General features: G+C 38.4%; 191 protein-coding genes, 1 tRNA gene and 2 pseudogenes (2 of these 194 only partly in view). 121 read left to right on the top strand and 73 right to left on the bottom strand.

Features of this window, described 5'->3' with window-relative positions:
• From hscA to D172_RS15490, 3 genes are all read left to right on the top strand, one after another.
• Positions 1 to 216: the 3' end of a Fe-S protein assembly chaperone HscA gene (gene hscA / locus D172_RS15500; protein ID WP_007377672.1), read on the top strand. It extends 1647 nt beyond the left edge of the window; only the last 216 of its 1863 coding nucleotides appear in the window; its start codon lies beyond the left edge, outside the window; its stop codon occupies positions 214 to 216.
• Positions 217 to 227: 11 nt separating this feature from the next.
• Entirely contained in the window at positions 228 to 566 is a 339-nt protein-coding gene (gene fdx / locus D172_RS15495; protein WP_007377671.1) for an ISC system 2Fe-2S type ferredoxin, read from the top strand.
• Between the two features lie 1034 nt (positions 567 to 1600).
• The gene (locus tag D172_RS15490) at positions 1601 to 3028 is read left to right on the top strand and encodes an NAD-dependent succinate-semialdehyde dehydrogenase (RefSeq protein WP_007376713.1); all 1428 of its coding nucleotides are present in this window, start codon (positions 1601 to 1603) and stop codon (positions 3026 to 3028) included.
• Positions 3029 to 3571: 543 nt separating this feature from the next.
• Here D172_RS15490 and D172_RS15480 read toward each other — a convergent pair.
• From D172_RS15480 to D172_RS15450, 7 genes are all read right to left on the bottom strand, one after another.
• A complete protein-coding gene (locus tag D172_RS15480) occupies positions 3572 to 5233 on the bottom strand; it encodes an HD-GYP domain-containing protein (RefSeq protein ID WP_007376714.1) in 1662 nt (553 codons plus the stop codon).
• Positions 5205 to 7307: a CHASE2 domain-containing protein gene (locus tag D172_RS15475; RefSeq protein ID WP_237113682.1), complete on the bottom strand. Its 2103-nt coding sequence runs from the start codon at positions 7305 to 7307 to the stop codon at positions 5205 to 5207. The genes D172_RS15480 and D172_RS15475 overlap by 29 nt, the downstream gene beginning before the upstream one ends.
• A gap of 137 nt (positions 7308 to 7444) precedes the next feature.
• Positions 7445 to 8245, bottom strand: coding sequence for an MBL fold metallo-hydrolase (locus D172_RS15470; RefSeq protein ID WP_007376717.1), 801 nt, complete (start codon positions 8243 to 8245; stop codon positions 7445 to 7447).
• Between the two features lie 36 nt (positions 8246 to 8281).
• A complete protein-coding gene (locus D172_RS15465; RefSeq protein WP_007376718.1) occupies positions 8282 to 13876 on the bottom strand; it encodes an Ig-like domain-containing protein in 5595 nt (1864 codons plus the stop codon).
• Positions 13877 to 13916: 40 nt separating this feature from the next.
• Positions 13917 to 15068 carry a FecR family protein gene (locus tag D172_RS15460; RefSeq protein ID WP_007376719.1) on the bottom strand — a complete coding sequence of 384 codons (1152 nt, stop codon included), beginning with the start codon at positions 15066 to 15068 and terminating at the stop codon, positions 13917 to 13919.
• Positions 15069 to 15080: 12 nt separating this feature from the next.
• Positions 15081 to 16406 carry a DUF2860 family protein gene (locus D172_RS15455; protein ID WP_007376720.1) on the bottom strand — a complete coding sequence of 442 codons (1326 nt, stop codon included), beginning with the start codon at positions 16404 to 16406 and terminating at the stop codon, positions 15081 to 15083.
• 653 nt (positions 16407 to 17059) lie between these two features.
• Positions 17060 to 17135 (bottom strand) — tRNA-His (locus D172_RS15450).
• A gap of 441 nt (positions 17136 to 17576) precedes the next feature.
• Here D172_RS15450 and D172_RS15445 point away from each other — a divergent pair.
• From D172_RS15445 to galU, 40 genes are all read left to right on the top strand, one after another.
• Positions 17577 to 18395 (top strand): mechanosensitive ion channel family protein, encoded by an 819-nt coding sequence (locus tag D172_RS15445; protein ID WP_007376722.1) that lies wholly within the window; start codon positions 17577 to 17579, stop codon positions 18393 to 18395.
• A 22-nt stretch (positions 18396 to 18417) separates the two neighbouring features.
• Complete coding sequence (locus D172_RS15440; RefSeq protein ID WP_007376723.1) at positions 18418 to 19200, top strand: DUF481 domain-containing protein; 783 nt, start codon at positions 18418 to 18420, stop codon at positions 19198 to 19200.
• A gap of 123 nt (positions 19201 to 19323) precedes the next feature.
• Positions 19324 to 22002: an SLBB domain-containing protein gene (locus D172_RS15435; protein WP_058230562.1), complete on the top strand. Its 2679-nt coding sequence runs from the start codon at positions 19324 to 19326 to the stop codon at positions 22000 to 22002.
• Between the two features lie 76 nt (positions 22003 to 22078).
• Positions 22079 to 23038, top strand: a complete 960-nt coding sequence (locus D172_RS15430; RefSeq protein WP_007376726.1) for a Wzz/FepE/Etk N-terminal domain-containing protein — start codon at positions 22079 to 22081, stop codon at positions 23036 to 23038.
• Between the two features lie 52 nt (positions 23039 to 23090).
• On the top strand, positions 23091 to 24089 hold the full coding sequence (locus tag D172_RS15425) for an exopolysaccharide biosynthesis polyprenyl glycosylphosphotransferase (protein WP_007376727.1): 999 nt from the start codon (positions 23091 to 23093) through the stop codon (positions 24087 to 24089).
• 26 nt (positions 24090 to 24115) lie between these two features.
• On the top strand, positions 24116 to 25201 hold the full coding sequence (gene rfbB / locus D172_RS15420; protein WP_007376728.1) for a dTDP-glucose 4,6-dehydratase: 1086 nt from the start codon (positions 24116 to 24118) through the stop codon (positions 25199 to 25201).
• A gap of 1 nt (position 25202) precedes the next feature.
• Positions 25203 to 26066 carry a glucose-1-phosphate thymidylyltransferase RfbA gene (rfbA, locus tag D172_RS15415; protein ID WP_007376729.1) on the top strand — a complete coding sequence of 288 codons (864 nt, stop codon included), beginning with the start codon at positions 25203 to 25205 and terminating at the stop codon, positions 26064 to 26066.
• An 18-nt stretch (positions 26067 to 26084) separates the two neighbouring features.
• The gene (gene rfbC / locus D172_RS15410; protein ID WP_007376730.1) at positions 26085 to 26642 is read left to right on the top strand and encodes a dTDP-4-dehydrorhamnose 3,5-epimerase; all 558 of its coding nucleotides are present in this window, start codon (positions 26085 to 26087) and stop codon (positions 26640 to 26642) included.
• Positions 26642 to 27469: an NAD-dependent epimerase/dehydratase family protein gene (locus D172_RS15405; RefSeq protein WP_007376731.1), complete on the top strand. Its 828-nt coding sequence runs from the start codon at positions 26642 to 26644 to the stop codon at positions 27467 to 27469. Before rfbC ends, D172_RS15405 begins: the two co-directional genes overlap by 1 nt.
• Positions 27469 to 28944, top strand: a complete 1476-nt coding sequence (locus D172_RS15400) for a putative O-unit flippase (RefSeq protein ID WP_007376732.1) — start codon at positions 27469 to 27471, stop codon at positions 28942 to 28944. The genes D172_RS15405 and D172_RS15400 overlap by 1 nt, the downstream gene beginning before the upstream one ends.
• Before the next feature lie 145 nt (positions 28945 to 29089).
• Positions 29090 to 29515 carry a CatB-related O-acetyltransferase gene (locus D172_RS15395; protein ID WP_237113681.1) on the top strand — a complete coding sequence of 142 codons (426 nt, stop codon included), beginning with the start codon at positions 29090 to 29092 and terminating at the stop codon, positions 29513 to 29515.
• Positions 29508 to 30104, top strand: a complete 597-nt coding sequence (locus D172_RS15390) for an acyltransferase (protein WP_007376734.1) — start codon at positions 29508 to 29510, stop codon at positions 30102 to 30104. The genes D172_RS15395 and D172_RS15390 overlap by 8 nt, the downstream gene beginning before the upstream one ends.
• Complete coding sequence (locus tag D172_RS15385) at positions 30061 to 30945, top strand: glycosyltransferase family 2 protein (RefSeq protein WP_007376735.1); 885 nt, start codon at positions 30061 to 30063, stop codon at positions 30943 to 30945. Before D172_RS15390 ends, D172_RS15385 begins: the two co-directional genes overlap by 44 nt.
• Positions 30945 to 32129, top strand: coding sequence for a hypothetical protein (locus tag D172_RS15380; RefSeq protein ID WP_007376736.1), 1185 nt, complete (start codon positions 30945 to 30947; stop codon positions 32127 to 32129). The genes D172_RS15385 and D172_RS15380 overlap by 1 nt, the downstream gene beginning before the upstream one ends.
• Positions 32126 to 33166 carry a glycosyltransferase family 4 protein gene (locus D172_RS15375; RefSeq protein ID WP_007376737.1) on the top strand — a complete coding sequence of 347 codons (1041 nt, stop codon included), beginning with the start codon at positions 32126 to 32128 and terminating at the stop codon, positions 33164 to 33166. Before D172_RS15380 ends, D172_RS15375 begins: the two co-directional genes overlap by 4 nt.
• Positions 33163 to 34287 (top strand): glycosyltransferase, encoded by a 1125-nt coding sequence (locus D172_RS15370; protein WP_007376738.1) that lies wholly within the window; start codon positions 33163 to 33165, stop codon positions 34285 to 34287. Before D172_RS15375 ends, D172_RS15370 begins: the two co-directional genes overlap by 4 nt.
• 4 nt (positions 34288 to 34291) lie before the next feature.
• Positions 34292 to 35701 carry a mannose-1-phosphate guanylyltransferase/mannose-6-phosphate isomerase gene (locus tag D172_RS15365; protein WP_007376739.1) on the top strand — a complete coding sequence of 470 codons (1410 nt, stop codon included), beginning with the start codon at positions 34292 to 34294 and terminating at the stop codon, positions 35699 to 35701.
• Positions 35702 to 35704: 3 nt separating this feature from the next.
• Complete coding sequence (locus D172_RS15360) at positions 35705 to 37117, top strand: phosphomannomutase (protein ID WP_007376740.1); 1413 nt, start codon at positions 35705 to 35707, stop codon at positions 37115 to 37117.
• Between the two features lie 753 nt (positions 37118 to 37870).
• Positions 37871 to 38983, top strand: a complete 1113-nt coding sequence (locus D172_RS15355; RefSeq protein ID WP_007376741.1) for a polysaccharide export protein — start codon at positions 37871 to 37873, stop codon at positions 38981 to 38983.
• Positions 38984 to 38995: 12 nt separating this feature from the next.
• The gene (locus D172_RS15350) at positions 38996 to 39430 is read left to right on the top strand and encodes a low molecular weight protein-tyrosine-phosphatase (protein WP_007376742.1); all 435 of its coding nucleotides are present in this window, start codon (positions 38996 to 38998) and stop codon (positions 39428 to 39430) included.
• A 15-nt stretch (positions 39431 to 39445) separates the two neighbouring features.
• The gene (locus D172_RS15345; RefSeq protein WP_007376743.1) at positions 39446 to 41698 is read left to right on the top strand and encodes a polysaccharide biosynthesis tyrosine autokinase; all 2253 of its coding nucleotides are present in this window, start codon (positions 39446 to 39448) and stop codon (positions 41696 to 41698) included.
• A gap of 42 nt (positions 41699 to 41740) precedes the next feature.
• Positions 41741 to 42760 (top strand): UDP-N-acetylglucosamine 4,6-dehydratase (inverting), encoded by a 1020-nt coding sequence (gene pseB, locus D172_RS15340; RefSeq protein ID WP_007376744.1) that lies wholly within the window; start codon positions 41741 to 41743, stop codon positions 42758 to 42760.
• Positions 42761 to 42764: 4 nt separating this feature from the next.
• Positions 42765 to 43922: a UDP-4-amino-4,6-dideoxy-N-acetyl-beta-L-altrosamine transaminase gene (gene pseC, locus D172_RS15335; RefSeq protein WP_007376745.1), complete on the top strand. Its 1158-nt coding sequence runs from the start codon at positions 42765 to 42767 to the stop codon at positions 43920 to 43922.
• The gene (locus tag D172_RS15330; protein ID WP_007376746.1) at positions 43919 to 45538 is read left to right on the top strand and encodes an aldo/keto reductase; all 1620 of its coding nucleotides are present in this window, start codon (positions 43919 to 43921) and stop codon (positions 45536 to 45538) included. The genes pseC and D172_RS15330 overlap by 4 nt, the downstream gene beginning before the upstream one ends.
• A gap of 5 nt (positions 45539 to 45543) precedes the next feature.
• On the top strand, positions 45544 to 46332 hold the full coding sequence (locus tag D172_RS15325) for an SDR family NAD(P)-dependent oxidoreductase (protein ID WP_007376747.1): 789 nt from the start codon (positions 45544 to 45546) through the stop codon (positions 46330 to 46332).
• A complete protein-coding gene (gene pseG, locus D172_RS15320; protein WP_033023530.1) occupies positions 46332 to 47852 on the top strand; it encodes a UDP-2,4-diacetamido-2,4,6-trideoxy-beta-L-altropyranose hydrolase in 1521 nt (506 codons plus the stop codon). Before D172_RS15325 ends, pseG begins: the two co-directional genes overlap by 1 nt.
• Positions 47853 to 47859: 7 nt before the next feature.
• Positions 47860 to 48909 carry a pseudaminic acid synthase gene (gene pseI / locus D172_RS15315; RefSeq protein ID WP_007376749.1) on the top strand — a complete coding sequence of 350 codons (1050 nt, stop codon included), beginning with the start codon at positions 47860 to 47862 and terminating at the stop codon, positions 48907 to 48909.
• Positions 48906 to 49775 (top strand): hypothetical protein, encoded by an 870-nt coding sequence (locus tag D172_RS15310; protein WP_007376750.1) that lies wholly within the window; start codon positions 48906 to 48908, stop codon positions 49773 to 49775. The genes pseI and D172_RS15310 overlap by 4 nt, the downstream gene beginning before the upstream one ends.
• A 16-nt stretch (positions 49776 to 49791) precedes the next feature.
• The gene (locus D172_RS15305) at positions 49792 to 50568 is read left to right on the top strand and encodes a phytanoyl-CoA dioxygenase family protein (protein WP_007376751.1); all 777 of its coding nucleotides are present in this window, start codon (positions 49792 to 49794) and stop codon (positions 50566 to 50568) included.
• Positions 50565 to 51812 carry an oligosaccharide flippase family protein gene (locus D172_RS15300; protein ID WP_007376752.1) on the top strand — a complete coding sequence of 416 codons (1248 nt, stop codon included), beginning with the start codon at positions 50565 to 50567 and terminating at the stop codon, positions 51810 to 51812. Before D172_RS15305 ends, D172_RS15300 begins: the two co-directional genes overlap by 4 nt.
• Positions 51802 to 52272, top strand: a complete 471-nt coding sequence (locus tag D172_RS15295) for an acyltransferase (RefSeq protein ID WP_083503355.1) — start codon at positions 51802 to 51804, stop codon at positions 52270 to 52272. Before D172_RS15300 ends, D172_RS15295 begins: the two co-directional genes overlap by 11 nt.
• 344 nt (positions 52273 to 52616) lie before the next feature.
• The gene (locus D172_RS15290; RefSeq protein WP_033023502.1) at positions 52617 to 53492 is read left to right on the top strand and encodes a hypothetical protein; all 876 of its coding nucleotides are present in this window, start codon (positions 52617 to 52619) and stop codon (positions 53490 to 53492) included.
• Between the two features lie 10 nt (positions 53493 to 53502).
• Complete coding sequence (locus D172_RS15285; RefSeq protein ID WP_007376755.1) at positions 53503 to 55401, top strand: acyltransferase family protein; 1899 nt, start codon at positions 53503 to 53505, stop codon at positions 55399 to 55401.
• A gap of 7 nt (positions 55402 to 55408) precedes the next feature.
• On the top strand, positions 55409 to 56635 hold the full coding sequence (locus tag D172_RS15280) for a glycosyltransferase family 4 protein (protein ID WP_007376756.1): 1227 nt from the start codon (positions 55409 to 55411) through the stop codon (positions 56633 to 56635).
• Entirely contained in the window at positions 56628 to 57227 is a 600-nt protein-coding gene (locus D172_RS15275) for a sugar transferase (protein ID WP_007376757.1), read from the top strand. The genes D172_RS15280 and D172_RS15275 overlap by 8 nt, the downstream gene beginning before the upstream one ends.
• Positions 57220 to 57849, top strand: a complete 630-nt coding sequence (locus D172_RS15270) for an acetyltransferase (RefSeq protein ID WP_007376758.1) — start codon at positions 57220 to 57222, stop codon at positions 57847 to 57849. Before D172_RS15275 ends, D172_RS15270 begins: the two co-directional genes overlap by 8 nt.
• A 38-nt stretch (positions 57850 to 57887) precedes the next feature.
• On the top strand, positions 57888 to 59063 hold the full coding sequence (locus D172_RS15265; protein ID WP_007376759.1) for a DegT/DnrJ/EryC1/StrS family aminotransferase: 1176 nt from the start codon (positions 57888 to 57890) through the stop codon (positions 59061 to 59063).
• Positions 59064 to 59268: 205 nt separating this feature from the next.
• Positions 59269 to 61224 carry a polysaccharide biosynthesis protein gene (locus D172_RS15260; RefSeq protein ID WP_007376760.1) on the top strand — a complete coding sequence of 652 codons (1956 nt, stop codon included), beginning with the start codon at positions 59269 to 59271 and terminating at the stop codon, positions 61222 to 61224.
• A gap of 153 nt (positions 61225 to 61377) precedes the next feature.
• Positions 61378 to 62544: a nucleotide sugar dehydrogenase gene (locus D172_RS15255; RefSeq protein WP_007376761.1), complete on the top strand. Its 1167-nt coding sequence runs from the start codon at positions 61378 to 61380 to the stop codon at positions 62542 to 62544.
• A gap of 289 nt (positions 62545 to 62833) precedes the next feature.
• Entirely contained in the window at positions 62834 to 63724 is an 891-nt protein-coding gene (gene galU / locus D172_RS15250; RefSeq protein WP_007376762.1) for a UTP--glucose-1-phosphate uridylyltransferase GalU, read from the top strand.
• A gap of 398 nt (positions 63725 to 64122) precedes the next feature.
• On the opposite strand, the gene D172_RS15245 is transcribed toward galU, so the two are convergent.
• Positions 64123 to 65565 carry a capsule assembly Wzi family protein gene (locus D172_RS15245; protein WP_007376763.1) on the bottom strand — a complete coding sequence of 481 codons (1443 nt, stop codon included), beginning with the start codon at positions 65563 to 65565 and terminating at the stop codon, positions 64123 to 64125.
• 342 nt (positions 65566 to 65907) lie between these two features.
• On the opposite strand from D172_RS15245, the gene D172_RS21960 reads away from it, so the two are divergent.
• The 5 genes from D172_RS21960 (at position 65908) to D172_RS15230 (ending at position 69104) form a co-directional block, all read left to right on the top strand.
• Positions 65908 to 66471: a hypothetical protein gene (locus D172_RS21960; protein WP_237113680.1), complete on the top strand. Its 564-nt coding sequence runs from the start codon at positions 65908 to 65910 to the stop codon at positions 66469 to 66471.
• Positions 66472 to 66493: 22 nt separating this feature from the next.
• On the top strand, positions 66494 to 66991 hold the full coding sequence (locus D172_RS21955) for a hypothetical protein (protein ID WP_007376765.1): 498 nt from the start codon (positions 66494 to 66496) through the stop codon (positions 66989 to 66991).
• Positions 66985 to 67794 carry a methyl-accepting chemotaxis protein gene (locus D172_RS21950; RefSeq protein WP_420713795.1) on the top strand — a complete coding sequence of 270 codons (810 nt, stop codon included), beginning with the start codon at positions 66985 to 66987 and terminating at the stop codon, positions 67792 to 67794. Before D172_RS21955 ends, D172_RS21950 begins: the two co-directional genes overlap by 7 nt.
• A gap of 76 nt (positions 67795 to 67870) precedes the next feature.
• On the top strand, positions 67871 to 68344 hold the full coding sequence (locus D172_RS15235; RefSeq protein WP_007376767.1) for a peroxiredoxin: 474 nt from the start codon (positions 67871 to 67873) through the stop codon (positions 68342 to 68344).
• 346 nt (positions 68345 to 68690) lie between these two features.
• Complete coding sequence (locus D172_RS15230; RefSeq protein ID WP_007376768.1) at positions 68691 to 69104, top strand: adenylyltransferase/cytidyltransferase family protein; 414 nt, start codon at positions 68691 to 68693, stop codon at positions 69102 to 69104.
• A gap of 328 nt (positions 69105 to 69432) precedes the next feature.
• Here the strand turns inward: D172_RS15230 and D172_RS15225 are convergent, their stop codons facing one another.
• From D172_RS15225 to D172_RS15210, 4 genes are all read right to left on the bottom strand, one after another.
• Positions 69433 to 70497, bottom strand: a complete 1065-nt coding sequence (locus D172_RS15225) for a CDP-glycerol glycerophosphotransferase family protein (protein WP_007376769.1) — start codon at positions 70495 to 70497, stop codon at positions 69433 to 69435.
• A 567-nt stretch (positions 70498 to 71064) separates the two neighbouring features.
• Positions 71065 to 71565 carry a DUF3299 domain-containing protein gene (locus tag D172_RS15220; RefSeq protein WP_007376770.1) on the bottom strand — a complete coding sequence of 167 codons (501 nt, stop codon included), beginning with the start codon at positions 71563 to 71565 and terminating at the stop codon, positions 71065 to 71067.
• A gap of 14 nt (positions 71566 to 71579) precedes the next feature.
• Positions 71580 to 72866 (bottom strand): ABC transporter permease, encoded by a 1287-nt coding sequence (locus D172_RS15215; RefSeq protein ID WP_007376771.1) that lies wholly within the window; start codon positions 72864 to 72866, stop codon positions 71580 to 71582.
• Complete coding sequence (locus D172_RS15210) at positions 72863 to 73549, bottom strand: ABC transporter ATP-binding protein (RefSeq protein ID WP_007376772.1); 687 nt, start codon at positions 73547 to 73549, stop codon at positions 72863 to 72865. Before D172_RS15210 ends, D172_RS15215 begins: the two co-directional genes overlap by 4 nt.
• Positions 73550 to 73938: 389 nt before the next feature.
• Here D172_RS15210 and D172_RS15205 point away from each other — a divergent pair, with 389 nt between their 5' ends.
• The 8 genes and pseudogenes from D172_RS15205 (at position 73939) to D172_RS15170 (ending at position 81830) form a co-directional block, all read left to right on the top strand.
• Positions 73939 to 75042, top strand: coding sequence for a phosphoribosylaminoimidazolesuccinocarboxamide synthase (locus D172_RS15205; protein WP_007376773.1), 1104 nt, complete (start codon positions 73939 to 73941; stop codon positions 75040 to 75042).
• 122 nt (positions 75043 to 75164) lie between these two features.
• The gene (locus tag D172_RS15200) at positions 75165 to 75821 is read left to right on the top strand and encodes a methylamine utilization protein (protein ID WP_007376774.1); all 657 of its coding nucleotides are present in this window, start codon (positions 75165 to 75167) and stop codon (positions 75819 to 75821) included.
• A complete protein-coding gene (locus D172_RS15195) occupies positions 75814 to 78129 on the top strand; it encodes a bifunctional diguanylate cyclase/phosphodiesterase (RefSeq protein ID WP_007376775.1) in 2316 nt (771 codons plus the stop codon). The genes D172_RS15200 and D172_RS15195 overlap by 8 nt, the downstream gene beginning before the upstream one ends.
• Positions 78116 to 78949, top strand: a pseudogene (locus D172_RS15190) (DUF3034 family protein). The gene D172_RS15195 and the pseudogene D172_RS15190 overlap by 14 nt, the downstream one beginning before the upstream one ends.
• Positions 78949 to 79368: a group I truncated hemoglobin gene (locus D172_RS15185; protein WP_007376778.1), complete on the top strand. Its 420-nt coding sequence runs from the start codon at positions 78949 to 78951 to the stop codon at positions 79366 to 79368. Before D172_RS15190 ends, D172_RS15185 begins: the two are co-directional and overlap by 1 nt.
• A gap of 64 nt (positions 79369 to 79432) precedes the next feature.
• Complete coding sequence (locus D172_RS15180) at positions 79433 to 80497, top strand: CDP-glycerol glycerophosphotransferase family protein (RefSeq protein ID WP_007376779.1); 1065 nt, start codon at positions 79433 to 79435, stop codon at positions 80495 to 80497.
• A gap of 70 nt (positions 80498 to 80567) precedes the next feature.
• Positions 80568 to 80993 carry an adenylyltransferase/cytidyltransferase family protein gene (locus tag D172_RS15175; protein ID WP_007376780.1) on the top strand — a complete coding sequence of 142 codons (426 nt, stop codon included), beginning with the start codon at positions 80568 to 80570 and terminating at the stop codon, positions 80991 to 80993.
• Positions 80994 to 80996: 3 nt separating this feature from the next.
• Positions 80997 to 81830, top strand: a complete 834-nt coding sequence (locus tag D172_RS15170; RefSeq protein WP_007376781.1) for a sulfurtransferase — start codon at positions 80997 to 80999, stop codon at positions 81828 to 81830.
• A gap of 49 nt (positions 81831 to 81879) precedes the next feature.
• On the opposite strand, the gene D172_RS15165 is transcribed toward D172_RS15170, so the two are convergent.
• Entirely contained in the window at positions 81880 to 82239 is a 360-nt protein-coding gene (locus D172_RS15165; RefSeq protein WP_007376782.1) for a DUF5522 domain-containing protein, read from the bottom strand.
• Positions 82240 to 82282: 43 nt separating this feature from the next.
• Between D172_RS15165 and D172_RS15160 the strand changes: the two genes are divergently transcribed.
• A complete protein-coding gene (locus D172_RS15160) occupies positions 82283 to 82609 on the top strand; it encodes a hypothetical protein (RefSeq protein ID WP_004335492.1) in 327 nt (108 codons plus the stop codon).
• A gap of 459 nt (positions 82610 to 83068) precedes the next feature.
• On the opposite strand, the gene D172_RS15155 is transcribed toward D172_RS15160, so the two are convergent.
• Positions 83069 to 84037, bottom strand: a complete 969-nt coding sequence (locus D172_RS15155) for a class 1 fructose-bisphosphatase (RefSeq protein ID WP_007376783.1) — start codon at positions 84035 to 84037, stop codon at positions 83069 to 83071.
• 154 nt (positions 84038 to 84191) lie between these two features.
• Here D172_RS15155 and D172_RS15150 point away from each other — a divergent pair, with 154 nt between their 5' ends.
• Together D172_RS15150 and D172_RS15145 are read left to right on the top strand one after the other, a co-directional pair.
• Positions 84192 to 86621, top strand: coding sequence for a zinc-dependent metalloprotease (locus D172_RS15150; RefSeq protein WP_007376784.1), 2430 nt, complete (start codon positions 84192 to 84194; stop codon positions 86619 to 86621).
• 205 nt (positions 86622 to 86826) lie between these two features.
• On the top strand, positions 86827 to 87600 hold the full coding sequence (locus tag D172_RS15145) for a YggN family protein (protein WP_007376785.1): 774 nt from the start codon (positions 86827 to 86829) through the stop codon (positions 87598 to 87600).
• A 518-nt stretch (positions 87601 to 88118) separates the two neighbouring features.
• Here the strand turns inward: D172_RS15145 and rsuA are convergent.
• A complete protein-coding gene (gene rsuA, locus D172_RS15140; protein WP_007379104.1) occupies positions 88119 to 88817 on the bottom strand; it encodes a 16S rRNA pseudouridine(516) synthase RsuA in 699 nt (232 codons plus the stop codon).
• 59 nt (positions 88818 to 88876) lie between these two features.
• Here rsuA and zapE point away from each other — a divergent pair, with 59 nt between their 5' ends.
• Positions 88877 to 89986, top strand: a complete 1110-nt coding sequence (gene zapE / locus D172_RS15135) for a cell division protein ZapE (RefSeq protein ID WP_007379103.1) — start codon at positions 88877 to 88879, stop codon at positions 89984 to 89986.
• 919 nt (positions 89987 to 90905) lie between these two features.
• Here the strand turns inward: zapE and D172_RS15130 are convergent.
• Genes D172_RS15130 through D172_RS15105 form a run of 6 tightly spaced genes read right to left on the bottom strand, consistent with a single transcriptional unit; the run spans position 90906 to position 95873 of the window.
• Positions 90906 to 92318 carry a tetratricopeptide repeat protein gene (locus tag D172_RS15130; protein WP_007378979.1) on the bottom strand — a complete coding sequence of 471 codons (1413 nt, stop codon included), beginning with the start codon at positions 92316 to 92318 and terminating at the stop codon, positions 90906 to 90908.
• 27 nt (positions 92319 to 92345) lie between these two features.
• A complete protein-coding gene (locus D172_RS15125) occupies positions 92346 to 93002 on the bottom strand; it encodes an energy transducer TonB (protein ID WP_007378978.1) in 657 nt (218 codons plus the stop codon).
• Between the two features lies 1 nt (position 93003).
• Positions 93004 to 93408, bottom strand: coding sequence for an ExbD/TolR family protein (locus tag D172_RS15120; protein WP_007378977.1), 405 nt, complete (start codon positions 93406 to 93408; stop codon positions 93004 to 93006).
• A 5-nt stretch (positions 93409 to 93413) separates the two neighbouring features.
• A complete protein-coding gene (locus tag D172_RS15115) occupies positions 93414 to 93794 on the bottom strand; it encodes a MotA/TolQ/ExbB proton channel family protein (RefSeq protein WP_007378976.1) in 381 nt (126 codons plus the stop codon).
• Complete coding sequence (locus D172_RS15110) at positions 93787 to 95100, bottom strand: MotA/TolQ/ExbB proton channel family protein (RefSeq protein WP_007378975.1); 1314 nt, start codon at positions 95098 to 95100, stop codon at positions 93787 to 93789. The genes D172_RS15115 and D172_RS15110 overlap by 8 nt, the downstream gene beginning before the upstream one ends.
• The gene (locus D172_RS15105; protein WP_033031921.1) at positions 95100 to 95873 is read right to left on the bottom strand and encodes a DUF3450 family protein; all 774 of its coding nucleotides are present in this window, start codon (positions 95871 to 95873) and stop codon (positions 95100 to 95102) included. The genes D172_RS15110 and D172_RS15105 overlap by 1 nt, the downstream gene beginning before the upstream one ends.
• A gap of 196 nt (positions 95874 to 96069) precedes the next feature.
• Between D172_RS15105 and D172_RS15100 the strand changes: the two genes are divergently transcribed.
• Positions 96070 to 98250: a TonB-dependent receptor gene (locus D172_RS15100; protein ID WP_007378972.1), complete on the top strand. Its 2181-nt coding sequence runs from the start codon at positions 96070 to 96072 to the stop codon at positions 98248 to 98250.
• Positions 98251 to 98324: 74 nt separating this feature from the next.
• On the top strand, positions 98325 to 99005 hold the full coding sequence (locus D172_RS15095) for a Fe2+-dependent dioxygenase (protein ID WP_007378971.1): 681 nt from the start codon (positions 98325 to 98327) through the stop codon (positions 99003 to 99005).
• 796 nt (positions 99006 to 99801) lie between these two features.
• Here the strand turns inward: D172_RS15095 and galE are convergent.
• Positions 99802 to 100818, bottom strand: coding sequence for a UDP-glucose 4-epimerase GalE (gene galE / locus D172_RS15090; protein WP_007378962.1), 1017 nt, complete (start codon positions 100816 to 100818; stop codon positions 99802 to 99804).
• 419 nt (positions 100819 to 101237) lie between these two features.
• Here galE and D172_RS15085 point away from each other — a divergent pair, with 419 nt between their 5' ends.
• Positions 101238 to 101747: a hypothetical protein gene (locus D172_RS15085; protein WP_007378961.1), complete on the top strand. Its 510-nt coding sequence runs from the start codon at positions 101238 to 101240 to the stop codon at positions 101745 to 101747.
• Between the two features lie 67 nt (positions 101748 to 101814).
• Here the strand turns inward: D172_RS15085 and D172_RS15080 are convergent, their stop codons facing one another.
• Positions 101815 to 102930, bottom strand: coding sequence for an energy transducer TonB (locus D172_RS15080; RefSeq protein WP_007378960.1), 1116 nt, complete (start codon positions 102928 to 102930; stop codon positions 101815 to 101817).
• Between the two features lie 248 nt (positions 102931 to 103178).
• Between D172_RS15080 and D172_RS15075 the strand changes: the two genes are divergently transcribed.
• From D172_RS15075 to csrA, 6 genes are all read left to right on the top strand, one after another.
• A complete protein-coding gene (locus D172_RS15075; protein WP_007378959.1) occupies positions 103179 to 103802 on the top strand; it encodes a GTP cyclohydrolase II in 624 nt (207 codons plus the stop codon).
• Positions 103803 to 103883: 81 nt separating this feature from the next.
• Positions 103884 to 104672 carry a BPSS1780 family membrane protein gene (locus D172_RS15070; protein WP_007378958.1) on the top strand — a complete coding sequence of 263 codons (789 nt, stop codon included), beginning with the start codon at positions 103884 to 103886 and terminating at the stop codon, positions 104670 to 104672.
• Entirely contained in the window at positions 104672 to 105124 is a 453-nt protein-coding gene (locus D172_RS15065) for a regulatory protein RecX (protein ID WP_002961933.1), read from the top strand. Before D172_RS15070 ends, D172_RS15065 begins: the two co-directional genes overlap by 1 nt.
• Positions 105125 to 105143: 19 nt before the next feature.
• Positions 105144 to 107744 carry an alanine--tRNA ligase gene (alaS, locus tag D172_RS15060; protein WP_007378957.1) on the top strand — a complete coding sequence of 867 codons (2601 nt, stop codon included), beginning with the start codon at positions 105144 to 105146 and terminating at the stop codon, positions 107742 to 107744.
• A gap of 6 nt (positions 107745 to 107750) precedes the next feature.
• A complete protein-coding gene (locus D172_RS15055) occupies positions 107751 to 108968 on the top strand; it encodes an aspartate kinase (RefSeq protein ID WP_007378956.1) in 1218 nt (405 codons plus the stop codon).
• Positions 108969 to 109059: 91 nt separating this feature from the next.
• Entirely contained in the window at positions 109060 to 109251 is a 192-nt protein-coding gene (gene csrA / locus D172_RS15050) for a carbon storage regulator CsrA (RefSeq protein ID WP_011327236.1), read from the top strand.
• Positions 109252 to 109463: 212 nt separating this feature from the next.
• On the opposite strand, the gene D172_RS15045 is transcribed toward csrA, so the two are convergent.
• Both D172_RS15045 and D172_RS15040 read right to left on the bottom strand, forming a co-directional pair.
• The gene (locus D172_RS15045) at positions 109464 to 109931 is read right to left on the bottom strand and encodes a YcxB family protein (protein WP_058230561.1); all 468 of its coding nucleotides are present in this window, start codon (positions 109929 to 109931) and stop codon (positions 109464 to 109466) included.
• A 211-nt stretch (positions 109932 to 110142) separates the two neighbouring features.
• Entirely contained in the window at positions 110143 to 111222 is a 1080-nt protein-coding gene (locus D172_RS15040; protein WP_007376994.1) for a mechanosensitive ion channel family protein, read from the bottom strand.
• Between the two features lie 116 nt (positions 111223 to 111338).
• On the opposite strand from D172_RS15040, the gene D172_RS15035 reads away from it, so the two are divergent.
• Entirely contained in the window at positions 111339 to 112292 is a 954-nt protein-coding gene (locus D172_RS15035; RefSeq protein WP_007376993.1) for a YihY/virulence factor BrkB family protein, read from the top strand.
• Between the two features lie 39 nt (positions 112293 to 112331).
• Here D172_RS15035 and D172_RS15030 read toward each other — a convergent pair whose 3' ends face one another.
• Positions 112332 to 113213: a LysR family transcriptional regulator gene (locus tag D172_RS15030; protein ID WP_007376992.1), complete on the bottom strand. Its 882-nt coding sequence runs from the start codon at positions 113211 to 113213 to the stop codon at positions 112332 to 112334.
• 482 nt (positions 113214 to 113695) lie between these two features.
• On the opposite strand from D172_RS15030, the gene D172_RS15025 reads away from it, so the two are divergent.
• Positions 113696 to 114538 (top strand): pirin family protein, encoded by an 843-nt coding sequence (locus tag D172_RS15025; protein ID WP_007376990.1) that lies wholly within the window; start codon positions 113696 to 113698, stop codon positions 114536 to 114538.
• Positions 114539 to 114559: 21 nt separating this feature from the next.
• Positions 114560 to 115534: a glutathione S-transferase family protein gene (locus tag D172_RS15020; protein ID WP_007376989.1), complete on the top strand. Its 975-nt coding sequence runs from the start codon at positions 114560 to 114562 to the stop codon at positions 115532 to 115534.
• Positions 115535 to 115536: 2 nt separating this feature from the next.
• Here the strand turns inward: D172_RS15020 and D172_RS15015 are convergent, their stop codons facing one another.
• Genes D172_RS15015 through D172_RS15005 form a run of 3 tightly spaced genes read right to left on the bottom strand, consistent with a single transcriptional unit; the run spans position 115537 to position 116581 of the window.
• Positions 115537 to 115779, bottom strand: a complete 243-nt coding sequence (locus D172_RS15015) for a hypothetical protein (RefSeq protein ID WP_007376988.1) — start codon at positions 115777 to 115779, stop codon at positions 115537 to 115539.
• 1 nt (position 115780) lies between these two features.
• Entirely contained in the window at positions 115781 to 116236 is a 456-nt protein-coding gene (locus tag D172_RS15010; protein WP_007376987.1) for a hypothetical protein, read from the bottom strand.
• A gap of 6 nt (positions 116237 to 116242) precedes the next feature.
• A complete protein-coding gene (locus tag D172_RS15005; protein WP_007376986.1) occupies positions 116243 to 116581 on the bottom strand; it encodes a hypothetical protein in 339 nt (112 codons plus the stop codon).
• Positions 116582 to 117073: 492 nt separating this feature from the next.
• Between D172_RS15005 and mraZ the strand changes: the two genes are divergently transcribed.
• The 16 genes from mraZ (at position 117074) to lpxC (ending at position 134826) form a co-directional block, all read left to right on the top strand.
• Positions 117074 to 117532, top strand: coding sequence for a division/cell wall cluster transcriptional repressor MraZ (mraZ, locus tag D172_RS15000; RefSeq protein ID WP_007376985.1), 459 nt, complete (start codon positions 117074 to 117076; stop codon positions 117530 to 117532).
• Between the two features lie 28 nt (positions 117533 to 117560).
• Positions 117561 to 118499 (top strand): 16S rRNA (cytosine(1402)-N(4))-methyltransferase RsmH, encoded by a 939-nt coding sequence (gene rsmH, locus D172_RS14995; RefSeq protein WP_007376984.1) that lies wholly within the window; start codon positions 117561 to 117563, stop codon positions 118497 to 118499.
• Complete coding sequence (gene ftsL, locus D172_RS14990) at positions 118496 to 118825, top strand: cell division protein FtsL (protein WP_007376983.1); 330 nt, start codon at positions 118496 to 118498, stop codon at positions 118823 to 118825. The genes rsmH and ftsL overlap by 4 nt, the downstream gene beginning before the upstream one ends.
• The gene (locus D172_RS14985; RefSeq protein WP_007376982.1) at positions 118822 to 120639 is read left to right on the top strand and encodes a peptidoglycan glycosyltransferase FtsI; all 1818 of its coding nucleotides are present in this window, start codon (positions 118822 to 118824) and stop codon (positions 120637 to 120639) included. The genes ftsL and D172_RS14985 overlap by 4 nt, the downstream gene beginning before the upstream one ends.
• On the top strand, positions 120632 to 122110 hold the full coding sequence (gene murE, locus D172_RS14980; RefSeq protein WP_007376981.1) for a UDP-N-acetylmuramoyl-L-alanyl-D-glutamate--2,6-diaminopimelate ligase: 1479 nt from the start codon (positions 120632 to 120634) through the stop codon (positions 122108 to 122110). The genes D172_RS14985 and murE overlap by 8 nt, the downstream gene beginning before the upstream one ends.
• Positions 122107 to 123501, top strand: a complete 1395-nt coding sequence (locus tag D172_RS14975; RefSeq protein ID WP_007376980.1) for a UDP-N-acetylmuramoyl-tripeptide--D-alanyl-D-alanine ligase — start codon at positions 122107 to 122109, stop codon at positions 123499 to 123501. Before murE ends, D172_RS14975 begins: the two co-directional genes overlap by 4 nt.
• Positions 123501 to 124583, top strand: coding sequence for a phospho-N-acetylmuramoyl-pentapeptide-transferase (mraY, locus tag D172_RS14970; RefSeq protein ID WP_007376979.1), 1083 nt, complete (start codon positions 123501 to 123503; stop codon positions 124581 to 124583). The genes D172_RS14975 and mraY overlap by 1 nt, the downstream gene beginning before the upstream one ends.
• Positions 124584 to 125918, top strand: a complete 1335-nt coding sequence (gene murD / locus D172_RS14965) for a UDP-N-acetylmuramoyl-L-alanine--D-glutamate ligase (protein ID WP_007376978.1) — start codon at positions 124584 to 124586, stop codon at positions 125916 to 125918. It begins immediately after the preceding gene.
• On the top strand, positions 125915 to 127090 hold the full coding sequence (ftsW, locus tag D172_RS14960) for a cell division protein FtsW (protein ID WP_007376977.1): 1176 nt from the start codon (positions 125915 to 125917) through the stop codon (positions 127088 to 127090). Before murD ends, ftsW begins: the two co-directional genes overlap by 4 nt.
• A complete protein-coding gene (gene murG / locus D172_RS14955) occupies positions 127087 to 128163 on the top strand; it encodes an undecaprenyldiphospho-muramoylpentapeptide beta-N-acetylglucosaminyltransferase (RefSeq protein ID WP_007376976.1) in 1077 nt (358 codons plus the stop codon). Before ftsW ends, murG begins: the two co-directional genes overlap by 4 nt.
• Complete coding sequence (gene murC, locus D172_RS14950) at positions 128164 to 129615, top strand: UDP-N-acetylmuramate--L-alanine ligase (RefSeq protein WP_007376975.1); 1452 nt, start codon at positions 128164 to 128166, stop codon at positions 129613 to 129615.
• On the top strand, positions 129612 to 130532 hold the full coding sequence (locus tag D172_RS14945) for a D-alanine--D-alanine ligase (protein WP_007376974.1): 921 nt from the start codon (positions 129612 to 129614) through the stop codon (positions 130530 to 130532). Before murC ends, D172_RS14945 begins: the two co-directional genes overlap by 4 nt.
• Position 130533: 1 nt before the next feature.
• A complete protein-coding gene (locus tag D172_RS14940; RefSeq protein WP_007376973.1) occupies positions 130534 to 131313 on the top strand; it encodes a cell division protein FtsQ/DivIB in 780 nt (259 codons plus the stop codon).
• Positions 131310 to 132542, top strand: coding sequence for a cell division protein FtsA (gene ftsA / locus D172_RS14935; RefSeq protein WP_033023600.1), 1233 nt, complete (start codon positions 131310 to 131312; stop codon positions 132540 to 132542). The genes D172_RS14940 and ftsA overlap by 4 nt, the downstream gene beginning before the upstream one ends.
• Before the next feature lie 21 nt (positions 132543 to 132563).
• Positions 132564 to 133808 carry a cell division protein FtsZ gene (gene ftsZ, locus D172_RS14930; protein WP_007376971.1) on the top strand — a complete coding sequence of 415 codons (1245 nt, stop codon included), beginning with the start codon at positions 132564 to 132566 and terminating at the stop codon, positions 133806 to 133808.
• 106 nt (positions 133809 to 133914) lie between these two features.
• Entirely contained in the window at positions 133915 to 134826 is a 912-nt protein-coding gene (gene lpxC / locus D172_RS14925) for a UDP-3-O-acyl-N-acetylglucosamine deacetylase (protein WP_007376970.1), read from the top strand.
• A gap of 77 nt (positions 134827 to 134903) precedes the next feature.
• Here lpxC and yjjG read toward each other — a convergent pair whose 3' ends face one another.
• From yjjG to D172_RS14910, 3 genes are all read right to left on the bottom strand, one after another.
• Complete coding sequence (gene yjjG, locus D172_RS14920; RefSeq protein WP_007376969.1) at positions 134904 to 135581, bottom strand: pyrimidine 5'-nucleotidase; 678 nt, start codon at positions 135579 to 135581, stop codon at positions 134904 to 134906.
• 13 nt (positions 135582 to 135594) lie between these two features.
• Positions 135595 to 136140, bottom strand: coding sequence for an inosine/xanthosine triphosphatase (yjjX, locus tag D172_RS14915; protein WP_086007036.1), 546 nt, complete (start codon positions 136138 to 136140; stop codon positions 135595 to 135597).
• 64 nt (positions 136141 to 136204) lie between these two features.
• Positions 136205 to 137104: a phosphoribulokinase gene (locus D172_RS14910; RefSeq protein WP_007376967.1), complete on the bottom strand. Its 900-nt coding sequence runs from the start codon at positions 137102 to 137104 to the stop codon at positions 136205 to 136207.
• Between the two features lie 157 nt (positions 137105 to 137261).
• Between D172_RS14910 and D172_RS14905 the strand changes: the two genes are divergently transcribed.
• Together D172_RS14905 and D172_RS14900 are read left to right on the top strand one after the other, a co-directional pair.
• Positions 137262 to 138137 carry a hypothetical protein gene (locus tag D172_RS14905; RefSeq protein ID WP_007376966.1) on the top strand — a complete coding sequence of 292 codons (876 nt, stop codon included), beginning with the start codon at positions 137262 to 137264 and terminating at the stop codon, positions 138135 to 138137.
• Between the two features lie 75 nt (positions 138138 to 138212).
• Entirely contained in the window at positions 138213 to 138578 is a 366-nt protein-coding gene (locus tag D172_RS14900) for a hypothetical protein (RefSeq protein ID WP_007376965.1), read from the top strand.
• A 76-nt stretch (positions 138579 to 138654) separates the two neighbouring features.
• Here the strand turns inward: D172_RS14900 and D172_RS14895 are convergent, their stop codons facing one another.
• The 5 genes from D172_RS14895 to D172_RS14875 form a co-directional block, all read right to left on the bottom strand.
• A complete protein-coding gene (locus tag D172_RS14895) occupies positions 138655 to 141228 on the bottom strand; it encodes a M1 family metallopeptidase (RefSeq protein ID WP_007376964.1) in 2574 nt (857 codons plus the stop codon).
• Between the two features lie 148 nt (positions 141229 to 141376).
• Positions 141377 to 142057 (bottom strand): hypothetical protein, encoded by a 681-nt coding sequence (locus D172_RS14890; protein WP_007376963.1) that lies wholly within the window; start codon positions 142055 to 142057, stop codon positions 141377 to 141379.
• Positions 142058 to 142203: 146 nt separating this feature from the next.
• Positions 142204 to 142554 (bottom strand): DUF2750 domain-containing protein, encoded by a 351-nt coding sequence (locus D172_RS14885; protein WP_007376962.1) that lies wholly within the window; start codon positions 142552 to 142554, stop codon positions 142204 to 142206.
• An 847-nt stretch (positions 142555 to 143401) separates the two neighbouring features.
• Positions 143402 to 143683 (bottom strand): peptidylprolyl isomerase, encoded by a 282-nt coding sequence (locus D172_RS14880; RefSeq protein WP_007376961.1) that lies wholly within the window; start codon positions 143681 to 143683, stop codon positions 143402 to 143404.
• A gap of 85 nt (positions 143684 to 143768) precedes the next feature.
• Positions 143769 to 144341: a glutathione peroxidase gene (locus D172_RS14875; RefSeq protein ID WP_007376960.1), complete on the bottom strand. Its 573-nt coding sequence runs from the start codon at positions 144339 to 144341 to the stop codon at positions 143769 to 143771.
• Positions 144342 to 144424: 83 nt separating this feature from the next.
• Here D172_RS14875 and D172_RS14870 point away from each other — a divergent pair, with 83 nt between their 5' ends.
• The 3 genes from D172_RS14870 (at position 144425) to D172_RS14860 (ending at position 148197) form a co-directional block, all read left to right on the top strand.
• Complete coding sequence (locus D172_RS14870) at positions 144425 to 144913, top strand: GNAT family N-acetyltransferase (protein WP_033015403.1); 489 nt, start codon at positions 144425 to 144427, stop codon at positions 144911 to 144913.
• Positions 144914 to 145033: 120 nt separating this feature from the next.
• Positions 145034 to 147013 (top strand): ATP-binding protein, encoded by a 1980-nt coding sequence (locus tag D172_RS14865; protein ID WP_007376958.1) that lies wholly within the window; start codon positions 145034 to 145036, stop codon positions 147011 to 147013.
• 56 nt (positions 147014 to 147069) lie between these two features.
• Positions 147070 to 148197 carry a response regulator gene (locus D172_RS14860; protein WP_007376957.1) on the top strand — a complete coding sequence of 376 codons (1128 nt, stop codon included), beginning with the start codon at positions 147070 to 147072 and terminating at the stop codon, positions 148195 to 148197.
• A gap of 243 nt (positions 148198 to 148440) precedes the next feature.
• Here the strand turns inward: D172_RS14860 and queG are convergent, their stop codons facing one another.
• The 4 genes from queG to D172_RS14840 form a co-directional block, all read right to left on the bottom strand.
• Entirely contained in the window at positions 148441 to 149574 is a 1134-nt protein-coding gene (queG, locus tag D172_RS14855) for a tRNA epoxyqueuosine(34) reductase QueG (RefSeq protein ID WP_007376956.1), read from the bottom strand.
• A gap of 239 nt (positions 149575 to 149813) precedes the next feature.
• Entirely contained in the window at positions 149814 to 151031 is a 1218-nt protein-coding gene (locus tag D172_RS14850; RefSeq protein ID WP_007376955.1) for a methyl-accepting chemotaxis protein, read from the bottom strand.
• Between the two features lie 60 nt (positions 151032 to 151091).
• Positions 151092 to 151796, bottom strand: a complete 705-nt coding sequence (locus D172_RS14845; RefSeq protein WP_007376954.1) for a glycerophosphodiester phosphodiesterase — start codon at positions 151794 to 151796, stop codon at positions 151092 to 151094.
• Positions 151793 to 152659, bottom strand: coding sequence for a DMT family transporter (locus tag D172_RS14840; protein ID WP_007376953.1), 867 nt, complete (start codon positions 152657 to 152659; stop codon positions 151793 to 151795). The genes D172_RS14845 and D172_RS14840 overlap by 4 nt, the downstream gene beginning before the upstream one ends.
• 325 nt (positions 152660 to 152984) lie before the next feature.
• Between D172_RS14840 and D172_RS14835 the strand changes: the two genes are divergently transcribed.
• Both D172_RS14835 and D172_RS14830 read left to right on the top strand, forming a co-directional pair.
• Positions 152985 to 154073, top strand: coding sequence for a sensor histidine kinase (locus tag D172_RS14835; protein ID WP_007376951.1), 1089 nt, complete (start codon positions 152985 to 152987; stop codon positions 154071 to 154073).
• Between the two features lie 33 nt (positions 154074 to 154106).
• Positions 154107 to 154721 carry a response regulator transcription factor gene (locus D172_RS14830; protein WP_007376950.1) on the top strand — a complete coding sequence of 205 codons (615 nt, stop codon included), beginning with the start codon at positions 154107 to 154109 and terminating at the stop codon, positions 154719 to 154721.
• Between the two features lie 142 nt (positions 154722 to 154863).
• Here D172_RS14830 and D172_RS14825 read toward each other — a convergent pair whose 3' ends face one another.
• From D172_RS14825 to D172_RS14795, 7 genes are all read right to left on the bottom strand, one after another.
• Positions 154864 to 156582, bottom strand: a complete 1719-nt coding sequence (locus D172_RS14825) for a SulP family inorganic anion transporter (RefSeq protein ID WP_007376949.1) — start codon at positions 156580 to 156582, stop codon at positions 154864 to 154866.
• Between the two features lie 257 nt (positions 156583 to 156839).
• Positions 156840 to 157631 carry a lipoprotein gene (locus tag D172_RS14820; protein WP_007376948.1) on the bottom strand — a complete coding sequence of 264 codons (792 nt, stop codon included), beginning with the start codon at positions 157629 to 157631 and terminating at the stop codon, positions 156840 to 156842.
• Positions 157632 to 158207: 576 nt separating this feature from the next.
• Entirely contained in the window at positions 158208 to 161147 is a 2940-nt protein-coding gene (locus D172_RS14815; RefSeq protein ID WP_007376947.1) for a TonB-dependent receptor, read from the bottom strand.
• A gap of 622 nt (positions 161148 to 161769) precedes the next feature.
• Entirely contained in the window at positions 161770 to 162294 is a 525-nt protein-coding gene (dps, locus tag D172_RS14810) for a DNA starvation/stationary phase protection protein Dps (RefSeq protein WP_007376944.1), read from the bottom strand.
• Positions 162295 to 162528: 234 nt separating this feature from the next.
• Positions 162529 to 162897, bottom strand: a complete 369-nt coding sequence (locus tag D172_RS14805) for a DUF2237 family protein (protein WP_007376942.1) — start codon at positions 162895 to 162897, stop codon at positions 162529 to 162531.
• A 135-nt stretch (positions 162898 to 163032) separates the two neighbouring features.
• Complete coding sequence (gene gss, locus D172_RS14800; protein WP_007376941.1) at positions 163033 to 164901, bottom strand: bifunctional glutathionylspermidine amidase/synthase; 1869 nt, start codon at positions 164899 to 164901, stop codon at positions 163033 to 163035.
• A 330-nt stretch (positions 164902 to 165231) separates the two neighbouring features.
• Positions 165232 to 165618, bottom strand: a complete 387-nt coding sequence (locus D172_RS14795) for a hypothetical protein (RefSeq protein WP_007376940.1) — start codon at positions 165616 to 165618, stop codon at positions 165232 to 165234.
• 380 nt (positions 165619 to 165998) lie between these two features.
• On the opposite strand from D172_RS14795, the gene D172_RS14790 reads away from it, so the two are divergent.
• The 3 genes from D172_RS14790 to D172_RS14780 all read left to right on the top strand — a co-directional run bounded on the left by D172_RS14790 (position 165999) and on the right by D172_RS14780 (position 169727).
• Positions 165999 to 166832 (top strand): mechanosensitive ion channel family protein, encoded by an 834-nt coding sequence (locus D172_RS14790; protein ID WP_007376939.1) that lies wholly within the window; start codon positions 165999 to 166001, stop codon positions 166830 to 166832.
• Between the two features lie 247 nt (positions 166833 to 167079).
• On the top strand, positions 167080 to 169152 hold the full coding sequence (locus D172_RS14785) for a catalase (protein WP_007376938.1): 2073 nt from the start codon (positions 167080 to 167082) through the stop codon (positions 169150 to 169152).
• 104 nt (positions 169153 to 169256) lie between these two features.
• A complete protein-coding gene (locus D172_RS14780; RefSeq protein ID WP_007376937.1) occupies positions 169257 to 169727 on the top strand; it encodes a GFA family protein in 471 nt (156 codons plus the stop codon).
• 158 nt (positions 169728 to 169885) lie between these two features.
• Here the strand turns inward: D172_RS14780 and D172_RS14775 are convergent, their stop codons facing one another.
• Together D172_RS14775 and D172_RS14770 are read right to left on the bottom strand one after the other, a co-directional pair.
• On the bottom strand, positions 169886 to 170650 hold the full coding sequence (locus D172_RS14775) for a DUF6515 family protein (protein ID WP_007376936.1): 765 nt from the start codon (positions 170648 to 170650) through the stop codon (positions 169886 to 169888).
• Positions 170651 to 170896: 246 nt separating this feature from the next.
• Positions 170897 to 172036 (bottom strand): alkene reductase, encoded by a 1140-nt coding sequence (locus D172_RS14770; RefSeq protein WP_007376935.1) that lies wholly within the window; start codon positions 172034 to 172036, stop codon positions 170897 to 170899.
• Between the two features lie 80 nt (positions 172037 to 172116).
• On the opposite strand from D172_RS14770, the gene D172_RS14765 reads away from it, so the two are divergent.
• Positions 172117 to 173034 (top strand): LysR family transcriptional regulator, encoded by a 918-nt coding sequence (locus D172_RS14765; protein WP_007376934.1) that lies wholly within the window; start codon positions 172117 to 172119, stop codon positions 173032 to 173034.
• On the opposite strand, the gene D172_RS14760 is transcribed toward D172_RS14765, so the two are convergent.
• From D172_RS14760 to D172_RS14725, 7 genes are all read right to left on the bottom strand, one after another.
• The gene (locus D172_RS14760) at positions 173029 to 174099 is read right to left on the bottom strand and encodes a cytochrome-c peroxidase (protein ID WP_007376933.1); all 1071 of its coding nucleotides are present in this window, start codon (positions 174097 to 174099) and stop codon (positions 173029 to 173031) included. The genes D172_RS14765 and D172_RS14760 overlap by 6 nt on opposite strands.
• The gene (locus D172_RS14755; protein WP_007376932.1) at positions 174092 to 176770 is read right to left on the bottom strand and encodes a TonB-dependent receptor; all 2679 of its coding nucleotides are present in this window, start codon (positions 176768 to 176770) and stop codon (positions 174092 to 174094) included. The genes D172_RS14760 and D172_RS14755 overlap by 8 nt, the downstream gene beginning before the upstream one ends.
• A gap of 13 nt (positions 176771 to 176783) precedes the next feature.
• On the bottom strand, positions 176784 to 179528 hold the full coding sequence (locus D172_RS14750; RefSeq protein WP_007376931.1) for an Ig-like domain-containing protein: 2745 nt from the start codon (positions 179526 to 179528) through the stop codon (positions 176784 to 176786).
• A 201-nt stretch (positions 179529 to 179729) separates the two neighbouring features.
• Positions 179730 to 180428 carry a hypothetical protein gene (locus D172_RS14740; protein WP_232224820.1) on the bottom strand — a complete coding sequence of 233 codons (699 nt, stop codon included), beginning with the start codon at positions 180426 to 180428 and terminating at the stop codon, positions 179730 to 179732.
• A gap of 28 nt (positions 180429 to 180456) precedes the next feature.
• On the bottom strand, positions 180457 to 181701 hold the full coding sequence (locus tag D172_RS14735) for a hypothetical protein (protein WP_007376928.1): 1245 nt from the start codon (positions 181699 to 181701) through the stop codon (positions 180457 to 180459).
• Entirely contained in the window at positions 181698 to 182534 is an 837-nt protein-coding gene (locus D172_RS14730; RefSeq protein ID WP_007376927.1) for an ABC transporter ATP-binding protein, read from the bottom strand. Before D172_RS14730 ends, D172_RS14735 begins: the two co-directional genes overlap by 4 nt.
• A gap of 5 nt (positions 182535 to 182539) precedes the next feature.
• On the bottom strand, positions 182540 to 182911 hold the full coding sequence (locus tag D172_RS14725) for a GntR family transcriptional regulator (protein WP_007376926.1): 372 nt from the start codon (positions 182909 to 182911) through the stop codon (positions 182540 to 182542).
• Between the two features lie 92 nt (positions 182912 to 183003).
• Between D172_RS14725 and D172_RS14720 the strand changes: the two genes are divergently transcribed.
• From D172_RS14720 to D172_RS14710, 3 genes are read left to right on the top strand one after another with little or no spacing between them, the layout of a single operon-like run.
• Complete coding sequence (locus D172_RS14720; RefSeq protein WP_007376925.1) at positions 183004 to 184509, top strand: alpha/beta fold hydrolase; 1506 nt, start codon at positions 183004 to 183006, stop codon at positions 184507 to 184509.
• Positions 184510 to 184513: 4 nt separating this feature from the next.
• Positions 184514 to 185248 (top strand): ATP-binding cassette domain-containing protein, encoded by a 735-nt coding sequence (locus tag D172_RS14715; protein ID WP_007376924.1) that lies wholly within the window; start codon positions 184514 to 184516, stop codon positions 185246 to 185248.
• Positions 185245 to 186390, top strand: coding sequence for an ABC transporter permease (locus D172_RS14710; protein WP_007376923.1), 1146 nt, complete (start codon positions 185245 to 185247; stop codon positions 186388 to 186390). The genes D172_RS14715 and D172_RS14710 overlap by 4 nt, the downstream gene beginning before the upstream one ends.
• Positions 186391 to 187129: 739 nt before the next feature.
• Here the strand turns inward: D172_RS14710 and D172_RS14700 are convergent.
• A protein-coding gene (locus D172_RS14700; RefSeq protein WP_420713785.1) for an IS3 family transposase occupies positions 187130 to 188298 on the bottom strand; the annotation gives its coding sequence in 2 pieces (ribosomal slippage) (positions 187130 to 188052 and positions 188052 to 188298; 1170 coding nt in all).
• Between the two features lie 218 nt (positions 188299 to 188516).
• Between D172_RS14700 and D172_RS14690 the strand changes: the two genes are divergently transcribed.
• Entirely contained in the window at positions 188517 to 189485 is a 969-nt protein-coding gene (locus tag D172_RS14690) for an IS30 family transposase (protein ID WP_007377509.1), read from the top strand.
• A gap of 143 nt (positions 189486 to 189628) precedes the next feature.
• Positions 189629 to 189973, top strand: coding sequence for a PDZ domain-containing protein (locus tag D172_RS14685; protein WP_033023798.1), 345 nt, complete (start codon positions 189629 to 189631; stop codon positions 189971 to 189973).
• A 270-nt stretch (positions 189974 to 190243) separates the two neighbouring features.
• Here the strand turns inward: D172_RS14685 and D172_RS14680 are convergent, their stop codons facing one another.
• Complete coding sequence (locus tag D172_RS14680) at positions 190244 to 191101, bottom strand: MBL fold metallo-hydrolase (protein WP_033023799.1); 858 nt, start codon at positions 191099 to 191101, stop codon at positions 190244 to 190246.
• Between the two features lie 189 nt (positions 191102 to 191290).
• Positions 191291 to 193174, bottom strand: coding sequence for a propionyl-CoA synthetase (locus D172_RS14675; protein WP_007378215.1), 1884 nt, complete (start codon positions 193172 to 193174; stop codon positions 191291 to 191293).
• Between the two features lie 186 nt (positions 193175 to 193360).
• Between D172_RS14675 and D172_RS14670 the strand changes: the two genes are divergently transcribed.
• On the top strand, positions 193361 to 193762 hold the full coding sequence (locus D172_RS14670) for a nucleotide triphosphate diphosphatase NUDT15 (RefSeq protein WP_007378216.1): 402 nt from the start codon (positions 193361 to 193363) through the stop codon (positions 193760 to 193762).
• Here D172_RS14670 and D172_RS14665 read toward each other — a convergent pair whose 3' ends face one another.
• From D172_RS14665 to D172_RS14650, 4 genes and pseudogenes are all read right to left on the bottom strand, one after another.
• Complete coding sequence (locus D172_RS14665; RefSeq protein ID WP_007378217.1) at positions 193763 to 194860, bottom strand: polysaccharide lyase family 7 protein; 1098 nt, start codon at positions 194858 to 194860, stop codon at positions 193763 to 193765. It lies immediately after the preceding gene.
• Between the two features lie 122 nt (positions 194861 to 194982).
• Positions 194983 to 195935, bottom strand: a pseudogene (locus tag D172_RS14660) (alpha/beta fold hydrolase).
• Between the two features lie 54 nt (positions 195936 to 195989).
• Complete coding sequence (locus tag D172_RS14655; protein WP_007378220.1) at positions 195990 to 196754, bottom strand: substrate-binding periplasmic protein; 765 nt, start codon at positions 196752 to 196754, stop codon at positions 195990 to 195992.
• 97 nt (positions 196755 to 196851) lie between these two features.
• Positions 196852 to 197856 (bottom strand): AraC family transcriptional regulator, encoded by a 1005-nt coding sequence (locus D172_RS14650; RefSeq protein WP_007378221.1) that lies wholly within the window; start codon positions 197854 to 197856, stop codon positions 196852 to 196854.
• Between the two features lie 398 nt (positions 197857 to 198254).
• Here D172_RS14650 and D172_RS14645 point away from each other — a divergent pair, with 398 nt between their 5' ends.
• On the top strand, positions 198255 to 198701 hold the full coding sequence (locus tag D172_RS14645) for an SRPBCC family protein (protein ID WP_007378222.1): 447 nt from the start codon (positions 198255 to 198257) through the stop codon (positions 198699 to 198701).
• Positions 198698 to 199516 carry a sterol desaturase family protein gene (locus tag D172_RS14640; RefSeq protein WP_007378223.1) on the top strand — a complete coding sequence of 273 codons (819 nt, stop codon included), beginning with the start codon at positions 198698 to 198700 and terminating at the stop codon, positions 199514 to 199516. The genes D172_RS14645 and D172_RS14640 overlap by 4 nt, the downstream gene beginning before the upstream one ends.
• Here D172_RS14640 and D172_RS14635 read toward each other — a convergent pair whose 3' ends face one another.
• Together D172_RS14635 and D172_RS14630 are read right to left on the bottom strand one after the other, a co-directional pair.
• Positions 199517 to 199891, bottom strand: a complete 375-nt coding sequence (locus D172_RS14635; protein ID WP_007378224.1) for a hypothetical protein — start codon at positions 199889 to 199891, stop codon at positions 199517 to 199519.
• The gene (locus tag D172_RS14630; RefSeq protein ID WP_007378225.1) at positions 199888 to 200193 is read right to left on the bottom strand and encodes a hypothetical protein; all 306 of its coding nucleotides are present in this window, start codon (positions 200191 to 200193) and stop codon (positions 199888 to 199890) included. The genes D172_RS14635 and D172_RS14630 overlap by 4 nt, the downstream gene beginning before the upstream one ends.
• 276 nt (positions 200194 to 200469) lie before the next feature.
• Here D172_RS14630 and D172_RS14625 point away from each other — a divergent pair, with 276 nt between their 5' ends.
• A complete protein-coding gene (locus D172_RS14625) occupies positions 200470 to 200889 on the top strand; it encodes a VOC family protein (protein WP_007378226.1) in 420 nt (139 codons plus the stop codon).
• A gap of 51 nt (positions 200890 to 200940) precedes the next feature.
• On the opposite strand, the gene D172_RS14620 is transcribed toward D172_RS14625, so the two are convergent.
• Positions 200941 to 201837: an AraC family transcriptional regulator gene (locus D172_RS14620; RefSeq protein WP_007378227.1), complete on the bottom strand. Its 897-nt coding sequence runs from the start codon at positions 201835 to 201837 to the stop codon at positions 200941 to 200943.
• Positions 201838 to 202018: 181 nt separating this feature from the next.
• Between D172_RS14620 and D172_RS14615 the strand changes: the two genes are divergently transcribed.
• On the top strand, positions 202019 to 203164 hold the full coding sequence (locus D172_RS14615) for an iron-containing alcohol dehydrogenase (RefSeq protein WP_007378228.1): 1146 nt from the start codon (positions 202019 to 202021) through the stop codon (positions 203162 to 203164).
• A gap of 217 nt (positions 203165 to 203381) precedes the next feature.
• A complete protein-coding gene (locus D172_RS14610; RefSeq protein ID WP_007378229.1) occupies positions 203382 to 203828 on the top strand; it encodes a DoxX family protein in 447 nt (148 codons plus the stop codon).
• 51 nt (positions 203829 to 203879) lie between these two features.
• On the opposite strand, the gene D172_RS14605 is transcribed toward D172_RS14610, so the two are convergent.
• Positions 203880 to 206966 carry a beta-galactosidase gene (locus D172_RS14605; RefSeq protein WP_007378230.1) on the bottom strand — a complete coding sequence of 1029 codons (3087 nt, stop codon included), beginning with the start codon at positions 206964 to 206966 and terminating at the stop codon, positions 203880 to 203882.
• Positions 206967 to 207078: 112 nt separating this feature from the next.
• Between D172_RS14605 and D172_RS14600 the strand changes: the two genes are divergently transcribed.
• The 5 genes from D172_RS14600 (at position 207079) to D172_RS14580 (ending at position 214101) form a co-directional block, all read left to right on the top strand.
• A complete protein-coding gene (locus D172_RS14600) occupies positions 207079 to 207897 on the top strand; it encodes an AraC family transcriptional regulator (RefSeq protein WP_007378231.1) in 819 nt (272 codons plus the stop codon).
• Positions 207898 to 207977: 80 nt separating this feature from the next.
• On the top strand, positions 207978 to 208298 hold the full coding sequence (locus D172_RS14595) for a hypothetical protein (protein WP_007378232.1): 321 nt from the start codon (positions 207978 to 207980) through the stop codon (positions 208296 to 208298).
• A 150-nt stretch (positions 208299 to 208448) separates the two neighbouring features.
• Positions 208449 to 209702 carry a TolC family protein gene (locus tag D172_RS14590; protein WP_007378233.1) on the top strand — a complete coding sequence of 418 codons (1254 nt, stop codon included), beginning with the start codon at positions 208449 to 208451 and terminating at the stop codon, positions 209700 to 209702.
• Positions 209699 to 210946, top strand: coding sequence for an efflux RND transporter periplasmic adaptor subunit (locus D172_RS14585; RefSeq protein WP_007378234.1), 1248 nt, complete (start codon positions 209699 to 209701; stop codon positions 210944 to 210946). The genes D172_RS14590 and D172_RS14585 overlap by 4 nt, the downstream gene beginning before the upstream one ends.
• Positions 210947 to 210954: 8 nt before the next feature.
• Complete coding sequence (locus D172_RS14580) at positions 210955 to 214101, top strand: efflux RND transporter permease subunit (RefSeq protein ID WP_007378235.1); 3147 nt, start codon at positions 210955 to 210957, stop codon at positions 214099 to 214101.
• Positions 214102 to 214187: 86 nt separating this feature from the next.
• Here D172_RS14580 and D172_RS14575 read toward each other — a convergent pair whose 3' ends face one another.
• From D172_RS14575 to D172_RS14555, 5 genes are all read right to left on the bottom strand, one after another.
• A complete protein-coding gene (locus D172_RS14575) occupies positions 214188 to 215423 on the bottom strand; it encodes a TMEM143 family protein (RefSeq protein ID WP_007378236.1) in 1236 nt (411 codons plus the stop codon).
• Positions 215424 to 215590: 167 nt separating this feature from the next.
• Entirely contained in the window at positions 215591 to 217843 is a 2253-nt protein-coding gene (locus tag D172_RS14570) for a TonB-dependent hemoglobin/transferrin/lactoferrin family receptor (RefSeq protein WP_007378237.1), read from the bottom strand.
• A 93-nt stretch (positions 217844 to 217936) separates the two neighbouring features.
• Entirely contained in the window at positions 217937 to 219430 is a 1494-nt protein-coding gene (locus D172_RS14565) for a DUF2271 domain-containing protein (protein ID WP_007378238.1), read from the bottom strand.
• A gap of 73 nt (positions 219431 to 219503) precedes the next feature.
• Entirely contained in the window at positions 219504 to 220439 is a 936-nt protein-coding gene (locus D172_RS14560) for a hypothetical protein (RefSeq protein WP_007378239.1), read from the bottom strand.
• A gap of 12 nt (positions 220440 to 220451) precedes the next feature.
• Positions 220452 to 221243, bottom strand: coding sequence for a DUF4198 domain-containing protein (locus tag D172_RS14555; RefSeq protein WP_007378240.1), 792 nt, complete (start codon positions 221241 to 221243; stop codon positions 220452 to 220454).
• 669 nt (positions 221244 to 221912) lie between these two features.
• On the opposite strand from D172_RS14555, the gene D172_RS14550 reads away from it, so the two are divergent.
• From D172_RS14550 to D172_RS14525, 6 genes are all read left to right on the top strand, one after another.
• Entirely contained in the window at positions 221913 to 222497 is a 585-nt protein-coding gene (locus tag D172_RS14550) for a YqaA family protein (RefSeq protein WP_007378241.1), read from the top strand.
• Between the two features lie 152 nt (positions 222498 to 222649).
• Complete coding sequence (locus D172_RS14545) at positions 222650 to 223480, top strand: GGDEF domain-containing protein (RefSeq protein WP_007378242.1); 831 nt, start codon at positions 222650 to 222652, stop codon at positions 223478 to 223480.
• Positions 223481 to 223702: 222 nt separating this feature from the next.
• The gene (locus tag D172_RS14540) at positions 223703 to 225064 is read left to right on the top strand and encodes a hypothetical protein (RefSeq protein ID WP_007378243.1); all 1362 of its coding nucleotides are present in this window, start codon (positions 223703 to 223705) and stop codon (positions 225062 to 225064) included.
• Positions 225065 to 225462: 398 nt separating this feature from the next.
• On the top strand, positions 225463 to 228249 hold the full coding sequence (locus D172_RS14535) for a TonB-dependent receptor (protein ID WP_007378244.1): 2787 nt from the start codon (positions 225463 to 225465) through the stop codon (positions 228247 to 228249).
• Between the two features lie 56 nt (positions 228250 to 228305).
• Positions 228306 to 229598, top strand: a complete 1293-nt coding sequence (locus D172_RS14530) for a metallophosphoesterase (protein ID WP_007378245.1) — start codon at positions 228306 to 228308, stop codon at positions 229596 to 229598.
• Positions 229599 to 229947: 349 nt separating this feature from the next.
• A protein-coding gene (locus tag D172_RS14525; protein ID WP_007377500.1) for a DUF2339 domain-containing protein crosses the window boundary here: on the top strand, positions 229948 to 230686 show its 5' end (the start). The gene runs 1904 nt beyond the window's last position; 739 of the gene's 2643 nt are visible here — the first part of the coding sequence; it begins with the start codon at positions 229948 to 229950; the stop codon falls past the right edge of the window.

Below are 230686 nucleotides of genomic sequence, written 5' to 3'. Positions count from 1 at the left end.
CTTGCAAGCGATGGAGCATTGCTTGACGATACGCAACTAGCTAACTTACGCGCTGAAATTGCAGAACTGGTAAAAGTGCGCGAAAATGCACAAGAGCCTAGTGAAATTAAAGCAGCTATCGAAAAAGTCGATAATGCGAGTAGCGATTTTGCATCGCGTAGAATGGATGCATCAATTAAAAAGGCCCTTACAGGGCAGTCAGTAGACAACATTTAAGAGAGATTAGAATGCCACAAATTGTTTTTCTTCCACATCCTGAATTATGTCCTGACGGCGCTGCAATTGAAGCACCAACAGGCCAAACGGTACTCGACGCTGCACTTAAAAATGGTATTAGCATTGCGCATGCCTGTGAAAAGTCGTGTGCATGTACTACGTGTCACTTAGTGATTCGTGAAGGATTTGATTCACTTGACGAAAGTGATGAGCTAGAAGATGACATGCTAGATAAAGCATGGGGTTTAGAGCCTGAATCGCGCCTTGGTTGCCAAGCAATTATAAGAGATGAAGACCTAGTGGTTGAAATACCTAAGTACAATCTCAATATCGTTAATGAAGAGCACTAGTTTTTAACGATAAATTTATTAAAAGCCGCTGTTTAATACAGCGGCTTTTTTGTTTGTGAATTGTATATGTGACGAGCAAAGCTCGTATGTTATTTTGTAGACGCACAGCTTGCTGGCGTGACGAGCAAATCTCGTAAGTTATTTTGTAGACGCACAGCTTGCTGGCGTGATGTGTTTTAGCTCAAGGGCAAAAATATAGAAGCTGCGCTTCTCACGTGAGCAAGCTCAACGTCTACAGCACATTTAAAATTATATATGTATGTTGTAGACGCACAGCTTGCTGGCGTGATGTGTTTTGGCTCAAGGGCAAAAATATAGAAGCTGCGCTTCTCACGTGAGCAAGCTCAACGTCTACAGCAAAGTTTAAATTATATATTTATGTTGTAGACGCACAGCTTGCTGGCGTGATGTGTTTTAGCTCAACGGCAAAAATATAGAAGCTGCGCTTCTCACGAGAGCAAGCTCAACGTCTACAGCAAATTTAAAATTATATATTTATTTTGTAGACGCACAGCTTGCTGGCGTGATGTGTTTTGGCTCAAGAGTAAAAATATAGAAGCTGCGCTTCTCACGTGAGCAAGCTCAACGCCTACAGCAAATTTAAAATTATATATTTATTTTGTAGACGCACAGCTTGCTGGCGTGATGTGTTTTAGCTCAAGGGCAAAAATATAGAAGCTCCGCTTCTCACGTGAGCAAGCTCAACGTCTACAGCAAATTTTAAATTATATATGTATGTTGTAGACGCACAGCTTGCTGGCGTGATGTGTTTTAGCTCAAGGGTAAAAATATAGAAGCTGCGCTTCTCACGTGAGCAAGCTCAACGTCTACAGCAAATTTTAAATTATACATTTATGTTGTAGACGCACAGCTTGCTGGCGTGATGTGTTTTGGCTCAAGGGCAAAAATATAGAAGCTGCGCTTCTCACGTGAGCAAGCTCAACGTCTACAGCAAAGTTTAAATTATATATTTATGTTGTAGACGCACAGCTTGCTGGCGTGACGAACTTAAAACGTAATTTTGGAGGTTTATTTTGAGTAATCTTATTTTTTCAGACTCATTTATTAACGGCGAATTTTATAAAACTGACACGCGCTTTAGTGTTAACGATCCCGCTACCGAAAAAAGTATTGTTGAAGTAAGCGATATTGACGAGCAGGGTGTAAATAGCGCAATAACTGCAGCTCAAGGGGCTTTTGTTAAGTTAAAAGAGACGAATGCGACTGAGCGAAGCGAAACGTTGATGCGCTGGTATGAGCTAGTTATAAAGCACAAGCAAACACTCGCAGAGCTGATGACTAAAGAGCAAGGCAAGCCGCTCAAAGAATCCCTTGGCGAAATTAACTACGGTGCAGGTTTTATCAAATGGTTTGCAGAAGAAGCCAAACGTAGTTACGGAGATGTAATTCCGCCAACAGATGACTCGCATCGTTTAACTAGCTTTAAGCAGCCTGTAGGTGTTGTAGCTGGTATTACGCCATGGAACTTCCCTGTTGCTATGGTTACTCGTAAAGTAGCGCCAGCTTACGCTGCGGGCTGTAGCTTTATACTTAAACCTTCTGAACATACGCCACTATGCGCTATCGCACTTGCTTATCTGGCCGATCAAGCTGGTTTTGTTAAAGGTGCATTTAATGTACTGGTTTCACAAGATGCCAAAACAGTAGGCAAAATGTTAACCGACTCAGACGTTGTGCGTAAGTTTACATTTACTGGCTCTACCGGTGTAGGTAAGCAATTACTATCGCAGTGTGCAAGCACAATCAAGCGTACTTCAATGGAGCTTGGCGGCAATGCGCCTTTTATCATTTTTGATAATGCAGATTTAGATGAAGCTGTTGAAGGGCTAATGGCGGCTAAATTTAGAAATAGTGGGCAGGCATGTGTTGCTGCAAACCGTATTTTTATACAACGTAATATTATCGACAAAGTACTGTCAAAAATCACGCCTAAGGTTGCAGGGTTAAAAGTGGCAAATGGTTTTGAGGACGATGTTGATATTGGCCCACTCATTTACCCTAAAGCCAAAGAGAAAGTGCAGCAGTTAGTACAAGACGCACTCGATAAAGGCGCGACGCTGATTGGCGATAATAGTGACTTAGGTGGCAGCTTTCAAAACCCATTAATAGTGAATAATGTAACCACTGACATGGATATTTACCACGAAGAGGTATTTGGGCCAGTATTAATGGTTATTCCTTTTGATGAAGAAAGTGAAGTGCTTGCACTTGCCAACGATGTACCATTTGGTCTAGCAGCTTATTTTTACAGCCAAAACATTAAGCAAGTCTACCGAATTAGTGAAGGGCTTGAATTTGGTATGATCGGCGTAAATGAAGGTGTTATATCAAATCCAGTAGCGCCATTTGGTGGCGTTAAACAATCAGGTTTAGGGCGTGAAGGCGGCCATCAAGGGCTTGATGAGTACTTAGAAGAAAAGTACGTGTGTATTAAAATTTAATAACGTCTTATTTACGCGGTTTATTTGCTTATAACGCTTAATTTATGGGCAAAAAACAAACTAACAGCTATATTGTCAATATGGGTACAAGTGATTGTAAACGTAAATCTTTATAATCAATTTTTTATTACAGTAATGTGGCAGATATATGATCTTTATCCTTTACTGTTGCCACACAAGGCACTAAATGCTACCTTTGGCAGTATATTTTTTGTTAAAAAAATAAGACAAAAACTAATAAAAAGTAAAAGGATTTCTATAAGTAGAAATAACCCCGTGTGTAAATGCCACCGTAAGGTGGCATTTTTTTGTTCAAAATTTAAAAAGGTTAATTTTAGCAAAATAACTGGTAGAGAATTTTAAATTAAGCATTCAATAATCAGATCTTTGGATAATAAATTTTTGCCTAGTTATAGCGTGATTTTCTTAACGTTAAATAGACTCTATATAAGCGAATTGGTATAACGAGTGAGGATTTTTAATTTTATTACAAACTGGTCTGTGTTATTTAAATCACACAAACCAGCTTTTGTAATAAATAGATCAACGGATAGGTGAGTAACCGGGAAGGTTATCGAGGTCGACTTCATCTAGCTGCTCAGGTTTTGCATATTCATTGATGTAATGTTTATACACTTCGGATTCAATAAATACTGCAAAAATGTCTGCATCAAGATGGTTCTGACTAACCATAGAGCCTAAAATATGCAAACATTCACTTACTGGTTTTGCTTTTTTGTATGGTCGGTCTACAGCCGAAAGAGCTTCAAAAATATCAGCGATAGCCATTAATCTAGCAGGTACTGACATTTGTTCTTTAGTCAATCCGCGAGGATAGCCTGTACCGTCAAGTTTTTCATGATGCCCTAGAGCATACTCAGATACATTACTTAAATGCTTTGGAAACGGTAAGATATCTAAAATATTCTTAGTTATATCCATGTGGCGCTTCATAATGTCACGTTCACCTTGAGTAAGCGTACCACGCCGAATCATTAAGTTTTCAACTTCATTATCAGACAGTAATGGGATTTTTTCGCCATTAATTTTTAATTGATATTGGGTTGATATTCTTTGGATATGCGCCTGTTCTTCCTCACCTAAAAACTCTCCGCCAACGTTCACGCGTTGTAATAATGCACGATCTAATGCGAGTTGTTTCAGTTCGGTATCAAGCAATCGTTCAAATTGGAGTACTTCAATTGGCTTATTTTTTTTCATCGCAGAGATTATTTTCTGCTGATACGCTATTTTTAAATCTCTGCTAATTATTTCAAATTTTGCATCGATAAATTTGATTCGATCAAAAATAGTTTCTAACTTTGTTGATTTTTCCATGACGTGGTCGGGAGTCGCAATTTTTCCACAATCATGTAGCCATCCTGCAATATCTAACTCATGGCGCTCTGCATCACTCATTTTAAATGTAGCAAGTGGGCCTTTATCTATTAGATGAACAGCATCGGCAAGCATCAATGTTAATGCGGGTACTCGTTTGCAATGACCTCCTGTATGAGGTGACTTTTCATCTATCGCCATGGCAATAGCCTCAGCAAAAGTTGCAAACAACTCTTCCATATCTTTAATTAATGCAGAGTTTGTTAACGAAATAGCACCTAAAGAGGCGAAAGAACGAACTAGCGTAACAAGCTCCTCACTAAAAGGAATATTATTATTTTCGTCGTCTTTTACATTGATAAGCTGGATAACGCCAATAATATCATCAGCATGATCTTTTAAGGGAATAGTTAACATTGACTGGGTACGATAACCTGTACGAGCATCCATAGCGCGAGCTGCGCTCATATCAAAAGGCAGTGCAGCATAAACATCAGGAATATTAATAACTTCCCCAGAATTAACCGCATGAGCAACAATCGCTGTTTTATTTTCTTTTCCGTCGATAAAAAGATCTATATTAGGAAAATCAACAGGCTTACCTAAACGACCGCCTAAATACAGATCCAATGATTCATTAATAACCGTTTCAAACTTAAGTTGTTTGTTATCTGTAATCGAATAAATAGTCCCAGCATCTGAATTAGCTATAGACATAATTACTTGCAGTATATCATCGAGTAATTTACTCGAATCTTTTTCGGTTGTTAACCTAACGCTGATATCAATAAAGTGATGCAGGTTTATTTTATCTTTGATGTGCTGCGGCATATTTCCACTACTTTTTGGTATGAATAAAGGCACCATTCCAATCCTTTGCGAGTGCTTGTAAATCAGTATTTTGAATTCGTTTGATAAAAACACCGTACACATGCGAACTAAACAGTGTAGTACTTTGTAATTCAGTAAATAAACTTAGTGCTTGCGGCCAATCTTTATTATAAAAATGGGTCATGGCGATAAATGATTTTTTTATTTCAGCGAATTGTTTTGTATCTAATTTATTTGTTAAGCCAATGGGCTCAAATAGCTGCGTTGCGGTCGTTTTTCCAACGACCTGCACTTTATCTATCAAGCGAAACGTTATATGTGGACATGCATTCATTGTTTCTTCAGCTACTAGAATAGCTACGCCGTAAAACTTGGTCAAGTTTTCAATTCTTGCACCTAAATTAACTGTATCACCTAGTACGGTATAAGCTTTACGATAAACGGATCCCATATCGCCCACATTCATATCACCGGTACTTAAGCCTATACCAATTTTGACCGCCGGTAGTTTTTGTTCGGCAAATAATTTATTAATGAGAGTCAGTCCGTTAATCATAGCCATTGCTGCTTCAACGCCGTTTTGTGCATGGTTTTCATCTTTTAATGGAGCATTCCAAAACGCCATCACCATATCACCAACGTATTTATCGATAGTCCCGTTATGATCAAATATTATTTGCGTTATTGAAGTAAGGTATTGGTTTAAGTACTCGCTTAATTGATGCGCAGTCATGTTTTCAGATAATGAGGTGAAGCTGCGAATATCAGCAAATAATACTGTCATGTTTCTTTTTTCACTGCTTTGAGATAGCTCATTACCTTGTTTTATAAGTTGTTCAATACGCGCAGGGGGGACATATTGATTGAACATAGATTTAATTTTTCGGCTGTGGTGCATCTCGGCGATAGAGCCAACAATAATGTAATAACCAGCTAATAATATTATGAGTAAGAGTGGCATTAATAATGGCAAACTAATTTTTTGTACTGACCATAAATACACGTTAAATGATATAACAGCTACCGTAATAGTTAACGAAAGAAAAATAATAAATCGGGCACTTCTGCCGTGGCTAAAAAGTGATAAAACGACACCCGTTAGCGCAATAATAAATAGGCTCGCACCTAGAGACCAGTTGGGCTTGGCTGGCAGTATCTCTGGGTGCATCAGTCCTTCAAATATATTGGCATGCACTTCAACACCAGGATATTGCATACCAACTGGGGTTGACCTTAGGTCAGCTAAGCCCACAGCTGAAGTACCAATAAAGGCAACTGTTCCTTCTAGTTCATCAGAGCCAACTCTTTGCATCAGCACATCGGTTGCTGAATAATATGGGAAGCTATGTGCTCGGCCTTTATAGGGAATGAGTATTTGGCCGTGCTCATCTGTCTGAATCCATTTATCTTGAAACTTAATTCCTTCAAACAAAGTAATACCATCTAAAATATTTGAACGCGTTTCAATTTTATTAGCAAGGACATACAGTCGAGCCACTTCAAGTGCTAAAGAGGGATAAAGTTTATCACCGACCCGATTAATAAGAGCGGCTCTGCGGATAAAGCCATCGTTGTCGCTATGCGCATTTATAAAACCAATACCAGCAGCGGCATTTTGTAATTGTGGGATATTTACAATAGCCCCCGAAAACTCACTTATTTGTGAGTTTGCATGTTCAGCATTTTGCCATAAAACGCTGCTTTTTTTGGGTGGACTGTGGGCTGCAAGTTGGTCATCGGTTAGTAAAAACCCAAGGGCGGTATCATTTTTAGCAAGTGCGTTAGCAAACTTGGTATCGGCGTCTACTTGCTGTTTAATTTTGGCAAGTGGTAAGCTATATTGCTTTGATAAGTTAGGTATTTCAGAAATGATTTGTGTAACTGGATTTACTTCAGGCTCGGCAAAAAATATATCAAAAGCGATAACAATAACACCTGCATCGGTGAGTTTTGTTACAAGATCAGCTATTTTCGATCTACTCCAAGGAAATCGACCTTGCTCTCGCATACTTTTTTCATCAATATCGATAATAACTACTGATTCGTCGATATGTCTAGGTGTTGCAGGTGTTGTTAATAAGAGCCGAGAATCATAAATGATGCCTTCCACACGATTAACTAATTTGGCTAATGTTCCTGTCGCAAATAACTCTATTGATGCAATGAATAAAGTTATAACGGCACCAATAAAAAAATGCCTGGAAATTATAGGCTTTAAAGATCTAATGGGCGTTTATCCTTGATAGATTAAAAATCAAAAACTCGTCCTTCTCGGCCGCATTCTATCAGTAACTTGTCACCGTATTTAGCTTGCAATGAGTTTTCTATTGCTAGAAGTTCATCATCGCTTCTTGCAGGGTCGTGGCTGATAATAACAATGTTTTTGATGTTCGCCTTTACGGCGAGATCGGCAACTTGATTAATCGTGCTGTGTCCCCAACCATGCTTAAGTGGTAAGTCGATATCTATAAATTGTGCGTCATGGATCAGTAAATCAGCGCCTTTAATAAAGTTAATCCACTCGTTGATATCGGTTCTTAGATCTTCTGGGGGGTTTAATTCATTATCAGTAACATACGCTACTTTCTTGCCGTCAGCGTTAATACAATACGCAGTACCGCCATCGGGGTGATTAAGCGGCGCAGTCGAAATTGAAAAACTATTAAGGCTAAATGTTTTTTTAGCCGACAATGTCGTATTTAGCGTAATATTTGCAGGTAACTCTTGGTATTTAACCGGAAATTGAGAGCCACTCATTTGTTTTAGTATGGCATCTTTACTTTCTTCGTCATCTACATTTCCAGCCACTATTGTTATATTTTGGTTAGATTGATAAATAGGGGTGAAAAAGGGGAAACCCTGAATATGATCCCAATGATTATGTGTCAGTAATATAGCGATAGGTTCCGCTTTTACCACTAAACGTTTACCTAGTTCAACAATACCTGTACCTGAGTCTAAAATAAGGGATTTGCCATTTTTCTGCTCTATATATACGCAAGATGTGTTACCACCAAAAATGTGCGTATGTTTTCCTGTTGAGGGCATTGAGCCCCTAACACCAAAAAGTTCAACTCTCATAAATTAAGGTGTAACTCCATCAACATAAAAATTGAACTTAGATGCACTTATATTATTAGAAGTGCCGTTATTACAGGTGCTGCTAACAATAACTTGGGTATCACTTTGTAAAATCATTGATGTAAATATTTGTTCATTTGCACATTGCTCGGCCTTGTAAAAACCAACACCGTTGTGGCCAAATGTGCCATCTAATACACCATTACTTAAAATGCGCGCTAACACACCTTTATTATTACCCATACCACTTAGTACAATGTTACCCATGCTATCAAGCGCGGCATCTTTTACCTTAGTGTCACCGGTTTGCGTTAGTATGTACTGGCCAGCTCCACCTTCAGCAAAACTAGTCTCTTTTATTCCTGCTGATGATAATTTAACAATGACAGCTTGGTTTGGCGTATTCGTTTCATTACCAATTAAATACAGATTATTTAAGGTATCAGCAAATATTTTAACTATTCTATCGTGGTTATCTAAACTAATTACAGAGTCTATATAGCTAAATTCGTGTTCACCATCAACACTTAGCTTTACTGCTAATAGCTGAGAATCAGAACCCGAAACAACTTTTCCGCCAATAAAAATTTTATCGCTATTATCAATGTAAACAGTTTTATAGGATTGGAAAGCGGTTCCAATAATTTTACCATTGTTACCAAAGTCGCTCTCCAGTGAGCCTTCTGGCGTTAACTTCATAACAAATGAGCTCGGTGTATCTGCCACTGTTAACGAGCCTACGGCAATAATATCGTTATCGCTATCCAGTGCTGCGTCAGTTAGATTGAGCTTCTGCGTCGTTACGGCTGTAGTGGCGTAAATCCCTTCTGTTGCAAAGTCTGTATCAAAATAACCATTTTGATCTACTCTTGCTACAAAACCTTCTTCATTATTTTCAGTTTTACGCGAACCCGCGATAATAAGTTTGCCATCATTTTGCTCAATTAACGCAAAATTAGATGTACTTAAGTCGATTGCAATTTGCCTGTGCCCACTTTCACTAAAGCTAGTGTCTAACAGCCCGGCTACGGTCAGGCGCGTTAATACTAGTTTAATTACGGAGCCTTGCTGAGCTGTTGATGCGATAATATATTTACCAGCATGGGTGCCATGGCTAAGCTGTATCACCTGCTTTGATTGATCATTAGAGTCAGTCCCTAAGTTGCTCAATGTAAGGTAACCTGACCCTGCTAAGCCAGTAAACAATGCCGCGTGATTGTCTATTGCTACAATAAATGGCTGACTACTTGAATCATCGCTGATGCCTGATACCCAAAGCGTATCGTTTAAATCTATTGTTGCAGCATTAGCTATTTGTTTACCGTTAATATCCGAAATAATATTAATGCCGTAGGTGTCATCAAGTGCCCCATCGGTTGCTAAAATACGCGTAGAAAACAGCTTTTCAGTCTCACCTTTCCCCGTTGTGCCCGATAAAGTAATTTGATTATTTATAGGTTCATATTTTACGCCAGTAATTTCAGCACCACCATTGCCAGCACCTGTATTACCATCAATGTCATAAACGGCAATACCATGATTACCTATACTCGTTACCAAATCGCCTTTTTTATCAATAGCGAGAACAACAGCTTCTTTTTCACCTGAATGGCGAGTGGTATATCCGCCAACAAAGGCGGTAAAATCAGCGGTATTTAAACCGCCAAGTGCAAAGAGTTCATCGTCGGTGTTATTCCCAGATAAATCGATGCTAAGTGCATTATAATCATTAAAATTACCGTTATTTTCACCATCTGAAATAAGGTAACGGATTAATGCATCTTTATCACCGTTTGCACTGGTAACACTCCCCACAACCATAAGATCAGAACCATTAAAGTTTTTAATGGCAAATGCTTCATCATCGCGTTGTTGACCACTTACATCTTTAACTTTGGGGCTAGACGCTTCGTAAGCTAATGTCGAAATGTCATATTTTATCCATAAACTATCATCGTCATTACCGTTAAACTGTTTACCAACAGCTTGAATTTTATTATCGCTAAATTCAAGATCATTAATAACCAGTGTACTTGCCATTTTGGTACAGTGAATACCTGAATTATTGTCACCTGAGGTGTTGCTTATCACGCCTGTAACGCTCATTTTTAATAAACACGCTTCGGTGTTGGTACCATCAAAACTAGAAAAGGCGATAAACAAGTCACCGCCACCTGAAATTATGGCCGTTGCTTTTTCATCGTGCCCTAAATCCAGTATTTTTATGCCATCTTCATCGAACGCATTATTGGCCGCACCATTATTAGTATATGAAGCAATGACAATATCTTGGTCTGTGTTTTGACTAAACCCAACAAAATAAAGATTATTATTTAACTCAATACTGTCGTTAAATTCACCGTTTGAAAAAACACTAGACAGCTCTAACTCACCAGTCACAGGGCGTCCAAAAGTTTCACTTTCGACAGGTATAAGGTAGTCGTCAGCATTAATTACATTAACAGTAATATTAATAGAAGTTGTTTCATTAGGAGTACCATTGTCGGCAACGGCTACTGTTATCAAATGCTGAGTCGCATTTTCATAATTAAAAGGGCTCGGGCCGCTTGCTGTTAATAGGCCTGAGCTGCTGTTAATGTTAAACAAACCTATGTCGCCACTGACCAGTGTGTAGCTTAAATTTTCGTTTTCAATATCGCTGGCAACAATGGTGCCGACAACGTCACCGTCTGTCGAATTTTCACTAACACTAAATGTTTGATTTGATGCAGTAGGTGCATCGTTTACAGCTGTGATTGTAATCGACAAATTTGCCGAGGCAGTGCCTTGGTTTCCATCACTTACAGAATATAAAACGGCTGCCACGCCATTACTATTTACAGCGGGTGTATATTGCAGTTGATTGCCAATAATTAATACCGACCCTAAGTCGGCGGTCGCTGAGGTGATTGTTAAGGTATCTCCGTCAATATCGGTGTCATTGGCGAGCACATTAATTAATAGCGGGGCGGCATCTTCGGCCATTGTTGCTGTATCAGCATTTGCAATGGGCGCATCGTTTACAGGTGTGATTGTAATCGACAAATTTGCCGAGGCAGTGCCTTTGTTTTCATCACTTACAGAATATAAAACGGTTGCTGCGCCATAACTATTTATAGCAGGTGTATATTGAAGTTGATTACCAACAATTAATACCGACCCTAAATCAGTAGCTGCAGAGGTTATTGTTAAGGTATCTCCGTCAATATCGGTGTCATTGGCGAGCACATTAATTAGTAGTGGGGCGGCATCTTCGGCCATTGTTGCTGTATCTGCGTTCGCAATAGGCGCATCGTTTACTGGGATAACCGTGATAGTTACTGTTGCGGTTGTATCATTAGCATTGGTGCTTTCTAAGGTGTTTCCATCAGTAATACTATAAGTTAGCGTTATATCACCATTAAAATTGACTGGTGGTGTAAATTCTATTTTTTTATCGACAATAACAGCTTGGCCAATCGTGTTTTCAATACGAGATATACTAATTACATCGCCATCTAAGTCGTTATCGTTAGCCAGTACATCAAGTAACGTCGCTGGACTATCTTCATTTAGTGTAAAGGTATCATTATTTGCACTTGGCAAAGTATTCACACCACTTTTACTTAATATTACTTGAGCACTCGCCGCAAGGCCTTGTTCATTTGAAACTAAATAAGTAAAGCTATCAACACCTACAAAATTTTGATTCGGTTGATAAGTAAAAGAGCCATCAGTATTAAGATTAAGCTCGCCATTTTTTACAGCCACAACCGGTACGGTATTAACATAAAGGTCACCGCTTTCAATATTAATGTCATTAACTAGCAAGCCGCTTTCAACGTTAACTTCAAGCAACTTATTCGGTCTGAATAAATACTCATCATTTTGGGCAATCGGATTATCAGCTTCACTATTAATTGTTAACGTTACGCTGGCTTGAGCTGTAGCACCTTGGGAGTCAATTATTTGATATTGAAACTGATCTACACCAAAAAAATTAGCATCGGGTATATAAGTAAAGCTACCATCAGTTGCAAGTAATAATTGGCCATGAATAGGCGCAACAATAAAGTTTTCATCAACAAAAAAGTTGTCATTATTAGGATCTGTATCATTTTTAAGTAAACCAGCAATAGCTTCAACAACTAATGTACTGTCTTCACTTAAACTATAACTATCGTTAGTCGCAATCGGTGGCATATTTTCAGCTGCGCCGATGATAACTACATTGGCAATAGCTTGCTCACCTTGACTATCAACAATACGATATTGAAAGCTATCCTCCCCGCGCATATCTACTTCACCAAGGTATTCAAAGCTACCATCTGCGCGTAAAGTCAAACGTCCTCTTTTTGGTTCAGTGATAGGTGAGGTATCAACCGTTAAGCTATCTAAATCAATATCACTATCATTGGCAAGTAAGCCTGGTGATGCAATATTCAAATTACCATCAAGTGGAATGCTATAGCTGTTATCAAGTGCAATAGGTGCATCATTTATCGGATTAACAACAATTTCAACAACAGCGATGTCTGTCATATCAAGCTCATTAACCACTTGATAGCTAAAAGCATCTTCACCATTAAAGTTGGCCGTTGGTGTGTAATTAAACTCACCAGACTCATTTATATTTAACGTACCGTGCTGTGGTTGCACTAGCGCATCTAAATTTATGCGCAATTCACCCATATATTGATCTGTATCATTAGCAACTACATTGCCTTGTAAGCTTTCATCTTCATTAATTTGAAATTGATCGGGTTGCGCATTCGGGGCAAAATTTAGTTCTCCACCAATAGGGGCTATATTTATTGCTTCAGCAAAACCACTTTCGCCACTGCCATCAATGCCAGTGATCAGTATTTGATAGCTTTTATCAACAAGCGATCCATCAAAGCTAAAAGCTGAATTGGATAAGCTTAGAAATTGTTGCCCATTTTCGAGCGTATTAATATTTTCAGGAGTCACACCAGCTTGAGTTGCTAAATAAACGTTATAGCGATTGAGGTCTGAATTGACTTGCCATGAAAGATCAATACTTTGATCATTACGCTGCGCCGTAACGCCTTCAATTTGATGGGGTTGCCAGCTAAATGTAGTCGCGTCAGCAAGTACTTGGTTATTTAAATTATCGGTTATCCATATTTCTAAACGAAGATCGCCCGCTTTTTCACCATAAAAATAAGGGTTAAAGCCGATAATTGATTGTTCAAAGCTTAAGCCACATAGTTCAGAACAAAGTGCGATGCTTTTATCTACACTTGGTAATACCAAGCTTACTGTAGCAATACCATCGGGATCTGAAACCGCAAGTGAAAACGTTACATTACCTTGCACAACTTCATTTTTTTGCGCAAATATAATATCAGCCTGTGAATTAGCAACTACATCGCTAACAAATGCTCTACTTGACGTCGAAACACCTGAAACTTTAAATTTGGTCGATTGATTACTAGCAGTAACTCCCGTTAAGTTGAGGTTACTTGAAATAGGCTGAGGTGTTGCTTCGTTACTCGAACTTGGCGAAGCTTCTGGTGCAGTGGTGTCTTCTGAGTCACCACAGGCGCTTAATATAAACGCCATGGCACCAAGCAAAAATATATTTTTTGCTATCATTTTAAATACTCCATAATAAAAAGCGCTGTGTCCAATGTGTTTATGGTTCTAACCTAAAGGAGCCATTAGCATTTACATTAGGATTATTTATTTCATTGAGATTAAAATTGCCGGTAATCGTATCTAAACCATTCAAAAAAATCGCCTCAATATCGCCAGCCGCTTTGTTATTGCCATGAGATGCAAAGGTAACAGCTAAATCAAGTTTACTTATATCTATTAGGCCGCTGTAAGCTGCATACCAATTACCACCAGTATCGCTAAAGCTAATTTCACCCTCGGGCACCGTACCATTATCAAAATCAACCGCCATGGTCATTGCAAAGTCAGTCACTGCACCTAAACTAGAATTCACTCCAAAGCTTGTCGCTTGATAGTTAAAAACGCCTTGGCGTTGTGCTATTTGATCAACCAAAGATGCATCACTAACCGTTTGATATTGTTGTTCAGAATAAACATCAGCAATAATAACTGTCTCTGAATCAAAGTTACTTTCTACTACAATCTCAGTAACAGGATCGGGCGAGGCAGTAGCCGTTTGTTGTTCACTTTCTTCATCCTCACTTTCACTTGGGCTATCGATACTTGTTATATTTTGATCAAAAACGCGCGACGCACTAATACTTGTGAATACTTCACCAGAAGACGTTACTTGCGCAAAGGAAAACGCTTCATCGCTGCCTAAAGAAACAACTTGCTGGTTTTCGAGTGTTAAATCTATTGCGCCGTCCCAAACAGCTAAAAACACATCGCCTTCAACCAACTGAACTTCAAAATGTGTACCGCGAATACCAATAGATCCAACAGGGGTTTTTACGCTATAAGAACCACCATTTTTTTTAATCACTCCCGAAATCGAACGCAAACCACCTTTAAGTAATTCAATTGACGCAGAGCCTTGTTGGGTATTACTATCAAACTCATAATTAGCAATATTGAGCACCGAATTCTCTTTTAGCGCAATCAAGCCACCGTCAGACATTGAAAACTGTGCCTTACTTTTTTCACCAGTAGTTATGCGATCTACACCAAATACAGTGTCTCTGCGTTTTAATTGTCTTTGCTGTTCGGAGTTAGCATCTAGAGCTAAAACAGTACCTCGGGCAAGAATCGTTTTACCAGCAGGATTGGCGGCTTGTGCATTAAAACTCACACAAAGTAAGGTTGTTATCACAGGGAGTAAAAGTTTCATAAGTACCTTAAATTAGAATGAGTAAGAAACGCTTAAATTAATATCTAAGCGATCATATTCAAATAAAGATATATTACTGGTTTTATCTTGATAATTGGCCGCCAGTTGTATAGCTAAATCGTCGTTTATTAAATAACGTATGGTGCTTGTAAGCATCAGTAAATTGTCTTCACGGTCTTTTAAAAATAAAGGATGTTCATCTTGGTAATCAATCCATTGATATCCTGCAAGTGTTAGTAGTTGCCAATGTTCAGCAAGCTGAGAATTAGCCTGATAATACATGCCAAGTATATTACGACTATTTGATTTACCCGCAGGTACATCCGCATTTTCAGTTTTGATATTAATACTCACACTTTGGAACCAGCGTTGAGATACATAACTAGTTCCTGCGTTTAGTGCAATAAATGTGTTATCGAGTTTTTCATCAAGTTTATTATTCATTACACCAAAAGAAACAGCCCCAAATAAGCGAGATTTTTTAGATAATTTAAAATCAGCTCCTGTTACGAGCGACGATTCTGTTCTATAAAGTTCGCCATCAAGTACTAATGGTGTTACACCAGCTTGTACATACCAACTTAGCTTATCTTGTTTGTGCTTATAAGCTGCATTTATGTGTGTGTTAACGCGGTCATATTGTTCTAACGCTTCAAACTTATACCATGCAGTATTAACACTTAACGTTAATAAGCTTTGTTGGTCCAGAGGATGAGAATAGCTCCCTCTATAGTTAAGCTGCATATAGTTATCATCAGTACTTTTGCTGTCTGGCGACAGTAAAAATTCGCCTAAATTAGGTATGATAATAGTATCTTCGGCTGTGCCTGCGTTTACATTGCCATCCACACCAAAAGCCAGTTGAATATTTTGTGTATAAGAGCGCCCTGCACGTTGCTGTTCAACAATGGCAGCATCAAGTAGTGATTGCGCGCTCGTTTTTATATTTTTAGGTGTATTAGCTGCGTTAATAAGTATTAGCGCTTGAGTATCTGCTGCGGGTAAGTTTTTAACCATTAAATAAGCTCGAACTAAATGTAGGCGAGCTTCGTACCATTGCGGTCTTGCTTCAACTACACGTTCAAAAGCAAAGACTGCTGTAGCTGGTTGGTTTGTTTTAAGTGCGGAAATCCCTAACAAAAAGTCAAAAGCAGGCTCGCCTAAATATTGATTTTCAATATGACTTTTTTTGTAGGCTTGTTGAAACTTATGATCAGAAATTAATTGTTGTAGTTCAGTTAACAATTTAGCGTAGCTTTCGTCATTTTTAGCCAGAGCACTAACACTAACTACAGTTAAAAAACCACACAGTAAATGTGCTAGAGCCTGTTTAATCATGTTTTATCGAATATCCTATAAGAAATTTTTTGCTTTATTGCCATTAGGGTCAGTTGACCTTTGCGGATTGAAATTTGTTCTATCTAGGGGCGACTTAATCGCGGCGCAAGGTTTGTAGCTTAGTGGGCTCGGTAACTGCTCCTGCGTTACTCTAATGGCTTACACCCCTATAAGAATAAATCAAAACCGAGCAAAGCAGCCCAGTCATGCTCACGGGCCTTATTTAAAAACCAAACACGCCGCTGCAAATCTAACCTCGAAAGATAAACAAGCCCTAATAAAATGATGGTAGTAGGTAATAATTTAGCACTTTTTATAGGCATGTAAAGCAAATGAAAACATTATTTCAAAAATGTAAATATTAATATCTTCCAGTTTTTTAAATCAATAGCATAAAATTAGTGACCTATTATAGCGATAATAAAACAGCTTGATAACAAAGCATAAATTTCGTTATTCTAAATAAAATTTAACAACATTTTAGAGTAATTTAATTCGGTAAATTAGTCATGTTTTAATAAAATTGGTTTAGAACTGGTCTAGTTGTTCAGACAAGTAAGTGCAGGGGGGAATAGATTGTATTTTTAGTTATTTAAAATTACTGGGGAAATAATATGAAAATGATTATACAAAAAATAAAAAAGGAGAAAAATTGGGGCGATTGACGGGGCTTGAACCCGCGACAACCGGAATCACAATCCGGGGCTCTACCAACTGAGCTACAACCGCCACAACACACCTTGTTTGGTGTGGCGCGCATAATACATAAAATAATAAATCTTGTGAAGTCTAAAAGTGAAAAAAATCAAAAAAAATAATTAATGCGTAAAATACAGTATGTAAGGTGGTGATTGATTAGTGCTTAAATATGGCTACTTTAGGCCATTTAACTGGGGGCAAAACGTGTAACGAACGGGATTAGTAAAGGGAGAAGAAATATTTAAGTCTTACTTTCTTTCTTAGTAAGTGCGAATGATTAAGAAACAGCGCATACCTCCTAAAAAACCGATAAATACTCAATAGATATGAAATATATTGTCGCTTTTATATATTAATTTATATAAACATAGCGTTTTTGTAGTGAAAATTCATTGTTTTTTGAGAATAAATTGTAAATGAATGTATAATGTTGGCTGGAAAAACGCTTAATGAAAACTATTTGGAGTGATTATGGATTCAATATTAAACTGGCTGAACGAAAACTCAGGCCTAATTTTACATTACGGTATACAGGCGGTTGTTGCGCTTGTTATCTTTTTACTTGGTAGTCGTATTGCTAAGTTTTGTTCTAACTTAACTGAAAAAGGTTTTGCTAAAAAGAACGTAGATAAAGCGGTTGGCTCATTTGTTTCAAGCATTGTGTATACACTTGTATTTGCTGTCACTATTTTAATGGCACTTTCGCAAATTGGTATTGAAACTACGTCATTCATCGCTATTTTAGGTGCCGCAGGTTTAGCTGTTGGCTTAGCGCTTCAAGGTTCATTGTCTAACTTTGCATCTGGCGTACTAATTATTTTACTTCGTCCATTCAAATCAGGTGATTTTGTTGAAGCAGGCAGTAAAATGGGTACTGTTAAAAAAATCGAAATATTCTCAACTGAACTACGCACTCCAGATAATAAAGTAATAATTGTGCCAAATTCACAAATTATGTCGGGTGCTATTACAAATTTCTCACGTGAGTCTACTCGTCGTATCGATTTAGTTATCGGTGTTGGTTACGATGCTGATTTACGTCAAGCAAAAGAAGTATTAAAATCAGTGTTAGATGCAGAAGAACGTCTACTTAAAGATCCAGCTTATACAGTTGCTGTATCTGAGCTAGGTGATTCGAGTGTTAATTTTGTAGTGCGTCCTTGGGTTAACAGTGCGGATTACTGGCCAACATATTTCTCGCTAATGGAAACTATTAAAATTGCATTAGACGACGCAAACATTTCAATTCCATTTCCACAAATGGATGTTCATTTACACAAGCAAGACTAATTTTAAATAGGTTATTTTTTTAATGAAATTAAAGCTTTTATCAATGTTAGTTGCAGCCTCTGCTGCAACTAACGCATTTGCCGAAGATGCAGAGCAAAAAACGTGGGAAGTTACCAGTGAGCTTGGTGCTATTATCACAAGTGGTAATACAGAAACAACCACGCTTAAAGGTGGTATTAAAGTACAGCACAATCTAGAAAACTGGAACAATGAGTATAAAATCGATGGAATCTTCAAAGAAGATGAAGTTGAAGATGCTGACGGTAATAAAGATAAGCAGCGTACCAACGAAAAATACTCTATTTCTGCGCAAGGTAATTACAAATTAAATGAAAAGCATGCTCACTTATTCATTTATGGTTCACACGTGTCAGATTACTTTGGCGCATACCGAAGTGAATCAGTAATTTCTGCTGGTTATGGTTTACGTTTATTAAACGAAAAAACCATGTGGCTAAGTGCTGAAATTGGTCCAGGTTATAAATATTTCGAATACCCAGATGACAGCACTGAAATTGACGACAACGGCGATTTACTTGCTGGTGAGTTTGAAGGTGAGGTGATTGCTCTAGGTAAGTTAGATTATAACTGGAAGATTTCTGATAATGCGCGCTTTACTCAGTTAATTGCAGTGGAGTATGGTGATACAAACACTAAAACGCGTTCAGAAACTGCACTACTTGCAAAAATTAATGGCTCATTACAAATGAAAGTTGCTTTTAATGTTACCAACAACTCAGATGTTGCTGATGATAAAGAAAGCACTGATACTGAAACGTCATTCACGTTAGTTTACAGTTTTTAACCAATGTAACTAAAGAAATGACATTTAAGTGACAAAAAGGGACGAAAGTCCCTTTTTTATTTGCTACTAAATAATGTATTATGGCGACCAATTTTGGTTGTAGACCTAGGGATATACCTACTCGTGAAAGTATTTACTCAATTTTTTAGTGCTTTTGTTCTATTGTGCAGTTTTAGTGCATTGGCTTTTACGCCAACAGCGTCACAATTGGAGCAGTTTAAAAAGTTACCTAAAGCTCAACAAGAAGCCCTCGCAAAACAGTACGGTGTTGATATAGCAACGATCACTGGTACAAACCAATCTAATAATCAAAATAATGCACAGCAGCAAAATAGTATTGGTGAGCGCGCAGAACCCGAAAAAGAAAAGCTTACAGATGAAGAGCGCTTTAAACCAAAAGTAGACGAAATAAAGCCTTTTGGTTATGCGTTATTTGCAGGTGAACCTACAACATTCATGCCAAGTGAAAATGCAGCGGTTCCTGATACGTACTTAATTGGACGCGGCGATCAACTAAGAATTAATTTTTATGGTAAAGAAAGTGAAAGCTTCGACATAACCGTTGACCGTGAAGGGCGACTTAATATTCCTGACTTAAGTCCAGTTCAAGTGGCTGGCCTTACTTTTGCTGAAGTAAAAGAGTTAATTAATGCAAAAGTAGAGCAAGAAGTTATTGGTGTAAAAGCATTTGTATCGCTTGGTCAACTTCGCAGTATGCGCATTTTAGTGCTAGGTGAAGCGTATAAGCCTGGTAGCTACAGTGTTTCTTCATTAACAACTGTTTCGCACGCATTATTTGTAAGTGGTGGAGTGTCTGATATTGCTTCACTGCGTAATATTCAAGTTAAACGCGCAGGCAAGGTTGTAGCAAATTTTGACCTTTACGACTTACTTATCAATGGCGATAGCAGTAACGACATCGTATTAAAGCCTGGCGATGTTGTGTTTATACCATCAGTAGGATCACAGGTCATCGTTGAAGGTGCAGTAAAACGCCCAGCTATCTTTGAACTTAAAGAAGGTGAGTCTGCTAAGCAGTTATTAGCAATGGCTGGAGGCCTTAAACCAAATGCATATGCCAAAAGCGCAATTGTAGAGCGCTTTAACTTCGATCGTAAAGAAGTGCTATCGGTAGATTTTTCAAAATCGCAAATTAACTATATTCCGCAAGATGGCGACCGTATTCGCTTTAATTCAGTTAGCTCTCAATATCAAAATTCAGTTAGCTTAATTGGTGCAGTAGCGCGCCCAGGCAATTATCAGTGGCACCAAGGTAAGCGTATTTCAGATGTACTTAAATCTATACGCGGTGATCTACTGCCGCAAGCCGATTTAAGCTACGGCCTCGTAATTCGCGAAATAAATGTAAACGGTGATATAGAAGCGCATCAGTTCGACGTTGCTCAAGCGATTATTAAAAATCCTGAAAACAACTTACAGCTTAAAGCTAATGACAAGATAGTTGTATTTAGTCGTTTTGAAGAAAAAGAAGCAGAGCAATCAGCTCTAGCAAATATGGCCCTTAGCCAAGAGCAACAAGAGCAGCAACAAAAAGCAGAGCAATGGCACAAGTTTGAGCAAAAAGAGTTCGAAAAATATATTGGCGTTAATCAAGAAGACGAAGAGCTTGTTCTTGAAGACAATAAAATACTCACTATTGCTGAAATTTCTAAGCGCAAAGCAAAAGAAGAAGAAGACCAAGAACTCAAACCTGAAGATTACGCATTATTTAGCCGCCATAATTTATTAGCGCCAATTATTGCTAAATTTAAGCAGCAAGCATCAGTGCAACAAGCTATGCAATTAGTTGAAATCAGCGGGAATGTTACCTTTCCTGGTATTTATCCTCTAATGATTGGTGGTGAGGTAAGTGACTTAATAACAGCAGCCGGTGGCTTATTGGAGTCTGCCTACGTAAAACAAGCTGAAATTACACGTATTGTAGCCAGCAATGGTTCAAAAATAGAACATTTACGATTTGATCTTGAAAGCGCTATGAAGGGCGATCTTCAAAGTAATATTACGCTACAAAGCAAAGACAGCATAAACGTATTCGCTATTCCAAACTGGCAAGAAAACGTAAAAGTAGAATTAAGAGGCGAGCTCAAATTCCCTGGTACATACACTATACGCCGTGGTGAAACGCTAACTGAATTACTTGAACGCGCGGGTGGTTTTTCACAATTCGCAGAACAAAAAGCTGCAGTATTTACTCGTGCATCAATTAAAGAGCAAGAGGAAAAGCAGTTAGCGCGTTTATCTACAGAGCTTCGCCGTGATATAGCTTCTAAGAGCTTCCAAAACTCTGTAAGCAGTAGCACACTCTCGTATGAAGAAATGAACAAGCTGTTAAACGACCTCGCTAGTGTTGAAGCCGTAGGGCGTTTAGTAATTGATTTACCTTTAATTGTAAATAATCAACAAAATTTAGTATTACAAGATGGTGATACACTTTATGTACCAAGTAAGCGTGATTCTATAAGCATCATAGGTGAAGTTAATTACTCTACGTCTCACCTTTATCAAGCTGGTGTGAGTGTTGATGATTATATAGCGCTAAGTGGTGGCCTTAAAGAGCGTGCGGCTGAAGACCGTATTTATATTATTAAAGCCAATGGTTCAGTAAAAATCCCTAATGCAGGCGGCTGGTTTGCTGCTAACAATGCAGACCAATTAGAACCAGGTGACACAATAGTAATACCAATGGATGCTGGGCATATGGATAAGCTGACGCTTTGGAGCACAGCAACGCAGATTCTTTATCAGCTAGGTGTAGCAGTTGCTGCGATTGGTAGTTTGTAAAAGTTATTTTTCAGTATTCAGTTCAAACTAAAAAATTGAAATAGAAAATATTAAGCTTATTTCAGAAGAGAGAATCATGAGCGAAGAAAAAGAAGATAGTATTGAAAATTGTCCAGTTAACTCGCTAAAAAAGCTTGATAGCGAAATTGAGTTAAAAGAAGTGTTAATTGTACTTTGGAACAGCAAGAGGTTAATTATTGTTGTTACTTTTTTATTTTTTTTAGCTTCTTTAGTATACGCATTAAATACACCTGATTTATATAAGTCAGAGGCTCTATTATCTCCGACTGAAAGTGATAAATCAGGAGGTTTGAGCAGCTTAAATGGCCAATTTGGTGGTTTAGCTAGTTTGGCTGGCGTAAGCCTTGGTAGTGGTGCAGATGATAAAACAAAGTTAACAATAGAGGTTTTGAAGTCACGTAAATTTATTAGTGAATTCATACAGAATCATAATATTCTTAAAAATTTAATGGCAACTGAGTCTTGGGATGCTCGAAGTGATACTATCATTTACAATGCGAAGGTTTTTGACATTGAAAATAATAAATGGGTTAGAAAAGTTCGATTCCCTCATAAAGAAAAGCCTTCAATGCAAGAAGCGTACATTGAATTTTACAAGATAATGAAAGTCGTACTAGATAAAGATACGGGTTTAACAACTCTATCAGTTGAACATATTTCCCCTGTTATTGCACAGCAATGGGTTTTATGGTTAATTGAGGATATTAACTTAGAAATGAAGCAAAGAGATGTCGTTGAGGCAACAAAAAGCACCGCTTTCTTAACAAGCCAACTAGAAAAAACTAATGTTACAGATATTAAAACCGTTTTATATAAGCTTATAGAAGAACAAACAAAAGTAATTATGTTTGCGGAAGTTCGTGATGAGTATGTTTTTAAAACGGTTGACCCACCAATAATAACAGAAAACAAGTTCAAACCTAATCGTGCTGTCATTTGCATAATTGGGTTTTTTTTAGGAGCTACTCTAGGGGTTATTTTCAGCTTAATTAATTACTTTATTAGAAATAAGTAAGGTTGTTTTTTGATTTTTAAACTATCGTATCAACTCAAGGCTAGCTAAATATATGGGTTTTAATAATGCATCAACTAAAAAAAGAGATGATCTCAAAGTGGTAAAGCCCCATTTTTACTTAAACAAACGCTTTAAATCAAAAAAAGAAGCACTTACACAAAAGATTATTTACGTATATTGTCCAGTTGAATGTGCCTTTAACATAGGTGAAGTTATTGATGATTATGGTTTTGATATAATTGTTAATGATTATGATATTTTAGATTTTAGTAAAAAAATAATTTGCCATTATAAAAGCGGAGATTTGGGTGAAAAAGAGAGAGATTTTTTAGTTAAAGCTACCGAGTGTGGAGCATGGGTTGAACCTTTAGTAAGTTATTTAGATGATAGATTGAAATATACCGAAGTAAGGTTATTACACAGCAGTTACTTTTTACATCAAAAAGCTTTTTCAATTTTGTCACAAAAGCGAACTCAAATAACAAAAAGGTTTACAGATATAGTTAGTTCAATATTAATTTTGATTGTTACTTTACCAATATCATTATTAACAGCTCTTTTTATTAAATTAGAAAGCCCCGGCCCTATTTTCTTTAAACAAAAAAGAACGGGTCAGTACAATGTTGAGTTTTGTGTGTATAAGTTTCGTTCTATGCGAAACGATGCAGAGAAAAATGGCGCTCAATGGGCTAGTAAAAATGATGCGCGAGTAACAAAAGTTGGAAATTTTATTCGAAAAACACGTATTGATGAAATACCACAATTAATTAATGTTCTCAAAGGTGAAATGTCTATAGTAGGACCAAGGCCTGAGCGAGAAGTGTTTATAGCAGACTTGGAAAAAGAGATCTCATATTATCGTTTCCGTCATGCTGTTAAACCGGGCGTTACTGGTTTAGCTCAGGTTAGGTATCCTTATGGAGCGTCAGTTGAAGACGCTGTTTGGAAACACAAATATGACATTTATTATATTAAGCATCATTCGAGTATGTTAGACCTGAAAATATTATTACTGACAGTTAAAACAGTAATATTTGGAATGGGTCGTTAAGTTTTTACGAATTAAAAGTAGGTTGTATGAAAATTGTAGTTACAGGTGGTGCAGGGTTTATTGGTTCGGCTGTTATCCGCCATATCATTGATAATACAAATGATTCAGTTATCAACCTTGATAAGCTTACTTATGCAGGTAATTTAGAATCGCTTAAATCGGTGGATAATAGTGAACGTTATACTTTTGAGCAGGTTGATATTTGTAACCGGATAGAGCTTGATAGGTTGTTTGTAACGCACAAACCAGATGCAGTAATGCATTTAGCCGCAGAAAGCCATGTGGATCGTTCTATTACAGGGCCAGCCGAGTTTATTCAAACTAATATTGTAGGCACTTATAATTTATTGGAAGCAGCACGCGATTATTGGAATTCGCTAGACAATAAGGCTAAACAAGACTTTAGGTTTCACCACATATCGACTGATGAAGTATATGGGGATTTACCACATCCTGATGAGCAAAGGGGTGATCTAGCTTTATTTACCGAGCAAACTTCATATGCACCAAGTAGTCCTTACTCAGCGAGTAAAGCATCGAGCGACCACCTTGTACGAGCTTGGTTACGAACATATGGTTTTCCTACAATAGTTACTAATTGCTCTAATAATTATGGACCATATCATTTCCCTGAAAAATTAATACCATTAGTAATACTTAATGCCCTTGAAGGTAAAAAACTTCCAATTTATGGTAAGGGTGACCAAATTCGTGATTGGTTATTCGTTGAAGATCATGCTCGAGCTTTATATAAGGTAGTAACTGAAGGTAAAGTTGGTGAAACCTATAATATCGGTGGTCACAACGAAAAGCGAAATATTGAAGTGGTACAAACTATTTGTAGTATTTTAGATACTTTAGTGCCGAAAGAAGCAAAGTATGCTGATCAAATTACGTATGTTACAGACAGGCCAGGTCACGATAGACGCTATGCTATAGACTCATCAAAAATGAGTCGTGAGTTAAATTGGATGCCAGTTGAAACATTTGAAACAGGCTTACAAAAAACTATTCGATGGTATCTGGATAATCAGCAGTGGTGCAAAAATGTTCAAGATGGCTCTTATCAGCGTGAACGTTTAGGAAGTTTAATTAATAGGAATGAGGAATAATATGAAAGGGATTATTTTAGCGGGTGGCTCTGGGACGCGTTTGCACCCAATAACAAAAGGTGTATCGAAGCAGCTATTACCGATTTACGATAAACCAATGATTTATTATCCATTATCAGTATTAATGCTGGCTGGTATTAATGAAATATTAATTATCACAACACCAGAAGAGCAAGAGGGCTTTATTCGTTTATTGGGAGATGGTTCTCAATTTGGTATAAATCTTACTTACAAAGTTCAGGCTTCTCCTGATGGGTTAGCACAAGCATTCATTATAGGTGAAGATTTTATTGGCACAGATGACGTGTGCTTGGCTTTAGGTGATAACATCTTTTTTGGACAGGCATTTGGTAAACAGCTTAAACATGCTGCTGAAAATTTAACTGGCGCGAGTGTTTTTGGTTATCAAGTAATGGATCCTGAACGATTTGGTGTTGTAGAGTTTGACGAAAACTTTAAAGCATTGTCCATAGAAGAGAAACCTAAAAATCCTAAATCGAATTGGGCAGTAACTGGTTTATATTTTTATAATAATTCAGTTATCGACATAGCTAAAAATGTTAAGCCATCATCACGTGGTGAGCTAGAAATAACATGCGTAAATCAAGCTTACTTAGAACAAGGTACCTTAAACGTAGAACAATTGGGACGAGGCTTTGCATGGCTTGATACTGGTACTCATGATTCGCTACTAGAAGCATCCCAATTTGTTCAAACAGTTGAAAAACGTCAAGGCTTTAAAATTGCTTGCCTAGAAGAAATTGCATTACAGCAAGGTTGGTTAACTAGAGAGCAAGTTTATCGTATAGGTAATGACTTGGCAAAAACTGGTTATGGTCAATATTTATTGAACATCACAAAATAGTTATTAAAAGATAAAAATATGAACGTTATTAAGACCAAAATAAAAGATTTAGTCATCATAGAGCCTAAAGTTTTCGGTGATGAAAGAGGTTTTTTTTATGAAATTTTTCAAGCAGAACGCTATAAAGCCGCTGGAATAAATGCAGATTTTGTGCAAGACAATCGCTCCCGCTCAACTCAAGGGGTATTAAGAGGCCTGCACTTTCAAAAAAACAAACCTCAAGGGAAATTAGTATCCGTTACCGAAGGTGAGGTGTTTGATATTGCCGTTGATTTACGTCCACACTCGGATACATTTGGCCAACACGAAGCTGTTTTATTAACTGGTGAGAACAAACTACAATTTTACGTTCCACCTGGTTTTGCTCATGGCTTTTGTGTATTAAGTGAAACCGCTGACTTTCAGTATAAGTGTACCGACTATTACGATCCAAATGACGAAAGTGGCTTATTATGGAATGACTCTGAATTAGCAATACATTGGCCACTTAATAATCCACTATTGTCTGATAAAGATAAAATTCAGCCAACATTTTGTGAGATTAAAGACAAGCTAATAAATGGGTGGGATAAATAATGGCATTGTATACAGTATTTGGCGGGCGTGGTTTTATTGGTTCTGAAATAGTGAATCAGCTAAATGATCTAGGGCATACAGTTAACGTTCCCAAAAGAGGTGATAATGCAATTTTTGAATCCGACTTAGGAACTGTAATTTACTGTTCTGGTGTTGGTGATTGTAAAAACACACCATTTTCTGTTTTGGAGGCCAATGTCAGTTTACTTGCGCAGATTTTACAACAAGCAAAGTTTGAGCGCTTACTTTACGTCTCCTCTACTCGCGTATACATGAACCAGGCACTATCAAGTGAACATGAAAACTTAACTGTTTGTGTAGATGATAATAGGCGACTATTCAATTTGACAAAGTTAGTAGCAGAAGAGCTATGCCTTAAAAGTGGTCGTAACGTTAGTATCGTAAGACCGAGTAATGTGTATGGCGTGGCGTTAAACAGTCCTCTTTTTTTACCTGCTATCACACGTAATGCTATTAATCATAGAAAAGTAGATATGTATATTCCTAAGGGGTATGCTAAAGATTATGTTTCAGTGGAAGACGTTGCTTTTTGTTGTATTACAATTGCCTCAAGTGAACAATGCGATAACCAAATAATTAACATTGCTGCGGGTTATAATATAACAGCACAACAAATTGCAGACATGCTACAAGAACATACACAATGTGAAATTGTATGGCATGAAATAGATTTTCCAAATGAGGTCTTTCCACCAACTGATATAGCATTAATAAGTAATATAATTCCAAACTACAGCCCTAAAAATGTATTAGCGGATTTACAAGAAATGATTGTTGAATTTACAAAAGTGTTAAGCATCAATTAATGAGTGGGTTTAATCGTTTATTGAAAAATTCTTTAGCTAATATAATCAATGGTTTTTCTAATGTAATATTAGGTATTGTTATATCCCCATTTTTGATAAATACACTAAGCTTTGAGGAGTTTTCAGTTTGGTCAATATGCTTACAGGCGGGTATTGCTGTGAGCATTTTTGGTGTGGCGGGGCAAATAACAATAGGCCGCTTTACCTCTCAGTTCAAGTTTAACAATGATGAGCTAGGGTTAAATCGAGTTATTAATAACTATTTTAATATCATTTTTTATATTTTTGTATTTTTCCTGCTGTTGTTAACAGTCATTATAGCAAACTTTGAATCTATATTCGCCAACATCCCAAATGATATTATTTTTGATTCAACAATCTCATTCATATTGGTTTTTAGTTCATTTATTCTCGGTATATTTTCTACAGTAGTCATTGGCTACTTCATTGGCATAGAAAAAAACTATGTCACGGCAAATATTAATCTCATATCCAGAGTGTTTATTGGTATTGCAGTAGTATTTTTAGCCGACTATGGCTTAATTGCTATTGCATCCAGTTACTTTGTGATTAATGTGCTTTCATATCTATTTATGTACAAACAGTTTCGTGCTTTTGAAAAACATCATTTTTCATTTGGTTTGCAAGGTAAAATTGACGAGCTTATTAAGTTCTTCGGTGGGCTAACTATTTGGAATTTTGCTCAGTTTCTTATATCAGGAATAGGTATTTTCGTTGTTTCTATTTATGACTTTGAAAATCTCCCCTATTTTGTATTAGCAATGACCATGGTGAATGCAGTCGTTGGTCTATTAGGTGCGATTGTTAATCCGATTATTCAACCAATAGTAAAGTTGAATGAGGCAGATAATAAAAAAGGAGTTGATGAGCTTGTTATGTCATTGTCAATGATTTTTGCATTGGCAACATTTTTGGGTGTTAACATTTCTAATTATATTTCTTTGCAAATACTTCAGCTTTGGGTTGGCGACAGTAATGGTGAACTTGCTAATAACTATTTCAACTATTTATTAGTCGCATTTTCGATTCGAATGGTTATTGCTCCTTATGGTATGAAGTTAGTTGCCAATGGCCATCAGCTTAAAATTGCACACTTCCCGGTTATTGAAGGTGTATTAAATTTAGTTTTTTCAATATGTTTTGTGAGAGAATTTGGGGCTATAGGTATCGCATATTCAACAATACTGTCTGCAATAGTTATTATGTTGGTTTATGCAAGAAAATACTCAAAAGAAACTATTTTAGATAAAAGTGCTTTATTTATATTCTTGTCATTTCTACTAATACCTTCAATAGCTGTAATTTCAATTTTTTCCTTTGATTATGTAAGTGATGAATATCGCATCTATTTGCAATTAGCACAGGTCTTTGTAATTATTGCTGCGGGGTACTATATGAGTAAATATTTTGCGAAAGTTAAAGGTATTGTTAATGAAACTAAAGCAATTAGTTAGAGATTTTTTAGTTGTGATAAAGTCTAATTATTATAAGAAATTAAATAAAAGTTCTATTTTTGCGGACAAGACAATACTTTTTGAAAAAATAGATATATCCCACTCATCAATTGGGAAATACACTTACTTTGCAGGTAAGGGGACTGTGAGCAACGCAATAATTGGTAGTTATTGTTCTATTGCTGATGGCGTTAAAATTGGCATTGGGTTACACCCGCTTGATTGGGTTTCTACACACCCATCAACTTTCTCTAGTAATACTATTTTTCCTTATAGACATTTTTCAAGATCAAAACCATTTCTCGAATCAGAAACCGTCACTATAGGTAACGATGTATGGATTGGATTAAATGCAATCATTTTGGATGGTGTTGTTGTAGGTAATGGTGCTGTTATTGCTGCCGGTTCTATCGTTACTAAGAATGTTGATGACTACGCTATAGTCGCCGGAGTCCCTGCAAAGATAATTAAGTATCGAACTCAACCTGAAGTAACTAATATTCCGTGGTGGGAATTCGATGATATTAGCTTAAATGAATATTTAACCAAGGTTGATAATTCACATGTATGAGTTTATCTATAAAGTAAATCGTCGTATTTATCTATTATTATGGAATATTTTATTTAAGCGAGATTTCAAGTCATTTGGTAAAAAAACGACTATCTACAAGCCTAGAAATATTCAAGGTGCGAAGTATATTGATTTAGGTTGCAGAACATCATTTATGCCTGATGCTTGGCTATTAGCACTTAAAATTGATGATAATGATCCACAGCTTGTTATCTCAAATGATTGTTACATTGGCCATTATGTTCATATTGTTGCTGTTAGGAAGGTGATAATTGAAGATTCAGTGTTAGTTGCTGATAAAGTTTATATTTCAGATAATTTACACAACTACGAATCGATTTCAGTACCGATAATTCACCAACCTGTTAAATACCATCGTAATGTTCTTATTAAATCAGGGGCTTGGATCGGTGAAAATGTATGTGTTATTGGTGCTTGTATCGGTAAAAATTCAGTAGTCGCAGCAAACTCAGTTGTCACAAAAGATGTGCCTGATTACTGTATTGTAGCAGGGGCTCCTGCAAAAATTATCAAACGTTATTGCCATGAAAGCAAATCTTGGAAAAAAGTTAGCTATGAATCAATGTAAAAGATTGGGTTTAGTCACTGTTTTATATAACTCGCCTGAAATACTAAATGATTTCTTCGAAAGTATTAATAATCAAAAAAATATTAATTTTCACTTATACGTTATAGATAATAGCTCATTATCAGAGCCATTAGCGCTTTCTAAAGTATTGGTAGAACAATATAAACTACCAGTAACATTTATAGATAATAAAGGTAAAAATGTAGGCGTTGCTGCTGGCAATAATCAAGGAATAAAAGCTGCTTTGAGTGATGGTTGCCATTATATAGGTTTAATAAATAATGATCTTATTTTTAGCAAATCTGATGTTCTTGTCTCTTTATGTTTATCTTTAAATGAGTATGACTTAGTTACCCCTAAAATTTATGCTTACCCTGAAGGCGATGTGTGGTTTGAAGAGGGTTACTTCGATAATCTAAGGGGGACTACTCCTCATTCTTTAATTACTGATAAATCTGTAATGCCTTATGCTCCTACATGCTTTTTGATATGTAAATCAGAAATATTTGAGGTTTGTGGAATTATGGATGAGTGGTATTTCGCTTATTATGACGATTCAGATTTTTTGTATAGGGTGAATAAAGCTGGTTACCAGCTTGGCTTTATAAAATCTGTATATATTCAGCATAAAGTGAGCTCTAGTACAGGTGGAAGCTATAGTGACTTTACAATCTACTATGCTACTCGGAATCGTCTTTATTTTATTCGCAAGAACATAAAAAAAATATTACCTCTTTTTTTTACTGTACTGTCCAGGATCTTTACGTTCCCAAAAATTAAATATAAACAATACGGTCTTTTGGTTAAAGCTATCATTGATGGCCTTAGAGCTAAAGTTTAATGCCCTATTTTATTGTATTTATATTATTGTTATCTACAGGATTTGATGTTTTGGCCGTTAATACGCCTGTAGGTGCGGTTCGATTCTCATTTTTATTGTTTTTACTTGCTGCTATTTGGATGTTTTTTTTTAAAGAGTTTAAAGTTTCTAAAGTCGGCTTAATAATTTTTCTTTTAATCATATTTATGATGTTAATTTCGACTTACTTTTCTTTTTCTCCTATTCGTAGTCTTTCTTACATAGTATGGTTTATCATTTGCTACTTATTCTATTTTAGTGTTACTAAAAATGCGATAAGGCAATTCTCTCCAGAGAGTATTATTAAAGTTTTTAGGGACTTAGGTCGTTTACAGATTTTAGGGTGTATTTTTCTAAAGGTTTTAGGGGTTGATAGACCATCACTTTTTTTCTATGAACCATCTTATATGGTCATTGCATTATTGCCATATACTTATTTTACAATTTTACAATTTAAACTTAATAATACTGTCTTTAAGCTTATAGATGTAATGTTAGTGGGTATATTGGTTTTAATAACGATGTCGGCAAATCTGTTGTTATCAATATTAGTTGTTATTTTAGTGGGGTATTTGAGGCCGTCTTTTAAATCAATATTTATATTGATATGCTTTTCTGTTTTAAGTTATTACTTTTCAATTTGGTATTATACAAATAATTCAGATTTACTCGCTTTTACATTTCAAAAAATACATGAATCACCTGATATAATAGCCTCGCTACTTGAGCGAACAGGAAATCGTTGGCCGCGAACTATGATAGGGATAGATGTTGCAAAAGAGTATTTTAACTCAGGGATCGGTTTAGGAGCTTTTGCAGATTTTTCTATTTATTATAATGTTTATAAAGATTATGCTGGTGGGTTTGTTTGGAATGAGCCGAGAGGTTTTCCTGCAAGCAATGTTTTTATAGAACTTTTGGCTGAAGGTGGGATTGGGGTATTAGTTGTTTTTTTAATTTTTATTCTATATACCTTTTTTAGTTCTTTAAAAGTTCAGGATAATAAACGTTATATATCGGATTGGCGTAAAATTATATTTATATTTTTTATATTGTTAATGTTCGAGTCGAGTTTATTAAGACCCTACTTTTGGGCTTATTTAGGAGTTCTTGCAAGCTTTACTGCCTTGCCAAATTGTTCAAATTTAAAAAGATTAAATAAATGAAATTAATTATAATTGATGCCCGCTGTATTTTCGACTCTGGAGTTGGTGTGTATTTGAGGGAAGTTTTACAGAGGTTAATTAAAGAGGATGTTCAAATTGAGTTGATTATGGATAGAGCCCAAAAGGCTCAGTTTGAAGCTCTTAAAATATCAGTGAAAAAGGTACATGTTATAAAGTATGGGAGATTCTCTTTTTTTAACCTATTGTTTTTGAATAAGTTAATAAAGCATGCTGATGTGTATTTAATGCCGTCTCTTACTGTGTCGCCTATTTTTAGTTCGGTACAAAAGATGACTGTTGTTCATGATGTATGCCCAATTAGGATGTATAAATCTTTTGGGTACATTACTGCAATAGCTTATTGGTTCATGCTGGGGATTCAATTGGTCTCTTCTAGAAAAGTAATTGCTATCTCTGAGTTTACAAAAAATGAGATTAAAGCCTATTACCCCTCATATTTGACTAGAAAAATTGATGTTATATACAATGGACTTTCCACTCGCCTTAACGATAAATATAAAGAAAATATTCGTGAAAAGCCCTATTTATTATGTGTTGGTAATGTAAAACCACACAAAAACATAGTCAATTTTGTAAATTATTTTACAAATCACAGTAAGTTTTCTAAAAAATTTATACTTGTAATTGTTGGGCAGTCTGATGGTTTTAGAACAGGAGAAAAGCCCCTTATTTGTTACGAAGATAATGTTGAGTTTACAGGTTTTGTAAGTGATGAAGAATTAGGGGGGCTGTATGATAATGCATCAGCTTTTGTTTTCCCTAGTTTTTATGAAGGTTTTGGTTTGCCTATCTTGGAGGCTATGAGTTTTAACTTGCCTATATTAGCTTCTGACATACCTGTTTTTAAAGAAATAGCCCAAAATACTATAGAGTATTTTAACCCTAATAACTTCAATGATTTTGATACGAAGTTGGAAATACTGTTTTCGCGCAGTAACTCTGATTTTTCTAAAATCCTAGAGCAGTTTACTTGGGAAAATAATGTAAAAAAGATGATTGGTATTATAAATAGATGAAAATTTTACAAGTGAATAAACTTTATACCCCTGATATTGGTGGTGTAGAAACAGTATGTCAGCAATACAGTGAGCTTTATGCAAAAAAACATGATGTAGTAGTATTATGTGTACATAAAAAATTTAAGCTGTTAGGCGATGTTTCTTATATTAACGGAGTTAAAGTAATCAGGTGTAGCTCTTTGGGTATGTTTTTTTCTATGCCAGTGTCATTAAGCTTTTTATATCATTTTATTATACAATTTATAAAATGCGATATTGCTTTTATCCACCTTCCTTTTCCACTTGCAGATGTCTCTTGGATGTTTAGCTCTTTTGTGAAGCGCAGAGTGTATTTAGTTTGGCATAGCGACATAGTTAAACAAGGGTTATTCAAAAAGTTATTAGGTCCAATTTTAAGATTAAGTGTTAGAAATGCCAATAAGATTCTTGTCACCTCACCATTGATGTTAGACTTTTCAGATAGTTTGAGCTCTGTGAGGCATAAATGTTCAGTCATACCCTTATCTGTTGATTCAAGCAAGATAAAGCAACAAGCTAATTTCAAAACAAATATTGAAGAAGTAGAGCATCTTACTGAAATTGATGGTCTGTTTTTTGGTCGTTTATGCTATTACAAAGGTGTAAATGTACTACTAGACTCCCTAGTTAATGGAAGCAAGAATGGCTTTACTCCAAAAGTTGTAATAGCTGGTAGAGGAGAATATGCAGAGCTAATAACTAAAACTATTATTACGTATAATTTGACAAATGTAATATTTATTAATCGTTTTTTGAGTGAAGAAGAAAAATACAACTTAATTAAAATGTCAAAATGTTTTTTGTTTCCCTCCATAGAAGTATCAGAAGCTTTTGGAATAACTCAGCTTGAAGCCATGTGCTTAGGTATACCTGTAATTAATACGGACCTCGCATCAGGAGTACCTTGGGTTAGTTTGCACGATGAAACAGGCTTGACTGTAGAGCCTAAAAATTTAGTACAATTTTTAGATGCTTTTAAATTACTTTTAGGCAATGATATTTTGCGAAAGAAGTTTAGCGAGAGTGCAATTAAAAGGGTTGCTACAGAGTTCGATGATACAATTATTATTAAAAAATTAAACTTACTGATAGAAGAGTAAATAAATGATTTTACCTATTATAATGGCGGGTGGCTCAGGCACGCGCTTATGGCCGCTTTCTCGTGGCAATTACCCAAAACAGTTTTTATCGCTAAGCGGCGAACATACGATGCTGCAAGATACATTAAGTCGATTGAATGGTCTTGTGCATAGTCCAGCTATGCTAATTTGTAACGAAGAGCATCGTTTTATTGCCGCAGAGCAAGTACGTCAATTAGGTGTAAAGCATAGCGGTATATTTTTAGAGCCAGTAGGGCGTAATACAGCCCCTGCAATAGCACTCGCTGCCTTCAAAGCAATTGAAAAAGGCGAAGACCCATTACTGCTTGTACTTGCTGCCGATCATATAATAGATGATATCGTTTCGTTCCATCAAAGCGTTAACAAAGCCTCAGAGCTTGCAAAGCAAGGTAAGTTAGTCACATTTGGTATTGTTGGCAATAAACCAGAAACAGGTTACGGCTATATAAAACGTGGCGAAGAGTTTAGTACAGGTTTTGTAGTAGACAGCTTTGTTGAAAAACCAGATTTAGAAACTGCAAAACACTATATTGCCAGTGGTGATTATTACTGGAATAGCGGTATGTTCTTATTTAAAGCGAGCCGTTATCTAGCCGAGTTAAAAGCGTTTCGTCCTGATATTTATAATGCTTGTAAAAAAGCAATTGAAATACAGTCTAACGACCTAGATTTTATTCGTGTAGATAGAGCTGCATTTGAAGCTTGCCCTGATGAATCAGTAGATTACGCCGTAATGGAACACACCCAAGATGCGGTTGTTGTGCCTATGGATGCAGGTTGGAGTGATGTAGGTGGTTTTGCTGCGTTGTGGGAAGTATCAACTAAAGACGAAAATGGCAATGCATTTACTGGTGATGTGAAAGCCGTTGATACTAAAAATACCCTTGTGTTTGGCGAAGACAAACTTGTTGCCACCGTAGGTGTTGAAAACTTAGTCATAGTAAACACCAAAGATGCCGTACTTGTAGCGCACAAAGACCAATCACAACATGTAAAATCGATCGTACAGCAATTAAAAGCTGAAAATCGTTCAGAAGCAACCATGCATCGTGAAGTATATCGCCCTTGGGGTAAGTATGATTCGGTTGATAATGGTGAGCGTTTTCAAGTTAAACGTATAACGGTAAAGCCTGGCGCTAAGCTAAGTGTACAAATGCATCATCATCGCGCAGAGCATTGGATTGTTGTATCAGGCACCGCTAAAGTACAAATCGACGACACAGAGCAATTTGTAACAGAAAATGAGTCGGTTTATATTCCCATTACAGCGGTGCATGCACTCGAAAACCCAGGGAAAGTTGATTTAGAGCTTATTGAAGTTCAATCAGGCTCGTATCTAGGTGAAGATGATATAGTGCGCTTTGAAGATCGTTACGGGCGAGTAAAAGGATAAATTATGGATACAAAAATCATAATTGAGCAAAGTGATATTGCTTTTGGCACAAGTGGCGCACGTGGGCTGGTTACTAACTTTACTCCAGATGTATGTGCAGCTTTTTCAATCGCATTTATTAAATCGATTGAAACAAAATTTAGCTTTAATACAGTCGCGCTAGCAATTGATAACCGTCCAAGCAGCTACGCCATAGCACAAGCTTGTGCTGAAGGATTAAAACAACTTAATGTAAACGTAATATATTACGGCGTAATACCTACACCAGCCTTAGCATATAAAGCAATGCTGGATGATATGCCATGCATAATGGTAACAGGCAGCCATATACCATTTGACAGAAATGGCCTAAAGTTTTATCGCCCAGATGGTGAAATTACTAAAATAGATGAACAAAGTATTTTAAGTGCATCGGTAGAATTTATTACGCTGAGTCAAGACTTAGCAGAGCTATGTGAAAGTCAGGCAGCAAGAAGTGCTTACATACAGCGTTACAGCGAATTATTTAATAGCGACGCATTGGCAGGTAAAAAAATAGGTATATATGAGCATTCAAGTGCGGGGCGCGATATTTATAAACCATTGTTTGAAAGCCTCGGTGCCAATGTAATTAGTTTAGAGCGAAGTGATGTTTTTGTACCTATTGATACAGAAGCTGTGTCGGATGAGGATAGAGAAAAAGCGCTCAACTGGTCAAAAGAGCACAGCTTTGATGCAATATTTTCTACCGATGGAGATGGAGACCGTCCATTATTAGCTGATGAAAAAGGTCACTGGCTAAGTGGTGATACTCTAGGGTTGCTTACAAGCCAACTATTAAATATAGAAGCACTGGCAGTACCCGTAAGCTGTAATACTGCGATAGAAAAATCAAATAGTTTTAAACAGGTTACGCGCACAAAAATAGGCTCGCCTTATGTAATAGCAGAGTTTAATGAATTAAAAGCACATTTTACTCGTATTGCTGGTTTTGAAGCAAATGGTGGTTACCTACTTGGTTCTGATATTGAGGTTAATGGTAAAAGATTAACGGCATTGCCAACGCGAGATGCATTACTACCAGCGTTGTTAGTTTTGGCTCAAAACAAATGTATATCAAATCAGCTATTAGCATTACCAAATCGATTTGTTGCAAGTGATAGGTTACAAAACTTCCCTACCGATAAAAGTCGTGAGCTGATTAGTGTGTTAACACAAAATGTTGAAGTACTGACTTCTGGATTAGGATTGCAAGTACACTCAGCAATTGATACAACCGATGGTTTAAGAGTAACGTTAATTAATGATGAAATAGTGCACCTTAGACCTTCAGGTAATGCCCCCGAACTTCGTTGTTACGCAGAAGCATCGTCATTAACGGTAGCAAAAAAATTAGTTGTAGCTGCATTGAAATTTTCTGATGAGTATTATATTTAAACCAATATAGTATATAGGGCTGCAAATATATGCAGCCTTGTTTTCACTGAAAATCTCTGGTTAGAAATAAATGAATTTAAATACTTTTAACTCAGTGTTTTAGCTAATTTATTAACCAGAGTTCAGGTAAATTAGTGTGAAAGTAGCCTGTTGAGATAGAGTTTTTACAAAAGCTTAGCTTGTCTACACATAAACCCCCAAACTTAACTCTCTGTGTTATTTGCGCAGTTTGACCCAACCAAGTACAATCTGCCCTCACCAAATTAAATCTTTACTATAGAAAGTTAGCATTTTGTTTTATGTAACCCTGATTAATAAGAAATAATAATAATCGGCTTTTATAATCAATAGGTTAAAGTGTTTTTAAGTTATTCACTAAAGTACTGGTTAAAGCTTGTGGCGCTAAAAAAGCTATTTTATTTTAAAATTATGTATACCAGCTCATTTAACAGTACCAGTAAATATATTAGTTAAAAGGTAAACGCAGCACTGAGATTGTAGGTTTAAAATAAATCAGTACGCAAACTCTTAACTACAGATAGAAAGATTAACCGAAAGTGAAAACCTAAGAATAATATACTAGTGAGGTTTTTTGCGGGTATGCTTTTCACATTTATTTAACTGGTTGCGTGTTTACTGAACAGTCGTATCTTGCGCCGCTACTATAGCCATGCTTTAATTAGCCAGTTAAAAATACAAGTGCTCACCAAGGTCGGTGAGTAAGTGCAATATTAAAAAAATTGGGATTCTACAATGGCGTTAAGCTGTAAATCACTCGCATCAATACTCGTAATACTAAGCATGACCGGCTGTACAATAGTACCTGGCAGCCACTTTGAAGGTATAGACTCAGGCGAGCAAACACAAAACCTTGAACAAGATCTCGAAAAAGTAAACATTCAAATAATTGACTCGCTACTAATAAATAAACAAAATCAAGCGCGCATAGCAGCTAAACCACTTTCGAGTACCGCGGGTTTAAATGTCAATAACTACGAATATAAACTAGGCGTTGGTGACGTACTAACCATTGGTGTATGGGATCATCCTGAGCTAACAATACCAGCAGCTGTTCAGCGAACGGCCGAATTTGACGGTTTCCGTGTACAAAAAAATGGCACAATAACCTATGCATATGCTCCCAATATTCCTGCCGCGGGTAAAACGGTTGGAGAGGTTCGTAACGAGCTGGTAAAACGTTTAAGCCGCGTAATAGAAGACCCTCAAGTAGACGTAAAAGTAGTTGGCTTTAAAAGCCAAAAAGCGTATGTGACTGGTGAAGTAAAACAGCCCGGTGTATACCCAGTAACCGAAATTCCACTTACCTTAATAGATGCTCTAAGCCAAGCCGGTGGCTTAACAGAAGAAGCAGATTGGCGAACGGTGACGTTTACCCGTGGCAATACAACAGAAGTTATTCAACTTGATAACTTTTATTCCCATGGTGACATTTCGCAAAACAGATTATTACAAAACGGCGATATAGTGCATGTTAGTCGTAACGACGCGCAAAAAGTGTTTGTATTAGGTGATGTAAAAAGAGCCGGTTCAGTAACCCTTAATCGTTATGGCTTAAACTTGGCCGAAGCGCTAAGCGACTCGGGCGGTTTGAACGAAAATACAGCCGATGCTAATGGTGTATTTGTACTGCGTAAAAGTAATGTTGAGCAAACCGGTATTATTGCTAATGTTTACCAGTTACATGCTAAAAATATAGCCGCAATGGTATTAGCTGAGCAATTTGAACTACAACCGCACGATATAGTTTATGTAACATCAGCGCCACTTGCGCGTTGGAACCGTGTAATTAGTTTATTATTACCATCGGTAGCGACTGTTGATAATTTAAACGACATTAACAACTAAGGATTTATTAAGATGTTTGATTCTGTTTTAGTTGTGTGTGCCGGCAATATTTGCCGTAGCCCAACAGGTGAGTATGTATTAAAAGCAAAACTCGAAGGTAAAAATATTAAAGTATCATCAGCGGGTTTAACAGCGCTTGAAGGCAAACCAGCAGATGCAAAAGCCAAACAAATAGCACTCGCACACGGCGTTAATATGGATGCTCACCAAGGGCAGCAGCTTACATCAAGCTTAGTAGCGCAAAACAGCGTAATACTAGTGATGGAAGAGCGCCATTTAAACGACGTACATGCGCGTTATCCTGAAGCGCGCGGTAAAACATTTTTACTAGGAAAATGGATTAATAACGCCGAAATACCCGACCCATACCGCCAAAGCCAAGAGGCTTTTGAGTACGTTTATACATTAATCGACAGCGCGTGTAGCGCTTGGCAAAAGTATTTATAAGGAATGGCTAATTTAATGAATGCTCAGCCGAATAACAGCGCTAATAACGCAAATAATAAAAACACCAATAACACAGTACAGCCATCGCAAGAAATTGATTTAATGGCATTATTAGGTACATTGCTCGACCGAAAATACTTTATTGTGGGAATTACCGCACTATTTATGTTTATAGGTGTTGTATATGCCGTGTTAAGCACGCCAGTGTACCAAGCAACAGCCATGATACAAGTTGAAGATGGCGGTGGCTCAGTCCCAGGCTTTGACGACATGGCAGGCATGTTTGAAAGTACATCGGCTGCGGTAACAGAAATTGAGCTATTAAAGTCGCGCAGTATTATAGGTGAAGCGGTAGATACATTAAAACTTGATGTAACAGCAGAGCCTAAGTTATTCCCGTTTATAGGCAGCCGCGCTTACCGTAAATATACCCCAATGGAAGAGGGCGATTTAGCCCAGCCAAGTTTTGGCGCTAACAGCTACGCCTGGGGCGGAGAGAGCATAAACGTATTTAGGTTTGATGTACCACGTACCGCTATAGGGCAAGAATTTACGCTTATAGTGCAAAATAACAACGGTGTTGTGCTAATAAATGATAATGGCGAACAAATATTAAGTGGCAAAGTAGGTGAAGAACTCACTAATGGTAAATTTAACTTAACCATACGCAGTTTAAATGCACGCCCAGGTACCGAGTTTATAATTACCCGTAAAGATCGCCTGAATACTATTTTAGACCTTCAAGCAGAAATAGGTGCAAGTGAAAAAGGCAAAGACTCAGGCATCATTAACTTAAGCTTACAAAGTACTAAACCAAGCTATGCCGAAAAAGTGCTAGATAAAGTGGCAGCTATTTATGTACGCCGTAATGTTGAACGTAGCAGCGCAGAGGCGCAAAAGTCACTCGAATTTTTAGAAGTGCAATTGCCAGAGATAAAAAAACAACTTGAATATGCTGAGCAACGCTTTAACGACTACCAAATAAAACGCCAATCAATAAATATAACATTAGAGACCCAAGGCGTGCTTGAGCAAGTTGTAAAGCTTGAAACTAAACTACAAGAGCTTAACTTAAAACGCTTAGAACTAGGGCGCAAATTTAAAAAAGACCATCCCGCATATCAAAGTATTATTGAGCAAGTAGCGGCTGTAAATAAGCAAAAAGACGAGCTAATTGGTGAGGTAGGTAACCTACCTGAAACTCAACAAGAGCTACTGCGCTTAAAGCGTGATGTTGAAGTAAGCAACCAAATTTACACACTATTACTTAGTAAAACACAAGAGCTTGATATAGTACGTGCAGGCACTGTGGGTAATGTACGAGTAATTGACTACGCCGAGGTAAATACCAGCAAACCCGTAAAACCTAAAAAAGCATTAATTGTTGTAATGGCAACTATGCTAGGTGGCATGTTGGCTATAGCTATTGTACTTATACAAAAAGCCATACATAAAGGGGTAGAAGACCCAACTGAAATAGAAGCCTTGGGTATACCTGTTTACGCAAGTGTACCGCACTCAGATTACCAAGATAAACTAAGTGGCTTTACCGCAAAGGTACGCAAAAACAAAGTAAATAAACCTAAGTCGATACTTGCACTCGATAACCCCGCCGATTTAGCTATTGAGGCACTACGCAGCCTGCGTACTAGCTTACACTTTGCGATGATGGAATCTAAAAACAATATAATTGCAATTTCGGGTCCAAGCCCAAGCGTAGGTAAATCGTTTGTATCAGTGAATTTAGCGGCTGTACTGGCTCAAAGTGGCAAAAAGGTATTAGTTATAGATGCCGATATGCGTAAAGGTTATTTACAAACCCAGTTTGGTTTAAAATGGGACGACGGCTTAAGTGATTATTTATCGGGCCGTTTAAATTTAGAGCAAGTTACTAAACCCACTAAGGTTGAAGGTTTAAGCGTTATTACCCGTGGGCAAATACCACCTAATCCTTCTGAGTTATTAATGCATAGTAACTTTAGTAAACTAGTTGCAGAAGTTAGTGCCGCTTACGACATAGTAATTATAGATACACCGCCAATATTGGCAGTAACCGACCCTGCCATTGTAAGTGCCCATACCGGTACAACCTTGCTTGTAGCGCGTTTTGGTCAAAACCACTTACGTGAAATAGAACTAACGCGTAATCGCTTTGAACAAAATGGCATAGACGTGAAAGGCTTGGTGTTTAACGGCGTAGTTAAAAAAGCGAGTAACGCCTATGGGTATTATGGTTATTACAATTATGAGTATAAATCGGACAAGTAAATCCAATATACTTAGGTTAATTTAAATTTTTATGGAAATAATATGTTAAACAAAAAGACAGTTTTAATCACGGGTGGCACAGGGTCATTTGGTAAGAAATTTATAGAAACTATTTTAGCGCGCTACCCAGATGTAAAAAAAATAATCATCTATTCGCGTGATGAATTAAAGCAGTCTGTAATAAAACAAAAATATCCAGCATACGATTACCCGCAATTACGTTTTTTTATTGGTGATGTGCGCGACAAAGAACGTTTAACACAAGCGTGTGAAGGTGTTGATGTAATTATTCATGCTGCAGCTATTAAGCAAGTTGATACCGCTGAATACAATCCAACAGAATGTATCCGTACAAACATAGATGGTGCTGAAAATGTTATTCATGCTGCATTAGCATGTGGTGTAAAAGATGTGGTTGCACTATCGACAGACAAAGCATGTGCACCAATTAACTTATACGGTGCCACTAAACTTGCATCAGATAAATTATTTGCTGCTGCTAACAATATTCGCGGCTCTAAAGATATTAAATTTAGCGTTGTTCGTTATGGTAATGTAATGGGCTCTCGTGGCTCTGTTATTCCTTTCTTTTTAGAAAAACGAAAAGAAGGCGTTTTACCAATCACACACAATGAAATGACTCGTTTTAATATATCCCTTCAAGACGGCGTTAATCTAGTTATGTTTGCCTTGGGCAACCACCTAGGTGGTGAGATATTCATCCCTAAAATCCCGTCATACAAAATTTTAGACATCGCAGAAGCCGTAGCACCTGAATGCGAAACGCGTGATGTAGGTATTCGCCCAGGTGAAAAACTACATGAAGAAATGATTACAGATACTGACTCGTTAAATACGATTGATTTGGGACCTTATTACGCAATTTTACCATCTGTATCGTATACATATACCGAAGAAGAATACCTTGCTCACCATAAAGCTGAAAAAGTACCATTTGGCTTTAAATACAACTCAGGAACAAACACTGAGTGGGAAACAATAGAAGGCTTGCGTGAGCTTATTGTTGAACATGTAGATCCATCATTTGAAGTGCAAGGCTAACAAAATGATACCGTATGGAAAGCAAGATATAACTCAAGCAGATATTGATGCAGTGGTTAATGTTCTAAAGTCGGATTTTTTGACGCAAGGGCCACAAGTTCCCGCTTTTGAAAATGCACTTATGAAAGCGACAGGTGCAGATCACGCACTTGCCGTTAATAGTGCAACGTCAGCTTTGCATATTGCTTGCTTGGCGCTTGAGTTGAGTGAAGGAGATATTTTATGGACGACTCCTATCACGTTTGTGGCTTCAGCTAATTGTGGTTTATATTGCGGAGCCTCAGTAGATTTTGTTGATATAGATCCCGCAACTTATAATCTTTGCCCTGTAGCATTAAAAGAAAAGCTTATTAGTGCTAAAAAAGAAGGTATTTTGCCTAAAGTTTTAGTTGCAGTGCATTTATGTGGTCAGCCATGTGACATGAAAGCAATCCATGCGTTATCAATAGAGTATGGCTTTAAAGTCATTGAAGATGCTTCACATGCAATAGGCGGGCGTTATTTAGAGCAACCAATTGGGTCATGTGAATACAGCGATATTACCGTTTTTAGCTTTCACCCTGTTAAAATTGTTACCACCGCAGAAGGTGGTGCGGCATTAACGAATAGCAAAGCACTTGCAGATAAAATGGCACTTTACCGAAGCCACGGAATAACACGTGACGAAGCATTAATGGAAAATGCATCGCATGGTGGTTGGTACTATGAGCAAGTGGGTTTAGGTTTTAACTACCGTATGACAGAGCTGCAAGCTGCACTCGGTGTGTCGCAAATGAGGCGGTTAAGTGAGTTCGTTTCTGCACGTCATGAATTAGCGGTACGTTATTATGACAAGCTAGCTAGTTTACCGATTATACTGCCTTATCAGTTGCCTAATACTTATTCTGGCTTACATTTATATGTTATTCGTCTAAACCTAAATGAAATTAGCAAAACGCACAAAGAAGTGTTTGACGAGCTAAGAGAAAACGGTATTGGTGTAAACCTGCATTATATTCCTGTGCACCTACAGCCTTATTACCAAAAAATGGGCTTTAAACAAGGTGACTTTCCAAATGCAGAAAGTTATTACAGCAATGCTATTTCATTGCCAATGTTTCATGGTATGACTCATGAACAACAAAATGAAGTTATTAGTACTTTGGAAATGATCTTGTCATGAGCGTTGTTATAGGTATTCAAGCTAGGAGTAATTCGTCTCGATTACCAGGGAAAGTTTTACTACCTATTAATAATATCCCTGTTGCTGTTTTAGCCGCGAAGAGGGCTAAGAATAATCATAATTTTGAAACTGTAGTTTTAACATCTAATGAAAATAGTGACGATGCTTTATCTCGGGTTTTAGAAAGTTATGATATTCAGCATTATAGGGGAAATCTTAGTAATGTTTTGAGTCGATTCGTAGAGGCATTCTCATGCCATTCAGACAATACTATAGTTGTAAGGCTAACTGCAGATAATGTTTTTCCTGATTCAGGATTAATAAATGAAGTTATTGAGGATCTAAAAAAAAATAAGTATGAATATATAATAGCTAATGGGGTTGAATGCGGTCTACCTTACGGAGTATCTGTAGAAGTAACTTACCTAAAACACTTAAGAGAGGCTAATAAACTAGCTACATCATTACATGATCTAGAGCATGTAACGCCTTATGTTCGAAGGGAGTATGGAGTTAACTTATTTCTAAAATATTTGGATAAAAATTTAGGTGATTTAGTTTGCACCATAGATACTTTAGACGAGTTTTTTCTAGTCTCAGAAGTTTTCTCTAAATATCAAAATGCAATTGAAGTCTCTACATGGTCGTTAATTCAATCTTTAGAACAAAACAACAGAAAAAAGATAAACACAACTAAGCTTTCATTAGGCTGCGTTCAAATGGGGCTTGATTATGGAATAACAAATAAAAATGGAAAAATGAATGATAAAACGGCTCATAGAATACTCGATTTAGCATTGAATGGTGGGATACAGTTTATTGATACGGCTAGGGCCTATGGTGATAGCGAGAAAGTTATCGGAGATTGGCTAGGTAAAAATAATTGTGAAAATAGTAGTAAAGTTATAACTAAATTAGGGACTTTAACGAGTTTAAAGAAAAGCTCTACCTTAGATGAAGTTGAAAAGGAAGTTAGAGACTCTATTTATATTTCCTGTAATAATCTCAAAGTAGATTCTATTGAGATTTTGATGTTACATAGGGCTGAACACTTAATACAGTTTGACGGTTTTATACTTTCCATATTAAAAAAACTATCTTCTTCAGGTAAGATAAAAGAATTAGGCGTATCAGTACAGACACCTGAAGAGCTAAATTTAGCTCTTCAGTATGAGCAAATAACTCATATACAGCTTCCATTCAATATACTTGACAGCAAATGGAAAAAAAATGAAAAAGCTATTCTTGATATTAAAAAGAAAAGAAAGCTGATAATTCATGTCAGAAGTGTTTTTCTCCAAGGATTGATTCTTTCAAAAAATCCTAATGACTGGAAAAAAGCCTCTATTGATGAACCTGAATTAATGATTAGTTGGTTAGATAAATGCCAATCCTTTACTAATTCCAGAAATATTCAAGAATTATGCATCAGGTATGTTAAGTCTCATATTTGGATAGATAGTGTCGTAATGGGTGTAAATACAGTAGATGAATTACAGCTAAATATGAATGCTTTCTTACTTAATGATATTAACCCTGAGCAAATAAATTATATTAATGATACTAATACTTTTTATAACAATGAAGTTTTACTAAACCCTTCTTACTGGAGTTGATTATTATGACTCGAAATCCTAATGCATTTGATTTAAAAAAAATGACAGTATTAGTTACAGGTGCTACAGGTTACCTAGGGAAAGATATTTCGATAGGACTTGCAGAAGCAGGGGCTCATGTACTTGTTAACTCACGAGACCTTAAGAAAGCTACAGAGCTTTCTAATCTCATAAAACTTATGGGATTACATGCAGAACCTGCTTGTTTTGATATCTCTGATCGTAAATCTATCAAAACCTTTTTTGAGCAATACAAAGGTGAATTATCAATAATAGTTAACAATGCTTACAATGGAAAAGGTGGTACTATAGAGCACTCGAATGAGCTTGATTTTGCAAATAGCTATCACTTGGTTGTAAGCTCTGCTAATAATATATTTCAAGCTAGCCTGCCTCTTTTAAGGAAATCGGTTCATAGTATAGGTTATTCCTCTATTATAAATATTTCTTCCATGTACGGAACAGTAAGTCCTGATTTAGGTATGTACAAAAATCCACTTTCTTCTAATCCACCATTTTATGGTGCTGCAAAAGCTGCTTTAATACAATGGTCTAAATATGGAGCTTGTGAGTTCGGCCATGAAGGTATTCGTTTCAATTGTATTTCCCCAGGTCCATTTCCAAATACACAGAACTCTCCAGAGTTTATTTCTAAATTAGCGGCTAAAGTACCTATGGCTAGAGTTGGTAAGTCACATGAAATGAAAGGGCCAGTAGTTTTTTTGGCCAGTAGTGCAAGTTCATTTGTAAACGGAACAAACCTTAAAGTAGATGGTGGCTGGACTGCATGGTAATGAATATTATCATGCGTGCTGATGCTTCATCTCATATAGGTAGCGGACATATAATGCGCTGTTTGGTATTGGCAGATAGGCTAAAACTAGATGGTCATAAAGTTGTATTCGCAACTCGTCCGCAAAACGGAGATTTAGTCACATTTATAAAGCAGCGTGGTTTCTCTATTTATGAATTACAGCAACCTGCAGATTGGTTAGTACCAACCTCGACTGCGGATTATGCAGCTTGGTTGCAAGTTAGCGAGTGTGATGATGCCCAAGAATGCGCTACTGCATTTGATAGTCCTGATTTAGTCATTACAGACCACTATGGTATTGGTGCACAGTGGCATAAGGTAGTAAAAGAAGCGTATAACTGTAAAATTATTGCAATTGACGATTTAGTAAGAGATCACGCTGCAGACTTGATTATAGATCAAACATTGCTTAGAGAGCCAAGCGAATATCATTTATTAAACCCTAAGACCACCGCCTTAACAGGTACGCAATACGCGATTATAAACACTCATTTTTCATCTCGCCATTTGTCGCAGTTGGCAGCAGTAAGTACATTAAAAAATAGACCTCGTGTATTATTGTCAATGGGAGGCATAGACGCCCCCAATGCAAGTTTACAAGTACTTAAAGTTTTAAAAGAGAGCGTTAACCCGCCTATAACAACTGTATTGCTTAGCGCAAGAGCACCTCATTACAAAAGTGTTACAGAGTTTGCTGTGGAGTATAGTGTATGGTTGACTCACATTGATTTTGTAGACGATATGGCTGCTCTAATGTGTGAGCATGATATTGCCATAGGAGCGCCAGGCTCAACGTCATGGGAGCGTGCTTGTGTCGGGTTACCGAGTATTGTTATTGCACTAGCTGATAACCAGCAAACTATTTGTAAAAACTTAGAAGCTGTTGGTGCTGCAATTAGCGTTGAGTTAGAGGCGGTTAGTACAACGCTTATGAAGGCGTATGAGCGGTTAATTGCAGACTATTCAAAAATGCGAACAATAAACCTGCAGTTATGTGATGGGCAAGGTGTTAAGCGAATCATGAAGCATATTACTCAATTATTTAGCGGTTCACTAACCTTAAGGTTAGCGACAAAGCTTGATGTTGAACAGGTGCACGCTTGGCAATGTAAACCCGAAACACGACGTTATGCACTTAATAAAGACGTTCCGAGTTTAGCTGAACATCGTGCTTGGATGACTAAAAAACTAGCAAGTAAAAATGACTACTTTTATGTCATTGAGCTAACCAATCGAAAAGATGAAAAAGGGATTCCTGTAGGAGTGGTTAGGTTAGATATGACCGCTGCAAATACGTATACTATTTCCATTTTTATAGCATCAGAGTACTTTGGTAAAGGGGTTGCGAAACTCGCTTTAAAACAAATAGATATATTACATCCTAAAAAAATAATACATGCTGTTGTATTAAAAGAAAATACAGCATCACAAGTTTTGTTTAGCCGAGCTGGCTACCAACGAATTAATGAAGAGCAATTTACTCGACAACCTGTAGAGTGAGGGATTTATGAATAAATTTATTACCATCGATAACAGAAAAATTGGCCCTGACTATGCGCCGTATATCATTGCTGAAATGTCAGCGAATCATAACGGTGATATCGAAAATGCCTACAAAATAATGGAAATGGCAAAAGAGTGTGGTGCAGATGCAATGAAGCTGCAAACTTATCGTCCTGATACCATAACAATGAAAAGCGATAACCCTGAATTTTTAATTAAAGGTGGGTTATGGGACGGTAAAACACTGTATGACTTATATGAAGAAGCACACATGCCGTGGGAATGGCACAAACCTTTATTTGAAAAAGCCAAAGAGTTAGGTATTACTATTTTTAGCTCGCCGTTTGACTTTACTGCTGTTGATTTACTCGAAGAACTTGGTGCACCTGCTTATAAAATAGCATCGTTTGAAGTTATTGACTTACCATTAATAGAGTACGTTGCTAAAACAGGTAAGCCAATGATTATATCAACAGGCATGGCTAACGAGGAAGAAATTCGTGAAGCAGTAGAAACTGCCAGAAATGCAGGGTGTGAAGAGCTTGTTGTACTGCATTGTGTGAGTGGTTACCCAGCGCCCTCAGGAGATTATAATCTGGCGACTGTTGCGGATATGGCCACTCGTTTTGATGTATTAACGGGTCTTTCAGACCATACTATCGATAATACAACGGCTATTACATCAGTGGCATTAGGCGCATGCTTAATAGAAAAGCATGTCACGCTTAATAGGGATGGCGGTGGACCGGATGATAGTTTCTCATTAGAAAAGCCAGAGTTATTACAGTTATGTAGAGACTCTAAAATAGCATGGGAAGCGGTTGGTAAAGTAAATTACGAGCGCAAAGAGAGTGAGAAAGGAAATGCTATATTCAGACGCTCACTTTACGTGGTGAAGGATGTTGCAGAAGGTGAGTTGTTTACTCATGAAAATGTAAAAAGTATTAGACCTGGCTATGGTTTAGCCCCTAAGCATTTGAACGATGTATTAGGTAAAAAAGCCAGCGTAGATTTACAGGCTGGTACAGCGGTATCGAGAGATATGTTTGCATGATTGCTTACGTAGACTCTCCTTTTCAATTATTACAGAGCTATGAGCTAAGTAAATTAGGCCACAATTTTTCTAAAATTTATGTGCGGCTAAATGGCAAGGAGTCCAATGACAACCAATTAATAAACTTAATCAATTTACTGGATATCCAAAACACGAAATTAATTACAATCGTGAATTTATACCAAAAGTTATATTATTATGGCTTATTTATTATTGTAAGTTTATTTAAAGGTACAACTGTTGTAGGCGATGCTAACTCAGTTCTTTTTAAAATTTTAAAGCGGATATTTAGTAGGAAAAAATTCATCCTTCTCGATGATGGTGTGGCTACAATAAATAACACTTTTATCAATAAATGCTTTAAAAGGTTTACGATTTTTCCAGAATACGTAAAAAACAAAATCTGCAACGACTTTAAAAATACAAGACTTTTAGTTAGTGAAGAAAAAGTACTAAGTAAAAAGCATGTCATTGTTGGGGCTAAATTTGTTGATGAGGGAATTTGTGATAGGGAAACTTATATAACAGCATTAAGTGCAATTATTAAATATATTGATGCAGATGAATATGTATATATTCCTCACCGTGGTGAAAGTAAAATTGAGATAGAAGCTATAAAAAATACTTTACCTATTAGTGTTTTAAAATTAAACTTACCAATAGAGCTAATATCTTTAGAAGCTAAAATCTACCCTTTAAGCATTTCGCATACTCTTTCTACAGCTGTGTTTAGTATGAATAAAATATACGATGCTCCCATATATACTTATAGAATTCCAGATAGTAAGTTGATACAACGCAAAGCATCTATAGAGAATTTATATAATATTATAGACTCTAAACGTATTTCCCAATTTATAAAGTAATTTAAAGGTTATTTATATGAGAGTACTGGTCATCTTTATTAAAGAGTTAGTAGAGTCGCTTATAAGAAGTTTTAAGCTTCTATTTAGCCGTGCAGAAAATAATAATATTAATGCAATTTTAAAAGAAACAGGTTTCGTAAAAATCGACGGCTTTTATACTAAAGAAGAATGTATGAAGCTCCGTGACAAAATAGACCACTACATAGAGAGTGAAAACACAAATTTGTGGGTTGATGACTCAGGGGCGGATCATAGAGTGTATTTTATCAACGAGATTGATGATGAATTCAACAAGTTTTACGAGCATCCGCAAATAAGAGAGGGGTTATTAAATTACACAGGTTGTTCAGAACCTAGTGGTATGTTGCTCGCTGCACGAATTGACGAAAAAAAAGGCAACTTAGGCTCTGGAGGAGGATGGCATAGAGACTCCCCAATAAGACATCAATTTAAAGCTGTTTGTTATTTAAGTGATGTCGATACTAATCATGGGCCATTTCAATATATTAAAGGATCTCACTGTAAATTAGATGTGTTTATCGCATATCTTTTAGGTGTATTTAAAACTGGGCAATATCGTTTTACAGAAAAAGAAATTGAGAAATATTTAAAGAAAAGATCAAAAGAAATAACAGAATTTACAGCAAAAGAAGGGGCTGTAGCGTTTTCAGATACTAAAGGTATACATAGAGGAAAGCCTATATCAGAAGGTTGTCGTTATGTACTATTCTGCTATTTTTGGAGTGGGAGTATTCCACTTCACTTCGAAAAATTGAGACAAAATAAAAAATGAATTTCCTTAAGATATTGAGGTCTGTTGCGTTAGTTAGTGGTGTAACCGGTTTGTTAAACCTAGGTGTTTCTATCGCGTTTTCTTTTTTTATGACATCAGAACAATATGGTTTATACACATACTGGCTGAGTATATACCTTATACTTCTAAATTTAATACCATTTGGTGCAGTTGCTGCTGCAACAGTATTTAGGTTTAATACAAATTTACGCGAGTACAAAGCTATGTTGACTACATCGGTCTTTTTAATAATGCCTTGTATTATGATGATGGTTTTAGCTTTTATGTATATTAAGTCTCTCCTCTTTACTCCTTTATTTACGTTGGGGTACTTAGCCCCGATAAGCGCCTTTTTTTACAGTATAGTTATGATCTTAGTTTCAATTTTAAGGGTTGAACAAAGGTTTAAAGTATATTCTAATCTATTTATAGGGTTTGTAGTTCTAGTTAGCATATTACAAGTGTGCGCCTACTACACATATAATAGTCTTGAAGCAGTAATCTACAGTCATACTATAGGAACACTTATAGTCGGAACTTCATCTTTAATTATTTTAATAAGAACCTTTAATATAAAACTATCTTTAAAGCTTTATATCAAGTCTATGAATAATATCAGAGAGTTAATTCGCTATGGTTATCCAGTTGTATTTGGGAGCGTACTGATGTCATTTATGGTTGTGGGCGATAAGATCATTCTAAAAGAGCTAGTCTCGGATAAGGAAATGGGGATTTACTCCTCAATAGTTGTTGTATGCTCAACCACTCTTTTTCTAGTCAATAATTTTGCTTCTGCTTGGGGAGGGTATCTTGTAAAAAAATTGCCAGAATTAAAACATTATGATTCTAGAGCATTTTTTTTGAGTACTCAGCGAAGGGTTCTACCAGTGTTTTTTATTTTGACTAGTATTATTATTAGTACTCAATTTTTACTTTACTTGAGTGTGTACGGTTTTATGAGTGACAGCTATTTATATACTTTAATAAAAGTGTCTTTAGGTTATTGTATATATGGTGTTAGTAAGTATTACGTGGGCTTTATGATGTACTATAGAAATAATAAAGAAGTGTTTACTGCAACAGCATTAGGCATTACGGTTATGGTCTTATGCTCTAGTTTTGGAGTTGCTAGCCCTGTCGATAATGTATCGTTATCTGTTTTGTTTGGCTTTTCATTTCAATTACTTTATTTAGTTCTCTTCGTTAATAAGAGAATGTATGGAGAGCATAAAGATGTTTTATAGATTATTAAACGCGTTATTTAAAATTGTGGTTTATCGTGGCTACTATAAAAAATATAACTTAATTAAAAGCTTTAAATTTAACGGATATCTAATTCGGATTTCAGGTGATGGTAAAATCACTGTCGGTGAAAATAGTTATATCAGCTTTTATTCTTATATAAATGTAGTTGAAGGTAGTCATTTAACTATTGGTTCTAATGTATCAATAGCTCATAACGTTAAAATATATACTTCTTCATTTATTGCCAGTGAGCTAGTATCTACAGGTGTTAAGAAGTTATATGTTGGTGATGTTACTATAGGGAATAACGTTCTGATAGGCTCAAATTGTTTCATATGTCCAAGTGTCAATATAGGAGATAATGTCGTTGTAGGTGCTAACAGTGTGGTTACTAAGGATCTATCTAGTGATACAGTATATGGTGGAGTACCCGCGCGCATCATTAGGAAAGTTAAGTGAATAAGCTCCTCTTATATATTGTTCTATTTATATTTTTAATGTATTTTCCTGGAGTTGTATTTAGTTATTTCTATATTGAAGAGTTTAACCAATATTATAGATTAAGCGATTATAATTACATTAGCTTCTTTTGCTTCTTTTTATTTTTTTGTCTTGTTTTTTTTGTGGTTTCTTCTTTTGTACACCACTCTCCAGGGTTGAATTTTAATAAAGCTTCAATTAGATTCAAAAAAAATGTCGATATAACTTTATCGTGTATATTTTTATTGCTTTCTCTGTACTTTACTATCAATTTTTCTAGTGACTTTAGGCATTCGAGTCGAATTTCGGAATCAGGAATACTGGTGTCTGCCTTATGGATAGTTAAGCCTATGGTTTCCGTAATAATTGTTTCATATGTTATTGAAGCTTGTAATTACGGTTATTTAACTGCTGAAACTAAAAGGAATTTAATTATTATCTTCTTTTCTATGCTCTTCAGCCTAACCTCATCTATGCAAATTTTACATTTGTTAATTGTAATTTTACTATTTACACGACCTAACTTATTTAGGGTTAATTTTTTAGGGTTAATTTCACTGAAAGGTATAGGGCTATTTGCATTGCTAATTATTACTATGCTGGTTGCTGTCGTTATTGGCTTAGCTAATAAGGTCGGTAGTGAAAAAATATACTCTTTAGAGTTTCTAAATGTATTACATAATTATTTAGGTTCTATACTGCCAAGAATATCATCGTCCTTCACCTCATTACTGACGATACTGAACGATATATTCAATGTAAACCATAACTTTGATTTTACAAAGAGTGTAGTTGATACAATCAATAAAAGGTTTTCTTTACTTTTTGGTTTACCACTCACAAATGATGAAATAAACGTAATCAACAAATATAACCAGACTAGAGTTTTTATAGGTAACCCTGAACGTGCGGGGGCTTCTCCTGGAATCTTAGCATCTATGCTTTATTTTCCTTTTTTTCCAGTCGGTATCATAGTCATTTGCTTGTATCTTAGTTATGGAGCAAAGTTAATAGCTAGTACGCTTGCCAAAAAGGTCAATATAGGGTTCTTATCAGGTTTTTCTGTGACGGTCATGCTTTTGTTCTTTCTTGAAGCACCATTAAACTTTTTTTATGTGTTGGACCCATTTACGTTTACGGTTATTTTCTTTTTATTTTATTTTCGTTTTGTACAACACTATAGTTCTTCATTAAACTAAGAGGTTACATTTGTTATATATTAAATCTATTGATGGACTGCGAGCCATTGCTGTTAGTTTAGTAATAGTCTTTCACTTTTTTCCAACAGTTATACCTAATGGATATTTAGGAGTGGACCTGTTTTTTGTGATTTCAGGTTTTTTAATCTCCAAAATTATCCATAAAAAAATACTGGAAGAGAGGTTTTTATTCAAAGATTTTTACCTCAGTAGGGTACGAAGAATTTTACCTGCTACGTTAGCAGTTTTAGTTACTACGTCTATAATGGCGCTATTGTTAATGACAGCACCTGACTTAATGCGATATGCTGAAAGCCTTCTTTCATCAATAGGTTTTAGTGCGAATATTTATTTCTGGAGGACCGGAGGTTATTTTGGTTTTAATGACACTCTGAAGCCGCTGTTACATATATGGTCATTGAGTGTTGAAGAGCAATTTTATTTTCTCTTTCCTTTATTCTTTTATTGTTTATATAAATACTCACGAAGTAAATCATTAATATATTTTATTTTTAGCATATTAATACTCTTATCATTTTTTTTAAATATATACTTATTATCAATAGGTGGTAGCAACCCCGCGTTTTTTTTAACGCCAGCCAGAGCTTGGCAATTTGCATGTGGAGCTATGTTTGCAACTTTTGAGCTTTCAAGACAGCCCCAAATTTATTCGAGAGCACTTTCTCTTATCGGCATCACATTAGTTTTAGTTAATTTTATATATGTGCCTGTAACCTTTCCTGATGCCACATTACTAACAATCGGAGCATGTATGTTCCTATGCCAAAGCCATTTGAAAACGTTGTTAATTAATAAAATATTGTCACTTAATAGTATGCGATTTGTAGGTAAAATATCATTTTCTCTCTACTTGTGGCACTGGCCCGTCGTCGTATTTGTTAATTATGTTTGGCTTGACACTCCTAGCACGTTTATACTTCTGCTTTCTTTACTATTTACTTTGATCTTATCGACTCTTTCATGGAGATATATTGAGGAGCCTTTGAGGCAAGCTTCTTCTAGTAAAAAAACTTATATGATTGTTGTTTCATCTTCTTTTTGTCTTATTTTGTTCTCTTCTATTGCTCTCTACTATAAGGGATTTCCGGAAAGGCACTCAGATATGGTAAACAAACTGTCCGAGAATATAGGCACTCATTACAGGTGCTCAATCGACCAATATCGAAGTTATAATGGAACTCGTGCTTGTGCTTTTGGTGAGGATGTAAGTAAAGAATTTACTGTTGCTTTGGTCGGTAATTCACATGCCCAGATGTATGCACCTGCATTCGAAAAATCACTTACCAGTTCTAATAAGAGAGGGCTACTAATTCCACTTAGTGGTTGTTTACCAACAATTAATTATAATATTAGTTCAGAATGTTTAAATTTAGCACAAAGAAACTATCACAGTGTGCTTGAGGATAAAAAGATTAAAACAGTTATTTTAGCTTTGACTTGGCATTTTGATCATTTAGTGGACCAAGCTGGCTATAATTTTATAGATAGTGACTTTAGCTTAAGAAAGAGGGAGCTAAAATTACTGATTGATAGTTTCAATAAAAAAGGAAAAAATGTTTATCTATTAGGTCCTTTAGATATTCCTGGTTATGAATTTGCATCCAAAGCTAGTCGGAGCTTGATGTTTTATGGAACATCTTTAAAGCGTTCAAGAGAAGTCGAGGAATTCTATGCTAAATATGGTGATATAATAGATTATTTCTTAAGGAACATGGGGGGGAATTATATTCTTCCACATAAGTATTTTTGTGATAAATCGAATTGTTACTTTGCAGATGAAAATGGATCATTTTATTCTGATTCTAACCACCTTAGTAGTTTAGGTGTTAAAAAACTGATTGATATTTTTGACCCTATTATCAGTGACAATACCAAAGAAAAAAAGTGAAGAATTAATGAAAGTAATCTATCTACATCAGTATTTTGCTACACCAGAATCAAATGCTGGTACGCGCTCCTATGAAATGGCTAAAAGATTAATAAAAAATGGGCACCATGTTACTTTTGTAACTAGCTCTGCCTATTTTCCTGATAGCTATCAATTAGGTAATGGCTGGAATTTTATAGAAATTGATGGCATAAATTTACATGTTCTCCATCTTAATTATTCAAACAAAGATAGTTTTTTAAAACGTATTTTTAAATTTATCAGCTTTTCAATTCGCTCTACATTTAAGTCGCTCTCTATCAAGGCCGATGTAGTGTTTGCTACTAGCACACCATTAACCATTGCGATACCTGGTTTGATTTATTCCAAATTTAAAAAAGTACCTTTAGTATTTGAAGTTCGGGATCTCTGGCCTGAGCTGCCAATAGCAACCGGTGTAATAAAAAACAAATGGGTAATAAAATTTGCTCAATGGCTTGAAAGATATACTTATAGAAACTCCAAACGACTTATTGGGCTGTCTCCAGGTATGTGTGATGGCATAATAAGGCATGGCATTCCTGCAGCGAATGTAACACTTGCTACAAATAGTTGCGATACAGACTTATTTGATGTAGATATCAGTGTAGGAAAAGATTACTTGAAATCTAAATTAAAGTTTGTAAATGGCCGTAAGCTTATAGTTTATACCGGAACTTTTGGTTTGATTAATAAGGTAGGCTATATTGTTAAACTTGCTAAAGCGGCCCAGAAACTTGACCCAAATTTATGTTTTGTTGCAATTGGAGATGGTATGGAAAAGCAGCAAGTGATTGATGATGCCATAAAAGCTGAAGTTTTAAACAATAATCTTTACATATTATCCCCAGTACCTAAAACAGAGATTGTTGGCTTGCTATCGGCCGCTGACTTATCGTTGTCTTTATTTGGTTCGATAAAAGAGATGTGGCATAACTCTGCGAATAAATTATTTGATGCACTAGCATCGCAAACCCCCATAGCGATTAATTACGGGGGGTGGCAAAAAGATTTTATTAATAAGCACCGTTGCGGCTTAGTTATTGACAGTAGTGATTACGAACAAGCTGCTTTAAGTATTTCGTGTTTTTTAAATGATGAAAGCCAATACTCCAAAGCAATAGAAAGCTGTAAGATACTTTCCTACGAACATTTTTCAAGGGATATTATGGCCACCAGAATAGAAAAAACACTAATGGAAGCTATAAATGATTAAACGCGCTTTTGATTTTTTAGTTGCTCTATTCGCATTACTTATTTTATTACCCGTAATAATGGTTGTAGCCGTATTAATTAGGCTTAAGTTGGGCTCACCTATTTTATTTACCCAAGACCGCCCAGGCTTAAATGGTAACGTTTTTAAAATGATGAAGTTTAGAACCATGCTGGATGCTAAAGACAAGCAAGGTAATTTACTGCCGGATGATGAGCGGATGGCTCCATTTGGTGCTTTTTTACGCTCGACTAGTTTAGATGAGCTACCTGGTTTATTTAATGTATTAAAAGGCGATATGAGCTTAGTAGGGCCAAGGCCATTACTTGTGCAATATTTACCGCTATACAGCAGCGAGCAAGCACGCAGGCATAATGTACGCCCAGGTATAACTGGTTGGGCTCAAGTAAATGGGCGTAATGCTATTAGCTGGGAGCAAAAGTTTAAGCTGGATGTGTGGTATGTCGATAACCAAAGCTTTTTACTCGATATTAAAATTTTATTACTTACCGTAAAAAAAGTGTTTGTACGCGAAGGCATTAGCGCTGATGGCCATGTAACCATTGAGCCATTTAAAGGCTCTAAAAATGACTAAAAAATTAGCTATAGTTGGGGCTAGTGGGCACGGCAAGGTAGTTGCTGATATTGCCGAGCAGCTTGGTTTTATAGTTAAATTTTATGATGATGCCTACCCAAGTAAAACACATATTGAACACTGGCCAATATATGGCTCTTGCGCTGACTTAATAGCTTTAAATAATATGGATAATAAACGCATTAATAATGCGATTGTCGCTATTGGTAATAACCAAATACGTCAGCAAAAAATAGAGCTATTAAAACAAAATAGTTTTAATTTAATCACACTAATCCACCCTACAGCAGTTATAAGCCAATACGCTACTATAGCGCAAGGAAGTGTTGTTTTTGCAGGTGCTATTATTAATGCATTTGCCAATATAGGCGTTGGCTGCATAGTTAACACTTCTGCTATTATTGAGCACGACTGTATTATTGGTGACTTTACTCATATATGCCCTAACACTGCATTGGCGGGAGGGGTTGTTATTGGTTGTAAAAGTTGGGTTGGTATTGGTAGCCAAATTAAACAATTAATAGTAATTGGTGATAACTGTATGATTGGTGCAGGTAGTACTGTTGTAAAAAACTTACCTAATAATATAACTGCATTTGGCTCTCCTGCAGCGCCGCAATAAATAAGACTCTATTTCTATACAAAATTAATAGGAACATCATGTTAAATACCCCTTTTTCTCCTTGGCCTAGCTTTACACAACAAGAGGCCGATGCTGTAAGCCGCGTTGTTCTATCTAATAAAGTTAATTACTGGACAGGTACAGAAGGCCGTGAATTTGAAAAAGAATTTGCTACTTGGGCTGATAGTGAATATGCCATAGCGCTTGGTAATGGCACTTTAGCACTTGATTTAGCACTTAAAGCCTTAGATGTAGGCGCTGACGATGAAGTAATAACTACGCCTCGTACATTTTTAGCATCTGCTTCAAGTATTGTTACATCTGGTGCTGTCCCCGTATTTTCTGATGTCGATCTAAATAGTCAAGCTATTACCGCAGAATCTATAAAAGCAGTACTTACACCAAAAACTAAAGCAGTTATTGTTGTTCATTTAGCGGGTATGCCAGCGGAAATGGATGAAATAATGGCGCTGAGTAAAGAGCATGGCTTTTATGTGATTGAAGACTGTGCCCAAGCGCATGGCGCCAAATATAAAGGCCGCTCAGTAGGCAGTATTGGGCATGTTGGCGCGTGGAGCTTTTGCCAAGATAAAATAATGACAACCGGCGGCGAGGGCGGCATGGTAACAACTAACTCAAAAGAGTTATGGTCAACCATGTGGAGCTATAAAGATCACGGGAAAAGCTTTGATGCTATTTATAATAGAGAGCATCCACCAGGTTTTAGATGGCTACATGAGAGCTTTGGTACCAATTGGCGTATGACCGAAATGCAAGCTGTACTTGGTCGCATTCAATTAACGCGTATGAGCAACTGGACTGCAAAACGCCAAGCACATGGTGCGTTGCTCGATCGTGCTGCAAGCGACTTTAGTTGTGTGCGTTTAGTTACAGTGCCAGAGCACAGCGAGCACGCAGAATATAAGCATTATATGTTTATTAAGCCTGAGCAATTAGCAGAAGGTTGGGATCGTGACCGTATAGTTAATGCGATTGTGGAGCGCGGCGTACCGTGTTTTCAAGGCAGTTGTTCTGAGGTTTATCTTGAAAAAGCGTTTGACAACACACCATGGCGCCCAGAAAAACGCTTGCCTAATGCAGTTAAGCTAGGCGAAACATCACTGATGTTTTTAGTGCATCCAACGCTGACTGAAACCGAAATAGCCAAAACAATCCAAGTTATTAAAGATGTCTTTAGTCTCGCTACAAAATAGGTTTGTATATAATTAGTTAAATAAAATGCCCATAAATAGGTAAAGAGGTCGCTACGCTTTAAAAATGAAAGCAGTATAGAGTTTTAGCGACCTTTGATTTACTCTTGTTCACTGCTCTTTATGTTATATATTGTTTTGGCTAATCGCTAAAAAGTACTCGTGATAACTATTGTTTGTAGAAACCTAATTATAAAAGGAACTGTCAGTGGATAGTTTTATACACTCTATTTTAAATGCTTCACGCGCTAAAAAACGCATTATTACTTTGTTCATCGATACGTTATTTATTGTAATTGCTTTTTGGTTGGCTCTTATTGTTAGGCTTGATAGCTTTGAACCACTGCAACGTTTAGATAATTGGCTCCTTTTAGCGCTACTAACACCGGTTAGTTTATATACGTTTATAAGTTTAGGTTTGTACCGAGCTGTGCTTAGGTACATGAACTCTCAAGCCATTTGGGCAATCGTACTAGGTACAGTAATAACAACAGTTAGCCTAGTGTTAATTGCTTTTTTTATGGGTATAAATATACCACGTACTATGCCGTTTATATTTGCTTGGCTGTGTTTACTAACAGTGGGTGGGGCACGTGTATTGGTACGTGCAATTATTGGTAAAATGACCACAAGTAAAAAAGAGTCCATTATTATTTATGGTGCGGGCGCTGCTGGGCGTCAGTTAGCCACTGCTTTAGGCGCTGGCCCTGAGTATTTTGTTAGTGCATTTATTGACGATGATGTAACAAAGCATGGTTCAATAATTCAGGGAGTACCTGTTATTGCGTTTAAAGGCATTTATGAGCTAAGTACTAAACGTAAAGTTAGTAAGGTATTACTAGCATTACCGAGTGCTACCCGTGCCCGCCGAAAAGAAATACTCGCCCAATTAGAGCCATTAACAATTAAGGTACTTTCAATCCCCGGTATGACCGATATAGTTGAAGGTAAGGCTAAACTTGCCGAAATTACAGATGTCGGCGTTGAAGATTTATTAGGCCGAGACCCTGTATCACCAAAAATTGATTTAATGACCGCCAATATAGCTAAAAAAGTGGTTATGGTGACTGGCGCAGGTGGCTCTATTGGGTCGGAGCTTTGTAGGCAAATAGTTAAGCAAAAACCAACTAAATTAATTTTATTTGAGCAAAGTGAATTTGCCTTATATTCAATTGAAAAAGAGCTCAACGAATACATTTGCAATAATGCCCTAGAACTAGAACTAATACCTATTATGGGCTCTGTGCAGCGAATTAACCGCCTTGAAACGGTAATGAAAGCCTTTGGAGTTCAAACAGTTTACCATGCCGCAGCCTATAAGCATGTGCCTTTAGTTGAGCATAACGTGGTGGAAGGTGTTCGCAATAATGTATTTGGTACTTATTACTCCGCAAAAGCTGCTGTAAATGCTAAAGTTGAAAATTTTGTACTTATTTCTACCGACAAAGCGGTACGGCCAACTAATGTTATGGGCGCAACTAAGCGTATGGCAGAACTTGTTTTACAAGGGTTAGCGCAAGAACAAGGCGTTAAGCATAAAACACGTTTTTGTATGGTCCGCTTTGGTAATGTACTAGGTTCTAGTGGCTCGGTTGTACCATTATTTCGCAGGCAAATTAAAGAAGGTGGGCCAATAACATTGACTCACCCCGACATAACTCGTTTTTTTATGACCATACCAGAAGCCGCCCAATTAGTAATACAAGCTGGCGCAATGGGAAAAGGAGGCGACGTATTTGTACTCGATATGGGCGACTCTGTTAAAATTAAAGACCTTGCTACAAAAATGGTGCGCCTTTCTGGCTTTGAGGTTAAAAGTGACACTAATCCACATGGCGACATTGAAATAAAGTGCACAGGCCTGCGCCCAGGCGAAAAGCTTTATGAAGAACTATTAATTGGCGATAACGTGGGAGAAACAACCCATGAGCGCATAATGACCGCCAATGAAGTAATGCTGCCATTAGCTGAGCTTAATGTATTTATAGAAGCATTAGATATTGCATGCCATAATTTTGATCACGAAACAATTCGCCAATTATTGTTAGATGCGCCAACAGGTTTTAATCCAACTGATGGCATATGCGATTTAGTTTGGAATGCAAAATCTGAAAAATCAATTAAAGTTAACAAGTTAGATAATATAGTTAATTTAAAGAGTTAACTGTATACATGCTTAATAAAGCCAATCTACATACAGGCTAATACTAGCAGGCTTCTATTTTGCATTTTCTAGTTTATAGTTTTTAATTATTCGTATTGGGCTGTGGCTCTGATAGAATTACTTATTAATTATGAATAATCTTAAAGGATTAATATGAAAGTTGCTGTAGTAGGCACGGGTTATGTAGGGCTTTCTAACGCTATGCTATTAGCACAGCACAATGAAGTGGTGGCGCTAGATATTGATGAGCAAAAAATAGCACTATTAAATAATAAAAAATCGCCTATTGTTGATACCGAAATTAGTGAGTTTTTAACACGTAGTGACTTAAATTTCACAGCCACTACCAACAAAGTAGAGGCATATAAAAATGCAGATTTTGTAATTATTGCAACACCTACCGATTACGATGTCGAGAATAACTACTTTAATACTAGCTCAGTAGAAGCTGTGATTAAAGATGCAATGGCGCACAATAAAACTGCTGTAATGATAATTAAGTCTACAGTGCCTGTAGGGTTTACTCATGGTATTAAAGATAAGTTAGGTGTTGATAATTTAATATTTTCGCCAGAATTTTTGCGCGAAGGTAAAGCACTGCACGATAACCTATACCCATCGCGTATTGTAGTGGGTGAGCAAAGTGAGCGCGCAAGCGTGTTTGCTAACTTACTTCAGCAAGGCGCTATAAAAAAAGATATTGAAGTGTTGTTTACTGATTCAACTGAAGCCGAAGCTATTAAGTTATTTTCAAATACCTATTTGGCAATGCGTGTGGCTTATTTTAATGAGCTAGACAGCTACGCTGAAGCACATGGTTTAAACAGTAAACAAATTATTCAAGGTGTTAGTTTAGACCCACGTATCGGCAACCATTATAATAATCCTTCGTTTGGTTACGGTGGTTACTGCTTACCAAAAGATACAAAGCAACTACGTGCAAACTATGCAAATGTACCAAACAACATTATTGGTGCCATTGTTGATGCGAACACGACACGCAAAGACTTTATTGCCGACTCAATAATTAAACGTAACCCTAAAGTGGTTGGTGTGTATCGCTTAGTCATGAAAACAGGGTCTGATAACTTTAGAGCTTCATCGATTCAAGGCATTATGAAGCGTATTAAGGCTAAAGGTATTGAGGTTGTAGTTTACGAGCCTGTATTACAAGAAAGTGAATTTTTTAACTCTCGTGTTATTAAAGATTTAAGTGAATTTAAACAAATATCTGACGTTGTTGTATCTAACCGCATGGTTGCAGAACTTATTGATATTAAAAATAAAGTATATACGCGAGATTTGTTTGGTAGCGATTAATCTATAAAGGCGTAAAATAAAATTGATTCCAAGTGAAAGCTCCAATTAGCTTGGAATTAATAGTTTTTAGGTAAAGCTTGCGCTTTAACTTTTAATATAATTAAATTTAAATACATGCCTAATAAATAATACTCCTATTTTATATAAACCTCTTTGCAAGACAAATTTAATTCAAAAATCACTTTCAAGTTAGTAATTATGAATCCTTACTCATTTTGTTTTATTCAGCCCTTATCTATTTTATACCTGCTAATTTACTAACAACTCATTTATAAATAAAGGATTACCCATGAAAGCTGTTATTCCTGTTGCTGGCCTTGGCACTCGTATGTTACCAATGACCAAAGCAATTCCTAAAGAAATGCTGCCAATAGTTGATAAACCTCTGATTCAATATATTGTTAGTGAATGTGTAGCCGCAGGTATTAAGGATATAGTGTTAGTTACACACAGCTCAAAAAATGCGATTGAAAACCACTTTGATACAAGCTACGAGCTAGAAGCCACTCTCGAAAAGCGCGTTAAACGCGCCCTGCTTGACGAAATCCGCTCAATTTGCCCAACAGACGTAACGGTTATGAGTGTACGCCAAGGTGAGGCTAAAGGGCTAGGGCATGCAATTTTATGTGCAAAGCCAATTGTAGGTAATAACGATTTTGTTGTGCTACTCCCTGATGTAATACTCGATGCCTACACGGCGGATCAAAAAACTGAAAACTTAGCCGCGATGATCAAGCGCTTTAACGAAACTCAAGCAAGCCAGATTATGCTAGAACCTGTGGCACAGGAAGATGTAAGCAAGTATGGGATTGCTGATATTAATGGCGTGCAACTTACCCCAGGGATGAGTGCAGCAATTAAAACCATGGTTGAAAAACCGCCGGCAGATATAGCGCCTTCAAACCTTGCGGTAGTTGGGCGTTATGTATTAAGTAAAAATATTTGGCCATTACTGGCTAAAACACCTGTAGGCGCAGGCGACGAAATTCAATTAACTGACGCTATTGATGCATTAATGACACAAGAAACGGTTGAAGCATTTCATATGAGCGGGCGCTCACACGACTGTGGCGATAAGTTAGGTTATTTAAAAGCGATTGTTGAGTACGGTATGCGTGACGCAAAGCTAGGAAAAGAGTTTACTCAGCATTTAAATATACTTATGAACGGAGAAAATTAATAATCTAGTTACATGGGCGGACGTAAATTCGCACCTACGGTTTGGCATATGTTGTAGGTGAGGTTTTACACCTCGCTTTTTAAACACCCAAGCCACGTTACATGAGAGGACGTAAATTCGCATCTACGGTTTGGCGTATGTTGTAGGTGAGGTTTTACACCTCGCTTTTTAACATTAAAGCCACATTACATGGGCGGACGTAAATTCGCACCTACGGTTTGGCATATGTTGTAGGTGAGGTTTTACACCTCGCTTTTTAACACCAAAGCCACGTTACATGGGCGGATGTAAATTCGCACCTACGGTTTGGCGTATGTTGTAGGTGAGGTTTTACACCTCACTTTTTAAACACTCAAGCCACGTTACATGGGCGGATGTAAATTCGCACCTACAAGGTGTTAAAAATTAGCAAATAAGGCTAACCTAGCAAATGTTTCCCCGTATACATCCTTTCCTTGATACAGCTCAGCTCCCCAACTTTTTGCGCCCATTATTGGTTTACTCAACTTGCGCGTGTACGCTGTTTGTAGTTCGTAACTTGTTTTATAGCCTTCGTTTTTATTTTCAAGCATACGAATGGTGGTATTTAAGCTTTCTATTTTACTTAATTGCCAATGCCAATTTACGCTCATAGTTTTAGCTGGAGTGTAGTCGCTATAGTCGTGATCATCACCCGCCCAATGGCCTATAACATTACTTGAGTTGCGGTTGCCATCTTTGTATATACTGCTTGCGTACCAACCTTTTTGCCAGTTACTATGCTCAAAGCGTAAGCTGTGGTTGTTAGCAATAAAAGGTAAATAAATACCAAAGCTATATGCGTTATTACGCGAGCCACCTAATGTATCTTCGAGTGCTACCTCACCGTATAGCTCATAAGGCAGTGCATAAATACTGTTATTATAAGCAAATGTTATAGAGCCTAGCTGATCCCCAAGTTCAAAGTTTGCATCGACCTCTTCTGCATCAGAAGTAGTTATATTATCTTTACTGCCAGGGGTAAAAAATCCTTCGGCAAAATCTTTTAGTGTTACGCTACGTGGTCCGCCACCAAATTGCATTAAACGGCTTAAACCAATGGTTAAATTATCGGTAGCTGCAAAGCTTATGTGTAAACCAAACAGATACGGTTTACCTGGCTTGTACTCACGAGTAACACCTTTCTGTTTTGTGCTTTCGAGAATTCCGCTTTGCTCTGTCATTTTACTAATAAACATATCATAACGAATATTAAAGCTGGTAATTGGCTCTACATTGCTCAGCGTGATAGAAGGCGTGGTTTTAGCTTGTGTGCTTAACAACATGGCGCTGTCGTTAAATGGTGAGTACCAATGCTCGCGGTAGCCAATATCTAGCTGAGCATATTTATAACCAAGGTAAACAAAGCTTTGTGTTGGGAGTATTTCGTTTTCGTTAGCTATACCAGCAACACTTACACCAAAGTAACGGCCAAAATTAGCATACGCACCGCCTTCAACTATTAAATTAGTTTTAGTGGTTTGGCCGCGTTGATTAGGAAGAGTTTTATCTTTTGTGCCCGCAGCGAGTGTTACTTTGGCAAAAGTGCCGGCATCGCTTTGCACGTAAGGACTAATTTGATACGACAATGTTTGGTAAAGCTCAGGGTAGGAGTGTCTTACAGTTTGCAAAACCTTGTAAATATCGTGCGCTTTATAAGGCTTGCTCATTATATGCGTATTTTTACTAACCGCTAAAAGACGTTGTATTTGGTGCTCAAGTTCGGGTGCTTGATTTAAAGGTAAATAAGGAGATACGCCACCTTTAGCTATCGCATTTGCACTGATTGCCAACCCGACGAGCAGCGATATTTTTTTTAGCATAATTATTCCGTTAGCAAAATTAGTTCAAGTAAAAACGTAAATGCGAGGTTAACAATAAACGCTTGAGTAAGAAAGAAGAAAAGCAAAGGCTAAACGAAAAGTTTACCGCTTTGAGCTTTCAATCATTGAGGGTATTTATGGTTATTAGGCGCAGCCTTATCATATTGTTATAAGCAGTTCTTTTGTATTGGTTACATTAAAAATTGTTGAATAACTCGGCCTTTAAAGATGGTTTACATAAAAGTGTCATAAATAATTAATACTCTAAGCGCGCACTCACTATTGGAGCTAATATTTATGCGCGTGTAATCTATCACCCGGTTACTGGCTATATTATTGGCTTTGGCGAGTATTTTATTAGGCTCTACCTTATTTTGGGCAAGCCAAACTTTACTTAAGCTAGAGCAGCAAAATACCGCATACAGCCAACTCAAAAATACTATTTTAGTTGATTTAGCCGGTTATTTAGGGCGTTACTTAGACCAAGGTGACAACCAATATTTAAATCAAGCCTCTACTTTAATTAACAATGTTAAAGTTAATCAATTATCTATATTGCCAAGTGAGTTAAGCACAACGCTTGAACAGCAATTAACGAACCTCAACAATGACATAAATGGCAAATACCGTGCACTTGGTAAGCTTTCGGGTAACGAAACCGCACTACTTGATAGCGCGCTTAGGCAAATGGCAGGCTCAGCATCAACATTAATTAGCTATGCTAAAAAAGCACCTGAGCAAAATAACCATGCGCTAATGTATTACTCTCTGGCGAGTGATTATTACACTGAAGTAACTAATTTATCTTTATTTACCTATCAACTTATTGTTCAGTACGATAAAAGCACAGAACAAAGCTTGCAACAAAGCATCGTAAATTTAAATAAATTAGCAACAAGCTATTGAGCAGCTTCCTAATTTAGGTGTTATGAGTGCCGTTGACGAAGACGCTCTATTTATTGATGAAGAAGCCGAAGACCTTGGCGACGAAATAAAGTCAGAGCTTGTCAGTTGGCCTAATCGTTATCCGCGTGATTTAGCAAGTACTCTTGAGCAAACTCAGTTACGAGAAAATGGCTCTAATGCGTTACGCTCACAAATTAGTGCACTTTCAAATACGGTTATTAATGCAGAGCAGGCGCTTAAGGCGGAGCAAGATAATTTAAAGCAGCAAGTAATTTGGGTATTTTGTGTTGCAATAGGTACGTTGGTTATATTGGCTGCGAGCGTTTATTTTGTACAACGTAATCAAGTATTAAACCCGCTTAGGCAATTACGAGATGGCTTTGCTTTTTTAATTGAAAGTAATGAACTTAAGAGTATTGAAAGTAAAAATTCAAAAACTGAGATTGGTGAGATTGCGCAGTTTTTAATCAACTCATCGATAGGCAGCGAACTGAAGCGCAAGAGCGGGCACAAATGCTAAAGGTGGTTAACAGTTTTATGCAGCAAATGAGCGAAAACTTATACACTATTAGTCAACAAGCATCGCTTAGCCATGGGCAAGTAGAACAAAACCAAAACTTATTAAGCGACATTCAACGTATTGGCGAGCAGGTAAATGATATTAATGCACAGGTGGCCGATAACGCACAAAGTACATTTACTGCAATGGAGCAAAGTTTGGGCTTTTCAGCAAATATGTTAGATGCCAGTTCTGATACGCAAGTGCGTGTAGAACAAGGAATGCAAAGCATACAAGAGTTACTAACAGGTGTTGATGGAGTGGGTAAAATTATTGAGGTTATTCGTAATATTGCCGATCAAACTAACCTTTTAGCCCTAAATGCAGCGATAGAATCAGCACGTGCAGGAGAGCACGGACGTGGCTTTGCTGTGGTGGCTGATGAAGTAAGGCAGTTAGCGCGGCAAACACAAGGATCGCTTAGCGATATAAACGATCAACTAAGCTTGTTAACTGAAAACTCGCGAGTGGTGTCTACGCAAATATCAGCATTGGCCAACGGTGCACAGTCGCAAACACAAAATGCTCAAGAGCTAAAACTAAACTCCGAAGGGGTAGCTAGTAATGCTCAAAGTGCAAACAGCGTTGCTTTTGAGGCAATGGAACTGGCAAAGCAACAAAGTAGCTTACTCGACAATTTTAGTAAATCAATGCAAAGCATGAAAGGGCAAGTGAGTGAATCAAGTTTACTTGTTGATGATATTCGTAATCAGCTACAGCAGCAAATGCAAACAATAAAAGGTAGCTTGGGCCTTAAAAAATAAACAAAGCTGTATGTTAGTCGCATTAAGCGATAAGCTAAAAATTCATTACGTTTCAATATTTTTTTAAGGATTTATTATGATTGAACAAGGCCAAACGTTACCGGCTGTAACACTTACGCAATTAACTAACGACGGCATGCAAACATTGACGAACAGTGAGTTATTTGAAGGTAAAAAAGTTGTACTGTTTGCTGTGCCAGGCGCGTTTACACCAACCTGTTCAAATGCTCATTTACCAGAATTTATTACCCTCGCTGATAAAATTAAAGCAAAAGGTATTGACGCTATTTACTGTGTGTCAGTTAACGATGCATTTGTTATGAAAGCATGGGGCGATTCACAAAACGCACAAGAGATTGCCATGCTTGCCGATGGTGATGCAAACTTTACTAAGGCATTAGGCCTTGATAAAGACACCGCTGGCTTTGGCGGTGTACGTTCTTCACGTTACGCAATGATTGTTGATAACTCGGTAGTAACCGGTTTGTTTGTAGAACAAGATAAAGAATTTGCAGTAAGCCGCGCAGAATACGTTTTAGAAAAGCTGTAAAGTATAAAAAGTAGAGTTACATTTTAAACGTGGATAAAATTCAGGCTTTTTACAACTTTATTTAACCATAATGGTATTTAAATTTATTTCCTCTAGTCAGAAAGTTTCAGTGAAAATAAAGCGAAATTACGCATTGATAGCTGGCCTATTGCAAGTGAATTTAACGCAGTTAGCGCTAAAAAGAACTGCTTAAGATAGATTTATTATCCAGAGTTTAGGTTAATTATACTATGTTAGCTTTAGTGCAGGTTTGTATTGGTTTGTTCCTGATTTTTATTCATGTTTATGCTTATGTTATCCTACGTACTAAATTATTAGGGTGTTACTTTTAGTCGTAGGTTTTGAAATGAAAAAAATAGGCTATACCACTGGGGTTTTTGATCTGTTTCATATTGGTCATCTCAATGTACTTAAACGCGCAAAGCTAGAGTGTGATTACCTTATTGTTGGGGTAACAAGCGATGAGTTATCTATATCGGTTAAAAACAAAAAGCCGGTAATCCCTTTTCAAGAAAGGCTAGAAATTGTCGAAGCGATTAAGTTTGTGGATGAGGTTGTTCCTCAAGTTAATTATGACAAACTAGAAGCGTGGAATAATTTAAAATTTGACAAAATGTTTGTCGGAGACGATTGGAAAGGCACTGACAAGTGGAACGCAATAGAAGAAGACTTTGCTAAGCGGGGAGTTGAAATAATGTATTTCCCTTACACTACGCATACTTCGAGCACTATTTTACGTGAAGTACTTAGTAAAATATAAAGCCTGATTAAAATCGTATCTAGTTTAGAGTGTTTTTATTTCCCATATATAGGTTATAACGGCGCATAAATACCAATCCGCAATAATACTTAATCAATTTGAGGGATCAAATCTGACGTAAACTGCGTTAAAAATTTCTGATATAGAATAACTAAATAACGAAATTTTTGCCTTGTTATCGACACGATTTTCTTACCTCAAAATAGCTCACTTAATTAAGTGAATTGGTATTAATTGAGCTAATTGATATAAAAGCCTAGCTAAAACAAGTTTCAACCCTAAAAATCCAATAATCCTTTGTTTTATATGTGATTGTTTGGCTTTAAAGTTATGACCACCAATAGTAATTTAGGCTTTTTCTAATTTTAAATTTACGAAGTAAGTTTAAAGGTTTTCTTTTTAGGTGAGATGTACCAGAACAAATTAAATTATTAATAGCGCCTAATACCCTCACACTTGACTTGCCATCTCTGTATGGATGAACGCTGTCGCAGTATTGTTTTACTTTTTCTAATGTGTGCTCATCTTTTTGAAAAGCGCTTATTAAAGTACTTTCTAGGTCGGCTTCGTTACTAAAGTTAATCATCCAGTCTTTAGGTTTGCGGTTGTTAAACGCAACGGCTACTTTTTCTTGTAATGCAAATTCGGTAATAATTGATGATGTGTCAGACAGTATAATGTCGGTAGCCTGTAGAATTGGAATCACATCACCGGTGGTAATAAAGGTGAGGTTTTCGCAGGCGAGTGATTTATACATTTCAATTTCTTCGCTTGTCGCTTTTGGATGAAGCTTTACTATCCACTGCCAGTTTTGTGTTTTTAATAGCGCTTTAATATAAGGGTAAAGCTTGTAGGTACTTGTTAGCTTTGGCGAAAAAGTGGGGGCATATAATATGGTAGGCTTATCAGATTGATATAGCGCTATGTCTTTATGCTCAGTAAATAAAGGATCTAACTTTGACCAGCCGGTTTCGACTACGTCGCAAGTGCCATCGTTAATATCATTAAACCCTTGAGTAATATTTGGACCTTGTGTGCAATATAAGTCAAAAAATCCTCTAATATTAAATTTGTTCTTTTTGCCCGAATCAAAGCCATGAAAAACCTGCACTTTAATCCCAGGAAAAAAATGAGGGATCACGTTACCAGGCGCAAGTGTGGCATTGGCGTTATATTCTTTAACTTCTTTTATGTTGAGAAGCTGGTAATCATCAGGCTGTAAAAAGCCCTCTGCCTCACTTCCAGTAGGAATAAACCAAGCAACGCTGCCTCCTCGCTTTTTTATTTCGTGCTCTATGGGTCTTAAAACGTTAAACGAGTACGATAAATTTACAAAAAACAAATATTTAAATTCGCTTGTTTTGTTTAGAGAAGGCAGATCTTTATTTAGCACTGGTGGTTCCTTTTTTAACTGAAAAAGTAAAAGTATTTAACCTAAACTTTGACTAAGCGGTTTAGGGCATGTTGAAATTTGTTCAATCTAGGGGCAATTTAATCTCGGCTCGAGATTTGTAACCTGATAACGGCTCCTGCTTTACCCTACTGGCTTACATCCATGTAAGAATAAGTCAAAGCCGAGCAACAAAGAGTCAATCGCCCCTAGGGCGAACCCAAGGGGGGCGCATGTTTGGCATTTATGCTGCGTATCGCCTATTTATGGGGAGTATCACACAACATAGGTTCTGCCTTGCCTAAAAACCAAACATACTACTGAAAATTAAACCACCAGAGAACAACACGCCCTAATAACATATTGCGCTATATCGGTATTTAATACCAACCTGCATAAATCTTTGATCAATTTAACGGATTAAATTGCACTATAACGTCGTTAAAAATTTTTTATTTAGAATAACTAGATACAAAAATTTTTGCCTAGTTCTAGCGTAATTTTCTTAACGTTAAATAGGTCCCATATAAGCAGATTGGTATAAATTTATCAGCAGTTCAGGTTAGTTAATTAAAGTTCAAATGGCGCAACGCCAACTGCCTTCATTTTATAGCCTACTTGGGCTATTTCGCCTGACCACGTTTCTGTACTTATAATGCCAGTTACAACGATTGCGTCATACAGGCTGTCTATAGGTACGCCACCTTTAATAGTTACATGCACAATTTGATTTGGCGGCGGTGGCGGTACGTGTATACATGCACCAAAATATGGCACGAGTAAAAACTCAGTAATAATTTCACTGTCACCTTCAAGTGGTACTACAAAGCCAGGTAAGCTTACAGACTGACCGTTTAACGCTTTAACTACAGGTGCGTCTAGATCGGGTTGCACCCAATTTTGATCGCTGCCTTCGTGATTGGCTTGTGCTTGTGTGTCTATTTGCACGTGATTTTTAGGGATTAAGTCTTCCCAAAAAATCTCTTTTGGTGGATTTGCATTACTTGCAAAACTTACGAGTAGTAAATTAATAGTAGTAATATATTGAAAAGCTGTTTTAAAAAACGTCATGGGATACCTAAAAATTATGTTTTTATACTCATGCCATCGCTGAGAGAATAAAAGTAAGCGCGTGTGGCAGGCACTAAACCAATAATAAAACCAGCTACCATAATAACGCCTATTAATGTGAGTTCATAGTAAGAGAGCATCGCTATATTTACGCTAATACCTGCATGGCTTTGTAGGTAGCCGGCACCTAAATACATAACTAAATAAAATAATGCACAGCCAACTAAGCAGCCTAATAAAGTAGTTAACAGTGACTCTATGCTTATAAGTGTGAATAATTGCCAAGGGCGGGCACCTACTGAACGTAATATAGCAAGCTCACGGCGACGTTGACTTAGGTTTGCAAGCAGTGTGGTTAGCATGCCTAGTAAGCTAACAAGTACGACGATTGCGGAAAATAGTTGCAGTGTTTTTTCTACTATGGCGAGCATTTGCCATAATTCTTTCAGTGTTACGGTGGGCATAATACCAAGCAATGCTTCTTGCTTATATTGATTTATATTGCGCCTAATTTGCAATGTGTATAGCGGTGATTTAAAACCCATTAAAAATGCAGTGATTTGTTTTGGATGTCCGATAAGATCGTCATGTTCGTCATGTTCGTCATGTTCGTCATGTTCGTCATGTTCGTCATGTTCGTCATGTTCGTCATGTTTAGTGCTAGCTCTGGCATGTATTAAATCGATAGCGGCAAGCGGTATGTGTAACGTTTTATCAACAGGTGTGCCGGTGGGATTTAAAATACCGACGACTTTGAATGGGTTGTCGTCATGATGATGAAAGCTAGTATTGCCCATACCGTGTGATATAACGATATGATCGCCAAGTTTATAACCTAATTTGTTAGCTACGCTGCTCCCCAGTACAACCTCGTTAATATTTAAAAATGGATGGCCTTGGTTAAAGCTTAAGTTTTGTTTTTTAGCAAAGCGGTAATGTTCAAAGTAGTCAAGAGTAGTGCCAAGTACAGCTTGGCCTTTATGGCTGTCGCCTAGGCTTATAGGTATGCTCCATTTTACGCCTCGCTGATTGGTTATATATTCATAACTTTGCCAGCTTACGCCATTGTTGGTATGGCCAATTCTAAATACCGACGCAAGTAATAATTGAATATCACCAGTGCGTGCGCCCACAATTAAATCAGTGCCCGAAATTGTATTACTAAAGCTACTTTTTGCATCAACTCTTACACGCTCAATACTTAGCAATAACATAACGCTAATTGCAATAGTAAACAGTGTTAAAAATACGCTGGCACGACGATTTAATAAGCTTTTATAAGCCAGTTTAGCAAGGATCATATTTGCTCCTGCAAATGGGTTAAATCTATTGAACGATCGAATAACGGTTTTAAGCTTTCGTCATGACTTACAAATATTAAGGTGCTGTTTAAATGCAATGCCTGTTCAAATAATAATGTTATAAAGCTTTCGCGGTTATTTGCATCAAGTGCTGATGTTGGCTCGTCAGCTATTATTAGCTCAGGGTTACCAATAAAAGCACGGGCTGCTGCAACACGTTGTTGTTGGCCAATACTGAGCTGTGCTACGTTTTTATGATGGTATTGCTCAATTAAGCCAAGTGCGTTTAATAAGCGCTCAGCTTCTTTGTGTAATGTTGTGGCGTGTTTAAGTGCTTGGCTTTGCCGTACTTTAGAAAATTGACACCCTAAAATGACATTTTCGATAGGTGTTAAATAAGGTAATAAATTAAAGTTTTGAAAAATGGTGCCAATATGGTCGGCTCTAAATGCATCGCGCTTGGTATTACTTTGTGTGTTTAGGCATTGATTTAAAATATACACATCACCGCTGGTGGCTGTATTAATTCCCGTAAGTAACGCTAATAAAGTAGATTTTCCTGAACCGCTTGGGCCATATAAAAAAATACGTTCGCCTTTTTCTACAGCCAGCTCTGCAATCCTTAGAGTCGGTTTTTTATCGTTTTTATGCCATTTAAAAGTAACGTTTTTTAGGCTGATCATTAAATGTATACCTGTATAAATCTGACGAAGATAAACTCGGGTTAAGAAACTAACTAAGAGGTTGACCTGTAAATATAATTAAAGTCGCTTTTTGTTAGTCAAAATTTTTAAATGCAAACAAGGCGAATTTACGCGTCAATAGTGGGCCTATTGCAAGTGAATTCAACGCAGTTAGTGTTGAAAATAACTGCTTAAGATTGATTTACTATCCAGAGTTCAGGTTATTTAGCTTACGCGTAAAGTTTACCTTATCCCAACGAGCATATAAATATGTGCCTTTATTTGTTTTAAGCATCCGATTGAGCTTTAGGGTTGGCTAGATTATTATACAGCCCACATAACCCCATACCATACTTTGCTCAAAGAGCACCCCTAACCCCGGAGATAGCATGACTAGCTATAAAGTTTTAGATGTAAACGATGATTTACCCATTCGTACCAAAGGTGAAGTACATAGCGGTAAGGTTCGTTCAGTTTATTGGCTAACAGATGAAGACAGCGCGCGATTAATTAGCGACAAAGACTATAAAGTACCTGCAGGCACTGAGCTTGCAATTATGGTTATTTCAGACCGAATTTCGGCGTTTGATTGTATTTGGCAAGGCGAAAACGGGTTAAATGGCGTGCCAGGTAAAGGGATCGCCCTTAACTCGGTTGCATCGCATTGGTTTAAATTATTTGATCAAGCAGGTCTTGCAGGTAACCATATTGTTGATATTCCGCATCCTTACGTATGGATTGTACGCAAAGCCAGTACAGTAAAAGTAGAAGCGATTGCACGCCAATACATTACAGGCAGCATGTGGCGCGATTACGCAAAAGGCGTGCGTAATTTTTGTGGTATTGATTTACCAGAAGGCTTAAAAGCAAACCAAAAGCTTGATAACGTTCTAATTACGCCCTCAACAAAAGGTATTATTGAAGGTGTTGCCGACATTCCACCTGTTGATGATGTAAATATCACGCGTGCTAACATTACTAATAACTTAGATGTATTTAACTTTAAGTCGGCAGATGATGTAACTAAGTACGAAAAACTGCTAGTTGAAGGCTTTAGGTTAATTAGCGATGAGCTTGCAAAGCTTGATCAAATTTTTGTGGATACAAAATTTGAGTTTGGTTATGTGGAAGATTTAAATGGCGCGCAGCAACTTATTTATATTGATGAAGTAGGTACGCCTGATTCGTCACGTATTTGGGATGAAGCTGCTTACAAAGACGGTAAAATTGTTGAAAACTCTAAAGAAGGCTTTCGCCAGTTACTAATTAATAATGTGCCAGAAAGCGATGTATTATTAAATAAAGACCGTATGAGTGAACGTGAACAACTTGCTAAAGATTATATTTTACCAGAATCAGTCATGCTTGAAGTGTCAAATACCTATGTAGGTATTGCGAGTAAAATTGTTGGCAAAGATATTGTTATACCTAGCGATCCTCGCCAAGAAGTAATTGCTATTTTAGATGCTGAATACGGATTGATTGTAAAATAACACGACTAAAGGATGGCTTAACCTAGTTACTCGGTCTTTATTTGTGGTTACTGGGCTATAATTCTTGCAATTAGTGCTCGTCTCTAATTAACTTAGCTTAACGTTAATAGTTTGGTGTTGTTATGTTAGAGCGAGCATTGCAAAAAATTGCAAAAAATCGTTGTTTTTTAGCGATAGGTTTGTTTTTTAGCCATTTTGCTTTGAGCGCAAATATTGATTTAGTTATACAAGACCAACATGGGCAAGCATTACCAGATGCGGTTGTTGAGCTAAATCAAAATAATATAAAGTCTGCTTTTACATCAAAGACGGTTGCGACAATGGATCAAGTTAATAAGCAATTTTCACCTGAATTATTAATTGTTCAAAAGGGGCAGCAAGTAAATTTTCCTAATAGCGATAATATTCGCCATCATGTGTATTCTTTTTCACAAGCCAAGCCTTTTCAGCTAAAATTATATTCAGGGCAACCAAAAGACCCTATTGTATTTGATAAGCCCGGTGTGGTTGTTTTAGGATGCAATATTCATGACTCTATGATTGGCTATATTTATGTGGCAGATAATGATCTTGTTTATAAAACAGATGAAAGAGGGCGTGTTACTTTGCCAGCCACTTCTTCTGAGGTGACTGTATGGCATCCTCTTCAGCGTGCCGCATTGGAGAATAAAAAAATAATTACTATTAATTCTCAAACTCAGCTTTTAATAACCATAAATACTTCGGTCCCAGAGCTTCGAAATACATTTGGCAGTAAATTTAAGGCCCAAAATGACTAATAGTTTAAAAAACCGTATAACCATACTCTGCGTTGGCTTAGTGCTATTAACCACTGTGGTTAGCTTATTTAGTTTTTGGTGGTCTACGAGTAAATTCCAAGAAGAAAAAGTTAACCAAGATATAAGCGTTGCCCAAAGTGTATACAAGCAATACTTAAAGTCAAAAGAGAGCCTATTATTAACCGCCGCTAAAGTACTTACCTCTGACTTTGGCTTTAAACAAGCTGTTGCTACACGAGACGCCGGTACAATAAGTAGCGTATTATTTAACCACAGTCAGCGTATAAACGCCGAGCTAATGTTGTTAATTGATTTGTCGGGTAAATTAATTTCGGCTAATACTAGCGAAGATATTTACGGGCACGATTTACAGCCGCTAATGAAAGAATTATTAAGTACTTCGGAGCAATCTAGTTTTGTTGTTTTAAATAACGAACTTTACCAAGTGATTTTACTTCCCGTTAAAGCGCCACGTACAGTTGCTTATAGTTTAGTCGGATTTAAAATAAATAACGAAGTGGCCGCCGAGCTTAAAAGCTTAACAGGTATGGATGTAAGCTTTATAGGCAGTGCGGATAATTTAGTTATTAGCTCTTTAGTTAAACGCCCAACCCCTTTTGAACCTGTGAACTATTTTAATACATTAACCACATCACGCTTTTTTGGTGAATATTTAGTGTATCGCAATCGTGATATTGATTTACCGTCGCTACTTTCTCACCCAATTGTTATTTTACTCAGTGCCGATTTAACGCAAAGTTACAGTGATTTTGAAAAGCTATTTTTTACATTAATGATATTGGCTATTTTAACCATGTTTGTAGGTGTTATAACAAGTAGCTTATTAGCAAACAACCTTACTACTCCTTTATCTCAACTCGCTGTTATTGCTAGGCAATTTGCACAAGGTAACTATAGTTTCGAATTTAAAGGAAAAAAACAAAGTACAGAAATAACGACCCTAGTTGATGCATTTAATAGCATGGGTAACGATATTAATGAACGTGAGAAACAAATTAGTTTTCAGGCTCGCCATGACTCCCTTACAGGGTTTTATAATCGTTCAGCAATGCTAGATGTGTTGGGGGATGAATTAGATGCAACGAATGAATACACACTTGTTGCTATTGATATTAAGGGTTTGCGACACATAAACGATAAGTTAGGCCCTCGTGTTGGGGATGATTGTTTAAAAGCGGTAGCAAGTCGTATTAGTGAGTTTTCTGATGAGCTAGGTGGTTTTCATGCGCGAATTGGCGGCGATGAATTTTTAACGGTATTCCCAGCAACTGCAGCACAAGAGCTAAAAAGTGGCATTGACGGCTTAATGATGCAGTTACAGGCTTGCTATACCATTCAAAAGTTAAAAATTAATTTACGGTTTAGTGCCGGTATTGTGCAATACCCAGCGCAAGGTATTACTAGCGATGATTTAATGCGCCGTGTATTGATTGCTGTCGACAGTGCTGCGAGCGATCATGAAAGTATTCATTATTATCAAAGTGGCGAAGATGAGGCGCATTTAGAGCGCTTAATAATGCTTGATGAGTTAAAACAAGCAATTATTGACGATGATGGCCAATTATTTATGACCTATCAGCCTAAGTTGCATATGAAAACGCAAAAAATCGATAAAGTTGAGTCGCTTATACGCTGGCAACGAAAAGATGGTAGCTGGGTTAATCCAGAGCTATTTATTGATTTAGCTGAGCAGTCGGGGCTTATTGTTGAGCTAACCGCGTGGGTGGTTAATACCGTTGTTGCACAGGTAGCTAACTGGCAATCAAAAGGCATTGAGTTACAAGCCGCTATTAATGTATCGGCGCAAGATATTGCCTTTTCGGGATTTCATTCAGCTTTGGTCAGTACGCTTGAAAAACATAAAGTAGACCCTAAGTTGATTACGATTGAACTTACCGAGCGCGATATGATCGAAAATGAAGAAAAAGGTATTAAAGCACTCGAAAACTTAAAGGCAATTGGCGTTAAAATATCACTAGACGATTACGGCGTAGGGCAAACGTCACTTGGGCGCTTAAAAATGCTACCTATTGATGAGTTGAAATTAGATAAGTGTTTTATTTTAAAACTTGATGAGTCACAAAAAGATCAGTTTATTGTGCAGTCTTCGATTACGTTAGGTCATCAATTAGGATTTTCTGTTGTTGCTGAAGGGGTCGAAACATTGGGGTCTTTAGAGTTGCTTAAAAGTATGCAATGCGATCATGCACAAGGCTATTATTTAAGTAGACCGTTAAAAGCTGAATTACTTGAAGAATGGCTTCTAGATCATTATGTATCACATTAAATATTGGAGCGTAGTTGCCTTTTGTTTAATGAGTTTACCGTGTGTAGCCAGCAGTGGAAAACTGCTTGCTACTCCTGGTGTGTCTCAAATTGAAGGCAATGCGGGTGGAGGCATTGTACCTTGGGCGCAACTAGCTGGTTATGCCAGTGATGATGAGTTTTCGATAAATGGCTTTTGTAGCCGGGCAGATGTAACCGATTACACTCTTGATGTGTGCGGTGCCCAGTTAAACTTGTTTAATCGTGTTGAATTTAGTTACGCAATACAGCAATTTGATGTACCAGCACTTGATGCTGAAATAGAGCAATCAATTACAGGTGCTAAAATACGTTTGTACGGCGATATTGTTTACAGTGAGTGGCCACAATTAAGTGCAGGCATTTTACATAAATCACTGGATGATGGTTCTATTGCACAGTTAGTTGGCGCGAAAAGTACCAGTGGAACCGATTTTTATTTAGCGGCCAGTAAATTACATTTAGGCGCGATTGCAGGTTACAACTAGTTTTGGAACTTAACGACACGCTACAGCGAAGCAAATGAATTAGGCTTGCTAGGCTATGGTGGTGAAAGCGACAGTACTAGGGTGTTGTTTGAAGGCAGTACTGCACTTTTTTTAAGCCGTGAATTGGCCGTAGGTGTTGAGTATCGTCAAAAAGCGAATAACCTTAATTTAGGCGAACAAGATTGGAAAGATGTATTTGTGGCTTGGATACCAAATAAGTACGTGAGTGTGACAGCGGCTTACCTTGATTTAGGAAGCATTGCAGGGGCTGACGATCAAACAGGTTGGTATTTATCGGTAACAGGGTATTGGTGATGCAAAATATAGCCGTATTTTTATTATGCGCAGGGTTATTAGTAGGCTGTGCAAATAAACCTGCACTGTCGCTTTATCAGCAGTTAGATGGAAAAGCAGGTATAGCTAAGCTTGTTGATAGTTTTATCTATCAAATAGGTAACGACGAGCAAGTATTTCATTACTTTGAACACGCTAATATTACGCATTTTCGTGATGGTTTTATTTCCCATATGTGTATGTTATTCGAAGGCCCATGTGAGTACAGGGGCGATTCTATGATTGCTATTCATACGGGTATGAATATATCGGAAAAAGACTTTAATCATGTGGTCGATTTACTCGTTAACGCAATGAATGAGCAAAATATTAGTTATAACGTGCAAAATAAAATACTTTCAAAAATGGCACCACTACGTGGTGGAATAATAAAAATATAAGTACCTTGGTTTTTGTTATGTGGCTTTCAATGTAGAATATAAAGAAAACAACTGTGGCGATACTATGAATATAATTTTTGACACTCAAAGCCTTTATTACCTTCCTCAGTACATTCCAGTATTTAAAAAGTTATGCGAAAAAGGCATTAAAAGTCAGTTTGTTTTTTATAAAAATAGTCATCAGGATTTGATTCAAGGTGTTATAGATAACTACAATTTAGAACATATATGGGTTGAAAATCAGCTACAAGCTATTGATTACTACGAGCAAAAAAAATCTGATTGGGTATTTTTTGCTAACTCATTTTGCCATCTAGAACGTTTACATAAGGTATCTAAAAGTGCTCAGCTTGGACATGGGATCGGCCCTAAATCAAGTTATTACACTAAATCTAGCCAAGCTATGACTGCACGTTTTGTGGAAGGTGAATACAGATTAAGCCGCTTACAGAGTATGTACCCTGATGATACGTTTATTGATGTAGGTTTTTGTAAATTAGATCCTATTTTTAATAATGAAGAAATTGATGGGGCACTCTCATTAGAAGGCTTTAGTGATAAAAAGCAGACCATTTTGTATGCGCCAACATTTTATCCAAGTAGCTTAGAACTGTTTCCTGAAAACTGGCCTGAACATTTTAGTGATTACAATATTTTAATAAAACCTCATTATTTTTCGATTAGTAAAGAAAAGTATAAATGCCATTTAGCGCTGCTAAATCACTGGTCTACTTTTCCAAATGTTTATTTGGCTAAGGTTGAGGATTATTCTCTGGTGCCTTTTTTAGATAAAGCCGACTTGTTGATTAGTGATGCATCGTCAGCTTTATTTGAATTCGCACTATTAAATAAGCCGGTTATTTGGTGTGATTTTTTAAAGTTGAGATGGAGCTATAAAGGAATTTTTTCTTTTCGTTTTAAAAAACGTATGGACCGAGATTACGGGGAATACGCAAATATTGCGGTGCATGCTAGTAAATATAAAAATCTAAAAAAACTAGTTGTAGAACAATTAGCTAAACCAGAAAAGCTAGCTAATACTAGGTTAGCTTTATCGGAAAAACTCGCGGGCAAGTTAGACGGCAAAGCGAGCCAAAGAATTGTTGAGTACATAATTGAAAATAACTAAGCTAACTGGACGTTACTATATTTTATAAAAGGATTTCTTAAACTGAAAAATAATAAACTAGGTTTGTTAAATGAAAAAAATTGGATATACAACGGGTGTTTTTGACTTATTTCATATTGGTCATTTAAATATTCTTAAAAGAGCAAAATTAGAGTGTGATTACCTAATTGTAGGTATAACAACGGATGAGTTAAGCCAGTCAGCTAAAAATAAAAAGCCAGTAATTCCCTTTCAAGAACGCATGGAAATAGTTGAAGCAATTAAGTTTGTTGACGAAGTTGTCCCGCAGGTTAATTATGATAAAGAAGAAGCGTGGAACAATTTAAAGTTTGATAAAATGTTTGTTGGTGATGACTGGAAGGGCACTGAAAAGTGGCAAAAGATTGAAGCTGACTTTGCAAAGTTTAATGTAGAGATATGTTACTTTTCGTATACATCTCATACGTCGAGTACAATGTTAAGAAACGTATTAGATAAAATAAATAACACGAAATAAATCATGAAAAACCTTATCTCCTGCCAGCAATTACAAACGCAACTTAATGACCCTGCATTAGTGATATTTGATGCAGGTATGCTGCGCCCTGGCATTGTAGGTACTTATATACCAAAAGCTATGCTCCCTAATGCTAAACGTTTTGATATAAAAAACGAACTGGCTGATAGGTCAAACCCGCTACCAAGTACGATATGCAGCGAGCAGCAATTTACTCATGTTATGCAAAATGCAGGCGTAAATAACAATTCGTTTATAGTTGTATACGAAGATGGCGGTTTATTTAGCGCAGCAAGAGCATGGTGGATGTTTAAAGCTATGGGGCATCACAGTGTTAAAATACTCAGCGGTGGTCTTAAAAAGTGGTTGGAGTACGGCTACGACGTACAACAAAGTTATAGCGAGGCTGTAAGTGCTGGTGATTTTGCGGCAAGCTATAATTGTGAGTATTTTATTAATAGTCAACAAGTGCTTAACGCAATAGATGATCCTAATACTTTATTGCTTGATGCACGTGCTTATAAGCGTTTTACTGGTGAAGAAAGTGAACCTCGTAAAGGTATGCGTAGCGGGCATATCCCAAATAGTCGCTCGTTACCTTTTATGGATTTACTTAATAAAGGTGAAGCCAAACCACTTACTGAAATTAAAGCGATATTTAATGACGTAGTCGGTGATGCGCAGCAGTTACAATTTAGCTGTGGCTCAGGTATTACGGCGTGTGTTTTAGCGTTATTGGCTACTGAATGTGGGTACAAAAATTTAAGTGTTTACGATGGCTCGTGGAGTGAATGGGGCGCAAGTGATTCGTTTCCAATTGCTACGAACGAGACATAAAACAGCTGTAGACGTAGAGCTTGCTCACGTTAAAAGCGCAGCTTTTGGTTTATTTTTTATAACCATAAGGGCAATTTTTACAACCGTTTTTACAGCACGAACCACGCTTTAAAAAAAACCACTTACTAAATATCATGTAACCACTTTGCATGGTGTAATCGAGCCCTTCAATTAAATTTTCGTTACCTCTAAATTGTTTTGCAAAGTTTATTTGGGTTTTAATAGGTTGTGTATAAACACCCTCTAAAAAAGTATTTATTTTATTAAGCGTGCACTTGCGGCATAAACAACTTGTTGCTGTGATATCAAGCGGTAAAATAGCTGGCAGCTCATTGCACCAACACGCTGATATATCGTCTACATTACACGTTAGAGTACTGTGGCATTGAGTGCAGTTAAGTTGAGTCATTATAATTCTTTTTAGTAACAGTGAGCCAAGAATAACAAATATTATGAATACACAAAAAGCATTAGCTGAATTTATTACGTTTGGTGAGCAAAGAGATGAAGCTATATCGGTTATCGTTTCAAGCCCTGCTGACAGCAATAAAACTCACTATACTCTCTCAACCGAGGTTTTAATTGATGTGCTTAAACGCTGTTTAAGTAACGAAATAGACTTAGATGATTTAGAGCTTTGGGCAAACGTAATTGAATCGCGAGATGATATTGATTGTACTGAGCATGAAGGTTTTATTTATGCGCTCAGTAATAGCGAGCAAATGGGAGAGCTTAATCATCAAAAGCTTGCTCAAATAGTTGCGTTAGTAAAAGTTTGATTTGTTTAAAAAGCGAGGTATAAAACCTCACCTACAACATACACCAAACCGTAGGTGCGAATTTACTTCGCGCTCATGTAACGTGGCTTGGGAGTTTAAAAAGCGAGGTATAAAACCTCACCTACAACAAACGCCAACCCCGTAGGTGCGAATTTACTTCGCGCTCATGTAACGTAGCTTGGGTGTTTAAAAAGCGAGGTGTAAAACCTCACCTACAACAAACGCCAACCCCGTAGGTGCGAATTTATTTCGCGCTCATGTAATGTGGCTTTGGTGTTTAAAAAGCGAGGTGTAAACCTCACCTACAACATGGGGCATAGACCTGTAGGTGCGAATTTATTTCGCGCTCATGTAACGTGGCTTTGGAGTTTAAAAAGCGAGGTGTAAAACCTCACCTACAAAAAAACCGCACTTCAATTGAATGCGGTTTTTTAAATTGAGGACAATCGTTTTAAGCGATTACTTATGATATCCCAAGCACGTTTCTACTTCGTTTTTAGAACCTAAAATAACGGCTACTCGCTGGTGGATTGCATCAGGCTGAATATCCATAATACGCTCGGTACCGGTTGATGCGATACCGCCAGCTTGCTCTACTAACATAGCCATTGGATTTGCTTCGTAAAGTAGGCGTAATTTATTAGGCTTTTTAGGATCTTTGGTGTCGGTAGGGTAAGTAAATAAACCGCCACGGCTAAGCACGCGATGTACATCGCCCACCATTGCTGCAATCCAGCGCATATTAAAGTTTTTAGCGCGCGGGCCTGTATCGCCTGCTAGCAAATCATCGATGTAGTTTTGCATAGCTGGCTGCCAATGGCGTTGGTTAGACGTATTAATGGCAAATTCGTTTGTATCAGCAGGGATTTCGGCAAAATCTTGTGTAAGTAAAAAGCTGCCTTGTGTTTTATCAAGGGTAAACATACGCGTGCCTTTACCTGTAGTCAGCGCAAGCATTGTTGATGGCCCGTAAAGTACGTAACCTGCTGCAACTTGTTTGTGGCCTGGCTGCATAAAAATGCTTTCATCAGCGGCGTCAGAACCTTCAGGTGCTTCCATAATAGAAAATATAGTACCGACAAGCGAGTTAATATCAGTATTTGACGAGCCATCAAGTGGGTCAAATGCCACTATAAATTTAGCATCTGGATTACCTGCTACTGTGTAGTCTTCTTCTTCAGAGGCGATTGCCTTAACCGTACCAGATTCCAGTAAAATATCTTTTAACAGCTGATTAGATAATACATCGAGCTTTTTTTGAGTTTCCCCCTGAATGTTTTCATCAAGGGTTGAGCCTAATACGCCAGAAAGCGCGCCTTGACCAACGCGAAACGAAATTTCTTTACATGCTGCTAAAATTGTTCGAATTAATGATAAAAGTTCTCTTGAACAACCATCTTCAAGTAATACTGGAGGGAGTCTACGCATTCTATTTTCCTGATAACGTGTTAAAACCAATCATAATGTGAGAGAGATTAGCTTAGAGCGCTGAAATTCGTCTTAAATAACTGTATTGTTTAAATAGCACCCTATAATGGGACCACCTAATCGTACTTAAAACACAAATAACAAAGATAAGATTATGAAAAAAATACCACTACTAAGTTACATATTCTTTACTGTGCTGTGCTCTATCATAACTCAAGCGCACGCAGCAATTAAGTCAATTGATGAATTTACTACGCAAATGAATCATTTTCCGGGCTATTATTCGTTTTTTTACGATACCCAAAACGGAAAAGTATATTTAAAAGTTGATAAGTTTGAACAACAATTTTTACTGCAGCAAAGCTTGCCTTACGGTATAGGCTCTAACGATATAGGCCTTGATAGAGGTCAGCTTGGTAATACTCACCTTGTGCAGTTTGAGCGTTTTGGCGACAAAGTAATGCTGCGGGCTGTAAATACTTACTATCGTGCCAACACAAGTAATAAGGCTGAACAGCAAAGCATTAAAGAAGCGTTTGCATCAAGTATACTTGCTGGTTTTAAAGTAGTCGCAGAAGATAAAGCCACAGCACTTATTGATTACACGCCCTATTTATTAAGTGATGTACACGGTGTAAGTCGCAAACTTGCTGCACGTAAACAAGGCAACTTTAGCCTTGATGAATCACGCAGCGCCGTTTATATAAATCGCTCAAAAGCATTTGTAAAAAACACCGAGCTTGAAGCCGTACTTACATTTAAAGGCACAAAACCAGGTGAATTTGTTCGCCAAGTAAGTGCCGACCCTTATGCACTTACTGTTCATATGCATCATTCACTTATTCAATTACCAGATGATAACTACACGCCTCGTAAGTTTAATCCGCAATCAGGTTTTTGGAGTATAGAACATAAAGATTACGCAGCGCCGCTTGGTGAGTCTATGTATGTGCGTTATATACCGCGTCATCGTCTAACTAAAAAGGACTCAAGCTTACCTATTAGTGAACCTGTTAAACCAATTGTTTATTACCTTGATCCTGGCGTTCCAGAGCCTGTAAAAAGCGCTTTGCTTGAAGGTGGAAAGTGGTGGAACGATGCATTTACTACTGCAGGATATAAAAATGCATTTATAGTAAAAGTACTGCCAAGTAATGCCGACCCTATGGATATTCGTTACAACGTCATTCAGTGGGTACACCGCGCAACGCGTGGTTGGTCATACGGAAGTTCTGTAATTGACCCGCGTACAGGTGAAATACTTAAAGGGCACGTAACACTTGGCTCATTGCGTGTTCGCCAAGATATTTTAATAGCTGAAGCACTCGCTGCTCCTTATTTAAAAGGCAATGAAGTTGCTAAAAATTTGCAAGCAATGGCGCTTGATCGCATTCGCCAATTAAGCGCGCATGAAATTGGTCACACGTTAGGTATTGCTCATAACTTTGCGGCATCGGTAGGGGATAGAGCTTCTGTAATGGATTACCCACATCCGCTACTTAGTTTTAATGAACAAGGTAAGCTTGATGTAACGCGCGGGTATGCAACAGGCATGGGCGTATGGGATACCCAAGTAATTAAATATGGCTATAGCGATTTTACTAACCAAGATGAAAGCGCAGAACTTGCTGCTATTTTAAAAGAGAACAAAGCCAAAGGCCTTGAGTTTATATCCGATAGCGACGCTCGTGCTAAAGGTGGCGCGCATCCAACAGCTCATTTATGGGATAACGGCACTAATCCTTCGCAGGAGCTTTTACGAGTACTCGACGTACGTAAAAAAGCGCTTTCGCAGTTTGGTGTTAATAATATTAAAACGGGCGACTCACTATCGCAATTAGAGGAAAAACTAGTTCCGCTTTATCTGTTTCACCGTTTTCAGGTTGAGGCTGCGGTGAAGCTTATAGCCGGTGTTGATTACGAATACGAAACACGCAGTGACTCACCCGTAAAAGGTGCGCAAGTGGTTGATAAAAAAATGCAACAAGAAGCGGTAAACGCTCTTTTTGCAACGCTTAAGCCAAGTAACTTATTACTTCCTGAATCTGTATTATCGCTAATTCCGCCAAAAGCGTATGGCGAGTCTAAGTCGCGCGAGAGCATAGTTGGACGCACAGGGTTAACGCTCGATGCAATGGCATTACCCGAGGTTGCAGTGCAGCACAGCTTGTCGCTTTTATTAAACGCACAACGTTTAAATCGTCTAGCCCAGCAGCAAGCGCGTAGTAACGACTTTTATAGTTTAGATGAACTATTAAAAACGCTTTATAGCCACGTGTTTAACGTATCGTCGCCTAATACAATGACAGGTAAAATAACTCAGCGCGTGCAATTTTTAACTGCAAAAGCCATGGCTGATTTAGTAGCAAGCGATAGTGCAAGCCCTGAAGTGCAGGCGCAGTTACGTTACTACTTAGTTAAGTTGAGTGAAGACTTTAACCAAAACTCAATATTGAGCCATACCAGTACTGGCGAAAGTGCGTTTAAGCAATATTTAGCCGAACAAGTAAATCAGTTTTTAATTAAAGGGCAATGGCCAAATAATTTTAAAGTGTTACCAATACCACCTGGATCGCCAATTTAATTATAAACCTCGCTCTTGAGCGCCAATAGCATGTTTAAGAGCGCGAAGTAAATTCGCACCTACAGGGCTGCACATATTGTAGGTGAGGTTTTACACCTCGCTTAATTAGCTGTGTAGTGTTTGTATTGTGCATGTTCTTTTACTTGCATAAAGTTGGTTTTTTGTTAACCTACTCGCCTTCCATTTTAGTCTTTTTGAGGTGTTTATGGCGTTTCTATCTCGTTCGATATTGGCGTTGTCCATAGCACTTTCAAGCACCAGTGTATTTGCTCAAAAGCAATGTGATGTAGAACTCAGGCATGGGTTAATCATCACCGACGATGTAATTCGAATTGTTGATAAAGGCCAAACACGTGTGCAAATTAACAACAATAACCAACTGTTTATTCGCGGTTATTGGGTTGATTTAAGTGATGACGAAAGTAAAGTGCTCGAGCAGTTTAGTAATGGTATTCGCCATACAGTCCCTGAACTAGTTAATTTAGCCACCGATGGTGTTAATTTAGGTTTAAGTGCTATTGAGCACGTGGTTGAAGGTATGTCAGATAAAGAGCCTGAGGTGCTTAAAACCCAACTGCAATATGTAGAGCGTGCGCTAATGGATAAATTTAAGCGCGGCGATGATTTCTTTTTTATAGCCCCACAATCACTTTCTCAAATAGATGATTTTTTTACTAAAGAGATCAGCCAAAAAATTCATTCCGCAGTTCATGGGTCTCTCGGTGCCATTTTGGTGTCACTAGGTGATGCGTTTAAGTCCCGAGAAGGTAATATAGAAGATCGTATTAACGATATGGGACAGCGGATGGATATCATTTCAAAAGAAATTGATAAATCATTGCAAAAAAAAGCACATCAACTTGAGCTAAAAGCTTCAGAATATTGCGAATGCTTGAACGCGCTCGATGTTACCGAGTCTCGCCTGCAGGCAATTGTACCTGGCATGGCTGACTTTGATTTAGTACAGATAAAATCGTAATTTAAATATTGACTATAAAAGCGCGAAGTAAATTCGCACCTACAGGATTTTACATATTGTAGGTGAGGTTTTATACCTCGCTTTTTAGCACCAAAGCCACGTTACATGAGCGCGAAGTAAATTCGCACCTACAGGGTTTTACATATTGTAGGTGAGGTTTTACACCTCGCTTTTTAAACACCCAAGCCACGTTACATGAGCGCGAAGTAAATTCGCACCTACAGGGTTACACATATTGTAGGTGAGGTTTTACACCTCGCTTTTTAAACACCCAAGCCACGTTACATGAGCGCGAAGTAAATTCGCACCTACAGGGTTTTACATATTGTAGGTGAGGTTTTACACCTCGCTTTTTAGCACCAAAGCCACGTTACATGAGCGCGAAGTAGATTCGCACCTACAGGGTTTTACATATTGTAGGTGAGGTTTTATACCTTGCTTTTTAAACACCCAAGCCACGTTACATGAGCGCGAAGTAAATTCGCACCTACAGGGTTGCATATATCGTAGGTGAGGTTTTATAATTTAATCTCATCAGCTGTTAGTAATCTATACTTACCACTTGCTAAGTTTTCATCTAATTTAATACCTGCAATTTTTTCACGGTGCAATTCAACCACTTTGTTATCTACCGCGTAAAGCATACGCTTAACTTGATGATACTTACCTTCACTTATTGATAAACGCAGTCCGTAATTAGCAAGTCGTTCGGCAATAGCTGGGCGGGTTAAATCTTTTTCGTTATGGAGCATGACACCTGTTCGTAATTGCTCAAGCGCTTCGTCGGTTATAGGCTCTTGAGTTTCGACTAAGTAGGTTTTAAATTTATTACTTTTAGGTGACGTGATTTTATGTGACCAATCGCCATCATTGGTAATAATAACTAATCCTGTGGTGTCTATATCAAGGCGGCCTGCTACGTGAAAGTCGCTCATATTTGGCTCATCAAGTAAGTCAAAAACGGTTTTGTGTAGCTCGTCACTATTAGCGCATACATAGCCAACAGGTTTATTTAGCATGTAATAGCGCTTACCTAAAAATACCAAAGGAATACCTTGGTGCAGTACTTCATCTTGCTGAGATAGCTGAAAGTTATGTGAGGTAATTATTTCGCCATTAACGCTTACTTCTTTTCGCTTAATACTAGCGCGGGCTTGCGTGCGTGGCATTTCAGCTAAGTGGCTAATAAATTTATCTAAGCGGCAAGGGTATTTCATTTTGGTTCACATTTTTAGTCGGCTACAATGGGCGCGATTATAGCCGATAGTGAAATACCATGACAGTGCACAGCACACAAATATTAAGCCTTTACCAAGCAAAAATAGACACGGGTGAATTGTGTTTTGATGCTGCGCAGCAAAATGCGGTGGAAGCTTTAAATACACTAAGCGAGCAACTTCAAGTTCACATATCATGGTGGCAAAAAGCGCCCTTAACAAAAGGTGTTTATTTATATGGACCAGTAGGGCGCGGTAAATCTATGCTGATGGATTTATTTTATAAAAACCTACCGACTGAGCAAAAGCAGCGACTGCATTTTCATCATTTTATAGCACAAGTGCATGCCCAACTTTCGCAGCTACAAGGTCAAAAAAATCCATTAATCTTAATTGCAAAACAGTGGGCTAAAAATATTCGAGTACTGTGTTTTGATGAGTTTTTTGTGAGCGACATTGGCGATGCCATGATTATGGCAAGATTGTTCAATGCATTGCTTGAACAAGGTGTTGTGCTGGTGGCCACATCGAACGCAAAGCCAGAGCAACTTTATTACAACGGCCTACAACGAGTGCGATTTTTACCTACTATCGATTTAATTAATAACCATTGCCATATAATTAACGTGGCAGGGGAGGACGATCACCGCTTTAGATATGGTAAAAACAGCAGGCACTATTTTATTAATTTACCTAAACATGATTTTCAAAATGAGTTTTTAGTTTCTTATCCTGCTGCAACATACAGCAATACAATTAGCGTGCATGGCCGCGATTTACCTTATTTATTAAAAGCCGATAATGCCTTAATGATTGATTTTATGGCGTTATGCTCAGGCCCGCGTAGTGCTAACGATTATATGTTTTTAGCAACGCAATTTGATGTGTTATATGTATCGAATGTGCCACAAATGGGTGTTAAGGCGACGGGTAAAGTTATAGTTCACGGTATAGAAGATAGTTATCAGCGCGAAAAACAAACGCTTGATGAGCACACTTTTGACGACGAAGCGCGTCGCTTTATTGCCTTAGTAGATGAATTTTACGATTGCCATAAATTGCTGGTAATAAATGCGCAAACCGACATTGAACATTTGTATAAAGGTAAAAAATTGCGCTTTGAATATGCACGCACACAATCACGCATAGTCGAAATGCAAAATTGGTAACGCTTTGGTTTGATATATAGTAGGCGTTGAGCTTGCTCACGCGAGAAGCATAGCTTCTAGTTATAAAGCTATTTTAAAAACTGCGTTTTTACACGCCAGCAAGCTGTGCGTCTACAAGTGAGTTTAACCACAGCGTTAAACTTTACCAGTAGACGTAGAGCTTGCTCACGTGAGAAGCTATTTTAAAAACTGCGTTTTTACACGCCAGCAAGCTGTGCGTCTACAAGTGCGTTTAACCACAGCGTTAAATTTTATCTGTAGACGTTGAGCTTGCTCACGTGAGAAGCGTAGCTTCTAATTATTAAGCTATTTTAAAAACTGCGTTTTTACACGCCAGCAAGCTGTGCGTCTACAAGTGAGTTTAACCACAGCGCTAAATTTTATCTGTAGACGTAGAGCTTGCTCACGTGAGAAGCGTAGCTTCTAATTATTAAGCCATTTTAAAAACTGCGTTTTTACACGCCAGCAAGCTGTGTGGCTACAAGTGAGTTTAACCACAGCGTTAAATTTTATTTGTAGACGTAGAGCTTGCTCACGCGAGAAGCATAGCTTCTAGTTATAAAGCTATTTTAAAAACTGCGTTTTTACACGCCAGCAAGCTGTGTGGCTACAAGTGAGTTTAACCACAGCGCTAAATTTTATCTGTAGGCGTAGAGCTTGCTCACGCGAGAAGCTATTTTAAAAACTGCGTTTTTACACGCCAGCAAGCTGTGCGTCTACAAGTGCGTTTAACCACAGCGTTAAATTTTATCTGTAGACGTTGAGCTTGCTCACGTGAGAAGCGTAGCTTCTAATTATTAAGCTATTTTAAAAACTGCGTTTTTACACGCCAGCAAGCTGTGCGTCTACAAGTGAGTTTAACCACAGCGTTAAATTTTATTTGTAGACGTAGAGCTTGCTCACGTGAGAAGCTATAAACTTACCCTTCTTGGCGCACAATATTTTCAAGTGCACGAATATTGGTAATTAAATCCTGGCGTTGCGGGTTAGCTTGCAATGCTTTTCTAAGATGCTTCAGCGCACTAGAGTAGTCTTTAGAATCAATTGCTATTTGCGATAATCCAAGCCATGCCGATAGTTGGTAATCAGGAAGTGCCTGTGCACGAACATACATAAGTTTAGCTTGGGTGAGTTGGCCTTTACTGCGATATATACTTGCTAAACTAAGTAAAGCATCACCTAAATTCGGGTTTATTTTAAGTGCGTTGTTTAAACTTTTAAGTGCGCGCTTAGTATTACCTTGTTGCATAGCAATTTGTGCGCTGTATACAGAAAACTGCGCTTGTTCATCACGGGGTAGCTGCTTAGTTAATCTTTTTGCGCTGCCTATTAGCTCTTTAGCTAAATCCCATTTTTGTTGAGATACAAGCCAGCCTAAAGTTTGCATCGTGGTATTAATAACCTCAACTTGCTGCTGTTTAGTGGCGTGTTTTAAACCTTGCTTTAATAAACTAACAGCGCGTTTAGTGCTGCCTTCACTTAAATGCAGCTGAGCTGCTAAAAGCTGGTTACTGGTATCTTTAGGGTTGAGTTTTAAGGCCACTTCAATGGCGGCAAGTGCTTTTTTATTTTGCTCTAATTGCAGTGCTATTTGTGCACGTTGCAACCACAATTGAGCATTATCAGGTGTTTTATTAAGTAACTCTTTTAATAATGCATTTGCTTGATTTAAATCGCCCGATTCAATTAAGGCAAACAATAGCCCTTGTTGGTACTGAGGCGTTTCAGGGGCAAGCATCAGTGCTTGACGATAAGCGGCTACTGCACTCCAAGGCTGGCTGTGTTGTACATGAATATAAGCAAGTTGCGCATAACTTTGTGCATCTGCTTGGCCCTGTTCAATACTGTGTACTAGGTGTGTTTGTGCCTTGTTGTAATTTGCTTGTTGCATGTATAAAAGACTCAAGCCTTGGTGTGCTTTTACTAAGTTAGGTGCGGCTTTTAAACATGCTAAATATGCATTTTCGGCGTTATCGAACTCTTTTAAGGTGAGTAAAACCTGAGCACGCAATAAATTGAGTGCGGTGCTATCTTGCGTGAGGTCGCGGTTTTTAAATAGCGCGGCTACTTCGTTATAATTACCTGCTTGTAGTAATGGTTGCACTTGGCGTGCAAAGCCACGTTCAGTCGGTTCAATAAGCATTTCAGTAGGACTAAGTAATTTATTATTTATGGCCAATTGCCATGTTGGATCGCTAGGAGATAAAATTACTTTCAGTGGAGTACTAACTGTGTTTGCATTCACATTACCAACAGCTAATAAAGGCAATGAGCACATTAAAGTTGTTAGTAATGCGTGAGTGAAAGGTTTTAGCGTTTTAATTACGTTCATATTTTTCATTTTAATAAGGCTTAAAGCTTAAGGTTTAAATTCGATGGGCCAAATAAAGCGAGCGCGTACGGCTTCGCCTTCTTTTTTAGGTGCGCTAAAGCGACTCTGTTTAATTATTTTATCGATTGCAGGTTTAAGCGACGGATACGGATTTTGCACCACTTCAATCAAACTTACATTGCCACCCTCATCAATTAGTACATCGAGCTTTACGGTAAATGTATCAATACCTTGGCGAGTTAAGCTTTTTGGGAGTAATGCTTTTACTGGTGTGAGTAAAGTGGGTAGGCCGTCGAGCTGGTTTAGGCTAAGTGCATCCCAATTTACATTGACCGATTGCCATTGTGGCGTACTTACTTTTACACTTGGCGTATCGGGTCTTACAATTTTTAGTTTACTCTTTATTTTAATTTTAACTGCTTGAATAGAAGCGCCAGCGCCTTCCACCATTAAGCTTTGCGCAGGCTCATTTGCTTGTTGCTGTTGTATTGAAGGCGGAGGTGGTGGCGGTAATGCCACCATAGCTACCTCGCGTACAATAACTTTATCTTGCACTATATGTTCAGCTAGTTGAGCGAGCCATAAAAGTAACAATGCAGCAGTAAGTACTATTAGGCTTAGCGCAAATGCAAACAATGGATGACGAATATTTCGTGATTTTTGGGTCGGTGTAATCGCGTACATATTATTGTTTGGTCGCTAAATTAACTTGTGCAGCACCGGCAAGCTTTGCCTCGTCAATCACTTGAACAAGCAACTCGGTAGGTACTGTTTTATCGGCTTGAATAACCACAGGGCGCTGTTGTTGCTTTAGCATTTGTTCAACGCTGCTGCGCACGCCAGCAACACCAATTTGGCTGCCATCAAAAAATACTTGTTGGGTGTCTGTTATGGCTAAAAATATAACTTGTTGTTCTAGACGGCTGGCCGATACGGCTTGTGGTTTATCAACCTCAACGCCACTCTCGCGTACGAATACCGTAGTCACAATAAAAAATATTAGCAATATAAATACCACATCAAGTAGCGGCGACATATCAATATGTTGGCCAGATTCTTGTTCTAAGCGATGTTTTAAACGTGATTGCATGGTTATTACCCTAATTGTTTACTTAGTGCATGTAATTTAGGGTTGCGCTGCGAATATGCTAAATAGGCTTGCATTAACCAAGCAGGAATAGCGCACACCAGACCAAGTTGAGTGGTTAGTAATGCATGGCCAATTGCATCACTCATTAACTCATTATGACCCTGAGCCATAACTTTAAAGGTATCGAGTAAGCCAACAATTGTGCCTAGTAAACCAAGTAGTGGCAAAGCCGCAGTTAAAATAGAGCTTACTTCTTGCCAATAACCTTTGCGCTGTGTTTGATAATGTTTCAGATGTAGTAAGTCATGAAAAATCAATTGATACACAAATAAAGCCAGTAAAATAATGCACCAACAAATAGGGTTACTAATGATTTGATCAAACATTGTTTTTTCCTTCATCTAGCTGACTTAGCTGTAATGCAAAGCCTTCTAATTGGCTGTAATAGGCTTTAGCTTTACGCGATAACAAAGCGTTTAGTACCAGAGCTGGTATAGCAACGACTAAACCAAGTTCTGTGGTTATGAGTGCTTGTGCAATGCCACCTGATACGACCTCAGGATCGCCTGATCCGAACAAGGTCATCATTTTGAATGTTTCGATCATACCGCTTACAGTACCCAGTAAGCCAAGTAGTGGTGCTACTGCTGCAGTAACGGCTATTGCACCAATAAAGTTATCGAGCTTGTGTTTATCGTGGATAAGTTGGTTAAATAACTGATCATCTCGTATTTGGCCTTTTTCGCTTTGCAAGGTTAGGTTAAATAGCTGTTGCTGCATGCCATTAAATTCGCTGCTATTTTTACTTATAAACAATTTCTGTAATTGCAATTGCGAGTGCATTTTTATTTTATTTAAACGCAGTAACTGAGCTGCTTTCAGTAATGCGATAGTTAGTGCAAAGCAGGCAAATAAAATAATAGGAATAGCCCATAAACCGCCTTTTTCTAAATGCTCCAGCGGACTTTCTTGTTGAGACTGACTCGTTACTAAATGCGTTAAACTCGGATCAAAAGTGAGGAGTGTAGATCCTACGCCATTTTGTTTTAAGGTATTATCGAGTGGGTTATCGTCACTTGTAGATTGCACTAGCGTTACCTTTAACGCGTTAGATTTGTCGTCTAAATCGAGTAATCCAGCTAGTTTTGGGGTTTGTGTACTAAACCAAGCAACTGGGCCTACTTGCAGGGTATTCGCTTGGCTTAATTCGCCATTACTTAGCACAACCGATTGCTTTTTAAATTGTGGATAAAGTGCCTGTTTTTGGTCATTAATAAGTGATACTACTTGTTTCAACAATTCGTTTTGATCATTAGTAATGTGTTGGTTTTTACTATTTTGGCGTACAAATCGATTTAACAAATTTAGCTGATATTGTTGCTGCTGTTGCCATGTATCTAGGCGTGTTTGCAGCTGATTTAAACTCAAAGTATCTTCATCAGCAAGGCGGCGGTTAACGGCAGCCTGCTCACGTAATTTATTCAGTGATTGCTGCTTGTTAAATATATTTTTAGCAAGAGCGGCTTGCTCTTTGGCAATGTTATTTTGAGTTTTATTCAACGCGCGTTGAGCTGTTTTAATGTCACTTAAAATACTTTGTTGCGCGTCATCACTGCTTGCTGCAAAAACGATGTTTGCACTAAAGAGTAAAGCTAAAATATTAGCTATTTTAAGGATGCGGGCGAAAATCATTATTTAGCCCCTTTTTGTGTATTTTTTGCATAACTTAAGATAGGTAGTGTTACCCAGTCAGCAGCGCGCTTTTTTTGTTGAACAGCTATTCCTAATGCAACTTGCTCAGCGTTAATACTCGGATCGAACTCCCACTGCCAGCCTAAATCACTTGGAAAGCCAATGCCTACATAACTTAAATCTTCACTTACAAACCAAGCTTGGGCTGCACCTAAGTAAAGCTGTTTTACCCATACTTCTTGGCCGTCAGGGTGCAGAATTGCCATTTCGTGTATAGAAATCCGTTGCTGAAAATCACGTAATAACCCCAGCATCTTGAGTGCTGTTTGCAATTTATCTGTGGTATTTAGTTGTGAGTTAGTTAAATCACCTGTGTTTTTCCAGCTACTTAAAAGTGGCGGAGGTAATTGCACTTGTAATGAAAGTAATTGCTGGGAAATGCGTGTAAGTTGTTCGTTTAATTGTTGTTGATCGTTTTCAAGCTCCGATTGTTTAGTAACAAGCTGTTCGCGTTTTTGAGTAAGCTCGCTGGTGCTTTTTTTTCTACGCTGATTAAGCTCGCTAAGTTGCTGCTGCTCAGCATCTAAAAGCGTTAATGTTTGCTCCATACTGCTTTTTTGTTCAAGCCAATGAGTATTTAATTTATTGTTTTGATTTTCTATTTGCAGCCATTTGTTGATGAGTTGTTCTAATTCGCTAACGGTATCGGCTTGCACTGTCATAGCGCAACAAAGCGCGATAACCATACTGATTGGTTTAATTAAACTTCGCATTGTTCAACAAAGACCCTGAAAGTTACGACGAGTAATTACATGGAGCAATTACTGTTAATTTTTAAGTGCGCATACAATATAACAACAGGCATGACAACGCAACTGATAACAATTAGCGTTTACATTTATTTGTGGCGGTGGTAGGATTTTGCCGAAATTCAACATGTACCTAATTAGTTTAAACCTCGGAGTAACCATGAGTAAGCCATCGAATAAAGGGAATACCTACGCAAAACCAATTGCGGCGGTTGTTACAGCCACTCTTTCAACTTGGGCGAGTGCACAGGATGTTCAAGAGTTATCGGTAACGAAAGCGCAAACTAAAACTGAGTCTAGCTATGTTGTAGAAAAATCAACATCGCATAAATATACTCAACCGCTACTCGATACGGCTAAAACAGTTACTGTAATTAACCAAGCGGTAATGAAAGATAGAAACGTAGATAGTTTACAAGATGCATTACGCAATGTATCAGGTATTTCTTTAGCTGCAGGCGAAGGTGGTTCTCCTACTGGCGATAGCATGTCTATTCGTGGTTTTAGTGCCGCAAGTGATATTTTTGTTGATGGTATTCGTGATGTTGCTGGATACACTCGCGATGTTTATAACATTGAAGCCGTTGAAGTAGCTAAAGGCCCTGGTTCTGCAGTCTCCGGTCGTGGTGCAACAGGCGGCAGCGTTAATCTAGAAACTAAAAAGGCGAAATTAGACAACTTTAATGATGTTTCGTTACGTTTAGGCACAGAAAACGATTACCGTGGTCGTCTTGATACTAATATTCAAGTAAACGAAACAAGCGCATTACGTGTTAATTTATTGTCTGATTCAGGTGATGTTGCTGGCCGTGATTATGTTGAAAACGAAAAAAATGCAATTGCTGTTGCTTTGGCTACAGGGCTTGGAACCAACAGTCGATTTGATCTTAATTTTGAATACCAACGACAAGATAATTTACCAGATTACGGTATTGCATGGGTTAGAAGTGATACTCCAGTTGCTGAACTAGTTGGCAATGAATACGCTCCACCACCAGTCGATTTTGATAACTTTTATGGTAACGTTTACCGTGATTATGAAGACATAGAAGCTTATTCAACAACTGCCCGTCATGAGTATGATTTTTCTAAAAATACTACGTTACGTACACAAGTCCGTTTAGGTAAAGTTAAGCGTGAATCGGTAACAACTGCACCACGTTTCTTTTCAGTTACAACCGATACAGATATTACCTTTGCAGATGAAAAAACACGTGATACAGAAAATTCATTGGCTGCATTACAAGTTGATTTAATTGGTAACTACGAGTTTGCTGGTTTTACTCACGATGTTGTAGTGGGTATTGAACTTGCAAACGAAACGTTTACACGCCATAACTTTGTTGCAACTACGGCTGATAATCTAATTGAAGATGGAATCCGTAACGACTTATACAATCCTGATGCAACAATTGCATTTACGGGTGTGTACGGTCGTAACGGTACAAGTATTGAAGCTAAAGCTAAAAACCAAGCTATTTATGCATTTGATACAGTAACCCTTAATAAGCAATGGGAAGTTACAGGCGGAATTCGTTTTGATAGCTTTACTACGGATTACCATTACGATTACGCGAACCCAAGTGCTTTAATTTCTACAAGTGACGACTTATTTAGCTGGAATGCAGCTGTAGTTTATAAACCTACAGAAAACGGCAGTATTTATTTTGGGGCGGGTAATTCGTTTAATCCTTCAGCCGAAGGTATTACGGTATCTACTCGCGGAAATACAGCAGATCTTGATCCAGAAGAAAGTAATAGCTATGAATTAGGTACGAAATGGAACTTAATGGATGGTCGCTTACAAACTAATGCAGCTCTTTTTCGTACTGAAAAAACAAATGCTCGTACCGATGATCCATTTGCAGAAGATACACGAGCTGATTTATTAAATGGCGAACAACGAGTTCAGGGTTTAGAGTTATCAGCTACAGGTTTAATCACCAAAGAGTGGACCATTATTGCATCGTATACTTATCAAGATAGCGAAGTAACTAAAGCATCAGGTGACGATATTATTCAAATAGGTAATGAGTTACCACGTACGCCTAAAAATAGTGCGAGCATATGGACAACATACGAAATATCTGAGCAATTATCATTTGGTGCAGGTATGCAGTATTTAGGTGAGCGTTACAGTAGTTCATCGTCTACTCGCGCTCGTGCTCCAAGCTATACTATTTTTGATTTAATGGTTGCGTATGATGTATCAAAAGATTTGAGCTTGCAGCTTAATGCTGAAAATTTAGGTGATAAAGATTACGTTAACCAGTTAGGTGGCGGACACTTTGTTCCTGGTGAAGGTCGTAAGTTTAGCTTAACGGCAAGTTACTCTTTTTAAACTTTACTTTAAGAGTACATAATCATTAAGGGCAGAAATTTCTGCCCTTTCTTTTATTATGTGAGAGGGCGCACATGTTAGTTAAAATACCAGAGTTGTTAACTAAAGAAGAAGTTGCTTATTGTCATGAGGTTTTACTAAAAGCACAGTGGGCAGATGGTAGTATTACGGCTGGGCATCAATCAACGAAAGCTAAAAATAACTTACAGTTACCTGAAAATAGTCCTGAATGCCAAGAGCTTGGCGACATTATTATGGCTGCTCTCGCTCGTAGCAATTTGTTTATGTCGGCAGCACTTCCTGCAAAAATATTTCCTCCATTATTTAACTGTTATCAAGGCGGACAATCGTTTGGTGTGCATGTAGATAATGCCATTAGGCAGGTTCCTGGTACGCCTGTAAAAGTACGAACAGATGTATCAATGACGCTTTTTATTAATGAGCCTGAAGATTATGAGGGTGGAGAATTAGTTATTGAAGATACGTATGGATCGCACAGCGTAAAATTACCAGCTGGGAGTATGGTGTTGTACCCATCAACCAGCCTGCACCGTGTAATGCCAGTTACAAGTGGGCGAAGGTTAGCCTCATTTTTTTGGTTGCAAAGCATGGTTAATAGCGACGAAAAACGTGGTTTACTCTTTGATTTAGATATGTCGATTCAAAGTTTGCGCAGCAAAGTAGAAGATAGCCCTGAGATTATTCAGTTAACGGGGGTTTATCATAATTTGCTTAGGCAGTGGGCACAGACATAACGAAGATACTCGTTATTAAGTGTTAGATTTAGATATAAGTAATTAAAAGCTGCGCTTTTCGCGTGAGCAAGCTCTACGCCTACAGGCAAAGTTTTACAGTGTGGTTTGATTTACGTGTAGACGCGCAGCTTGCTGGCGTGACGAGCAACGCTCGTAATTTATTTAAATGATTTATTCATAAAGAGTAGCTTAGCAATCAGTTGTAGATATTAAAAGCTGCGCTTTTCGCGTGAGCAAGCTCTACGCCTACCGGCAAAGTTTTACAGTGTGGTTTGATTTACGTGTAGACGCGCAGCTTGCTGGCGTGACGAGCAACGCTCGTAATTTATTTAAATGATTTATTCATAAAGAGTAGCTTAGCTATCAGTTGTAGGTATTAAAAGCTGCGCTTTTCGCGTGAGCAAGCTCCACGGCTACAGCCAAAGTTTTACAGTGTGGTTTGATTTACGTGTAGACGCACAGCTTGCTGGCGTGACGAGCAACGCTCGTAATTTATTTAAATGATTTATTCATAAAGAGTAGCTTAGCTATCAGTTGTAGATATTAAAAGCTGCGCTTTTCGCGTGAGCAAGCTCTACGCCTACAGGCAAAGTTTTACAGTGTGGTTTGATTTACGTGTAGACGCACAGCTTGCTGGCGTGACGAGCAACGCTCGTAATCTCATGCTTTGGTGTCTTCTCACTTACCTTTATTCTCTTTTTTTGTGCAATAGCGTTTTAGATAATTTATTTATATAGAGTGTAAAGGGCGCTTTACCTGCTGGTGCAACAGGCAAAGCTTATAAATTACTTTTTACTTAACCTTTATAACCGTTGGGGTTATTTGACTGCCAACGCCATGTATCTTGCATCATTTCATCAATGCCACGCACCGCTTCCCAACCAAGTTCATTTAGTGCTTTTTCTGGTGCTGCATAACAGGCGGCTATATCGCCTGGGCGGCGAGGTGAAACCTGATATGGCACAGCCTGATCGCTGGCTTTAATAAATGCATTAACCATTTGCAGTACAGAATACCCGTTACCAGTACCCAGGTTATAAACTAATGCACCCGTGCTGCTGGCAATTTTATCAAGCGCTTTTAAATGACCAATTGCTAAATCTACAACGTGTATATAGTCGCGCACACCTGTACCGTCAACTGTGTCGTAGTCATCGCCAAATACAGCAAGTTGCTTTAATTTACCCACAGCAACCTGTGCAATAAACGGTAAAAGATTATTTGGGATACCGTTAGGATCTTCACCAATTAGGCCCGATTCATGTGCGCCAACAGGGTTAAAGTAACGCAAAATAGCAAACGCAAAACGCTCGTCTGATTTAGCGATATCTTGCAGCATCATTTCAACCATCAGCTTAGATGTGCCGTAAGGGTTTGTAGTACCGCCCACAGGGAAGTCTTCTTTAATTGGTAAACTAGCCGGATCACCATAAACGGTAGCTGATGAACTAAATACTAATTTAAATACACCAGCTTCGCGCATTGCATCAACAAGCGTTAACGTACCTTGTACATTATTTTGGTAGTATTCAATTGGTTTAGCCACTGATTCACCAACCGATTTCAAGCCTGCAAAATGTATAACGCTATCAATAGAGTGTTTAGCAAACACTGAATCTAAAAAAGCTTTATCGAGAATATCACCTTGGTAAAAGGTAGTATCTTTACCTGTGATTTTTTTAACACGAGCAAGAGATTCTTGCGATGAATTGCTCAAATTATCAATAACAACAACATCATTACCTTGCTGTAAAAGTTCTAAAACAGTGTGCGAGCCAATATAGCCTGCGCCACCGGTTACTAAAATAGTCATGAAAGCTCCGTGGGTACCTTTTATCAATTAAGCTAATTTCACCATAAATTATGATTATTTACATGCATTATCTGTATTTATTATTGCTCTACTAAAGTCTTTTTTAAATTAAATACAGTTAATGTGGTTTAGAGTTTATTGGTCTTTCAGGATTAAAATTTGTTCTATCTAAGGAGTATTTAATCGCGGCGAGAGGTGTGTAACCTAGTCGGTTCGACAACTTCCCTTGCGTTATCGCCTATGTATGGAGAATAACCATATTAAAATCAGCGTACTACTGAAACTTCTAGCTAGGAAGAGAAGCCGGCTTTAATCGCAACAGGAAGTTTTAAAATCACAAAAAGCACGGTTAGGACTTTTGTTGCATTGTGAAAAGGAACTAAACTAGGTACATTTGGTGCTTACTCAAAGGGAATTTTATGAAAACAAAAATATTACTACTCACTTTATCTATCGCTTCTTGTTCTACTTTTGCTAACGATGTTAGTTTTTCGATTGGGGGTGGCTATCCTTATTTAGTTATTCCTGAAGTGTCTTTGTCGGCTAACGACGACACACAACGCTGGTATGCAAACTATAAACTAGGCCTTGATGATGGATTTTCTGCAGGTTTTGAACAAGCAGTAAGCGATAATAAAAAGCATGCTTTTGGCGCGCTTGTGGGCGCTATTGGTGCAAGAGATACAGACCAAGAGTGTGAAGGTTCAACTAATGATGTAGCAACTGACTTTGCTAATACGCTAGGTTGTGTAATTGGCGGAATTTTTGATGAAGAAACAACAAACGGCATAGGGCTTACTTACAGCTATAACTTTAATGGATTGAACAGCGCTGGTTTTAGATTAGAGCTAGATGTGGGCTATGGTAAAGCAAGCGACAGCAACGAAAAAAGAGCCGATGGCGGTATTAGCGTAAGTTACGAATTTTAACTACGTAGAATTTGTATTAGTTGGCTTCAAAAAAGGCGCTTAAAGCGCCTTTTTTAATGAGCCGCTTTTAGTGGCGGTTAATTTTAAAGTCGAGTTGTACCTGAGAAATAGCGCTAACGGGTTTGCCATTTTCAAACTTTGGCGCGTAACGCCATTGCTCAAGCGCTGCTTTGGCTGACTTTTCAAATGCGCTGCCGCCTTCAGAGCTAAGTACTTTTGGGTTTTTTACAAAGCCAGCTGCGTCTACCTCAAACTCCATAATAACGCTACCATCGGTACTAAATCTGGCTTTGTGCACTGGGTATTTAGGATTAACACGATAGAGTGGTGTTTGCTCTTGCGATTCTTTCCATGGCACCATTTGAGCGATAGCTATGCAGTGTTTAGTTGCTTCTTCGCTTTTGCCTTGTTTTTCGTACAGACCTACAAGTTTAGAATGAGCGGTTAGCTCAGCACTGTGATCGTATTTTAAGTTATCGTCAAACGCGGTAACTATGTTGTTTAAGCGCTCAATTGCTCGGTTATATTTTTTACTACCTTCGGCAAATGCGGCTATTAAAAAATTAGCTTTAATTTGCTCTACCGAGCTACTAGGCAGATTTTCACGGTAGTATTCGTCGGCTTCTTCTAGGTAGTTTTTCGCTTCGCGATATTTTTTAGAGCTAAACTTTTTAGCAAGCAGTGATGCCGCTTCTAGTTTCATGTCGGCTACAAATTTAGGCTTATTTTGTGTTTTAGCTATATCTATTACTTGTTCTAAAAAGTTAGCTGCTTTGTAAGCTGATGTTGTGTAGTTAGCTTGGCCGAGTAGTGCATCAATTGTTACTATTGATAGTTTACCGTGGTTTGCAGCTAAAATAGTATGGGCTTCGTTATAAAGTGCAAAACGCTGTTCGTTTAGCTCATCGCCGTAGCCTTTTATTGCTTTAGCGTAATTAATAGCTAAGTTGGCAGTATTGTCGTCGCTTTTACCGTAAACGGCTTTACCTGATGTGTAAGCAAGTTTGGCAGTTTGTTGTACGTTTTTGTCTGCTTTAACTGCTGCTAAATAGCTTTGGTATGCTTGGCTAAATACCGTTTGAGGATCGCTTGCTTGGCTGGCGAGTGCTGTAGTACTTAAAGTTGTTGCGCTCAAAGCAGATAAACTTAAGCCTATAAATAAAGCGAGTTGCTGACGTTTCATAATAATCCCTATCGTTGTTTAAAATACAAAATACCAAACGCGCCTGTAGGTGTCACTGATTAAGGTAAATCAACGTAAATAACATTGGCTGTTATTTGTATTAATTTATTGCTAACAATCATTGAAAATAACGCCTGTCGTCGCCATATATTTGCCATAAACAGTCTTGTACTACGGTGTATTTATCCTATTTTGTGATATTATCACTTTATTGTCGTGTCGTAGTTATTTAAATATTTGGATTTGTCGTGGCGCAAGTAAGAGCAAGAGTCCAGCTTAATGTTGGCAGAAATAGTGATATCCCTGCAGAAATAATCTCATTTACTGATTTAAAAGATGGCAAAGAACATATTGCTATGGTGTTTAACAACGCCGATACAGAGCAAGATGTACCGCTTATTCGTATGCATTCTGAGTGTTTAACAGGTGATGTATTTTATTCATCGCGTTGTGATTGCGGCGAGCAGCTAAATGAATGTATTGAAATGATGCACGAGCAAGGCGGTATTTTATTGTATTTACGCCAAGAAGGCCGTGGCATTGGTTTATACAACAAAATTGACGCTTATGTACTGCAATCGCAAGGGATGAACACCTACGAAGCTAATAATCACTTAGGCTTTGCTGATGATTTACGTGACTTTTCGGATGCGGTATTAATGCTTAATGCGCTTAATTTAAGCCACGTTAAATTAATGACCAATAATCCTAAGAAGCTTAATGCATTAAAGGATGCCGGTATTAGTGTTGACTCGGTTGTGGGCACGCATGCACACATTAAAGCGGGTGTTGCGGGTAATAAATCGTACCTAGAAACAAAAATTAAGCATGGCGCGCATATGTTAGATATTAAGAAAATTAAAAAACCTTAATCATTTAATTACGTTTCGTCTATTAATACCCCCTCACGCCAAGTTATACTTGGCGTGTTTCGTTTTAAATTAAGAGTAAGTATGTCTACACAATTACGAATTTTTAAAGCCGATGCAGGGCTAAAGTGGTTAAAAGCCGGATGGCTTATTTTTAAAACCCAGCCAGCAACCTTTATTTTTATGCATTTATTTATTGGCATTGTAGGGCTGCTGTCTTTATTTTTACCTTTACTGCAAGTGGTAGCAGCGCTAGCTACGCCATTTTTAACCGCAGGGTTTTACCAAGCGGTGCTTAGTAAGCAGCAGGGCGGAAAAATTATGCTAGCCGATATTCTCAAGCCATTTACGGCTAAGGGAAATCGTTTAGGGTTATTGCGTTTAGCACTTTATCAAATGGGTGCGGGCATTTTAATGGCGTTACTTGCTAATGGCTTATTTGCCGATGCAGTGGCTGTTATGAGTCAACCGGGACTTGATCCAAACGTGGCACTTGAACAAATGCTTGAGAGTATTTCGGGCGCGAATGTAATTTTATTTTTTATGGCAATGCTAATTTATTTAACGGCGTTTGCTTACGCTGTACCGCTTGTTTATTTTAGTAAAGAAACACGCATTTTAACGGCGCTTAAAAAGTCGTTAATGGTGTTTTATCATAATATTTTGCCACTTGGCGTTTTTGGTCTTATTTGCGCATTATTTATGGCGCTTTCGATGTTCTTATCGTTCTTACCACTGTTGATTTTAATGCCGATTTGCTACATTAGCTTTTTTGTATCTTATCAAGCCATTTTTATGCCTGTTGTACCACCGAGTGACGACATTAATGTTAAGCCACTTAGTAGTGAAACAAGCGGGCGTTTTGACGCTTAATGGATGATAAATTAAAGCAAAAACTAAAAAACTATGTACTTTGGTTACTAGGGCGCCAAGAATATTCGCGTCGTGAGTTAACGCTCAAATTACAGCAAAAAGAAGCGACAGAAGAGTTTATTGAAACGCTGCTTGATTGGTGCGAAAAGCACAATTTTATTAACGAGCAGCGATACTGTGAAGGCTTTGTAAGAAAACACATATTTAAATGCCACGGGCTTAAGCGAATACAAAGCGAAGCTATGGGCAAAGGGATTGATCGTTCGCTACTTGAAATGGTAGTTGAAGAGCTTGAAATAGATTGGTTTGAGCTTGCGCAGGATGCGTACAATAAAAAATATTCAAATACACCGCCAGATCTCGATTACAAAGACAAAGCTAAGCGCGTGCGCTACTTAATGTATCGGGGTTTTAGCTACGATGAAATTAATTTTGCAATGCAAGCACAGTAAATACAGGTGAGACTTTCAAATGCAGCACATGACTACCGCACAAATTAGGCAACAGTTTTTAGACTTTTTTGCCAGCAAGCAACATCAAATAGTACCTTCTAGCTCGCTTATACCGGGTAACGATGCCACGTTGTTATTTAACAATGCCGGCATGGTGCAATTTAAAGATGTATTTTTAGGCGCAGAAAGCCGCCCTTATACACGTGCGACAAGCTCGCAGCGCTGTGTACGTGCTGGCGGTAAGCATAACGATTTAGAAAACGTAGGCTACACTGCTCGCCACCATACATTTTTTGAAATGTTAGGTAACTTCAGCTTTGGTGATTACTTTAAGCAAGACGCGATTAAATTTGCATGGGAGTTTTTAACTGAGGTAGTAAGCTTACCTAAAGAAAAACTTTTAGTAACTATTTATCACGATGATGAAGAAGCGTTTGGTTACTGGGCTAACGAAATTGGTTTACCAGAGGATCGTATTATTCGTATTGCGACCTCAGACAACTTTTGGTCTATGGGCGATACCGGTCCATGTGGTCCGTGTTCTGAAATATTTTATGATCACGGCGAGCATATTTGGGGCGGACCTCCGGGCACTCCAGAGGAAGACGGCGACCGTTTCATCGAAATTTGGAACCTTGTATTTATGCAATACAACCGTCAAAGCGACGGTACAATGTTGCCTCTCCCTAAGCAATCTGTTGATACGGGAATGGGCCTTGAGCGTATTTCTGCTATTTTGCAGGGCGTGCATTCAAACTACGAAATCGATTTATTTCAAGGCTTAATTGCAGCAGCTGCAAGTGTTACTAACGCGCAAGATATGGATGATAAGTCACTACGCGTAGTGGCGGATCATATTCGTTCGTGTGCGTTTTTAATCTCAGACGGTGTTATGCCATCTAACGAAGGTCGTGGTTATGTACTGCGTCGTATTATTCGTCGTGCTGTGCGCCACGGTAATAAGCTAGGTGCACAAGGTTCGTTTTTCTATAAATTAGTTGCTGCGCTAATTGAGCAAATGGGTCAAGCGTACCCAGAGCTTGCTAAGCAACAAGAAATTATCGAAAAAGTATTACGCATTGAAGAAGAGCAGTTTGGTAAAACACTTGAGCGTGGCTTAGCTATTTTAGAAGAAAGCTTAAGCGACCTTAAAGGCGATATTATACCGGGCGACTTAGTATTTAAACTTTATGATACGTATGGTTTTCCAGCTGATTTAACGGCCGATGTTGCGCGTGAGCGTCAGATGACAATTGATCATCAAGGCTTTGAAGAGTGTATGGCTGTACAACGTAAAACAGCGCAGCAAGCAGGTAAGTTTGGTGCTGATTACAACGACCAATTAAAATCAGATAAACACACTGACTTTAAAGGTTACGACAGCACACATTACAGCGCGACCGTTATTGAAATTTTTGCCGGTGGCGAAGCTGTTCAGTTATTAGAAGATGGTCAACAAGGTATTGTAGTACTAGACCGCACACCGTTTTACGCTGAATCAGGCGGTCAAACGGGTGACACGGGTACTATTACAGTTGCTGGTGGCGAATTTAATGTTACTAATACCACTAAACTTGGTAATGCTTTTGCTCACCACGGTACTGTGCAGGGCCGCATTGGTGTTAATGACAAAGTTGACGCAACTATTGATGATGCGCGCCGCGATAGCATTAAGAAAAACCACACAGCTACACATATTTTACACGAAGCACTACGCCAATTATTAGGCGACCATGTAGGCCAAAAAGGCTCACTTGTTCAGCCAGATCGTTTACGTTTTGATTTTTCGCACTTTGAAGCAGTTACTAAAGATGAGCTACGTGAAATTGAGCGTGTAGTTAATGACGAAATTCGTCGTAACTTTGCACTTAATACTGAGCTTATGGCTATTGATGATGCTAAAGCGAAAGGTGCTATGGCATTGTTTGGCGAAAAGTACGATGACGAAGTACGTGTAGTTACTATTGGCGACTACTCTATTGAGCTTTGCGGTGGTACTCACGTTGAGCGCGCTGGCGATATTGGTTTATTCAAAATTGTATCTGAAAGTGGTATTGCCGCAGGCGTTCGCCGTATTGAAGCGGTAACTGGTGCAGATGCAGTTGCTTATGTTAGCGAGCAAGAGCAACAACTTAGCGATGTTGCAGCTTTAGTTAAAGGTGATAGCGCATCGGTACTTGAAAAAGTAACCGCGTTACTTGAAAAGTCTAAAGGTCTTGAAAAGCAAATTGCGCAACTTAACGATAAGTTGGCAAGTGCAGCGGGTGCGTCTTTACTTGATTCGATTGTTGAAATTAACGGCGTTAAGCTACTTGTAGCAAACGTTGAAGGTACTGAATCTAAAGCACTGCGCGGTATGGTTGATGACCTTAAAAACAAAATTGGCTCAGGTGTTATTGCCCTCGGTGTTGCCAGTGGCGACAAAGTAAGCCTAATTGCCGGTGTAACTAAAGACTTAACAGGCAAAGTAAAAGCCGGTGAGTTAGTTAACCACATGGCAGGCCAAGTAGGTGGTAAAGGTGGCGGTCGTCCAGATATGGCACAAGCCGGTGGTAGTGAGCCACAAAACCTTGCTGCTGCACTAGATAGCGTTACAGCTTGGTTAACTGAGCGTACTTAAGCCTAAGTGGCGCTTATTGTTCAAAAGTTCGGTGGCACTTCGGTCGGCTCAATAGAGCGAATTGAAGCGGTCGCCGACCTTGTTGTTAAAACCAGACAACAAGGACATCAAGTGGTTGTGGTGCTCTCTGCTATGTCGGGAGAAACCAACCGCTTAATTAATCTCGCCAAACAAATTGATACTCGCCCGAGTAGCCGTGAACTAGATGTACTTATTAGCACCGGAGAGCAGGTTTCTGTATCACTACTTGCTATGGCTATTATAAAACGTGGCCACTCTGCTGTGAGCTTATTAGCCGATCAAGTCAATATTTTAACCGATAACATGTTTGGTAAAGCTCGTATTGCAGAGGTTGCTGCTACGCGTTTGAAGCATGAGCTTGAGCATAATCGTATTGCTATTATTGCTGGGTTTCAGGGGCGTGATGTTGAGGGCAACATTACAACGCTTGGGCGCGGTGGCACCGATACATCGGCTGTGGAAATAGCTGCGGCTATAAAAGCTGACGAATGCCAGATCTATACAGACGTTGACGGCGTATATACTACAGATCCTCGTGTTGAACCTAACGCGCGCAGAATGAGCCAAGTTACCTTTGCCGAAATGCTAGAACTGGCAAGTTTAGGGGCGAAAGTTTTGCATATTCGCTCAGTAGAAGCCGCAGGCAAACATAATGTGCCACTTAGGGTGCTTTCGAGCTTTAATCCCGATGAAGGTACATTAATAAGTTTTGAGGAGAACGATATGCCAAGCAAGGTTGTATCGGGGATTGCGTTTAATCGTGACGAATGTTTAATTAAGGTACAAGGTGTGCCAACGGGTACGCAATATCTTTCAAAAATATTGAAACTTTTTGCCGAAAATGGCATCGAAATAGATATGATTAATCAAGTTAATCATAACTTTGAAAAAATAGACTATGCTTTTACTGTGCACTCGAATGATTATCTGCAAACACTTGAATTGCTCACTGAGCAGCAAGTTCAATTAAGTGTTCAAAGTATATGCGGATTAACCACAGTGGCAAAAGTGTCTGCTGTTGGTATGGGTATGAAATCGCATTCTGGTGTCGCGAGTCTATTTTTTGAAGCATTAGCGCAAGAAAACATTAATGTAGTTTTAGTTTCAACATCCGAGATTAAAATTTCAGTTTTAATAGATGAAAAGTACTTAGAGTTGGCTGTTCGTGCATTACACAAAGTATTTTTAACAGAAAATGAATAGATTGGGAGTTTTTACTTACTTTTCAGTCTAATTTTTATTAGTATGTTTAAGCGGAATCTTATAATTTTTATTGGAACATGGGAGCAATAGAATGCTAATACTAACTCGTAGAGTAGGTGAAACCCTAATGATTGGTGACGAAGTAACAGTTACCGTTCTAGGTGTTAAAGGAAATCAAGTTCGAATCGGTGTTAACGCACCAAAAGACGTATCAGTGCATCGTGAAGAAATTTACATGCGTATACAAGCTGAAAAGTCTAACCCTGAGCCGGGCAATGCTTAATCAACATGTAATACCAAACTGCATAAATCCTTGATCAATTTAACGAATTAAATTGCACTATAACGTCGTTAAAAATTTTTTATTTAGAACAACTAGATACAAAAATTTTTGCCTAGTTCTAGCGTAATTTTCTCAACGTTAAATAGACCTCATATATAAGCAGATTGGTATAAAATAGCTAAGTAATTTACTTAGCTAAACAAAAAAGCCACTCATCGAGTGGCTTTTTTGTTTATATAATTAATAATTTCGGGGCTTAAAATTTGTTTTGAAATATATTGCATACCACGTTTATTTTTTAATAATAATCCGCGCTCTGTATCTATAACTTCGTTTATATCTTGCCATACTAATTGATAGTTTTTGTAATGATTAACCGATTTAATGCCTTCGTCATCAAAAGTAAGGGTGACTTCTGAGCCAGATGCTCTGCTGAGCATTTGTCTGGTTACCCACCAAGGACGACGATAGTAAAAGGCAACGCATTCAAGAATTGCCAGCATGATTAAAAAAGAACCTAAGTAATGATCATTTAAACCATAAATACCAAACAAACCCAGTGCTGTTAATAGCACGAGTAGAAAATATTTAGGTTGCGCACGTTTACTATAAGGAAGCGACTCATCGAAGCATTCATAAAAGTAAGGTCTATCAAGTGTATAGGTAGTAGTTAATGCCATATTGTTTTACTTAAAACATATTTTTTCCTATTTTAGCAAGCTAAGCTGCAAATGCGCAGTGTTTATAATAAAGAACCTGAACTCTGGATAATAAATCTATCTCAAGCAGTTATTGTCAGCGCTAACTGCATTAAATTTATTTGCAGTAGGCCAGCTATTAACGCGCAAATTAGCCTTGTTTTCACTGAAAATCTCTTAATCAGAGTTCAGGTTAAATAATATTTTTTCCTTGTTCAGGATCTCTTGATTTATCTGCTTGTTCACGTATTTCGTCAGTATCACTGCTCACATCATCGAGTGTTTTAGTTTTATCGTCTGTTTCGTTAACTATGTTTTTTACTTTTGGTGATTGTTTTTGCTCTGAACCAAAAATAGTTTCGTTAGCAGGGGTAAGTAAAATACGTTCTCTTGCGTCGTCAGGCATGCTGATATTGTGCTTTGTAAATTCGTTTACAAGTTCTCGCATAAGTTGTGAGCCTACTTTTAATGGGCTGTGCTGCTCGCTATTAACCCAAAAGAACAAGGTAAAGTTAATAGTGGATGAGCCAAGGTTTTTTATTAATACTTGCGCTGGTGGGTCGCTTAGTACGGCACTTTGCTGATTGGCAATGTCGAGTGCGAGAGTTTGTGCATTGCGTATATCGTTATCATAGCCAATACCTATTTCTACTTTACCGCGCATTTTGGGATTGGCGGTGAGATTTTTAATGGTGTTTTTGTACACAGTCGCATTTGGTATTTGAATATGATTACCATCGTAATCCACTAGTGTTGTTGCGCGTGCGGTTACTTTTTTAACGATCCCTAAGCGATTATCTACCTCTATTACATCATCAATTTTAAAAGGTCTTTGTATGCTTAGTAATAAACTGGCGATGAAATTTTCTGCTATGTCTCTAAAAGCGAAACCTAATATTAAGCCTATTAATCCTGTTCCACTCATAATAGCGACTGCAAACTCAGTAAGCCCAGCTAAACGTAAAAATAAGTACACGCCTAATAAAATAATTAAGGTGCTAATACTGCGCCTTGCGACCAAGTGAACGAGTTTACTGTCGGTCATATAATCGATGGGTTTTATAAGTAGTCGCGAAAGCGGCCCTGCGATTAAATAGCTTAGTACTAAAAGGACTGTGCCAAGTAATAGAGTGGGTAATATTTGCGCTGTTGCGTGCAGTAATTGCAGACTTTGTTCGTGGAAAAAATGCCATGAAAGCATATCACCTTCAAAACTATGTGTTATGAGAGGGGCATTATTTTGTACTATGTTGTTTGCATGGCTACTGGGCATGGCTGTCATCCGTGTTTAGTTTTTATAATTGTTAGCAGCAAGTTTAGTACCAAATGTTCAATATAACTTGGCAAACATTTTGCTGAGATAACGTAACACAAATTTTGGGATTTAGAATGAAAGAGACTAAACGAGGGCAGCAAGCAGCGCAACCTGTGCATATTCCTGTAGTAGGTTGGTGGGATATTGTTAAGCGTATTTTTAAGCAAATGAACGAGGACAATTTATCGCTTGTTGCTGCAGGAGTTGCGTTTTATGCACTGCTTGCTATTTTTCCGGCTATTGCCGCCGTTGTTTCTATTTATGCTTATTTTTCCTCTCCTACTGATATTAGTGAACATTTGAGTTTGTTTGTTACGTTATTACCTGACAGCTCACGAGAACTCATTTTGTCTCAAGTTTCAAGTCTTGCTCAAAGTTCAAACGCTAGTTTAAGTATCAGTGCATTGGGAACTTTAGTACTTACTATTTGGAGTAGCTCTAAAGGGAGTCAGGCGCTTATTACTGCGTGTAATATTAGTTATCGAGAATACGAAAAACGCTCATTTTTTAAAGCGTTACTAGTGCGCTTTTTATTTTCTATGGGTGCGATTATCGTTGCTATTTTTTCACTTATAATTATTGGTATCTTGCCAATTGTACTTAACTTAGTTGGACTTAAAGAAGGCATAGATTTACTGATCAAGCTTATTTCTTGGCCATTATTGGCTTTAATATTTAATTTTACATTAGTGCTCTTATATCGCTACGCCCCGCACCGAAAGCCAGCTAAATGGCGTTGGATCACAATAGGATCCTCCATTGCTACCATGCTTTGGATTTTGGCATCTATTGGTTTTTCATTTTATGTGTCGCGTTTTTCGAGCTATAACGAAACCTATGGCTCGTTAGGTGGGGTAGTTATTATGTTAATGTGGCTTTATATAAGTGCCTATATTGTTATTTTAGGCGCTTCGACTAACGCCGCAACGGAACAACAAACGGCGATAGACAGCACAATAGGCCCCGCAAAAAAAAGAGGCAATCGAGGCGCATATGTAGCCGACCACCTCGATGTGAAAAACAAGTGATTTAATTTACTATAACTTAGGGCGATGAGTTAAAGATTGTTAATCTAAACTCAGGTTAATTAATTGCTCTTTAAACTCTTGTGCAGCAGGCCCTAGTCTGTCTGTGTCATTACACATTAAATATAACTTAAGGGCACGGGTTGTCCCTTGCTCTAGATTTAGTACTTTTAATTTTTCCTCTTCAATTAGGTGAGATACTTGTGTACGAGGAAGCCATGCATAACCTAAATTTTGGCTAACCATATCAATAGAGTTTCGTAAATGACTAACCGTCCAGCGCATATCTGCGCCTAGCCAACCTTCATCATGGCTAGTTTGCGTGCCAGAATCACGAACTACAATTTGCCTATACAATTTTAAATCACGAAATGACAAAGTCTCTGTGCGCTGATGCAGCGGATGATTTGGGTGTGCTACAGCGACAAATTCTATATCACAAAGCTGGTTACAACTAATACCGTAAATAGGAATTGAAGAAATAGCTAAATCAACAACGGCATTATTTAATAACTCGTTAGCGCCCGTTAACACGCTTTCTATTAAATCGATTTTTAAAAGCGGGAAAAGTTCACTGGTTCTGGCCAGTGCTTGATACAAAATGGGGTGGGGGAATACTTCATCAACTGCAATTTTTAATGTGCTCTCCACACCTTCGCTGAGCGTATTGGCGACAGATTCTATTTTACTCGCTTCTTCAATTAAAAACTCTGCGCGGCGTAAAATAAGTTTACCGCTGTCTGTTAAAAAGGCTTTGCGACCCTTTACTTCAAGTAATTTAATTTGCAAAGCGACTTCTAGTTTTTGTACTGCGTGATGAACCGTTGACTGGCTTTTATGAACAGCTGCACTTGCACCAGCAAATCCACCATGGTCAACAACAGCCTTAAACATTCTCCACTGCTCTAGTGTTGCTTTCGCCATATTTTATCCTACTACCACTTTTATCTGATTGCATAACTTGACCGCATAGACTCATTATTTATTGCGTAACAGTTAAACTTTTTGTTGGATTATTTAGATAGAATGATTTTTTATTTTTCGAAACGCCATAAAATCATTTCTATTTTTAAGTAGTCGTATCCATTTATTGTAAGTAAGTGATGAGGAGCCTGTACCAAAGCCGTCGAAAGCAAGCTGCATTCTAATTTTACTAATCATTATTAAACAACTTTGCATTAGTACTTCAGGATTAACAATCAATTACTCAGCAATTTAAGTAATTGATAAAGCGGATATTTAAAAAATAAGTAAAAATAACCACGGTAATACAAGGTTTGAAATATGAACAATAAAGCATAACTTTCTATTTTTTAGAATGTTATGACCAATTTAAAGACATAGTTGTTTTATTTAATGAATGATTTAATACCCTCATCAACTTCTTTTTTAAAGTGAATTAAAAAATGAAAATATCAAAAGTGCTTACAGCTTATGCAACTCAAGATGGCGATGGCGTAAGTATTAGTCGTATCCCAGGATTTGATGGTAAATATTTAGATCCATTTTTAATGATTGACGAACTTAAGTCAGACGACAAAAAAGATTATATGGGAGGTTTTCCAGAGCATCCCCATCGAGGGATTGAAACGTTTACTTATATTTTAAAAGGTGGCTTTGAACATCGTGACCAAATGGGTAACAAAAAAGCAATTAAAGCAGGTGATGTGCAATGGATGAGTACAGGGCGCGGCGTTATGCACAGTGAGATGCCACTCGCTGATACCGTTGATGGATTGCATGGCTTTCAAATTTGGATCAACATGCCAAGTTTGGATAAGATGCGCGATCCACGTTATCAAGATACTACGCAAAATTCAGCTCCGAGTTTTATAAATACGCACGGTGTGACGTTAAAAGCACTTGCGGGATCGTGGCAGTTCGAAAGTGAAACGCTTACAAGTAGTTTGCAGGGTTTAGCTGCTAATGCTCTACTTGCTGACATTACATTACCCGCCGGTAAAAGCGTTCATTTGGAGCCTCTTAGCCAACAAAAAGTAATGATCTATATTCATAGCGGCTCAATAATAACAAGCGACGATCAAACAATCCCAGCTGGTAAGTTACTTATTTTAGAGCCAGACAGTAATATTAATATTACCTCAGAGCAAGGCGCTGGTGTTTTGGTTTTAGCAGGCGATCCACTTAATCAACCGATTGCTCACATGGGGCCGTTTGTAATGACGACGCAAGCTGAAGTACAGCAAGCAGTGCGTGATTATCAAAACGGCGAGTTCGGCAAAATTTAACCCTATTTTTAGGAGAGTTTCATGGGATTATTAGTTGATGGTCAATGGCAAGATAAGTGGTACGACACCGATTCAAGTAACGGAAAGTTTGAGCGTGAAGCTGCGCAGTTACGTCATTGGATAACTGGTGATGGTAGCGCTGGAATAACGGGCGACGCAGGTTTTAAAGCCCAATCTAATCGGTATCATTTATATGTATCACTTGCGTGCCCTTGGGCGCATCGAACGCTTATATTTAGAGCGTTAAAAGGGTTGGAAAATTTAATTACTGTGTCGGTTGTTAGCCCTGATATGCTTGATAGTGGTTGGGCTTTTGATACGCAAAACCACAGTACTGGTGATGCTTTATTTAATAGTAACTACTTACATCAAGTGTATACAAAAAATAACCCAAAGTACTCCGGGCGGGTAACCGTTCCCGTATTGTGGGATAAAAAGCTAAATAAAATTGTCAGCAATGAGTCTGCCGATATTATACGTATGTTTAATAGTGCATTTAATGAATTGACTGGCAATACCGATGACTTTTATCCTGAAGAATTGCAACCAAAAATTGACGAATTAAACGCGTTGATTTATCCAAATATAAATAATGGTGTTTATCGTACGGGTTTCGCAACAACTCAGGATGCGTATGAAGAGGCGTTTAACGATTTATTTAAAGCACTCGATACAGTAGAGGGGATTCTGAGCAAGCAGCGTTATTTAGCCACAAACAGACTCACCGAGGCTGATTGGCGCTTATTCACTACGCTGATTCGGTTTGATAGTGTGTACGTTGGTCACTTTAAATGTAATTTACGCACAATTGAAAGCTACCCTGCTCTGAGCGGATATCTTAGAGATCTATATCAAGTTAGAGGAGTGGCCGAAACAGTTGATTTTTATCATATTAAACGTCATTACTATTTTAGCCATACAATGATCAACCCGACACAAGTTGTGCCAAGTGGTCCAAGTATTGATTACTTATCTGATCACGGTAGAGGTATTTAACTTTAAGCGAGTAGCCTAACAAGCCAGCCATATTTTCTAACCAAGCTGGTTTCGCTTTTCCCTGCTTGTACAGCGGCACCTGCTAAAAAAGCACTTGTTAGTCCTACTTTAGTTGCTGCAAAACGTTTTAACCGATATTGAAACGCCGCATGGTGTTGGCGTTTTAATTCACTGCGCATATCCATTTGCTTACTAAGAGCTTGAACGTTTTTGTTTGGGGCCTTAATTAAATTATCTACTAACATACTAATTCCCATGTAAATTTAATAGCTGCTTTAAACTTTTAAGTGTTTTACTAAAGCCAATTTTATTGCTTAGGTAAACTGTGTTTTTCCAAAGCCATACCAAACAAGCAACTTGCAGTGAAGTAGCTGTTACAATACTCAGCCATACCGACCCAAAGAGATCGTATACACTGTATCCAACAGCACCTAGAAATCCTGCCCACAACAAAACCAAACCACTGGCAAAACAGCCTAAAAATATAGTGATCAATGCAAGCGCTCTAAGCGACAACCGCCATTCAGCTTTAGCAAGCTGATGGGTGATCTCTCCTTGGGTCTGGTAATCATCCTTGAGTTGCTTAGAGTACTCTAAAATCTTTGCAATATGATCTTGCCAATCGTCCTTTTGGCTTGGCTGCTCAGTAGCTTGGTTTTGCGCGTTACCATCCTTGGTTGCGGTTGTTTGTGGGTTATTCATCACTGATTACTTACGACGAAATAATGATGTAATTAACATACCAGCAGCAAAAGCAATGCCCGCAGTTGCTAATGGATTTTCAGAAGCGAAAGCACGCGTTTTTGCAGTGCATTCGCTCAGCTTTTCGCGTGCAATAAGTTGTTTTTCGCTTAGTGCTTCTGCTGAACTAGAAGCGCCTTTACGAACACTGCTTTCAGCTGTTGCTGCTTTGCTAGAAAGTGCATCTACAGCATCGTGCGCCGCTGATGTGGCTTTCTCTGTAAGTGGCGAGTCAGTATTTTTTAGTTTAACGTCAGGCTTAACATCTGAAGTTGTGTTTGGTTTCGTATTTGTTGCAGTAGCCATAATCAATCCTTAATAAGTTAAAAATTTAAGTAGTGATTTAGACGATGCAATGATTAAACCAAATTTAACTTTTGTTTTAACTTGTTGAATTTTAGTCGTTTTTTGTTTCTCCTGGTTTTGTCATGGTTGGTAATTAAAAAAAACAGTAACTATTACTACACGGTTAGGTAAATTTTACAAAGAAGGTGAAAATGCTTAAAAAACTGTAAATATTCATTGTTTATTCAGTAAGCAGAACGTGTAGAAATAAGCATATTAAAACTAAGTAAATTTTTTTTTCGCTGTTATTCCACTTTTTCCCACGTAATTCAATCGCTTTGCTTGAACCCTTATTTTTTCTAGCTTTGAGACTCGTTAAAGCTGGTCAGCTTACTTGACAAAAAGGCTTGTCAAGCCCTAAACTGGAGGACTGTGGTAAAAAGTGGTTTTTAGTGGATCAAACTGGATCAAAGTAATCGCTAGGCGATTAAAATAATTTAAAGCAGGCTGTTTATGTTTCGTGGCGCAAGTTCACTGAGTTTGGATGATAAAGGACGCTTTGCGGTACCAACCAAGTACCGAGAATCTCTGCTATCTGAAGACCAAGGAACTGTTATTTGTACTGTTGCGCTAAATGAGCCGTGCTTATGGTTATATCCGCTTGCTGAGTGGCAAGAAATAGAAAATCGTTTAGCTAAAATTTCAAATATGAATCCACGAGCTCGACGTATGCAGCGTATGTTGCTAGGGAATGCCACAGAATATCAACTTGATAAAAATGGTCGGATTTTGTTAGCGCCTTCATTGCGTGCACATGCAGATCTAGGAAAAAAAATAATGTTGGTTGGTTTGATGAATAAGTTTGAAATTTGGGATGAGGCGCGTTGGAACGAACAAATGCGCCAAGATACTGAGCTTGAGAGGCTTGGTGATTTTGAACCTCACCCTGATTTAGATAATTTCACTCTCTAACAGCACAATAAAAGGCAAATAATAGCTAATGACAGCGCAATTTGAACACGTATCCGTTTTAATGGACGAAACCATAGATGCCCTTGCAATTAAGCCAGACGGCATATACATGGACGGCACTTTTGGACGTGGCGGTCATTCAGGACAAATATTAGCACGCCTTGGTAATGAAGGTCGTTTGCAAGCGATTGACCAAGATCCGCAGGCAATACAATCAGCTGAAAAGTTTGCTGATGATCCGCGATTTGCAATTGCACATACTCGCTTTTCAAAACTTTACGAAGTAGCAGAGCAAAACGATCTCATTGGTAAAGTCGACGGGATTTTATTAGATATAGGTGTGTCGTCGCCACAGTTAGATGATGCTGGGCGTGGTTTTAGTTTCATGAAAGACGGCCCACTAGATATGCGTATGGATCCAACAAGTGGTCGCAGTGCAGCCCAATGGTTAGCTGAAGCTGAATTGGATGATATTACCCATGTAATTAAAAAGCTGGGTGAAGAGAAATTTGGTAAGCGTATTGCGCATAAAATACTTGAGATTAGAGAGCACACGCCAATTACTACGACTAAGCAGTTAGCTGATTTAGTCGATGAAGCAGTACCTGTAAAAGATAAGTTTAAACACCCTGCTACTCGTACTTTTCAGGCGATCCGTATTTATATTAATAGCGAACTTGAAGAGATTCAAACGGCATTGCAGTCTGCAATTAAGGTCCTTAAACCCGGTGGTCGTTTGGTTGTTATTTCGTTTCATTCATTAGAAGATCGTATTGTAAAACAGTTTATTAGAAAACAGAGTCGGGGAGAAGTATTACCCAGAGGTCTGCCTTTAACTGACGCACAAATAAATAAAAATCTGACGTTAAAGGCAGTGGGTAAAGCGATTAAGCCAAGTGCCGCTGAAGTTGAGCGTAATCCGCGTTCTCGTAGCTCTGTACTTAGGATTGCTCAGAGGCTGGAATGAATATAAAAGCGAATCATCGTCAACCACCTAATTTATTTTTTGAAATTGTTAAAGGCCTAGGAGCTAATAAGCTTACCTCGGCCTTGTTGGTTGTGATATTCGCGTCAAGTTTAACTGTGGTACAAGTAACACATCTTGCTCGAGGGCAACTTATTGAACAAGATTCGTTACTCCAAGAGCGTGATGAACTTGATTTAGAATGGCGTTATTTATTAGTTGAAGAGGAATTTTATTCACAGCATGCACGTATCGAAGAAATTGCGAAATCACAGCTGAAAATGAAACGACCAACGAGTCAAGATGAACAGGTAATAATACTGCAATGAGAAATCGAGGCAAAAAACCAGTAAATAACTTAATTACATGGCGCTTTATGCTGGTGTGTGGCGTTGTGTTTATGGTGTTTGTAACACTGGTATCTCGTGCTGCTTATTTACAAGTAATTGAACCTGACAAAGCCCGTTCTGAAAGTGATAAACGTACCGTACGTGTCGAAAAACTTCACGTCCAGCGTGGGATGATTTTTGATCGTAATGGCAAAGAGCTCGCGGTGAGTGTACCGGTAGTGAGTGTGTATGCAGATCCTAAAGCACTTCACAAATCACTTGTTTCTAAAGTGATTAAGCAAGCGCGTAAAAATGGCGAGGATCAACAATCACTTGCAGACAATGCGGTCGAACTTGATAAACGTACAGTGCAGTATTACAAAAATGATATGCGCTGGCGTGAACTCGCTGACGTTCTGCGTACCGATCCGAAAAAAATTAATTCACGCCTTCTTAACGATCCTTCTCGTCGCTTTGTTTACTTAAAACGCCAAGTAACTCCTGCCGTTGCAAATTATATTGGCGACTTACGTTTGCCTGGCATTCATTTATTAGATGAATCTAAGCGTTATTACCCTGCCGGTGAAGTAACTGCACATATTATTGGTTTCACCAATATAGATGGCAAAGGTATTGAAGGTATTGAAAAGCTGTATGAGAATGCATTAACGGGCGAAGAAGGCCGTCGTACTATACGCAAAGATGCACAAGGACGCGAAGTAGAAGTGCTTGATGAGCGCGAACGCGTAGAACCTGAAAGTATTCAGTTAAGTATTGATCAACGTATTCAAGGCATCGCTTATAAAGCGATTAAATCTGCTGTACTTACTTATAAAGCGACATCGGGTTCAGCGATGGTTGTTGATATAAAAACAGGCGAAGTATTAGCGATGGTTAATAGCCCTTCGTTTAATCCAAACAACTTAAGCGATGCTGCCCCGCATAAGCGCCGTAACCGCGCAATTACCGATTTGTTTGAACCAGGCTCAACTGTTAAGCCCCTAGCCATTTTAGCTGGGCTAGACTACGGCGCAATTAAAGCCGATGACAAAATTGATACTTACCCTGGTTGGATGCGTTTAGGCGGTAGCTTAGTTCAAGATACTCGCAATCATGGTGAGATGACACTGCGCGAAATTTTAAAATACTCTTCAAATATGGGAGTTACGAAAGTAACGCAGTTAGTACCTAAAGATTATTTAGTGGGATTGTTTCAAAAGGTAGGGTTTGGCTCAGATTCAGGCACCGGTATGGTGGGGGAAAGCAGTGGTTTGTTTTACCCTAATCGCCGTTGGTCGGATCATGAAATTGCTGCGCTTTCATTTGGTTACAATATTGCAGTAAGTACAGCCCAAATGGCACGATTTTATGCCATGTTAGGCGCTGGGGGAGTCAACCGTCCATTAACGATTTTAAAACAAGATAATGTACCAGAAGGCGAACGTATTTTTAAACAAAAAGACGTAGAAGCCGTAGTCCATATGATGGAAAGTATATTTGAAGAGGGCGGCACAGCCAGTCGCGTTAAAGTTGATGGCTATCGGGCAGCAGGTAAAACAGGTACATCTAAAAAAGCAGCTGTTGGTGGTTATGGTGACGAATATGTTGGCTATTTTGCAGGTGTCGCACCTGCAAGTAATCCTCGATTAGCCGTTGTTGTTATGATTAATGAACCCGGCGGGGATGTGTACTACGGAGGGGCCACCGCTGGGCCTGCATTTGCTGAAATAATTTCGAATTCATTAAGAATATTAAATGTAGCACCGGACAAGGAAGATGTTGCCTACGTGGAAGGTAAAAAGAACGATGCGTGATTTAAGAGATATTTTAAAATACATCGAAATTGATGCGCCCTCGCAACTGGTAAAACATTTACGCATTGATAGTCGTGAGGTAACACCAGGTGATGTATTTGTTGCTATTAAAGGCCATTCACTTGATGGCGGACAATTTATTGCTAAAGCAATTGAAAATGGCGCAACAGCGATTATTGCTGACAGATTATGCGAATTTGAAACAAGTTTCGAACCACTATATTTAGTTTCAGAGTTTGATAAAAAGCTTCCAGAATTAGCAAGTCGCTTTTATAACCAACCAAGTCAGGCTTTGGATTTAATTGGTGTGACTGGCACAAATGGTAAATCAACCACCACAGCAATGATTGCTCACTTAGCGCAATTTTGTAGTACTGAGTCAGCGATTATTGGCACGCTAGGTTATGGACATCCTAATAACTTAACTCCACTGATGAATACTACGCCTTCAACGGTTGATTTACAGCATATTTTGAGTGATCTAAATTTACAGCATAAAAAGCTAGTCGCCATGGAAGTGTCATCGCATGGGTTAGTGCAACAGCGTGTTGCTAAATGTGAATTTAAAGCGGCTGTGTTTACTAATCTTTCGCGTGATCACTTAGATTATCATGGTGATATGGCAAGTTACGGTGATGCAAAATTAATGCTTTTTCGTGATTTTGAACCGCAAGTTGTGGTGCTTAATCAAGATGATTTTCAAGCGGAGCAATGGCTTGAAAAGTATGATTTTAATAATCTAATTTGTTATGGCCGCAAAAACTTAGCTCCTAAGAATACTCGATACGTCTATTTTTCTGATGTTGAATATTCAAGTGTAGGTATTTCGGCGCAGTTATCGACGAGTTGGGGTGATATATCAATTAAATCGCCTCTGTTTGGCGAATTTAATTTATATAACTTAATGGCAGCGCTCGCTACATTGCTAGGGCTTGGTTATCCGCTTGAGCAATTAATTACAGGTTGTGCGCAGTTACAGCCAGTCGCTGGGCGAATGCAAGCATTTAGTCAAGCAGGCATGCCAACGTGTGTTGTTGATTATGCACATACGCCCGATGCACTTGCACTTGCATTGCAAGCATTGCAACAGCATGTACCAGGTGGTGTGAGTTGTGTATTTGGTTGCGGTGGTGACAGAGATAAAGGTAAGCGAGTATTAATGGCGCAAGCAGCTGAGCAAAATGCTAATAAAGTTATTATTACCAGCGATAACCCGCGATCTGAAAATCCTGATGACATTATTGCTGATGTGGCTGGCGGTTTAGTGAACCCTCAAGACGCACATTTAGAGGCTGATAGAGCAACTGCAATTCGTTTTGCTATAGAAAATGCTACAGCTGATGATGTTATTTTAATTGCAGGTAAAGGCCACGAAGATTATCAAATTATAGGCGATAAGCGCATCGACTTTTGCGATCGCCGTTATGTACAAGAACAACTAAAAAAAGCAGTAAGAGGGATAACACAATGATCCCAATGGATTTTGATTGGTTAGCCAATGTGCTAACAACCGATTATCAAGGTGATAATCAAGGTGATAATCAACAAGTGCTTAATATAAATACTGATACTCGTACAGTGTGCGATGGCGAAGTGTTTTTAGCACTTAAAGGGCCCAATTTTGATGGCCATAAATTTATAGCAGAAGCTAAACAAAAAGGCGCTATTGGCGTTATTGTTCAGCACAAAGTAGATGTAGATATTCCACAATTTATAGTAAGCGATACACGTATTGCACTAGGTGCAATTGGCACTGCTGTTATGGCGCAAGTGGCGCCTAAAACAATTGCAATTACAGGGAGTGTAGGTAAAACCACCGTAAAAGAAATGTGTGCAGCAATTTTGTCGGTTCACGGTGATGTATTAGCTACTAAAGGTAATTTTAATAACGATATTGGCGTCCCACTTACGTTATTGCGCTTAGAGCCTCAACATCGTTTTGCAGTAATTGAACTAGGTGCAAATCACTTAGGTGAAATTGCCTACACAACTGCAATGACCAAACCAGATGTGGCCGTTGTATGTAATGTTGCAGCCGCTCACTTAGAAGGTTTTGGTAGCTTAATGGGGGTTGCAAAAGCTAAAGGTGAGATTTTTGATGGCCTAAAAGATGACGGCGTTGCCATTGTTAATTGCGATAGTGAATTTAGCCAGTATTGGTTAGATAAACTTGAAGGGCGTAATGTTAAACGTTTTTCTACAACCGAAAAACTCGACATTTGGGCAGAGAATATCACGCTTGATGCCAATGCGCGTGCAAGCTTTACGCTTTGTACTAAAGACAAGCAAGTCCCTGTTACTTTGGCGCTACCTGGCAAGCACAATATTAGTAACGCACTTATTGCGGCTGCACTTACTAGTGAATTTGATGTAACTCTTGAAGAAATAGCCAATGCACTTGCCACTATGGGTGATGTAAAAGGGCGCGTTAATCTAATTGAAGTGTCTGATTTACTCACCGTGGTTGATGATACCTATAATGCCAATGTTAAGTCGGTAAAGGCTGCGATTGACTTGTTAAGTGATATGCAAGGTCACCGCATTTTAGCGCTGGGAGACATGGGGGAGCTAGGTGAAGATGCACGTAAATATCACCAAGAAGTTGGTGAGTATGCACTTGAGCAAGGGATTGATGAGTTATTTACATTAGGTGTATTAAGTAAATGCGCAAGTGATGTGTTTGAACTCCCTAATCGCCACTTTTCGAGCCGTGAACAAATGCAGCAAAAAATTCAAGAAAGTATTAATAAAGTGAATACAAAAACAACAATAGTAGTGAAAGGATCGCGCAGTTCTCGCATGGAATTATTAGTAACCGATTTAGTTAATGGCCAGCAACAAGCCATCAATGGAGTATCATAATGTTAGTTTGGCTGGCAGAGTATTTAACCCAGTATTTTAGTGGTTTTCATGTTTTTTCGTATTTAACGCTACGTGCCATTTTAGGTATTTTAACTGCGCTAATTATGTCTCTTTATTTAGGACCTAAGTTAATTCGTGGTTTGCAACGTATGCAGATAGGTCAAACGGTTCGAGACGATGGTCCGCAATCGCATCTATCTAAGTCGGGTACGCCGACTATGGGTGGCTTACTTATTTTAGCGGCTATTTTTACCAGTACGCTACTATGGGCTGATTTATCGAATAAGTATGTATGGGCAACGCTGTTTGTAATTGGCTCATTAGGTATTGTTGGCTTTGTTGATGACTACCGTAAAGTTATCCGTAAAGATCCAAAAGGTTTAATTGCTAAATGGAAATATTTTTGGCAGTCAGTAATTGCGTTAGTGGTAGCGACAGCATTGTATTTTACCAGTGCACAAGCTTCTGAAACATCACTTGTTGTTCCATTTTTTAAAGATGTATTGCCGCAACTTGGCTTGTTTTATATTGTGCTTACGTATTTTGCAATAGTAGGGACATCAAATGCAGTAAACCTGACTGACGGGCTTGATGGCTTAGCCATCGTACCCACTATTTTAGTCGCCGCAGCATTGGCAATTATTGCTTACTTAACAGGTAATATTAACTTTTCGGCTTACTTACATATTCCGCATTTACCGCTAGCAAGTGAGCTTGTGGTTGTGTGTACTGCCATTGTGGGTGCAGGGCTTGGCTTTTTGTGGTTTAACACTTACCCAGCACAAGTATTTATGGGTGATGTAGGCTCATTAGCACTTGGTGGTGCATTAGGTATTATTGCTGTTTTAGTACGCCAAGAATTACTGCTTATTATTATGGGCGGCGTATTTGTTATGGAAGCACTCTCGGTCATATTACAAGTGGGATCGTATAAATTACGTGGGCAACGCATTTTTAGAATGGCGCCAATTCATCATCATTACGAATTAAAAGGTTGGCCGGAGCCACGTGTTATCGTACGCTTTTGGATTATTTCTATTGTGCTAGTCCTCGCTGGTCTAGCGACATTAAAGATTCGATAAATGCAGTATTTAAACGAGATAAAAAATAAACAAATAACAGTGCTCGGACTCGGTGTTACCGGTCTGGGCATTGTGCGTTTTTTATTATCTCATAGCCTTATGCCAAAAGTTGTTGATAGCCGTACAAACCCTCCAGGGATTGATTGGCTTAAAGAGCATGCACCAAATCTAGATACACACTTTGGTAATTTGGATGACGCAGAGCTTCGTTCAAGCGATATAATTATTATAAGTCCAGGGCTTAGCTTAAAAATACCAGCTGTTGCAGATGCAATTAACGCAGGTGTTGAAGTGATTGGCGACGTTGAGTTATTTGCACGTATTAATACAAAACCGGTTGTTGCAGTAACTGGCTCCAACGGTAAATCAACCGTGGTTACGCTCGCTTATGAAGTATTAAAAGAAGCCGGCTATAAAGTTGCTTTGGGTGGGAATATTGGCACTGCGGTGCTGGATTTACTCAATGATGATTTTGATGTGTATGTACTTGAGCTATCTAGTTTTCAGCTAGACACCACAAAGAGCTTAAAGCCAATAAGTGCAACGGTATTAAATGTGTCAGAAGATCACCTTGACCGCTACGACAGTTACCAAGCTTATATAGACTCAAAGCTAAGTATTTATGACGGTGCAGAGCTTATTGTAGTTAATACTGACGATAGTCAAACGCATCCAGTTGAGCGCAGTACAACCCCCCAAATTAGCTTTGGTGTTCAACAAGGTGATTACCATTTAGCGCAATACAATAACGAAACTCACTTTATGGTTAAAGGCGATGCCTTTTTACCAGTGAGTACGCTTGCTGTAGTGGGTAAACACAATTATTTAAACACACTTGCTGTAATGGCGCTTTTAAGTCTGTTTGAAGTAAGCAAAGAGCAGTATGTAAACGCGTTGAGCCAATTTAATGGGTTGGCGCATCGCTGCCAATTTGTAGCTGAATTTAATGGTGTAAAATATTTTAACGATTCAAAGGCGACTAATGTTGGGGCAACTATTGCAGCAATAGATAGCTTAGCTAGTGATGGTGAAAACCTGATTGTTATTGCAGGTGGTGATGCCAAAGGCGCTGATTTAAATGCCCTTAAACCTTATATTCAACGGCATGTTAAAGCATTAATTTGTTTCGGCAAAGATGCAAGTGACTTAGCTGCGATTACCAATAAGAGCTATTTAACTAACAATATGGAAGAAGCCGTTGCTTTGGCCAAAGTACTTAGTCGTGCTGGCAATATTGTTTTGTTAGCCCCTGCGTGTGCCAGTATTGATATGTATAACAACTATATGCAACGCGGTGATGACTTTGTTGAGTGCGTTATGGCGGAGAAAGTATGATTGCCTTTGCCGATATAAAAGACGCATTAACACCTAAGCCTTCGGCGCAGTTATACGATGTACCGCTATTGTACTGCGTAATAATGCTGATAGGTGTTGGTTTTATCATGGTAACCAGCGCATCAATGCCGACCGCTGAACGATTATTTGATAACTCGTATCATATTACTATTCGTCACAGTATGTTTTTAGCTATGGCTTTTGTTCTTTTTTGGATAACGGTTTGTGTACCAATGGATTGGTGGAAAAGATCAAACCCTTATTTATTAATATTAGGCATGGTGCTGTTAATAGCCGTATTAATTATTGGTCGTGAAGTGAATGGAGCTAGGCGATGGATCCCTATTGGCCCGGTTGGTTTTCAGGTGGCTGAGGCTGCAAAGCTGTATTTTTTTAGTTATATTGCGGGCTATTTAGTAAGAAAACGCGAAGAGGTACAAGAAAATATTAAAGGCTTTGCAAAGCCTATTGCTGTATTTGCGGTATATGCTCTGCTTATTTTGCTGCAACCCGATTTGGGCACCGTAGTTGTTATGTTTGTAACTACGGTTGGTCTGCTATTTTTAGCCGGTGCTAAGTTATGGCAGTTTTTTGTACTTATTTTAACAGGGGTTGGCCTCGTTGTTTTACTTATAATTGTTGAGCCATATCGTATGGCACGTGTTGTTGGCTTTTTAGATCCCTGGGATGATCCTTTTGGTAAAGGTTATCAGTTGGTGCAATCGCTAATGGCATATAGCCAAGGTGGTTGGTTTGGCCAAGGCCTAGGCAACAGTGTACAAAAGCTACAATATTTACCTGAAGCGCATAACGATTTTATTTTTGCTGTTATAGGTGAAGAACTTGGTTTAATCGGCGTTGTAAGTATTTTAATGGTATTAGCTACCTTGGTATTTAGAGCGCTATTAATTGGTCAGCAAGCATTAAAGTGTGGCAAAGAATATGAAGGCTATTTTTCGTTTGCTATTGGTATTTGGTTTGCGTTTCAAACCATGGTTAATGTAGGTGCGAGTGCGGGGATTTTACCGACAAAAGGGTTAACACTGCCGTTTATTTCTTACGGTGGATCAAGCTTAATGATTATGACGATAGCCACAGGCATTTTATTACGCGTAGATTTTGAGACTAAGATGGCAACAAAACAAGCCACTTCACGCGGAGGTAAGCGATGAGTAAAAAATTAGTCGTTGTAGCTGGTGGAACTGGCGGGCATATTTTCCCTGGTATCGCTGTAGCTGACTATTTAAAACAACAAGGCTGGCAAGTTAGCTGGATAGGAACACCTGATAGAATGGAAGCTGACGTTGTTCCAAAGCATAACATAGACATTGATTTTATTGATGTTAAGGGTGTTCGTGGTAACGGTATAAAACGTCTTGTTAAAGCGCCATTTATGGTGTTTAACGCCATATTGCAAGCACGTAAAGTTTTAAAAAAACAGCGTCCAGATGTCGTACTTGCTATGGGCGGGTATGTAACTGGACCAACAGGTATTGCTGCCAAAAGTTTAGGTATTCCGCTGGTTATTCATGAGCAAAATGCGGTAGCGGGCATGAGTAACAAATTGCTAGCTAAGTGTGCTAATCGTGTATTAGCGGCATTTCCAAGTGCATTTGCGCATGGCCAAGCTGAACTTGTTGGCAATCCGGTACGTCAAAGTGTTATTGATATACCAAAGCGTGATGTATCAAGCCCAATAAATATGTTGGTAGTGGGTGGTTCACTTGGGGCACAAGTACTTAACCAAACATTACCTGAAGCATTTAAAGTATTGAGTAATACCACCGCAATTAGTGTGTGGCATCAAACAGGTAAAGGCCATTTACACAGCGTTAAAGAGGCTTATAAAGCACACAGTTTTGATAGTAATAACTTAAACGTTGCTGAATTTATTGATGATATGGATACGGCTTATGCTTGGGCTGATATTGTCATTTGCCGCGCGGGTGCGTTAACGGTTAGTGAAATTGCTGCGGCTGGAAAAATGGCTATATTTGTTCCGTTTCCTCATGCAGTGGACGACCATCAAACAGCGAATGCACAGTATTTAGTAATGGCAAATGGGGCTTTGTTAATGCCTCAAGCACAGTTTAATCAACATTCAATTGTTGAGCTTTTAAATCCTTATTTAGCTAAGCCTATATTAATTAAACAAATGGCAGCAAATGCTCAAAAGCAAGCCATTTTAGATGCCACAGTAAGCGTTGCAGCACACTGTGAGCAAGTAACAAATAAGAGAGTGTAAGTGAAAGAAGCATCAGTACAAGAAAAACACACACGACCTGCAATGCGTCGAATTGATACTATCCATTTTATTGGCATTGGTGGTGCCGGTATGGGCGGTATTGCTGAAGTACTCGCATTTGAAGGCTACCGTATTACAGGTTCTGACATTGCTCATAGCGCTATGACAGATCGCTTAATTAAAGCCGGTGCTGAGGTATTTATTGGTCATCACGAAAATAACGTAAAAGATGCTAACGTAGTCGTTGTTTCAAGTGCTATTGATGAAACAAACCCTGAGATTGTTGCAGCAAAAGCAGCAAGAATTCCGGTTGTGCGCCGCGCAGAAATGCTCGCGGAGCTAATGCGTTTTCGCCATGGTATAGCGATTGCGGGGACGCATGGTAAAACAACGACAACAAGCCTAATTGCGAGTATTTATGGACAGGCGGGGCTTGATCCAACTTTTATTATTGGTGGCTTGTTAAATAGCGCAGGTAGTAACGCAAAAGTAGGAAAAAGTGATTTTTTAATAGCAGAAGCTGATGAAAGCGACGCGTCGTTTTTACACTTGCAGCCAATGGTTTCGGTGATCACAAATATTGAAGAAGATCACATGGATACTTACGGCGGCAGTCTCGAAAAAATGAAAGACACATATGTAGATTTCATTCATAACTTACCGTTTTATGGTTTAGCTGTTGTATGTATTGATTCTGAAGTTGCTGCTGAACTTATCCCGCGATTTGGTCGCCCAGTTATCACGTATGGCGAATCGAAGGATGCTGATTACCGCATGAGCGACTTTAGCCAATCAGCTAATACGTGCACATTTACAGTAACTAACAAACAAGGTGAGTGTTTAACTGCCACGTTGAATATGCCAGGTAGACACAACGCACTTAATGCAACCGCAGCGATTGCTGTAGCAAAAGATCAAAACATTGCTAACCATGCAATTTTAGAAGCGCTGCAGAAGTTTGAAGGCATTGGTCGTCGTTTTCAACACTATGGTGAATTTGAAAACGAGCGTGGCAATGTGATGTTAGTTGATGATTATGGGCATCACCCTTCAGAAGTTGCAGCAACAATTGCTGCAGTGCGTGAAGGTTGGCCTGATAAGCGCTTAGTTATGGTATATCAACCACATAGATTTTCTCGTACACGCGACTTGTACGAAGATTTTGTAAAAGTACTTGCTGATGTAGATCAGTTACTATTACTTGATGTATATAGCGCAGGTGAAGACCCTATAGTCGGTGCTGATAGTAAAAGCCTCTGTAGAAGTTTACGCCAACGTGGCAAAGAGCCACTTCATGTTGCTTCAAGTTCAGAGCTTGCAGGTGTCCTCGGTGAATGCCTAAAAAATAACGATTTAGTATTAACCCAAGGCGCAGGTAATATAGGCCAATTAGTAAAAACCTTAGCTGCAACGGGTATGTCGATAGAAAAACTTAAGCAAGGTGAAGTATGACCCAGGTAAACACACAATTTGGTAAAGTAGCGGTGCTGTTAGGTGGCAATTCAGCAGAGCGTGAAGTGTCATTAAAATCTGGTCAAGCTGTTTTAAATGCACTGCAAAGTAGTGGCATTGATGCAATTGCATTTGACCCACAAAGTCGTTCTTTGTGGGAATTAAAAGAATTAAATGTAGAGCGCGTTTTTATTGCGTTACATGGTCGTGGTGGTGAAGATGGCACTGTACAAGGTGCGCTTGAATTTATGAACCTGCCTTACACAGGTAGTAATGTATTGGGCTCAGCCCTCGCTATGGATAAAATTCGCTGTAAACACTTGTTTAAATCGGCGGGTCTAAGTACGGCTCCTTATGCGGTTGTCGATGCTAAAAAAGGCTTTGATGCAGTTGCCATTATGGATGAGTTTAAAAAGGTAATGGTTAAGCCATCGCACGAAGGCTCAAGCATAGGTATGGCACAAGCAAGTAATGCGCAAGAGTTAGAAGAAGCACTCGCTAATGCATTTAAGTTTGATAGCCAAGTACTTGTCGAACAGTGGATTACAGGACGAGAGTTCACGGTTACTGTATTGGGTGATGAAGTACAGCCTGTAATTGAGATGACCACGCCTAATGGTTTTTACGATTACCAAGCTAAGTATCAATCAAGCACGACGCAATATCATTGCCCTGCAAATTTATCAAAGCACGATACAGAGCACTTACAAGAAATTTCACTTGATGCATTTGACCTTGTAGGTGCAAGTGGCTGGGGACGTGTGGATGCAATGCAAGATGAGCAAGGACACTTTTACCTACTAGAGGTAAATACAGTGCCTGGCATGACTGAAAAATCACTAGTACCAATGGCTGCAAAAGCGAATGGGGCAAGTTTTGAGCAATTAGTTGTTCGCATTTTGGAGCAAACACTTTAATATGCACCCCCTTTTAGAAAAAGCTCAGAAAATCAAACAGCAACTAAATTGGTCGCTCATTTTTGGTGTGAGCTTTTTTCTAATTGTTGTGATTGGCTTAATACAGATCACGGCGGGGATTTCGCATTGGTTAGTTGAAAACAAAGATGCTCAAATTAAGCATTTAACAGTGCAAGGGCATCCTAAGTACACTGATGAAACGGCAATAATAAAAGCAATAAAAAGAGCCGATTTAAGTAGTTTTTTTGAACTTGATGTAAAACATGTGCAACAACTGGTGCAAGACTTACCTTGGGTTGCGACAGTATCAGTACGTAAACAATGGCCAGATACTTTGCAAGTATATGTTGTTGAGCATGATGCTGTGGCACATTGGAATAGTGATTTATTACTAAATCAAAAAGGTGAAGCTTTTCAGGCTAGTAGCGATAAACTAAATGTAGATTTACCGCAATTATTCGGGCCAGAAGGCAGTGAACAAGAAGCATGGTTAGCTTTTAAACAGTTTGATGAAATGCTTAAAGTAAATGCGTTAACATTAAATAGTTTAGCGTTGTCTGAGCGTTTTTCATGGCAACTGTGGTTAGATAATGGTGTACGTTTAAATTTAGGGCGTAAAGATAAAGCAAAGCGAGTTCAGCGCTTTATAGATGTTTACCCGAGAATGGAACATCCTGAAAATGCTCAGATAGATACAATCGATTTACGGTATGATACCGGCCTTGCAGTAAGCTTTAAGCCAATGCAAGAAGAACAATTACAAAATAAGAGTAAGGCATGACTAAGTCAGCAGAAAGAAACCTCGTGATTGGATTAGATGTTGGTACCTCGAAAGTGGTTGCCACGGTAGGTGAAATCACCGCAGATAACAAACTCAGTATTGTTGGTGTGGGCAGCCAAGTGTCTCGTGGTATGGATAAAGGCGGCGTTAACGATTTAAACTTGGTATCTGAGTCTATTCGACGAGCTATAGACGAAGCTGAGTTAATGGCTGATTGTCGTATTAGTTCTGTGTACCTTGGTATCTCTGGTAAGCATATTCAGTGCCAGAACGAGAGTGGTGTGGTTGCTATTAACAACACTGAAGTGACCGATGAAGATATTGAAAATGTCATTCATATTGCACGCTCTGTGCCTATCTCGGCAGAGCGTAAAATGCTGCATGCATTGCCGCAAGAATACAGTATTGATATGCAAGAGGGCATTAAAAACCCACTTGGTATGAGTGGTGTTCGTATGGAAGCGCGAGCACATATCATTACTTGCTCAAACGATATGGCAAAAAACATTGAAAAATGTGTAGAACGTTGTGGTCTTGAAGTCGATCAACTTATCTTTACCGCACTAGCATCATGTTATTCTGTATTAACAGATGACGAAAAAGAGCTAGGTGTTGCAGTACTTGATATTGGTGGCGGTACTATGGATATCACTATTTATATTAATGGTGCACTTCGCCATTCTGCCGTTATTCCTGTTGCTGGTAATCAGGTTACAGGTGATATTGCAAAAATATTTCGTACACCTATATCACATGCAGAGTCACTCAAAGTACAATACGCATGTGCTAGTAGCCAAATGGCAAGTAGCGAAGACACAATTGAAGTACCAAGTGTTGGCGGACGACCAGCAAGATTGATGTCACGCCATACATTGTCAGAGGTAGTAGAACCTCGTTTTAGAGAATTATTTGAGCTTGCGATGGAAGAGATTCGTCGTTCTGGTTTAGAAGATCAAATTGCTGCAGGCCTCGTTGTTACTGGTGGTACTGCTAAAATGACTGGTGCAATGGAAGTGGCAGAAGACATTTTCCAAATGCCAGTTAGAATAGGAAAACCAATTGGGATAGTTGGTTTGACAGACTATGTAGATGATCCCTCGTACGCAACTGCTGTTGGTTTGTTACAATACGGACGTACAATGCAATCGATGAATGCACAAAAGTCGAAAGCAGAAGGGAACAATAATTTATGGAACCGTGTTACAAAATGGTTTCAAGGCGAGTTTTAATGCTCAAGTCGGAGAGTAAATATGTTTGATATAATGGAACAACACAGCGAAGAAGCTGTCATAAAAGTGATAGGCGTGGGCGGCGGCGGCGGTAACGCTGTTGAGCACATGGTAAAACAACAGATTGAAGGCGTACGCTTTATTGCTGCTAATACGGATGCACAGGCATTACGTAACTCTGCTGCCGATATTACAGTTCAATTAGGCACGCAAATAACCTCAGGGTTAGGTGCGGGCGCAAATCCTGAAGTAGGCCGTAAATCGGCTGAAGAAGACGCCGATACAATTCGTGCCAGCCTTGAAGGCGCCGACATGGTATTCATAGCTGCAGGTATGGGCGGTGGTACAGGTACTGGTGCAGCACCGGTTGTTGCTAAAATTGCTAAAGAACTCGGTATTTTAACAGTTGCAGTTGTAACACGTCCTTTTGATTTTGAAGGTAAAAAACGTGCAGCAGCCGCCGATCAAGGCATTAATGAATTGTCAGAAATTGTAGATTCGCTTATTACAATTCCGAACAATAAATTACTTAAGGTTTTAGGAAAAGGGACTACTCTTCTAGATGCCTTCGCTAAAGCTAATGACGTATTATTTGGTGCGGTACAGGGTATAGCAGAGCTAATTACACGTTCTGGTTTAATTAACGTGGATTTCGCCGATGTACGTACAGTAATGTCTGCAATGGGTACTGCAATGATGGGAACGGCGTCTGCGTCAGGTCCTGATCGTGCACAGGAGGCTGCAGAAGCGGCTATCTCAAGCCCACTACTAGAAGACGTTGATTTAACAGGTGCTAAAGGCATCTTGGTTAATATTACCGCCGGTATGGACATTGCGATTGAAGAATTTGAAATTGTTGGCAATCACGTTAAAGCACTTGCGTCAGAAAACGCAACGGTTGTTGTTGGTGCGGTAATCGACCCAGAAATGACTGATGAGCTACGTGTAACGGTTGTTGCAACAGGTTTAGGCGGTGATCGTCGTCCACAGTTTGGTATTGTTGATAATGGCTTTAAAAAGGCATCAGGATCTGATGTTGCAAGCACATCAAACCAAGCAAGTAGTATGTACGTACCAAGCTTTGCAAGCCAAGACACAAACACTGAAGAAAATGCTGCTAAAGCACAAACGCAAAGCAAAGAAAAAGCGCCTTCAACGAGTTCAAGTAGTTCGAGCTCTTCAGCGCAAAGCGGTAAAAAAGCGGATAAATCAGAAGGCGGTGATTATTTTGATATTCCAGCTTTTTTACGTAAGCAGGCAGATTAACATTTAATAATACTTTTGTTTGAAATATGTACAAATATTGAAAGGCAAAAGGATTTATGTTAAACTCCGCCGTCTAACTGTAACTGATTTAAAAGTGAGCGAACCTATGATTAAACAGCGTACGATTGCAGAAATAGTCAAAGCCATAGGAATTGGACTTCATAAAGGTGAGAAGGTCACAATAACTCTCCGACCTGCGAGCGCAAATACTGGGATTGTATTTCGTCGTGTCGACCTTGATCCGGTTGTTGATTTTGAAACAACACCTGAAGCCGTTGGTGATACGCAATTGTGTACTTGTTTAATTAACAAAGATGGCGTTCGCTTATCGACTACTGAGCACCTTATTGCAGCCGTTGCTGCAATGGGCATTGATAATCTAATTGTAGAATTAGACAGCTCAGAAGTGCCGATTATGGATGGTAGTGCATTACCATTCATATATCTGTTACAAAAAGGCGGAATTGAAGAGCAAAATGTTGCTAAACGCTTTATTCGTATTAAAGAAAAAGTACGTATTGAAGAAGGTGATAAATGGGCTGAAGTTGAACCTTATGATGGTTTTCATATCGACTTTGAGATTGCGTTTAACCACCCTGCTATCAACGAAAGTCGCCAACGTATAGGGTTAGATATAACAACGCAAAGCTTTATTGAAGAAATTAGCCGTGCGCGTACTTTTGGATTTATGAAAGATATTGAATACATGCATGCAAACAACCTAGCACTAGGTGGTAGTATGGATAGTGCTGTGGTACTTGATGAATTCAAAGTTTTAAATCCTAATGGTTTACGTTATAGCGACGAGTTTGTTAAGCACAAGATATTAGACTGTGTTGGTGACATGTTTATGACAGGTCATAACCTTTTAGGTAAAGTAACCGCATTTAAATCGGGTCATGATTTAAATAATAAATTACTTCGTAAAATTATGGCTACAGAGTCAGCATGGGAGTGGGCAACATTTGAAACGCCTGTGACGATGCCTGCACCCGGTCTTGAGTTAGCTCCAGCCTAAAAGCAATAAAAGTACAGTTCGCAAACAGTTATAAAAAATGACGCTAATTAGCGTCATTTTTTTGCGTAAAATTTACTTTATTGCAATTCTAAAATAGCTTGTAACTGATTTAAATGAGTTACGGTATAGGTTGGTTTTATTCCGTCGGGTAATTGCTCACCAGGGTGTTGTAACCAGCAAGTATCAATACCTGCATTGTTGCCGCCAAGTATGTCACTTGCTGCGGTGTCACCGACCATAAGTATCTCGCTTTTATCTGGGTTACCCATTAGCTCAAATGTGTGTTCAAAAATCGCTTTATTCGGTTTTGCTATGCCAACAAGCTCAGATATAACCAACCATTCAAACATATCTTTTAAACCAGTGTGTTCTAAACGTACTGTTTGTAGGCGGGCAAATCCGTTAGTAATAATACCTAATCGAGCATTTGGCTTAAGCTTATTTAAAAGTTCTATAGCGCCAGGTAATGGCTCGCAAATTTGCGCCATAGCATCTAAAAAAGCATCGTTCAGCTCTTTTGCTGGCACATTTAGCTTTGCAGCCCATTCATTAAAGCGAGTTACTTGTAAGTAATCAGCAGTTATAGAACCGTTTTGATAATCAACCCACAGCTGCTTATTGGTTTTTTGATAATGAATATAATCGTCTTGGCTAAAATCTACGTTGTAAGCTTTAAACATGCGAGTCATGCCCGCTAAAATATCAAACCTAAATAAGGTTTCGTCTGCGTCAAACAATACATAGCTGTATTTCATTAAACTTCCTAAATTAATTTGTTTGGCTGTATAGCTCAGAGTGTAAAAATGGCGCCATAGCTAAAGTGAGTGCTTGTGTATACGTACTTTCACGCGTGGCATGATTGTTTGTAAGTAGTCCAATAGCACCCCCTTTTTGCTTAATATTGGTGGTATTGAATGCCTTGTCCATTACATCGCCAAGCTCTTCACCTTTAAGTAATGCATTATAAAGTACTTGAGGTAAGGGGAGGTTACTGCTGCGCCCTACAACTTGATTTAAGGCATTATCAATAACTACATAGGCAAAGGTTGCTGGGCCATAGCTAAACTGCTCTGCACCGCCTTCCATTGCCACGTAATAGTGAGCTTGGTAATGTTCTTTGCAGTAATCAACGCGGTTTTGCGCGCCAATGCGTGTTTCGTCTTCGCCAATAGGTTGATCGGGCACATTGGATGGTGCATCAACACCTTGGCAATCAATTTCATGATCAGGGAAATACATTGCAAAAATATATTTAGCCGCGTTAATTTTTACAGGGTTTTTAGAACCCACAATAATTTTTAATGAGTACAACACAATGTCCCTTATTGTTACTAAAAATCAGCAGTGTACGTGAGAGAGCTCAACCTTAGAAGAGGAGTTAAATAGGTATATCCAGAGGTGCTAAGTTTTCCAGTGCACGCTTTTTCAAAATAATATCTTTAATTAGTGGAGTAAGCACCAGCTCCATTGCTAAGCCCATTTTGCCACCAGGTACTACAAGCGTATTTATACGAGACATAAAACTGCCTTCGATCATGCGTAAATAATAAGGAAAATCAACATCATCAATACCTCTAAAGCGAATAACTACAAAGCTTTCATCAAGCGATGGAATATCTTTAGCGCTAAATGGATTTGAAGTATCAACGGTCGGCACTCGTTGGAAATTTATATGAGTTCGAGAAAACTGTGGCGTGATGTGATTAATGTAATCATCCATACTACGGACAATTGAGTCCATAACAGCCTCACGTGAATGACCTCTCTCAGAGGTATCGCGTATCAGTTTTTGAATCCACTCAAGGTTAATAATAGGCACCATGCCTATTAATAAATCAACATGCTTAGCAACGTCTACATCTTGATCGACTACACCACCGTGTAAACCTTCATAAAATAAAATATCAGTATTATGCTCAAGCTCTTGCCAAGGAGTAAAGGTGCCCGGTAACTGATTGTACGGAACCGCTTCATCAAATGTATGTAAATAGCGGCGTAATTTACCTTGCCCAGTTTCACCATAATGATTAAATAAAGTTTCGAGGGCACCAAAGTCATTGGCTTCTCGGCCAAAGTAACTTATGTGCTTACCTTCTTGCTGTGCTTCGCGTACTTTTTTATCCATTTCAGGGCGAGTGTAACGATGAAAGCTATCCCCTTCGATAAAAGCCGCTTCAATATTAAGGCTACGAAAAATATGTTTAATTGCATTGGTTGTGGTGGTTGTGCCTGCACCAGACGAACCCGTAATCGCAATAATAGGATTTTTAGCTGACATGTTAATTCTCTTTTTTAGGAGCCGATTTTATAACCAGACTAAACTTAACATTATTTTAAGTCGTTTGGGTATCTTAAGAGTTGACTGACTTAGCTCAAGTGACGCCATCAGCAAATAACGTTATCATGAGGTGCTTAAAATTAAAACGAGAGAAAGCATGAAACTTATTAAACCATTACTTGGATTATTTTCTATAGCAGCGCTTAGCCCAATTGTGGTGCAGGCTAGCATGCCAAAAAGCCAAGTATTACTTGCTGATTTAAATACGCCTTATGGCTTACAAGTTAGTATTGTGAGTGATAAAAACAGTTATAACAACCAGCCACATTTAACAAATACAGGTTTATACTTTACTCATGAAGTAATTACTGATGAGCAAAGCCAAACCGATATTGCTTATTATGACTTAACATCAAAACAAATCAGCAATATAACTAATTCTCCAGTAAGCGAATATTCACCAACGGTTATGCCAAGTGGTGATGCGATATCAGCGATTGTTGTAGAAGCTGACGGTAAGCAAAAATTGTGGCAATACCCACTCAAAAATGAAGATGCGCCAAGTCGTATTTTTGATTGGATTGAACCTGTTGGGTACCATGCATGGGGTGTTCAAAATGATTTAGTGATGTTCATTTTAGGAAAGCCTCATACTCTTCAATATACTTCTGTTGCACAAGCGAAGGGGGAAATAGCAGCCAGTAATATTGGGCGAACGCTTATTTATAACAACTCAATGGCTGCATTTTTATTTAGTTACACTAAAAACGAGCAACACATTTTAGCGAGTTTTAATCCGCAAGATAAACAAGTTGAAGACCTATTAAGGTTACCGGCTCAAGTTCAAGATTTTATTTTAAAAGATAATACGACCATTGCTTATGCTATTAAAAACCGCGTTTATCAGCGTAAACTTGATGGAAGTGATGAAATATCGCAATGGCTTAATTTAAGCACCTACTGCGAAAAAAATATAACAAGAATGAGTTACAACAATGAAAAGCTCGCTTTTGTATGTGATATAACAAAGTAAAGCAGACAAATAAATTCAGATTTTATTGTGTGTATGCGTTAATCTAATGCGCAAATTAACTAATAGGGATTACACGTGGCTTATAGTGCAGACGAGCTGACAGAGCAGCTTATTAAATTACAGTGCAGAAGTAATTTTAAGATTAAAAATATTGCAGAGTACATGTTAGTAAACTCTAAAGAAGCATTTTATACCCACAGCGAAAGCGGCAAGGGTAAAATAGTAATTCGCCCAGCATTTGAGGTGTTTAGCGATGACTTTAATGATATTGATGGCGTAACGCGTGCGCAAGGGTACTTTCATAGCAGTGAGATGACACGCTTTCCTACGCGTATTTTTAAAAGCGCTCAACCTATTCACTATGGTGTGGCATTTAAAATAAACTCTGAGCAAGCAGCAAAAGACTTTATAGCTAAGCTAACTATGATTATTGGTAATTAATAAAACATAAATGTAAAAAGCCGCTGAATTTATATTCAGCGGCTTTTGTATTTTTATAGCTCAATAAACCTAATAATTACTTACTTTTTAAGAAGCTATTAACCGATTCAAGTTCGCGTGTTTTAAGCGCAATACAATCGTTTGTGCTTTCTTCAAGCTTACTTAATGTGCGCGCGTAGCCTGCTACATCAGCTACTTTTTCGTTAAAGAAGGTTTTTGTTGTCGCTAAGCTTTCTGCATTACAGCTTGCAGTTGTAAAGTAAGGTAAGTTAGGTATAAAGAACGGCGGTAAACTTGCTGTTACTTTATCGTAGTTACTGTAAACCCAGTCAATAAATAACGCTTGGCGCTCATCTGTATAACTTTGACCCGATAAAATAGTACGCATGTCAGATGCAGTTACTTCATCCGTTAAGCTATAAGCTAATACCGCTTTTTGTAATTCAGGTTTGCCAAAAAAGCCCATTGCAGCAAGCATGTTAGTGCGTACTTGTGGATCTTTCGTTGTTTTAAACGTTGTCATGAATTGATCAAGCAGCGCTTTGTCACCATGAAAAGCAGCAAGAGTTAAGTACGTACCGGCTAAGTAAGGGTCTACTTTTTGTGGATCATTTAAATAAACTTGTGTTTGTTCTTTCGCTTTACTGATTACGTTTTTATCTTCACCATCAAAACCTAAGCGTGATACAACGGCCGCACGAAGCTGTGCGATAGCACCGTCTTCACCCGCTTTTGCTTCTAAACCATATTTTTTAGCAGCAGGCGTTACTGCACCGCGAATAAATTCAGGCCATAGGTCTTTATTGCTGTCGTCTTTAAAAGTGCGCTGTTGCGATACTAAGTAACCTAGTGCGGTATTTGCTACGCGAGGGTGGCTATCGCTTACGAACACTTCGAGGGTTTGCATTAACTTAGCAGCAGATATAACACCAGCATCAAGTAGCGCATCAGTAGCTGATAGTAACGCTAAGCGTTCACGGTCACTCAGTACGCTTGGCGCTTTTTTAATAAGTGCGCTAAATTGTGCATCATCCATTACCCAACGGTAGTAGCCTAGAGCACCTTGGTCTGGATAAATCCACTCTGGTTCAAAGTCTAAATCTAGCGTTTGGCTTTGCTTATTAAGTAATACGTTTGCTGTTTTTACTTTATCGCCAGCGCCATATTTAATTGCAACAGGTACATTCCATAATTGCTCTGGTGCATCAACGCCTGCATTTACAAAACGGCTTTGTGAAATAGTTACTTTACTACCTTGCTGATCTACTTTAACCAGCGGAAAAGAAGATTGCTCAATAAACGACTTTAAAACACCCGCTACATCTTTATTTGAAGCTTTACCAAGTGCTTCCCATAAGTCAGCTGCTTCAGCATTTTTATATGAAAACTCTTTTAAGTAACTTTGAATACCTTTTTGAAATGCATCTTCGCCAATCCAGTTTTCAACCATAGCAAGTACCGAGCTGCCTTTACTGTAAGCAAGACCTAAACCATCCATAATATCGGCTTCGGTTTTAATAGGCTTACGAATAGGCTTAGTGCTTAGCCGTGCATCAAGTGCCATTACGTTATTTTGCGGCAGGTCTAAGTGCGATTCAAACTCAGGGTTAAGCTGCTTAGTAATTTTTGCAGCCATCCAGCTAGCAAATGCTTCGTTTAACCATAAGTCGTTCCACCATTTCATGGTTACTAAGTTACCGTACCATTGGTGAGCAAGTTCGTGAGCAATAATTGATACATTGCGCTGTTTTTTACTGCGTGTTGCTGCAGCTAAATCAACTAATAAAATATCTTCTCGGTAGGTTACTAAGCCTGAGTTTTCCATTGCGCCAAATGGAAATTCTGGTACCGCTACTGAGTCTAATTTTTTGTAAACGTAAGGAATACCAAAATACGCTTCAAGTGCGCCTAGTACTTTTGGCATGTTTTCTTTAGCGTATTGGGCTAAGTGGATTTTACCTTGTGGGGTAATTACACGACCAGGAATTGGCATACCTTTTATTTCTAATTCTTCAAACGGGCCAATAGCCATAGCGACTAAGTATGAAGGAATTGGCGGCGTTTTATCAAAGTAGTGTGTGGTCATATCACCATTAACGATTGCTTTAAGCTCAGGCGTATTTGAATATACTTTTTGTGATGTAGGCGCAGTAATCGTTAACTGAAATGGAATTTTGTAGCTAGGTTCGTCAAAAACAGGAAACGCACGACGTGCGTCGCTCATTTCAAACTGAGTAAATAAATAAGGCGTACCTTGGTCTAGCGTTTTGTACAAGCCTACGCTTTGGCGATTATATGGCGCTGAAAAATCAACTTTAAGCGTGTATTTACCTGGTTGAATTTGCTCATCACAACTAAATTTAACTTTGCCTGTTTTAAGCATTTCGTTGTTTAAATCACAGCTTTCGTCGCCAAGCAGTTGCGCCATTTTAACAGCGTAAGCAACGCCATTTAGCTCAATGTATTTTGTTGGTTTTAGTACTTCTAGGGAAATCTCTGTCATCCCTGTGAATGTATCTTGGCTTGGGTCGAGTGTTAGCGATACTTTTTGCGAGCTTGGTTTTGCGAGTTTTTCGATAACAAATTCGTTAGCGTTTGCAGCATTCATTGCCAGCGCAACGCTCACAGTTAAGAGGCTTTTGAGAAACATAATGATCCCTAGATTGTTGTTGTTAGAAATTACCCTAAATAGGCTTTTTTATGCGTATATAATTAGGGATGTGGATATCCTAACAGCTTTTTTAAATAGAGTAATTGATTATAACAGTGACTTTAAGGGGAAATAGTAACAAAGTTTGTCAGTGACTTTCACGTGTTATAAAACGTTGCCAATGCAGGTGTGAGTTAATAACACGTATTTTTTGGATCACGTTATTTAATAAAAGCACGTTGTTAAATTCATTATGTGAATATTCGTTAAATCCCATGAGGTAATTAAAGGCGTCTTTCGAGTTAGCCTGCAGAGCATGTATACGAACTTGTTGCTCAAAGTTGAGGCGTAAGCTGCTTATTGCTGTTTTCATGCCGAGTTGATCAACATTTGGTATATCACACTTTTGTAAATAGCCGGCTCGCTCACCTTCACCTGAAAACCAAATACGCACTTTTTCACTGTACCTGCCAGTTTTTGCGGGCAAGTCGAACATCAATCGGTGTTGATTTTGCGATTTAATAAACGCTATATATTCATTAAGACCATAATTTATAAGCGCTTTGTGTACAGGGACTAAGCGGGGCTTTATTTTTCCGTGAGTATGAAAACTAAAACATAAAATATTTTGTTTAAAGATTAGATCATCAAGTGTTAAGTAACCAATTTCGTCACTGTAAGCACCACTATAATATGAAATTAAGGGCAGCCAAAAGTGCCAATGTTTTGGTTGCTCGCGCATAACTTTAACATCACCGTATATATATCCATTATAAAGTGTATGCAGCTCCATAGCTGAAAAAGGACGACGGCCAAGATGGGTTTTCAACGCAATACCTTGAAAATAAAGACGTGTTATATTTTATACTCAAACCACAGTAAGATGCGAGTGTCGTTGAGATTAAAATCAATTAAACCCAACGAGCAGCGGACTTGTTGGGTTTTAGTAACTTTATAATAAGCTACGCTATCTGTTTATTCGCTTAATGCGCGAGCTAGACCAACAGGTTCAATTTCCACACATACTTGGTCATCATTCCAATTAATACCAACTAGTGCGTTATCTTCGCTTAAATCTTCAACCCAAGCATCTAAAAACTCGTCAAGATTAATTTCTACAGGGCTGTAGTCTTTCCATTCTTCTTTACATTGTGCCTTGGCAGCTTCTTCGCTTTCCCAAAGTAGTAATACGTCAGTTTCGTCAAATTGATTTGAATCACATACTACAAAGCCATTATCTTCTGCACCTAGCGCCCAAATTACTTCGCTAACACGTACTTTTTCTACAAAGTTAACTAGTTGTGATTCAATTTCGATATCGCTCATGTGTTTACCTTTTTAATTAGTGACTAGGATTAGTATCTATAGCTGCTTGGCGTTGGTTATATTACTTATGAAAAGCAATAAATTACGAATGTTGTCAAAAATGAGTCAACAAACGAAAGCAAATCCAATCAAGCGGGCAGTATAAACTGATGTTGAAGCATTCACAGCCTTTAAATTCATCACCAGTTAAATGGGCAGTTAAATAGTTTAATGTTTCAACAATATGTTCATTTTATGAAATTAAAGCGTAAGTAATCTGAATTCTGGATAATAAACTTACCCTAGTCAGTTATTTTTAACGCTAACTGCGTTGAACTTACTTGTAATTGGCCCACTATTGGCGCGTAAACTTGCCTTGTTTTCACTGAAAACCTCTGGCTAGGACCTGTTTATCTTTCGAGGTTAAACATGAGCTGCCCGTAAGGTTCTGTCTAGAGCTATTTACTCTTTGTTGCTCGGTTTTTACTTAGCCCATTAGGTTATAAACCTTACGCCGCGATTAAATAGCTCCTAGAGAACGATAAATTTAAATACCATTATTGTTCAATATATTAGTAAAAATTCTTGCTTAGTTCTAGCGCAGTTTTCTTATCGTTAAATAGACACCATATATAATACCAATTCGCTTAATTAAATAATCTATTTTGAAGTAAGAAAATCGTGTCGATAACAAGGAAAACTTTCGTTATTTGTTCTATATCAGAAGTTTTTAACGTAGCTAGCGTCAGATTTAATATCGCAGATTGATTAAGTATTATTGCGGGTTGGTATAAGAAAGTTGGTATTAATTGCTCATTAAAAAAGCCGCAAAAGCGGCTTTTAGAAGTTTTACTTACAATACAAAAATTTATTCTGAACGGCTAGTAACTTCAAGTAAATGATAACCAAATTGTGTTTGTACTGGGCCTTGTACTTGGTTAATAGGCGCAGAAAACACCACTTTATCAAATTCTGGTACCATCATGCCCGGTCCAAACTCGCCAAGGGCGCCGCCATCTTGACCTGAAGGACAGTTAGAGTGGTTTTTTGCTAATTCAGCAAAATCTTCACCTTGTTCAATTTTTGTTTTTAAGTCTAAGCATTGTGCTTCGCTATCTACTAATATGTGTCGTGCGCTTGCCACTGTCATAAAATCTCCCGCTTATTATGTGGTGTTTTTTTAACCTAATGAAATGTCATTCTAGTTAGTTTCAACTAATTGTACCAGTATAAACTTAATTATTAGAAAGTGTATTTTCAATTGCCGTAATCATCTTTTCTGAGTCAGGTGACACTTTGCTGTTAAATCGTAAAATTGTTTTGCGATCTGCAGATACTAGGTATTTATAAAAATTCCAATTAGGGGAACTAGTTTGCTCATTTAGGTGTTTAAAAATAGGATTGGCATCACTGCCTCGTACTTCACTGGTAGCAAACATAGGAAAAGTAACCCCATAATTAATAAAGCAGACTTTAGCTGTCGCTTTTTCATCATTTTCTTCTTGAAAGAAATCGTCAGAAGGAAACCCTAAGACAACTAATCCCTGACTTTTATATTGTTTATAAAGTGCTTCTAAGCCTTTAAATTGAGGTGTGAAACCGCAGTTACTGGCTGTATTGACGATCAATAAAGGCTTATTTTTAAACTGACATAAGTTGATTGACTCTTCAGAACGTAACTTACGTATATTGACGTTAGTAAAATCTTGGCATGTTGTGACCACGTGCTTATCAATTGATTCTGTTTGAGCATGAAGTGGTGTATTTACTAATAAAACCCCTAACCCGAGTAATATTTTTTTTAGCATAGCTAACGACCTAAACTTTACGATTGTTTGAGTGGATGATCATACGCTAATATGGAGAAAATTGATCAACCATGCAATCTATTATGACAACCCGTTTAGCAACTATAAATGATCTTAGCGAAATCGTAGCAATTTACAACGAGACTATTGCTGGTCGAATGGTGACTGCTGACACTGAAGAAGTGACCGTTGAAGAAAAGCGTGAGTGGTTTAATAGCCATACACAAAAAAGACCTATTTATGTTTACTGTGAGAATAACAAAATACTCGCATGGCTTAGTTATAAATCATTTTATGGTCGCCCAGCTTACGATGGCACTGTTGAAATGAGCATATATATTACCGCAAAAGCACAAGGTAAAGGGCTTGGCAAAAAGTTGATGGAATTTGCACAAATCCAAGCTAAACAACTAAATATACGCGTATTGCTAGGATTTATTTTTAGCCACAACTTACCAAGTGTAAATCTATTTAAACATTTTGGCTTCGATGTTTGGGGAGAGTTACCCAATGTCGCTATGATGGATAGTAAGCTTTATAGCCTTACTATTTTCGGAAAACATGTAGAATAAAGTTCGTATCTCTTTTAGGTAAAAAATTCTTACGAAATAACGCTAAGAACCTATGCTAACTAAACAATAATAGGCTACGCTATTAATATATTAAGTTAATTATTTTTAAAGTGTAGCTTGATGATTCGGAAAATATTAATAGTAGACAGCAGCACTATTATCGCAATGCGAGTAAAAGTACTTTTAGAGTTAATTGGATGTGAGGTTGAATTAATTCATTTTTCTATGCTCGATATGCATATAAATGCTGATGCGTATGATTTAATTATAGTGGCGCATGGAGTACCTGTTATTTCTATTGAACCGTTGATTGCTAAGGTCTCACAATCACGGTTTATGTTGCTTGCTCCAAAAGCTGAAAATGGTGAACAACTAAACGCATTTAGTGAGCTTAATCATGCTGTTGCTAATGCAACTGTAGTTTACCCATTTTTTTCTAATAAGGAGATAACTTCTCTACTTGAGAGTTTATTAGAGCTTGGCTCTAACCATATTCTTCAATTACCCACAATTTTACTGGTTGATCATATACCTGAGCGTCTTGAAAAAATGAAAAGCAGCTTAGTAGGCGCTCATATAAACACCCACACCGCGACAAATTTAGATGAAGTATTGGCAATATCCGTTGATACTAAAATTGATATATTAATTAGTGATTTTAGTTTTGGTGATGTAACTGGGTTGGGTATATTTTCTAGCCTAAAATTAAAGCAGCCACATTGTAGGTGTTTACTTTTTACGTCACGCCCTGATCAAGTGTCCATGATTGAGGCTATTCGTGAGGGAGTTGAAGATGTACTCATTAAACCCCTTAACGATAGTATTCTTTTGCAGTCGGTCCATAAGCTATGGCAAACCGAATTATTGAAACGACATAATGCAGAGTTAGTAGAAAGGCTTCAAGACACCGTAGATGCGCTTATTGAAAAGGATAGCTTATTACAAGTTATTTATAAGCATACACCCGATGCAATTATGTTATTTGAGCGCGGTGGTAAAGTTATCGAAGCGAATGATGCTTGCTTAAAACTATTTGATTTACCGTTTAATGAATTAGAAAGTAAGTCTCTTTTTGATTTTTTAGATGTTGATTCAAGCGCAGGAATTAAAGATAAAATTTTGACTTTAAATAGTAATCGACAGTTTAGTTGCGATTTACGTTTAACAAAAACACTAGGGGGTTATATACCTCTTGTGGGATCTTTTAATGAAATAGATCATCATGGTGAAATTGCGCTGGCAGTTATTTTTAAAAATGTAACGCACTTAAAACAAAAAGAAGAGTTGCTACTTGAAGCAAAAGATATTTTAGAAGAACAAGTTAGAGCGCGTACCTCACAGTTAGAGCACGCTAAAAATGTGGCTGAAGCCGCCAATTTGAGTAAATCAGAATTTTTAGCAAACATGTCTCACGAACTTCGCACACCAATGCATTCAATTTTAAGCTTTTCTCGTTTTGGCTTAAATAAATTAGAGGTTGGTGATTTTGCGGAAGAAAAATTATTTAAGTACTTGTCTCGAATTGAATCCAGTGGAGAACGGTTACTTTCATTACTTAATAATTTACTGGATCTATCCAAGCTTGATGTGGGTAAATTTCCTTTCAATCCTAGAACACATAATTTAGCTAATATCATTAGAACGAGTATTGATGATGTCGCTGGAACTGCAATGGAAAAAGAGATTGAAATCATTTTTTCAGTGCAGTCTAACCCGGTAGTCGCTCTGTGTGATGAGGAACAAATTAATCAATTAATGTGTAATTTATTAGGTAACGCATTAAAGTTTAGTGAGCCAAAAAGTAAAATTAAAGTGGAATTGGCATCTGAGAACGAGTTTGCAGTAATAGCCGTTATCGATAATGGTATTGGTATACCTGAGGATGAACTTGAAGACATTTTCACTAAATTTGTACAAAGCAGTAAAACCAATAGCGGAGCTGGTGGAACAGGGTTAGGCCTTGCATTATGTAGGGAGTTTGTTTCTTTGCATCAAGGTAATATTACAGCCTTAAATAACACTAATGGCGGCGCTACTATTTGTATACAAATACCACTTAAAATAAACCTAGACGAACACTTAGCACTGCAAAGCAGTTAATTTTTTAAACAAGTGTTTGAAGTAGCATATTTAGAATTTAAATGGATGATGAAACGATGGCTTTAACAAAAATACTTGCAGTGGATGACGAACCCTTTAATCTTGAAATTATAGAAGAGATTCTGGAGGACCTCGATTTTGAATTAAAGGTAGCCGTTAGCGGTCCAGAGTGCTTGAGTATGGTAGAAGACTATATGCCTCAGGTTATATTGCTGGATGTGAGTATGCCACAAATGAATGGTTACGAAGTCTGTAAGAGCCTTAAATCCAACCCAAATACCGCGCATATAATTGTGATGTTTGTATCAGCAAGGGGGACGGTTGAGGAACGTATGGAAGGTTACTCTGTTGGTGCAGAAGATTATATTGTTAAACCGTTTGGGCATGACGAACTCAAGTCTAAATTAAATAATTTGAATCAAGTGTTGGTAGAGAAAGAGAGTCTTGAAAAACAAGTTGAAGATGCAACTTCTACAGCATTTAATGCGATGGCTAACAGTAGTGAAATGGGGCAAATAGTTAATTATGTTGAAAATATTGGTTTTATAAATGATCCCCAAAGCTTAGGAAAAGCGCTCATAGATTGTCTACAGTCTTTTAATTTGCAAAGTAACGTAGAGTTTCGATATGCGAATGTTATAGAGCATTTTGCGTTACATGGGGTTTGTTCACCGATTGTTATTGAACTATTTGAAATGCTTAAAAGTAAAGGTCGGTTGCACGAATTTTCACATCGAATTTTGGTTAACTACGAATACATAAGCTTACTGGTTTTAAATATGCCGGATCATGATCCAGATAAGCATGGACGAATTCGTGACCACGTATGTTTTATTGTCAGTGTTACAGAGCAGCAATTACGAGCAATAATGACCAAAAGAATACTTGTATCCCAACAAGAACGACTAAATACGGTCGCAAATTCCGTACATAGTAAATTTCATAGTTTAATTGGCTTACTTAACGATAATCGTAAAAATAACGAAAGAGTTTTTAAGCAACTACAAGAAGATCTTGAAGTGCGAATACCAACAATGGGATTAGATGAGGACCAAGAGGTTTTTATTTACAAAAAAGTAGATGAAACAATTCAAAATTCAATTTCAAGAGAGGAGTCAGTTCAAGAAGTTAAAGCCTCTTTTGCTGAGATTGAACAAGACCTGTCATTACTTTTAAAGAGCTAAGTAACTTGATAACTGGATAATAAATCTATCTTAAGCAGTTCTTTCAGCACTGACTGCGTTGAATTTTCTTGCAATAGGCCCGCGATTGACATGCAAGTTCGCCTGTTTTACTGGAAGTCTCTGGCTAGAGGGAATAAGTTTAAATATAGTTATTATTCAAAACGTTAGTGAATCTCTTAACCAGAGTTCAGGTTAAATATACTTAACTAAATAATGTTACTTTAAAGGCTTACACCAACTGCATTATGCATCTCTGGGTAAGCCTTTTTCTACAATTCTGATTAACCTAGCTGTTTTACGAAGCGCTACTCGTTGTTTATCATTTTGTTGGGAAAGTGCCCATTCAATATGCTCTAAAACAAGTTCACTGCATATTTGGCTTTTGTCTTCTAAGGCATAAATAATAGCGGGGCTAAATTGTGCATTACCTAACCCTATTGCTAAGTTACGTAACCAACGTTCGTGACCAATACGGCGAATAGGACTGCCTTCGGTATTTTTTAAAAAAGTAGCTTCATCCCAAGCAAACAACTCAAGTAAATCTTTGTCTTTTAATTGAGTGCGCGGGTGAAAATCGTTTTCGTCAGTAATTTGGCCATAACGATTCCAAGGGCATACTAACTGACAATCATCGCAGCCATAAATTCTATTACCCAATAAAGTCCTATATTGCTCAGGAATGGGCCCTTGGTGCTCTATTGTTAAGTACGATATGCATTTACGTGCGTCAACGACATAAGGCTCTACAATTGCGCCTGTTGGGCAAAGAGTGATGCAGGCAACGCATTTACCGCAGCCTTCAAAGGTGTTTTCGGCGTCTATTGGCAGTGGTAAATCAATAAATAGCTCGCCTAAAAAAAACCACGATCCTGCTTCTTGATTAATTAACAAAGAATGCTTACCACGCCAACCTAAACCCGCTTTCTCGGCGAGTTGACGTTCAAGTATTGGGGCTGAATCTACAAAGGGTCTAAAGCCATATTCACCAATTTCTTGTTCTATTTTTTGGCCGAGTTTTTTTAATCGATTACGCATTAATTTATGATAATCACGGCCCAGTGCGTATCGGCTTATATATGCTTTTTCTTTATTTTTTAAGGTTTTTGCAAAGCCAGCATCGGGTGGGAGGTAATTCATTTTTACTGATATTACACGCTGTGTGCCAGGTACTAATTCAGCTGGGCGAGCGCGTTTCATGCCGTGTGAAGCCATGTAGTCCATTGAACCATGAAAGCCAGCATCAAGCCAACGTTGCAGTTGAGCCTCGTGCTTACTTAGGTCAATATCGGTAATACCCACTTCGCTAAAGCCAAGCTCTTGTCCCCAAGTTTTTATTTGCAGGGCTAATTTTTCATAGTCTGGGGTTGGGTTGCTCACACACTTTACACACTTAAATTAATAGCTGCGTAATTTACCATATTTACTAGGGCTTGTTTATCTTTCGGGTTGAATTTAAAGCAGTGAGTTTGGTTTTTAAGTAAGACAAAGCTATGTTGTATGGTTGTTCCCCATAAATAGTCGATAACGCTGCATAGATGCCTGTCATGCGCTGTCTTTAGGTAGAAAAAATTTTAATCCTAAAAGGCCAACAGGCTCTAATAAGTTAAAACGTTTTGCTACAGTACAAAACGTTTTAACTGTTGTTGAGTTTGTAAGCTTAGCTGCTGAGAGTTTTCGCTATCGGCCACAGCAGTGTCGATTAACTGCTTAGCTTGCTCACCTAGCTCTACAATTTGCTCAACAGATTGATGAGTTTGAGTTTGTGTTTGCTCAAGCAGATGCACGGCACTGGCTATTTGCTTCAATTGTTGCTGATTTTGCTCAAATTCATTAAGCATCTTGCTAAACCCGTCAGACGTTGCACTAATTGCACTTTGTGCACTATTAGAGTGGGTGATCAGTTGCTCTGACTCTTTATTTGTTTCGTTTACTAGCTCATTCATTTGGGTAATAAAATCACTAATTTGTCTTGTTGCGCCACTTACTTTTATAGAAAGCGTACGGACTTCATCGGCAACTACAGCAAAGCCTCGTCCAGCTTCACCTGCTCGGGCTGCTTCTATTGCAGCGTTGAGTGCTAATAAGTTGGTTTGATCTGAAAACTCTTCAACCATTTTTAAAATACTACGTATATTTTCACTGTTTTCTTTTAAACCTGCGACCGTATTTGAAAAACTACCTAGCATATTAGTGATTAATTTAACTTGTTCGACAAGCGCTGAAAGCTCTTTAGCTGAGAGTTTTACAAAGTTTAGATGTTCATTATTAACGTTATGGACACTGTCGGTATTAATGACTATGTTTTGTAAGCTTTGCGTTATTTGCATACTCGCATTAATTATACTGTGGCTTAAATGTATTTGTTGCTCGCTTGAGTTATCCGTATTTTTCATTGACTCGGTAACGGCTTTATTACTATTGGCACTGGCTTCAGCGCTACTGTAAGTTGTATTTAGTAGTTCGCCTAAGTGAGTGGTGAAAGTATTGTATTGGGTACTTAAATCTCTAAATTCATCATACGAAAAATGCGGAAGTTTTGCGGCTAAATTAGCATCTTGTTGGTTTATTTTTATTAGTGTATCGCGCATCGCGGTAATAGGACGCACGATTAAAAAACGCATATACGAAAGTGTAAAACCAAACCCCATAACAATTACAAGTGTTAAAAGCCAAAATAGCTCTGTACTTTGTTGTTCGCTAAGGCTTTGGTACAACCAAAACAGAGTGATGGCTTGAAATAGAAATACAAAACTTAGATTGCCTACAATTTTACGTGTTAATGTGAAAAAGAAGGTCTGCTCAATATAATTATAAATTTTCATGTAGCTACTCATTTTACTGAAACCTTTATGGTATTAGTGCTCTTACGTTCTATGTAAGGAGTATAGATGTGTTTAATTATGATCTAACGATAGTAAATATGCTTTAGTTTGTGCCGGGTAGTTGGTAAAAACCCCATCTAAACCATATTCGAGCATTAGTGCTATATCTTGCTCTTTGTCTACTGTGTAGGCATAAATTTTTAGTCCGCGTTGCTTTGCATCATTAGCAAATGCTTTATTAACAAAATTTTTATCTACATGCACACTATAGGCATTTAAATCTTCAGCAAATTTTGCATAGCTTATAGGTATAGAAGACGTTAGTACGCCTATTTTCAACCATGGTAAACGGTTTTTAAGCCACAGTAATTGATGGTGATCAAACGATGATACTAAAACATTGGTACGTGATATTTTTCCCATGCTTATATTGTATTCAAGTTGAGTCGCAAGTTTTTCAAGTTCAAAAGTATGCTTAAGCTCTAGGTTGAGTAATGTTTTATCGTTATTCCAATCTAATAACTGCTGTAAGTTAGGTACATACTCACCATTTCCCGCGTCAAGCTTGGCTATTGTTACAGCGTCAAATTCATTGACCTTACCTGTGCCATTAGTCGTTCTATCAAGCCATGAATCGTGGATTAACATGTAATCATCAATAGCACTTTGTATATCTACTTCAATGCCATCTACACCTATTTTTAGCGCTTCTAAAATAGCACTTTTAGTGTTTTCTGGGAAATGTCCGCTTGCGCCTCTGTGTGCAAATACTTTCATTTACGTGCCTTTTTTGTGATTGACCAAGTTTCAAAGCAGGCGGCACTAACAATTAATGTGCCACCTATTAGTGTCATTGCTGATGGGCGTTCATGTATTATAATAATCGCTAATAGTGTGCCATAGAGAGGTTGAAGGCAAGAAATGAGCCCCGCAGTAGCTGCAGATAAATGTTTTAAACTGGCTGCAAATAGTGAATGAGGCGTAGCTGTGAATATTACCCCTGCAATCAAAATTAATAACAAATCATGGTTACTTACTTCATACACAGGTACTTTTATAAATGCACATAGCATAAGGCTTGCAACCAAGGTTTGATAAAACATAGTTTGTGGGCCACCGTATTGGCTAAAGTAACGTTTGTGAGTGATGTTTCTTATTGAAAAAAAGAGTGCTGACACTACGCCTGTTATCACTCCAAGAGTTACGTCGTCACCTAAACTGGCAGTAGGGACAAGAAGGTAAATACCTAATATAACCACCGCTGCACTTTGTATATCTTTAGCTTTGGGTTTACTCTTATTAAATAAAGGCTCTAAAAATACAGTAATTACTGGATAACTAAAAAATGCGAGCATCCCAATTGTTATACCCGCCATTTGCATACCTGCAAAGTAGGTAACCCAATGTATACCTACCGCCACACCGAGCAATATAGCCATTAAATAATCTTTAGGTTTATTAAGCTTAATAGGTTTTTTTTGCATACTTAGCAAAAACCAAATCGCAATGCCAGCAACTGCGGTTCTATAGACGGTTATATCAAGTGCATTTAAGCCAATGAGCTTTGCAAATAGAGCGGTTCCGCCAAAAAGTAATACGGCAATATGTAAATAAAGCAGGCTTTGCTGTTGGGGTTGCATTGAGTTTCCTTGTTATGCTTTTTTAGCATATTAGCATCGGTTAGAAATTCTTGAGATGATTTTTTAATACATGACAAATGTCAGTAAAGTTAATGACATTCCACACTCATATTATTTTTGCACACTGGCATAATTACTCTACTTAATTGGAGGTAGTTATGAATTCCTTAATTTTATTTAGTTTGACTCTTAGTGAAGCGCTAGAAACATTAAATTTTACTATTAGTGACGCATATTGCTTTATGCTGATATGTATTTTCGTGTTATTTATATTTAGTAATAAAAACAAAATTATAAATAAAAATAATATACCAGAGGTATTAGCATGAGTTCACTTAGTGTCTTTTCTAAGCAAAGCGATAAAGGTTTTTGGAAATATGGACATCTAATTTTTACTGGCTTTTACTTACTACCGATGATAATCGATTTTGCTCATTTCACGAGTGAGCAAATCGTTATTTCTTTAGCTTTTTATATTGCTTTTATTCTTTTATATGTAAAAGCAATAAATTGTAAAGGTACTGGTGTAACTAAGTTATTTTTAGCAATGCTATTAATTTGCTTCAGTGCTACTTTTTACAGCACTGGCACTCCTACCTTGTTTGGCTTTGCAGCCTATATAGCAGGCTATGCATACAGCAAGCGTCAAAGAGTTTATGCTGCACTAGCGATTATATTCTCGGTTTTATTAAGCGCATATATTGGTGATATAGGAAAGGTTCAGTACTTTTTAGCGATTGCTTTAATTTTATGCGCTGCGTTATTTAGCTACGGCATTGCAGCAAGAAGGGAGCGTCAATATAAAAAGCGTGAACAAGAAAATGCAAACCAACTAGAGCAATTAGCAGCAATTGCAGAGCGAGAGCGAATAGCTCGTGATTTACATGATATTTTAGGCCATTCACTTTCATCAATAGCTCTAAAAGCCGAGCTTGCCAACAAATTACATAACGCTGAGCGGTTTGAACAAGCTGGAAATGAAATTACCCAAGTAGCCGATTTAGCCCGTGCGCTTTTATCAGATGTTCGTCACGCTGTAACCGATTTAAAACAGCAGCAACTGACAGGGCAAGTTGAGCAACTAAAACAGCGCTTAGAGGAGCAAAACATTATCACTAATGTAACGCTCAATTTACCGATGTTACCTGCAGTAATAGAAAGCGAGCTGTGTTTAATTATTAAAGAAAGCGTGACGAATATTTTACGTCATAGTAAAGCCAATCAATGCGATATTAATCTCACATCAACTAAACAAAGCATAACGCTAAATATATTTAATAACGGTGATTGTGAAAATGTCACTCCTGGCAATGGTTTAACGGGTATTAAACAGCGCGTAGCAAAATTAAATGGCCAAGTGAAATTTGAAATTCAAAATGGATTTAAACTGACAGCACACATTCCTTTGCCATAAGCAAAGTTAAAAATACCAAGTAAAGGAAAAAGTATGATCAAAGTATTTTTAGTAGAAGACCAAGGGTTAGTTCGCGATGCTATATCAGCATTACTAAGTCTCGACTTTAATATAGAAGTAATAGGCCAGGCGTGCGACGGACAAGCTGCACTTGATCACCTATCTAGTTTATCAAACGTATTACTACCAGATATTGTACTTAGCGATATTGAAATGCCAAATATAAATGGCATTGAACTAAGTGAACAAATAGCTGCAAAACACCCATCAATTAAAGTAGTAATAATGACTACGTTTTCCCGCGCGGGTTACATCAGACGTTCACTTTCGGCTGGTGTTAAAGGCTTTATTTTAAAAGAAGCACCAAGTGAAGATTTGGTTAATGCACTTAAAAAAGTAATGTTGGGGCAAAAAGTGATAGACCCAGAACTTGCTATTAATGCATTGGATGACTCCGATCCACTTACAGATAAAGAGCGCAAAGCACTTAAACTTGCAAGTGACGGTCTTAAAACGAGTGAAATAGCCAAGCAGTTGTTTATAAGCGAGGGAACTACGCGTAATTATCTCTCGGATGCTATAGCTAAATTAAATGCCACAAACCGAATAGATGCAGCACGTATAGCGAAACAAAAAGGATGGCTATAAAATAGGGCTGAACATAGCCCTATATTTTAAAGCAAAAAAACAGACTAATTATAATAGTTATGTATTTCCCTCATGCCCTTCATTTTATATGTCTAGGAGCGGTTGGTGACAGTATTTTTTCCTAATAAATTTATGTAGTACGTTAGTTTTGAGCTGATTCGAATAAACTAACTTCTAAAGAGTGCTGGCTTACGCTGTTCCTTTTTAAGGCGATATATAAGTCGGAGTGAATGTATATACCTTCTTTACCTGATGTCATTCCTGCAATTTCAAACCATGAAAGCAGTTGGCGTTTTCTACCTGCTAGTTCAAGCCTTATATCACGCTTTTTAAATATAATGTCTAAGTCGGCAAGCATGGCCATTACACTTAAATCTAAGTGAGTAAAGCAGGGCACAGCATCAATTATTACGCACTGAGTGTCGTCTTTTTGCCTTGCGTATTGCTCTAGTAATCTGCGTTTAAAGTAGCTTGCATTGAAGTAAGTTAAAGGTGAGTTAAAGCGATAAATAAACACGCCTTGCACTGCTTTTGCTTTATCTGTGGCGTCTAAACTTCTTACTACGCCGTTTATATCTACGCCTAGTATATTGTCAGTTGGACGCATTACTGTGCGGATAAACTGAAATAGTCCCAGTAATACAGCAAGCGTGATGCCAGGGATAACACCAATAAATAACACCGCAAGTAAGGTGGCCGAGGCTAGATAAAATGCCTGTTTATCTTTTTGTTTTAATTGCCAAACAGCTTTTAAATCGAGTAAATGAACAGAGGCAATAATAAGTACAATACCTAGCGCTGCGCTTGGAATAAATTCAAGTGGGGCTGTTAAAAATACAGCTATGAGCGCAATAATGGCCGCTGCTATTATTGATACTAACTGCGTTTTACCACCCGTTGCATCGTTAACAGCGGTGCGTGAGTCGGCGCCACTGACTGCAAAACCTTGCGAAAGAGCTGACGCTATATTGGCAATACCTAGTGCTCTAAATTCTTTATCGGCGTCTATGTCGTAGCCATTTTTAGCTGCAAAGCTACGGGCTGTAAGCATCATACTAACAAAGCTCACTATGGCTAAGTTAAGTGCGGGTACCACCAGCTCACGAATAATCCCTAAATCAAAAACAGGGGTATTAAAAACGGGAAGCCCGCCAGTTACGGTGCCAATAGTTTTTATATCAAGCTGTTTTAAATCAAAAATCCATACCAAAAGCGCACCAAAAGCAATAGCAAACATAGATGCAGGCCACGTGGGCTTTATCCGTTTCATGGCAAAATGGACCGCCAGTGTAAACAAAGCCATTAATAAGGTTGGAACGTGTGTTTGCGCTAGGTATGTGGGTACGCCACCTAGGCGTTCAAGTAAGTAGCGCTCATCAAAAGTAAAACCAAATACTTTAGAAAATTGACCAACAATAATAGTGATGGCTACGCCGTTTAGTAAGCCCATTAAAATAGGTTTAGATAAAAAGTCAGCTAATACACCTAACTTAAACTTACTAGCTATAAAGCACCAAAAGCCGGTCATAGCGGTCATGGTGACAACAAGTTGCCAATGCTTAAAGCTGTCACCTGCAGCAAGAGGTGTTACTACAGCGGCAATAACAGCGCAGGTTGCGGCATCAGGGCCGACTATTAATTGTTTTGAAGTACCAAAAAGTGCATATAGCATCATTGGCAGTATGCAAGAATATAACCCGACGGCGGCGTTAACACCGGTTAATTGTGCGTAAGCAATGGCAACAGGTAAAGCTACGGCAGCTACCGATAGCGCCGCCCTTACATCATCAGCAAACCATTGGCGTTCATAGTGCAGCAATGTATTTAAACCGGGCATAAAATTATATAAACGCGACAGCACTTTAGTTTTCCTGCTAATAGTTACAACATTTTGATAGTAAATTTAATATTCAAATAAGTATAGCTAGGACAGCGGTAATTTTAATAAATTGCAAGTGATTATTTATCAAGATATTAAATTTATAATTTGGCAAAAAAGTGAAAATTGAATTCTTCTGAGGTGTCTTTTAATCAGCTTATGTGCATAGTATTAATGTACTGATATTGAGCACCTCAGGAAATCACTAAATCCGAAATTTAGTTTTAAATTTTTTAAGATTATTTAGCACCACATGCCGGATATAACTCAAGTACCTCTGTTACTACTTGTCCAAATAAGGCTTGTTCTTGCTGTGTTAAATCTATAGCAGGAATAAATGGCATTGTGTCTGTTAATTCCGAGGTAATGATTTGATAAAAGGTCATCGCTGTAAGAACATTCCCAGCATAGGATGCGTGATTACCGTCGGCACTATGAAGGTTTATACTAGGCATTATTTCTAATACTCGATTCCATACAAAGCCAACAGGCGCTATGCAGCTAGGTTGTTTTTTACTGATTGCTAAATGGAGGTCGTAAACCAGCTTTGCTTCTGCGGGATCCCCTTTTTGAGGATGCTCTGGAAATAAAATAGGTGTAATTTTATGCTTTTTTGCGGTCGAGATTAATCGCTCAGTTGCGCTTGTAGGGTAGTTTGTTGAACCTGACTGTGAGTACTTTTGGCCTTGAAAAATTGCATGACTCCAGTTATCACTTTTTAATTTATCGACATTTGCATTTACTGCGACTATTTCATCTAAAAATCGACCGCTGACAGTCGTTATTTTGACTGAAGTGCTAGGTAACTGGTTTGTAATAATTATTTCTAATAAGCCCCCTAACTGTGAACTATGGCTATTACCATAGATAATTATTTTGTAGTCACTTAAGGGACTGTTATTAATAACCGCATTTGGTTGTGGTATTTCAATGCTTTCAGCCTCTTTTGTTTTACTTCCCCCAGAGCCGCATGCTGTTAATAATAGTAATGATAATGTGATTGATATTGTTGTTATATATTTTAGAGACATTGTTAATCCTTTTTCGTACCAATTATTAGTACGGCTTTAGAATACTAGACATTTTATAACCAAGCTGCAAGGTTGCTTGGTTTTTAGGTGCAATGTATGGTGCTTAGTTTGTGCGCTAAAAGTGAAGTGCAGGAGGTTGATATTGTTTACGCGGTATCTAAATTTTAGTTTGGAGTATTATTCAATGATAATTTTATTGCTTTAAATAAATATTTAGTTATAAAAGTTGTGCGATGTTTTAACACAAGTGCCACTTTTTTATAGACGTAAAAAAGCCTGCATAAAAGCAGGCTTTAGTTTTTAGGGCGTGTTGACCTTTGTGGATTGAAATTTGTTCAATCTAGGGGCGATTAAATCGCGGCGCGAGGTTTGTAACTTAGTGGGCTAAGTAAGAACCGAGCAACAAAGAGTTAATCGTCCCTAGAAAGAACCCAAAGGGCAGCGCATGTTTGGTCTTTATGCTGCGTTATCGCCTATTTATGGGGAATAACCACACTACATAGGCTCTGCCTTGCCTAAAGAACAAACATGCTGCTGCAAATTCAACCACCAAAGAACAACACGCCCTAGGGAAAATTAAAACTTAGCGCGAATACCAAAGCTGTAACGACGATCCGCTTCAGTGTACTTCCAAGCACCACCTAGTTCAGATAGATAGATTGAAGGTTCACCTGTTAAGTTCGTTGCATTACCAACAAGCGTAATGTTTTCGTTAATGTCCCAACTTGCAGAGAAGTCTAACTGACCTCTATCGTCACGGTAGTTATTACCATAAACAGTGCCATCTTCAGAAATGCTGCCATTGGAGTTAATATTTTCTACACGTTTTTCGTTTTCAGTATCTAAGAAACTGTCACGATAGTTATAAGCGATACGAGTAGAGAACCCTTCGTACTCCCAAAATACTTGTAAGTTGTAAGTGTTTTTAGAGATATCTAATAACGGATTGCCATTTGGTTGCTCACTATCTGCATATGTGTAGTTTGCATTGATGCCTAAGCCAGAAAATGCACCTGGTAGGCTTGTAAAGAACTGCTGGTAGCCCACTTCAAAACCTTGAACTGAACCGTTTTCACCATTTACATTTTTAACAGTATCGATACCCGTTAGTCCTGCGTCGCGTAAGCCTGCAACATGGTTAAAGCCGTCAGCATCTACTGGAAAGTCAGTTGCATCAGAGTAAACTAAATTGTCTTGAGATACACCCGCTGCATCAAGTTGACATACTTGGTTCCACTGAGTCACGTTTTGACCAGCAGTAGTGCTTGATGAAGCGACACAACTACTTTCGTTGCTTAAGAAAGATTCAACATCTTTATAAAATACTGCGAAAGATAGTACGTTTCCTTCATCAAAGTAATGCTCTACAGATAAGTCGTATTGTGTTGCACGGTATGGTTCTAAATCAATAGAGCCTTGCGTTGCACCCGTAATGTCGTTGTTAACGTCAAACGCAGGGCTTAGCTCGCTAAAGTCAGCGCGGCGCATAACTTTTGCTGCAGCAAAACGAAATAGTGTTTCATCTGAGTAGTTATAAGTAACGTTTAAGCTTGGTAAAAAGTCACTGTAGTCGTTTTCGCCAGTTACTTTTTCGCCATTGAGGAACACGCTTGATTCAAGATCTGTAGTTACATAACGACCACCTACAATAGCGGTGATATCATCAAAATCTAAATATGCAGATACATACACTGCGGCTGTATCTTCAACCACATTGCGGTATGCGCTATCTTGAAACTTTTGGTTGTCTGAAAGGCTGCCCGTTGAAGCTAGGTTAGTGCCTACAAGCAATTGTTGAAGTTGAGCATAAGTATTTGCTGGGTTAGATAAACCGTTATAGCTTAAAAAAGTTAGTAGGTCATTTTGCCCCGAGTGTCCTAGTTGGTCAAAAGAGTTGTCGTGGCTAACGGTAGTAAAGCTATCAGGAAATGCAGCATTGAAATCATCAACCCATAAAGTAGCTAATGAACCATCTGAGTCATTAAATGCATTTTTATAAATGTCTTTAATTTCTACTTTGTATTGTTCGTATTCGTAATCACGGTTAGTAACACGTACACCTGCTTTTACTTTAGATACCCAACTTAAGCTGCTGAGAGGTTCGAACATTTCAATATCAAAACGAACCGCTGTTTCATCATTGTTTGTTCTTTTATCTTCACTTTTAAAAGTACGTAATGCTAAGTTTTGTGGGTCGGTAAATGCATTTGGATCTGAATGAATGATGCTTGGTAATTTATTACCGTTTTGCGAAAATGCACCATCATATAAATGATTTACTAAATCAACCCCTCCGCTAGCTTCAAAGGTCGACTTTTCGATTGGACGAAGTGTAAATTCAGAATCAGGCCTTACGCTTTCTGATGATGCTACCGCAATTTCACCAGAGATTTTTATGCTGTCAGTAAGGTTCCACTCTGCACCAAGTGCATTTGAAAACGAGTCGGTTTCACGAAAGTCACTGTATGTTTTTGGGATACCAAATTCGTTTGTTAGTGTGTAGTTGTTTACGCCGTTAGCACCTTGAGTTGTGTTTGCATCTGTTGATAATGAGCCAACGACACCTAAAATAGAATTACCAGCTTGCTCGCCAGAGCGCTTAGTACCGCTTAAATCAAGGTACACCATGCCGTTACCAGATGTTGGTGCCCACTGAAGAGATAAATTTACAGCAGTACGTTCACGTTTTTCTACGTATTGTTCAACACTGTGCTCATCTCTAACAATGGCATTACCACTAGGTGTATTACCTTCTTGACCGTTAATTTCGATATCTTGAGGTTTAACTCGGCTAGATGTTTCATCTTGACGAATTTCACGATCTTGATATGAAAACATAGCGATGGCACCAAAAGTACCCATTTCGTCAAAGTCCCAATTGTTACCAATTGAGCCGCTAAAAATAGGTGCAATATTCTCTGTTTTATCAGCGTATTCGCCATCAAGAGAGATTGCGGCGGTTAGCTTATCCAGCTCTAGTGGGCGAACTGTCTTTAAACTCACTGTTCCGCCTAATGCACCTTCAATCATATCGGCAGTAGGCGATTTAACTACTTCTACTGTTTTTAAGAAGCTTGATGGGTAATCTTGCAAGCTAATACCGTCACGAGAGTCACCAATTGTAGAGCGGCCATTTAATTCAACACGGTTTTGAGGTAAGCCACGAATAGAAACACTGTCACCCACACCAAAGTCGGTATTAATAGATACGCCAGTAATACGTTGCAGTGCTTCTGCAATGTTATTGTCTGGTAATTTACCTATATCTTCAGCAACAATAGCATCAACAATACGCCCATCAGTACGTTTAAGCATTGCCGCAGCTTTCATGCTACCTAGCATGCCTTTTACTTCAATAACTTCAATATCATCAGATGCGGTTTCTGAAGCAGTTGGAGCCTCTTGCGCTGCAATATTAGAAGAAGCCATTAATAAAAGGGCTGCGGCACTGATTGTTGTAGAGCTACTTCTTTTATGTTTATTAGTTAATGTTGAAGTAATTTGATTGAGTTTCATGTATCTCTCCCGTTTGGGTACGACTTAACGTCATTGTGTGTGTTGTTACTTGGTCTGGTTAACCAATTTAACTGCTTTTCCCTGTACTGTGTCATACAGGTGGTATGGTTGAAATTAGTCCAATTCAGCTTTTATTACAACCTTTGTTTACCAAAAATTCACAAAATGTATTACAAAGTGTTCATTTATTTTTTTTATATTTAATAAATTTAACGGCTTATGGTTTACTTTTGTTTTTTATATTTTGAGTGAGTTTTATTAAAGTATGTTTACCAGGGGCATTTTTTATATTTTTTGTACTATTTAATATCATTTTTAGCGTTTTTTTTGAACTTTTAGCGGCACTTTTATATGTATTTAGTTTGTTTTTTAAGTGATGTTAAAATAATGAGGTGTTCATTAAAGGTTGAGTACGGCTTATAAACTTGCGAAATAATGAGGAGTATAAAATCATTCAATTTTATTTTGGTTATTTTTTTTGGTAATACCAATTTCTATTGTTTTTATATGGATTTTGTATTAGAGCTTACTGATACACGTCTATATGTAATTATAAATAGAGTGATTTTTACGCAAAAAAAAGCCCAGCATATAAATGCTGGGCTTTCTTAGCTTAAATATATTAGCTTTTTAGTTCGCCTGTAGATGATTCTAAGTGGGCTCGAATAAACCACTGAAATTGCTCTAAATCAGCCAGTTGGCTGGTGATCATATCTTCAGACACAGGATCTAGTTCAGAAAGAGTCTCAATTGCTTTGCGGTGATCGGCATTAACGCCGTTATATACTTTATCAAGCGCAGCCAAATGTTCGGTTACTAGCCCTTTACCAATTGAGTATTCGCTCCATGTTCGGCGATCTACAATTGATTTTGGAGTACCCACTGGTACTCCACCAAGAGTCGCAATTCGCTCAGCGATGGTGTCTGTCATTTCGCGCACAATGTCTACCTGTGGGTCTATCATTTCGTGTACGCCAATAAAGTTTGGTCCCACTACATTCCAATGAATATGTTTTAAAGTTAGTTGTAAGTCTATCAATGCAACCATGCGGTTATCGAGGGTAGCTATTGTTTTTTGGGCTGATTCGTCACTCATACCTGGCGCGGTAAATTTAGTTGTTTTGTTTGATTCGTTATTGTTACTCATAATTTCTCCTACTTAACTAATGTGTTGCTCATATATATGTTGCGTGATGAGCGTGACTTAAGCTTAATAAAGCAACTGCTATGCCGTAAGTTGATTTATTTAAAAAGTAATTTAAAAACATGGGGTTATATTTTAATTTAAGGTTTTTAAGGCTGAAGAGGAGATTGGATTTTTGAAAAGCCTGCATATATTTGTAAAATATGCAGACTTTAATTTAGTTACTCTTAGGTGTATTTAAACGTTGGCTTTATATTCGTGCGCTTTTAAAGCATCGAGCGAGACTATTTCTAATGATTTTTTATTTGTGGCTTCAAGTGCCACCGGTGGCGCAACGTTTGCTGAAATAGCATGAAGCCATCTTACTGCACACAAGCACCATTTATCACCGGCTTTTAAACCTTCGAAATCGTAAAGAGGGTTCGGGGTTATTAAATCGTTACCTTGTGATTTTGAAAATTGTAAAAACTCATCAGTCATAATTGCACACACACTGTGATTGCCAAGATCTGATTCTGGTACATAACAAAACCCTTCACGTGTGTAGCCACCATTACCGCAACATAGTTTTAAGCGTGTGCCGAGTACATTAAATTGATTCGCCATGAAATACCTTAATTTGTGGTGTTTAATAAATTTACTCTATCAGGAGTAACTCGCTTGAGATAGCTATAAAACTTAAAAGAGGGAAGGGCTACACAAACTTAAGCCCGCAGCAAATTGCGGGCTTAGTATTGTTTATTATTTAATACGCAGCGCCATACAATCGCTATGGCCGTTTATGATCATGCTTTTATCAACACGTACGCCACCACCAGAGTATTTTCCGGCGGCTGTAAAACTACATATTTGTACAAAGTAGTCATCTACTTTGGGCAGTGCAAATAGTTGTTGGTATATTTGGTCTTGCTCGGCAAAGTGCCCCATTGTTTTTTCTATAACTTGCTGCTGTTCATCAACAAGTTGAATATTAGCGCCACAGCGTCCTACTATTGGTTTAACTACATAACCGGTTTGTAATAACTCGTCGTTAAGCCCAAACGCGGTATTAAGTAAATACTTATGATTAGGGAACAAGCTCCAAAGTATTGGTAAAATGGCCTTATTACTTGGGATTAATGTCCACAGTGGTTCAAATACCATCACGTTTTTACGCAGTAATACATCGACTAAGCGCGGCGTTTCACCAGCTTTGAATTGTGGTTCAAAGTTATCACCTAATGATTGCTCGGCTTCGCATTCTTCACGAATTTGATCAAGTGCGGTTTCCCACGACCAGGTTTTCCATACGTAACTAAGTTGTGCGCCATCTGCATCTACTATGTTGCCTGATTCATTCCAGCGAAGTGTGCTTAAGCCAATTACTAACTTACACTCAAAGCCCGCGGCTTCAATAGCTTCTTTCATAAATAATGCGTGGTAATGTTCTTCTGGTTCATCGTCTTGTAAAATATGAACAAGACCTTTCACTTCACTTTTACGCCATGCTTTTACGAGGTCTTTAAATAAGTTTTGACCTGCATCTACACCTGCTTTAACACCAAAGTGTTTTGCCCACTTGCCCTGAACTTTGCCGCTTTCCATATAACACGATGCCGAATCGCAATTGTATTCGTAAACTTTTAAACCTGCTGCTGTTAAGGCAAAGTCAAACCGGCTGGTAATTAATTGGTTTAAGCGGTTATCCCACGATTGGCGAATTTTATTAAGCACAACATCGGGTAAATTAAACTTTTTTAATAACTCAGGGTGCTGCAGTACATAATCGGTTGCATGCATAAATAAGCCATGCAGCTCATTTGTTGCATGTTCAATGCTTTGCTGCGCCGTTTGAGATATTGCAAAGTAATTATGCTGATCCTCATCTACGGATGTAAGTTTATGGCCTTGCATCATTTCTACGTAGGCAGCTTCATCGTCATTCGCAATATTTAACCATGACTTATTTGCTTGCCCTGTATCTGCTGCTTTATGGGCTTCTATAGTAAATAAGTCAGTGTTTAGCTCAGGCGTTGACTCAGCATATTCTGTTTCATCAGTTTGTGTCATCCAACCTAAAATAGTGGCGTCGCTGTAAGAGCACTCAATCCAATAGTCGCCATCTTTAGTTACTTTTGCTTTTAGTTCTCGGCACCAGTTTTGATTTGTTGGCCATATTTGATGTCCTACATTTTGCTCAGCAAGGCGTATTTTATCTTCATGCACTTCAACAACAACAGCAACATGGCCTGTTTCTTCAAACTCGCCGCCTTCTTCCCATATCAGTAAACTGCCTACTTGAGGGTGATGTTTAGCACCATTTTTAAACGCGTTTAGTGGCAGTCTATTTTGGCTATTTACATCGCGCACTGAACGCAGCTCAAAAATATCGTAAGCCATGGCTATGTCATCAAAAATATAACCATGGTTGAGATACATCCATCTACGGGCAAACTCAACGCATTGCCATTTATAGCCCATGTAAATACCGTCTAGGTAACTACGATAGGCGCTACGATTAGGATAAATGCTTTCATCAGCCGTATCATAATCAGATGAATACACAGCAACATTACCAGATGCATAACCTAATAAGGTACCAAAATCACTAGCAGGAGCAGAAGATTTCATAAACAAAGGTGTTCAAAATAAGGTGTAATAATTTGCTGACTATATGAGCGAAACTGCGTTATAGCAAGATATAAAATATGTTTTTACGAAGGAAAATGAGTAAAAAATTACTCATTCATTAAAGAGTGAAAATGCGGGGGAGAACCTTTATTAATAGCATTAGGTTTGGTGCTTATTTGAACTTGTAGTTGGTTGAAAATTAGTAATGTTTTTGACGTAATAATTACTGTTTAAATCTCAACTAAAAAATGGAGAAGCTATAGGTAGCTTCTCCACTTTTATTATTCATAGTTAGTGCTTTTTATAATTTGTTAAGCAGGTTACACGTTACTAAATCATTTCAGCATCTATATGGCGTATAAGGTTTGACACCCAATTAACATACTGGCGGTGAATTTTTTTGCCATTGTAATTTAAGTTAATAGAGTTTTTATAGTTGATTGAGTATGCTGTTTTATCATATGTAATATCGACTGTTAATTGGTGTGTGCGAATATCCAGCACACCTTTTATTTTGCCTTCACTCATAGGTGTGCACTTCCAACCAAGCTGAATACATGCTTTTAGAATACCTTTTGCTACGTCAGCTTCACTGTTGGTAATTGTTGATGTTTGCGGAATAGGGTTTTGTTCGAAGTCTCTTACTGCGACAGATGTTGAACAACCAGCAAGTACAGTAAGAGCTGCCGCTGTAAGTAAAATTGAGTACTTTTTCATAATAATCCTTTGTTTTAATTTCATCCAATTGCGTTGTGTCGCCAATATATGCGCTTAGGTGAGATTATCGGTAAATTTATAGGTGAGTGCCAGTAATAATTTAAAATAAAGGCACTTGATCGAACGCTAACCAGAGTTATAGATTGGTCGAGAATTTAATCAGTTAAGAATATTATGTTACTTACTTAAAATAACGGTGAGGGGGAAAGCTAGTGAGATTATGCATTAAAGGCTTACTTTGGTTGTGTATATCCATTAAATCTATATTTTTCAATCTGCTTTAACTTACTCCTATATTCGTATGTTCGTTAATTTTTTGTTAAAGTACTGTGCTTGGTATGGGATACAGTAATTTAATGATTTTATAAACAGGAAATGAAATGGAAGATATAATAAATCAAATAGATGTTAATCAATATTTACCCGCTGCAGTTACGTGGGCAACCAACATATTACTGGCAATTGCAATTTTACTTGTAGGCTTATGGTTAGCGGGCAAGGTACGCAATTTAATTATTGGCTTATGCCATAAATATACTCATCTTGATGATACGCTTTTTCGCTTTTTAGGCAGCATGGCTCGCTACATCATATTAGCGTTCGTTATTATTGCTGTGTTAAATCGCTTTGGTGTACAAACAGCCTCTATTATTGCTTTACTCGGTGCTGCGGGACTTGCTATAGGCTTGGCGTTACAAGGTGCAATGTCGAACCTTGCAGCAGGCGTTATGTTACTTGTTTTTAGACCTTATAAAGTGAATGACTTTATTGAGGCTGCAGGGCGCTTTGGTAAAGTAACAGAAGTAGATATGTTTACTACTATTTTACAAACGTTCGATAACCAACAGGTTATTATTCCAAATAGTCAAATTTGGGGCGCGCAAATTATTAACCATTCACATCATCCAATTCGTGGTGTTGATATGCATTTTGGTGTTGCATACGGTGAAGATACAACGGCTGTACGTAAAGTTATTGATGCCGTACTTGCAGCGCACCCACACATACTAAAAGATCCAGCGCCTTTTGTTGAAGTAGAAACACTTAACAACAGTTCAGTAGACTTTTTAGTAAGACCTTTTTGTAAGGGTGAGCATTACTTCGATATTCTTTACACTGTGCCAGAGTTAATTAAAAAAGCACTGGATGAAAACAACATCGAAATACCTTTCCCTCATCGTAAAGTAATTTTAGTTAACGAAAGTAAAGATTAACTAAATTTATAACGATTTAAACGCAAGGGCACTTTAAAGTGCCCTTTTTTTGATCTTGAAAAACTTACAGGGCTCTGTAAGTTTTTCTATTTTTAATACCACTTAAAGCATCATTTTTACTCTGTATCCCGCGCTTTTATTGCTCTTACTGTTTGGTCTTTATTTTGCATTTAGCTCAGTTGTTTTTGCTGTTAAGCAAACTTTAAAAAATGACCCCAATCACTTAAATTGTAATGAAGGATTAGACATGGCTGAATCATTTAAATACGCAGGTAAGAAAGGCAATGGCGGCGAGCTGCGCCAAAGTGCATCTGATGGCTACCCAACAATGACCACAGCGCAAGGCTGCCCTGTGAGCGACGATCAAAACTCGTTAAAAGCAGGCAAACGCGGTCCTGGCTTAATGGAAGATCAGGTGCTGCGCGAAAAGCTTTTTCATTTTGACCACGAGCGTATTCCTGAGCGAGTAGTACATGCTCGTGGTTACGGGGCACATGGGTACTTTGAAACTTACGACACGCTTGAAGATTTAACCTGTGCTGATATTTTTAAACGCAAAGGTGAAAAAACACCTGTGTTTACGCGCTTTTCTACTGTTGCTGGTAACAAGGGCTCTCCGGATTTAGCACGCGATGTACGTGGTTTTGCCGTTAAATTTTATACTCAAGAAGGTAATTGGGATTTAGTCGGTAACAATATACCGGTGTTTTTTATTCAAGATGCGATGAAATTCCCAGACTTAGTTCATTCAGCTAAAGCAGAGCCCGACCGAGGTTTTCCTCAAGCGCAAACCGCACACGATAACTTTTGGGATTTTGTAAGCTTGTCGCCTGAGTCAATGCACATGGTTATGTGGGCGATGTCTGATAGGGCTATTCCGCGTTCATTGCGATTTATGGAAGGTTTTGGCGTTCATACATTTAAGTTTATTAATGCCAAAGGAGATGAAAAATACGTTAAGTTTCATTGGAAACCAAAAGGCGGTATGCAGTCAGTTGTGTGGAACGAGGCGCTTAAACTAAATGGCGCAGACCCTGATTTTCACCGTCGCGACATGTGGGAATCAATTGATAACGACGACTTTCCTGAATGGGAATTAGGCGTGCAGGTGTTTGATCAGCAATTTGCTGATGAGTTTGAATTTGACGTATTCGATGCCACTAAACTAATACCAGAGGAACAAGTGCCCGTTAGAATAGTTGGGCGAATGGTGCTTAATCGCGTAGTCGATAACTTTTTTGCAGAAACAGAGCAAGTTGCATTTTGTACACAAAACATTGTACCAGGGCTCGATTTTACACCCGACCCGCTACTGCAAGGTCGTAACTTTTCATACTTAGATACTCAAACTAAGCGTTTAGGTGGTCCTAACTTTACGCATATTCCGGTTAATACGCCTAAGTGCCCAATGAGGCATTTTCAGCAAGATGGCCACATGGCAATGCACAATCCAAAAGGGCGTGTTAATTATGAGCCAAACTCATGGAGCGGCGACGAAAACAACCCGCGCGAATGCCCAGTACATGGCTTTAAAAGCTCAAGGGAACCTGAAGTAAGCGGCGGTGATAAACTGCGTTATCGCTCAGAAACATTCAGCGATCATTACAGTCAAGCTCGTCAATTTTATTTAAGTCAAACAGAGGTAGAGCAGGCGCATATACAATCTGCGTACGTGTTTGAGCTGTCTAAAGTTGAGCATTTGCCAATACGAGAACGTTTGGTATCGCATTTATTAAATATTGACGAAACCCTCGCAAACAAAGTTGCCGAAGGGCTTGGCTTGCAAGAAATGCCAGACCCAGCTGAAGCAGCTATGCCAACACGTAAAGACTTACCTGTATCTGATGCGTTGAGTATTTTGAAAAATGCGCCAAATACCTTCAAAGGCCGCAAATTAGGTATTTTAATAAGTGATGGATTTAATGCAGAAATTTTTGAATCGGTTACTAATGCACTTAAAAGTGAAGGCGCAAACTTTGAAATTATTGCCCCTCAAGTTGGCGGTGCTAAATGCAGTAAAGGTAAGCACTTTAAAGCTGATCAGGTTATTAATGGTGGTCCATCGGTTTTATACGATGCGGTACTTGTGCTCACCACTGAAGAAGGAGCTGAAAAACTAGCTGCTATAGCAGAAGCTAAAGACTTTGTAAGTGATGCGTACGCACATATGAAATTTATAGGCTTTACAAATGAGGCCAAGCCTTTATTTAAAGCGGCAGGCCTTGATGGAAAAGTAGATGATGGTTGGATAGATTTAAAGGTAGACTCTGCCGATAAATTTATAAGTACATTGCGTAATTTAAGATTTTGGAAACGTTAGTAAGCTCATTAATTTAAAAACCACAGCGTGTAATTGTTGTGGTTTTTTTATGCTCATCTAGTTAAAGTATTAATTCAAGCCAACAATAAAAAATTGGATTTATTATGAAGTTAAATGGCGCTTGCCACTGTGGCAAAGTGGTATTTACGGTCAACTCAAAACACCCTTATCCTTACAATTTATGTTATTGCTCTATATGCAGAAAAACCGCAGGAAGCGGGGGCTTTGTTATTAATTTAAGTGCAGAATATAAAACATTAAAAGTGACAGGTGCGGAGCATATAACGATTTATCACGCTAAAATAGACAATAAAATCAGCCCTGCTGAGCGTCATTTTTGCAAGCATTGTAGTGCTAATTTATGGCTGTACGACGCGCGTTGGCCAGATCAAGTTCACCCATTTGCTGGTGCAATTGATAGTGAGTTACCCATACCACCAGAGCGCACTCATTTAATGTTAGGCAGTAAAGCTCATTGGGTTGATGCGCCTATAAAAAACGGTGATCTGCAGTTTGATCAATACCCAAGCGAAAGTATTGCTCAGTGGCATCAACGTTTAAAGTTAGAACAATAAAAATGTATTTTTTAACACTATAAAATAATGGCGAAAATGACGTTGTTGCTTTTATTGATCAGAGCCATTTAGCGTATACGGGCTACTACCACTCTCTCATTGAGCTCAATGAGAGAGTGGTAGGTTTAATGTTTAAATAGCAATATACATAAATTAATTCATCCCAGCTTTATAGCGAGGTATTTTATTTCATCGTCACTTATTTGCGGTAAAAAATAAATATCGCCGTATTTAAAATACTGCTGTGAGTTAATTATTACGGCCTGTGCAGCCATAGGCAGTGAGTCGTATGTTTGACCCAAGCGATAGTCCTTTACATTACCCACTTTTATTGCCTGATTAAGGCGAGTTGATGGCTCATCAACAACCGTATAACCATCATTATCCGCCATGTAGTATACATTTTGATAAGTGTAGTAAGTCGTATTATGGTGTTTAAAATGCCTATAATTTCTTGGTAGCGTATTTATACGCAGGCCTCTAGGTGGTTTAACAACATGGTAGCCTCTTTTAGCTTTACGATAGTAAAGGCCGTCGTTAAACGTAAACGAAATACCATTAAACCTAATCGATGCGCTACTGCGTGGTAAATGGTTTATAAATCGGTTTTGTTTGTAAGTGACTGAATTATGATGGTTTGTTAAGTAGTTATATTTTCTCTGATTGTAGCGGTGTTGTTCACGCTTTTCCTGCTTGTACTTTGCGAGTCTACGTTTTTCTTGTTTACGGTCTTCTCGTTTTTCTTTTTTATGCTCAATACGCTGCTTTTTTTCATGGCGGCGTACATCGCGTTTATATTCAACACGTTTGTCGTGATCGCGTTTAAAGCTTTTATCATTCTCTCGCTCGTTTTGTGCTCCAAGCGCAGAGCCTGATACTGCGCCAATGGCGAGCAGGGCAGGTAGTAAAAAAGTAAGTTTCATAGTATTGCCTCGTTTATGTTTTTACATAACTGGGTTCAATACTAGCGGCTCAAACTGAATGTTAACTGACATACAACAGCAAACGGAGTTATGCTTACAGCTTTTTACATTTTACTGACGGTTCTTGACATAATCTCTAGTTTTTGACGATTTTAGGAATATTTTGATACACCAAAATTATTAGTGGTATCACAAAAAATGGATACGAAATTAGTAATTAAGCCTTCCTTGGCTTAATTAAATTAACTATTTTTCGTAGAGCGGATAATCGCTATAACCTACTTCAGTACCGCCATACATAGTGGCTGCATCGGCTTCGTTAAACGTCCAATTATTCGCTATACGCTCTGGTAAATCAGGGTTAGCTATAAATGGGCGACCAAATGCAAATAAGTCACCGTAACCTTCACCTAAAATACGCACCGCTTTTTCTACTGTGTATTTACCAGCATAAATAATGCGACCTGAAAATTCAGCTCGTACTGCTTTATAAAACTCTAGTGGTAAATCGGGAGCGTTATCCCAATCAGCCTCTGCAATCGATAAGTAAGCAATCCCAGCTTGCTCAAGCACTTTAATGGCTTGTATATAAGTATGGTGAGGGTTTGATTCAACAAGTCCTAAATAGACTCGTGTTTCGTCTGTGCTTTCAAATAAAGGAGCAAAGCGTACACCTAAACGGTTTGCGCCTACAACGTCACTTACCGCTTCAACTATTTCTTTTAAAAATCGCAGGCGATTAGTAAGTGTTCCACCGTATTGATCGTCACGGTTATTGGTATGCTCAGAAATAAACTGATTAACTAAATACCCGTTAGCACAATGAAGCTCCACACCATCAAAGCCTGCTTCTAAAGCATTGCGTGCAGCTTGAGCGTACATGTTTACCAGTTCGCCAACTTCAGTTGTTGTTAGCGCACGAGGCTCACTTGGGTCAGACAATGCGCCTTCACCAGGTGCGGTTTCAATAAATACTTTTACATTGTCAGCTGCAATGTCTGAAGGACCAACCGGTTTACCTGAATTTGGTTGCAGTGTGGCGTGCGATACGCGCCCTACATGCCAAAGCTGAGCAAAAATAACGCCGCCTTGATCATGTACGGCTTTTGTTACTTTTTTCCAGCCTTGTACTTGCTCTGGACTATGAATACCTGGGGTCCAAGCGTAACCTTGTCCACGAGGTTCTATTTGTGTGCCTTCAGTAACCATAAAACCAGCCGATGCGCGCTGCGAGTAATACTCAGCCATTAATTCATTAGGGATATTGCCAGGCTGAGTGCTGCGAGAGCGAGTAAGAGGAGGCATCACAATACGGTTTTTAAGTGTAAAAGGGCCAAGCTCAATTGATGAGAATAAAGGGGCGGTGTTAATTAATTCTGATTTCATTTTAAATTCTCTTATAAAGCAAACAAAGGCTTAAATAGTGGTTAAGCGACATTGGCAGCATAGAGATTTAAAGATACAATTTGAAACAACACTTTTTTGTACAGCATACAATTATGAATGGTATTAGTCGGCTTGATATAAAGCAGTTAAGAGTACTCAGTAGCTTATTAGAACTGCAAAACCTTTCACAAGTAGCCAAAAAAATGGGGTTAACGCAACAAGCTATTAGTGAGCAACTACGAAAGCTACGAGATTTATTTGACGATCGCTTGTTTATTCGCCAAGGCAATAACATGGTTGCTACTCCTAAAGCGCAAGGGCTAAAGGCGCCTGTTAACCATATTTTAAAGCAATTAGAGTCGTTACTAGAGCCTGAGCAGTTTAGCCCGCAATCTTATAAAGGTGTGTTTACCATAAGCGCAACCGACTACGCCACGCAGGCTTTATTGCCGCAATTATTTAATATTACCCGCCGTGAAGCGCCAGGTTTAAAGCTGATAGTGCGCGACTTTGCGTCTGACAACGTTAATCAACTTATAACGGCAGGCGAGCTTGATTTACTGATAAGCTTTCCAGAGTTTATACCTGATAACTTAGCGTATGTCACTTTGCTAGAAGAGCAGCACTTGTGTATTACAGGCTGTAAAAATGAGTTTGGAGATGAACCCTTAACACTGCCGGAAATTGCAGCGCACCCGCAGCTGGTGGTGTCGCCTTCACGCGCTAATTTACGCGGATCGCACGATCAATGGTTTGAAAGCCAAGGGCTAAAACGTAATATTGTTATGTCGGTACCGAGTTTTTCAGCGGTGCCCGACATTTTACATACTACTGATATGCTCGCGTTTTACCCTTCAAGATTATTACCAAATAGTAAAGTTAGACTGCTAGAAGTTGAGGCACTTCCACCTACTTTTAAAGTGATAGCAGCATGGCATCCACGTACTAATAACAGCCCAGTTCATAAATGGTTGATAGAGCAATTACAAAACTTATAAAATCCGTAAAAATGCAACAAGATCTAAACGCTCTTGCTTGGTGAGTTTTAATGGTTTTAACAGTTTCGTCGTCTTAGGAAAGTGTGGATCGTTTAATTGGTTTTTCCTAGGCTTAGGTCTTACTCCACCATGGTTATACATATTTACTATGCCTAGTAGATCATCAAAAAGTCCATTGTGCATCCATGGAAATGTTTCAGTTAAACCAAGTAGAGAAGGGGTTCTAAATAACCCTATATCACTTGGATTATTTGTAAAATTAAACCGGCCTTTATCTTCAAAACTACGGCCATAGTAATGAAGGCCAGTGCCATGAAATTGGTTGTCACTTAATAGCGCGCCATTGTGGCAAGTCATACACTTTGCTTTAGTTCTAAATAAATGTAATCCGTTTAATTCATTATCTGATAAACGTCTAAGCGCTTTTTTTGGATTACTCTGAACCTCATTAATAAATGATTTAAAGCGAGTATTAGGTGCAATGAGTGTTCGCTCAAATGCAACGAGGGCTTCTGCCATTTGTGCCATAGAAAGCGTGTCTGAATTAAAGGCACTTTTATTAAATGCCGTATAGCTTTTATCTTTATTGACCCGTATTAAGGCTTCTTGTGGATCTAAGTCCATTTCAATTGGATTGCTAATAGGCATAAGTGCTTGTTGCTCAGCTGTTTTAGCGCGACCATCCCAAAAAAAGCTTTGCCACTGATCTATACCAAAAATAGCAGGGGTATTGCGAGTGCCCACTTGATCATTTATGCCTATAGCAGTGGCACGACCATCATGAAAACCCTTATCTCGTTCATGACAACTCGCGCAGCTTACGGTTTTATCGCGCGAAAGCTGTGGATCATGAAAAAGCTTATTGCCAAGTGCAACATGCTCTGCCGGTGGAGTGGCTATTGGCAATAGCGAGAGAGGCTCAACTATACGTCCGTCACTGGTTTGAATGGCAGGCCAGTTTATCTGCTCTTCGCTATATACTTTTCGTAGTGATTTAGTATCAAGCTGCTGTGGTTGGGCATTTAAAGAAAGTACAATACTTAGAATACGAATAAATTCAGTCATATTTGTAGCTAAGCCCCAACCAAAATACTCGACCTGGCTCAATACCTGATGCGCCCTCTGCAACTGTATACGTTCTCTTATTTAATAGATTGGAAATATCAGCTCGTAACTCTAAGCTTTGGCTATTGGTCAGTTTATGTTTGTATTTTAAACTTAGGTTTAGCATTGTCCTGGCACGTATAGTCTGTTCCTGGTAAACATCAAATAGAGTGGAAACAACTGGGCAGCTAGCACAGGCATCCTCTATATCAATGCTTTCACTTCCTCCTGTATTTACTGCGGTATCGTAGCTCCCTGAATATGAAATGTTTAATCCAGTACTAAATGAATCAACCCAATCTACGTTCCAACCTAATGCAGCCGTGATAGGTGCACCAAAGTTCGTCCGTATCTGAGACAACTGACTTAATGTGACCAGTGATCCTTCATCTTTCGCATTAACATAGTAAACGAGTTCATCAAGTGGGGTGTTATCTACGGTTGCATTATAATTGTCATTTGATATTTCGTTCTCGGCATACGACGTATTTGCCCATACTGAATGGGCACCAAATTGTGCGCTCCAAGCGAGTGAAATCCGCTCTGAACTTCCTGAACCCTGGTTGCTAATATCTATATAAGTGTAGCCATCAATATCGGTTTCGTCTGAAGTGGTACGAGAAAACTGCTGATGTTTTTTACGCTTTATGTATTTTAAAGAAATATTACCAATTGTCTCAAAGGCGTGAGCGATACCGAGTGATAACTCATCATCGTAAGGGGTATTCACGTCATTAAATCGATATTTAAAACTGCCAGTATAATTTGAATCTAACCAGTTTTGTAAGTTCCCACTTTCGATAGGTCTATATTGCAGATAAGAAAACTGTTGTTGTTCCTTAATTTTATAACTGATAATTGCAGAGTCGTAATATCGACTTAGGCCGGCACTGATAATGGTTTTTTGATTATCAAATACGTCGTACCCTAATGAAATTCGCGGTGCTACATCGTGGTTTTGTAAAAAGTCATCATAGTTGTAGCGCATGCCTAAATTTACATCAAGTTTACCGTACTTGATGTGGTCGGTAATGTAGAGTGCGTTACGATTTAAATTTACATCTATGTATTCAGCAGGGCTAACTGTTCGGCCATTAAAAAATTGCGCTGTAGTAGTTATATTATTACTGTAAGCGGTAACGTGCTCCGAGTTGTTAAAGTCAATCTCCCCACCTAGTTGCTCAGCTAATTCTCCTATAGGGATGAGAGTTTCGAGTGCTTGACAATCAAGCGAATAACCACTGCAATTAAGTGGTGTAGTAGCACTAGACCATATAACAGGTGAGCTGTAGTTATAGCCATCTTGAAAGCGCTCACGTTCTATTTGCTGATATTTAATTTCTGCACCAGCCACAACTGAGTGGGTTGATCCTAAAAATTTAAAAGCTTCTAGATTAAATGTATTTTTCCAATTGGTGGTGAATTGGCTGTTATCCAACGCGCCATAACCACCTTGGCGTGAAAAGCGTTCGTCTGCATCGCCTTGGTTAGCGTATTGTCCCCAGTCTTTTCCTTTTGTTTGTAGCCAATTATAAAAATGCGCTGGGCCATCTCGGCTACTATCGCTTATGTTAAAGCTTAAATTACTTGCCCATGTTACATATTTAAAATCTTGCTTTAATTGTATTGCGCTACCATAAGCGCCACCTTCTAACTGATAGTCACTATCGAGTGCATCAGTAATAAAACCATTCACCTCGTAGGGAGAATAGATCATACTTACCGTAAAGTTATCAACCCAGCCGTTCTTATAACCATATTTAAATATAGCGTTAATGTTACGGCGGCTTTGGGTTTTTGTTTGCCCCAGCGATAAATCACTTATATTACTGTTAAGGTAATTTAAGCTAAACATCACACCGTGGCGTTTATTAAGTTGCTTTTTACCGCTCAATGAATAGCTTATTTTTTCGTATACTGGAGCCTCTAATTCAGCTTCATCTGTACTGCTTTGCTTAGTTTCATCGTCCGCTTGAATATAATGATAATCAGCCCAATCACTGTGATTTCCGCGTACAGTAAAGCTAAAACTATCTTTGCCAAACGTTTCTTTTGTTTTGGTATCAACAACACCGCCAGAAAAGCCACCAAATTCAGCCGGGATGTTATGGTCATAAACAGTAATAGACTCAACTACATCAGAGTTTACATTCATGCTTTGCACACCGCCTGACACATCATTACTTGATGATGTTAAGCGGCTACTACTGGCGGGATCAATACGATTATTGTAGTTCATACCATCAAGTGAAAAACCTGTTTGCCAAGGTTGTGCACCTGAGATGGATATTTCTGGCGCACTTATCTCAGCTAAGCTTTCAATGCTGAATGCCTCATTGCTTAATTGTACGCTTGGTAAAAGTGCAATTAGCTCATTTATGTCGCCATTCCCTTTGGCTGTTGCATCAATAAAACTGCGGTCTAAATACGAACGACCAATAACTTCAGGAACTTCTATCCCTATAAATTGGCCTTTGACTTCAATGTGTTCGATAGCTTCACATAAACTTTTTTTTTCGTCAGTGAGTGTGCTGCAATCTTCAGGTGGGGGAGGAGTCTGTTTTTGCTCGGTCGCACCATATGCATTATGGGCAAGCAAAAACAGACACGCATAAATATAACGTGTCTGCATTGTTTTCTCTTATTTAGTTGCCAATTGGAGTGCTGTCTTCGCTATCAGCAATACCATCGTTGTCAGCATCTTCATCGGCTGTTAAACCCGAAGAGGCAATATCTTCATCAGTTACATTTGCTAAGAAGAAGTTTGGAAGCCCGTCGTTATCAGTATCAACACTGGCAACACGGTTATCTCTAAAGTCATCTTTGCTTGCAATTAATTCAGCCATTGTGGTGTAAAGGTCAAGTTGGTCTGCTTCACCGTTTACATCGTTAGTTACAAGCGCTGTAGCTTGCTCGTATTCGCCCAATAAGGTATGTGCTTCGACTAAATCTTCCATAGCTTCAATAATGACAGTATCGGCTTGTGCTAAAATAAGCGTTTCAATACCGGAGACAAGTGCTGAGGTTTGTGTTTTCACACTACTGTAGGTGCTAGCAAAGTCAGAAATACTACCTACATTAGCGCCCATGCTAGAAAGCATGCTGTAACGTTCCCAAAAGCCAGTTGCTGATGGGCTAAGTAGTATTGCTTCAATTTTTAATGATTCGAGTATCTCAAGTAGTTGGTCACTTGTTAACGTGCTTAAATTTTCGTTTACTTCAACTATTGCACTATTAAATGTAGTTAAGGCTAAGTCGGTAAACCCTGCGTTTACTAAATAACCTAATGTTTCTAAGCGATATTCAAAGCGGTCTTCAATGTCATCTAATACACTAATTTTACTAAGTAATTGCGTATTTATTGCGGGGATTTCGTCAGTTAAGCCTGCGCGGTCAAGTGATACCATTACATTGCTGTGAACAACAATTGCAGAAGTGTCGGTTAAAGTGCGTAATGTGCCTGTATTTAGTTTATTTAACATGATTAAACAGCGATTTGCGGCAGCAGCAGTATCTGCGCCGACTTCTCTACTAATGGTGACTAGTAAACCACACCCTTTATAGCCAGCTAAGAAAGAAGTAGATGACTCTGCACTTATGTACTCGTCAGATGAAATAAACTCACCCGCATACGTTAATACGTCTTTCGCTTGTTCGGTATAACCGTACTGATATAAAATTTGCGCTGTGCCTGCGTTGTTGTTTGTTTCGGTCAAGCTTCTGAAAAACTCGTTATAATCACCTTCTTCGGTAAAATAGGCAAAGCCGTCAGCAGCGGCATCGGCCACTGAAGTGCCTGCTATAATGCTTTTGGCTATAGTAAAACTATACATAATTTGTTTAGCACCACTGATATCAAAATCAGATGAAAGTAATGCAAACGCAGGGTTTTCTTCGAGGTCATAAAGGCCTTCTAGTAATCCGGCTAGAGTTTGTAGTGGATAGGTATAAGTACCTAAATTGGCCTCAGTGTATTCTGAAGCAGCAAAGTCATAGTTGCTATCTATGCCCGTTACACCATAAAACGACAGCGCTAAGTTTACGTATTCTCGAGCTAGTTCAAGCGAGTTTGCGCGAAATAAAACCTCTGCCGCCCATGCGGTATAAAGCGCTTTTAGCCTTTGTGTTTTTTTACCTTTAAATTCACCGCTTTTTTGAATTTCGTAACCTGTGTTACTCGAAATATTTACCAGTGCAGCAGCGAATGTTTGTGCTGTAAGCTGATTGGCATCAGTTGGGTTGGCAGCATATACGTCTAATGCACCTTCGGCTGCATTTTTAAACGCTGTTTGAAAATAACCATATGTTTTTGTGTACTCTTCTTCACGTACAATCTCTGCGTAGCTGTTAATGGTATTTAGCAGGGTTTCTGCTTCTTCAGTTTGCCCTACATCCATATAATCATTTACTAAACCAAGTAACCAAGACGCATCACTACTGTTTATATTTTCAAAGCCCTTTTCAGCTAAGTACTGGTTGTAAGCAGCTAAAGAGCGGGTGCGGTAGTTATTCCCTAATTCCACATTACGAATACTATCTAAAGCAACGGCTACATCTTGTAGGCCACTAGCTAGTGCTGTTTGCTCGTTAATGAGTAATAAATAGTCTTCGGCGGTATCTAAAAACCCAGCACGCGCATAAGCAGCAGCTTGCACTTGATATACGGTATAACGTGAAATTTCATCGTTTATACTTTCGTTAATAATATCGGCTTGTTTTAAGTGTGACTTACTAGAGCTGTAATAAAAATTACGCTTGTCTTCATTCGTCACATACGATGGGCTAAGTGTAATGCTGGCGGTAATTGGTTCATCAATAACACCATCGGTATAGTTAATTTCGAATACTTCGTTAACTGAGCTTAATGTTTGCGCTTCAAAGGTAAATTCTCCAGTACTTTCGTTTATTGTAATTTCACCGCTCTCAGGAGAGGTTACCAAGGTAATGGTTATTTCATCCCCATCGGCATCAGTAACATTAATTGAGCCCTCTGTTGTTGATGAAGAGGTAACAAACACGTTCGTTGTTTGTAATACAGGCGCGTCATTAACATTTTCAACCGTAAAGTTAACCGTTACATTTGTGCTAAGAGAGCTATCACTGGCAGAAATTGAAGCACTATCGCTACCAAAGAAGTCGGCATTAGGTGTGTAAGTAAACTCACCGTTAGCCTCTACTGCTATGATGCCATTACTTGGCGCGTTAGCAAGTGTATAGCTTAGGACGTCATCGTCGGTGGCTGTTACTTGAGCAGTAAAAGAGGTGTCTTCGTTTAAAGTGAAGCTTAGGTTTGGCTCATTAAATAAAGGTGCTTTATTACTAGAGCCACCACCGCAACCAGTTAAAATTAAAGTGCATAATATAGGTGTGAGTTGAATTAGCTTATTCATGATTATTGAACAATAAAGGTTAATGATGTTGCAAATGATAACGCATATCAATTGCATTTCATATGGAAAAAGTAATTTATATGATAAATTAAAGTGATTTATTGGATGAAATAAAGTTTAAGGGGTTTAAATAAACTAAAAAATAGAATGGTAGTTTGCTAAGGCTGAATGGTTATTCCTTAGCAAACAATAGATTAAGCTTTAATTAACGTCTTTTATTATTAATAAAGGGAAGTGCTTAACGGAACGAGGTTGCCACTGATTGAAAATTATATTTTTAACACCTAAAGACGCAAGTGCCTTGGGTGAGTATGTCCAGCCTCGCGCATGTTTTTTTATTGCTGCTTTGCGTAAACTTGGCTCTAGACCCACAGTAAGTAGGTCATGATTTACATTAAAGTGTTTATACATTGCTCGTTCTCGCTTACTTGCTTTGGCTATAACCTGATCATAATGCGCACGGAGTACTTGCCATTTTTTACTTTTTTTTGGTTCATCTAAATTTTTGACCATAGTGTCTATATCACTGTCGAGCCATTTTGCAGAGGCGGCATCGCCATGCCAGCCAACTATTGCATTTTTCTCAATGGTTGTTGGTTGCCCTACGAGTAGTATGTAGTTAGCACAAGATGAAAAGCAAAAGTCTTTTATGCTCACGCTAAGTTTATGAGCGGCGATCAAGTCAGCTAAATCCATACCAAAATCGATGTTGCCGCCACCGCTGGTAATAGTTAATGCGTTTATCGAAGAATTGCTTTTTAAAAGTTCAGAAGCTTTATTATTTTGAACCTCAGTAATTTGGCCACTGTAATACAGGGTGTTTTTTTTAACGAGCACCAGCGCGCTTGTTGAAAAGCTACAGCATAATAACGATATGTAAATAAGCACTAATTTTATCACTACTTGGTTTATTCCTATTTAATTCAAGCTATAAATATTTTGCAGAGAAACGATTTAATAATGCTAATGAACATACATATAAGCTTATCAAAACAAGGTCTGTAAAGCCGTTATCGCTTTGAATGATGTAAGTACTTAAAGCCATGTGGCCGCCATATGAAAAACATAAAAGTATACCCATAATACTGGTGTTTTTAACAATGTTACCAATTATAAAACTAGCTAAAAAAGCTGCGCATGCTGTAAGTGAAAAATTAGTGGCATATACAAACTGCCATTGTTGTTGTCCAATTAATGGCAACGTAACAATAAAACAAAATATTCCTACGTAAATGGTAAATTTTAATGCACTTTGGATAAAAGCGCTTTTTGCTTGTGCAGTGCTATTGTAAATAGGGAGAGTGTAAAGCAATTCCCATGACTGCGTCCTTTGTGATCGACTCCATTGGCAAAGCGTGAATAGCGCAAGCAAGACATTTGTTAAACTAAACATTGAGTGCTTAGATATATCGTAAAAAAAGTTAATGATTATTGCGCTGGCACTCAATCCTACTAGCAAAATAGCAAATTGAGATAGTGAAGGCCCTACAAAGTAACTCAAAGGGAAGAGCTGTTTATTTAAATACTTAGAGTAACTTGATAAAAAACCAACAGGAACAGGCGACCACCCCGATTGCACACCATGACGATAATTAGCAAAGGCATGACTGCTAAAGTGATATGGTTGGCCAAATTTATCTTTAAATACTAATAGGACTAAGTAAGTAACAATAGCTATAGGGATTAAAAAAACAGGTGTTTTTTCTAATAACACACAACTTATAATGCCTGTGGTGAATATTATGTAACATCCAAGGGTAAATAAATGACTGCTCACTCTACATAAAAGCCATAGCCCTAAACCAAGTGTATTCGCTACAAAGATAGTAGATAAAAGATGAATACTCTGCTCAATAGCTGCATTTATCAGCATAAAACCATTTATTATTGCAATAAACACTTTGCCTTGTTGCGTTACATGTTGGCAATAATCAACAACTAGCGCCTGCCACTCTGTGGCTTGTAAGCGAATACTTTGTAAAGCAAGTGATGCGTACATGCAAATAATCGCAAACATTGCGAGCAGATTAAGAATAACAGGTTCACTACCAATAAATAGGGGGGAAAAAATAGTCGCAAATATTGATGGCACAAAATAACTAGCGGGACCGGCTTCTTTTAACCATAAACTGCTCCAGCCTTGGTACCACTTACGGCTTTGTGGCGAACTCATGCATGTAGCTCCACAAACAGTTGCTCTAAAGAAAGCGGATTAATACTCAATGCGCCATCAATTGTTTCGTTGTTATAACCATAAATAATGGCCGAATTTTTGTTTTGAGCTAATACAGTGTAAGCAGTTAAGTTAATGGTGTTATCGGTAAAATTAACTTTTCGGATAGTTTCGCGAATCTCATCTTGTTCATCAAATAACAGCAGTTCACCTTCTTTTATAAGGGCAATATGGCTTGCAACGCGCTCTATGTCGGAAGTGATATGTGATGAAAACAAAATCCCCGAACCGGAATCGAGTGCGAGATCGAACAAATCGCTCATAAACTCGCGTCTGGCAATAGGGTCTAGGCTTGCAACTGGTTCATCTAAAATAAGTAATTTAGGGCGATATGCCATTGCCATAATTAACGCAAGTGTTTGTCTTTGACCTATTGATAAGTTGCTAATTGCAGCGGTGCTTGAAAGTTCAAACCGACCTAGCCATTTGGTTTCAAGCTCGGTATCCCAGTTAGGGTAAAAACTACGATGTAGTGCCAATGCATCGGCTATTTTAAACCCCTCATAACCAAATGACTGTTGAGCAACATAGCCAATTTTAGCTTTGTTTTCAGCATTAATTTGTAAACTTGGCTCTGAAAAAACACTAATATCACCCATATCGGGAGTTACTAATCCAAGTGCACAGCGTAGTAAAGTCGTTTTACCTGCGCCATTTTTACCGAGTAAGCCAATTACCATACCTGGATACACATCTAAATTAATATTTTTCAGAATATTTTTTGAGTTAATTGTTTTATATACATTTTTGTAGCTAAGGAGTGGTTGTTCCATAGGGGTTATTTCCATCGCTTTTTAATTAATTCTATTAAAACAGCTTGCGATACATCGAGTTGTTTGGCTTGCTGAATAAGTTGATCGGCACCATTAAATAATAGCGTATCTTGTTGTTGTGTTTGCTGCTGTGATTTTTGCGCAACACAGGTTGGTTGCCCACGCCTTCGTTCTAACCAACCTTGTTCAACCAATTGACTTATCGCACGCGACACAGTCATAGGGTTAACCGAAAAGTGCTCAGCTATTTTTCTTACTGAAGGTAATTGCTCGCCTATCGATAATTGCCCGCCCACAATCAACCGCACAATTTGTTCATGCAATTGTTTATAAATTGGATCGCCACTATTAGGGTTGACATTAATAAATTCTAACATTATTCTTTCTCTACTGTATTAATACATTAATACACCGATACACTGTAGTTAAAGTTATCATATTGAGTGTAAAAAGCAACAAGGGAAAAGTAATGGAAACCATGTTTAATTTACGTAAAAAACTAACTAAGCTAACGCTTTTATCAATATTAGCGGGAAGTGGCAGTAGTGTATTTGCTCAAAGTAATGATCAAATACATACAGCTTTAACCCCATGTTATATGGAAGGGTTAGCCGATAGATTAATGTGTGGCAGTATTAAGCGCCCTCTCTCAGATAGCAGCGCTGATGGCGAAATCGACATTAACTTTGCGATTATTCCAGCTATTAAACCTAGCCACCCTGATGAAGCAGCGCTTGCTTTTGCTGGTGGCCCAGGGCAGGGCGCAATAGAGCTAGCTGCTATTTTTAATCGTAATTTACGATTTGTCCGCGAAACGCGTGATATTTTACTGGTTGATCAACGCGGCACTGGCTACTCAAATAAGTTGCAATGTGAAAGTAATGACCTGCAAACACAGTTTGCATTTAACGATTCAATGACTGATCTCGCATTACTGGGCGCTCAAGAAACACAAAAATGTAAAGCGCAGCTGAATATTGATTTAAGTCACTTTTCAACACCTGTTGCTGCAAAAGACTTTGAAGCTGTGCGTAAAGCTTTAGGTTATAAAGGGCTGCATTTGTACGGGGTATCGTACGGTACACGTATTGCGCAAGAATATACCCGCCAATTTCCAAATTCAGTATTAACGAGTACATTGGATGGGGTTGTACCTATGCAGCAAAGCTTGGCTGCAATAGGCGCAGCTATTGATGATTCGTTAGCGGCTTTATTTGCACGTTGTGAAAGTAATACGCTTTGTAATTCACAGTATCCACAGTTAAAAAATCAATTTAATACCTTAATGACGCAGTTAGATAGCCAGCCAATTGAAACAACAGTGAAACACCCGCGTACATACAAAAACATAACGCTAGTGGTGACTAAAACTAAGTTTTTTGGCGCAATACGTATGGCACTTTATAGCCACTCAATGCGAACAATTTTGCCTTTGGCAATTAGCCAAGCCGCTAATGGTAATTTTTCGCCATGGGTTGGGTTAATGTCGGGCGTTGATATAACTGAACAGCTCGCAATGGGCATGCACAATGCCATTGTATGTGGTGAAGATTGGCCGCAGCTTAATGAGCAAAAGCGTTCAAAATATAATAAAAGCTACATGGGAAAAATGATGATTGAAGGGTTTGATGTAATGTGCCCAATTTGGGATGTAACCCCAGTAAATAAGAGCTTTTATAAGCCCGTGACGACGGAAGTGCCTACTCTATTACTTTCTGGTGGGCGAGACCCAGCAACCCCTGCAAGTTGGGCTGACTTGGCAATGGTAAATATGAAAAATGCCACTCATTTGGTGTCACCTTCGGCAACTCATGGTATTGGCTCACAAACATGCGCGCCCAAAATAATTGCTCAGTTTATTAATCAACAAAATATGCAAGATATAGATACAAAATGTATCAATAACAATAACGATAAACAGTTTTTTATGAATATAAATGGTGCAGCCAGTTCAACAATTCAAAGTATGGAGTAAAGGTATGATTAAGGTAACTAATCTAACTAAAAAAATTGGCGATGTTAACGCCCTTAACGGCCTAAGCTTTGATGCGCAAAATGGCCAAATTACAGGTTTGCTTGGACCTAATGGTGCAGGCAAAACAACCTGTTTACGTACCGTGTTCGGGTTATTAAAAGCCGACAGCGGTGAAACCGAAATAGACGGCATAGATGTAGCAAAAAATCCTATGGAAGCTAAGAAAAATTTAGGATTATTTCCTGATCCGTGTGGCCTGTATGAGCGATTAACACCTAGAGAATATATTACCTTTTTTGCACAATTAAGCGGGCTTTCGTCTGTAAAAGCGAAAGCAGCAACCAGTGAGGTAATAAAAAAATTAAATATGGACGATATTGCGGATCGCCGCTGCCAAGGTTTTTCACAAGGCCAACGCATGAAAACCGCTTTAGCACAGGCTGTGGTACATAATCCGTCTAACGTTATTTTAGATGAACCTACACGCGGCTTAGATGTAATGAGCACACGTATTTTAAGAGATCTACTTATACAGCTAAAGGAACAAGGACATTGCGTGCTTTTTTCATCGCATGTGATGCAAGAAGTTGCCGCATTATGTGACCACGTAGTGATCATGGCTAACGGCCAAGTAATAGCGCAAGGTTCGGTAGATGAACTGTGTGAAAAAGCAGGAAAAGCCACGCTAGAAGAAGCATTTATTGAGCTAATTGGTAGCGATGAAGGAATAGCAGCATGATTAATTTATTAAAAGTACTCTATAAAAAAGAAATCATTGATGCCAGCCGAGACAAACGTTCAGTGATGGCGGGCTTGTATTACGCAATAGGTACTCCCATTGCAATGTGTTTACTATTAAGTGTATTACTGCAACAGCTTACATCGCCCGAAGGGCTCAAAATCACCATAGTAAATGCGGAGCAAGCCCCTAGTTTAGTTGCGCATTTAAATGCCAATGAAATACAGAGTACAAACGATAAAAATGACGAACTACTCAAGTCTATTACATTAAATATTAGTGATGACTATCAAAAAAATATGCGTGAAGGTCGCCCTGCAACAGTTACATTAATTGCAGATAAATCAAATGATAAACTTGGTAAGCATATAAATCGTATTGAAAAAGCTCTGGCAAGTTATAACGCTGAAGTGGCTAGTTTACGTTTAATATCGCGTGGTATTGATCCAAGCATTATGCGTACCTTAGCGGTAGAGACGTATGATGAGGCGACTCCAGACTCTAAAGGCGGTATGTTTTTAGGCATTGCTACGTTGTCTATAATTTTAACGGTATTTTACGCCGCGATGAACCTAGCTATAGATACTAGCGCCGGTGAACGCGAACGTAATTCGCTGTCGTTATTATTAAGCCATCCGTTGAGTAGCTTACAAATTGTACTTGCTAAATCGGCCGCTATTGCCAGCTTTTCGATGCTAGGACTCGTAATCATTTTAATTGTATCTAAAATTACATACGGCTTAGTACCTTGGCAACAGCTCGGCTTTAGTATCACTATTACCCCAGCATTTATGCTATTTTGTTTTGCAGTATGCTTACCTATTGCATTAATGTCGGCAAGCTTGCAGGTATTTGTTTCGTTTATGGCAAAGTCGTTCAAAGAGGCACAGTCATATGTAACTATGGTGTTATTTATTCCTATGTCGCTAAGTATGATAACTACCTATGACATTGCCACCGATATTATACAGTGGGTTCCTATTGCGGCTCAGCAATATGCACTTATTGAGTTTATCAAAGGTAACCCATTGCCAGTACCACAATTAGTACTTTCTACCTTGATTACATTAATATTATTTAGCGTGTTTAGCTTTTTAAGCAGCCGAATGCTGAAAAGTGAAAAGGTTGTGTTTGGTTTGTAACCCCACGCTTAAAATGTATTTCAAGCAATGCCCATAGTTTAACTAACATGGGCGTTTTTATATCCGACGATAAATAATGGCTATAGTTTATATTTTTTGAAATTAAAAAGAGGTGCTCACAAAGGGGGCAGAGAAGCTACGCTTAAGAGTAGAAAATACCTGTGTTGTATGTTTTTCTGAGGCTGAGGACGTACTCAAACATAAATATGGGAGGTATAAAGTAGAAGTGATGTAGTAAGGAATCATGAAAACGCAGTAACGTAGTTACAATCTTAAAAACACCTGTTGAGATGGTATTTAGGGAAAATCTAGAAATAGCTAAATATGGCGTAACAATAATTTTTGTATTTACTCTCATAAAGTGTGCCCATTTAACCCATCTTTAACTCTCGCCCTAATAAACTGCTCGTAATGGTATGAATTAAGCATAATTAATGGTTTATTTTAAAAAGCACTCAACCAGTTTGTTACTTGCGCTTAGTTGTACGCTTGCTGCATGAAGCAGCCAGTCAAGCTATCAAGGTAATGGTATATTGCGCAGCGAGATCTCTATAGTAAATACAGCGCATAAACTAATACGGCACGCGACTAATAACACAAATAAGCCCGCTAATGTTGGCTACGGTTTAGGGCTGGAGTTAAGCGAAAAAATAATAAAACGACACGGTTGGGTATACGAAGTAAACGATATGCCTGGGTGTTATGAAGTGACGTGGTCAACTAAATTCAGTCACCCTAGTTAAGAAACCATATCTAATGTTTCGATTCGTTCTTCAAAGTCATTTGGGCTTTGATAATTTAAGTACGAATGTAAGCGACGACTGTTGTACCACATACAGATGTAATTCATTACATCCTGTTGAGCCTCATAACGCGTTGGGTAGTTTTTCCAATGCACGCGCTCTTGCTTCAAACTACCGAAGAAGCTTTCTGCAACAGCATTATCCCAGCAACAGCCTTTCTTACTCATGCTACCAATGAAGTCATTTGACTTGAGCAATTTACGATATTGGTGGCTTGCATATTGAACCCCTTGATCTGAATGGATAATTAACCCTGTTTTGGGCTGGCGTTGCCACATCGCCATAGTCAGTGCGTCACAGACAAGCTGCGCTTTCATTCGTGAGCCCATGCTCCAACCAACGACTTTGCGCGAATATAAATCAATCACTACCGCCAGATACAACCAACCTTCTGCAGTCCAAACATAAGTGATATCTTGTACCCAGGCTTGATCAGCTGCTTCAACGTTGAAGTTTTGCTCAAGTACATTGGGATAAATAGGCTTATTATGCTCACTATTCGTTGTCACTTTGTATCTCTTTTTATAACGCACCCAGACATTTGCCTCTTTCATTAGCTGTGCTGTTTTGTAACGACTCACCGGAAAACCGAGTGCATTTAAGACTTTCTGAATACGCCTTTCACCGTAAGTATTATCACTGAAGTGCGCTATGTCCTTGACACAATCAATCATTTCTTGATGTGTTGGATCCTCTGATTTAGTTGAGAATCGCTTTTGATAACTATAGTAATTGTTACTTTTTACACCCAGTATTCGGCACATTGTCGCCACAGGCCAGGTCTTCTTGTATTGGGTTATGAACGAATATTTCACTTCGTTTCTTTGGCAAAGAAGACCGTCGCTTTTTTTAATATTTCACGCTCCATTTCTAGGCGTTTCACTTGCGCTTTTAGCTCTCTGATCTCTTCTTGCTCAGGGGTTAAATTACCGTTCCCTCTAAAAGCATGCCCATTATCATTTTCAGCTTCTTTTATCCAGCGACCAAGCATGTTGGGATTTACCCCTAAATTTCTAGAGGCTTCTGCTTGTGAGTAGTTTTGCTCAACAACTAATGCGATAGCATCAAGTTTAAATTCTTTGGAATACTTTTTACGTTTTGTCATTATCGATCTCCAGTTAAGTTGATTATCTCTTAACTGGGGTAGTCGAATCCATTAAACCACGTCAAAGTGGTGGTCGATTTTAGTTAATACGCTTTTTTTAATCCTTGAGTTTTTTTATATCCCTAGATTCAAATTGTAAGTGCATAACTTGTTTTGACTAGATTAAGTGGTCAGTTGCTCATAAGCTAACTGCTTTTTCTCCGGCAAGAGATTTTACAATGAGACATTACAAACAACTGACCTATGAGCAAAGATGCCAGATCGCTGTTCTAAAGAAAAGCGGTTTTACGCAACAAAGTATTGCTGAGCTAACTAATTTATCGCAATCTACGATTTCAAGAGAGCTTGCTAGAAATACAGGCAAGCGAGGTTACAGATACAAACAAGCTCATGAGCGGGCTTTGTCTCGCCGAAGAAGTGCAAGAAAACCACTTAAGATGACACTTGAAATGATGGCTTTAATTACCCAGAAGCTTAATGAGAAGTGGAGTCCTGAACAAATAACGGGATGGTTGCGCAAGGAAAATAAACAATCTGTCAGTCATGAATGCATTTATCTATATATCTGGGAAGATAAAAAAGCAGGTGGTGAGTTATACCTACATCTGCGCCGACACGGTAAGAAATATCACAAGCGCAGTCATGGTAAGACAAACCGAGGGCAAATAAAAAATCGCGTTAGCATTGAAGAACGTCCACAAATAGTTGATGAGAAAGGCCGTATCGGAGATTGGGAAATAGATACCGTCATAGGTAAAGGTCATCGAGGCGCCCTTGTTACCATTGTAGAGCGGGTCACCCAATTCACTGTATCAACTCAGGTGGCAGGCAAAACAGCACAAGCCGTCACTGCGGCGACGATAGAACTATTAAGACCATATAGGTCAGCGCTTCATACCATCACGGCTGACAATGGAAAAGAGTTCGCTTATCATGAGCAAATCACAAAGGCATTAAGTGTTCCTGTTTATTTTGCTCATCCTTATCACTCATGGGAGCGCGGATTGAATGAAAACACGAATGGATTACTACGCCAGTATTGGCCGAAGAGCACAGATTTTAAGGCGGTAACACCAGCGCAAGTTATACCAGTACTTGAGCAACTTAATAATCGTCCGAGAAAGACACTTGGATTTGAAACGCCTGCAAAATTGATGCAAGATCATTTGGCGGCTAAAGCCGCCTAAACGTTATGCACTTCAGATTTGAATCCGCGATCTAAAATATTTAATGTAACGCTGAGAATATAAAAAACTTAGTGATAGTAATGTGTTAAAACTATAAATAGTAAAGAATATTAACGATAGACTTACATGGAGTGTTAATTCATATGTTCAAATTCATAATTATTTTAATCTCAATTACTTCTTTCAATGCCTTGGCTGCAGAGAAGGTTAAACTTGGAGTTTTAGGGAACGTTGGAACTGATGGTTTTTTTAGCCCGACGGTAATGTCATTTATTATTCAAAAAGTAGAACCTAATTCACCCGCTGAAAAAGCAGGGATTGTTGCTGGGCAAAAAATAATTTCTTTAGAAAATTGTAAAATTCCAGGCTGCCCTGCCAGTGAAGTAAAAGAATTAATGCGCAAGGAGTCTGGAGAGATTTTACAATTACTTTTAGAGAATGAAGATGGTAGCCAAGTACCTTTAAAAATCCCTATGAATGCTTGGTAAACCTAAGAAGTTTTTAAAATACCTAAATATACCCAGCCTATAAAGTATGGTTATTTCCAAAGCGTGGTTTTGTGTAAATGAGCTAGACGCAGTAAATGTTGGCAACGTTAGCGAGCTTTTGGAGTACTACTTACTCGGTTTATATGTAGGTTACTGATTAAAGTGATTGGGATAGATTAAAAAGGTTTGATCAGTAATAACCTTATTTAATTAATGAATACATTGGTATTGCGTTAAATACGGCAATACCAATGATTATTAGACTAAAGCTTATAGATCGCTGCGCCAGCCCATGCCCGACTCTTCCATTAAACGCTCGTACACGCCTTCTATGTTAAGCGGTAACCATGCATCAAACTGTTTAAAGTCACTAAATTGGTCTAACTTTACATTTTGTTTAATTTCGTCAAGCGTATTACCGGCTAAAACGCCTGCTGTTACTTGCCTATATAAAAGCTCTAAATAACTTAAGTAACGCGCTACATCAGCCTTGCTGCCAATATCGGCATGACCACCTACAAAAGTATCAAAGTCATATTTGAGTACCGCTTGAGTTGAGTTAATCATGCCTTGAATATCGTAACTCCACAGCTTTTGCCACGGCATTCTGCCAATAACAATCCAATCAACCACAAATAACGTTTTTTGCTTTTCGAATAATATACTAACCGAACCACGACCATCGTTTGGACCATGGTAGTTAAGTTTTACTGTGGAATCACCAAGGGTAAGTAGTAGCTCATCATCAAAAGTAAGGCTGGGCGTTACTGCTTTCATTTGTGTGTTTTTAATATCTTGCGCAGCGAGTTTATGCGCTACAAACGTGGTGTGCGGGCTTTTAAAAACCTCGGCGCCGTAAATATGATCGCTGTGATTATGGCTATAGATTACATATTTTACCGGTACGTTAAAGCGAGTTTTAATTTGCTCGCTTAACCAGGTGGCGGCTTTTTTATTAAGTGGGTCGGTAACAATCGCGCCCTCAGAAGTGATTAAAAATACTGAGCGGTGTCTGTCGTCTATAAAGCGGTGTAAGCCATTGCCTAGGTCTTCTATTTCATAGGCTTGTGTGGCAAAGCCCATAAATAATAGGGCTGTAGTTAATAGTTTTTGTAGCAAGCGGGGCATACACCATTCTTTTTTAAATTAATTAATAACACGTTTAAAAGAAGAGAGTGCAAGGCCGTAAAAAATTTCAGTTGTTAGTTAAATTAAAACTTAAAACTTAAAACTAAACCTAAACTTAAGTCAAAGGATCAAATATAAGGCATAAATAAAAAGCCATTATAAAAATGGCTTTAGATAGGTTGGTTGGGTTTATCTTTGTGTTAGTTGTTGGTTTATTTCTTCAAAGATACAGGCATCATCTATGGTTGAAGGTATTTGTAGCTCTTCGCCATCAACCAGTTGGCGCAGGTTTTTACGCAGTATTTTACCCGAGCGGGTTTTAGGTAACCTATCTACACTAACTATATTTTTAAGGCACGCAATAGCGCCAATTTGATTACGAACACTTAAAACAAGCGCTTGTTCTACGTCGGTACTTGAGCCCATAAAATCATTTTTAAGCACGATCATTCCCATAGGAAGCTGCCCTTTTAGAGGATCGTTTACACCAAAAACAGCGCATTCGGCAACAGCAGGGTGCGCGGCTACTATCTCTTCCATTTCGCCGGTAGAAAGCCTATGTCCTGCTACATTTATAACGTCGTCGGTTCTGCCCATAATAAATAGGTAGCCGTCTTCATCAATATAACCACCATCGCCAGATAAATAATAACCCTCGTATTCATTTAGGTAGCTTGCTTTAAAGCGCGGGGTATCTTGCCAAATAGTTGGTAGGCAACCCGGTGGAAGTGGCAGTTTAATTACCACGGCGCCTTGCTCGTTAGCTGCGCATTCATTGCCATCCATATCCAATATTCGCACGTCAAAACCAGGAGTAGGCACGGTAGAGCTGCCAGGTTTTGTTGCTAAGTACTCAAGCCCTACAGGGTTACAAGCAATAGCCCAGCCGGTTTCTGTTTGCCACCAATGATCAAGCACTGGCAGTTTGGTTTTTTCTTTAAGCCATTCGTAAGTGGGAGGGTCTAATCGCTCGCCGGCTAAAAACAAACGTTTTAAGCTAGAGGTATCGTATTGATTAAAACCATTGGCATTTGGGTCTTCTTTTCTAATTGCTCTAAAGGCAGTGGGGGCACTAAATAATGCATTTACTTTATATTCTTCAACCACGCGCCAAAATGCACTGGCGTCGGGTGTTTTAACGGGTTTACCTTCATATAATACGGTCGCGCAGCGATACATTAGCGGCGCGTAAACTATATAAGAGTGCCCAACTACCCAGCCAATGTCAGACGCTGCCCAAAATACGTCGCCGGGCTTCATACCATAAACGGTTTCCATGCTGTATTGCATTGCCACTGCGTGACCGCCATTTTCGCGCACTACGCCTTTGGGTGTGCCTGTCGTGCCTGAGGTATATAAAATATAAAGTGGATCATCTCCATTTACAGGCACCGGATCTGCGCTTGCAGCAGTTTGCATTGCCTGAGTCCAATCTATGTCTCGTTTAGGCTTAAGAGTGGCCCTGACTTGTGGACGCTGATAAATAACGCAGTGTTCTACTTTGTGCGTAGCTAAGTCTATTGCGTTATCAATAAGTGGTTTGTATTCAATAATGCTGTTTATTTCAACACCGCATGAGGCGCTAAGTATAAGTTTGGGCTTGGCATCATCAATGCGTACAGCTAATTCATGTGCAGCAAACCCACCAAATACCACCGAATGAATAGCACCAAGGCGAGCGCACGCCAACATACCAATAACAGCTTGTGGGATCATGGGCATATAAATAACAACGCGATCGCCTTTTGTAACACCTAACGATTGCATTACGCCTGCAAATTTAGCAACTTCTTGTTGTAGTTGTGAGTAGTTATAAGTTTGCTTTGTGTTAGTGACTGGAGAGTCGTAAATCAGTGCGGTTTGCTTACCAAATCCGGCAATAACGTGTTGGTCTAGCGCTAAAAAACTGGTGTTTAATTGCCCGTCGCTAAACCAATGATAAAGCCCGTCGTCGTCTTGTGTGTATGCTTTTGTGGGGGTTTTATACCATGGAATATTTTTACTTTGTTCGAGCCAAAATTGGGCTGGGTTTTGTTTAAAGCCATTATATTGCTGTTTATATTCGCCTGACATGTAAGGCTCCTAAAGCTAAATTTGTGTGTGAGAGACCTTACAAAATGTAGGCTTTTTTTAGCAAGCAAGCTATTCGACCTTGGTCGGTTAAAAGTTAATCAACACACTGGTTTTAAAAATACAAAATTGACAATACAAAGCGTGTGGTTCAGCATGGCGGGCAGTAAAAATAGGAGAAAACACGATATGAGTAACGTAGTAAGAGTAGGGGTTGCGGTTATCATAAAGCATCAAAACACAATTTTACTAGGTGAGCGCATTGGCGCGCATGGTGCTAATACATGGGCAACACCTGGTGGGCATTTAGAGTTTGGTGAAAGTGTTGAGCAATGTGCAATACGAGAAGTGTTTGAAGAAACAGGTTTAAAGGTAAGTAAAATTACTAAGCTTGATTTTACCAATGATATTTTTACAGCAGAGAACAAGCACTATATTACGCTGTATGTAAAAGCTGACTTTGAAGGCGGAGAGCCTGAGCTTAAAGAGCCTAATAAATGTTTAAAGTGGCGCTGGTGCGATATTAATAATCTACCAACGCCACTGTTTACATCACTAAAAAATTACTTATCTGAGGCTGTAATAGCCTAGTTATTTTATTGGCGGTGTCGCTGGGCTTAACGCTAGTTTACTAAAGCTTACTTGAGCGTAATCGCCATTTTGTTTATCTGTAGACCAATCGCCAGTACCTAAACAACCTGGGTACCAAATACCTTTCGCGCTTTTAGTACTACATTGGTTATAAGCACCGGCTTTAAAGTAATGCCAATCTGCGGCGTAGCCATGTGGGTGATCTTTTTCGTCCACTTTGCCATAAGCATCTACGTTATTACCTAAGTTAATAGAGTAGTTAACGTCTTCTTTGCCTTGTGCGCTAAATGTAAGGTGCATAACATTTTTATACACATTTACCGTGTAGCTAAATTCTTCACCTAGTGCAATACCGGCACTGCCAGGCTCGTTAGGGTTTTCCCATGTATTACCCCAAACTGGGTAAGTAATGTCTGTACGGTCAGGATTGGTTTTAGCTAAGTTACGTTCGTAGTTCCAAAAAACTGAGCCTGTTTTGTGCCCTGGCCATTTTTTGTAATATATTTTAAGTGGCTCATTGCCCCAGCCATAACCAAGCTTGGTATCAATAAGTGCCTGATCTTTACCTGCGTGAATTTGTCCTACAACAACAGAGTAAGCCGCTTTTTTATCAGGATCAGTTGCACGTAGCGCAACGTGATCTACTTTTAACGTTGCTTCCATTTTTCCACCAACAGAACCAAATCGGTCAGATAACGGATGTACAGCTAAAGCAAAGTTGTTTTTAGAGTGTTTAGTTTTAATTTTAGTATTTGATCCACGGATCATTTGTCTAAGTTCACTACGAGTATTAGTAGAGTTAGCACTTGTAAGCGCTTTATTAGGCGAGGTAAATACCATGTAGCCTTTATCATCAAGATAGAAAAAATCAGGGTGTGCGTAAGTCTGAATTTCTTCTACATCTATTTCATCAATTTTACCGTCGTTGTTTAAATCAACTGGTACATTTATTTTCCAGTGTGATAAATCAAACTTTGTTGCAGGTACCGGCGCATCGCTTTGCTGATTAGTGCTTTGGGTACTTGAACAAGCCGTAAAAAGTAGAGGTGTGATAACGGCTAAAGCCGTAAGTTTAAATGTGGATGTATTTTTTATCATTATTGTCTCTGTGTGATGAAGTAAAAATTGTGCGGTAAAGACATCGCTCAACTTCAATCTAACATACCAATTTAAAAATTAAAACTTACCAATTTTGTGTTTTTTATAATTAAACCTTATTTTTAAAGTTTATTTTGGTTAACCAGTTGGTGTTTTTTATTGCGTAATTTTTCTAAATACTTTCGTTGAGACTTTTTTATATGCTTAGCAATCCACTTTGTCATTTTAGGCGTAAGCTCTGGTACAAAGTTATGACCCATACCATCTATAATTTTTAACTTCGATTTTTTAATGAGTTTAGCCGTTTTTTCACCTTCAATAGATGGAAAAACTATATCGGCATTACCATGAATAATTAACGTAGGCGCTTTTATTTTTTTATTAACTGGGCTCTGTTTTTACTGGCTGCTATGGCTATTAGTTGGCGTTTATAGCCATTTTGATTATATGAGCGGTCAATTATTTTAATTGCATGCTCTTTTAATAACTCTTCACTTTGTGGGTAAGCTGGGCTACCAATAAGTTGGTTTAACTGAATGTTGTAGTTTATAGCGGCACTGCGCGTTAGTGTTTTTGGTTGCAGTTTAGATACTTTTAAAAATACCTTTAAACTTTTTATTGTTGGCTTAAAAGTAGAGCTACTCGACATTATTGTGGTTAAGCTAAGTACTTTCTTTTTATGTTTTGCTGCAATAATTTGGGCAATCATCCCACCCATTGATGCGCCAACTAAATGCGTTTTTTTTATTTTAAGTGCAGCCATTAAGGCGAGTACATCATCAGCCATATCATCAAGCAGGTAAGGAATATTTGAGCATATAGGTAAGTACTTACTTAACCATGTTTTAAATAAACTAGGATTTTTGTAATCATCTAAATGGCTAGATAACCCGACATCACGGTTATCAAATCTAATCGCTCTAAAGCCTTTTTTTACTAAACCATAATAGAGCGAGTCTGGCCAAACTATCATTTGCGCCCCAAGCCCCATAATTAAAATAATAGCTGGTGCTGTTTTATCGCCTTCATCTTGGTAGCTGAGTTTAATACCTTTTTTAGTTTTAATAATAGCCATGGCAAAGTGAGTGTTAGCAAGCTTTGTGAGGAGTATAGGGCAGCTTTATTACATTTAATTTATGGTAGGTGGGAGGGGGAGTTGCCATTTTTTTAAAATAGCTTGGTACTTGCCATTTACCTTTAGCGTTTTTAGCCCTTTTGATATTGCGATGGCTGTTTGTTCATCAAACTGGTTATTAGTAGCAAGATAGAGGGTTGAAGGAAAATCAGTTAAATGAACTCGTTTAGCTATTAAGCTAGGATCAAGCCCGGACATTTTTAATTCATTATTTAAAGTAAGTGTATTCACTACAACAAAATCGATACGTTTTTTGTAGAGCATTTGCCATAGCTGCTGATAATAACTAACTAAGATTAAATTTTTGTCTTCTTCGAAACCCATATCTTTTAAATATTTGGCGCTCGTATAACCGCGAATGGTTGCTACTTTGTAAAATTTGGCGTGATTTAAATGGCTAATATTATCTTTATGATCTTTTAAACTAACTAAGTACGCATCTGTAAAGTATATCGCACCTAACCATTTAAATTGATTTTGCCTAACAGGGGTTTTTAAAAAAGAGAGCATAATAGTATTAGGGTTGGTTTTTAATTCATGGGAAGCACGCGCCATAGGCATTATTTCAAACTTCGCGTTTAGCTTAGCTTCTCTTAATACTGCTTTAGCTATATCTACCGAGGCTCCGTCTGCTTCACCGTTTTCGTTTTGAAAATGATAAGGGTGTAAATCTTCGGCAATAAAGGTAAGTGGACTAGTTGCGTTTACCGTACTACAAAACATAAATACAAGGGCATTAACTACAATACGCAAATACATAGCAATAATCTTTTTAACTACAATGTCTTGAGTTTAAAGACTCTTGTCTGAAATATATACTCAAATGTATGAAATAAGTAAATTTTATATTGGAGGTTTATTTACCTATTTGCATTTTAAAATATTTAATAGGGCTATATGAGTACCAGCGTTTAAATGCCCGATTAAACGAACTCTGATCTTTAAAGCCGAGTGATAAAGCTAAATTGGCTAAGGATTGTGTTCCTATTAATAAGGGAATACGTCTTTTACGCTCTTGTTCGAGTAATATTGCAAAGGATGTTTGCTCTAGCTTTAAATGCCGTTGAAGGGTCCTTGGCGTGATATTTAGCGCATTTGCAGTACGTATTAAGTCGCACTCTTGCAAGTCGGTTTTTACCATAAGCATATGGTTAATTTTTTCGCTTACATGTTGCTGGCTTTTAAAGTTAGAAAGCTGCTGCTCTGATATTTGCCTAAGTGCTAAGTGAACTGCTGCGTTATCGGTTTTAAATGGCAGGGTTAAATAACTACTCGGGAATGAAATTTCATTGTGCTTAGCGTTTATGCTTACAGGGCAATTAAACCACGTAGCCAATGTATTTAAATGTTCTTTTGAGTAGTGATCCGTGAAACATATTGAACTAGGAGATAGTTTGGAGTTAAGTAATTGACGTATTACACATACCCAAGCAGTCATATTACGCAAAATAACCTGTTCGTTACAACTTGGATGCGGTAGCCAGCGAATAATTGCAATATCGCCGAGCTGCTCAAATTGTGATTTACCTATGTCAGCGACCAAACTGTCATAATTTAAAAGTACCTGTATAGCACTGGCTAAACTATCGCTTGATTCTATTAAGTAACCTAAAATTCCAAAATTTGCTGTGCGAATATGCTGCCCAAGCTTAAAGCCGAACAGGGGATCGTTAAGTGTTTTTTGTGAATATTCAAGTAATGCGTTGTAACTTGTTAAGGTAATACGAGGTGCGAATTGTCGTGCTTTATTATCACTGTACTCAGTAAATTTGATGGCCTTCAAAGCCACTTCATTGGCTATACCTTGGCTTTGTAAGTAATCAAGAGTACTTGAAAAGTAATGATCAGCAAGTGAGTACATTTGTCGTCTAAAGCTAAAAAATGGTCGTGTATGAGCAAGTCTGCCATGTAAAATTTTATTATGCTAGGACCTATTGACCTTTGGGGATTAAAGTTTGTTCTATTTAGGGGCAATTTAATCGCAGCGCGAGGTTTGTAACCTAGAAGGCTAAGTACCTACTCATGTGTTACTGATCTGGCTTACATCCTAAAAGCTGAGCAAAGTTCTGTATCCTGCTACCGCCCCTAGGACGAACTCAAGGGGAGATCATGTTTGGTATTTATACTGCGTTATCGTCTATTTATTGGAAATAACCACACAACATGGGCGCAGCCTTGCCTAAAAACCAAGCATACGGCTGCAAATTTAACTTAGAAAGATAAACGGGCCCTAGGTGAATAATTTTTAAGGTTATAGCAGTGATATTAATAAATTTAAAACAAAACCTTGCAGCTCCTCCCACTGAAATAATTAATGTGTTGCTTGATCATGAACGTTTAAATAGGTTTTTTAACGCTCAATTTTTATTATTGAAACCGCAAAATTGCGGGCAGATAAACGGCGGAAAAGGAGCCGTGAGGCAAGTTAGAGCATCAGGGTATACTTTTACTGAGCAAGTTATAAGTGCTAGCGGTAATCACATTTGCTATCAAATTGTGGGCAATAAGCCTGTGGCTGCTCATCAAGGTGATATTTATTTAACTGCTATCGAAAAGCAGGCATTTATCTCTACTGAGCTTACTTATTCTATACAGTGTATTTCACCTTGGTGGATGCCCAGTTTTATACTTAAATTTTTCATTAAAAAAGATATTAAAAACGCACTTACAAAATTAGAGCGCTATTTTAAGGAGTGCACAACATGAGTGTTGAAATTATTTTACTTGCCTTAAGCCCTGTATTTTTAACCTTTGTAGTATTTGAATTTATAGCGTTTAGGCGTTATTACAGTATAAAAGACAGCCTAGCTAATACGGTTTTGGCTTTAATGCATCAAGGAGCAGATGCGCTTTCATTAATTATACTTATGCCGTTTTTTTATTGGCTTTACGGATACCGCTTGTTTGATATAGAGCTTTCTGTATTTTCTATTTTATGTGCTTTTTTACTGCAAGACTTTTTGTACTATTGGTTTCATAAAGCATCACATCATATTCATTGGTTATGGGCAGCGCATGTCGTACACCATAGTTCTACTAAAATGAATTTTACTACCGCGTTTAGGCAAAGCTTAATGTATCCCTTGGTGGGCATGTGGATATTTTGGTTACCTATGATGTTGATCGGGTTTGACCCAATGACAGTCCTAACTGTTGTGGCGCTCAACTTGGCGTATCAGTTTTTTGTGCATACACAAATAGTGAATAAGCTTGGTTGGTTTGAAAAGGTGTTTAATACACCTTCTCATCACAGAGTGCATCATGCAATTAATGCAGGCTACCTGGATAAAAATTTTGCGGGTGTATTAATTATTTGGGATAAATTATTTGGCACCTTTGTTGAGGAAGACCCAAATAAAACCTGTAAATATGGCATCGTAGGACAGTTAAAGACTAACAACCCATTTAAAATAACATTTCACCAATGGGACTATTTGATAAAAAGCATCTATAGAGTAAAAGGTATTAAAGCAAAGCTAAACGTTTTATTTGGTTACCCCACATGCTCTCGTAAACCCTAACTATTTTTTACTTCTTGGTGCGCCTAGTAGAATAAAAGTATGGCAAATACATACAGACAAAAACGCGCTAATGCCAAGTGCGCCGCCATAGCCATCGAGCCTTGGAACTAAATACTCAAAGAGTATTGAAAAAATAATGGCTGAGTTAGTTACAGTATATATACCAAAGCGATGTGGGGCGCTCATACCTATAAATGTGCCGCCAAAAAACACAATGCTGTAAAGCTCAGGGTTTAAGTTAAGCACGCTAAGAAGTAGATAGGCAACAATTGAAAGCGCAGCTGATGCTCTTATGGCATCAAAGCGATTATGTTTTGCTAAAAAAAACGTTAAAAATGCCCCTAGCAGCGCAATTAACGGATATTCAAGGCTCATAATACAATCCCTTTAGCTAATACAAATATTGCAACACTTGCAAAAGCAACACCACCTAACTTGCCGCCAAAACCAGTAAACAAGTTCATAGTAAGCACATACAAACTAGCACCTATAAGCGAGATAATTACAATCTCCCAATAACTAGTAATTAAATTAGTCGAGCACATGCCAGCAAAACTACCAGCATAAATAGCAGCATAAGGGTGATTTTTAACGTTTTTAGGAAACGGTATAAACGATCCTATGAGCCCAGTTAATGCGGCCGAAATCACTAATGGAACATTAAATGTTGTATGCATCACAAAGCAGGATATAAAACCCATAAAAAAAGTGATGAATTTTAAAGATAAGAATTTAATCATAGTCCACGCATTTTAAAGTAACCCTTTTTGCTTTTAAAGCACTGCCTGCAAATATAATTGCATAAGTATTCACTAACTTTAATAAGGTTGTTTATTAATCATTTTAAAAGTATTAAATATGCTTAATTATATGGCTGTTAATGTTCTATAAATTAAGATTTATGTATAATGCGGGTAATTTAGTATATTAAAAGAGTTAACCAAGGGTAATTTATGTCTAACTGTTTGCATTTAGCTATTCCAGCTGGTGATTTAAAAGTCACTAAAGCATTTTATTGTGACGTACTTGGTTGTAAAACCGGTAATAGTGAAGAGGGTCGCTGGGTTGATATCGACTTTTGGGGTAACGAGTTAACATTGCATCAAAGTGTTGAGCGTCTTCCTACAGTGCGCCACGACGTAGATATGGGCGCTGTAGCTGTACCGCATTTTGGTATTCATTTATCAGAAACCGACTTTAACGCGTTAAAAGTACGAATACAAAGTGCGGGTATAGAGTATCTTGATAAACCTTACCGTCGCTTTATTGGTGATGAGTTTGAGCAAGAAACATTTTTTATTGAAGATCCAAATGGCAATGTACTTGAAATGAAAACCATGGTTAACCCAGAGGTTTTATTTAAAAAAGTATAGTTTTTCACTCGTGCTATTTAAAGCCACTTTTTATAGTGGCTTTTTTGTGGGCTAGCTATGTAGCTGAGTTAATACTTCGCTAGGTGTTTTATTAAAGAGGCGTTTAAACTCACGGCTAAACTGCGATGGACTGGTATAACCTACTCTTAACGCGGCTTCATTGGCTTTACTGCCGCTGGCAGTAATGAGTTCTTTTGCTTTAGCCAAGCGTACTTTTTTTAAGTACTGTAGAGGGGATTCAAAGGTAATTTGCTTAAAGGCGCGATGAAACGACGATACACTCATGTTTACATCTTCCGCCAAACCTTCAACAGTTATTTGGTTTGCATAACTACTGTGCATAGTGGAGAGCGTACGTGCTATGCGAGCATAATGCCCATCATGCATCGCAAGGCCTATTAAAGTGTTGCCTTGAGGGCCGCAGAGTACGCGATATACCAATTCTTTTACTATATCTTCGCCAAATATTTCTGCCTCAAGTGGGTTATTTAAAACAGTCAATAGCCGATGGGTAATGAGCTCCATTGCTGTATCTAGAGCTGCCGACTGCACTGCGCCAATTTGTGCTGACGACGATGACGCTGAAAGAGGCTTATGCTGCATTATTTGATTAACGAGTTTGTGTAGCATTGCAGGGTTTATATCTATGGCAATGCCCATAACGGGTAAATCGTTATCGGTAAATGCTTCACATTCTAATGGCACCGGTACGCCAAGGACTAAGTAGTCCCCTGCACCGTATCTTATTTGATGTTCAGGAAAGTGAATTATTTTATGACCCTGTCCAACAATAATAATACCTGAGTTATATATAAGCGGCTGACGCGGCGAGCTTTTAGTTGCTCGATGAAAATACACGCCTGGAATAATAGTTTCCATGGTGCCTTCAAAGCTGAGTAATTGATTATGCTCGGCGTATTGTTGCAACATATTGGCTATGGTGGGCATAAAAGGCATCTTTAATTGAGTGTATTTTGCGTAAAATAACAACGTTGATAGTTTTAGGCAAGCTTTTGCGAGTTATTGGGCTTTTTTTATGTTTGTTTTGCCATTAATATGCACGCATCGATACTTTATTAGGTAACTAAGTAAAGTACTCAGCAATTAACCGTCACCTAGGAGCAAAATAATGAAATTTAGCTACGTAAATCCAACACTTATCCAGTTCGGTCAAGAACAAATTGCCTCACTAACTGATTTGATCGCAAAGGATCAAAAAGTACTTGTAGTGTACGGCGGCGGTTCAATTAAAAAGAACGGCGTGTACGACCAAGTTGCTGCAGCACTTGAAGGCTTTGATTGGGTAGAGTTTTCGGGCGTTGGCGCTAACCCAACAATTGAAGTACTAGACCAGGCAGTAAAAATTTGTAAAGAACAAGGTATCGACTTTGTACTAGGTGTAGGCGGCGGATCAGTAATCGACGGCGTTAAATATATCGCAGCATCTGCAGTTTATGATGGCGAAGGTTGGGATATTCCTACTGGTAAACATAAAGTAACTAGCGCATTACCTATTGGGGCAGTACTTACTCTTCCTGCTACAGGTTCTGAGTCTAACCAAGGTTCTGTTGTGAGCAAAGCTGCGACTAAACAAAAACTTCCGTTTATGTCTCCTGCGGTACAACCTAAGTTTGCAATTATGGACCCTGATGTAATGAAAACATTACCACAGCGCCAACTTGTAAATGGTTTAGTAGACGCATGGGTTCATACCTGTGAGCAATACTTAACATTCCCAGCAGGCGCACTTGTACAAGATGGCTACGCAGAGGCACTATTAAAAGCGCTTAAAACACTGGGCGATAACTTTGAAAACCAAGACGACGCATGGCGCGCAAACCTTATGTGGTCTGCTAACCAAGCACTTAATGGTTTAATTGGTTCTGGTGTATCGCAAGATTGGGCTACGCACATGATTGGTCACGAGCTTACAGCCGCTTACGGCGTTGATCATGCACGTTCACTTGCTATTGTTCAGCCTTCTTTACTGCGCAACCAATTTGCAGTTAAAAAAGCAAAGCTTGAGCAAATGGGTAAAAATGTGTTTGGTCTTGAGCAATCTGACGACCTGGCTGAGAAAACAATTCTAGCGATTGAAGCGTTTTACCACAGCCTTGACGTAGCGACCCAGCTTACTGAGCATGGCGATGATAAAGCTGCAGCTATTGACAATATTATTGGCAAACTTGAAGCGCACGGCATGTTAGCACTTGGTGAAAACCAAGCTATTACGCTTAAAGAAAGCCGCGAAATTTTAGAGCAAGCAGTCGCTTAATTTTCAAAGCTAAGCGCTTACTTAAATATACTAAGTAATACGTTAATAAAAAACCGTCACCTTTAGGTTGGCGGTTTTTTTTATGGATTATTATAAATACTGCGTTGCTAATTAACCAATAAATTCCATGTTAATGTTTTTTAATGATGATAGTAAACTGTGTTCAACGGTTAGGAAAAACCTAACGATTAAATAAATTCAAACAGGACTAAAACTCATGAAATTACTAAACACATTACTTAGCTCAAAAGCAGGCGTAGCAGCATTAATTTTACGAGTGCCAGTTGGCCTTATTTTAGCGGCGCATGGTGCACAAAAGCTATTTGCTTGGTTTGGCGGTTACGGGCTTGAAGGCACTGGGCAGTGGATGGCGAGTATTGGTTTAGAGCCTGGCTATTGGTTAGCAATGATGGCAGGTAGCGCTGAGTTTTTTGGTGGCATTGCATTAGCAATTGGTTTGTTAACGCGCCCAGCTGCTGTAGTTTCTGGCTTTACTATGCTGATTGCTATTTTTAGCGTACATATTAGTAATGGCTTATTTATGGCAAACAATGGTTATGAATATGCATTAACGTTACTTGTTGTAACTGTGGTTTTAGCAATTCAGGGAGCGGGAAGTTTTTCGCTTGATAACGTATTAGTTAAAAAACTAGCTAATAAATAGAGTTTTTAAATTAAAAAATAGCGGCCAATTTGGCCGCTATTTTTGTTTAAATTATTTAGCTGAAAAAGTTAAAGAATAACTGTACTGCTTTTGCTCAAGTAAATACTCTTTATGAGTACTTGGGCTCCATGAATCATCGCCACCTACACCCATATGTTGATGATCAATATGTACATGTACGCAATCATCAGCAATGAGTTCGTTAGTATGTTTTGCTTGCGTTAGCATATTTTGCGAATAAGTACTGGCTGCAAACAAAAACGCGCCAGTCACGGTTAAGTTATTAATACTCAGTAATTGGCAATCGCTACGCAGGCCATTATCAGTTGGGAATATATACGGTGTATGTAGCTCATTTAAGCTCAAGCTGTAATAACCTAAACGAGCTGCGGCTTTGCGATCTGGGTAGTTTTCAAAAGGCCCTAAACCTAGCCAGTTTACTTTTGTATCGCTTTGCTTGTTAAGCGTTGTACTTAGCCCTATGCGCGGCATTGGCGGCAGTGTATCGTTTAAGTGCACGTCAATATTTAAGCCAATCTTACCTGTATTATTTAGTGTATATAGCCATTGTGTTTTTGCTTGTACTGCGCCGTTAAATTCGTAATTAAATACACAAGTAATACGTACATCAACGCTTGATTGCACTGCGTGAATTGAGCTGCATGTGCGCTGCCATTGCCCTATACCTGCACGCAACCAACGAGCCTCCCATGCATTGGGGTCTAGATTGTCTACTTCGCTTACACCAATGTCGTTATCAAGTGGGGCACGATAAAAGTTATCAACCAGTGGGCTACTAATAACCTGAGTATCGTTTTGTAACCACTGCTCTATAAGCCCTGATTGTTGATTAAAAATCAGTTTAAATTTATCGTTTTCAATACTTAGTTGAGAGTCGGTTTCGCTAACACTTATAGCGTTTTGCTCAGATGATGATACAAATAACTTACTGCTTAAATTGTTACTATTTATAAGCTTAAACTGCTCTGAATCCATAACGTGATTAGCGTTTGCAAAGTGTGAGTCGTTAACTAATGCCACATCTAAATTAAGGTAATATTGCGCACCTTGCTCAAATGCTGTTTTAGTTTTAATAGTTAACGTGTGCGTACTTTGCGGAGCAGTATTAAGTACATGCTCGCCTTGCTCAACACAGATGCCATTTTGCATTAACTGCCAAATAAGCTTTTCGTTATCGGTATGTCTAAATACGTAATCGCTAAATACATCAATGGTGTATTGGTTTTTAGTTTGCTCACGCAATGTAAATTGTAAATGTTGCTGGCTGTACTTAGCTTCAAACAGGCTAGGGTGCGGCGTACGGTCTGGGAACAATAACCCGTTTATACAAAATTGACGGTCATTTAGTTCATCACCAAAGTCGCCGCCGTAAGCCCAATAATGCTTGCCGTTTTCGTCTGTTTTAGATAAACCTTGATCTACCCAATCCCAAATAAAGCCGCCTTGTAGGCGTGGGTATTCTCTAAATGCTTGCCAGTAATCGTCAAAGCTACCTAGGCTGTTACCCATTGCATGGGCGTATTCACATAAAATAAGCGGGCGAGTTTCACCTGGTAGGCTTAGCCACTTTTTAATAGAGTATTTAGGTACCGCATCGTCTTTAATATCGGTATCTACACGGGCGTACATTGGGCAAATAATGTCGGTAGCCGTTGTGTTTGCACCGCCGCCTTCGTATTGCACTGGGCGAGAGGGGTCAAAGCTTTTTGACCAGCCGTACATAGCATCATGATTTGCGCCGTGTCCGCATTCGTTGCCCAATGACCAAATAATAATTGAGGCGTGGTTTTTATCGCGCTCAACCATTTGTGTATAACGCGACATAAATGCACCAGCCCACTGAGGATCGCTTGCAAGCCTGCCCATAGGAAACATGCCATGGGTTTCTATATTTGCTTCATCAACTACGTATAAACCTAGCTGGTCACATAGCTCATAAAAACGGGGATGATTAGGGTAGTGAGCAGTACGCACGGCGTTAAAGTTATTTTGCTTCATCAGCTTAATATCTTCAATCATATCGGCGGTAGTAACTGCATGACCGTTTTCTGGGTGGTGTTCGTGGCGGTTAACACCGCGAATAAGTAGCGGCTTGCCGTTTACACACAGTTGCCCGTTAAGCATTTCTACTTTTCTAAAGCCAATGTCGTAGGCTTCAACATCGACGGTATTGCCATGCTCATCAAGCAGACTTACAACGCAGCGGTATAAGTACGGGGTTTCGGCGGTCCATTTTTTAGGGCTTTGTATATCAATTGTTTGAAATACAACATCGCTCCAGCCACCTTTTTCATCAACACGTTTATTGTTAGTACTTTGAATTTGTGGCTCACATAGCGCCTGTTCGCCATCAAAAATTTGCACTGCTACTTGGTAGTTATTCGGCGCATTAATCGCCGTTTTTATATGTAGTGCTGCATCGCGATAGCAAGCGTCTAAATTGGGGGTTATAAACACATCACGTATTTGGTTTTGTGGTTTTGTAAGTAAGTTAACATCGCGAAAAATACCGCTTAGCCACCACATGTCCTGATCTTCTAAATAACTGCCATCGCTCCAACGAATAACCATAACGGCAATACGGTTAGTGCCTGCAACTAACAGTTCGCTTAAATCAAACTCGCTCGGTAAACGGCTATCTTGTGAATAACCCACCCACTGTCCGTTACACCACAGGTGAAACGCCGAGTTAACGCCTTCAAAAATAATATGATTACGCTGAGTTAGCTGACTTTCGCTTATATTAAATTCAGTGCGGTAACAGCCTGTAGGGTTGTCGCTTGGTACAAAAGGCGGGTTAACTGCAAATGGGTACTTAACATTACAGTAAATAGGTTTATCAAAGCCGTGTAATTGCCAGTTAGAAGGCACTGTAATACTTTGCCAGTTGCTGTTTAGTGTTTCACTTAGCAATGACTCATCAACCGCTTCGGGTTTATCAAATAATTTAAAGTCCCATTGCCCATTTAAACACTGTTTTTGTGGCTGTGTATTGGTGCGAGCATGTTCAACGCTTTTAAAACCATTGAGTGGGCTGTGCGCTTTTACTTGATTAACTTGTACTGAAATTGGGTTTTCCCAATCTCGGCGATTAATTATGTGCTGTAAAGAGGTCATGTTTATCCTATTGCATAAGCGGGCAATTATAATGCGCTAAATATAGCTAAAAATAATCGCAGGGGTTATGCTTAAAGCTCTCCTTTATTTGTCCAAAACTATCATTGTAATTATGCGCTATAACATTAAAGACATACTCGATATTGGTCCGCGTTGTATAGAGCGCTTTATTGATTCACAAACGCTCGCGCAAATGCCAAACCTTGAAATAGCACTTGCGGGTTGCTCAAACCTATCGGGTCGTTATTGCGTAGCACGCTCAGCACCGCTAGAACATACACTTTTTTATACGCTTGCAGGGCAGGGTAAATTAACAACACAAAATGAGCAGTACACACTTAATGCCAATACACTTATTGTGCTACCAGCAAAGCAAAGCTTTGAAGTGAAAATTGATGCTGAACATTGGGATGTTATTTGGTTAAACCTTGCAAATACTAAACGTTGGCAGCATTTAAACTTAGCGCAAGCACTGGTACTAACCGAGCAAAAACTTGAACCGTTACACCTTGCTATGGAGCTTTTATACAGCGAGCCTAATGCTAATTTACGCGAAAGCGTAACGCCTATTTTAAGTCATTACTTAAATGCTACGCTGCAAAATAACTCACAGGGTGCGGCGCATAACCGTTTAATTAGTCTGTTTGAAGAGGTAGACAAGCGCTTGCAGTTTGATTGGACAATAGAGGTAATGTGCGAACATGTGCATTACTCATCGCCGCATTTGCATCGTTTATGCCAAGCGCAATTTGGTAAAAGCCCAATACAACAACTTATTTATTTACGCATTGAACGGGCTAAAAACTTATTGTTAAACACGGCTTGGCCAATTTCGCATGTGGCAAGTTATGTGGGGTACTCTAATATTTTTAATTTTTCCAAACGTTTTAAGAAGTCGGTAGGTGTGTCGCCAAGCGAATTTAGAAAATAACGTTAGCGGCTCTCTACATTTGAATAAATTTAAGGTATTGTGCGATTTCTTAAATTGCATTTTAGAGTTTTAGGTAGGTAATGCGCTCAAACCGTTTTTTAATAGTGATATTATTAGTGCTTGTACACAGCTTTATTAGCTGTGATGGCGCTGCGTATCATTTGCAAGAAGACGTTGATCACGTAACCAGTTCGTTATCGCAAGGCGACTCCACTGCCGATGATAACCAAAGCGATAAAACATCAACTACCGAAATTCATGCCCACCAACATTGCCATTGTGGCTACAACAGCACTTCTAGCCACTCAATAAGCCCAGAGCAAAGTAAAGCAACTTCGCCTGCGTGCTATAACGGGTTAAATTACCCGCCAGATGTACCGCCACCCAATTCACTTAGTTAGTTTTTAATTTTAAATACTTTGTAAAAAACTGCCTGCGCTTGTGCGCTATTAGGCTAGTTATTTACATATTTAGGTTGCTTGATCGCGCTTGTTTTTAAAATAGGCGTAGTGATTAAGTTAACTCTGTTTGTTAAAAAACGGACACGCTATATGAATAAAAAACCAATTATGCTGGTGGCGCTAATGTGCGCGCTACCTGCTTTTAGTACTTTGGCGAATGTTAAAACATTAACCCTAAAGCAGGCACTGAGTAATACCGAACAACAAAATCTGGTATTAAAACGCTACCCTTATCATCAAAAAATATTGAGTGCGCTTAAATCTCAAGCTGCACTTTCGCCTAACCCTGTATTGAATGTTGAAGCTGAAAACTTACTTGGCACTAACAAGGCGCGTGGCATTCAAGGCGCTGAAATAACGCTTGGGCTTAGCCAACTAATAGAGCTGGGCGATAAGCGCCAGAGCCGTATTAATTACGCAACCGCCAATATTAAAGCCCAAGCAATACAGTATGAAAATACCCGTTTAGCGTTATTGGCAACCACTGCTGAGCGATACTATCAAGGGCTTAAATTTCAAACATTATTAAGTTTAAACAACGAGCGTAAACAGGTAGTTACCCAAGCGCTTAAAGCGATTGAACAAAGAGCTAATGCGGGTGCAGCGTCGCAAGCCGATGTAACGCGCATGCGTTATGCACTTAGCCAAGTAGAGCTTGATAAAGCCATGCTTAATAGTGAATTTGAGCGAGCAAGTTTATCGCTTAACGAGCTGTGGAGTGAGGAGCAACCCTACGATACTCTTGCTGGCAATATTAATGTAATTACTGCGCTTAAATCAGCGCAAGCACTTTTAGATGCGGTTAACCAAGCCCCTGAATTTGCATTATTACAACAGCAATATTTACAGCAAACAGCTAATTTAACACTGCAAAAAGCAAACGGACAAACCGATATTAATGTAGGGGGAGGCGTGCGCTATAACCAACAAAGCGGCTCCAGCTCATTAGTGTTTTCGTTTTCTATACCACTGCAATTAAGTAATTCAAATAGCGGAAATATTGCAGCTGCAAATAGTCAGCTCATGCTTTTAAATGAGCAGCAAGGGCAATTGCGCATCCAGCTACGCCAGCAAGTACGTACTTTGTACGCTTATTATCAAGGTCGAGCTAATCAGGCAAAGCTATTATCTGATCAAATTATTCCTCAGGCACAAACATTGATTGAGCAAAGCTTAAAAAGTTATCAACGCGGACAAATTTCGGTGTTGCAATTGCTTGATGCTCAACAAGCACTTTTTGATTCTAAACGCACACTTATTACAACTCACGCAGAGCTGTACCAAGTGCTACTTACTCTTGAGCGTTTAACAGGCCAATCTTTAATTGAGACTCATCAATCATGAATAAAAATATAATCGCATTACTAGTATCACTTTCGTTTGCCAGCAGCTTTGTAAGTACAGATGTATTTGCCTCTGCTGAGCATGGCGAGTCAGGTCATAAAGAAACAGAGCAATACGAGCAAAAGCAAGGTCCACACGGCGGCTTTTTATTAACTGACTCTAAATTAACCCTTGAGCTTAAATTGCAAGAATTTGCAGGTAATGTTGAGCTGCGCGTATACGGCTATAAACAAAATAAGCCAATTAATATAAACGACTTAAACATAACAATGAGTTTAAAGCGCTTAGTTGAAGCCCCGCAAAATATACAGTTTGCAGCTGAGGGCGACTACCTTGTTAGCACGCAATCAATTAACGAACCGCATTCGTTTGCACTTACCGTTACTGCTAATTATAAAGGCGAGAGCATTAGCTATGAATACGACCAACACGAAGGGCAAACTACGCTAACAGAGCGAGCTATTGAGCGCGCAGGTATTAAAACCGAGATAGCGCAAAGTGGTGAAGTGGATATTACCGATACGCTTTTTGGCGTTATTGCACCAACACAACATGGCACGGTAGAAGTAATGGCGCCGTATACAGGATTGATCAGTGATATTTTTGTAAGCATTGGTCAAAACGTTAAAAAAGGCGACGTACTTGCCAATGTAACCAACCGCGAAACACTGCAAAACTACCCTATTAAAAGCCCAATTAGCGGCGTTGTAACCGAGCAATACTTAAAGCGTGGCGAGCTTGCAAGCACCAGCGCACTGATGCAGGTAGTTAACCTTGATAAAGTGTGGGTTGAGCTGTCGGCTTTTCCTGAAAACATTGAAAAACTCGCCATTGGCCAAAGCGCTAAAGTGTACGACTTGCATCACCATTTAAATACGCAAGGCAAAGTGTTTTTTATAGCCCCAATGATGACAGGCGGGCACATAGCGCGTGCCCGTATAGAGCTTAATAACCCAGACGGGCATTGGCGCCCAGGCATGCATATAAATAGCGATGTAAGTGTGGCTAAAATAAATGTCAGCGTGCGTGTAAAGCCACAAGCCATTCAAGAGTTTAACGGTCAACCCAGTGTGTTTGTTCGTAAAAATAATGTATTTGAAGTGCGCCCCGTTACCTTAGGCGCAAAAAATAGCGAGTGGGTAGAAGTACTTGCAGGTTTAAACGCGGGTAGCGAATACGTAACAGACAATAGTTACGTCATTAAAGCTGATATTTTAAAAAGCGGCGCAAGCCACGCTCACTAGGAGGCACCATGATTAATTGGATAGTTTCTTTTGCGGTTAAACGCCGCATGCTGGTGCTTGCGCTTACATTTTTATTTGCTGGATTTGGTGTATACAACATTCAAAATTTAGCGGTAGACGCAGTACCCGATATAACTAACGTACAAGTGCAAATTAATACCAAAGCGCAGGGTTTTACGCCATTAGAGGTAGAACAACGCATTACTTATTTGGTAGAAACCGCCATGGCGGGCATACCTAAGCTTGATTACACCCGTTCGCTTTCGCGTTATGGGCTTTCGCAAGTAACGGTTATTTTTGATGAAGGCACCGATATTTATTGGGCGCGTCAGCAAATTGGTGAGCGTATTCAAAGTATTCGCTCCGACTTACCTAATAACGTAGAGCCAAACTTGGGTCCTATTGCCAGTGGTTTAGGCGAAATATTTACTTATAGTGTGCACGCCGCGCCTAATGGGTTAAAAGAAGATGGTACCGCCTACAACGCTGAAGATTTACGTACTTTGCAAGATTGGGTTATTCGTCCTCAGCTTTTAAAAGTAAAAGGCGTAACCGAAATAAACAGCCAAGGTGGTTTTGAGCGCCAATATCAAGTAGCGCCAGTGCCCGAAAAACTCATTGCTTATAAGCTTACTATTAGCGATGTAATTAGTGCACTTGAGGTTAATAACAGTAACCGAGGCGCAGGCTATATTGAGCGTTTTGATGGGCAATATTTAGTACGCTCACCAGGGCAGTTAAAAACCATTGATGACATAGCCAATACCGTTATAGCTAAGCGCGACGATGCACCTGTACGCATTAAAGATGTGGCTAACGTGCTTTTAGGCAAGGAGCTTAGAACTGGCGCGGCCACTTATAACGGCGAGGAAACCGTGCTCGGCACCGCCATGATGCTAATTGGCGAAAACAGCCGCGTAGTGGCAAAAGCGATGGCTGATAAGTTAGTTGATGTGCAAAAAAGCTTACCCGCTGGCGTTATTGTTGAAGCGGTTTACGACCGTACAACTCTTGTTGATAAAACCATAGCAACCGTGCAAACCAACTTATTTGAAGGTGCCATTTTAGTGATAGTGATTTTGCTATTACTGCTGGGTAATGTAACGGGCGCGCTTATTACGGCAATGGTTATTCCGTTGAGTATGTTGTTTGCCGTTACAGGTATGGTGGGTAATCGCGTATCGGGTAACCTAATGAGCCTAGGCGCAATCGATTTTGGTTTAATTGTTGATGGCGCTGTAATTGTAGTTGAAAACTGCCTGCGCCAACTCGGTGTAGCTCAGCATAAACATGGCAGGCTACTTACCTTAAACGAGCGTTTAAATGTAGTGACCGCAGCCACCAAAGAAGTATTTACACCGGCTGTATTTGGTATTGTTATTATTATGCTGGTTTATTTACCTTTATTTGCACTAAGCGGCGTTGAAGGCAAAATGTTTCAGCCAATGGCATTTACAGTAGTTGCGGCGTTAATTGGCGCGCTTATATTTGGCGTTACCTTTGTTCCTGCTGCTATTGCAGTGTTTGTTCGCGGTAAGGTTGATGAAACCGAAAATGCACTCATGCGCGGCGTTAAAAAAGTGTATAAACCATTACTTGGTATATCGCTTAAATTACCGTGGCTGATGGTGGGTATTGCCACTGCATTAGTATTAGTGCTTGGTTTTAAAGTTAAAAACATGGGCGCAGAATTTTTACCGAAACTTGATGAGGGCGATATTGCTATGCACGCGCTGCGCATTACTGGCACTGGTATTGAGCAATCTGTGCAAATGCAAAAAGAACTTGAGCAAGCCATATTAGATCAGCCTGAGGTTGCTAACGTATTTTCAAAAATTGGTACTGCTGATGTAGCAAGCGATCCTATGCCGCCCAATGTTGCTGATACTTTTTTAATACTTAAACCGCAAGAAGAGTGGCCTAATCCAGCACTCACTAAAGCAGAATTGGTTCAGCAAATTCGTACCCGTGTTAACGATGTACCAGGTAATAATTACGAATTTACACAACCAATAGAAATGCGCTTTAACGAGTTAATTGCTGGCGTGCGCGCCGATGTGGCACTGCGTATTTATGGTGACGACTTAAGCGTACTTAAAGAGTTTGGCGAAAAAGCCACAGGGCTAATGCGTAATATTGCAGACGCTACCGATGTACGTTTGGAGCAAATGGAAGGATTGCCAACACTTTCGGTAACACCAATGCGCGACCACATGGCGTTATTGGGTTTAAGCGTAAACGATATTCAACAAACACTTGCCGCCGCTGTTGGTGGTGTGCAAACCGGACTAATTTACGAGGGCGATAAACGTTTTTCGTTATTAGTGCGCCTTGATAAGCGTTGGTCTAGCGATGTATCAGCACTTGCTCGTTTGCCAGTTGCTTTACCTAAAGATAGTAACCCAGAACTTGCATTTGTACCGCTTGGCGAAGTAGCGACAATCAGCATTGAAAAAGGGCCTAATCAAATAAACCGCGAAAGTGGTAAGCGCAATGTAGTAGTAACTGCCAATGTAGAGGGGCGCGATTTAGCAAGCTTTGTAAGTGATGCGCAAGCGAGCATGAATGAATCACTTAATTTACCAAGTGGCTATTGGCTTGAATACGGCGGCACGTTTGAGCAGCTACAATCGGCAAGTAAGCGATTGTCGTTGGTTGTGCCGGTCACTTTACTGCTTATATTTGGCTTACTGTATAGCGCCTTTGGATCGCTTCGTGATTCATTGATTATATTTAGTGGTGTGCCACTGGCATTAACGGGGGGTGTGCTTGCGTTATTGCTGCGCGATATGCCGCTTTCAATTTCAGCGGGTGTGGGGTTTATTGCCCTAAGTGGTGTCGCGGTATTAAACGGCGTGGTTATGCTGTCGTTTATTAAGCAGTTACGAATCGACGGCTTAAGTTTGTTTGAAGCAATTCACAGCGGTGCATTACAGCGCCTGCGCCCAGTACTGATGACTGCGCTGGTGGCAAGTTTAGGCTTTATACCTATGGCGCTTAATTCGGGAACGGGTTCTGAAATGCAAAAACCTCTCGCCACAGTAGTGGTTGGCGGGATTATTTCATCAACTTTACTGACACTGTTAATATTGCCTGCGCTTTATAAGTTAGTGCATTCTAAATTTACTAAAAAAGCAGAAGCTGAATTAGCTTAAATACTAGCTATTGATAATATAATAAAAAAGCAGCTGTACTTATCAGCTGCTTTTTTATTTGGGTATTATTTAGCAAAAATACTACATTAATTATATTGAAAAAGATTATCCCAGCGCTCATCCAGTATCGTTTTTGCATGATCTAAATTTATTGCGCTATACACATCACTAGTGCACGTTACCAAACGCATACGCACCAGCTTTTCAAGTGCGTCGCTAATTTCAAAATCAAGATCGCACTGGTATTTACTTTTAAACCAATGCTCTATTTGTTCATCAAGCGTTTGTGCGGTTAAGCCGCTTTCTGATTTGAGTAAAAAGGTATACGCAAGCAGGGCTTCTTTTATGTCTTCTTCTTCGGCGGCGTCAATAAGCGTGTGAAAAACACCCGCGTTGTTATCGAGGTTTTTAAAGTAGAGGTTATCGCTAAGGGCTTTCATAAATTTTATTTTACGGTTTTTAAACTTACTCCATTCTTTAAAAATAAAGCTGCCAAAAACCCCCATGCCAATAGCAAAGGTAATAAAATGTTGTTGGGTCATTTCTACAGCTTCACTTCTAAAACCACCCCAAAAAGCAAACAGAGCAAGCAATAATACGATTGATGCGCCAAGTTTAGTTATAAGTACCACTGCACCGCCAACTAAAGCCGATGAGCCAATAATTGCTTTATCAATAGGGCGCATGCGTACTTCGCTATTAGGAAATAGCATTTCGAGATCAGCCTTTGGCACATTTTGAAACAACTTTACTATGGTTGAACTTGGCTCAAACCCCATTGGCGTTTTATTTTTAGCTGCAAAATAAGCGCTGTCTTTAAAGCGAATAAACACCGCAACTCGGTCGTAATTAGTAAAGTGCAGCGGTTTTTTACGAAGGCCCCAAAAGCTGATGATGGTTTCAGTGAGTTGCGACTCGCCACGGCGATAAAATACCACTTCTTCAAAGTCGTCAAACTCAACCTCAAGGCGCACTTTAAATAGTGATTCTTCGTTTAATGCCTCTTGTAAGTCTTCATTGGTGATCACTTCAAAATTAGCAGCATTGAGTACTTTGGCAAAATCTTTAGCAAACTCATGTTGGCACTGCGCTTTTTGATCCGCCGATACTGGCGCTAACGATCGCGTGTCACTGTTGGGATCAAACGGGGCGTAGTTATTTTTAAGTGATTCAAGTGTTGCGTGGTAATCGTAATGAATAAGGCTTGCTAGTAAATCACAAAATTGTTTAAACGATGTTTTTTGTGTACTGCTTCTAAGCTCTTCGCTACACATATCAACAATATCTTGCTTTCTAAAGGGAATAAAACGCGCACTTTGCATAAATTTAATAACTACTTACAATTAAAATACTCACTACTTTTAATTGTAAGTTAATTTGTCTGCTATTTCTAACGTGCTTTTTGTTTAAGCACTATTTATCTTGGCTAGAAGAAAAAAAGCCGAGTTATAGTCATAACTCGGCCTAAAAATTAATTATTTTGTGTACCTTAAAATTTATAACTTACATTTACACCTAAATTACGGCCTGCTTCGCTGTAGCGTTTAATGCCGTTATCAGTCACTCCGATCCCAGGTCTCATATCACCTTGGTCAACAAAGCGAACACTATCCCAACGGTAATATTCTTTATCTGTTACGTTGTATACGCCTGCAACCAAGCGTAAAGACTCAGTAATATTGTAATACCCAGTTAGGTCAATAATTGTTGCTGCATTACTAGAATAAAGAGGGTATGTTTTTTCGCCATTTTCATCGATTGTAAAGGAGTCTTTATCTTCTTTACCTGCAGTGTAAGAAGCATATGTGTGAACGCCCCAATTACCTTCAGGCTGGTCGTAGCTTATTCCCCACGTTAAATTAAACGGCTGAATAGAGTAGATAGGCGTATCTTCGCTATTTTCACCACTTGTATAAGCCGCTTGTACACGCGTTTTTAAACCGGGTGTTAAATCAAATGTGCGGCTTAGGTTAAGGTCGGCCGAGAACTCAATACCTTTAATTTCAACGGTATCTGAATTAAAGTTGACAAAAAATCCATCTGGGTCTGTTTCACCCGTATTAGTATTTATGCCTTGGCGTTTTTCGCTATCAATAAAGTCTTTATACTTACTGAAAAAAGTACCTAAACGAAAACTACCTTTAGAAAACTCACCAACTAATGCAACGTCATAGTTAGTGCTGTATTCCGCTTTTAGATCGGCATTGGGAACTTCATTCCAATCATCGAGAGTGCCACTTGTTGTGTACATATCTTCAATGGTAGGTGCTCTGAAGCCAGTTGATACACCCATTTCAATACTAAATGAATCATTGAGTGCTTGTTCAATGCCAGCTGTCCATGTTGCCATAGAGAACGAAATTTCTCCTAATGTTCCTGATTCATCTGAATAGTTTTCATCTGCTTTAGCATTATATGTATAGTGGTCATATCGTGCGCCAAGACGCGCCTGAGTTGTTTTTCCAAGATTAAACGTATCTAAGGCGTATAAAGTATAAATGTCGGCTTCTGATTTTGGGATCAAAGCTTGGCTGCTTGATTCTACCCAACCCTTGTCGTTTAAAATGCTGTTAGACTTTCGTACTTGTGAGTTTTCATAGTCTTTATTTAATATTTCAGCACCATAAACTAATTTATGTTTTTGTTGCGCAAACTTAAATGACTTCTCTAGATCAACTGTTACTTGGAATAGGTCTTGATTAAAAGCACGTGTATCAACACGGTCTTCATCGGTAGTTATTCCACCACCAAAACCAAATCTAGCGTGTTGGCTCGTATTAGCCGCAAAGTCGATACTTTGTTTATTTAATGCAGTGGTTATTTTATCAAAAAGAGCTGTTTCACCTTCGTATTTATGAAAAACACCAACTCGGGTTGTTTTACTTATATCGTTGCCTACTCGGTTTGAATACCAACCCCCATTAAATGATTGCGTATCAGTAATTACTTTTGTTTTATAATAAGTACCAACAAATCCAATTTCATTGTCAGGACTAATTTCATAAATAAGCTTAGCTAGTACACTATTTAACTTAGTATCTTGAGGGTCAGGAATTTCTCTGGCAGAGCCTTCTATATCAGCGCCATTCATATCATAGTTTTCAAATTCATTACCATCGCGATAGGTATAAATAATGAGTGATTCTAGAGCACCAGTTCTATTAGCCGCAGTGAGTGAGGTCATTGTTTCGCTATTTTCACCACTGTAGCCTGCTTTTATGGCAAAACCTGAGTCATCGCCTTGATAAGAAAGAAAATCGTCAGGATCTTTCGTTGTCATATTAACGGCACCAGCAAGCGAACCGTTACCCGATAAAATAGCATCAGCACCTTTAACAATTTCAACTGATTTTAGTGCTTCAATATCGACACCATTACGTGAACCTTTAAAATATCCGTAAGCTTGTCCGCTTTCGTACTTTAGTGTTTCGCCCTGTGGCACACCATCAACATTAATAGCAACTCGGTCTTCATCTAATCCTCTAATATTAAAGCCACTTGCACCCCAGCGATCATCACCTTTTGATACAGATACACCAGGTACTAATTTTACTAAATCTTCAAAGTTATCAACTTGGCGAAGTGCTAATTCTTCACTACTAAGTACTTCTACTACCGCATCACGCTCAATGCTTTGAGATTTAACAACCGTTTTTTCTAGTGTTTGTATGGTCTGTCCGAAAGCTTGCCCACTAAGTGCAATGGTTATTGCACTGGTTAAAATGGATTTTTTATATTTCATGATGATCCCTAATTTAATGTTAATTTAAATGCAAAGGCAAACGATTGCGATTTACACATTTATTTTTTAATAATACCTTTAAATGAGTAAGCGTTAGAGGCGATTATTATTTGTTGTTTTATAAGTTATGCTTACAATTCCCAGTTCACCTTTAGCAGGAATGACTAATTTTTTAGGTAGTGAGGCTGATTCAGTATGAGGGCTAAACTCAAATTCAATCCGTTTATAGTTGTGGCCTCCACCTTCTCTTGCCGCTTCTATATTTAGATAGTATTTAGCTTTTCTATCAAATTCACCATTGTTATTTAGGCCACTCCAAAGAACTTTATATTCTCCTGGTCGGCGAGTTGGACGAGCTATACCATCTAATAAATCTGGATTTTTACGACCGACACGTCGCCACCAACGACTGTTTTCTTTAGCCCATCGATTACTTTCACCCAGTAATAGTAAATTATAAACACTACGGTTTTGGCGATCGCTTATCCAAATAGCAACATAAGGTTTTTCATATTTAGCTACTTGTAAATTAGGTATTTGATATTCTATTTGCAGTGAGTTAGCAGAAAGCTCATCAATGGCTTCAGTTTCAGAGCCTACAAAAGTATGCCATCCAGCTGATGCCACTTTTAAACCTTGAGGCGATACTATTAATGCTTCAACATTTTCTAGTTGATTAACCCAATCTATTCCTTGTGATATTGATTGAGTGCTTAATGCCGTTGCGATGGCATCTGCAGTGACGGCGTCTTTAGCTATAACCGTTGCAGATGGCGCATAGTCCATTGGCCAGCCATCTTGTGGATCTAAAATATGACTAAATTTTCTTCTTTGAATCTGTCTAAAGCGATTATGGTGACTACTTGATGCAATGGCCATATTTGATAAATTCACATAATATGGCGCTGCTGATTGAGCATCGTTTAGATTTGTCGGATCGGCTATTGCAACATGCCATTTAGCATTATTATTTGGTTTTCCCCAATAATATGCATCACCGCCAATATCTAATTTTAATCCCGTTGCATCAGGCAATAACGAATGCAAATGCGCATAAGCTAAGTCAATAATAAACCCTTTTGCTAACCCCGCAGGATCAAGTGCTATTTTTTCATCTAATATTACACTGCTTTTTACAGCATCAATGTTAATGGTTGAGCGTTGGATGTCGCGAGCTTTATAACGTACGGCAATCCTATCTGGTACGCTATCAGTGCGTTCAGCGGTTAACCAAAGCTCTTTTAATTTGCCCATTTTGCAACTGAATTTTTTATGCGAAGCGGCATGCCATTTTTCACATAATTCAACAATTTCAATTAATTCACTAGGAAGGTTTTGTTTACTTCCTAACTTGTTTAGCAAGCTAATCTGACTCTCTTTTTGCCACGTTGAAAGAATCCCTTCTAAGCGTGTTATTTCATTTAATGTACTACCTATCGCTTTTTCGGCTTGCAGTTGAGGTACACCTGCAATGCTTATATCCATTGATGTACCTAATACATTATCGTAATGGGCATTTACCATAGCAAGAGCTGGCTGTGTGTTAAAAATAAGTAATAAAGCAGCACCGAATATTTTTTTTAACATGATTTATCAACATTCCTTAATTCAATATTGTTCTCCCTGCCTGTAAATTTATTGGCAGGGAGGCGTTTAATATTCAGTAATTAGTGTTTGATGATTTTGCCGTTTTATTGTTGCTCACATATTCATTTTTTTTAGGCGCTGGATCTAGGTTGTTGACGATACCGTCTTTGTCAGTATCCCAACGTGTAAAACTACGATGCCCTGACAGCTGGTATTCAGCAAAGGTCATTGCACCATCTTCATCTTTATCTAAAACATTAAAACGAATGTGTGTTTGTTTTAATGCAGCTTTGCGTGTAGTGGCTATCTTTTTATCTAAACGGTTTTCATATTCAAAAATATACTCTTGCTCTGTTAGCCAATTATTAGCATCTTCGTCGGCACGATCAAAGTCTTGTCGGCGGCGTTGGTTAAATTCTTTTTGGGTAATAATGTTATCTTGATTTAGGTCGTATTTAATAAAAAAACCTTTTCGATCGTGCGTTGTTGGCATACGAAGTAGGCGTTTTGCTCTGTTTAATTTATTTTGTTTTTCTTGTGCTAATTGCAGCTCAGTTTTTTCAACCGTTTTCTTTTCTGTTTTTCTTTTTGGCTCAGGATCTAGGTCGTTAATTGTGCCGTCTTTATTTACATCATATTTTGTAAAACTACGTACACCAGATGCTTGGTATTCTTGCCATTCCATTTTAGCATTTTCATTTTTATCGAGTGCTTTGAAGCGTACTGTGGTTTGTTTAACTTGCACTAACCTATCAAGGGTAAGTTGTTTATCCATACGGTCTTGGTATTCAAAAATATATTCGTTTTCGCTTACTGCGCCATCCTTATTTTCGTCAGTGTTGTTAAAGTTATTCTGTCGGGCATTGTCAAATTCAGCTAAGTGCACATTGCCGTCATTGTTGGTATCGTATTGGTTTATGTAAATCGACTTGCTATGCGATGCTGCATTTGTGACTGTACTTAGTAGTGCTAAAACAGTAGTAAAAGTAATCGTTATTATTTTGTTCATTTTATTTCTCGTTTATTCTGTCGCTTCAACAACAAGGGTGTAGGTATTACTGATTTGAGGAGCCGGAGAGCCTTTAGGTGCATCACTTTTATAACGTGCACGTAAAAGGTATACGCCTTGTTTTTGTGGCATAAAGCTAAACTCGCCTTTATCGTTACTTTTTAATGAGATGGAAGGTTTATCATTGCTAAATTGATCGTTCGCCTGAAAAACATCAACAGTTAAGTCAGCCAGTGGTTTTCCATTAAACACGCTAACCATTGATAAACGTTCACCAACAAAAAGTTCATTAGGGTGGCTTTTAGCAACAAACTCTAAGCCTTGACCGTAAGGTTTTAGGGCTGTTTCACTTGGGGCACCTTTGGTTACATAACTTTCAGCTAAGGTGAGTGATTGGAAAAAGGCGAGTAACTTTCCTCCCTCAGGGATTGCATCCATTGGGTTTTCTAGCGATTTTCTTTCACCGTTTATTTCATACATTTTAAACACACGGCCTAAGCGTTTACCTGTGCTAAAGCGATAAGTACCTTCTTCTTTTAGCTGATGCTCTACAACCATACGTAAATGCAATTTCACAACATTATCAGGATTTATGGTTTCACCATTAGGAGTAATTACAGTAAAAATACTGTTATTAAACGCAAGCTCAGGAACAAAGAATTTCTCTGCAAAAGCAGCGTCTAAAGTAACGTTATCTTGACTTGATTCATCAAAAGAGTAGGGCGCTAAATAAGGAGTGTGGGCATAACTTGTTGCACAGACTGTGAGTAGCATCACACCTGTTAATAGTTTTTTTAAACGCATAATAAATTCCTAATTAAGTAAACAAATAATACAGTTGAGCGGGAATAATTTCGCCATATTATATATAAACACGAATAATTCGCAATATCATTTTCATTTAATTGGTGTGTTTTTTACATGAATATGTTTTCAGTAAAAACTTTGGACTTAGCTTGTAACGTTTATTGCTTATAAGGCGAAACATATGTAGTAAATAGCGACTTGCTCATAAATATGTATTTTCATCCTGTATTAAGCTGAATATGCGATGATACTTCGCAAGTTAGTTATATTGTTACTTGGATTGTAGGGAGGTTAATTTAACCTGAACTGTGGATAATAAATCTATCTCAAGCAGCTATTTTCAGCGCTCACTGTGTTGAATTTACTTGCAACAGGCCAGCTATTGACGCGTAAGTTCGTCTTGTTTTCACTGAAAATTTCTGGCTAGAGAATATAAATTTACATATCACTATAATTCAATACGTTGGTAAATATCTTAACCAGATCTCAGGTTAATTTAACTTTATTAGCATTCGATTTTGGTGGGTTTATCTCTGTAGGTTAAATTTACAGTAGTGGTTTTTTAGGTGAAATAGACTTTATATTTGGTTTTATAAGTGTCTGATAAATAAAATAAAGGCCTCTACTTTATATTGTCGAGAGTTTAAATTATAGAAGGGAATTATAATGGCTATTCAAAAAAAACTTAAACAAAAAACACGTCAATTTATAGATTCTAAGCATATGTTAAGTGGTATTACCGTTGCGTCTTTTTTAGAGTCGACCATAGTCCCTATTCCACTTGAAGCTGTTTTAGTGCCATTAATGCAAGCTCGACGTGAAAAACTTTGGCTTATTGCATTTATGGCTACTTTGGGATGTGTTGTGGGAGCTCTGTTTGGCTATGCTTTGGGTTATTACCTATTTGACGCCGTTGGTGATTGGATCATTAATACGTTTTCAACACCTGAGCAATTTAAAAATGTTCAGCAACAAATGCAAGAACAAGGTTTTTGGTTTGTTATAACGCTTGGTATTGTACCAATCCCTTTTCAAATAGCGATGCTTGCTGCTGGTGCAACTAAATATTCAATTTGGTTATTTTTGTTAGCCAGTGCTATTGCACGTTCTATTCGTTATTTTAGTTTGGCTATTATTGTGTATTACGCGGGTAATCAAGCTGAACGGATAATTAGTAAACATAAAACTAAGGCTATGATTGGTTTAAGTGTTTTAATACTAGGGACATGGGGGGTAAGTACACTCATTTAACGCAGTGGTTTTGTATCTGAATTTTGAACGTGTGTTATAATTTTACGTGTTGCTCATATAGCCTAACGTAAAATTGGACGATAATGAATCCCGAAATAGTAAGTATAAAGTTAAGTCGCTTTGTCCATCTCACTAAGCTGAATAAGCTTTTAATGTTTATACTTCTTTCCTATATTTTGGTGTTTTCTGCTTATTCTTTAATGAATTTCCCTTTTTTAGATTTTAAAAATAATATTTATGGTTTTACGACGGATGTTATTAATTTAATAGTCATTGTTGCTATTTTTTGGGTTGTACAGTGCTCAAAGTTAGCTAAAAAAGCATATTTTTACGTAAGCACTGGATTGTTATTATGGATTGTCGGTATTACGGCTGATGTGCTTGATGAGGTAGTTATACCGCCTTACTGGGTAAGTTTGTATGTTGAAGATTTATGCCGAACTATAGGCATGGCAATAACCGCTTTTGGCTTGTTTAAAACTATGTTATTTATGCAAAAAATGCATAATCGGTTAGCTAAAGAGCTCATTATGGATGATTTGACTAATGTGCATAACCGGCGTTGTTTTTATCGATATGTGAAAAATGTGACGACACCCGCATACACTCTTTTAATTATTGATATAGACCATTTTAAATCTATAAATGATGACTTCGGTCACGATATGGGAGACAAAATACTTAAAGAGTTTGCCTATAAAGTGAATGCTTTATTTGATGACACGAGTATTTTTGCTCGAATTGGTGGTGAAGAGTTTGCCGGTTATTTCCCCCCAAGTAATATTAATGATGTGACTGATTTTTCCCAAACTATTTTAGAGCTCGCTCATACAATTAATGTGAAAAACGACCGCTTTATAACTGTAAGCATAGGTATTGCACAACGCATTGAACGAGAGTTGTTTGATGAGGTAATGAAGCGAGCTGATCTTGCTTTGTATAAAGCAAAAGAAACTGGCCGTAATAGGTATGTAGTGAGCTGATCTTTTCAACCTCTAAACGCAGACGTCAAAACGCTAAGCATTTGCTGTGGTTGTCCCTCAAACTTTTCCTTTTGTAATCTATTATCAATATTAAAGACACTTTCATACACTTTTTAACGTTTACGTCAGGAAGTGTCAGTGCGAGTAATGCTTTGTAAATTATGAAATTAAAATAGGGTATTCGAGTCATAAAAGGGATTTTAATAATAAGGAATAACTCTAATGACCAACTCCCTGTTTAAAGCTGCTTTACCACTTAGTTTAATCTCTATCTTAGCCGGTTGTGGCTCCGATGATAGCTCAAGTGATACCGGTTATATTCAATTATACAATGGCTCTTATAACAGCCCATACACTCGACTATTTATTGATGAAACAGAGCGTTCAGGTACTGACTTTGCTGATGTAACTACTCGTCACAACTACAGTACTGACACTTATGATGTAAGTTTTGAGTACCTTGATGCTAACGACAGCTACATAACCATTAGTGAACAAGAAGTGTCGATAAAAGGTGATAAAACGCAATTAATTGTGATGAGTGGCGATTTTGCTGAGCCTATATTCACAGAGCTTAGCGTGCCTATCTCTAGTGACACTGATGAATTTAACTTAGGCTTTTTTAATACCACGAATGAAAATAATAACTATGATATTTATATAGCTACGGATGATGGTGTATTTGAAAGCGCAACATTATTTGCCTCTGCGCAGTATTTGGCTGAGCCCGAGCTGCAAACACTTGAAGAAGGGTATTATACAATTTATGTGACAGCGGCAGGTAGTTCGGATGTTATTTTTGAATCACCTTCGGTTTATTACTACGACGAAGCAAGCTACGTTGCTATGATCCGTCCAAGCTATGCAACCGAAAAAAACGGTATTACGCTTGATATAGTGACTGATAATAACTATGTCACGGAGCTAAATCATCAAGATGCACAAGGCCAATTACGATTCATTAATACAATGGATAGCTATTCACCGGTTAGCTTCTCAATTACTCGTGGTACTACAGAGTTAACAACCGATACAGTAGCCAACGATACTTATACTAACTATGTTGAATTATCGCCTAACAGCTACAGTGTTGCTATGTATGACGAAGAAGGCACTAAGCTTGCTGATAACTTTTTAATGACGTTAGAGCGTGAACAAAGTGCAGTGGGGATTTTTTATAACGACGAAGAAAATGGTCCTCGTATGATGAGCGTAGAAGAAAACCTTACACCTAGCAGTTATAGTCATACGGTATCAGTTGTAAATTTAATTGAAAATTATGCAGGTCAATCAGTCTCTGAAGTTGACGTGTACTTTACACTTAACGGTGAAACAGTAGAAGACACAAGTAATGTTGTTGATGGGCTTGATAAATACGATCAAGAAGAGCAAGTCGTAGACAACGAGATTTACACTGTTTATGCAGTATTTGAGGATAACGGGCAGCAAATCGTGCTTATCCAACAAAGCGATATGGACTTTACGCAAGAAGGAAACTACATACTTATCTTAGAGCACGATACAACAACGAGTTCAGGTTATAAAATGACCTTAGAACGTACGATCACCGATAGTGTTGAATAGTTAGTTTTAAAAATAGTTACATGCCCTGAGTATTTTTTACTTGGGGCTTTTTTTTGATTAAAAATAACAGGTTTGTTTGTTGATTGAGACAGGTTGTATTTTGGTCGTAAACAGATGTCTTAGTTAAGTTAGAGTCTGAACAGCTCAACATATTTAATCGTTTATTATTTTAGCTCTATTTTGTTTATAGTTTTTATTATCAAACCGTAATTATAGGTAAATTAAGGGGAGTCAAATTAGCTCACGTTGTCGTTTTTTTTGTAAAAAAAACAACATAAACACATGGTTTAAATAGGGGATAAAAAACACTGACATATTTAATTCATCTTCTGTAATTAGGATGTCCGTGCCGAGCCATTATGGCCTATTAATCATAAGCAGCAATTAAGAGAAACATTATGAACCCTTTTAAATCATCACCTTTTATTAAGTCGAGTCTCGCATTAGCATGTTGTGGTATTTTATATACAACCCCAGTTTTAGCTGATGGCGCCGTTAAAGGACGCATTACCGATTCAAGTCAAAGTGTTTACTTTGGTGGTGCAAAAATTACTGTAAAAGAACTAAACCTAAAAACAGTCAGCGGGCGTGATGGTACTTTCTCATTTAATAATTTACCAGCAGGGGATTACACCTTAATGGTTGATTATATTGGTGCATCCTCGGTAGAGAAAAAAATAAAAATTGTTGATGAAAACGTGTTCACGCAACAAATAATAATAGGTGAGCAAGAGGATGCGATTGATAATATTATTGTTTATGGTCAAAGTGCAGGGCAAGCTGGCGCGATTAACAGACAAAAAAATGCCAGTAATCTAAAGTCAGTGGTAAGTGCTGATTCAATTGGTCAGCTCCCAGATCAAAATGCAGCGGAAGCTTTACAACGCCTGCCGGGGGTTTTTATAGCGCGAGATCAAGGTGAAGGACGTTTTGTTGGTATTCGTGGTATCGATCCTAATTTAAATAATGTGACCGTGAATGGCCTTAATGTACCTTCTCCCGAGGCCGGGGTTCGCAGTGTGGCAATGGATGTTATTCCAAGTGAATTAATTCAAAGTTTAGAAGTAAGTAAAACGGTCACACCCGACATGGATGCAAGTGCGATTGGTGGCTCAATTGAAGTTAAAAGTTTAAGTGCTTTTGATAAATCTGGGCAGAGTTATAGCTTCACCGCACAAGGTTCATATAATGAACTTGAGTCGGACACTAGCCCTAAATTTTCGGCAAGTTTTACAGATGTTTATGAACTCAGTAACGGTTTGGATTTAGGGGTAGCGACTGCTATTTCATGGTTTAAACGTGACTTTGGTTCTCGTAATGTTGAAACTGATGGTGGCTGGAGCGAATTTAAAGTTGAAGATGACGCTACGGGTGAAGATATAAAAATTTTTGGAGCAGAAGAGATTGAGCAACGCCAATATCAAATTACACGTGAGCGTTTAGGTGCTGCGCTTAACTTTGATTTACACAGTGGTGTAGCAAATCGATACTATTTACGCACACTTTACAGTGATTTCTCGGATGATGAATACCGCCAGCGTAAAGAGTTTAAGTTTAGCGATGGCCAAGTTAATACACATGATAATAACAGCGCTTCTTTTTCTGACGCTGAAATGGACCGAGATACGAAAGATCGTTATGAAGAACAAAGCATTTTGTCATTGGTCGCAGGTGGCGAGCATCAATTAAACAATTGGTTTGTTGAATACAGCGTCGGTTACTCAAAGTCAGACGAAAAAGAGCCAGATCGCTTAGATGTAAGCTTTGCGGGTGAAGGGCTTGATTTGGGTTATATTGCACAAAGTGAAATACCAAGCTTATCTCAATCATCTAATGCTAACGAGATGAGCAATTTTGTTTTAGATAAAGTCGAGGCTAACGACAATCTTAGTGAAGATGAAGCAATGACCTTTAAGGTTGATTTCAGTCGTGATTTTGTTTGGAATAATAACAATGGTGAATTCAAGTTTGGCGCTAAATATCAAAGCCGTGAAAAACGTAACGATGTAAATGTTTGGATTTATAAGGATGACTTACAAGGAGCCCTCGCGAGTGACTTCGCTGCGCCTGTCCCCGACTATGATTTAGGAGAATTTGGTCCTGGTCTAAATCGTTCAGCTATCCGTCAATTTGTGAATAATAATCGTGATGCATTTGAACTGAACGAAAACGACTCACAAGTTGAGTCCGATGGTGCAAGTTATACCAGTAATGAAGATATTGTTGCAGCTTATGCAATGGTAACGTTAGATATTGATAAGTTACAAATTGTCGCAGGCCTTCGTTATGAAGGAACTCAATTTGATACTGAAGGTAATCAGGTCGCGCTATTAACTGACGATGTAAACGATACGGAAGTAGTTACAAGCACACCTTGGAAAGCCACAAAAGATTATGATCATTTTTTACCTAGTTTAAATATGCGCTATGAGCACAGTGATAAATTAGTGTCTCGTTTTGCCTATACAAATACAATTGCACGCCCTTCATTTAAAGATTCTGCGGCGTTTCAGTTAATTGAATCTGAAAGCAGTGAAGATGACGGCGTAATTTCCGTTGAGCGTAAAGCTGAAGTGGGGAACCCCGATTTAGACCCTTATGAATCAATGAATCTCGATGCCTCTATTGAATACTACCCAGGCAGTATTGGGGTACTTTCAGCGGGGCTGTTCTACAAAGATATCGACAACTATATTGTTCAGCAAGAAGTACAAGATAACGGCCAATGGAATGGTTACCAAGAAGTTGTGCAAATGGTTAATGGTGGCTCTGCATCACTAACAGGGCTTGAACTTAACTGGAGTAAAACGTTTGATTCTGGTTTTTTAATTAGTGCAAATGGCACATTTATTAATGCTGACGATGACTTACCAAATCAAGCAGATAAAATAGGTAACTTTATTGTTGGTTATGAAAACAATGTAATTAGCACTCGTTTGAGCGCATCTTATAAGAGTGAAAGCTTCCAATTTGAAGATGCTGACATGAATGTATATGAAGATAGTCACACGCAATTAGATTTCAGCGGTAAGTACTTTATAAATGATTCTGTTAATGTTTACTTTAATGCGAAAAACTTAACCGATGAGCCTTTGTATCTTTATCATGGTGAGCGTAAATACAACTACCAATATGAATCATACGGTCGTACTTATGAGCTAGGGTTTACTATTAACTCTCTTTAATTTACACAACTAAAAAGGCCTACTTGATATAAGTAGGCCTTTTTGTGGAATATAAAATGATGAACAAATTACTTCTTTCACCACTTGCATTTGCTTGTTGTATGTTACTTAGTGCGTGCAGTGCGCAGGCTGAAAAAACACCTAGTAAAAATATAAATTTTATCGCTTTTGGGGATGGCGGCTATCACGTTGACTACCCCAAAAAGAAACAGATTAAAAACCCCAAAAACAAAACTGAATTTATAGCCAAAGAATTACAAGATTGGCTTGAAGATTATCGACCACGTAAAGAGTTTGATCATGCTCCTATTTATGTGTATCCGGGGACAGATATAGCAACCGAACAAGGTGGTGCACAAGCGGTTGGCCTAGCTATGGCTAAATTATGTGAAAGCAAAGAGTGTCAGTTTGCTATTCAATTAGGCGATAATGTTTACCCCGATGGCGCAGATGCTAATGATGGTAAAGATGATCAAAAACGTTTACATGATTTAATTTATGCCCCTTTGAAACCATTGTTCGATGCTGATCCATCTTTGATTGTATATTCTGCTTTAGGTAACCATGACTGGCGCAGCTCTCGAAAAGGGGTGGCATTACAAACTGAGTGGATGGCGCAACAACCTAATTTTTTTATGGGTGAACAAGGGTACTACAGTTATAAAAAAGGGATGCCAGGTAACGACGTAGAATTTTTCGTTTTAGATACAAATATGCTGTTGGCGGGGCAAACATACTATAAAGTGCCGCTTAACCCTGATGGCAGTGAAGGTAATGAACAACAAGCAATTAAAAGTGGTGCAGCCAAGCTTGAAGTTCATGATAAGCACGAAGGACCGAAAAATGACGAAGATATTAAGCAACTAGGATGGTTAAAAAAAGAAATTGCTAACTCAACGGCTAAGTGGAAGTTAGTGTATGGACATCATATTTTATGGTCAATTGGTGGTACAAAATACACAGAAGGACATGTGTTACGGCGTTTACTAATGCCAACACTATGTAAATATGCTGATGGCTATATTGCGGGTCATGAACACGATTTAGAACTGTTAACTGATGATTGCTCTGAGTTTGATAGCGGCAGTAGTCATGGCAAATTACCGCTTATAATATCTGGTGCAGCTTCAAAAATGCGTGGCAAACATTCCCCATTTGCACAGTTTCAAGCCCAAAAATATCCGGAGTATGATTTAGTGTGGTCAAAGAGCTTTGTTTGGGGCTTTAGTCACATAAATATTGATAATCAACAAGATCAACTTAAAGTTAGTTTTTATACAACGCCGCGAAACTTAAGTGGTGGGTTGATAGATGAGGGGCAATTTAGGTTTAAAAAACGCACACAATAATATAAAAGCTTAACACAACAAAAGCCAAGCTGTGCTTGGCTTTTGTATTATTTATTGATGCTAATTAAGCTGAACTCTGGATAATAAATCTATCTTGAGCAGCTATTTTTAGCGCTAACTGTGTTGAATTTACTTGCAATAGGTCAGCTATTGACGCGTAAATTCGCCTTGTTCTCACTGAAAATCTCTGGCTAGAGAAAATAAATTTAAATATCACCATGATTCAATACGTTAGTAAACCTCTTAACCCGAGTTCAGGCTAAGTAATAGCGTAAAAAACATTATTAATGTAGATAATATAAAAAATAGGTACTATAGCCGCTGTAAATGAATAACTACAGAGTGTGCCATGGATGATTTAATAGGTTTAGCAGTAATACTTATATTGGTAGTTGTGGGGGGCGCTATTTGTGGATTAATTGCGCTTATACAATTAAAGAGTTTGAAGCAAGATATTACTTTTTTAAAAGCAAAAGTGAATGAGTTACAATCAAATGTCGTAGTGCAAAAACAAACTCAATGTGTTGATGCAAATATTGCACATAACCAGCCTGTGATTGCTTCAGCCAAAGTATATAAACCAGAACCCGTATACACAAATCTAGCCACTGAATCCCAAATAGCGGTTAAATCCAGTATTAACAGCACAGCTAAAACAAAACGCAAAACACCATCTCCTATCGAATTATTACTTAATAAACTACGTACAGGGTTTGAAGATAATTGGATGACCTGGATTGGCGCAATAGCACTTGCTTTTGGTGGCATATTTTTAGCTAAATACAGCCTAGAAGCGGGATTACTATCGCCTGTAATGAGGCTGAGTTTGGGTGGATTATTTGGACTTAGCTTAATTGCAGCCGCAGCTTACTTACACCATAAACGCATTGTATTTGAAGGCTTTAATAATTACATACCCGCAGCGCTTGCCAGCGGCGGGTTTATTACCTGTTTTGCTTTAACGCTTTTAGCTTACAGTAGCTACGCTATGCTTAGCCCTACCGTGGCATTTTTTGCACTGGCTGTTATTGCGATTAGTGCAAGTGCAATGGCGCTTAGGCTAGGCCCATTATTGGCTGTATTAGGTA

It is taken from the genome of Pseudoalteromonas sp. Bsw20308 (assembly GCF_000310105.2).
Classification (GTDB): domain Bacteria; phylum Pseudomonadota; class Gammaproteobacteria; order Enterobacterales; family Alteromonadaceae; genus Pseudoalteromonas; species Pseudoalteromonas fuliginea.
This window is presented reverse-complemented; position numbering and strand designations above follow the sequence as displayed.

Excerpts from the sequence above, each read along its gene's own strand:
- pseC (WP_007376745.1), top strand. The coding sequence starts at position 42,765 with ATGATACCGTATGGAAAGCAAGATATAACTCAAGCAGATATTGATGCA.
- D172_RS15330 (WP_007376746.1), top strand. The coding sequence starts at position 43,919 with ATGAGCGTTGTTATAGGTATTCAAGCTAGGAGTAATTCGTCTCGATTA.
- D172_RS15035 (WP_007376993.1), top strand. The coding sequence starts at position 111,339 with ATGAAAGAGACTAAACGAGGGCAGCAAGCAGCGCAACCTGTGCATATT.
- D172_RS15440 (WP_007376723.1), top strand. The coding sequence starts at position 18,418 with ATGAAATTAAAGCTTTTATCAATGTTAGTTGCAGCCTCTGCTGCAACT.
- D172_RS14875 (WP_007376960.1), bottom strand. The coding sequence starts at position 144,341 with ATGCTAAAAAAAATATTACTCGGGTTAGGGGTTTTATTAGTAAATACA.
- D172_RS14580 (WP_007378235.1), top strand. The coding sequence starts at position 210,955 with ATGATTAATTGGATAGTTTCTTTTGCGGTTAAACGCCGCATGCTGGTG.
- D172_RS14730 (WP_007376927.1), bottom strand. The coding sequence starts at position 182,534 with ATGGAACAACCACTCCTTAGCTACAAAAATGTATATAAAACAATTAAC.
- D172_RS15300 (WP_007376752.1), top strand. The coding sequence starts at position 50,565 with ATGAATTTCCTTAAGATATTGAGGTCTGTTGCGTTAGTTAGTGGTGTA.
- D172_RS15100 (WP_007378972.1), top strand. The coding sequence starts at position 96,070 with ATGAGTAAGCCATCGAATAAAGGGAATACCTACGCAAAACCAATTGCG.
- rfbA (WP_007376729.1), top strand. The coding sequence starts at position 25,203 with ATGAAAGGGATTATTTTAGCGGGTGGCTCTGGGACGCGTTTGCACCCA.
- D172_RS15210 (WP_007376772.1), bottom strand. The coding sequence starts at position 73,549 with ATGATCAGCCTAAAAAACGTTACTTTTAAATGGCATAAAAACGATAAA.
- D172_RS15185 (WP_007376778.1), top strand. The coding sequence starts at position 78,949 with ATGCAAAATATAGCCGTATTTTTATTATGCGCAGGGTTATTAGTAGGC.
- D172_RS14870 (WP_033015403.1), top strand. The coding sequence starts at position 144,425 with ATGACAACCCGTTTAGCAACTATAAATGATCTTAGCGAAATCGTAGCA.
- fdx (WP_007377671.1), top strand. The coding sequence starts at position 228 with ATGCCACAAATTGTTTTTCTTCCACATCCTGAATTATGTCCTGACGGC.
- D172_RS14780 (WP_007376937.1), top strand. The coding sequence starts at position 169,257 with ATGAAGTTAAATGGCGCTTGCCACTGTGGCAAAGTGGTATTTACGGTC.
- D172_RS15180 (WP_007376779.1), top strand. The coding sequence starts at position 79,433 with ATGAATATAATTTTTGACACTCAAAGCCTTTATTACCTTCCTCAGTAC.
- D172_RS14655 (WP_007378220.1), bottom strand. The coding sequence starts at position 196,754 with ATGTATTTGCGTATTGTAGTTAATGCCCTTGTATTTATGTTTTGTAGT.
- D172_RS15200 (WP_007376774.1), top strand. The coding sequence starts at position 75,165 with ATGTTAGAGCGAGCATTGCAAAAAATTGCAAAAAATCGTTGTTTTTTA.
- D172_RS15195 (WP_007376775.1), top strand. The coding sequence starts at position 75,814 with ATGACTAATAGTTTAAAAAACCGTATAACCATACTCTGCGTTGGCTTA.
- D172_RS15365 (WP_007376739.1), top strand. The coding sequence starts at position 34,292 with ATGATTTTACCTATTATAATGGCGGGTGGCTCAGGCACGCGCTTATGG.
- D172_RS15045 (WP_058230561.1), bottom strand. The coding sequence starts at position 109,931 with ATGGCATTAACTACTACCTATACACTTGATAGACCTTACTTTTATGAA.
- D172_RS14835 (WP_007376951.1), top strand. The coding sequence starts at position 152,985 with ATGAGTTCACTTAGTGTCTTTTCTAAGCAAAGCGATAAAGGTTTTTGG.
- murE (WP_007376981.1), top strand. The coding sequence starts at position 120,632 with ATGCGTGATTTAAGAGATATTTTAAAATACATCGAAATTGATGCGCCC.
- D172_RS14605 (WP_007378230.1), bottom strand. The coding sequence starts at position 206,966 with ATGACCTCTTTACAGCACATAATTAATCGCCGAGATTGGGAAAACCCA.
- D172_RS15150 (WP_007376784.1), top strand. The coding sequence starts at position 84,192 with ATGAAAAAAATACCACTACTAAGTTACATATTCTTTACTGTGCTGTGC.
- D172_RS14550 (WP_007378241.1), top strand. The coding sequence starts at position 221,913 with ATGGCTATTCAAAAAAAACTTAAACAAAAAACACGTCAATTTATAGAT.
- D172_RS15280 (WP_007376756.1), top strand. The coding sequence starts at position 55,409 with ATGAAAGTAATCTATCTACATCAGTATTTTGCTACACCAGAATCAAAT.
- D172_RS15155 (WP_007376783.1), bottom strand. The coding sequence starts at position 84,037 with ATGCGTAGACTCCCTCCAGTATTACTTGAAGATGGTTGTTCAAGAGAA.
- murD (WP_007376978.1), top strand. The coding sequence starts at position 124,584 with ATGCAGTATTTAAACGAGATAAAAAATAAACAAATAACAGTGCTCGGA.
- D172_RS14640 (WP_007378223.1), top strand. The coding sequence starts at position 198,698 with ATGAGTGTTGAAATTATTTTACTTGCCTTAAGCCCTGTATTTTTAACC.
- D172_RS14560 (WP_007378239.1), bottom strand. The coding sequence starts at position 220,439 with ATGAACAAAATAATAACGATTACTTTTACTACTGTTTTAGCACTACTA.
- D172_RS15275 (WP_007376757.1), top strand. The coding sequence starts at position 56,628 with ATGATTAAACGCGCTTTTGATTTTTTAGTTGCTCTATTCGCATTACTT.
- D172_RS14725 (WP_007376926.1), bottom strand. The coding sequence starts at position 182,911 with ATGTTAGAATTTATTAATGTCAACCCTAATAGTGGCGATCCAATTTAT.
- D172_RS15465 (WP_007376718.1), bottom strand. The coding sequence starts at position 13,876 with ATGATAGCAAAAAATATATTTTTGCTTGGTGCCATGGCGTTTATATTA.
- D172_RS15125 (WP_007378978.1), bottom strand. The coding sequence starts at position 93,002 with ATGTACGCGATTACACCGACCCAAAAATCACGAAATATTCGTCATCCA.
- ftsA (WP_033023600.1), top strand. The coding sequence starts at position 131,310 with ATGACTAAGTCAGCAGAAAGAAACCTCGTGATTGGATTAGATGTTGGT.
- D172_RS15010 (WP_007376987.1), bottom strand. The coding sequence starts at position 116,236 with ATGAATAACCCACAAACAACCGCAACCAAGGATGGTAACGCGCAAAAC.
- rsuA (WP_007379104.1), bottom strand. The coding sequence starts at position 88,817 with ATGAAATACCCTTGCCGCTTAGATAAATTTATTAGCCACTTAGCTGAA.
- galE (WP_007378962.1), bottom strand. The coding sequence starts at position 100,818 with ATGACTATTTTAGTAACCGGTGGCGCAGGCTATATTGGCTCGCACACT.
- D172_RS15255 (WP_007376761.1), top strand. The coding sequence starts at position 61,378 with ATGAAAGTTGCTGTAGTAGGCACGGGTTATGTAGGGCTTTCTAACGCT.
- D172_RS14570 (WP_007378237.1), bottom strand. The coding sequence starts at position 217,843 with ATGAAATATAAAAAATCCATTTTAACCAGTGCAATAACCATTGCACTT.
- D172_RS14910 (WP_007376967.1), bottom strand. The coding sequence starts at position 137,104 with ATGTCAGCTAAAAATCCTATTATTGCGATTACGGGTTCGTCTGGTGCA.
- D172_RS15065 (WP_002961933.1), top strand. The coding sequence starts at position 104,672 with ATGGATGATAAATTAAAGCAAAAACTAAAAAACTATGTACTTTGGTTA.
- D172_RS15170 (WP_007376781.1), top strand. The coding sequence starts at position 80,997 with ATGAAAAACCTTATCTCCTGCCAGCAATTACAAACGCAACTTAATGAC.
- galU (WP_007376762.1), top strand. The coding sequence starts at position 62,834 with ATGAAAGCTGTTATTCCTGTTGCTGGCCTTGGCACTCGTATGTTACCA.
- D172_RS14905 (WP_007376966.1), top strand. The coding sequence starts at position 137,262 with ATGAAACTTATTAAACCATTACTTGGATTATTTTCTATAGCAGCGCTT.
- D172_RS14840 (WP_007376953.1), bottom strand. The coding sequence starts at position 152,659 with ATGCAACCCCAACAGCAAAGCCTGCTTTATTTACATATTGCCGTATTA.
- D172_RS14545 (WP_007378242.1), top strand. The coding sequence starts at position 222,650 with ATGTTTATACTTCTTTCCTATATTTTGGTGTTTTCTGCTTATTCTTTA.
- D172_RS15110 (WP_007378975.1), bottom strand. The coding sequence starts at position 95,100 with ATGATTTTCGCCCGCATCCTTAAAATAGCTAATATTTTAGCTTTACTC.
- ftsZ (WP_007376971.1), top strand. The coding sequence starts at position 132,564 with ATGTTTGATATAATGGAACAACACAGCGAAGAAGCTGTCATAAAAGTG.
- D172_RS15445 (WP_007376722.1), top strand. The coding sequence starts at position 17,577 with ATGGATTCAATATTAAACTGGCTGAACGAAAACTCAGGCCTAATTTTA.
- D172_RS15145 (WP_007376785.1), top strand. The coding sequence starts at position 86,827 with ATGGCGTTTCTATCTCGTTCGATATTGGCGTTGTCCATAGCACTTTCA.
- rfbB (WP_007376728.1), top strand. The coding sequence starts at position 24,116 with ATGAAAATTGTAGTTACAGGTGGTGCAGGGTTTATTGGTTCGGCTGTT.
- D172_RS14555 (WP_007378240.1), bottom strand. The coding sequence starts at position 221,243 with ATGCGTTTAAAAAAACTATTAACAGGTGTGATGCTACTCACAGTCTGT.
- D172_RS14985 (WP_007376982.1), top strand. The coding sequence starts at position 118,822 with ATGAGAAATCGAGGCAAAAAACCAGTAAATAACTTAATTACATGGCGC.
- D172_RS15375 (WP_007376737.1), top strand. The coding sequence starts at position 32,126 with ATGAAATTAATTATAATTGATGCCCGCTGTATTTTCGACTCTGGAGTT.
- ftsW (WP_007376977.1), top strand. The coding sequence starts at position 125,915 with ATGATTGCCTTTGCCGATATAAAAGACGCATTAACACCTAAGCCTTCG.
- D172_RS15165 (WP_007376782.1), bottom strand. The coding sequence starts at position 82,239 with ATGACTCAACTTAACTGCACTCAATGCCACAGTACTCTAACGTGTAAT.
- D172_RS14785 (WP_007376938.1), top strand. The coding sequence starts at position 167,080 with ATGGCTGAATCATTTAAATACGCAGGTAAGAAAGGCAATGGCGGCGAG.
- D172_RS14820 (WP_007376948.1), bottom strand. The coding sequence starts at position 157,631 with ATGTCTCTAAAATATATAACAACAATATCAATCACATTATCATTACTA.
- D172_RS15120 (WP_007378977.1), bottom strand. The coding sequence starts at position 93,408 with ATGCAATCACGTTTAAAACATCGCTTAGAACAAGAATCTGGCCAACAT.
- D172_RS15080 (WP_007378960.1), bottom strand. The coding sequence starts at position 102,930 with ATGAAACGTCAGCAACTCGCTTTATTTATAGGCTTAAGTTTATCTGCT.
- murG (WP_007376976.1), top strand. The coding sequence starts at position 127,087 with ATGAGTAAAAAATTAGTCGTTGTAGCTGGTGGAACTGGCGGGCATATT.
- D172_RS14845 (WP_007376954.1), bottom strand. The coding sequence starts at position 151,796 with ATGAAAGTATTTGCACACAGAGGCGCAAGCGGACATTTCCCAGAAAAC.
- D172_RS14635 (WP_007378224.1), bottom strand. The coding sequence starts at position 199,891 with ATGAGCCTTGAATATCCGTTAATTGCGCTGCTAGGGGCATTTTTAACG.
- D172_RS14650 (WP_007378221.1), bottom strand. The coding sequence starts at position 197,856 with ATGTACTCACTTGCTGATCATTACTTTTCAAGTACTCTTGATTACTTA.
- D172_RS15025 (WP_007376990.1), top strand. The coding sequence starts at position 113,696 with ATGAAAATATCAAAAGTGCTTACAGCTTATGCAACTCAAGATGGCGAT.
- D172_RS15245 (WP_007376763.1), bottom strand. The coding sequence starts at position 65,565 with ATGCTAAAAAAAATATCGCTGCTCGTCGGGTTGGCAATCAGTGCAAAT.
- D172_RS15265 (WP_007376759.1), top strand. The coding sequence starts at position 57,888 with ATGTTAAATACCCCTTTTTCTCCTTGGCCTAGCTTTACACAACAAGAG.
- D172_RS14540 (WP_007378243.1), top strand. The coding sequence starts at position 223,703 with ATGACCAACTCCCTGTTTAAAGCTGCTTTACCACTTAGTTTAATCTCT.
- D172_RS14575 (WP_007378236.1), bottom strand. The coding sequence starts at position 215,423 with ATGCAAAGTGCGCGTTTTATTCCCTTTAGAAAGCAAGATATTGTTGAT.
- D172_RS14675 (WP_007378215.1), bottom strand. The coding sequence starts at position 193,174 with ATGTCAGGCGAATATAAACAGCAATATAATGGCTTTAAACAAAACCCA.
- D172_RS14565 (WP_007378238.1), bottom strand. The coding sequence starts at position 219,430 with ATGTTAAAAAAAATATTCGGTGCTGCTTTATTACTTATTTTTAACACA.
- D172_RS15040 (WP_007376994.1), bottom strand. The coding sequence starts at position 111,222 with ATGCCCAGTAGCCATGCAAACAACATAGTACAAAATAATGCCCCTCTC.
- D172_RS14790 (WP_007376939.1), top strand. The coding sequence starts at position 165,999 with ATGGAAGATATAATAAATCAAATAGATGTTAATCAATATTTACCCGCT.
- D172_RS14615 (WP_007378228.1), top strand. The coding sequence starts at position 202,019 with ATGAAATTTAGCTACGTAAATCCAACACTTATCCAGTTCGGTCAAGAA.
- D172_RS15400 (WP_007376732.1), top strand. The coding sequence starts at position 27,469 with ATGAGTGGGTTTAATCGTTTATTGAAAAATTCTTTAGCTAATATAATC.
- D172_RS14690 (WP_007377509.1), top strand. The coding sequence starts at position 188,517 with ATGAGACATTACAAACAACTGACCTATGAGCAAAGATGCCAGATCGCT.
- D172_RS14610 (WP_007378229.1), top strand. The coding sequence starts at position 203,382 with ATGAAATTACTAAACACATTACTTAGCTCAAAAGCAGGCGTAGCAGCA.
- D172_RS14815 (WP_007376947.1), bottom strand. The coding sequence starts at position 161,147 with ATGAAACTCAATCAAATTACTTCAACATTAACTAATAAACATAAAAGA.
- D172_RS14630 (WP_007378225.1), bottom strand. The coding sequence starts at position 200,193 with ATGCATACAACATTTAATGTTCCATTAGTGATTTCGGCCGCATTAACT.
- D172_RS15350 (WP_007376742.1), top strand. The coding sequence starts at position 38,996 with ATGTTTGATTCTGTTTTAGTTGTGTGTGCCGGCAATATTTGCCGTAGC.
- D172_RS15235 (WP_007376767.1), top strand. The coding sequence starts at position 67,871 with ATGATTGAACAAGGCCAAACGTTACCGGCTGTAACACTTACGCAATTA.
- D172_RS15430 (WP_007376726.1), top strand. The coding sequence starts at position 22,079 with ATGAGCGAAGAAAAAGAAGATAGTATTGAAAATTGTCCAGTTAACTCG.
- D172_RS15310 (WP_007376750.1), top strand. The coding sequence starts at position 48,906 with ATGATTGCTTACGTAGACTCTCCTTTTCAATTATTACAGAGCTATGAG.
- D172_RS14775 (WP_007376936.1), bottom strand. The coding sequence starts at position 170,650 with ATGAAACTTACTTTTTTACTACCTGCCCTGCTCGCCATTGGCGCAGTA.
- mraY (WP_007376979.1), top strand. The coding sequence starts at position 123,501 with ATGTTAGTTTGGCTGGCAGAGTATTTAACCCAGTATTTTAGTGGTTTT.
- ftsL (WP_007376983.1), top strand. The coding sequence starts at position 118,496 with ATGAATATAAAAGCGAATCATCGTCAACCACCTAATTTATTTTTTGAA.
- D172_RS15405 (WP_007376731.1), top strand. The coding sequence starts at position 26,642 with ATGGCATTGTATACAGTATTTGGCGGGCGTGGTTTTATTGGTTCTGAA.
- D172_RS15390 (WP_007376734.1), top strand. The coding sequence starts at position 29,508 with ATGTATGAGTTTATCTATAAAGTAAATCGTCGTATTTATCTATTATTA.
- D172_RS14620 (WP_007378227.1), bottom strand. The coding sequence starts at position 201,837 with ATGCCCACCATAGCCAATATGTTGCAACAATACGCCGAGCATAATCAA.
- D172_RS14680 (WP_033023799.1), bottom strand. The coding sequence starts at position 191,101 with ATGCCCCGCTTGCTACAAAAACTATTAACTACAGCCCTATTATTTATG.
- D172_RS14600 (WP_007378231.1), top strand. The coding sequence starts at position 207,079 with ATGCGCTATAACATTAAAGACATACTCGATATTGGTCCGCGTTGTATA.
- lpxC (WP_007376970.1), top strand. The coding sequence starts at position 133,915 with ATGATTAAACAGCGTACGATTGCAGAAATAGTCAAAGCCATAGGAATT.
- D172_RS14715 (WP_007376924.1), top strand. The coding sequence starts at position 184,514 with ATGATTAAGGTAACTAATCTAACTAAAAAAATTGGCGATGTTAACGCC.
- D172_RS14735 (WP_007376928.1), bottom strand. The coding sequence starts at position 181,701 with ATGAGTTCGCCACAAAGCCGTAAGTGGTACCAAGGCTGGAGCAGTTTA.
- D172_RS15030 (WP_007376992.1), bottom strand. The coding sequence starts at position 113,213 with ATGGCGAAAGCAACACTAGAGCAGTGGAGAATGTTTAAGGCTGTTGTT.
- mraZ (WP_007376985.1), top strand. The coding sequence starts at position 117,074 with ATGTTTCGTGGCGCAAGTTCACTGAGTTTGGATGATAAAGGACGCTTT.
- D172_RS14805 (WP_007376942.1), bottom strand. The coding sequence starts at position 162,897 with ATGGCGAATCAATTTAATGTACTCGGCACACGCTTAAAACTATGTTGC.
- D172_RS14755 (WP_007376932.1), bottom strand. The coding sequence starts at position 176,770 with ATGCAGACACGTTATATTTATGCGTGTCTGTTTTTGCTTGCCCATAAT.
- D172_RS15205 (WP_007376773.1), top strand. The coding sequence starts at position 73,939 with ATGACTAGCTATAAAGTTTTAGATGTAAACGATGATTTACCCATTCGT.
- D172_RS15460 (WP_007376719.1), bottom strand. The coding sequence starts at position 15,068 with ATGAAACTTTTACTCCCTGTGATAACAACCTTACTTTGTGTGAGTTTT.
- D172_RS14535 (WP_007378244.1), top strand. The coding sequence starts at position 225,463 with ATGAACCCTTTTAAATCATCACCTTTTATTAAGTCGAGTCTCGCATTA.
- D172_RS15105 (WP_033031921.1), bottom strand. The coding sequence starts at position 95,873 with ATGCGAAGTTTAATTAAACCAATCAGTATGGTTATCGCGCTTTGTTGC.
- D172_RS15295 (WP_083503355.1), top strand. The coding sequence starts at position 51,802 with ATGTTTTATAGATTATTAAACGCGTTATTTAAAATTGTGGTTTATCGT.
- D172_RS14880 (WP_007376961.1), bottom strand. The coding sequence starts at position 143,683 with ATGACAGTGGCAAGCGCACGACACATATTAGTAGATAGCGAAGCACAA.
- D172_RS15015 (WP_007376988.1), bottom strand. The coding sequence starts at position 115,779 with ATGTTAGTAGATAATTTAATTAAGGCCCCAAACAAAAACGTTCAAGCT.
- D172_RS15130 (WP_007378979.1), bottom strand. The coding sequence starts at position 92,318 with ATGAACGTAATTAAAACGCTAAAACCTTTCACTCACGCATTACTAACA.
- D172_RS15470 (WP_007376717.1), bottom strand. The coding sequence starts at position 8,245 with ATGCCCTCAACAGGAAAACATACGCACATTTTTGGTGGTAACACATCT.
- gss (WP_007376941.1), bottom strand. The coding sequence starts at position 164,901 with ATGAAATCTTCTGCTCCTGCTAGTGATTTTGGTACCTTATTAGGTTAT.
- D172_RS14865 (WP_007376958.1), top strand. The coding sequence starts at position 145,034 with ATGATTCGGAAAATATTAATAGTAGACAGCAGCACTATTATCGCAATG.
- D172_RS21955 (WP_007376765.1), top strand. The coding sequence starts at position 66,494 with ATGAGTGCCGTTGACGAAGACGCTCTATTTATTGATGAAGAAGCCGAA.
- D172_RS15270 (WP_007376758.1), top strand. The coding sequence starts at position 57,220 with ATGACTAAAAAATTAGCTATAGTTGGGGCTAGTGGGCACGGCAAGGTA.
- D172_RS15360 (WP_007376740.1), top strand. The coding sequence starts at position 35,705 with ATGGATACAAAAATCATAATTGAGCAAAGTGATATTGCTTTTGGCACA.
- D172_RS14895 (WP_007376964.1), bottom strand. The coding sequence starts at position 141,228 with ATGTTTCTCAAAAGCCTCTTAACTGTGAGCGTTGCGCTGGCAATGAAT.
- D172_RS14595 (WP_007378232.1), top strand. The coding sequence starts at position 207,978 with ATGCGCTCAAACCGTTTTTTAATAGTGATATTATTAGTGCTTGTACAC.
- D172_RS15115 (WP_007378976.1), bottom strand. The coding sequence starts at position 93,794 with ATGTTTGATCAAATCATTAGTAACCCTATTTGTTGGTGCATTATTTTA.
- D172_RS14670 (WP_007378216.1), top strand. The coding sequence starts at position 193,361 with ATGAGTAACGTAGTAAGAGTAGGGGTTGCGGTTATCATAAAGCATCAA.
- D172_RS15215 (WP_007376771.1), bottom strand. The coding sequence starts at position 72,866 with ATGATCCTTGCTAAACTGGCTTATAAAAGCTTATTAAATCGTCGTGCC.
- D172_RS15480 (WP_007376714.1), bottom strand. The coding sequence starts at position 5,233 with ATGGTGCCTTTATTCATACCAAAAAGTAGTGGAAATATGCCGCAGCAC.
- D172_RS15325 (WP_007376747.1), top strand. The coding sequence starts at position 45,544 with ATGACTCGAAATCCTAATGCATTTGATTTAAAAAAAATGACAGTATTA.
- D172_RS15220 (WP_007376770.1), bottom strand. The coding sequence starts at position 71,565 with ATGACGTTTTTTAAAACAGCTTTTCAATATATTACTACTATTAATTTA.
- pseG (WP_033023530.1), top strand. The coding sequence starts at position 46,332 with ATGAATATTATCATGCGTGCTGATGCTTCATCTCATATAGGTAGCGGA.
- D172_RS15385 (WP_007376735.1), top strand. The coding sequence starts at position 30,061 with ATGAAAGCAAATCTTGGAAAAAAGTTAGCTATGAATCAATGTAAAAGA.
- D172_RS14945 (WP_007376974.1), top strand. The coding sequence starts at position 129,612 with ATGACCCAGGTAAACACACAATTTGGTAAAGTAGCGGTGCTGTTAGGT.
- zapE (WP_007379103.1), top strand. The coding sequence starts at position 88,877 with ATGACAGTGCACAGCACACAAATATTAAGCCTTTACCAAGCAAAAATA.
- D172_RS15425 (WP_007376727.1), top strand. The coding sequence starts at position 23,091 with ATGGGTTTTAATAATGCATCAACTAAAAAAAGAGATGATCTCAAAGTG.
- yjjG (WP_007376969.1), bottom strand. The coding sequence starts at position 135,581 with ATGAAATACAGCTATGTATTGTTTGACGCAGACGAAACCTTATTTAGG.
- D172_RS21950 (WP_420713795.1), top strand. The coding sequence starts at position 66,985 with ATGCTAAAGGTGGTTAACAGTTTTATGCAGCAAATGAGCGAAAACTTA.
- D172_RS15305 (WP_007376751.1), top strand. The coding sequence starts at position 49,792 with ATGAGAGTACTGGTCATCTTTATTAAAGAGTTAGTAGAGTCGCTTATA.
- csrA (WP_011327236.1), top strand. The coding sequence starts at position 109,060 with ATGCTAATACTAACTCGTAGAGTAGGTGAAACCCTAATGATTGGTGAC.
- D172_RS15345 (WP_007376743.1), top strand. The coding sequence starts at position 39,446 with ATGAATGCTCAGCCGAATAACAGCGCTAATAACGCAAATAATAAAAAC.
- D172_RS14940 (WP_007376973.1), top strand. The coding sequence starts at position 130,534 with ATGCACCCCCTTTTAGAAAAAGCTCAGAAAATCAAACAGCAACTAAAT.
- D172_RS15455 (WP_007376720.1), bottom strand. The coding sequence starts at position 16,406 with ATGATTAAACAGGCTCTAGCACATTTACTGTGTGGTTTTTTAACTGTA.
- rfbC (WP_007376730.1), top strand. The coding sequence starts at position 26,085 with ATGAACGTTATTAAGACCAAAATAAAAGATTTAGTCATCATAGAGCCT.
- D172_RS15370 (WP_007376738.1), top strand. The coding sequence starts at position 33,163 with ATGAAAATTTTACAAGTGAATAAACTTTATACCCCTGATATTGGTGGT.
- D172_RS15230 (WP_007376768.1), top strand. The coding sequence starts at position 68,691 with ATGAAAAAAATAGGCTATACCACTGGGGTTTTTGATCTGTTTCATATT.
- D172_RS14850 (WP_007376955.1), bottom strand. The coding sequence starts at position 151,031 with ATGAGTAGCTACATGAAAATTTATAATTATATTGAGCAGACCTTCTTT.
- D172_RS15175 (WP_007376780.1), top strand. The coding sequence starts at position 80,568 with ATGAAAAAAATTGGATATACAACGGGTGTTTTTGACTTATTTCATATT.
- D172_RS15160 (WP_004335492.1), top strand. The coding sequence starts at position 82,283 with ATGAATACACAAAAAGCATTAGCTGAATTTATTACGTTTGGTGAGCAA.
- pseB (WP_007376744.1), top strand. The coding sequence starts at position 41,741 with ATGTTAAACAAAAAGACAGTTTTAATCACGGGTGGCACAGGGTCATTT.
- D172_RS14590 (WP_007378233.1), top strand. The coding sequence starts at position 208,449 with ATGAATAAAAAACCAATTATGCTGGTGGCGCTAATGTGCGCGCTACCT.
- D172_RS14750 (WP_007376931.1), bottom strand. The coding sequence starts at position 179,528 with ATGAATAAGCTAATTCAACTCACACCTATATTATGCACTTTAATTTTA.
- D172_RS14975 (WP_007376980.1), top strand. The coding sequence starts at position 122,107 with ATGATCCCAATGGATTTTGATTGGTTAGCCAATGTGCTAACAACCGAT.
- D172_RS14585 (WP_007378234.1), top strand. The coding sequence starts at position 209,699 with ATGAATAAAAATATAATCGCATTACTAGTATCACTTTCGTTTGCCAGC.
- D172_RS14885 (WP_007376962.1), bottom strand. The coding sequence starts at position 142,554 with ATGAGCGATATCGAAATTGAATCACAACTAGTTAACTTTGTAGAAAAA.
- D172_RS15095 (WP_007378971.1), top strand. The coding sequence starts at position 98,325 with ATGTTAGTTAAAATACCAGAGTTGTTAACTAAAGAAGAAGTTGCTTAT.
- D172_RS14710 (WP_007376923.1), top strand. The coding sequence starts at position 185,245 with ATGATTAATTTATTAAAAGTACTCTATAAAAAAGAAATCATTGATGCC.
- D172_RS15070 (WP_007378958.1), top strand. The coding sequence starts at position 103,884 with ATGTCTACACAATTACGAATTTTTAAAGCCGATGCAGGGCTAAAGTGG.
- D172_RS14830 (WP_007376950.1), top strand. The coding sequence starts at position 154,107 with ATGATCAAAGTATTTTTAGTAGAAGACCAAGGGTTAGTTCGCGATGCT.
- D172_RS14795 (WP_007376940.1), bottom strand. The coding sequence starts at position 165,618 with ATGAAAAAGTACTCAATTTTACTTACAGCGGCAGCTCTTACTGTACTT.
- D172_RS14760 (WP_007376933.1), bottom strand. The coding sequence starts at position 174,099 with ATGACTGAATTTATTCGTATTCTAAGTATTGTACTTTCTTTAAATGCC.
- D172_RS15355 (WP_007376741.1), top strand. The coding sequence starts at position 37,871 with ATGGCGTTAAGCTGTAAATCACTCGCATCAATACTCGTAATACTAAGC.
- D172_RS14625 (WP_007378226.1), top strand. The coding sequence starts at position 200,470 with ATGTCTAACTGTTTGCATTTAGCTATTCCAGCTGGTGATTTAAAAGTC.
- D172_RS15085 (WP_007378961.1), top strand. The coding sequence starts at position 101,238 with ATGAAAACAAAAATATTACTACTCACTTTATCTATCGCTTCTTGTTCT.
- pseI (WP_007376749.1), top strand. The coding sequence starts at position 47,860 with ATGAATAAATTTATTACCATCGATAACAGAAAAATTGGCCCTGACTAT.
- D172_RS14685 (WP_033023798.1), top strand. The coding sequence starts at position 189,629 with ATGTTCAAATTCATAATTATTTTAATCTCAATTACTTCTTTCAATGCC.
- dps (WP_007376944.1), bottom strand. The coding sequence starts at position 162,294 with ATGAGTAACAATAACGAATCAAACAAAACAACTAAATTTACCGCGCCA.
- D172_RS14720 (WP_007376925.1), top strand. The coding sequence starts at position 183,004 with ATGGAAACCATGTTTAATTTACGTAAAAAACTAACTAAGCTAACGCTT.
- D172_RS14770 (WP_007376935.1), bottom strand. The coding sequence starts at position 172,036 with ATGAAATCAGAATTAATTAACACCGCCCCTTTATTCTCATCAATTGAG.
- D172_RS15020 (WP_007376989.1), top strand. The coding sequence starts at position 114,560 with ATGGGATTATTAGTTGATGGTCAATGGCAAGATAAGTGGTACGACACC.
- D172_RS15005 (WP_007376986.1), bottom strand. The coding sequence starts at position 116,581 with ATGGCTACTGCAACAAATACGAAACCAAACACAACTTCAGATGTTAAG.
- D172_RS14665 (WP_007378217.1), bottom strand. The coding sequence starts at position 194,860 with ATGATAAAAAATACATCCACATTTAAACTTACGGCTTTAGCCGTTATC.
- D172_RS14530 (WP_007378245.1), top strand. The coding sequence starts at position 228,306 with ATGATGAACAAATTACTTCTTTCACCACTTGCATTTGCTTGTTGTATG.
- D172_RS14860 (WP_007376957.1), top strand. The coding sequence starts at position 147,070 with ATGGCTTTAACAAAAATACTTGCAGTGGATGACGAACCCTTTAATCTT.
- alaS (WP_007378957.1), top strand. The coding sequence starts at position 105,144 with ATGCAGCACATGACTACCGCACAAATTAGGCAACAGTTTTTAGACTTT.
- D172_RS15380 (WP_007376736.1), top strand. The coding sequence starts at position 30,945 with ATGCCCTATTTTATTGTATTTATATTATTGTTATCTACAGGATTTGAT.
- rsmH (WP_007376984.1), top strand. The coding sequence starts at position 117,561 with ATGACAGCGCAATTTGAACACGTATCCGTTTTAATGGACGAAACCATA.